Origin of the sequence: Hymenobacter translucens, from assembly GCF_020685205.1 — a bacterium.
Taxonomy (GTDB): domain Bacteria; phylum Bacteroidota; class Bacteroidia; order Cytophagales; family Hymenobacteraceae; genus Hymenobacter; species Hymenobacter translucens.
Genome location: NZ_JAJERB010000001.1, coordinates 114,980 through 344,108, shown reverse-complemented (window position 1 = coordinate 344,108; position 229,129 = coordinate 114,980). Strand labels below are relative to the sequence as shown.

Sequence of the window (229,129 nt, the reverse complement as noted above, 5' to 3'; positions counted from 1 at the left end):
GGGGCCCGGCTGTGCCAGACCATCGTGACGCTGCGGGAAGGCGGGCAGCTGGAAGGCCGGACAGAAGCTTCGCAGATCTTCTTCTACGTCGTCGAAGGCCAGGTGCAGGTTAGCGCCGGCGGGCAAGACCGGAGTCTGGCCAAGGGGCAGTTCGTGTACGTGCCGGTAGGGCAGGAGTACCGCTTCCAGAACCCAACCGAGAGCACCCAGCTGCTGACCTTCCATAAGGTATACGAACCCCTGGCGGGCCACCCCGCGCCCACCGTCGTGTTCGGGGAGAAAGATGACTCCAAGGCACCCATCTACATGAACGACGACGCGCTGCGCATCCAGGAACTGCTGCCCAACGAGCTGAGCTTCGACATGGCCGTGAACATCTTTACCTACGATATGGGCGGCCGCCTGCCGATGGTGGAAACCCACATCATGGAGCACGGCCTGCTGTACCTGCAGGGCGAGGCCATCTACATGCTCGACCAGCAGTGGTACCCGGTCAAGAAAGGCGACTCGATCTGGATGGCCCCCTACTGCCAGCAGTGGGCTACTACCATGGGCAAGGAGCCCTCGGTGTACATCTACTATAAGAACGTAAACCGCTTTCCAACTTCGGTGTAGCCTCGTTTCTATCAAAATGACTTTAACTGAACTCAACAACCTGTCCCGGCCCGAGCTGGAAGACGCCCTGCGCAAGTGCTGCGGGGCCGAAGCCTGGGTGCAGGGCGTGGCGGACGGGGCGCCATTTGCTTACGAGGAAACCCTCTACGAGCGGGCCCAGGCCATCTGGTACGGCCTCTCGGAGCCCGACTGGCGCGAGGCGTTCACGCACCACCCCAAGATCGGGCAGGACGTCGGCTCCCTGCGTGAGAAGTTTGCCAGCACGGCCCAGTGGGCCTCCGGCGAGCAGGGCGCGGTGCAGGCCGCCTCGGAAGCAACGCTGCAGGCCCTGGCCCGCGGCAACGAGGAGTACGAAGCCAAGTTCGGCTACATCTTTATCGTGTGCGCTACCGGCAAGACCGCCGACGAGATGCTGGCCCTGCTGCAGGAGCGCCTGCCCAACCCGCCCGAAGACGAGATTCACATTGCCACCATCGAGCAGGCCCGCATCACCCAGCTGCGCCTCGAAAAGCTGCTTTCCGCATGAGCCAGATTACCACGCATATTCTTGACACGACGCTCGGCAAGCCGGCCCAGGGCGTTACCATCGTGCTGTCGGCCCGGCGGGGGGAAGGCTGGCAGGAACTGGCCCGGGGCGTTACGAACCAGGACGGCCGTATTGCCAACCTGCTGCCTACCGACGAGCCCCTGCCGCTGGGCATCTACCAGATGCGGTTTGAAACCAAGGAGTACTTCGACCGGCTCGGTACCGCCGGCTTTTACCCGCTGGTGGAAATCGTGTTCGACGTAGCCACCACCGCCCATTACCACGTGCCCCTGCTGCTGAACCCCTTCGGCTACGCCACCTACCGCGGGTCGTGAAGTAATAGTTGTCAGTTGCTGGTTGTCCGTTGTCAGCTTGTGCTGATAAAGCGGATGGCCGCACCCTGACAATCATCTGCCTATTACTGATGTCAAGGCGTTCTGCCCTGCCGATAAAGTGCTGAACTGCACCCTGACAACGGACAACTAACAACGGACAACCAAATTCCCACATGAAACTCAGCATCCAAGACGCCGACAAAGCCCAGCTGCTCGACCAACTCGGCGAGGCCAACCGCCACTTCCAGCAGGTGTACCCCGGCGACAAGCCCGACCGCCAGCCGGTGCACACCGTGTACGGGGGCGCCAACCTGTTCAAGGCCGACACCTGCGTGCGCATGGGCGACATTGCCCTGAACAACCTGAAAACCTACGCCCCCAACTTTGCCGAGCTGGCCCGGGTGCTGAAGCTGCACGGCTACGAGCACCTGCCCACGCTTGAAAAAGAAGTGGCCGACCTCACTGCCCGCCTCGATGCCATGAGCCCCGAGGAGCGCAAGCAGGAGCACGCCTGGCTGGCCTATTCGGTGTACAACAAGATGGTGCAGAAGCTGCAGACCGAGCCGGTCGAAGACTTCCGCGTGGACTTCGAGGACGGGTTCGGCAACCGTCCCGACGCCGAGGAAGACGAAACCGCCGTGCGCGCCGCCAAAGAGGTAGCCAAAGGCATGGAGCAGGGCACCCTGTCGCCCTTTATCGGCATCCGCATCAAGCCCTTCACCGAGGACCTCAAGGCCCGGGGCGTCCGCACCCTCGACATCTTCCTGACCACGCTGCTGGCCGAAACCGGCGGTAAGCTGCCCGACAACTTCGTGGTGATGCTGCCCAAGGTGACCATCCCGGAGCAGATGACCACCATGGTGCGGTTTTTCGAGCTGCTGGAGAAGGCCAACAACCTCGCTCCCGGCACGCTGAAGATGGAGACGATGGTGGAAGCCACCCAGATCATCATGGACGAGGAAGGCCGCAACCCGCTGATGCGCATCATCCGGGCCAGTGAGGGCCGCTGCGTAGCCGCCCACTTCGGCACCTACGACTACACCGCCTCCGCGGGCATCACGGCCAAGTACCAGACCATGGCGCACCCCGTGTGCGACTTTGCCCACCACATGACCAAAGTGGCTCTGGGCGGCACCGGCATCTTTTTGTCGGACGGCGCTACCAACGTGATGCCCATCGGGCCGCACCGGGGCGAGAGCCTGAGCTTCGAGCAGCTGCGCGAAAACCGGGAGTCGGTGCACAACGCCTGGCGCCAGGGCTTCCACCACACCACGCACTCGCTCATCAACGGCCTCTACCAGGGCTGGGACCTCAACCCGGCCCAGCTGCCGATGCGCTACGCGGCCACCTACAGCTTCTTCCTGAGCTCCTACGACGATGCCCTGAACCGGCTGCGGACGTTTGTGGAGCGGGCCGCCATTTCCACCCTCACCGGCGACATTTTCGACGATGCTGCCACCGGCCAGGGGCTGCTCAACTTCTTCCTGAAAGCCATGAACTGCGGTGCCATCACCGAAGAGGAAGTGCTGGCTACCGGCCTGACGAAAGACGAAATCCACAGCCGCTCGTTTTTCCGCATTCTCGAAGGCCGCCGCAAGCAAAAGGCGTAGACCTGCCGGGTTTTTTTATGCAACACCCCGCTGCCCGTTTTCAGACGGTCGGCGGGGTGTTTTTTGTTGGCCCGGCGCGAACAGAGCCGGGTTCGTGGGAAGAGAAGAAAGATTCCGCATTAAGGACCGGTTAAGGGCATTAAGGCGCTTTAAGTATAAAATTAAAGCCTTTTCGAGCTGCCAGCCAGGGGTAGGCCGCAGGATGGTAGCAGGCAAAACAGGCCACTGGGCAATGGTTGAGCCCCCAAGCGGGAAGGCATAAGCCCATGACTATCAGGGTTTCATTTCCTGCCTTCCCGGTCATCTGTCCGGTGGGTTCATGTTGCGGAATTATGTTGCCGGGGCAGCCGACAAGTGCTTGATTGTCTTCTGGTTCTCTAATATTTTTTTAATGGAAATCTAATAGCCTTCTAATTCCTCTTTAATTCTACGGTTGAGTTGGGCCTCTACCTTTGTCGTAGAAAAACCAGCCGACTGTTCCCCCGGTGGCTGCGTGTTCCGCCGAACCGGTTTCTTCAACTGTTTCGGACCAGCCCACAACCGGTTCCCCCGCCGGCTCCGCGACCCGCCCGCTTTCTGTCCTTGTCTTTTTCGCTGCTTTCAAGCAGTGCCGGAACCCTCATGCCTATTTCTTAGCCAATGAAAAGTGTTGCATCAACCTATAAACCCTGGGATTTCAGCTATTTCAGGAGTGATTTTCAGGGCGGCCTGGTGTCGTTTCTGGTGGCCGTACCGCTGTGCCTGGGCATTGCGCTGGCCTCGGGAGCCCCGCTTTTCTCGGGCATCATTGCCGGTATCGTAGGTGGGCTGGTCGTAGGGGCGCTGAGCCGCTCAGCCGTAAGCATCTCCGGGCCCGAGGCCGGGCTGATTCTGGTGGTGGTGAGCGGCCTGGAGGCGCTGGGCTCTTTCCGAACCCTGCAGGTCGCCATCTGCGTGGCCGGCCTGCTGCAGGTCGTTATGGGCATTGCCAAAGCCGGCATGATTAGCAACTTCTTCCCTTCTTCGGTGATTAAGGGGATGCTGGCCGCCATCGGCCTTATTCTGATCCTTAAGCAGCTGCCTCACGTGCTGGGCTACGATGCCGATGCGGTCGAGTCCCTGGCTTTGTTTTCCTGGAACGGGGGCAATCTTAAAGATCTGCTCGGGCATGCCATCCGGGAGTTCATCCCGACCGCCCTGGCTATTGCCGTGCTGAGTCTGGGCGTGCTGCTGGCCTGGGAGCAGCCTTTCTTTAAGCGCCACGCGGTGCTTTCGGCAGTTCCGGCTGCCCTGGTCGTGATTGTGCTCGGAGTCGGGCTCAATGCCCTGGCGGGGCTGCTGGACCCTGCCTACGGCTTGGCCGGCTCTCACCTCGTGCAGCTGCCGGTGCCGAAAAGCGCCTCGGATTTCATGGACCTGTTCACCCTGCCCGACTTCTCGCAGCTCGCCAACCCCCAGGTGTACCCGGTGGCGCTTTCCATTGCCCTGGTGGCCAGCCTGGAGGCGTTGCTGGCCGTGGAAGCCACCGACGAGCTGGACCCGCTCAAGCGTAAAACGCCTACGAACCACGAGCTGAAGGCCCAGGGTGCCGGCAACGTCATCAGCGGCCTGCTCGGCGGCCTGCCCCTGACTTCGGTGATTGTGCGCAGCTCGGTGAGCATCAACGCCGGTGGGCGCACCAAGCTGGCGGCCCTTGTACATGGCAGTCTGCTGCTGCTGAGCGTGGTGCTGTTTCCGCGCCTGCTCAACCTGGTGCCCTGGGCTGCCCTAGCCGCCATCCTGCTCGTCACCGGCTATAAGCTGGCCCGGGTAAGCATCTTCCGGCAGCACTTCGCTGCCGGGCTATCCGAATTTCTGCCTTTCATGGTGACCATCGTCGCCATCCTGCTGACCGACCTGCTCATCGGCATTGGTATCGGGGCGGCGGTGGGACTGTTCTTTATCCTGCGCGAAACCTACCGCAACGCCCATTTCTTCCAGCGCTACTCCGTCGGCGGGCAGGAGCACCTGCGCATCAGCCTGGGGGAGCATGTGTCGTTTCTGAACAAGGCCAGCATTATGACGGTGCTCAAGGACATTCCGGCGGATACGACGGTGGAAATCGACGGCACCAACTCCGCCTTTATCGACCGCGACGTGCTCAGCGCCATCGAGAACTTCCGCGAAACGGCCCGGCAGCGCAATATTCAGCTGGTGTTCCTGCGCAAAGGCGACGACTACGCTCAAAACCTGGCGAGCCAGCCCCACGTGAGCAGCAAGGAAGCCGACTTTGAAGCCTATTACAAGCTCTTCGACAACAACCGCAACTGGGTGGCCGAGAAGCTGCGCCGCAACCCGCGGTTTTTCGAGCTGGCCGCCCAGCAAACCCCGAAGTTTCTGTTTATTGGCTGCTCCGACAATCACGTGGCAGTCAGTGAGATGACCGGTACGGCCCCCGGTACCGTGTTCGTGCACCGCAACGTGGCCAACCTGGTGGTCAGCACCGACCTGAATCTGGCGTCCGTGCTGCAGTACGCCGTCGACGTGCTGCACATCCAGCACATTATCGTGTGCGGGCACTACGGCTGCCGGGGCGTGAAAGCGGCCATGCAAAGCGAGGATGCGGGGGTGGTGAGCGGCTGGCTTAGCTCGGTACGGGAGGTGATGCACAAGCACGACCACGAACTCGGCGCGCTTGAAACCGAGGATGAGCGGTACCGCCGCCTCGTGGAGTTGAACGTGGTTGAGCAGGTGTACCACCTGCACCAGAATGCAGCCGTGCAGCAGGCCTATCAGCGCGGTGCGGCCCTGCACCTGCACGGCTGGGTCTACGACATCCACGGTGGCATGGTCCGCGACCTGGAAGTGGACGTGCGCCGCGACTTTGCCGAGTACGACACCATTTTCCGCTACCAAGTAGCTCCCGAAGGCCTTCGCCGGCTGTCCGGCACCCTTTACCAGGCCCCTTCCATCTTCTCGGTCAGCACTGGCAAGGGCGCCATCATTGCCATTCCGCCCTTCGACGGCGACGCGGCCCTGGGAGTACCGTAGTTCCCGTCCGGCTTACCATCCCAAGCTGAGTATCATCCCACCCGACGTGTCTGCTTATTACCTGCCGCCATTCCGGCGCGTTCCCACCGTTCCGGTGCGGCGGCATCATTACCCTACGCGAGGATGAAGTTATTACTTGTAGAAGACGACCTGATGGCCGCGGCCGTGCTGAAAAGCGGGCTGGAAACCCACGGCCTGGAAGTGGGCGTGGCCCTGAATGAAACCTCGGCCCGGCAGATGCTGGCGGTTGCCGGCTATACGGCCGTGCTGCTGAAAGCTGATCTGCCCACGGGCGGCGGCTTTGCGTTGTGCCGGTTTATCCGGCAGCGCCACGACAAGCTGGCGGTGCTCATGTTCACCTCTTCCGGCTCCACGGAGGATAAGCTGCGCGGGTTCGATGCCGGAGCTGACGACTATCTGGTCACGCCATTTGCGCTGGGCGAGCTGCTGGCCCGCCTGCGGGCCCTGCACCGGCGCTGGCCCCAGGCTGCCCAGGAAAACGTGCTGAAAGTGGCCGACCTTGAGCTGTACGGCAAAAGCAAAATCGTGAAGCGCGGTGCCAGGCGCATCGACCTCACCGGCCGGGAGCTGGCGCTGCTGGAGTATTTCATGCACAACCAGGGCCGCGCCCTCACCCGCCACGAAATCGTGCACAAGGTCTGGGCGCTGTCGTTCGATACCCGCACCAATCTGGTGGACGTGTACGTGAACTACCTGCGCAAAAAGATTGACCGGGAGTTTACCCCCAAGCTGATTCACACGCTCAACGGCGTGGGCTACATCCTGGAGGAACGAGCCAGCTAAACCAACCCGACGGAGCCGGTCGCCGGTTTTTACTTCGGCCCGGGAAATCGGCGCCGCCTTAACCTGATCGGGAAGGAGCTGCTTATCCGCGGTTGTTGTCGTTGGCGAGCATGCTCAGGTAGCTGTCGTAGCGGGGCAGGGCAATGCGGCCCTTGTCCACGGCTTCGCGCACGGCGCAGCCCGGCTCCTGCACGTGCCGGCAGTTGTGGTAGCGGCACTGGTTGAGCATGGCCCGCATCTCGGGGAAAAAGTGCGCCAGCTGAGCCGGCGGAATGTCGACCAGCCCCAGCTCCTTGATGCCCGGCGAGTCGATCAGGTAAGTGCCGGGGCGCACTTCCAGCATCTCGGCGAAGGTGGTCGTATGCACGCCCTTATCCGAGAACTCACTGATTTCGGCCGTCTTCAGATCCAGGTCCGGCACCAGGGCGTTGATAAGCGTGCTTTTGCCCACGCCCGAATGTCCCGACAGCAGCGTTACCCGCCCGTCCAGCAGGGCATCAACTTCCGCCACGCCCTCGCCCGTCGCGGCCGAGCAGCGCAGACTGTCGTAGCCGGTGCGCTTATACATTTTCTGAATCTGATTCTGGTAGTCGTTCAGGTCCTCATCGTACAGGTCGACTTTGTTGAAGATCAGCTGCACGGGAATCCCGTAGGCCTCCGCCGTCACCAGAAACCGGTCGATAAAGCCAAACGACGTCGCCGGTGACACCAGCGTTACGACCAGCAAAGCCAGGTCCAGGTTGGCGGCCACGATGTGGGCGTGCTCGGTTTTGTGCACCGACCGGCGGATGATGTAGTTGCGGCGGGGCTCGATGTGGTGAATCACGCCCGCGCCCTCGGTCTGCTCCTCCACCGTAAAGTCTACCTGGTCACCCACAGCCAGGGGGTTGCTCACTTTCAGGTCGTGGTTTTTGAACTTGCCCCGCAGGCGGCAGCGGTGCAGCTTGCCCGTGCTGGTTTCGCGCACCAGATACCAGGAGCCGGTAGATTTAACAACGGTACCGGTCATGTGGTAGAGGGGGATAAGATGGGTGGAGCGGTTTTGCCCGGAAACTTCAGGAGCCTACAGACGGGCGTTTTCGCCTGCAAGGTACGGCTGGGACTGCGGATGATGCGAATCCGGCTGGTGCCCATACCGTTCGAACGGGCGGAAAGCTAGCTTTTCATCATCTCTTTCTCCAGCCAGCGCATGATGGTGGCAGTAGCCCCGGCTTTCTGCTGAATGTACGTCAGGCTGGTTTCGCGAATGACGGCGCGGGTGCCGGCGTCAAGCCAGAGCGGCTCGAAAGCAGCCTGCAGCTCAGCAGTAGAAGTTATTGGGAAGGCGCAGCCCAGGCGTACCAGGTCCTGGGCTTCCTGAAACTTGGCGTAAACCGGTCCGAAGAACAGCGGGAGCCCAAAGGCCGCGGCCTCCAGGGTATTGTGCAGGCCCTTGCCGAAGGCCCCGCCGATGTAGGCGTAGGAGCCGAACCGGTAAAGCTGGCTGAGCAGGCCCACGTTGTCCATCAGCAGCACCCGGGCCGGGGCTGCGTTGCTCACAGTAGCCGCTGAGTAGCGCAGAACCTGCCCGGGTAAGGCTGTTTCCACCAGGCTGAGGTTTTCGACGGTTACCTCGTGGGGCGCCACGATAAAGCGCATCTGCTGCTGGTAGCGCTGCATCAGCGGAATCAGGGCGGGCAAATCTTCGGGCCAGCTGCTGCCAATGACGAAAACCGGCGCCTGGTCGGCCGTGAAGGCCGAAACGATGGGCAGGTCCCGGGGCGGGGCTGCGGCGGTGCGCAGCACCGTGTCGAACCGGGTGTCGCCGGCTACGCTTACCTGCCCGATACCGGCCGTGTGCAGCAGCGCAGCAGAAGCTTCGTTCTGCGTGAAGATGTGCGCGAATCCACCCAGGATACGCCGGAAAAGGCTGCCCCAGGGCTTAAAGAAGGCTTGCTCGGGCCGGAAGATGGCCGACACGGAAATGGCTGGTATGCCGCGCTGCTGCAACTGGGTGAGGAAGTGGTACCAGAACTCGTACTTGACAAACACGGCCAGCCGGGGCTGCACCAGCTCCAGAAACTGCCGGGCATTGGCGGCGGTGTCGAGTGGGAGGTAGAAGACGTAAGCTGCGCCCGGCCAGTTTTTGCGGATTTCGTAGCCGGAGGGCGAGAAAAACGTCAGCACAATCTGGTAGTCGGGGTACCGGGCGGCAAAGGCTTCCAGCAACGGCCGGCCCTGCTCAAACTCACCGAGCGAGGCGCAGTGAAACCACACCCGCGGCGCGGCCTGTCCCGCCAACTCCTGCCGGATGTGGGTTAGCAGGTTCCGCCGCCCATCAGCCCACTGCCGGGCTTTGGGCACGAACGGGGCTACAAGCTGCAGCAGCAGGGCGTAGAGCCGCACGCCAATGTTGTAGAGAAAAAGCAAGTTTCGAAGCTTGGGTATCGGGTAATTGAATAGCCGGCAAAAATACGCGTTTGAAGGCGGGGAAAACGAAAAAAGCCCCAACCAACTGGTCGGGGCTTTTCACGCGTCGTCTTTCTAAGACCTAATTAGTGAGCCGCCTGCTTGCCGAGGTAGCTGGCAACGCCCTCGCGGGTGGCCTGCATGCCTTCTTTGCCTTCTTCCCAGTTGGCGGGGCACACCTCGCCTTTAACTTCGAAGAACTGCAGGGCATCCACCATGCGCAGGGCCTCGTCGATGCTGCGGCCCAGCGGACCGTCATTCACAAGCTGGTGGCGCACGATGCCGTCCTTATCGATGAGGAACAGGCCGCGGTACGCTACGGGCGAGCCTACGAAGGTCATTTCGCCCTGCTCGTTGTAGTCGTAGTGGCCGCCCAGCACGTCGTAGTTGGCCGCAATGGTCTTGGTTGCGTCGGCTACCAGCGGGTAGGTTACGCCCTCGATGCCGCCATTGTCGCGCGGGGTCTGCAGCCAGGCAAAGTGCGAGAAGTGCGAATCGGTGGAGCAGCCGACAATAGCAACGCCTTTGGCCTCAAACTCGGCGAGGCGGTCCTGAAACGCAATGATTTCGGTGGGGCAAACAAACGTGAAGTCAGCGGGATAGAAGTAGAAAATGACGTGCTTCTTGCCCAGGTAGCGTTCGAGCGAGAAGTCCTCCTCAAATTCGCCATCGATTACGGCCGTAGCCTTGAAAGAAGGAGCACGTTTGCCAACGAGAACTGCCATGGTAGGTGGTAAAAGGTAAGGGTAAGTGAAAAATGGAAAGTTGCGGGGGTAGAAACCTTGAAATGCGGATTCCGAAAAATCAGTCTACGCTCTAGTGGGGCTCAGACGCTTTGCGGCCGGTAATGTGCAGGGAAAAGGAGTGGGGCTGGAAGCCTTTCAGCTGCCGGGCCGCGAAGAACTCGGCTATCAGCGCATCCAGTTGCGGGTCGCAAAAGTCCAGAATCTCCTGGGTGTCGGTGCAGTACAGGTGATGGTGGGCCGAGCAGTCCGCGTCATAGCGGCGGTTGCCCTCAGCAGCCGGCACGCGCCGGGTCAGGCCGGCTTCCACAAAGGTGTCCAGGGCCTTGTACACGGTGCCCAGCGACAGGGTAGGGTTGGCCGGCCGCAGATGGCGGTGCACCTGTTCGGCCGTGGGGTGCCCGGGCAGCGTCAGCAGGGATTCCAGAATCACAATCCGCTGCTGCGTGGCACGCAGGCCGGCCCGGCTCAGCCGGTCGTGCAGGGCGTCGCGGTCGGGGGCCGGCAGGTGCGCAGAAGGCAAGGAAGTGTCCATAGATAAGAATGATTCTCCGCAAAGGTACCGCAATAAGCCCGTTTCGGCCAAAAAGGTTTGCCCGGACAGAACGTAAAAACAACTGCCGGACCGGTAGTTTCCTGGTTTAGCGGCTTTTACAACTGGCCGGCGGCGAGCTGCAAACGGCGGGAGCGTGGTACCGGAGCACGGATCAAGAGCAGACCCGGCAGCCGGGACGGAGGCTGGCCCCAGCATTTGAATTGGGGTCTACGCGCTCAAGGCCGCCTACAGCAGCGCGTCCTGGCCAGCCGGCAGCGTCTGCGACACAAACTGAAAGGTTTGCCGGGTACGCTGCTCCAGCAGCAGCCGGCGTCCCCGGGTAAGCCGCGCGATGCTGGTCGCATCGTAGTTCTTGATGGTATACAGCTCCAGGTCCGTGTTGTAGTGAATCGTGAACTGGCTGCGCAGCTGGTCGAGCAGCTTTTCCAGGCGGTAGGCCGAAAAGTCGGTGCACACCGAAAAGGAAATGGCCGAGTTCTGCATCAGGTTAATCTTCAGCCGCACCTGGGCCAGCACGCCGAAAATCACCTCCAGGTTTTCCTCGGAAATAAACGTCAGATCCTTTGACTCGAACGAAATCAGACACTGGTTGTCTTTGCGGATAAACGCCGGGGCCAGGGGCTCGTGCCGCCCGTCGCCGATGCGCGTTCCCTCGGCCGCCGGGTCCACAAACGACTTTACCAGCAGCGGGATATGGCGCACGGCCAGCGGCTTGATGGTCTTGGGGTGAATGACGGAAGCGCCGTAGTAGGCCATTTCAATCGTTTCCTGGTAGGAAATCCGCGGGTAGCGCACTGGGTCGGCAAACACCTTGGGGTCGGCGTTGAGCAGGCCGGCCACGTCCTTCCAGATCGTCACCGATTCGGCCTGCAGGCAGTAGGCAAAGATGGCGGCGGTGTAGTCGGAGCCTTCCCGGCCCAGCGTGGTCGTCTGCCCGCTGGCCGTGCCGCCCACGAAGCCCTGCGTGACGATGGGCCCTTGGGAGAAAAGGGGCAGCACTTCGGCGCGCACGTTGCGCTCGGTCGTGGGCCAGTCGAGCCGGCCTTCCCGCCAGGTGTGGTCGGTGCGCAGCAGGGGCCGGCAGTCCAGCCACTGCGCCGCCAGGGCCCGGGCCACAATCACCGTGGCAAGCAGCTCCCCAAAGCTCACCACCTGGTCGTACTGCCGGTCAAACTCCCCGGGGACAAGCGTGGCCAGCCGGTCGCCAAGCTGCTCAAACAGCCGGGCCAGCGAAACGTCGCCAAAGGTCACGTGCGGAACGGCTTCCGGGGGTGCATCGGCATCGAGGTTTAGCTCCCGGGCCATGTCGCAGTGAAACTTCTTCAGGGCCGCCAGGGCGGTGGAGTAGTCCTGCCCGGCGTGAGCCAGCTGAAACAGCTCCTCCAGGGCGTTGGTCGTTTTGCCCATGGCCGAAACCACAATCAGGAGCTGGCTTTCCTGCGCGTGCTCGCGTACAATTCGACCCAGGTTGCGAACCGAACCGGCATCTTTTACGGAGGCGCCCCCGAACTTATAAACCTTCAGAACCGGCGTGTGCTGCATGGGCCAAAAGTAGGCAGGCCGCCGCAGATGTGGCGAAAAAGCTTAATTTTGTAGACCCACCGCACACTTCTTCTCACTCTATGGATCACAACAAACTGGCGCTGCCCGTTGGAACTACTCTCGACCGGTTTATCATGCGCAAGCAGGAGGACTTCCCTTACGCTACCGGGGAACTGTCCCAGCTGCTGCGCGATATTGCCCTTGCTGCTAAAATTGTAAACCGCGAAATCAACCGCTCCGGCCTGATCGACATTGCCGGCGCTTACGGCAACCGCAACGTGCAGGGCGAAGAGCAGCAGAAGCTCGACGTCATTGCCAACATCCGCTTTATCCGGGCCCTGCGCAACGGGGGCGAGGTATGCACCATCATCTCCGAAGAAGACGAGGAGATGATCCAGACCGGCAACTGCCAGGGCAAGTACGTAGTAGCCATCGATCCGCTCGACGGCTCGAGTAACATCGATGTCAACGTCAGCATCGGCACCATCTTCAGCATCTACCGCCGCATTTCCGCTACCGGCTGCGAAGGCACGCTCGAGGATTGTCTGCAGACGGGCACGCACCAGGTCGCAGCCGGCTACGTAATTTATGGCTCGAGCACCATGCTGGTGTATACGACCGGCAACGGCGTAAACGGCTTCACCTACGAGCCTTCCCTGGGGGAGTTCTTTTTGTCGCACCCTCAGATTACCACGCCCAAATCGGGCGCTATCTACTCGGTAAATGAAGGCAGCTCCGAGCACTTCTCCGAAGGCATGACGGCTTACATTGCCTACTGCAAGCAGAACAACTACTCGGCCCGCTACATCGGCTCCCTTGTCGCTGACTTTCACCGCAACCTGCTCAAGGGCGGCATTTATATCTACCCGGCCACGAAAAAGGCACCCCAGGGTAAGCTGCGCCTGATGTACGAGTGCAACGCCCTGGCCTTTATTGTAGAGCAGGCCGGTGGCAAGTCCAGCAATGGCCGCACCCGCACTATGGAGCAGGAGCCGGTAGGCCTGCACGACCGCAGCCCGTTGTTTATCGGTTCCACCGAGCTGGTCAACAAAGCCGAGGAGTTTATGGCCAAGGAGCATGCCCCGGAGGCTACCACCGCCTAGTTCGTCTCAAGTCAGGCAAAAGAAAAGCGCCGCTCCAACTGGGGCGGCGCTTTTCTTTTGCCTGAATGAAATCCAGCAGGGGCTTACTCAGCCTTTTTGCGCGTTTTTTTCGGCTTGTCCTCCGAAGCGGCCTCTGGGTTGGCCGGCTCGTCGTTTTCGATGGACGCCGGAATTACGCCCGCTGTGCTCATCGCCTCGTCGCCCATCGGCTCCTGGTCGTTGGTGTCGTCGCCACCTTCTTCCGTGGTGCCTTCCTGGTACTCCAGGCGGCTGCTCACCGCGCGGTACCAGGTCACGAGCTTTTTGATGTCGGAAAGGTACACGCGCTGCCGGTCGTAGTCCGGAATGATTTCTTCCATGAACGCCACCAGGTCGCGGTCATCCGATTTGCTGGTCACGGTCAGATCCGTGCCATATTTCTGATGAATCCGGTCGAATACTTCCGTCAGGGGCACCGTAGTGTCGTAGTCGGCGGTATAGATGGAAATCTCCTGCAGCAGGGAAACCTTGTTGCGGGCTGAGGCTACCGAGCGGGTGCCCCGCTCATCCAGCGATTCGATAATGACGCCGGCGCGGGTGGGGCGCATCAGGCGGTACAGGCCTGGCATACCGCTGATGGCAGCGATTTCCTTCAGGTCGTAGGGCATAGAAAAAAGGGTTGGTAGAAAGTTCGGGTTACTGGGGGGAGGCTGCCGCCGCCGGTGCGGCACCGGGCAGCTTGAATACGATAGGCAGGGAAGTCAGGACAGGATACGGGGGCTTCTTGAATTTAAGCAGCCGTACGACCCGCTCAGCTTCGGCGTCGCAGCCCCCACCAATTCCTTTGACCAGCTTGATTCCGGACATGGTGCCATCCATATTGAGCGTAAAGCTCAGGATTGTAGTACCCCGTACCCGGCGACGCAGGGCCTCCACGGGGTATTTCAGCTCTTTCTCAATGAAGGCGTACATGGCTTCCTGCCCGCCCTCGTAGTACTCAGCCACAGCTACCGGAGCTTTCATGCCTGCCGGGGTCACGGAGGCTCCCGGAGCGCTCTGCGCCAGGGTCGGGGCAGTAGCGGCAAGCAGGCATACGCCTACCAGAAGAAATATTTTTTTCATGGAAACTGAAGAAAAAAAGAAGAAGTAGAAGGTTGACGTTGAGTTTGCCGCATTAGGCAAATCCAGGGCCAATCTACGCATTATCTGTTTTTTGCCCTATCTGCTGATTCACCTCCTGAATAAAGGCCAGCACCTCGTCCCGGCCGGTCTGGTCGGTGGCTGAAGTCACGAAGGTGCGGGGCAGTTCATCCCAGGTTTCAGCCAGCTTCAGCCGGTAGCTGTTCACGTTCTGCTGGGTGCGGGAGCCCGACTGCTTGTCAGCCTTTGTAAAGATGATGACAAAGGGAATTCCATCCTTGCCCAGCGTTTCCAGAAACTCCAGATCCACTGCCAACGGGGCGTGGCGGGAGTCGATCAGCACGAACAGGCAGGTCAGGTTTTCGCGGTTGTGCAGGTAGAAATTAATCATCCGGCCCCACTGAACGCGGGAATCCTTGCTCACTTTCGCGTAGCCGTAGCCGGGCAAGTCCACCAGATACCACTGCCCGTTGATCAGGAAATGATTGATGAGCTGCGTTTTTCCCGGCAGTGAGGAGGTCTTGGCCAGCCCCTTGTGCCCGGTCAGCATATTGATGAGGGAGGACTTGCCCACGTTGGAGCGCCCGATAAAGGCGTACTCGGGCAGCGTTGCGGGTGGGCACTGGTCAACGCGCGAATTACTGGCCAGAAATTTCGCTTCGCGGATAATCATACACGGTACCAAATGGAAAGCTCAAGCAAAGGTAGCCGAAAGAAAGTGCAGCGTAGGGGGTAAAATTTTAGTTGATTTCCTTGTAATTTATAAAGCCCACCTATATTTGCGCGGTTTGCATCGCATCACCTGAATTCTTCGATCTTTCGAAAAACCGTATTTCCAGCAACTGCGTAGAGGTTTTAGATCAGCTGTATTAGAAGCCGGTCATATAATAAAAATTCTACCTTTGCCCACGTAATGGTCATTTGGCTTAAACTAGATTCCGGCCTTTTTACGGCAGGGAGCTAATTTCTGCTTTCGCTTTAAAAAATTAAGGCCCTCTCCTTAACCCTGACGCAGGTTTTAAGTATAAGAGGCAACCTTAAAAAAACACTCTGCAGAAGCTCGGGCTGGAAAACGCCATCTTTTGTGTTGAACAAACCTTCCCGCAACTCCTTTATTTCCAAAACCCCTCCTACAATGGACAACTTAGTCAGAAGGTTATTGAAAGCCTCTTGCACCTTCGCCCTTGCCGCCGCCGTGGCCCAGCCTGCGCTGGCACAGAGCACCCGCAAGGACTTGAAGACTGCAAATAAGTTCTTCGAACAAGAGAACTACCGGGCCTCCATTCCTTACTACGAGCAAGTGCTGGCCAAGGAGCCGAACAACGCCTTGGCGCTGTTCCGGGCAGGTATTTCGTATATGTCGTTCGACAAGGAAAAAGCCAGCGACTATATCTACAAGGCTCAGCGGCTCAAACCCAAAGTGTCGAAAGACGTCGAATACTGGCTTGGTCGCGTTGACCACCTGAACTACAACTTCGACGAGGCCATTGCGCACTACCAGGCGTACAACGTCACGCTGAAGAAGAATGACACCCGCAAGACCGCTCTTGCTCAGCTGATTCAGCAGAGCAAGAACGCCAAGGTGCAGTTCAACAGCCCCAAGGATATCTTCGTGAAAAACCTGGGCCCCACCATTAACACCCAGTGGTCGGAGCACAGCCCGGTTATCTCCACCGACGATAAGATCCTGCTCTTCACTTCCCGTTCCGACAACATGAGCAATGTGCCGGTTGCGGAAGACATGAAGGGTAAGCAGAAAGGCAAAGGCGGCATCGCCTACGACGGCCAGTACTACGAGAACATCTACGAAACCAAGCGCCTCGGGGCGGATGAGTGGGAAAAGCCCCGCTCCCTGAGCGAAGCGCTGAACGGTAAAGGTCACGACGCATCGATTCAGGTGTTCGACAACGACCAGAAGATGCTGCTGTACCGCAACGACGAAAACGGCGACATCTTCTACTCCGAGAAGACTGGCGGGGACTGGGCTGCCCCGAAAAAACTGAACAACAACATCAATTCAGCTGCCTTTGAATCAGATGCCTACATTGCGCCGGACGGCCTGACCATTTACTTCTCCACGGGTAAGTACTCCGAGGACGGCACCCTGGACCTGTACTACGCTACCCGCCAGGCGGGTGGTGACTGGGGCGAGCCCAAGACCCTGGGCAACACCATTAACACCAAGTACGACGACGATAGCCCGTACCTGAGCCGGGATGGCAAAACGCTCTACTTCGCCTCGCGTGGTCATAACACGATGGGCGGCTACGACATCTTCAAGTCGGAGTGGGACGAAATCGGCCGTAAGTGGGGCCAGGTGGAGAACATGGGTTACCCCGTGAACACGCCGGACGATGATACCTACTACCGTCTGAGCCCGGATGGGAGCTACGCCTACCTGTCGAGCTACCGCATCGGCGGCTACGGCGAGAAGGACATCTACACCATCAACTACATCAAAAACACCATCATCCGGGGCAAAGTGTTCTCGGCCCGCGACAGCACCACGGTTATCCCCGGGGTTGAGCTGGTGTTCAGCGGCGCCCAGGCCGACAAAACGGCACTAAGCTTCCGGGATGTTACCAAGCCCACGGGCGACTACTCGGTAACGGTTCTCTCGGGCCGTCCCTACCAAGTATCGGTTTCGAAAGATGGTAAGAACATTACCACGGAAGAGTTCCAGGTGCCGGTGTCGACCAACGACACGACCAGCATCGTGAAGAACTTCTACGTGCCGTATGTGGACACCCTGACCAGCGGCATGACGGCGTTCAAGAACATCTACTTCGATACCGACAAGTACACCCTGCGGCCGGAGTCGATTACCGAGCTGAACAAAATCTCGGGCATCCTGAAGCAGAACCCGGGCCTGACGCTTTCGCTGGAAGGTCACTGCGACTCGCGCAACACCGACGAGTACAACATGGTACTGGGCCAGAACCGCGCCCAGGCTGCTTACAACTACCTGAAGAAGTCGGGTGTTGCCGGCACCCGCATGGTAACGGTTAGCTACGGCGAGCGTCGTCCGGCTGCCCCGAACGATTCGCCCGAGAACATGCAGCTTAACCGCCGCACCGAGTTCCGTCCGGTTCTGAAGGAAGGTCAGACCCTGCAGGACGTGATGAGCGCCCCGGGCGCTGGCGCCAGCGGCACGGGCTCTGGCTCGGGTGCTACCGGCACGGGGACTGGTAGCACGACTACCGGTGCAACCGGTACCGGCACGAGCAGCTCGGTAGCTCCTTTGCAGCCTGGCAAAAGCAAGGTCAAGATGACCGACGGCACCAAGGTGAAAACCAAGGTAGACGAGGACAGCGACAAAGTGAAGGTAAAAACCAAAGGCCCTGCTGGTGAGAAGACCAAAGACGTAAGCAAAGAAGGCGAGCTGAAGTCGAAAGCTTCGGATGGCACCGGCGAGAAAACCAAGGTGAAAGTCGGCAACGAATAAGCCTTTCCGCACGCTTCTGAAAAAGGCCGGGCACACTGCCCGGCCTTTTTTTTCAACTTTATGCCCGGTTGGGCGTTAAGTTTGGGCAATTCGGCCCAACGACTTGCGTTATTTGCTTCTGAATATGTCCGTTGTTCCCTACAAAGATGATGCTGCCGGCAAAAAGTCACAGGTAGCCCAGATGTTTAACAGCATTGCTGGTAAATATGACTTTCTAAATCACTTTTTAAGTGCGGGCACCGATATCTACTGGCGGCGGCAAGCCGTAAATCAGCTGAAAGAAATGCGCCCGGCCCGGATTCTGGATATTGCTACCGGCACGGGCGATTTCGCCATTGAAAGTCTGCGGCTGGCCCCCGAAACCAAGGTGACGGGCGTAGACATCTCGGAAGGGATGCTGGAGGTAGGACGGCGCAAGCTTACTGCCAAAGGCCTGAATGACCGCATCACCTTGGAGCTGGGCGACTCCGAGAACCTGCCTTTTCCCGACAACCACTTCGACGCCGTGACGGCCTCGTTTGGCGTACGCAACTTTGAAAACCTGACCAAGGGTCTGGCTGAGATGCAGCGCGTTTTGCGCCCCGGGGGCAAAGTGGTGATTCTGGAATTTTCCAAGCCCACGGCGTTTCCAATGAAACAGGCGTATAATTTCTATTTCCGGCGTATTCTGCCGGTATTCGGTAAACTCATTTCCAAAGACCGCGCGGCGTACACGTACCTGCCCGAATCGGTGCAGGCTTTCCCGGATGGCCCCCATTTCCTGGCTATTCTTTCGCAAGTCGGTTTCAAAAATCCTGCATGGCAACCCCTCACTTTTGGCATAAGCTCCATTTACACCGCTCACAAATAGGGGCGCTGGCCGTACTGACCGTGCTTCTCGGCCTGCAGCCCCTGAGCACCCAGGCGCAGAAAAAGGACCGGGCCAGCCGGGGCAACAAAGGGCAGGTCAAGTCGATTACGGTAAACAACCTGACCGGCTACGACGACAAGTGGTTTCACCCCGGCTTCTACATTGCTCCCAACTTTTCCCGGTATAAGATTGAGCAGTCGAAGTCGTACACCAACAACATCGGCACCAACCGGGGAGTAGCCGCCAACTCCATCATCAGCCCAGGCCTGTCAGTAGGGTTTGTGGCCGACGTACGCCTGGCCGACTACTTCAACCTGCGCTTTGCTCCCGGCGTGAGCTTCATTACCCGGCAGGTAGAGTTTTTGCCGGCCGGCTACTCTCCCGCCGATTCCATTAAAACGCAGGAGGTAGGCTCGACGCAGATTGACTTCCCGCTGCTGCTGAAGTATAAGTCGGAGCGGCGACGCAACACCCGGGTGTACCTGGTGGGCGGCGTAAAGCCCAGCGTAAACGTAGGTAACCGCCGCCGGGACCCCGAGCGAAACCAGCTCCGGGCCGCCGACAGCGACATTGCCATTGAATATGGCGTCGGACTCGACCTGTTTTACCCGCTGTTCAAGTTTGCGCCCGAGCTGCGCTTTTCCCACGGCATGAAGAATCTGCTTATTCCCAACCGGGACATCTACAGCAGCAGTCTGCAAAGCATGAAAAGCAACACGGTGACGCTCTACTTCACCTTCGAGTAGAGCCCGGCCCTTTTCCGCCCTTTTACCCTTGCGCTTTCCGGTTGGAAAGCTCCTGTTCTTATGACGCGTACTGCACTTATCACCGGGGCTTCTTCCGGAATCGGGCGGGCTACAGCGGTGGCGCTGGCCCAGGCTGGCTTTCAGTTGGTAATAACCGGGCGCCGGCTCGAGCGGCTCGATGCGCTGGCCCGGGAGCTCGTTTCCACCCCGGTGCACCTGTTGACCTTCGACGTGCGCGACCGGGCGGCTACCGAAGCAGCAATTGGCAGCCTGCCCACGGCGTTTCAACAGATTGACGTGCTGATCAACAGCGCCGGCGGGGCTCACGGCTTAGGCCCGGTGCAGGACGGAGACCCGGCCGACTGGGACTTTATGCTCGACAGCAACGTGAAGGGGCTGCTGAACGTGTCACGGGCCATTATGCCGGGCATGATTGCGCGGCAGCAGGGACACATTGTGAATATCGGCTCCCTGGCCGGGCACGAGACGTATGCCAACGGTAACGTGTACTGTGCCTCTAAAGCGGCCGTGGCGGCCCTTACCAAAGGAATGCGGATGGATCTGCTGCCCCATGGCATCCGGGTGGCCGAGGTAAACCCGGGGGCGGTGGAAACCGAGTTTTCCCAGGTTCGCTTTAAAGGTGACGTGCAGCGGGCGTCCGCTGTCTACCAGGGCTACCAGCCTTTGTCGGCGCAGGATGTGGCGGAGGTAATCCAGTTTATGGTGACGCGCCCGCCCCACGTCAACATTGCCGAGGTACTGCTGCTGCCCCGGGCGCAGGCTTCTGCCTACCAGTTCAAACGCGACTAAAGCGCGCCGGGACTTGCATCCTGGCGCAGCTGCTGCAGCAGGGCGGCATTAAGCTCGTGCTTGCCCGCGAAACATCGTACTTCGGGCTCCACTCCCAAGCCCCGCAGGAAGGCTACCTGACGGTTCAGCGCCTCAGCGGAGATATACTCATCCTGGTCGCCGCATACAAGAGATATCGGCAGGGCGTGCAGCAGGTGCGTGGCCACGGTAAAGTCGATGTCTTCGGGAAAGGCCCCGGCCCACAGGATAAGCCGGGAAGGCCGGAACGGGGCCCGGGCCAGCCAGCGGCTCACGGTGGCCGCCCCCTGGGAAAACCCCAGCACCGTGACGCTGGGCGGAGTGGGGCAGGAGCTGAGCACGGCGCTGCTCAGCTGATTGAGGTAAGCTACGTAATCGTCTATTTCCGAAAGCCGGTCTTCTCGGGTCATCCAGGAAGCGCCTACGCGTCCGCCGTTCCCCTGCAGGTAGAAGCGCGACAATCCTTCCGGCGCAATAACCACCAGGGTAGGATCAGCCGCGGTAAGCCCCGCAAAGTGGCGAACAAAATAAGCGGCGAGCTGCCCGTAGCCGTGGCACACAAACCACACCTGCCGCGTAGCCGCCGTCAGCTCCCCAAGCTGGTAGTACCGGGCCGTGCGCGCAACCGTGAGCTGTCGTTCCAGAGCCATGAAGGGTGTGGTAAGCAAGCGGTACGAGGCTGAGCAACGAGTGAAATTCTGCCGCAGATACGACGTCAACTTACCCGCCCGCTTACTGTTTTACCGGGCCGGCAGATCGTCGGCGGAAAACTGGAAGGGCAGCAGGTCGCCCAGGCTGCGAAAACGGTAGATGGTGGCGTTCGGACCCGGAAGCAGCAAAGGAATGGGCTGGCCCTGGCGGTTTTCGTACTCCGTCATCACCTGCCGGCAGGCGCCGCAGGGCATAGCCGGCCCGAAGTCGCCACGCGCGGGACGGGCTGCTACGGCCATACCGACAATCCGGCTCTGGGGCTTGCTGGCCGCCAGCCCGAACAGCGCGGTCCGCTCGGCACAGAGGCCGGAGGGGTAAGCGGCATTTTCCTGGTTGGTGCCCTGAAAGACGGAGCCATCCTCCAGCAGCAGCGCGGCCCCCACGTGAAAGTGGGAATAGGGGGCGTAAGCATGGTCGGTGGCGGCGCGGGCCTGCTGCCAGACCAGTGCCTCGGCGGAAGTCAGTTCGGTTTCGGAAGCCAGGACGTCGACCGTGATGGTCAGGTGGAGGGGGTGGGCCATTCGCAGGAAAATAGGCGCGAGCCGGCACCAGAAGCCGCCCCGGCTGAGTAAGGGGCGGTGAAATTAGACAATTTGGGGTTAAGAATACTCAATAAGATTTTTTAGCTGCGTGTCGTACCGCTGCCGGCTGTATCCGCCTGGGCAGGCCCGGTTCTTTTTTGCAGTTTTGCCCTGCTATCGGCCCGGGCCCCAATCAGCCGAGCAGCATTACCGGGGCATCACCTCATTCTGCTTGCTATGGCGCGCATTCTACTGCTGGGGGCTGGCCGCTCGGCTTCTTCCCTGATTCAATACCTGCTTCGCTACGCGCCTGTCGAGAACTGGCAGCTGACCGTGGGCGACGTAAACCCGGCTCATCTGGCCCCGGTGCTGGCCGCCCACAGCGAATTTGCCCGGGCCGTGCCGTTCAGCATCGAGGAAGAGGACCGACTGGAAGAGCTGGTTGCCGCTGCGGACGTCGTAATTTCGATGCTGCCGGCCCTGCTTCACCTGACCGTGGCCCATGCCTGTCTTCGCCACCGCCGCCACCTGGCCACGGCCAGCTACGTGTCAGACGACATTCGGGCGCTGGGGCCGGAAGCCGAAGCCGCGGGCATCACCCTGCTGATGGAGTGCGGACTCGATCCGGGACTAGACCACATGTCGGCCATGGCGGTGCTGCGCCACATCCGGGCCCGGGGCGGGCAGCTGACTTCGTTTAAATCCTACTGCGGGGGGCTGATGGCGCCGGACTCGGAAGGCAATAACCCGTGGCGCTACAAGTTCACCTGGAACCCGCGCAACGTGGTGCTCGCCGGGCAGGGAACCGCCAAGTACCTGGAGCACGGGCATCCGCGCTACATTCCCTACCAGCAGCTGTTCCGCCGGACGGAGCTGCTCGACGTACCCGGCTTCGGACAGTTTGAAGGCTACGCCAACCGGGACTCGCTGAGCTACCGCGCGCCCTACGGCCTCGACGCCATTCCCACCATCCTGCGCGGCACCCTACGCCGCCCGGGCTACTGCGCTGCCTGGGCCGCCCTGGTACACCTCGGCCTGACCGACGACTCAGGCCGCCTGGGAAACCCGGCGACGATGACCTGGGCCGAACTGCTCGAATCCTACCTGCCCGTGCTTCGGCCCGGCCTGCAGCTACCCTTGTCTACACGGCTGGCCCAGTACCTGAACCTGGCCCCCGAAAGCGAGGAAATCAGTCGCCTGCAGTGGCTGGGACTGTGGTCTGATGAGGTGGTAGGGCTGGCTGATGCCACGCCGGCGCAACTCCTGGAGCGGCTGCTTACCCGCAAATGGCAGCTGCAGGAAGGCGACCACGACATGATCGTGATGCAGCACCTGTTCGAGTTCGAGCTGAACGGCAAAACCCACCGGAGCACGTCGTCGCTCGTAGTGCTGGGGGATGATGCCACGCATACCGCCATGGCCAAAACGGTCGGCCTACCGCTGGGAATGGCGGTGCGCCGCCTGCTGCGTGGGGAGCTAACCCAGCGGGGAGTGGTGATTCCAACAAGCCCCGACCTGTACGAGCCGATCCTGGCGGAGCTGCGGGCCGACTACGGCATTGATTTCGTAGAACAGGAAACGACACGATAGCGCCAGCACCATCGTTGAGGAATGCGTGGTTTCCTCGTATGTAAACGGGCTGCGGGCCCGGCATGCGGGGCTGGTTAGTGACACCGGGCTGCGCCGCTGCTGGGCCGCGGGGGGTGGGCCAATGGCTCAGAATCTGCTCACCACCGAATACCAGGATAAGCTCAATCAGCTGGAGCAGCTACGGCGGCTGGAGCCGGTAGTTAAAAGGCCAGGTAAAAGTCCTGTAGCAGTTTCCGGAATGCCGGGGAGTAGACCGGTGCTCCGGCTTCATAGACAGGCAGCGTTGTTTGCTGACAGGGGTGCTGCTGTCGGCCAAAAGCGGTAATATGACGCAGCGGTTTTGTCGTCGGGCTGTGCTGCAGCACGAGGCGGGTAAGCGGGTACAGGCCCGTAGCCGCGGCGTCTTGTTCGAAGTGTGCCATTTCCGGCGGGGGCAGCAGCACGGTTAGCCTGCCCGCCGGGAGCAGAAACGCTTGGGCAAAACCGGCCAGCTCGGCAAACGAAAGCGTATCCGGGGCGGTATGGCGGGCCGTGGTGCGGGCAGCGTCAGGAGAGCGGAGGGAGTTGCGGAAAAAGGGAGGGTTACAGAGAATATGGTCGAAGGGTGGGGGAAAGGTGGCGGCAAACTCCTGCAGACTCTGCGCATGGACCCGGATTCGGTTACCCCAGGGGGAGGCTCCCACATTATCGGCGGCCTGACCGGCGGCTTTCACGTCCAGTTCCACGGCCTCAATAGTTGCTCCGGCGGTGCGCTGGGCCGCCATTAAGGCCAGCAGGCCGGTGCCGGTACCAACGTCCAGGATGCGCGTAGCCCCGGTCAGGTCGGCCGCCGCGCCCAGCACGCAGGCATCGGTGCAGACCTTCATGGCGCAGCCGTCCTGCCGCACCAGGAACTGCTTAAATTGAAAATAGGGGTTGGGCACGGTTCCAAGTCAGGATTTGGGCGGGGTGCCGCCCCGCTGCCAGAGTACCAGCAGGCGGTTCAGCTCGGCGTATTCCGCCGCGTTGGCGCTGCCGCCGGCAAAGCTGCTTTTCAGCTGCCGGAACGAGCTGGCCGATGTGTCATCCCCGCCCAGGGAGGCCACGAACAGGCGGTTGGCCAGCTCCAGCTTTTCGGCGTCGGTAAGCTCGGGGAGGCGGGCGTAGTCCTTGCTAATACGCCGCAGGTCGGCGGCGGCATAGGGGCGGATGCCACGGTTGAAGTTGGAAATGTAGCGGACGCCGTTGCGCAGCGGATAAAACTGGTCGATGATGAAGGGAACCAGGGTGTAGCGGAAGTTAGGGCCCGCCGGCAGGTTCAGCAACGACTCTACCGTGAGCGTATCGGCTCCGAAGGCCAGCTGGCAGCGCTGCCGGGCATCCCAGTACTTGAGCACCTGATTGGTCTGGCAGCCCGAAACGGCAAACTCCGAGTAGTAGCTCAGGTTCCGGACCTGCTCCCGCAGCCCGCACACCGAAATGGCCTGCCCGTTGGAAAACTGAAACGTGGTATCGGGCCGCGTGTCCGACACGGGCAGCTCACTGGGGCAGCGGCACGGCACCGTGACCGGCTCGCTCTGCGGACCCCGGGAGGAAGTGGTTTCGGTTTGCTGCTGACAAGCGCCCAGAGCGAGGAGCAGCAAGGCAAAGGCGGGAAAGTTCTTCATAGGGCTGCTAGTCTACGGTAAGCCGGGCTAAGATGGCTTAAATGGCAGTTGATGGATAATTCGTTCGGGGCGCGCAGCACCGGCTCAGCGTGTCGTGCGCGCCGTTACCACGAGGTCACGCAACGATACGCGGGGCCGGCTGCTATTACCGGCCCACGGCGGCTTCGTAGCCGGCGTCTATCAATAAGGGGCCGTTCTCAGCACTATAGACTGCCAGCCGGTCGCACCGCTCGTTTTCGGGGTGGCCGTTGTGGCCGCGCACCCACTGAAAGCGCACGGTGCGCTGCTGGTAGATTTTCAGAAACCGCCGCCACAGGTCCTCGTTGGCTTTTTTGCCAAAGTCCGGCTTGTTGACCCAGCCAAACACCCAGCGCTTTTCTACCGCGTCGACCACATACTTCGAGTCCGTCACGACGGTGATGGGCAGCTCCGGGCGGGTTACAGCCTCGAGCCCCACAATCACGGCCAGCAGCTCCATGCGGTTGTTAGTGGTCAGGCGGAAGCCCTGGGTTATTTCCTTTTCGTGCCGTCCGTAGCGCAGAATGGTGCCGTAGCCCCCAGGCCCCGGGTTGCCCCGCGAAGAGCCGTCGGTGTAGAGGTGAATCATAAGGAGGTCTTAGGTCTTAGGGGCTTAGGGCTTAGGTTTTAGAAGTGGTTCTCCAACTACTGGACCCTAAGCCCTAAGGCCCTAAGACCTGTCAAAAATTGGCTTTAAACAGCTTGATGGCAATGGCCAGCAGAATCACGCCGAAAACGCGGCGCAGAATGTCTTCTCCGGCCTTGCCCAGCTTGTGCTCGATCCAGACGCTGCTTTTCAGCACGATGTACACGAACACCAGGTTTAGGCCGATGCCTACCAGCACGTTGGGCAGGGAGTAAGCGGCCCGGAGCGAAAGCAGGGTCGTCATGGTGCCGGCCCCCACAATCAGCGGAAAGGCCAGGGGCACAATAGAGCCCGACGAAGCCAGCGGGTCGGACCGAAACAGCTGAATACCCAGAATCATTTCCAGCCCGATCAGGAAGATGACAATAGCCCCGGCCAGGGCAAACGACTGGAAGTCAACCCCGATCAGGGACAGGATGCTCTGGCCCACGAACAGAAAAGCCACCATCAGCACCCCCGCTACGATGGTCGCCTTTTCCGAGTGGATCTTGCCCTCGCGCTGCCGGATCTGAATGATGATCGGGATGGACCCCAGAATATCAATGATGGCAAACAGGGTGAGCGTGACCGACAGAATTTCCTTTAAACTGAACATAGGCGAATTTGGAGGGCAATGAGCCAGCAAGAGTCCGCTGAAAAGCAGTTATACCCGCTCACGACGTCACCCATACGCTTTTAGGCAAAGTCCCGGGCGATGAACTGAACCAGCTGCTCGTAGGCGGCGTCGGGAATGGCGGGAAAGTTGGCGATGCGCAGGGTGTTGGCTTTCAGGTTGCCGTAGCCGCTGCCGAGCTGCAGGCCCTGCTGCAGGGCCCGACGCTTGACGTCCTCGATGACGGCTGGCGCGGCCTGCAGGGCCACCACGGTTGTCGAGCGGGTTTCAGGATTCTGAATCAGGGGCTTGAGCTGGGTGGCGCCGTCGAAGAAGTCGTAGAGCTTGGTGGCCCGCTCCTGCAGCTGCTGGTGAATAAACTTGATAGGCGCCCGGTCCTGCAGGGTGCGGTGCAGCAGGTACAAGCCCAGCACGTTGGGCGTGTGGGTGGTCTGGTAGTTCAGGATCTTCTCGTACTGGGCCGTGAGGCTGTTGTAGTGGCTCCGCTCGTTGATCTGCCGCATCCGGGCTACTGCCCGGGGCGAAAGCACCATCACCGAGAGGCCCGCCGGCAGCCCAAAGCACTTCTGCACCGAGCCGTACCACACGTCGGCCTTGATATACTTAAGCTGAATGCCGCCCAGCGACGACGTAGCATCCACGGCGAGCAGGGCCCGGCCCAGCTTGTTGAACAGATTCAGAATGAAGCCGTCGCGCAGCTGGGTGGCGGTAGACGTTTCGTTTTGGGTGATGCAGACCAGGTCGGTGTCGTCGCCCAGGGGCAGGTCGGTGATGTCGGGCAGCTCGTCGAGGCCGAAGCTGTGGCCGGTGCTGGCCGGGCGCTGGGCCCGGGCGTACTCAAACCATTTTTCGCCGAAGGCCCCGTTGTAGAGGTGATGGCTGCGGGTCGGCGTCAGGCTCTGGGTCAGCACTTCCCAGCACTCCGTAGCCGAGCCCATGAACAGCACGGTGTAGTCCTGGGGAATGTTGAGCTTGGCTTTCAGGTCGAGGATGGTCTGCCGCATCATGCCGGTAAACTTCTCCCCGCGGTGGGGAGCCGACAGCCAGCCTTCATCGTAAGCCGCGGTAAGGTAGTCGCGCACCTCCGGGTAAACCTGGGAGGGGCCGGGATTGAACGTATACATAAGGAAAGGAAGTCAGAGGAGAAGCCGCAAAGGTAAAGACAGGGAGGTGGCGCGAAGGTGGGGAAGTGAGTTTTTGTTCGGTTTGCGCACCTTCGCGCCGGCAGAACGTCAACTCCCGGGAGTTGCGTCTGCTGCCTACCGCTTAAAGCCCACCCGCTTCGGACGCTGGCCCTCGAAGTAGTGCAGGGCCAGGCGGTAGCTGTCGAGCTTGAAACCGCTGATGGCTCCCACGCAGTTGCGGCCGATCAGACTTTTCTGGCGGAACTCCTCCCGGGCGTGCAGGTTCGACAGGTGCACCTCGACCACCGGCGTGCCGATGGCGGCCACGGCGTCGGCCAGGGCCACGCTGGTATGGGTGTAGCCCCCGGCGTTGAGCACGATGCCCTGGTAGGTAAAGCCTACTTCGTGCAGCTTGTCGATCAACTCGCCTTCGTGGTTGGATTGGAAATACTCGAGCGTAAAGTCTGGAAAGGCTTCGCGCAGCTCGGGCAGGTAGTCTTCGAAGGAGCGGGTGCCATAGATGCCCGGCTCGCGGCGGCCGAGCAGGTTGAGGTTGGGGCCGTTGATAATCAGGATTTGCATGGGGAACGACTGAGGTAGGAGGTTGGGCGCCCGGGGCGAAGAACAGGCGAAAGGTAACAGGCGGGCCCGCTACTTTGCTGCAGCCGGCCGTTGCCCGCCCCGCGGCTGGTGCGGCCTTCGATTTTGCCGGCGGTGCTGAGCCCGGTAGGCAGAAGAACAGTATATTGCGGCACTATGATAAAGCGAGCAGGAGCCGGCCACCGGCTATTCGGAATGTTTTGCGCCGTGGCGCTCCTGGCCGGCAGCGGCTGCTGCAAGGTGGATGATCTGGTGAAGCTGCCCGACGAAACCCAGGAGGGCAAGCAAACCTTTGGCTGCCTGCTCGACGACAAAATCTGGATTCCCTACACCGACCACACGGTGGATGATAAGATGGAAGCCAGTTACAGTCCCAATGCCGGCGGGGGCACCACCTTCACGGTATCGGCCGAGCAGTACGACGACAACACCGACCACACCGAGTTCACGCTGGGTTTAACCCGGCCCGTCATTCAACCCGGCACCTACCAGCTGAGCGAGGGCTTCAACGCCCGGTTTGAGCGGATCAAGCGCGGTGGGGGTATCGATACCTACACCACGACGGGCGCCTCGACGGGCAGCATCACCATCACCAAGGTGGAAGCCGGCTCCAGCACGTCCACCATCGGCAACGTCACGGTGCGCTACACCATCGTATCGGGCACCTTCCGGTTTACGGCCGTTTCGGCCGGGGGCCAGGTTATTACGGTAAAAGACGGGCGCTTCGACGCCAAGGCCTATTGATTGTTGGTTGATTGTTGATGGTTGTCGAAGATTTCAATCACAAGCCTATCGACCAACAACAATCACCAACAGACAACCAACAAGCACCTTATGGCCAACTGGTCCGTCAGCATCAAGCAGTTCGAGGGCTACCTCCGGCTGGAGAAGTCCCTGTCGGGGCATTCCATCGAGGCCTACGTGCGCGACGCGGGCAAGCTGCGGCAGTACCTGGAAATCAATCGGCTCACTATTCCGCCCGAGCAGGTCACCAGCACCATCATTCAGGGGTTTCTGGCCTGGCTCGGGGAGCTGGGCATGTCGGCCACGTCCCAGTCGCGGACTCTTTCGGGCGTCAAGGCCTTCTTTGACTTCCTGATCATGGAAGACCTGATTTCGGTGGACCCGACCGATACCGTGGCTTCTCCGAAAGTAGGGCGCAAGCTGCCCGATACGCTGGCCTACGAAGAAATCGTGCTCCTGCTTGACGCAGTGGACATGAGTACCGACGAGGGCACCCGCAACCGGGCCATGCTGGAAGTGCTGTACTCCTCGGGCCTGCGCGTTTCGGAGCTCACGGACCTGCGCCTGTCCAACGTCTATGCCGACCAGGGCTTTGTGCGGGTGAAGGGCAAGGGCAACAAAGAGCGGCTCGTGCCCATCGGGCGCGACGCGCTCAAGCACCTGAGCTTTTACCTGAGCGGGGTCCGCTGCCACCTCGACATCAAGCCCGGCCACGAAGACATCGTGTTTTTGAACCGGCGCGGGGCCGGGCTTTCCCGGGTGATGATCTTTACCATCATCAAGGGCCTGGCCGCCAAAGCCGGCATCCAGAAGACCATCAGCCCCCACACGTTCCGCCATTCGTTTGCCACCCACCTCATCGAGGGCGGGGCCGACCTGCGGGCGGTACAGGAGATGCTGGGCCACGAAAGCATCACCACCACCGAAATCTATACCCACCTCGACCGCGACTACCTGCGGCAGGTCATCACCGACTTTCACCCCCGCAGCTAGCGGGGCGGGACCATGGCCGGCTGGTAGTGCGTAGCTTTGTCGGGCATTTGCTCTGCATCCGTGGCCTTATTCCTTTCTTCTTCGCCCGACCCTGGCTGGTTTTTGCGGCACCGGGCCCTGCTACTGGCGGTTACCGGGCTGCTGCTATTCCTGTTGCCCTTCGTGCTGCTCGGGGAGCAGAGCTACGTCACCATCGACGATAACCTCGACGTTGAGCTGACCATTCCCGTTCTGCTGGCCCGCCACCACGTGGTGCTCGACTACGCCACGACCACGGTGGTAGAGCCTATTATGAACGGGCTGCCGCGCAATGCCCTGCGGTCGGGGCTGAACGGTACGGTCTGGTTTTTCGCCTGGCTGCCCCCGCTGGCCGCCTATTTCGCGCAGCAGGCGGTAGTGCGGGTGCTGGGCCTGCTGGGAATGTACCTGCTGCTGCGCCGTCACCTGCTGCCAAAGCCGACGGATAAGGGCATGGCCGCCTCACTCGCGCTGGCCTGGGCTGTGCTGCCGGTGTATGCCATGTACGGCCTGACCGTATTGGGTCAGCCCTGGGTGCTGCTGGCCCTGCTGAACCTGCGCCGGGGCCCGGGCCGCTGGACCGACTGGGCGCTGCTGGCCGTTTTTCCGCTGTGGTCGATGTTCGTCTTCGTCGGGCCTTTCGTGGTGGCGGCCGTGGGCTTGTGGGTACTGTATGACGGGTGGCAGGGGCAGGTTACCCGGGGCGGGGCGGGGCGGATGCTCGGCGGCGTAACCCTGCTGATGGCGGTATTCCTGGTCGTGGAGTTCCCGCTTTTCTATTCCCTGCTGGTTGCCCGGCAGTTTGAGCCCCACCGCGTCGAGTTCAACCTAAGCCGGCTCAGCAAGCCCGGGGTGGGAGCGGGGCTGCGCAGCGCCGGGCAGTACCTGCTGATGGGGCACTACCACGCCAGCCGTTTTTTCCGGGGCGCGGCGCTGCTGGCCGTGGGGCTGGCGCTGTGGCAGGCCCCGGTAGGCAGGCGCAGGGTAGTTCGGGCGCTGCTGCCCCTGCTGCTGTTTCTGGGGCTGGTTGCGCTGGGCTGCGGCTTTTACCCGCAGCTGGTAGGTCTGGTCGAAGATAAGCTCCCGCTGCTGCGGACCTTCAATCTGACCCGGTTCCACTTCCTGGCCCCGCTGCTCTGGTTTGTGGTGCTGGCGGTATGTCTGGGCTGGCTGACCTCACCCCGTCGGCGCGCATTAGTAGTTACCTTGCAGTTGGTTACGGCTTTGATGATGAACCCGGAGTGGCAGGCTAACCTGCGGCATCTCGCGGGCCGGCCCCGGGCCGATGAACCCTCGTACCTAGCGTACGTGGCCCCCGGCCTGTTCCGGCAGGTGGAGCAGAATATCCGCCGGCAAACCGGCTTGGCTCCGGCGCAGTACCGGATGGCCTGCCTCGGATTTCCGCCCGCCGTGGCTCAGCTCAACGGCTTCTACACCCTGGATTCCTACCAGAACAATTACCCGCTCCCTTATAAGCACCGGTTCCGACCCCTGATTGCCGGGGAGCTGGCCAAAAGCCCGGAGCTGCGCACCTACTTTGACGCCTGGGGTAACCGCTGCTACCTGTTTTCGGCCGAGCTGGGCAAAAACTTCCGGGTTGGGAAGCTGCCCGGTAAGGTGAAGCAGCCCGGGAAAGTGGTGCAGGACTGGGCTTTCAACGCCCCGGCGTTCCAGTCCCTGGGCGGACGGTTTGTGCTTTCTGCGGCCCGCCTGGCTACCCCGGCCCGGAGCGGGCTGCAGCTGCGCGGTGAGTTTACCGGGCCTGGATCATATTGGCATATCTATCTTTACGAGGTAGCAGAATCCGGTTCTGAAAACCAGGATGGTGACAAGGGGATTAGCCAAAAAACCGCTGAAATTCTCTAGATTTGACCTTTGGCGCGTGAGAATGGCTAACAATACCTACAAGCAGAATACTGAACCGGCCGGCCGCCGCAACGAGCCGCGTCCTGCCCGGAACCAACCCCGCCCGGCAACTCCCGAGCCGGTCCGGGAACCCGTCCGCGAAACCCGGCGGCCGTCCGAGGGCAAAGCCGCTCCCAAAGCTCCCAAGGCTCCCCGCCCGCCCCGCAAGCCCTTGCCGCTGCCTTCGCTGAGCAAGGTGTTCGGGTTTCTGCGGGACCGGCGCTTTCAGCTGTTCCTGGGCTTCTTTTTCCTGATTTCCTCGCTGTACCTGACCATTGCCTTTGTTTCGTTTCTGCTCACCGGGGCAGCCGACCAAAGCGTGGTAGAGGCAGTAGGAACGACGTCCGTTAAGGAAGCAGGCCGGGAAACCGGCAACTGGCTTGGGCTGATTGGAGCAATGGTGGCTCAGGCTCTGATTTACAAAGGATTCGGGGTAGCTGCGTTTGCACTCATCCCCATTGTGTTTTTCCTGGGCTATAAAATTGTGTTCCGCCGCGCCGAGGTGTCGCTGAGCTACGTGCTGGCTTTGTGCCTGTTCAGCATGGGCTGGCTGAGTCTGCTGTTCGGCTATCTGGTGCTGACGCTGCAGGATCCGGTGGCCGGGGCCCCGACAAGCCACGGCCTCGATTTTCTGAGCGGAGGCATTGGCTACGAAGCCGCTACCTGGCTCGACAGCCTTATTGGCTGGGGCACGGTGCTGCTGCTGGCCTTTCTGCTGATTTCCTTCGTGGTGTTCTTCTTCAACGTAACGAGCATCAACCTGCGCCGGGCGGATGCCGATGAGGTGGATGAGGCGGCTCCGTTGGCCGCTGACTATGGCCGCACGGGCCTTGGTGTAAACCACGCGGCTAATCCGGGTGCCGCTCTTGCCGCTGAAGAAGAGGAAGAGCCCATCGAAGCCCGTGGCATGACGCTGCGGCGCGTGGAGCCCGCCGCTCCGCTTGCCGCCGCTAGGGTGGAAGAGCAGGACGAGGAGGAAGAAGAAAACGACGAGCCGCCTTTTATCACGAGCGGTCCGGTGGCAGCTCCGGCCCCCGTCACTGCCTCGATAGTACCCGCCGGCGCGGCCCTTGCTGCCGCCACGGGTGCGGTGGCCATGAGCGTAGCGCCTGCCGCCACTACCGCTGCGGCCAGCGCGGCTTTGAAAATGGGGGGCGCCTTGGCTTCGGCCGGTCCTTCGTTTACCGTTGAGGCCCCGGCTCCGGAGGCCGTGTCCACCCGCGTGCCCACGCCGCTGTCCCTGGATGATCTGGCCGATGACAATACCCCGCTGCCGGCTCCGGCGCCCAAGGGACCGTCGTTTGAGGTGGAAATTGCGGCTCCTTCGCCCGAGCTGCAGATTGACCGGGAAACCGGAGAACTCGACCCGGCCGCGGGTGCCGACATGGCCGCCATTGCCGACGAGGACGAAGACGGGGAGGGGATGCCCACCGTCAACTATGATCCTACGCTTGACCTTTCCCGCTACCAGTACCCCACGCTGGAGCTGCTCAACGACTACGGCGTCGCCAAGGCCCAGGTCAGCAAGGAAGAGCTGGAAGCCAATAAGGACCGGATTGTGGAGACGCTGGGCCACTACGGCATCAACATCGCCTCCATCAAGGCTACCATCGGGCCTACGGTTACGCTCTATGAAATCGTGCCTGACGCCGGGGTGCGCATTTCCAAGATCAAGAGCCTGGAAGACGATATTGCCCTGAGCCTGGCCGCCCTGGGCATCCGCATCATTGCGCCCATCCCGGGCAAAGGCACCATCGGTATTGAAGTGCCGAACACGAAAAAAGAGATGGTAAGCATCCGCTCGGTATTCAGCACCGAGAAGTTTGCCAACACCGAGATGGACCTGCCCATTGCCTTTGGCCGGACCATCACCAACGAGGTATTTGTGGCCGACCTGGCCAAGATGCCTCACCTGCTCATGGCCGGTGCCACGGGCCAGGGTAAGTCAGTTGGTCTGAACGTTATTCTGGCCTCCCTGCTGTACAAGCGCCATCCTTCCCAGCTTAAGTTTGTGCTCGTCGACCCAAAAAAGGTGGAGTTGAGCATCTTCAACAAGATCGAGCGCCACTTCCTAGCCACGCTGCCCGGCACCGAGGAGCCCATCATCACCGATACCAAGAAGGTGGTAAACACGCTCAACTCCCTGTGCATGGAGATGGACCGGCGCTACGACCTGCTCAAGGACGCCGGCTGCCGCAACCTGAAGGAGTACAACGGCAAGTTTGTGGCCCGCCGCCTCAACCCCAAGAAGGGCCACCGCTACATGCCCTTCATCGTGCTGGTCATCGACGAGCTGGCCGACCTGATGATGACGGCGGGCAAAGAGGTGGAGACGCCCATTGCCCGCCTCGCCCAGCTCGCCCGTGCCATCGGCATTCACCTGATTGTGGCCACCCAGCGCCCGTCCGTGAACGTGATTACCGGTATCATCAAAGCCAACTTTCCCTGTCGCATCTCGTTCAAGGTGACCAGTAAAATTGACTCCCGTACCATTCTGGATACCGGTGGGGCCGATCAGCTGGTGGGGCAGGGCGACATGCTCTTCTCGGCCGGTTCCGACCTTATTCGGGTACAGTGCGCCTTTATCGATACCCCGGAGGTGGACCGCCTGTGCGACTTCATCGGCGAGCAGCAGGGCTACCCGGAAGCCTACCAGCTGCCGGAAGTGGCCGGGGAATCGGGTGGGGGCAACGGTGACGCCGAAGACATGGACCCGGCCCAGCGCGACAGTATGTTCGAGGAAGCCGCCCGCGTTATCGTCACGCACCAGCAGGGCAGCACCTCCCTGCTGCAGCGCCGCCTGAAGCTGGGCTACAACCGCGCCGGCCGCCTGATCGACCAACTCGAGCACGCCGGTATTGTAGGTCCCTTTGAGGGCAGCAAAGCCCGGGAGGTATTAATTCCGGATGAGTACAGTTTGGAGCAATTATTGAATACCCTGCCGAAAGCTTAAAGAACCGACGAGCACAGCTTGTCGTAGGCTTTTCAGCCAGACCCTTTCCGGCTGGTATCTCCTCAGCAATGCTCCCTTTATCTTTTCAAATGAAAAAATTACTCGCCCTGCTCCTGTGTACGTTCACCCTGAGCTACTCCGCTTCGGCGCAGCAGGATCCCAAGGCCGCCAAGGTGCTGGACCAAATGAGTGCGCGTTACCAGGCGATGAAAGCCTTTAAGGCGACGTTCACCCAGACCCTGGAGAACGACGCCAATAAGGTGAAGGAAAACCTCACCGGCGACATCACCGTCAGTGGCCAGAAGTTCCGGCTGAAAATGAGTGGCCAGGAAGTCATCAACAACGGCACCACCATGTGGACATACATGAAGGCCGAAAATGAAGTCAACATCTCCGACTACGACCCCGATGAGCAGGAGATTTCACCTTCCCAGATCTACACGCTCTATAAGAAGGGCTACAAGTACGCCTACATTCAGGAGGAAAAGGTGGGCGGTGAAGCCTGCGACGTTATCGAGCTCACGCCCGAAGACCGCAACAATCCCGTGTTCAAGGTTCGGCTGACGGTCAGCAAAAAAGACCGCTCGGTGAAAAGCTGGAAGATGTTCAAGAAGGGCGGCAACCGCTATACCTTCACCATCAAGAAATTTCAGCCCAACCCCCCCGTCGACGCTACCACATTTACCTTCGACAAAAACAAGTACAAGGGCGTAAAGGTCATTGACCTGCGCTAACCCTGCTTGATCGGCCTGTCCGACCGGCCCGCTTCGCAAGAGGCGGGCCGGTCTGCGTTACACAGGTTTGGTTTTTTTTAATCTGGTATGTTGAATATCAGATTTTGAATGCCTAGCTTAACCCTGCCTGCTGACTAAGTGATCAGGTTATGGCAGCTGCTACCGTGCTTAATACGACCGTGTCTATGTATTTCTTAACTCCATTATTATCATGCAGGAAGACTTTATTCATTACCTCTGGCAGCAGCAGTATTTCGACAAGACGAACCTGACTACCACTGATGGGGAGCCCATTGTGGTGCTGCGCCCCGGCTACCGCAATGCCGATGCCGGACCCGACTTTCTCCAGGCCCGGGTCCGGATCGGGGAGGTAGAGTGGAACGGGGCCGTTGAAATTCACCTTCGCGCCTCCGACTGGCACCGTCACGACCACCAGCACGACCCCCGATACGACCAGGTCGTGCTGCACGTCGTACACCGGGCCGATCAACCCGTGCAGCGGACCAATGGTACTACTATTCCAACCCTGGACGTGGGCAACCGGGTGTTTGCAGAAACCCTGGATTCCTACGCAGTCCTGCTGAACGCTCCCCCGCTCGGTTTGCCCTGCGCCCCGCTGCTAACCCAGGTGCCGGGCCTGACGCAAACCACGATGGTAACCCGGGCGCTGATGGAGCGGCTGGAGCAGAAGGCGGCGGTACTATCGGCCCTGCACCGGAGTCTGGAGGGCGACTGGGAAGCCACCACGTTTCATGCCTTGGCGGCCGGGTTCGGATTCAAGAAAAACGGCGAGGCCATGACCCGGCTGGCCAAGGCCCTGCCACTGCCGCTCCTGCGCCGCCACCGCCACAATACCCTGCAAACCGAGGCGTTGGTATTCGGACAGGCCGGCTTGCTGGAAGCTACCCCGGAGGAGGACGAGTACCTGGGGAAGCTGCGCCGCGAATACGAGTTTCTCTGCCATAAGTACTACGAGTACGACCTGGGCTTCGCGCAGCTTTCAGCCCACGACTGGAATTTTCTGCGCCTGCGCCCAGCTAATTTCCCGACGGTCCGGCTGGCTCAGCTGGCCGCGTTGCTGAGTGCCCGGCCGGCCTGGTTTGAGGCCCTGCTCACCGCGGCGGATGTGCCGGCCCTGCAGCAGTTTTTTCGGGCCCCGGTTTCCGGCTACTGGAAATGCCACTACATGCCCATGCGGCCGGGCAAAGTAGGCGAGCTTGGAAAAAGCAGCCTGAATCTGCTGATTATAAACGTGGTGGTGCCGCTGCGGCTGGCATATGCGGCGCATAGTGGCCGGCCTGATGACGTAGAAGCCATAGTAGGACTGCTCGAAAGCCTGCCTGCCGAGCACAACCAATTCACGGATGCGTATCGGGAAGCCGGCTTTGCTAACCGGTCGGCGGCGGACTCCCAGGGGCTGGTGGCTCTGCAGCGCGGCTACTGCCAGCCGAGGCGCTGCCTGCAGTGTGCCATCGGGAGCCGTATCTTGCGCCAAAACAAGCTTTCGGCCCGGTGAAGATAGTTCTGGCGCTTGCCCTCAATGCCGCCTTTCTGTACGGCCTGTACCGCTGGCTCCGGCGGGAGCGGCAGGTGCCGGAACTGGGACGCTACCTGCTGCCCACCCTGGCGCTGCGCATTCTGGCCGGATGGCTGAATGCGGCCATGGTGCTGCTGAAAAACGAAGGCGACGCTCTGCAGTTCGAGCGGTGGGCCCGGCTGCTCACCGCGCAGTTTTGGGCCGAGCCCCGGGGGTGGCTGCACACCCTCTGGGGCGACTCCTTTCAGTTCGAAAGCTACTCCCTGGTTTATCACGGCCACTCAAACACCTTCTTTATCATGAAGGTGCTTTCGGTCCTGAACCTGGCTTCGCTGGGCAACACGTGGCTGAACAGCCTGTACCTGTCGGTGCTGGGCTTTGGGGGGTGCTGGCTGCTGGTGCGGTGCGTGACGCAGTACTTCCCAGAAGCCCGGGTGGGAGCAATTCTGGCGTTTCTGCTGTGGCCCTCGGTGCTTTACTGGGCCAGCGGCATCACCAAGGAAAGTCTGCTTTTGGGTAGCGCGGCCGGCCTAGTAGCGGTGGTGGTGCGCTGGCTGTACGGGCCCACGGGAAAGTCGGGCTGGCTGGCCCTGGGGGCGCTGGTGCTGGCCACGCTGGTATTTAAGATGCGCTTCTTTTTCGCGGCATTTCTGTTTGTAAGCCTGGCCGGGCTGGCGCTGGTGCGCTTTTTTCAGCTCCTGGGTACCGCCAAGCAGCGCTGGCTGCAGGTCCTGATCTTCCTGCTGGTCCCCTTGCTGGGCGGCTGGCTGGCGGGGGAGGTGAGCCCGGTGTTCCGGTTTAATAAGTTCAGCAACCAGCTGATTCACAACTATACCGAGCTGCTGGCAGATTCCCGGGACCGGCCCCACATCGAGTTTAAGGATCTGGCTCCAACGGCGGAGAGCATGGCTGTTAACGCTCCAGAGGCTTTTTTCAGCGCCCTGTTCCGGCCGTTTCCGGGCGAAAGCGCCAGCCCCCTGTTTGTGGTGGCAGCCGTGGAGAACGTAGTATTGCTGCTGCTGCTGGCCCTCACGCTGGCAAGTGTGCTGGGCGGCAAAACGGGGCCGCTGCCCTTTGCGGTGGTCGTTGCCCTGCTGTTTTACTGCGTGGTGGTACTTACCCTCATTGGCCTTTCCACGCCCAACCTGGGTACGCTCAACCGCTACCGGGCCGGGGTGCTGCCGTTTCTGGTGCTGGTGCAGAATGCGTACGTGACCCGGTGGCTGCGGCGCTGGCCTTTTTAAGCCCGGCCATCCTGGTGATTACGGAAAGCTTGGCCTCGGCCGGGCCGCGCCGTATCTTTGCATTTTAGAACCGCGCGGTCCTGACCGCGCTTACCCTGCGTATGGAAAATCCCGTTATCATCCTCGGTGCTCAGAGCATTGGAACTACCGCCCTCGACGCCTTTCTCAGCAACGATGTAGTCGTGTACTGCCTGCTCGACGATGATGCCAAGCTCCAGCAAACCGAGCTGAACAACATTCCCGTAATGGGCAACACCGACGACAAGGAGCTGCTCAAGCTGCTGGGCAAGAAGTGCGAGGTGTTCGTGGCTACCGAAGACACCGCCAGCCGCCGCAGCCTGACCAACATGCTGCGCGACGAGTACGAGGCCGTGCCGGTGAATGCCATTCACGCCCGGGCCAGCGTATCGGAGCACGCCTGGCTCGGCCACGGCAACCTCATCGGCGCCGGCGCGGTGGTATCAACCAACAGCAAGATGGGCAACGGCTGCCTGATTGGGCCCAATGCCGTGGTGGACGTGCGCGCGGAGCTCAGCGACTACGTGCAGGTGGGCGCCGGCGCCATCGTCAACGCCGAGGTAAAAGTAGCGGATCAGGCCTTTATCGGTCCGGGCGCCATCATCGTAGCCGGCGTTTCTATCGGGGCCAAAGCCCGTATCGGGGCCGGCTCCGTGGTCGTGGCCGATGTGCCGGCCGGCCAGACCGTGTTCGGCAACCCCGCTTCCAAAGTTTAATTAGTAATTAGTAATTGAGAATTAGTAATTGTTTCAGTGGCCCTACCAGCTGCGAAAGCATCAATTCTTAATTACTAATTCTTAATTACTAATTGAAAAAAGAATGGATTACCGCGTTCTGCTTTACTACTGCTACACGCCCCTGGCTGACCCCGATGCGTTTCGCGAAGAGCATCACCGGCTGTGTTTGCGGCTGAACCTGCTGGGCCGCATCATCGTGGCGGCCGAAGGGCTGAACGGCACCGTATCGGGCCGCACGGCCGACTGCGAGGAGTACATGCGTGCAGTCAAGGCCGACCCGCGCTTTGCGGCGCTGGAATTCAAGGTGGAGCCGGTGGCCGCGCACACGTTTCAAAAGCTGCACGTGCGCGTGAAGCCCGAAATCGTGCACAGCAGCCTGCACCACGTCCGGCCCCACGAGAAAACCGGGCAGCACCTCTCGCCCCAGGAGTTCAAGGCCCTCAAGGACCGCGACGACGTGGTGGTGGTGGATGTGCGCTCCGACTACGAGTACAACGTGGGCCGCTTTAAGAACGCCGTGACGCTCGACATCGAGAACTTCCGGGACTTTCCGGACCGCGTCAAGCGCCTGGAAGAGTTCAAGGACAAGAAGATCCTGACGTACTGCACCGGGGGCGTGAAGTGCGAAAAGGCCAGCGCGTTTCTGCTCGAGCAGGGCTTCGAGAACGTGTACCAGCTCCACGGCGGCATCATCAAGTACGGCCTGGAAGAAGGCGGCGAAGATTTCGACGGCAAGTGCTACGTGTTCGATAGTCGCGTGGCCGTGGACGTGAACCGCGTGAACCCGACCGTTATTTCGCAGTGCTACAGCTGCGGCACGCCTTCCGACCGACTCATCAACTGCGCCAATCCGCACTGCAACGCCCACGTGGCGTTGTGCGAAGCCTGCGGCGAGACGCTGGCCGGGGCCTGCTCCACCACCTGCCAGGAGCATCCCGATAAGCGCCCCTACGACGGTACGGGCCTGTATCCAAAGCAAAGCAACCACTACAACCCCGAGCAGGCCCTGCTCTCGTATAAGGCCCCAGCCCGGCCGCAGTAGCCGTAAAAATCAAAACGTCTGTCATCCTTGATCTAGCGTCCGGCGTAAGCCGAAGGACCTTAGCACTGGGGAACGAGTCGTTGTTACGATTATCGTTCAACCCTGATAAGGTCCTTCGGCTGCCGCCGGACGCTAGATCAAGGATGACAACGTTTTCCAGACTCTGCATTCAGCACCTTTCCACTCTCACAATCAAAACCCTAACTCATGCCTATTCCCGAATCGGAGCTGATTTTAAACCGCGACGGTAGCATTTACCACCTGAACCTGCTGCCCGACCACATTTCCGACACCATCATCACCGTCGGCGACCCGGAGCGCGTGCCGCTCATCAGTCAGCACTTCGACTCGGTTGAGACCAAGATTCACAAGCGCGAGTTCGTGACCCATGTGGGCTATTACCAGGGCAAGCGCCTGACGGTGATTTCCACGGGAATGGGTACCGACAACATCGACATTCTGCTCAACGAGCTGGATGCGCTGGTGAACATCGACTTTGTAACCCGGGAGCCCCGGCCCCTGGAGGAGCGCATCACGCTGCGCATCGTGCGCGTAGGCACCAGCGGCTCGTTGCAGGCTGACATCCCCCTGGGCTCTCACCTGGTAACCGAGCACGCCGTGGGCCTGGACTCGCTGATGCAGTTCTACCCGCTGGTGGAAACCGGGCTGGAGGTGGAAGTAACCACCGGCATCCAGCAGGCCCTGCAGCTGCCCTACCGCCCGTACTGCGTGCGCGGCTCCGACCTGCTGCGCGAGCAGCTGGGCGTCGGCATGATTGGTGGCAATACGCTCACCTGCCCCGGCTTCTACGGCCCTCAGGGCCGGGTGCTTCGCCTTGATCTGCGTTTGCCCGACCTGATCAGCCAGTACCAGCAGTTTCGCTACGAAAGCGCCGAAGGCACGTTCCGCCTCACCAACTTCGAGATGGAAACGGCCGGCTACTACGCCCTGGGCCGGATGCTGGGCCACGAGGTAGTGTCGCTCAATGCCATTGTCGCCAACCGGGCCACCGGCGAGTTTGCGCCCAATGCCGAAGCCGTGGTCAACGACCTGATCCAGAAAACCCTGGACCGGATTTAGGAATTTAGAGCTCGAATCTGCGAACTCAGAACTTAGTTCGCGAGAAAAACAGCAGGTACGCCGAACTGATTTGGCGCTGAGCCTTTCTAAAGCATAAAGCCCCGCTACCTGATTCCGGTAGCGGGGCTTTATGCATTGGGTAAGAAGACGACAGAACAAAGTCGAAGCTCTCAACTCTGAGTTCCAAAGTTAAAACTCAAACCGCAGCACGGCCCGTAGCGGAATCAGGGCACCGGACTTGAGGGTGATGTGCTCCGCGTCGGCTGCCCAGATGGTGGTGTTCACGCGCTTGGTGGCGCCGTCGGCGGTGCGGAAGTAGATGCCCAGTTTGTTGTGATAGGCATTGCCGAGCGTGGTAGCCCGCTCGGCATCATGGCGGCGCCGGGCTCTGTCCTCGGCAGTGGTCAGCACTTCGTCGTGGGCAAACGTGAGCGTCGGAATACTTTCCTTTTCCACGGTTTCAACGGTTTCGATGGTTTGCAGGTCAGACAGCATAAGGGCAGGGAGCTTGGGGTTAAAGCGTGAAAACCAACTGACTACCCGAATATAAGGATTCTGCCCTTAGGTTCCAGTCGTAAATAAACCCCGCAAGTTATTTTTCGTCGGCCCGCTCCCGCCGCTTAGGCAAACTGCCCCAGAAAGGCCATGGTATCCACGCCATCGGCATAGTCGCTGACCGTAGGATACTGAGCCTGCCCGAAGGCAAAGCTGCCCGGGAACAGTGCCCCGGCCGATACGATGCACTGGGTCTGGGCGGCCACGTTGGTAAGCTGATCGGCCAGGTCGACCTCATGCTGGTAGGAGCCGTAGTGCAGCACCGAAATTGCCGAGACCAGCGCCTTGCCTTCCGTGATGAGCAGAAAGCCGGAGTCGAAGTGCGGCACCCGGTTCACCAGCAGGATGCTCTTGTTGTAGTCGTAGTTGTTCTGGTAGCGGTTGTGCTGCAGCACCCAGTTCCAGGGCTCCAGCGCGTCAAGCAGAGGAGTAAAGCTGTAGCCCTCGGGCACGTAGAGCTTGCTGACGTTGCGGCAGCCCAGGCCGTAGTACTGAAAAATGTCGGTGCCCAGCGCGGCCAGCTCTTCGGCGGTTTCGCCCCCGTTCAGCACGGCCAGGCTGGTGCGGTTGCGCCGGATCAGGTGGGGGCGCTTGCCGAAGTAGTACTCGAAGTAGCGGGCCGTGTTGTCGGAGCCGGTGGCAATAAAGGCGTCGGCGTCGTTGAGGCGGTCGGCAAACTGAATGCGGTCGGCAAAGCGCGGCTCCAGCCGGATCAGCTCCTGGGTTATCCAACTGATGAGCACCTTATCTTCGGAGCTGGGCTTGGCGAGCAGAATGTGGCCGCTGAGCAGCACGCAAAGCAGGTCGTGGAAGCCCACCAGCGGGATGTTGCCGGCCATGACGACGCCGATGCGTCGGGGTTGTGAAGGCTCGGCCGGGTAGCGGTGGGCCCACGCGTGCAGGGTGTCTTCTTCGAGCAGGCGGGCTACGCCCCGGATGGCGGCCGTCACGTTGGGCAGGTCAAACCAGGTATTGGCGTTGCGGGCGCGGTCGGTAAGGGAGGCCAGCTCGTCGGGAGTAAGCTGGCGCAGGTGGTTGCCCAGGGCCACGAAGGCAGCCAGGCGGTCGGAATGGTTCATAGAAGGAGGGAAGGAAGCGGCAATCAGCAAAAAACTCGCAACAGTAGCGGTTAGTTTCTACTTTTGCTCCTTAAGTAAGACGACTACCGGCGGTTTTTTTCGTAGGTAGCAGCAAGTCAATCTGTATTACCCTTAACTGAGAGGAACGGCACTATGGCCATCATGATAACCGACGAGTGCATCAACTGTGGTGCCTGCGAACCGGAATGCCCCAATAACGCCATCTACGAAGGTGGCGCGCAGTGGCGCTGGGCCGACGGCACCACGCTGAAGCAGGTAGAAGTCGACGGCGGCTCGGTGGTTTCCGGCACGGCGCCCCAGACGCCAGTGTCCGACGAGTACTACTACATCGTATCCGACAAGTGCACCGAGTGCGTGGGCTTCCACGAAGAGCCCCAGTGCGCCGCCGTCTGCCCCGTCGACTGCTGCGTCGACGACCCAGACTACCGCGAAACCCAGGAAAAGCTCCTGGCCAAGAAAGACTGGCTGCACGCCCCGGCGTAACTCCCGGCTACCGACCTGGTTTCCAGCAAAAAGCCCCGATGCACCTAGCACCGGGGCTTTTTCGTTGTTTGTTGTCAGCTGTCAGCTGTCAGAACGACCTGACAACGGACAACCAACAACTCACAACCAAAAACTCACGTCCCGCAGTTGAAATACTTGTCGTAGGCCGACTCAGGAATCAGGTTGAGCTGGCTGAGTACCTTGATAGGCCAGCGCAGCTGCCGGATCAGGGTGTAGTTGTTGGGGTAGTCGCGGAAGGTTTTGGGCGGGGTCGCAACAATCTGGTCAAACTCTTCGCGCGTGAGTCCCAGGCGCTTGATGCACAGGTCGATTACCCGCGGGTCTTCGATGGAGTTGATCTTGCTGGTCCGGTCCAGGGCCACTTCCCGCGACATCTGCCCCGAGCGGACCAGGGCAGAGTAGTTGAACAGGCGCCGGTCGATGTTGAACTTGGTGCGGTTCAGGTAGTAGATGACGCTCTGGTAGAGGTCGTCGAAGTAGTGGGCGCCGGGGTTCTGCCACTCCAGCTCCCGCTCCAGCAGATGGTCCACTTCGGAGCGCACGTAGTCGACGTGGTAGAGCAGCGTTACGGTCTTGATGCGGCGCACGAAGGCATAGTAGAACATTTCCTTGAGGCCCAGATTAAAGCCCGGGTCGCCGGGCTTCCAGGGCCGCAGGGGCACCGAGCCGTACTGCTGGTGCACGGCCTTCAGGTACTTGCCGTCGAGGTAGTTCCACGACAGCGGGGCAATGCCCTCGGTGCGGAACGACTGGCCGATAACGATGCGCTGAATACCTTCCTTGGCCGCCACTCCGTAGAGGGCCGTGGCAATGCCCAGGTCGGTGCCTTCCTCCATGTCGGGGGTCGAGGCTTTCAGGAACGCAATCTTCAGGTCCTTGGACTCGCGCCAGTCGGAGGTGATGGTGCGCATCTCCACGCCGAGCTTGCGGCAGGCCTTCACCATATTTTCGCCGGCCACGGGGTTGCCGAAGCCGTCGTTGAAGTGCACGGCCAGCGGGCGGAGCTTGAGCTGCGTGACGCAGTACCACAGCGTAAACGAGCTGTCGCGCCCCCCGCTCACGCCCAGCACGCAGTCGTACTTGCGGCCTTTGCCGGTGCGGCGGATGTCCTCGGCCAGCTCCTGCACCTTGCGGCGGCCGGCTTCGCCGAGCGGAAATGCCCGGTCCAGCTTGTCGTGCAGGCTGCAGAAGTTGCATTCTCCGCGGGTATCAAACCGGATACCGGGCACGGTGGAATCCATAATACAGCGCGAGCAGCGTTGGTAGCTGTGCGACATGGCGGAAGTAAATGGGTGAGGAGAAGGCGGGGTGGAAAGGAGGGGGGTAGACTGTTGCATCAGGCAGGAAGTTCGTCGAAGCGGTAGCCTTTGCGGCGCAGCATGTCGCCAATGGCGGTGCCTTGCTCAGGCCGAACCGGACGAGGTAGGTCGGCTACCACGAGGTCGCCGGCAAATTCATTAAAGGTGCCCCGGGCCCGGATGCCGGTGGCATCTACCGCCAGGGAGCAGCCGACGCTTTTCTTGCCCTCGTAGGGTCCGCCCACGATGTAGCCCACCGAGGTGGTGCCCACTACCACCACGTTGTAGAGCTGGGCCAGAATTGAGTAGGGCTTGATCCACTTTTCACGGTAGGGGTCGTGCTCTTCGGTGATGGAGTAGTCCACAGTCCACGACGAGGGCGACAAGATCAGCTCGGCGCCCATGCGGGCCAGGGTGTGGCCGATGGGTAAGCCTTCCAGGAAGTTGTCGGCGCAGATGTTGACCCCGATTTTACCCAGGGGCGTGTCCACCACGTTCAGCGTTTGTCCTACCGCGTAGTAGGGCTGCTCCACGGTGAGCAGGTGGATCTTGTGGTATTTGCAGATGATTTCGCCCTGGGGGTTGATCAGCACGGCAGCGTTGAAGTTGCGGCCGGCCAGACGCTCGGTCAGGCCGGCGCACACGTAGATATTATGCCGCACGGCCTCCGCGCAGAGCCGGTCGCTGTAGATGCCGGGAATCGGCTGGGCCTCGGTGAGTGCGCTGGGGTGGGTCCAGGCAAAGTCCAGCGTTTCGGGCAGCAGAATCACGTCGCAGCGCTGGGCGGCCGCCTCGGCAATCATCTGGGCGGCGCGGTCGAGGTTGCGGTCAGGCTCCCCACCCTCAACCAGCAGCTGGCCCATACCAATGCGGATGGTCGCGGTGGAAAGTGGCGGGGGAGTGACAGAAACGGGCGCCGGCTCAGCAGCCGGCTTGCCAGCTTTCAGGAAAGAAAAAAGCGCAGCCATACGTGGAAAAAGACAAAAAAGTGGGTTGGGGTGGGGCGGAAGACGATGAAGTTATCAAAATCTGGTTAAACCTTCCCCCAGAATTTTTGCCGTCTTCAAAGGTAAGCTGATTCCGTCAGCCTTACATTAAATATCATTAATCCGACCTCCGGTCTAACTGCTGATGCTTTCGGTGCCAAATTTCCCCCCCCGGCCCGAAATGCCTACTTTTGCCGCTATCGACAACCGCCTTTTCCCTTGACGATGTCTATCGCCAAAACCTATACTCCCGCCGACGTTGAAGCCAAATGGTACCAGCGGTGGCAGGAGCAGGGCTTCTTCAAAGCCAAACCCAACCCCCGCAAGCCCGCCTACTCGGTCGTAATTCCGCCGCCGAACGTGACGGGCGTGCTGCACATGGGCCACATGCTCAACAATACCATCCAGGACGTGCTGGTGCGCCGGGCCCGGATGCAGGGTAAGGAAGCCTGCTGGGTGCCCGGCACCGACCACGCCTCCATTGCCACCGAAGCCAAGGTAGTGGCGCTGCTCAAGGAGCAGGGCATCGAGAAAAGCTCCCTGACTCGGGAGGAGTTCCTGACCCACGCGTGGAGCTGGAAGGAAAAGTACGGCGGCATCATCCTCGAGCAGCTCAAGAAGCTGGGCGCCTCCTGCGACTGGGACCGGACCCGCTTCACGATGGAGCCCGAGCTGACCGAGGCCGTGCTGCGCGTGTTCGTGGACCTGTACCGCAAGGGCCAGATCTACCGGGGCGTGCGCATGGTCAACTGGGACCCCCAGGGCCGCACTGCCATCAGCGACGAGGAAGTTATTGCCAAGGACACGATGGCCAAGATGTACTACCTCCGGTATGAAGTTGTCGGTTCTCCGTTGTCCGTTGTCAGCAAACAGAACGATACGGACAACGAACAACTACAAACTACCAACTACATCACCATTGCCACGTCCCGGCCCGAGACCATCATGGCCGACGTAGCCGTGGCTGTGAACCCCAACGACGAGCGGTACAAGCACCTGCACGACGCCAAAGTGCGCATTCCGCTGCTGGGCCGCGAGATTCCCATCATCACGGATGAGTACGTGACCATGGACTTCGGCACCGGCGGCCTCAAGGTAACTCCCGCCCACGACCTGAACGACTACGAGCTGGGCATCAAGCACAACCTGCCCGTTATCGACATCCTCAACGACGACGGCACGCTGAATGAAAAGGCGCAGCTGTACGTGGGCCAGGACCGGTTTGCCGTGCGCCGGCAGATTGCTAAGGACCTGGAGCAGGCCGGGCTGCTCGACAAGATCGAGGAGTACGCCAGCGTGCTGCAGACCTCGGAGCGTACCGGCGCCGTCATCGAGCCCAAGCTGAGTCTGCAGTGGTTTTGCAAGATGGACCAGATGGCCGTCAAGGCGCTGGAAGTAGTGGAAAACGACGAAATCCGCCTGCACCCGCCCAAGTTCAAGAACATGTACCGGGTGTGGATGGAGAACGTGCGCGACTGGTGCATCTCCCGGCAGCTGTGGTGGGGGCAGCGCATCCCGGCCTACTACCTGCCCGACGGCTCCTTCGTGGTGGCCCTCAACGAGGAAGAAGCCCTGCGCCAGGCCCGGGAGCAGAGCGGCAACGCCGACCTGCAACTGACGGATCTGCGCCAGGACGAGGACGTGCTGGATACCTGGTTTTCGTCGTGGCTGTGGCCGATTTCAGTGTTCGACGGCTTTAAGGACCCCGACAACGCGGACGTCAACTACTTCTACCCGACCGACGACCTCGTGACGGCTCCTGAAATCCTGTTTTTCTGGGTGGCCCGCATGATTATGGCCGGCCTGGAGTACCGCAAGCAGGTGCCGTTCAGGAACGTGTACCTGACGGGTATCGTACGCGACGACCAGGGCCGCAAGATGAGCAAGCAGCTCGGCAACTCGCCCGACCCGCTCGACCTGATTGCCCAGTACGGCGCCGACGGCGTGCGGACCGGCATGCTGTTCTCGTCGCCGGCCGGCAACGACCTGCTGTTTGACATCAAGCTCGTGGAGCAGGGCCGCAACTTTACCAACAAGCTCTGGAATGCCTTCCGTCTGGTAAAAGGCTGGGAAGTGGATGCCTCCCTGCCCTTTGCCGGCGCGAAGGCCGTAGAGTGGTTCGGGGCTAAGCTCCAGGCCAGCATTGCCGAGCTCGACGACCACTTCGACAAGTTCCGGATGTCGGATGCGCTGATGACCGTGTACAAGCTGGTGTGGGACGACTTCTGCTCGGTGTACCTGGAGATGGTAAAGCCCGCCTACCAGGCTCCCATCGACCCGGAAACGCTGAAGCATACCACGGCTTTCCTGGAAACGCTGCTCAAGCTGCTGCACCCATTTATGCCCTTCATCACCGAAGAGCTCTGGCACGAGCTGGCCGAGCGCAAGGCCAAAGAGTACGTGTGCGTGGCGTCCTGGCCGAAAGCCCAGGCGGCGGCCGGCTCGGCCGAGGTGCTGACCCGCATGGAAAAGGCCCTCGACATCGTGGCCGGGGTGCGCACCATCCGCAACCAGAAGGGCCTGGGCCCCAATAAGCCCCTGACGCTGGCCGCCAAGACCGACGACACGGCCCTGCTTACCGACTACGATGCCATCCTGCGCAAGCTGGCCGCCCTGAGCGACATCAGCGTAGTGGACGCGGCCCCGGCGGCTTCGGTAGGCTTTGTATCGGGCGGTGCCGAGTTCTTCGTGCCCCTGGAAGGTCAGATTGACCTGGGCGCCGAAAAAGCCCGGCTGGAAAAAGAGCTGGAGTACGCCCAGGGCTTCCGTGACTCAGTCCTGAAAAAGCTGGCCAACGAGAAGTTTGTGCAGAACGCCAAGGCCGACGTGCTGGAGCGGGAGCGGCAGAAGCTGGCCGATGCCGAAGGCAAGATTACCGCCCTCGAGCAAAGCCTGAAAGGTTTGTAGGATTTGCTCCAGGCTACAAGCTTCAAGCGGCGCCAACCGTAGCCCAGGCTACGGTTGGCGCCGCTTGCTGTTTATAGTAGCGCAGGCGGTTACGTGGAGCCAGCCGACATGATGGCTCTGCGTATTGCTTTACCTTCGGGCGGCCTGCTTACCGGCCCCGTATTGCGTTTAAACTTCCTGCGCCAACCAGCGCATTTCCATTTACCTCCATGCTACAGCTTCCCGTTGCGGGCATCAAGCCCAAACTTCTGACGTCGCCCCACGGCACGCGAACCGATAACTACTACTGGCTGAACGAGCGGGAGAACCCGGAGGTCATCAGCTACCTGAACGCCGAGAATGAGTACTTCCACCAGCAGATGGCCCCGGTAAAGGCACTGGAGCAAAAGCTGTTTGAGGAAATCAAGGGCCGGATTCTGGAGCAGGATGAGTCGGTGCCGTACCGCGACAACGGTTACTTCTACTACGTCCGCTACGAAACCGGCGGGGAGTACCCCATCTACTGCCGCAAGCGGGGCAGCCTGGAGGCTGCCGAGGAAGTATTGCTAAACGCCAACGAGCTGGCTGAGGGCCTGCCGTACTTTGAAATCGGCGACTTTGAAGTCAGCGACGACAACCAGGTGCTGGCGTTTGGCGTGGATACGGTGAGCCGGCGGCTGTATACGCTGCGCTTCAAGAACCTTCTTACGGGGGAGCTGTACCCCGAGGAGATTTCCAACACCAGCGGCAACGCCGTGTGGGCTACCGACAACCGCACGGTGTTCTACACCAAAAAGGACGTCGACACCCTCCTCGACTTCCAGCTGTACCGCCACACGCTGGGCACCGACCCGGCCCAGGACGTGCTGGTGTACGAGGAGCCGGACAACACCTTTTACACGGGGGTGGGTCGCTCGAAGTCGGGCCGGTTCATCTTCCTGCAGATGAGCAGCACGATGTCGTCGGAAACCCGGTTTCTCGAAGCCAGCCAGCCAATGGGCGAGTTTACCGTGCTGCTGACCCGGGAAGAAGACCACCTCTACGACGTGGAGCACTTCGGGGAGGAGTTTTACATCCGCTCCAACGACGGCGCCCCCAACTTCCGCCTGCTGAAAACGCCCGTCACCAATACTGCCCAGGCTGCCTGGCAGGAGGTGATTCCGCACCGGCCGGATGTGTTTCTGGAAAACGTGGAGCTGTTCCGCGACTTTCTGGTCCTGGCCGAGCGGCAGGAAGGCCTCCTCAACCTGCGGGTTCTACGCTGGGATGGCCAGCAGGAGCACTACCTTAACTTCGGTGAGCCGACCTACACGGCCTACGTGAGCGTCAACCGGGAGTTCGACACCTCCGTGCTGCGCTACGGCTACTCCTCGCTCACCACGCCCGCCTCTACCTTCGACTACGACATGACTACCCGGGTTAAAACCCTGCTTAAGGAGCAGCCGGTGCTGGGCGGTTTTCGCAAGGAAGACTACGTGACCGAGCGGCTGTACGCCCCGGCGCAGGATGGCACCCGAATTCCGGTGTCGGTGGTTTACCGGAAAGGGTTCGAGCGCAATGGGCAGGCGCCTTTGCTGCAGTATGCCTACGGCTCCTACGGCATTTCTATGGACCCATTCTTCAGCTCGGCCCGCCTGAGTCTGCTCGACCGGGGCTTTGCCTATGCCATCTGCCACATCCGGGGCGGACAGGAGCTGGGCCGGCAGTGGTACGAGGACGGCAAGAAGCTGAAAAAGAAAAACACGTTCACCGACTTTATCGACTGCTCCACCTTCCTGATCCGGGAGGGCTACACGTCGGCCGAGAAGCTGTTTGCCATGGGCGGCTCGGCGGGCGGTCTGCTGATGGGCGCCCTCGTGAATCTGCGGCCTGAGCTGTATCGGGGCATCATTGCCGCGGTGCCCTTCGTGGACGTAGTGACCACCATGCTCGATGAAAGCATTCCGCTCACCACCGGCGAGTACGACGAGTGGGGAAACCCCAACGAGCAGACTTACTACGACTACATGCTGTCGTACTCGCCCTACGACAACGTGACGGCTCAGGCGTACCCCAACATGCTCGTCACCACCGGCCTGCACGACTCCCAGGTGCAGTACTTCGAGCCGGCCAAGTGGGTAGCCAAACTGCGCGCCCTCAAAACCGACCAGAACCTGCTGCTCCTGCACACCGACATGGAAGCCGGGCACGGCGGCGCCTCCGGCCGCTTCAAGTCCCTGCACGACATCGCCCGGCAGTACGCGTTCCTGTTCCTGCTGCTGGGCATCCGTGAATAGGGGAGACTAAATCAAAACTAAAAAGCAGCGGCCCACCGGAGCCGCTGCTTTTTTGCTGGTGCTGGAGTAGGCTAGTCGGCGTTGGCGCGGCGGCCGGCCTCGAGGTTCAGTTGGTTCTGCAGCTGAAAAGTGACCTGCTCACAGTCGTGGAAGCGCTGCTCCGAGGCTTTCAGCGCCGCCTCCAGCTGGGTAATCCGGTAGTAGAGAAAACCGATCAGGCCCAGGGCCACAACGAAGGTCAGGAGATAAAGAGAGTTTTTCATAAGCGTATGAATTTCAAAAAGAAAAGCCCGTCGACTTGACGGGCTTGTTCTGGTAAAAGCCGGAGCTGGACCCTGACGTAAAACGGCCGTCTTCTAGCGGTCAGGAACGTAAGCCAACAGCCATCAGCTGCTTGCTCCCAATTAAAAACTAAATAGCCGTGTTGGGGTCGAACTGCTCGAGGTAGTCGGCCACCCGGCGCACGAACATGCCGCCCAGCGAGCCGTCCACTACGCGGTGGTCGTAGGAGTGCGACAGGAACATGAAGTGGCGGATGCCGATCAGGTCGCCCTGGGGCGTTTCGATGACGGCCGGCTTCTTTTTGATGGCGCCCACGGCCATGATGGCCACCTGGGGCTGCATGATGATGGGCGTCCCCATCACGTTGCCAAACGAGCCCACGTTGCTGAGCGTGTAGGTGCCGCCTTCCAGATCCTCGGGCTTGAGCTTGTTGGCCCGGGCCCGGTTGGCCAGATCGTTTACTTTCTTGCTGAGCCCATTCAGGTTTAGCTGGTCGGCGTTGTGGATTACCGGCACAATCAGGTTGCCCGAGGGCAAGGCCACGGCCACGCCGATGTTGATGTCGCGCTTCTTGATGATGTAGTCCCCATCAATGGAAACGTTGATCATCGGGAAGTCCTGGATGGCGCGGGCCACGGCGTGGATGAAGATGGGCGTGAAGGTGAGATTTTCGCCCTCGCGCTTCTTGTAGGCGTCCTTGTGCTTGTTGCGCCAGTTCACGATTTCGGTCACGTCGGCTTCCACGAAGGAGGTAACGTGGGGCGAGATGCGCTTCGAGTCGACCATACGCTGGGCAATCATCTTGCGCATCCGGTCCATCTCAATCAGCTCCTGACCGCCGCTGACGGAAGGAGCCGGCTTGCTGGCCGTTGGCTGCGACGCCGCTGGCTGAGCGGCCGGGGCCGAGGCAGTCTGGGGTGCGGGAGCAGCAGGCGCGGGGTTTGCTGCTGGCTGCTGGCTTGCCGCTGGCGCAGGCTGGGCGCTTGCCGCGGCTGCCGAAGGCTTGCCACCGGCCACATAGGCCATGATGTCCTGCTTGGTAACGCGGCCTTCCTTGCCCGTGCCGGGCAGACACTCCAGGTCCGCCATTGAAATGCCTTCCTGACGGGCAATGCTCAGCACCAGGGGCGAATAGAAGCGGCCGGGCTGGGCCACACCCAGGCGGGCATTGGCCTGCGGGTCGTGGGGTTCGGGCAGGTACGGTACCTCGGGGGCCGAAGCGGCGGCGCTGTCGGCAGCCTGTGGAGCGGCCGGGGCCGGGGCGGATGCGCCAGCAGCAGCGGCGTTTGTCTCGATGACGGCAATCGGAGCGCCGACGGCTACTACCTGGCCTTCCTGGACCAGGATTTCCTGCAGTACACCAGCGTGGAGGGCGGGTACTTCCGTATCTACCTTGTCGGTAGCTACTTCCAGTACCGACTCATCCTGCTCAATGGCGTCGCCGACCTGCTTGAGCCATTTGAGGACGGTTCCTTCCATAATGCTTTCGCCCATTTTGGGCATCATCATTTCCACTCGTGCCATGCGTTGCGGGATTGTTTGAAGTTGTTGGGTGGGGGTTTGGTGGCTCAAAGGTAACAGAAAGCGCCAAGCGCCATGCCCACCGGGCGGCTACATCAGCTGCTGTTGTGATGACCGCACCACTGACAAGCTCTCTTCGGGCTACTCCAGGGCGGGCAGGCTCTGCCGCAGCAGGTGCAGAACGGCCGCGGCAGTATACTCGATGTTGAGCTGCCGGCCCCGGTCGAAGGAAAGCTGGCGGGCCACGGTTTGGTAGGCATCGGCGTAAGCAATCCAGATGGTACCAACCGGCTTTTCGGGCGTGCCTCCACCCGGGCCGGCAATGCCGCTGGCGGCTACGGCCACGTCGGCGCCCAGGCGTTGGCGGGCTCCCTCGGCCATTTGCCGCACGGTGGCTTCACTAACCGCGCCATCGGAAGCCAGGGTTTCGGTGCGCACACCCAGTTCGCTGACCTTTATATCGTTATGATAGGCAACGATGCTACCCCGAAAGTAGGCGGAGCTGCCGGCGACGCTGGTAATCCTGCTGGCAACCAAGCCGCCCGTACAGCTTTCCGCGGTGCCCAGCGTGAGGCCCCGCTCGAGCAGCAGCTGCCCGATGGCGGCCTCCAGCGTCACCTCTCCCTCAGCGAAAATATGACTGCCCAGCAGTTCCCGAAGCCGGGGCATCAGGGCCTCCATCCGGCCGCGCAGGTTGGGCTGCCCGTCGTCGGTGCCGGTGAGGCGCAGCCGCACGCTGCCCAGGGAAGGCAGGTAGGCAAGCTTCATATTGGCGGGCAGGGCATCTTCCCAGTCGGCAATCCTCTCGGCCAGGAACGACTCGCCCACGCCACTGGTCTGGATGACGATGTGCTCGATGGGCGGCGTGTGAAAATGCTCCTGCAGCCGGGGCAGCACGGTGTCGGTCATCATGCGCTTCATCTCGAACGGCACGCCCGGCATGGAAACGAACACGGTGCCCCGGTCCTCGAACCACATGCCCGGGGCCGTGCCCACCGCGTTGCGTACCGGCGTGCAGTTGGCGGGCAAGAAGGCCTGCTGCCGGTTTACTTCCAGCATGGGCCGGTTGTAGCGGGCAAAGATGGCTTCTACGTCGCGCAGGGAAGGCTCGTGCAAGACCAGCCCGGTGCCAAAGTAGCCGGCCAGCACGTGTTTGGTGAGGTCGTCCTTGGTGGGGCCGAGGCCCCCTGTCATCAGCACTACCTGGGCCCGCTGCCGGGCAGAATCCAGGGCCTCGATAATTTCCCCGGCCTGGTCCGACACACTTGTAATCTGTCGGACCCGGATGCCCAGCTTACCCAGCTCCTGGCCCATAAAGGCAGAATTGGTGTCGACAACCTGGCCGTAAAGCAGCTCGTCGCCGATGGTGATGATTTCTGCGTTGGGGACTTGCGGCATGGGGAGCTGGTTAGGAAGGAGAAATTTATTGGTGCAATTTGTGCGCTTCCTCCCATAAGACCGCCACGAAGGCCGTCTGGTTTTCTGCTTTTTTACTTCTATGCTTCATTTCCGGATCCTCATAGCCGCCCTCGCCCTGGGCCTGACCGGCTCCCACGCAACTCTGGCTCAGACCAAAGCGAAGACCACGACCACAACGAAAAAGAAGACGACCACCAAGGCCAAGGCGCCGGTTAAGAAGGCTCCCGTAAAGCCCGCAGCCAAGCCTGTTCCCGCCAAACCCACGGCCAAGCCCACCGCGGCCGTGCCCGCCGCCCCGGTGCTGCCCCCGCTTACGGCGGAAGATGCCAACAGTGCCCTGCACGAGGCTCTGAACCTGAGCGTGACCCGCGCCATTGCCGAAGCCTCCGCTGCCAATGGCTTTAATGGCAATGCCGACATTCGCATTGCGTTCCCACCCGAAGCCGAACTGGTTTCCACCACCCTGCGCAGTATGCGCCTCGGTACGCTGGTCGACAACTTCGAGGTAGCCCTGAACCGGGCCGCCGAAGCCGCGGCAGGTCAGGCCAAACCCATCTTCGCCTCGGCCGTGCAGAACCTGAGCTTCTCCGACGCAATGGGCATGTTGACTTCCCGGGAGCCTGATGCGGCTACTACCTTCCTGCACACTGCCACCGCGAGCCAGCTGGAATCGGCCATGCAGCCCATTGTGCAGCAGTCACTGGAACAGACCGGGGCGACCCGACTTTACGCCGAGATGGTGGCCAAGTACAACAAGATTCCCATGGTAACGCCCCTGAACCCGACTCTGACGCCCTACGCGACCAAGGAAACGGTAAATGGCATTTTCGCCCTGATTGCCGCTGAGGAAGGCCGTATCCGGATGAATTCGGCTGCCCGTACCTCCGAGCTGCTGCAGCGCACCTTCGGTCGTCGATAAACGGTCCGGGGCTAGCTGCCTCACCAAATCCCCACCTGCGCGTACGTCCGGGTGGGGATTTTCGTTTATCCGCCGGCTGAGCCGTTTTGCGCTGCTGCAACCTGGCTTCAACGCAGGGAGTTTAAAACTGGTCTGGTTTCTGCCTTTCTCCTTACAGCGGCCGGAATGGCCGGTCCTGACTGTCGATTTATCATGAAAAAGTTCGTTCTCCTCGCATTGCTGGCCGCTACCCTGGGGGCGCCCGCCGCTTCGGCCCAGACGTTTAAGATTCCCAGACTCGGTACCATTACCCTGCCTTCGTCCACGTCGAAGCCCAAAGCCGGCTCCACCGGCAGCATCACCCAGGACGAAGCCGCCCGGGGCCTGAAGGAGGCCCTCACCCAGGGTATTTCGAAGGGAGCGGACCAAGCCTCGAAGACCGACGGTTTTTACCTGAACCGGCTGATCCGGATTCCTTTCCCGCCCGACGCCCAGAAGGTCGCCACCACGCTGCGCCGGATCGGACTGGGTGCGCAGGTCGATAAATTCGAGCTGTCGTTGAACCGGGGAGCCGAGGATGCCGCCAAAATGGCCAAGCCCATCTTTCTGGCCGCCATTCGCAGCCTGACCTTCCGCGACGTCTGGGGCATTCTGACCGGAGAGAAAGATGCTGCGACCAATTACCTCAAGCGCACGACCACCGAGCAGCTGACCACCGCCTTCAAGCCCATCATTCAGCAGTCCCTGGAAAAGGTCAACGCCACCCGCTACTACTCTGACCTGGTAACGCGCTACAACCAGCTTCCGCTGGTTACTCCCGTGCAGTCTGATTTAAGCCAGTACGCAACTGACAAAGCCATTAGCGGCCTGTTTACCCTGATTGCCCAGGAGGAAGCCAACATCCGCGAAAACCCCGTGGCCCGCACGACGGAGCTGCTGCGAAAGGTATTCGGCGGAAAGTAGCTGTACCAGGCTGCTAGCTACTAGCCGATGGTTGTTAGCTTATATAACAACAAAAAGGCCCCGCCGGTACCGGCGGGGCCTTTTTGGCTTAGGAAGTGTTACTGACTGGCAAGTCGGAAAGTCAACCGGCAAGAAACTGACCGCTAACAGCTGACAGCCATCAGCCAATCTAGTAGTCGCTGTCGTCTTCAAAGGAGCTGCGGCGGCCGGGGCGACTGCTGAAGCTGTCGTCCTCGTCGTCATCGGCGAAGTCGTCATCGTCGTCGAGGCTGGCGAAGCCTCCGCTGTCCGGGTCTTCGGCGGCTTCGGCGGCCGTATATTCTTCCTCCGTCATATTGGCCAGGTCAAGGGCCTCGTCGTGGGAAGAGCCGGTATCCCGCCACATCAGGTAGTCGGCGTATTTAGCGCCCAGCTGGTCTTCCGGGTTGGGGCTGTTCTTTAAGCCTCCGCTTTTAGCGAAGCTGTCCAGCTCGTCGTCATCGTCGAGGAAATCACCGTCGAGGTCGTCGTATTGTCTCATGGCCGGGCAAGGGCGGAAAGGTGGATAATTGCTTTTGAACTAAGGATGCGTTGCAGGGCGAAGATACGGGGGCACCCGCATCCGCGTTTGGTAAAATTCTGAATTTTTCCTGAATCACCGGTCAAGCTCAAGCGCAGGAAGCGGCCCTGAATAACTCAAAAAGGCCTAAAACAGCGGTTTGCAATTTGTGGGTTGCCGGGCTATACCTCGCTTAGCGCGCCGCAAACCGGCTGACCTCCAGGTGTTCCGTACAGAAGTCGTATTCCTCGGCTACGTTTGAGCTGACCAGGGTCAGGCGGCCGGTGGCGGTGGCCTCCACGTGCTCGCGGTACCAGTCGATGCCGGTGCGGTCGAGGTTGGTGGTGGGCTCGTCGAGCAGCAGGAGCGGAGCGTCGGCGTACAGGGCCAGCCCCAGCTTGAGGCGCTGCTTCATACCCGACGAAAAGTCGCGCACCAGCTTGTGCCTGGACTTTTCCAGGTACATGAGCTCGATCAGGCGGGCCGATGTGGTGCCGGGGCGCAGGGGCTTGAAGCGCGTATGAAAGTGCAGCAGCTCGGTCAGGGTGAGCTCTTCAATCAGCTCCAGGTACGGGGCGCAGTACGCCAGGAGCTGGGGCAGGTCTTCGACGGGCACCGGCCGGCCCTGATAGGAATAGGCCAGGGTGCCGTGCGTGGGCAGCAGCTGCCCCGACAGCGTGTTGAGCAGGGTGCTTTTACCTGAGCCGTTGGGACCCAGAATAGCCGTGGCCGAGCCAGGCCGGAAGGTGTGGGTCAGCTCGCGGAAAATCCATTCCCGGACAAAGCGTTTGCCCAGGTCCCGGGCTTCAATCTGCACTGTTGCTGTTGCGGGAATAGCCTTTGATAACGCCCCGGCCGGAGTTGCGCACAAAGTTGACCACCTCGTCGCGCTCGGGGCTTGAGGGCAGCTCCAGCTCGATTTTGTCCAGCGCGTCGCTGTTGTTGAGGCCGCTGAGGAAAAGCAGGCGGTAGCACTGCTGAATCTGCAGAATGGCCGCGTCGGTGTAGCCGCGGCGGCGCAAACCCACGGAGTTTACGCCGGCGTAGGTGAGGGGCTCCCGGGCGGTTTTCACGAAGGGAGGCACGTCTTTGCGAACCAGGGACCCACCGCCGATAAACGCGTGCTGGCCGATGCGGGCAAACTGGTGCACGGCCGACATGCCGCCGAGAATTGCCCAGTCGCCGATTTCGACGTGACCGGCCAGCTGGGTGGCGTTGGACAGGATGCAGTAGTCACCCACGATGCAGTCGTGCGCCACGTGCACGTACGCCTGCAGCAGGCAGTTCTTGCCCACGATGGTGCGCATCCGGTCTACGGTGCCGCGGTTCACCGTCACGCATTCCCGGATTATGGTGTTGTCGCCGATGTGGGCGGTGGTTTTCTCGCCGGCAAACTTCAGATCCTGGGGGATGGCCGCAATCACGGCGCCGGGGAAGATCTTACAGTTTTTGCCAATCCGGGCCCCGGCCATGATGGTCACGTTGGAGCCAATCCAGGTGCCTTCGCCGATTTCAACATCCATATCAATGGTGGTGAAGGGCTCGACCACCACGTTCTGGGCAATCTTGGCTTGGGGGTGAATATAGGCGAGGGGTTGGTTCATGCTTTGATTAATTAGTAATTAAGAATTAATAATTAAGAATTGTTGCTTGGGCCGCTGTAGGGTCAGGTAAGCAATTATTCATTCTTAATTACTAATTACTAATTGGATGCCTTAGGCATCTTTGCGGACGATGGCAGCACTCATTTCGGCTTCCATCACCACTTTGCCATTTACAAAGGCCTGGCCTTTCATCTTGGCGATGCCCCGCTTGATGGGGGCCAGCAGCTGGCACTTGAAAATGACGGTGTCGCCGGGAATAACCTTTTTCCGGAACCGGCAGTTTTCGATTCCCAGAAAAAGGGTCAGGTAGTTTTCCGGGTCCGGAACCGTGTTCAGCACCAGAATGCCGCCGGTCTGGGCCATAGCTTCGATCTGCAGCACGCCCGGCATGATGGGGTTGCCGGGAAAGTGGCCGTTGAAAAACTCCTCGTTCATCGTCACATTCTTCACGCCCGTCACCGTGGTGCTGTCGAGGTGAATAATCTTGTCAATGAGCAGAAACGGGTAGCGGTGGGGCAGAATCTGCGCAATCTGGTTGATGTCCATCACCGACGGGCGGGTGGAATCGTACTGGGGCACCGGGGAGGTGTCCACTTCCAGCATCTTCTTCTTGATCTTTTTGGCAAAGGCAATGTTGGCCGCGTGTCCGGGGCGGGCTGCCAGAATCTGGCCTTTCAGCGGGCGGCCCACCAGGGCCAGGTCGCCGACCACGTCGAGCAGCTTGTGGCGGGCGGGCTCGTTTTTGTGGCGCAGGTCCACGTTGTTAAGGATGCCTTCCTTTTTCACCATCACCTTGGGCTTGCCCAGCATAGTGGCCAGCTCGGTCAGCTCGTCCTCGCTCACCACGCGGTCCACCACCACGATGGCGTTGCTCAGGTCCCCGCCCTTGATGAGGTTGGACTTGTAGAGCGCCTCCAGCTCGTGCAGAAAGCAAAAGGTGCGCGAGGCGGCAATATCGTCGGCAAACTGGGTGATGTTGGTCAGCGAAGCGTGCTGGGAGCCCAGCACCGGGGAGTTGTAGTCCACCATTACCGTCACACGGTAGTCGTTCAGCGGCAGGGCGGCAATCTCCACCCCGCGGGCGTGGTCGACAAAGCGAATCTCCTCGGGAATCTCGAAGTAGTTGCGCAAGGCGTTCTGCTCTTCAAACCCGGCCCGCTGCAGGGCCTCCACAAAGGGCAGGGACGAGCCGTCCATGATGGGGGGCTCGGGGCCGTTGAGCTGGATCAGGACGTTGTCGATCTGCAGGCCGACCAGGGCCGCCAGGGTGTGCTCGACGGTGTTGACACGGGCGCCGTTCTGCTCGATGGTCGTGCCCCGGGAAAGGTCCACCACGTAGTCCACGTCCGCATCCACGGTGGGCTGGCCGGCCAGGTCCATGCGCTGAAACTTGTAGCCGTGGTTTACCGGGGCCGGGCAAAAGGTCATGGTGGCCTGAACGCCGGTATGAAGGCCAATGCCACTCACGGTGACGGGGGCCTGAATGGTGTGTTGCTTGTCGTTCATTAGAAAGCTGTACGCTAAGCCGTCAGCTGCATGCTTTTTCAGGTGAAATCAGCGGTGCGCTCAACTCAGCGCCGACAAAGGTAAGGCAAAGTCGACAAGGAAGAACAGTAGACCCAGGCCGGGTCGGGCAAACCGCCCCAACCGGTTACTCTTTCTCCGGGCCTTTCGCGCCCTTCTCAAGGGCATCCAGCCGACGTTCCAGCTCGGGGAGGTGACGGAAAATAGCGTTGGCCCGCAGACTGTCGCGCAGATTGAACGCCGGGGAGCCCTGCAGCAGAATGCCTTCCGTTTTGATGGACTTGCCCACGCCCGACTGCGCCGTGACCGTGGTGCGGTTGGCCAGGCTGAGGTGGCCGGCAATGCCGGTTTGCCCGGCCAGGACGCAGAAGTCGCCGATTTTGGTGGAGCCGGAAATGCCGGTCTGCGCAGCTACTACCGTGTGGCGCCCGATTTCCACGTTGTGGGCCACCTGCACCAGGTTGTCAATCTTGGCGCCTTCCCGGATGATGGTAGAGCCCATCGTGGCGCAGTCGATGGTAGCGTTGGCCCCGATGCTGACATTGTCTTCGAGCACCACGTTGCCGATCTGGGGAATGGGGCGGTAGGAGCCGTCGGGCTGGGGAGCGAAGCCGAAGCCGTCGGAGCCCAGCACGGCGCCGGCGTGGATCACGCAGCGGGCGCCCACTACCGTTTCGGCGTAAAGCTTGGCGCCGGAATAAAGAATGGTACCATTACCGATGCGGCACCGGTCGCCGATGTAGACGTGAGGGAAGATAACCACGTCGTCGCCAATCTCGCAGCCCTCGCCGATGTAGGAAAAAGCCCCGCGGTAGTGGTTGTCGCCAATCCGGGAGTTAGCGCCCATAAAGCAGGGCTCCTCCACGCCGCGCCGGCCGGTGCGGGTGGCTTGCTGGTAGAATTCCAGCAGCATCGTAAAGCTCAGGTAGGGGTCGTCGACCCGGATCAGGACCGCGCCGACGGGCTGACGCAGCGCCTGGCTGTGGCTTACAATGACGGCTGAGGCCCGGGTGGAGTAAAGGTGGGGCTCGTACTTCTGGTTCGACAAAAAAGCCAGGGCGCCGGGCTGGGCTTCCTCGATTTTTGCCAACCGGTCGATGCGCAGGGAGGCGTCGCCTTCAACTGTGCCTTTGAGTACTTCCGCAATTTGGCCGACGGTGAATTCCATCCGGCAAAAGTATAGGTTTTCTGGGGTCTTGGATTATTGGGCTCCTGGGCTCCTGGTTTTGCGAATTGACTTGTCGAGCACCTGTCAGTTCCCCGCTATTCCAGTTGTGTTGCTTTCTGCGACAGCAGAGGCAGGTCCTTGACTACGTCGACCTCCGGTTCGCTTTGCTTCGCGCTGCGGACGCCAGATAGAGGATGACAGTGGACTGCACAACTTCACTTGGTCACCGTATCACTTACTGCGCTATTTCCTTGGGGTAGCAGATGTAGTGCTTTTCTACCCGCTGGCTCAGGGCGCGGATGTTGGGCAGATCAGAGGCTTCGGCGGCATCCACCACCCGGCCGCTCTTGGTCAGGACGTCGATGGTTTCGCCGCCGGCATCGTAGGCATTGTTGCTGATGCGGCCGTTGAGCATGAGCAGGCTGGCCTGCTCGGGCGGCAAACTGAAATGCTCGGCAATCAGCTCGACCACGCCCAGCTGAAACTCTTCGTCAAACGGCTCACTTCGCAGCTGAATCTTGAGCAGGCGGCGGTCCAGGATGCTGCGCGACAAGTAGCTGAGCACCCGGTCGGGGTGGCTGGCCCAAAGCTTGACGGCACCCCAGATGTCGAAATCGTCGAGTTGCACGAAGCGCTGCAGGATGGTTTCGTCGCCCTCGAAGTCGAGCAGGCTTACTTCCCGGGCCAGAAAGTAGTGCAGGTCGGGGGAGGCCGGTACATCCTGCCCGGCGCGGGCCAGGTCCCGGGCCCGCTGCACGATGCGGATTATCATCTGCTCGGCGCTGGTCACGGTTTTGTGCAGGTACACCTGCCAGTACATCAGCCGCCGGCTCACCAGAAAGTTCTCGACCGAGTAGATGGCTTTTTCCTCCAGCGCCAGCCGCTCGTTCACCACCGTGAGCATCTTGATCAGACGGTCGGCGCCGGGGCGGCCTTCCTGTACGCCCGTATAGAAGGAGTCCCGGTTCAGGTAGTCGAGGCGGTCCATGTCGAGCTGGGAGCTAACCAGCTGGTGAAAAAACGGCCGCTCGTACGAGCCCTGGAAGATGGCAATGGCCAGATCCAGCGCGCCTTGGTGCTCGGTGTTCAGGCGCTGCATCAGAAACAGAGAAAGCTGCTCGTGGGGCACCTCGTGGAAGATGGCCGTTTCAAGGGCGTGGGAGAGGGGGCCGTGGCCGATGTCGTGGAGCAGGATGGCAATCAGGGCCGCCTCGCCCTCAGCGGCGGAAATCTTCACACCCTTGTCCTTGAGCGTGCGCAGGGCCATGCTCATCAGGTGCATGGCGCCCATGGCGTGGTGAAAGCGCGTGTGCAGGGCCCCGGGATATACAAAGGCGGTGAGGCCCAGCTGCTGAATCCGGCGCAGGCGCTGGAAATAAGGGTGTTCAATCAGGTCAAACAACCGCTCGGTCGGCACCGTGACAAAGCCATACACCGGGTCGTTGAAGATTTTCTTTTTGTTCATTGGGGGCTCGGGTGGTAGGGGTCTTAGGGTCTTGGACTTTTGGGGTCTTGGATTTTTTGTTCTTGTGCCTTTGGTTCCTGGATATAAGATGTCAGAACGACATCCAAGACCCTAAGACCCTAACCACCCAAGCCCCCTATTGACTGGCTTTTACTTTTTGGTAGTACACGGTCATCATCTTGCGCAGGCGGACTACATCGGATAATAACTGTTCAGCGGCGGACGTTGGCAGGTACTCCAGTGCCTGGGCGAGCAGAAGCTGGGATTCCAGCTCACTGGCCGAGCCCATGGCGAAGGTCAAAAACCGCAGAAAGTCGGGTGCTGACTGGCGGCCGCAGCCTTCGGCAATGTTGTGAGGTGCCGAAGCAGCCGACCGTCGAAGCTGGCTGGTCAGACCAAACAGTTCTTCTGGCGGGAAGCTTCGCGTCAGTCGGTAAACCGACAACGTGAGTTCCTGGCCTTCCTGCCAGATACGCAGCTTCCGAAAGTCGAACATTACGCCCGTAAAAAAGGTATTTGAACTATCCTTGCTGCTATGCGCGTCCTTAAAGCTTGAATCTTATTCTTGCTCTTTTCGGTAAAGCTAGTTGCTTTGCCGCATCTGCACAGGACGGCAGGCTTCTTATCTGGCTAGCTAAGAAGTGTCAGCCGCTTTAAACGACCCGGACCTGTATTGCTAAGCAGGGTAAGGCAACACACAGGCTCCCAGGACCCTAACACCCACCACGGTCTGGGTAAAAATCCAAGACCCAAAGATCCTAAGACCCCAAGTCTCTCTATGCAACGCTACTCCATCCTTTGGGCCGACGATGAAATCGACCTGCTGAAACCCCACATTCTCTTCCTCAAGGAAAAAGGCTACGACGTAACGGGCGTGAACTCCGGCGCCGACGCCATTGAGATGGTGCAGGAGCAGAACTTCGACATCGTGTTTCTCGACGAGAACATGCCCGGCCTCACCGGCCTGGAAACCCTGACCGAAATTAAGTCAGCCAAGCCCACGCTGCCGGTGATTATGATTACCAAGAGCGAGGAAGAGCACATCATGGAGGACGCCATCGGCTCCCGCATTGCCGACTACCTCATCAAGCCCGTCAACCCCAACCAGATTCTGCTCAGTGTAAAGCGGGTGCTCGACAACAAGCGCCTCGTGAGCGAGAAAACCAACAGCTCCTACCAGCGCGACTTCCGGCAGCTGGGCATGCAGCTCGGCGACCGGCTCAGCCCCCAGGAGTGGGCCGACGTCTACAAGAAGCTTGTGTACTGGGAGCTGGAAATCGACGAAACCGAGGGCAAGAGCATGGCCGAGGTGTTCAACATGCAGAAGGACGAGGCCAACACCTACTTCGGCAAGTTCATCATGGACAACTACGAAGGCTGGGTCAACAACGAGGACAAGGACGCCCCGCTCATGTCCCACCAGCTGTTCAAGGAGCGGGTGTTCCCGCTGCTCAAGGAAACCGGCGACACGCCCGTGTACTTCGTACTCATCGACAACCTGCGCTACGACCAGTGGAAGATCCTGGAGCCCACCATTGCCGAGCTGTTCACGGTGGACACCGAGGAAATGTACTACTCCATCCTGCCCACTACCACGGCCTACGCCCGCAACGCCATCTTCTCGGGCATGATGCCGGGTGACATCCAGAAAAAGTACCCCAACCTGTGGGTGAACGACGACGACGACGAGGGTAAAAACCTCAACGAGGCCGAGTTCATGGAAATAAACCTGCAGCGGGCCAACCAGAAGTATAAGTACAGCTACAACAAGGTGACCAACCTGCAGGCCGGCAAGGACCTGGCGGGCAAAATCTCGAACCTGCACAACAACTACAAGCTGAACGTCATCGTCTACAACTTCGTGGACATGCTCAGCCACGCCCGCACCGACATGGCGATGATCCGGGAGCTGGCGTCGGATGAGTCGGCGTACCGCAGCATCACCCGCTCGTGGTTTCTGCACTCCCCGCTGTATGAGATGCTGCAGACCATTGCCGAGAAGAAGGGCAAGCTCATCATCACCACCGACCACGGCACTATCCGGGTGCGCCGTCCCTTCAAAATCGTGGGCGACCGGAACACCAACACCAACCTGCGCTACAAGCACGGCAAGAACCTGGGCTTCACCGAGAAGGACGTGTACGTGGTGCGCAAGCCGGAGCGCATCTTCCTGCCCCGCGAAAACGTGAGCACCGCCTACGTGTTCACCTTGGGCGACTATTTCTTCGCCTACCCCAACAACTACAACTACTACGTGAACTACTACAAGGACACGTTCCAGCACGGCGGCATCTCCCTGGAGGAGGTTATCATTCCCTACATCACGCTCAGCGCGAAAGGAGCGTAGCAATAACGTAGGCCAGAAAAAAGCCGTGACTCCACATTGGAGTCACGGCTTTTTTCTGTTCTTAACGCGCCTCCATCGGGCGCTCGGGGTAGGGCTTGGCGCGCTTCGGTTTAGCTTTCGTGGTTATCAGAATGACGCCATACTCGGCCCGGCTGCCATAGATAACGGCGGCGGCCGGGGCTTTGATGACCTCTACCTTCTCAATACTGTCCGGACTCACGTCGGATAGGTTGGCGGATGGGTCCAACGGCTTGCCATCAATAATGAATAAAGGCTGCCTATGTTGAGTTAGGGATGGTGAGCAGCGGATGCGGATAGTTTTGGTTGGGTCATGAGGTTGAGACGATGCCGGTTGAATCATCACCCCGGGAACGGTCTGCGCCTGGGCCGAAAAGCCCGTAGTAAGCAGCAGGGCGGTTGTAGCAAGGAGGGGTAGTGGAAGTTTCATGCGGTAGCGGTTAAGTTCATGGTAGTCTAGCATCGGTAAGCTACGAAGACGATGCCGCCCGGAACCGAATGGCACACGCTACCTAAGATTTTATTTTTTTCAGCCGCAAGAATCAGGCTCTCCTCTCCACCGGAAAGGAGCCGGGGGTGAGGGGCTATGAGCCCCCGGCCCGGCGCTTCTCATCCTCGGCGCCGCTTTGCCGCCGGCGCGTAGGAGCCACTTTCTCGTTGCCGAACCGGTAGCTGAAGGCGAGGGTGGCCACCCGGAAGTCGCCGCGCTGGTAGAACCGCTCCACGTAGTTGCTGTAGGTGGACGTGGCCCGCACGGCGCCGGTGTAAAACACGTCCGTCACGTTCAGCTTCAGGTTGCCTTTCCGGTTCCAGAGGCTTTTCTGCACGCCCAAGGCCAGCTGGCCCAGGGGCTTGGTGTCGAAAAAGGCGTAGAGCTCCCGCGACTGGTACCGGGCATTCAGATCGGCACTCCAGCCCTTGCCGAAGCTGTAGGTGCCGTTGGTGCTGAGCGTAAAGGCGGGACGGCCGGCGTTGAGCGAGGTGCCCACCAGGTTGCCCACGAAGCGGCTATAGTAAAACACCGCGTTGTTGTAGATCTGCAGGCCCTTGACCGGTTCCAATGGAGCCGTCAGCGTGAGGGCGTAGTAGTGCTGCACGTCCAGGTTCTGGCTCGTGGAAACCACCGTGCGGCTGTTGACCGAGTCGGGCTGGACCGTGCCGGTGATGGGGTTGTCGGTGCGACTGTAGGCTAGGCCCACGCTGTACTTCTGCCGGAAGGTGTGCGTAAGCTCCACGTTGTAGCTGGTCTGGGGGCGCAGCTCGGGGTTGCCCGCGCCGTAAGTGGTGGCGTCGATGTAGGAGCGGAAGGGGTTGAGCTGCCCGTAGGAGGGGCGGTCGATGCGCCGGCTCAGGCTTGCCGAGGTTTCATTTTTATCAGAGAACGAGTACTTGGCCGCCGCGCTGGGAAACAGCTGGTAATAGTTGCGGGTGAATTCCTGGTTATCGACCCCGGCCTGCTTCACGTCCTGCTTGCCCACGGCGTTGGTCTGCTCCCCGCGCAAGCCCGCCTGCAAAGTCCACTTGGGCGTGGTCTGGTTGAAGTTGACGTACAACGCGTTAATGTTCTCGTCGTAGCGGAACCGGTTCGAGCGGCGCGGGTCCCGCACCAGCCCCACGCCATCCGGCCCCGGCACCCGGAACACCACGTCGTTGTCCGACGACACCAGGCTCACTTTGCCGCCCGCTTCCAGCCGCAGCTGCTTAGTCAGCGGCTGCGCGTAGTCCACCTTCACCGACTGGATGCTGAGCTTGCCGTTCTGGTCGCCCTCGAGCACGTCGAGCAGATCGTTCGGGGAGCGAAAGTAAATGGTGTTCAGGGCCTGCAGACGGCGGGTATCGTAGCGGGCATAGTCGGCGTCGGCGGTTAGCTCCCGGTTGCCGAGCGAGTCCTGGAAAGTATGCTTGAAGTTGAGGTTGCCGGCGTAGTTGGGCGAGGTAATGTCGCGGGTGTTGCTGGAGCGGTAGCGCAGCTGCGGGGTTCCGGTCGGGCCGTACAGCACGGAGTTATTGGTGCCGTCCTGATCCAGCCCGAAGCGCAGCCCGTTCAGGGCCACACCCAACGTGGTGCGCTCAGTCAGGGTGTAGTCAAGGCCGGCTTTCCAGCTGTGCGACTGGCTGTGCATGATGCTGTAGTTATCCTGGTCGGAGCTGCCGTCGAAGCGCTTTCCCTGGTCGGTGGTTTCAAAAAAGTCGCGATGGATGGTCAGGGCCCCGTAGTTTTTGCGGTTGCCGTAGTTGTAGGAGCCGTACAGGTTGGTTTTGCGCTGCCGGTTGTTCAGCGTCAGGCCCGAGTTAAACTTGCCGAACCGGCCCTGCCCGTAGCTGGCATTCACGCTGCCGTTGGTGCCCAGGCGCTGGTCTTTCCGCAGGTTGATGGCAATGATGCCCGCGCTGCCCTGGGCCTCGTACTTGGCCGGCGGGTTCGTTATCAGCTCGATGCTCTTCAGCTGCTCGGCCGGTAGGGCCCGCAGGTAGTCGGCCAGCTCGGTGCCGGTCATGGGCTGGCGCTTGCCGTCGATGAGCACCAGCACGCCCTGCCGGCCCCGCAGCCCGATGTTGTCATTGCCGTCCACCGTTACGCCGGGCGAGCGGCTGAGCACGTCCAGGGACGTATTGCCCGCCGCCAGCGTCGAGCCTTCCACGTTTACGACGGTACGGTCTGCCAGCCGCTCAAACAATGGTTTCTGGCCCACCACCGTCACTTCCTTGAGTTGAGTGGCCCCGCTTTTCTGTAAGACAATCGGGGTCAGGGTTACCGCTTCAGTGCCTGCCTCAAACGCCCGCACCCAGCTACGCACAAAGCCAACCTGGGAGGCCGAAAGAATATAGCGGCCGGCCTTCACGGTCTCGAACTTAAACGCCCCCTGCGCATCGCTGAACTCGGTTCTGACAACCACGGAATCGGCCGCGCGGTGCAGCGTGACGGTGGCAAACTCTACCGGCCCGCCCCCGGCCGTGCGCAGGGAGCCCGTTACGGTGCCGGTCTGGGCGTAGCCGCCCGAGCTCAGCAGCAAAGCCAGCAGGAGGAAGAAGGTAGAAAGACTTTTCATGGAAGCTGAAGGAAAAGTGGCAGAAGGAATGGTGGTACGAATAATTTCGTAGTAAACATACGAATGATTTCGTATTATGGTATACGCTGCGCTGGCATGTGCCTGTGGGCTATTCTGGTGCCTGCGGGGGAGAGGTGCAGTTGGTGTAGATGCGTTCCAGCAGGACGCGCAGCGTGGTCAGGTCGGCATCCGACAGGCCGCGCAGGGCCGTTTCGCGGTTGCTGAGCACGATGGGCTGCACCGCGTCGAGCACGCGCTGACCTTCCGCCGTTACCCGCATCTGGGTGCGGCGCCCGTCATGGGGCAGGGGCACGGCCGCCAGCAGGTCACGGCCGGTGAGCAGAGCAATGATGCGGGCCACCGAGGCCTGGTCCTTGAACACCCGCTCCCCGATTTCAGCCTGGGTCAGGTCGTCGTTTTCCAGAATCACGTGCAGCACCAGCCACTGGTCGATGGTAATGGCAATGCCGGCCCGGTCGATGTTGGCCTGGGCAAAGCGGCGGTAGCGCTTTATCGCTTTTTCAAGCGAATAGAAAAGGATATTATTGAGCATGCCAGCGGAGAGAAGGAAAGCTGATAAAAGGATGTATGATATATCATGGAAGTTGCTTCCGGGAGTAAAATAAATTTCAGAACGGGGATTGAGCAGGTTTTCAGGGAGAAATTCAAGCCGCAGCACTGGCTCGTTTGCTGGCTACCTGGCGCGGAAGGAAGTACTCGAGTAAGCCGAAGCCCCGGCTTCTCACTCCGTCTTCCTAAGCTGGCAACCGTGCAGATTTGCCGGTCCGGTGCCACCTTGCAGTCGAAACCGGCTTACTGTACCCTATGACCTTCCCGCAGACCATTCCCATTCCTTCCCTGTACCATCTGGCTACGGCAGCTCAGCAGCTGCAAGCAGCTATTCAGGCATCGGGACAAACGCTGATTTTGTTTGAAGGCGAGATGGGGGCTGGCAAAACCACCACTATCCGGGCCCTGTGCCAGGCGATGGGCGTCGCCGACGACGTAAGCAGCCCCACCTTCGCCCTCGTCAACGAGTACCGCGACGCCCGCGACCAGCCCATCTACCACTTCGATTTCTACCGCATCGATACCGTGGAGGAGGCTGTCAACATTGGCGCGCAGGAGTACTTCGATTCTGGCTATCTTTGCCTGATAGAATGGCCAAGCCGGGTGGAGGCGCTTTTGCCTCCGGATCGGCTGCTCGTCACGCTTACCGTTATTGGACCCACGGAGAGAGAATTAAGAATTAGTAATGAGTAGTTAATAATGGAGAATCCATTTACAGCCGACCTCGTCGGCCTTTCTGGACTCCTTGTCAATTCTCAATTACTAATTCTTAATTACTAATTAAAAACAGAATGCCTGAAGCCGTACCCCCGGGATTTGAGTCGCTGGCCACGAGCCGCGCCTACTTTACGCAGGAGTCCATGCTGGCCGTGGAAACCAAGCGCCGCAAGCTGTTTATTGGCCTGCCCCGCGAAACGTCGCTTCAGGAAAACCGCATCTGCCTGACGCCGGAAGCCGTGAAGCACCTCGTGCAGGAAGGCCACGAGGTAGTGATGGAAAGCGGGGCCGGGGAGCCCAGCAAGTACTCCGACCACGAGTTCTCCGAAGCCGGTGCCACCATTGCCTACTCGCTCAAGGAAGTTTACGAGGCCGACATCGTGCTGAAGGTGGCCCCGCCGACGCCGGAGGAAATCGAGTACATGCGGTCCAACCAGACCCTGATTTCGGCTTTGCAGTTCGGCTCCCTCACCGCCGACTACATCACCGCCCTCACCCGCAAGAAAATCAACGCCATCAGCTTCGAGCTGATCAAGGACCCCTCCGGCGCCCGGCCGGTGGTGCGGGCCATGAGCGAAATTGCCGGCTCCACCGTGATGCTGATTGCGGCCGAATACCTGGCCCGCTCCAACGAGGGCAAGGGCATTATCCTGGGCGGTATCACCGGTGTGCCCCCGTCCCAGGTCGTGATTCTGGGCGCCGGCACCGTGGCCGAGTATGCCGCCCGTGCCGCCACCGGCCTGGGCGCCGAGGTGAAGGTGTTCGACAACCACCTTTACAAGTTGCGCCGCCTCAAGCACAACCTGGGCACCCAGCTCTACACCAGCACGCTCGACACCTTTGCCCTCACCCAGCAGCTGCGCCGGGCCGACGTCGTGATTGGTGCCCTCAATGCCGAGGACGGCCGGATTCCGTTTATGGTATCGGAAAGCGTGGTGGCCCAGATGTCGCCGGGCTCGGTGATTATCGACGTGAGCATCGACCAGGGCGGCTGTTTCGAGACGTCGGAGATGACCAGCCACAGCAAGCCGGTATTCCGCAAGTACGACGTGGTGCACTACTGCGTGCCCAACATTGCCTCCAGGGTGCCGCGCACAGCCACCAACGCGCTGAGCAACATCTTCACGCCCATCCTGCAGGAAATCAGCCAGCACGGGGGCATCAACGAGGTGCTGTTCACCAACGAGCATTTCCGCTCGGGCGTGTACGTCTACAAAGGCTCGCTTACCAATTCCGCCATTGCCAAGAAGTTCAACATGCGCTACAAGGAACTGGGACTAATGATTGCGGTGCGGAACTAACAAGTTAACGGGCTGACGCACACCTTTCACCATCCCGGCCTGCCGTCCGGCGCCGGGCCAAACCTATCCGCATGGACGCTCCAGCATTAACCGTCCCACTGGCAGAGGACTGGTACTTTGATCAGCAGAAGGTCCTCCCAACGGGTAAGTTTATTCTGATCTGTGTTATCACCTGCGGGTTCTACTGCATCTGGTGGCAATACAAAGCCTGGCGCTTTATCCGGCAGCGGCAGCAGCTGCCCATCAGGCCCGCCTTTCGGGCCTTGTTCAGCGTCTTCACCATCTACAGCCTGCTGAAAGAAATCCATCGACTGGCCTCCGGTCCTTCCGGGGCCGTGCCGTTCAGCCCGGCCGTTTTGGCAGCGGGCTTTATTCTTACCTGTCTGGTCAGTATCATTCCCGGTACGCTGGGACTGATTGGGATGCTGGGCCCCGTATGGCTGATACCTGCTCACCGGGCGTTCAACCAGGTTCTTCGCACCACGAACGATGTGCCCGTTGTCTGGCAAAGCACCTTTAGCGGCCAGCAGTGGCTGTTGCTGGTTCCGTTTGGGTTTCTGTGGTTGTTGATTCTGCTGGGAGTATTGGTGATGGGAGTAAGCTAACCGACTGCTTTCGGGCTTGGCACAAAAGCCTGCCTACGCCGCTGGGGCCAATCCCTGCCTTTTTTTGTAAAGACCTACTGTTCACTGAATGTCAAGTTCCGCAGTTCTCACGTCCCGCCCCGTCCTCGACTTCACCTCGGTCCAGGTAACGGAGGCCATGAACCGCTCCTTTGAGGAATACTTCGTGCCGCTGGTGTTCACGCCAGCCACGTTTGAGCGGCGGTTTCGCGGGGAGCACCTCGATGCCGAAGCCAGCCGGCTCTGGTTTCAGGGCGAGGAGCTGGTAGGCCTGGTGCTGATTGCCCGCCGGGGCTGGACAAGCCGGGTCGCCGCCATGGGCCTCGTAATCGAAGCCCGGGGGCAGCGGCTCGGCCAACAGATGCTGCAGGCCGCCCTCGACGAAGCCACCACCCGCGGCGACCATTCAATGCTGCTGGAAGTATTTATTCCGAACGAGCGGGCCCGGCGGCTCTACGAGCGGCTCGGCTTTCGTAACACCCGGGAGCTGTTCACCTTTCGGCGCCTGCCCGCAGCGGTAGAAACGGAAACGCCGCTGCGAGAAGTTGACCCGCTGGCCGTCGCCCGGCTGGTGGCCGCGTACGGCGAGGCTGCTATTCCCTGGATGTTCGCGCCCGAGTCGCTGATGGCGGTTTCGGCGCCGGCCCGGGCCTTTACGCTCGACGACAAAGCCTACGTGATGCTACGCCCCGAAGCCGAGCGGACCCTGGTCCAGACCGTGCTGGTGCGGCCGGAATACCGGCGGCAGGGGTGGGGTCGGCAGCTGCTGCAAGCCGTGGAAGCCGCTTACCCCGGTCCGGCCCTGATCATGCCGATGATAACCCGGGGAGTGGGCTACGATTTTCTGCAGGCCACCGGCTGGGAGCCGCTGGAGCTGGCTTTGTACGAAATGGTCTGCGAGCTGAAGTAGCCAGCTTCGCGTTTCGTCGCGGATGTCCGCACCGTCACAATGACATCGTTCAACGACACGCGAAGCAGGTGCTTCGCTACAGTATTACCGACCGTCTGCCAGCAGCAGAGTTTTCCAGGCTTCCAGCAGCTTGCTTTCCTCGAGCCATTGCTTGCCCAGCAGCGTCAGCTGCCGGCGCTGCTCGGTGGCATCGTCGCGGTACTTGTTGAGGGTGTACGCCACCAGCGGCTCGTTCCGGAAGGCCTCGACGGACTCGGCGTCGGGCAGGGCGGAGGCTTCGATATTGCCCAGGCGCCCCAGGTTGTTGCCAGTCAGCACGTCGGAATGGCGAATGTGCTCGGGCAGCTGGTCGATGCCGATGCCGATGTGGCGGTTGGGCTTCGGGACTTCAAACAAGCTGCTGCCCGAGGCCCGGCAGTACCAGTCGGCGCCGAGGCGGGCCACGGCGTCGAGCTTAAACGGGTCGATGCCGGTGCCGGTTGACGTCAGGATGTCTTCGCGGAAGTGAGCCAGCACCACCCGGCAGATCACCAGGTTGCCGGCGCCGTTGTTTTGCCCCAGCGGAATCACCTGCTCCACCACGCACTCAAACGCGGCCGGCGCCTCGGCCACGCGGGGCGGGCGCACCCGCTCGGAGGGAACTTCCGTCAGCCCCGCTTTTACAAACTCATTTACGCCCCGCTCATACTCGGTACTGGCCAGGGACATCTGCTCCACCAGGGCATAGTCGCAGATGTGAATCACCACCTCGGGCACTTCCCGCACGTTTTCCAGGGTGTGCTTCTGGGAGTTGTCGCGGACCCGGTTGGCCGGTGAGAAAATCAGAATCGGCGGGTTCGAGCCAAAGCAGTTGAAAAAGCTGTACGGGCTCAGGTTCACGCTGCCGTCGGCGCTGATGGTGCTGGCAAACGCCACCGGCCGCGGGGCCACGGCGCCTACCAGAAACGGGTGCAGCTCACTGGGCTTGATTTGGGAAGGGTCGACGGTGCGGAAGGTGGCGGGTGCGGACATGATACGGGCTAAGATTGGGCAGGCAGGCAAAAGTAGCCAGCTTCCGCGGTTGAACGACGTGCCAGGGTGGCCCGGCCGCCGCCGGGCGTGTACATTTAGGGCTCCGACTTCCGACAACCCGTTTTCATGCAGTCAAAACAACTAAGCAAGACCCTGAGCTACGTGCTGCGCCACCGGCCGGAGGAGCTCGGTCTCCAGCTCGACGCGCACGGCTGGGTTTCCGTGGCCGACCTGCTCCGCGCCCTGCAGGCCCGCGACGCCTCGGTAACCCGGGAGCAGCTGCTGGCGGTAGTGGCGACCAACGACAAGCAGCGCTTCGCCCTGTCCGACGATCAAACCCTGATCCGGGCCAGCCAGGGGCATTCCGTAGAAGTGGACCTTGCCCTGCCGGCCCGGACGCCCCCCGAGGTGCTCTACCACGGCACCGCTACCCGGTTTCTGAACTCCATCCGCAACACCGGCCTGCAAAGCGGCTCCCGCCAGCACGTTCACCTGTCGGCCGACGCGGACACGGCCCGCATGGTGGGTAGCCGGCACGGGCAGCCGGTGGTGCTGACGGTCCGGGCCGGCGACCTGCACCGGTCGGGCGCGGTCTTTTTCCAGTCGGCCAACGGGGTGTGGCTGACCGGCTCTGTACCACCGGCGTTTCTGCAGGAGCCCAGCTGATTAGCTGTGGCGCCCCACCTATACCAGCGGCTGGTGCCCGCACGTTTCCCGGACGCCGGAGCCCGGCTTCGGAAACCTGACTCATTCGTATGCTGATTCGTACGCTACTTGCCTTTGTGCTTGCCCTCCAAGCTGCCGCTCCACTACTGGCCCAGCCAGCGGGCCCGGCCGATACGCTGCGCCTGCGCCGCCACCTGCTGGCACTGACTTCCACGCCCGAGCCCCGCAACTACCGCCACCTGGCCAGCCTCAACCAGGCCGCCGACTACATCCGCAACGAGCTCCAGGCGGCCGGGGCCCGGCTGCAGGAGCAGCCTTACGAGGTGCAGGGCAAGACGTACCGCAACGTCATTGCTTCGTTCGGGCCGGAAGCAGGGGAGCGGCTGGTCGTCGGGGCGCACTACGACGTGTGCGGGGAGCAGCCCGGGGCCGACGACAACGGCACCGGCGTGGCGGCCCTGCTCGAGCTGGCCCGCCTGCTGGGCGGGCAAAAGTCGATTCCCTGCCGCATCGACCTGGTGGCCTACACGCTGGAGGAGCCGCCCTTCTTTCGCAGTAAGAGCATGGGCAGCTATGTGCACGCCAAGTCTTTGCATGACGCCGGCGTGAAAGTGAAGGGGATGGTGGCCCTCGAGATGCTGGGCTACTACGATGACCGCAAAGGCACCCAGGACTATCCGCTGGCCCCGCTCAAGCTGATTTACGGGGGGCGGGGCAACTACGTGACGGTGGCCCAGAAATTCGGGAACGGCCGGTTCGGGCGGCAGTTTGCGCGGCAGTACAAGGCGGCAGCCGGGCTGCCCGTCAAGCGGTTCAAGGCCCCCGCCTGGCTGCCCGGTATCGACTTCTCCGACCACCTCAACTACTGGCAGTTCGACTATTCCGCCGTGCTGCTCACCGACACCGCCTTCTACCGCAACAAGCACTACCACGAGCCCACCGATACGCTCGACCGCCTCGACATGCGCCGCCTGGGTTTGAGCGTGGATGCCCTGCTGGCCGTGGTGCTGGCGCGATAAGCCACAGTAAAATCAGACTATCTGTTTATGGGTTGAATAAGCGTTGGTAGTAGAATTATTTCAAGAGGGCAGCCGGCTGCATTAGGCCGGGTAGGTGGCGGGTAGATGGCTTCAAGGTCTAAGCTTCTTCGCAGGTAGCCGGAAGAAGGACAGCTGTAGGCTTTTTGCATTATTGCGAGCCGTTACCTGGACCGCCTTTCCGGGCGGCATAAGGTAGGGGACCCCATCAGCATCAGACGGCCGGCACAGGCAGACACCGGCGCCCAACTGCATACAACGCTGGCTGAAGGGCTGCTAAAGCATCTATAGAAATGCTAACTATCTATAGCTTTTCGGCCTAAGCTGCCGTATAAGGGCACATGACCCAGCCAGCCTGCCCTAAGTGCGAATCCAAGGAAGCCACCAAAAGCGGGGTCGTGGCCGGGCGACAGCGGTTTAAGTGCAGAAACTGCGGCTACCACTTCACCGTGGCCAAGGTAGGCAGGGAAGTCAATACCTTCTATGTGGTCAAGGCTTTGCAGCTGTATCTGGAAGGACTCAGCTACCGGGAGATTGAGCGGCTGCTGGGCGTGAGCCACGTGAGCGTGATGAACTGGGTTAAGAAATATGCCCTGCAGGTGCCGCGCCAGCCCCAGGTAAGCCCCACTGCCCGGCTGCTAAGCCAGCCTGAGCTCCAGGTCTACCTGCTCGACCCGACTCACCTGGCGGGGGCCGGCGTGGTGATTACGGCGGTGGCGGACAAGTTTCTGGTGCTGCGCTGGGAGCTGCTGCAGGAGCCGCCGCTGCTGAAGCGCCGCGCGGGGTCGGCCGGGACGGAGTTGTAGCCGTGGATTTTTTGCGCGTGATTGTAGCCGGAAAGGTTTCCGGACGGCCAGTGGCCCCGGTCTTTCCAACGGACCTTTCTTCCTGCGCTACTCCCGTCTTCATGAGCCAAACCCCGACCCTCGCGCCCGAGGATGCCCCCGTCGCCCACGACAACAACGCCGTTGAAACCAGCAAGATCTGGCAGGTGATAACCGCCTCCTCGGTGGGTACCGTCATCGAGTGGTATGACTTCTACATCTTCGGCTCCCTGGCCGCCATCATCGGGCCGGTGCTGTTCGGCTCGGCGGGCAAGCCCGAGGAAACGTTGCTGGGCATGCTGGCCGTGTTTGGGGCGGGCTTTGTCGTCCGGCCGTTCGGGGCGCTGTTCTTCGGCCGGGTCGGCGACATGATCGGGCGCAAGTACACCTTTCTGCTCACGCTGCTCATCATGGGCGGCTCCACGGTCATCACCGGCCTGATTCCAAGCTACGACACCATTGGGCTGGCCGCCCCGCTGATTGTGCTGGTCTTGCGCCTGCTGCAGGGGCTGGCGCTGGGCGGGGAGTACGGCGGGGCTGCCACCTACGTGGCCGAGCATGCCCCCGACAAGCGCCGGGGCTACTTCACCAGCTTTATCCAGATTACCGCCACCGGCGGCCTGATCCTGAGCATCCTCGTCATCGTGGTCACCCGCAAGCTCACCGGGGAGGCGGCCTTCCGGGAGTGGGGCTGGCGGGTGCCGTTTCTGCTCTCATCCCTGCTCGTGGTGGCGTCCTACTACATCCGGCTGAAGCTGCACGAGTCCCCGCTGTTTGCCAAGGCCAAGGCCGAAGGCAAGACCAGTACCAGCCCACTGCGCGACTCGTTCGTGAACCCCGTCAACCGCCGGCTCGTGCTGATTGCGCTGTTCGGCGTCACGATGGGGCAGGGCGTGATTTTCTACACCAGCCAGTTTCAGGCCTACTCCTTTATGCAGAACACCCTGAAGATGGACCTCGTCGACGCCAGCATCGTGCTGGTGGTGGCCATGCTGCTGGCTACTCCGCTGTTCGTGTACTTCGGCGCCCTGTCGGACCGCATCGGGCGCAAGCGCATCATCATGACCGGGATGCTCTGCGGGGCGCTGTTCACGGTACCGCTGTTCCACGGCATTAAAGCCTTTGCCGGGCCCGTCAGCCAGGTGTCGCCCGCCACGGTAGATGCCGCCGGTCAGGCCGTGCCCGCCGTGCTGAAGGCCCTGAATCCCAACCTGCTCGCCATTACCCTGCTTACCTTTATCCTGGTGCTGTTCGTGACGATGGTGTACGGGCCCATTGCCGCCTACCTCGTGGAGCTGTTTCCGACCAAGGTGCGCTACACCTCCCTGTCGGTGCCCTACCACATCGGCAACGGCGTGTTCGGCGGCTTCGTGCCGCTGGTAGCCACCTGGATTTCGGTGTGGGCCGCCACCCAGCCCGCGGGCAGCTTCTGGCAGGAGCACAGCAGCCTGGCCGGCTTGATTTACCCCGTCGCCATTGCGTTGATCTGCTTTGTCATCGGCATGCTCTACATGAAGGACGTGCGCAACGTGCGCATCATGGACTAGGCCCCGCCACCGGTCTCCGTCTGCAAAACAGCCCTAAAAGCCTGTCTGAGCGACGTGGCTTTTTCGTAAACTTCCGCTCCACCCTCCATTCACCGACCCATGCCGCTTCAGCACCCCCGCATTCATACGTTCGACGACTACCAGGACGCCTGGCGCCGCAGCGCCGAAAACCCCGAGCAGTTCTGGGCCGGAGTAGCCGAGCCTTTCACCTGGCGGCGGAAGTGGACTTCCGTGCTCAAAGCCGATCTGGTAGGCGGCCACAACGAGTGGTTTAGCGGGGCCAAGCTTAACATCACCGAAAACTGCCTGGACCGCCACCTCACCACCCGCGGCAACAAGCTGGCGTTGATCTGGGAGCCTAACGACCCCAAGACCCGGCAGATCCGCTACACCTATCGGGAGCTGCACCAGCAGGTATGCATGTTTGCCAACGTGCTGCTCAACAATGGCGTCGAGAAAGGCGACCGGGTGTGCCTCTACATGCCCATGATTCCGCAGCTGGCCATTGCCGTGCTGGCCTGCGCCCGCATCGGGGCGGTGCACTCGGTGGTGTTTGCCGGCTTTTCGGCCACTGCCATTGCCGACCGGGTCAACGACGCCCAGGCGTCGGTGGTGCTGACCTCCGATGGCCTCAACCGGGGCCCCAAGCAGATTCCGGTAAAGCGGGTAGTGGACGAGGCCCTGGAAAGCTGCCCCTCGGTGCGCCGCGTGATTGTGGTCGAGCATCTGGGCTGGCCGGTGCAGATGCTGGAAGGCCGGGACGTGTGGTACCACGACGAAGCCAGGGACGTCAGCAAAACCTGCCCCGCCGAGGAGATGGACGCGGAAGATATGCTCTTTATCCTCTACACCTCTGGCAGCACCGGCAAGCCCAAGGGCGTGGTGCACACCACCGCCGGCTACATGGTGTGGGCCGACTACACCTTCCGCAACGTGTTTCAGGTCCGGGAAAACGACATCTACTGGTGCACGGCCGATGTGGGCTGGGTGACGGGTCACACCTATCTGCTGTACGGCCCGCTACTGAGCGGGGCCTCCACGCTTATGTTCGAGGGCATCCCGACCTACCCGGATGCGGGCCGCTTCTGGGAGGTCATCGACAAGCACGGCGTGAACGTGTTCTACACCGCGCCCACCGCCATCCGAAGCCTGATGACTACCCCGCTCGACAACGTGCTCAGCTACTCGCTCGACTCGCTGCGGATTCTGGGCTCGGTGGGGGAGCCCATCAACGAGGAAGCCTGGCACTGGTACCACACCCACGTCGGCAAAGGCCGCTGCCCGGTTATCGATACGTGGTGGCAAACTGAAACCGGGGGTATTATGATTTCGGCCCTGGCGGGCGTTTCGCCCATCAAGCCTGCCCACGCCGGGCAGCCCCTGCCGGGCGTGCAGCCCGTGCTGCTTGACCAGGAGGGCCGGGAGCTGGAAGGCAACGACGTGGAAGGCTACCTCGCCATCAAGGCGCCCTGGCCCGGCATGATCCGCACCACCTACGGCGACCATGAGCGGGCCCGGCAAACCTACTTTGGCGTGTATCCCGGCTACTACTTCACCGGTGACGGGGCCCGGCGCGACCACGACGGCCTGTACCGCATCATCGGCCGGGTCGACGACGTCATTAATGTGAGCGGGCACCGGTTCGGGACGGCCGAAATCGAAAACGCCCTCAACGAAAACGACTACGTGGTGGAAAGCGCCGTGGTAGGGTACCCGCACGACGTGAAGGGCCAGGGCATCTATGCCTTTGTGATCTGCAACAAGCCGGTGGCGGAGGGCGAGAAGGCCCGCGTCGAGGCCAGCATCATCGAAACCATCGTCGCCCAGATCGGCAAGATTGCCAAGCCCGACAAGATTCAGATTGTCTCGGGCCTGCCCAAAACCCGCTCGGGCAAGATCATGCGCCGCATTCTGCGCAAGGTAGCCGAAGGCGAAACCTCTAACCTCGGCGACACCACGACCCTGCTCGACCCGGGCGTGGTGGACGAGATTATCCGCGGGCGGAAGTAGAAACGCATAGGTGCTTCTCGTCGTCCGCGCCGCCTGCCAGGTTTTCGTTTGCTCCGCAGTGCCCGGCCGATTTTGTTGAACGACAAGACGTAAGTATGCGTCGCTGCAGGTAATCCATGCCACGAAAAAAAGCCCGTCTGGTAATACCAGACGGGCTTTTGACATTTACACACGGCCCTTCCTAGAATCCCCGGGAGTCGTAGTCGGCGTCCGAGTCCGGGTCTACGCCATAGCCGCGGCTCGCGCCGTAGCCTTCCCGGTCGGCGGTAGAGCCTGACCCGTAGCCGTAACCCTGGTTTCCGCTGTAGCCCTTCTCGGCGCTGTAGTTATGGTCTGCCCCGTAGTTGTAGTCCGATCCGTGGCCGGCACTATGGCGGGACTCGGGGTTGCGGACGTAGCGACGCTTTTTGCCTTTGCCCTTGTCTTTGCCGCCCGAGCTGAGCAGCACCACGGCCCCGGCGGCAACGGCCGTCACGGCCGCCAGCTTCAGGATCAGGCTGGTGCGGTTGTGCTTCCACTCCACGGGGTAGCCCTTCTCGGCGTAGATGTTGGGCACCTTGCCGTGCACGAGGTCGTCGAGGATACCTTCCACCACGTTTACGCGGTCGGCCAGCACCAGGGGCAGCCAGTGGCGGTAGCGGTTTTCGCTGTAATGAAAGGCCGCCCGGCGAATCATGCCGCTGAGCCCGCTGGGCGGTACGGTGGTGCCGTACACGGCCGACACGTTGGGCCGCTCAATCGAGCGCAGCTTCTCGGTATCGTCGTGCTGCAGCGTAGGGCGGTGCTTGTAGTCGGGGTCCTGGGTGATATTCATCCGCTCCCGCATCGGGTAAGTCGGGTCGTTTTTCGGGTCGGCATCCACTCCCCAGCCCGGGATCTGCTTGGGGTCGATGGGCGTATTTATCACGTTGTTTTCCATGGTCGTTCGGCGTTTCGGGTTAGGGAATCATCACCGGCTTGATGCAGTTGTCGAGCTTGGCCGAGAACATGCGGTAGCCGTCGGCCACTTCGGCCAGCGGGATGCGGTGCGTAATGAGCCCTTTGGGGTTGAGCGTACCGTTCTGCACGTGCTGGATCAGGCGGGGCAGCAGGCGCTTTACTGACGCCTGGTTGGCCCGGATGGTAAGGCCCTTGTTCAGCACGTTGCCGATCGGGATGAGGTTGTCGGTCGGACCGTACACGCCCACAATCGACACCACGCCGCCTTTCTTCACCGAGTTGATGGCCCAGTGCACCGCCGTGGCCGAGCCGGCCTGCAGCAGCAGCTTGCGGCCCGTGATGGTCTGCATAGCGTTGCCAGCCGCTTCGGCGCCCACGGCGTCAATCACGCAGTCGGCCCCGATCCAGTCGGTAATCTTTTTGATGAAGACCACCGGGTCGCCGATTTCCTCGAAGTTGTAAGCCTCGCAGTAGGAGTAGTTGCGGGCAAAGTCCAGGCGGTATTCCTCTTTGTCGATGATGATGACGCGGCCGGCGCCGAAAAGCCAGGCGCAGCGGGCGGCCATGATGCCGACCGGACCGGCACCAAACACCACTACGGTATCATTTTGCTGGATACCGGCCATTTCGGCGGCCTGGTAGCCGGTGGGTACTACGTCGGTGAGCAGCACGGCATCATCGAGGTCCATGCCCTCGGGAATGATGGTGGGGCCCACGTTGGAATACGGCACCCGGGCGTACTCGGCCTGACCGCCGTCGTAGCCGCCGGCCGTGTGGGAGTAGCCATAGATGGCGCCCACGGCAGTGGCTTCGGTGTTGGACTCGTGGCAGTTGCCGAACATGCCCTGCCGGCAGAAGTGGCACTCGCCGCAGGAAATGTTGAAGGGCACCAGCACCCGGTCGCCCACCTTGATCTTGGTTACTTCCGAGCCAACTTCCACCACTTCACCCACGAACTCATGGCCAAAGGTGGTGCCCACCCGGGTGTCGGGCACGTTGCCGTTGTAGAGGTGCAGGTCGGAGCCGCAGATGCAGGTACGCAGCACCTTGACGATGGAGTCCTGGGGATGCTTGATTTCCGGCATTGGTTTCTGCACGGCACGGACCCGCTTCGGGCCCCGGTAATCCATTGCTAGCATAGGAATCTTGGTTTTTGGTTGGACAGGTGCCCTAACCCGATACCAGGCACCTGCATCAGAAAGCTCAGCGGATCGGAATCAAGTCTTACTGACCCCTATTCCGAAGGTTGCCGACTGGCTGTTTATCCCAAGGTAAATAAGTGTTTATTCGGATTTGAACTAAGTATTTATGCGGATACGGCTCCGTCCCGGCCCTGCCGGCTGTCAGCGGAGCAGGCAGCCGAACTTTTTGCTCCGAGCTGCCCTAAATCGTGGGTTTCACTGGCGGCAGGCCAGCGCCGGCGCCTAGGTTCCGGCGGGTCAGGTGCCCCTGGGTCGGAATACGCAGTTGGCCAGTTTTACAAACGGCCGCTCCACGAGCCGGTAAAACAGATAAGCCACTCCCAGGGCGCTGCCCAGGCAGATAGCCAGCAGCACGAGCGGGTGGCCCAGGGGCGTACCGCCGAGCAGGCGCACAAGTACCACTTCCAGCGTGGTGCCGACTAGGATGTGGGTCAGGTAGAGGGAGTAGGAGATGCGCCCGAGCCACAGCGCCGCCGGGTGGCGAATGGTCAGCAACAGCAAAGCCAGGGCCGTGCCCAGCCCGAACACGACAGTCTGCCCGTCGTGCTGCACGTAATTGAGGCCGGTAAGCACGACCAAGGCCAGCGCCAGCTCCCGGGAGCCAAGTTTTTCTTCGTAGTACATGAACACGGCCAGCCCGAGCAGAAACACCGAGCTTTCGCGGAAGAAGCCCACTGGCTGCAGCCAGGGCAGGTAGTAGCCCAGGTTGAGCAGCACCCCGCCCACCAGGAACGTGTACTTATTGCGCGTCAGCGGCCGGAACAGCAGTCCGATCAGCAGGTAAAACTGAAACTCCACGGCCAGGGTCCAATAGATGTTGTTCAGCCACTTGTAACCGGTGAAGGGAATGGTGTAGGTGAAGTTGTGCAGCACCCGGGCCCAGCTCAGCGTGGCCGTGTAGTGGTTGGGAGAGTGCAGCCACCGGTCGGCCGCGTAAAGCTGCCCCAGCGTAAAAAGCAGAATCACGTACGACGGCGGAGCCAGGCGTAGCAGGCGCTTTCCGAAAAACGAGCCAAACGAGCGGGCCGAGTAGCTGCGCCGGGCCAGGGAATAGGGAATGATAAAGCCCGACAGCACGAAGAATACCATCACCCCATAGTAGCCCCACACAAAGGTGTCGAGCAGGCCCGGAAACTGAATCCGGGGCAGCGTGCCGTTGGTGTAGTGAAACACGCACACACTCAGCGCCGCAAATCCCCGCAGCGCGTCGACAGTCGGTAAATGTGATTTAGCTGATAGCTGCTGGCTATTAGCTGTTGGCGGCGGTTGGCCTTCTTTGATCATTGTCATCCTAATCGGCGCGAAGCAAAGCGAAGGGCCAGCTTCTGATCTAGCAGCAAGCCTTTTTTATCGTCATCCTGAGTAGAGTGAAGGACCTTATCACGGTAGCACGAGTCGTTGTTACGAGTATCGTTCAGCCGCTTGCATTCCTCGGTGCTAGGGTCCTTTGGCTTCGCCTCAGGACGACGACCTATCTAGTTGCGCGAAATGGAAGACAGAACGACAAAAAAGCCAACAGTCAACCGCCACCAGCCATTAGCTATTCAACGCCGGGAACACGGTGCCGCGCACCTCGCCGAAGCCGATGCGGACGCCGTTGCGCTCGGCGTGGCCGCGCATTGTCACGGTGTCGCCGTCCTGGATGAACTTACGCTCCGAGCCGTCGGAGAGGGGCAGGGGGCGGGTGCCGCGCCAGGCCAGCTCCAGCATCGAGCCCAGGGAGTCGGGGGTGCTGCCGCTGATGGTACCGGAAGCATACACGTCGCCGACCTGCAGGTTGCAGCCGTTGCTGGTCTGGTGGGTTAGCTGCTGGGCCATGCTCCAGTACATGAACTTGAAGTTGGAGTGGCTCACGATGGTTTCGGGGCCACCGGCGGGCTGGATGCCTACTTCCAGGCTGATGTCGAAGTTGTGCTGGTCGAGCTGGCGCAGGTAGAGCAGCGGCTCGGGCTCCTGCGCCGGCCCGGCTACCCGGAACGGCTCCAGCGCGTCGAGCGTGACAACCCAGGGTGAGATGCTGCTGCCGAAGCTCTTGCCCAGGAAGGGCCCCAGCGGCACGTACTCCCAGCTTTGGATGTCGCGGGCGCTCCAGTCATTGAACAAGACCAGCCCGAAGATGTGGTCCTCGGCCTGCTGAATCGGCACGGGGTGGCCCAACTCGGTGCTGCGCCCGCCGATAAAGGCCACTTCCAGCTCGAAGTCCAGCTGCTGGCTCGGGCCAAAGGTCGGCGCCGCGGCGTCGGGGGCCTTGCGCTGCCCGTTGGGCCGGCGGATGTCGGTGCCCGATACCACGATGGAGCTGGCCCGGCCGTGGTAGCCGATGGGAATGTGGCGCCAGTTAGGCAGTAGGGCATTGGCCGGGTCGCGGAACATGATGCCCACGTTGGTGGCGTGCTCGATGCTGGAGTAGAAGTCGGTGTAGTTGCCTGGCTTCACGGGCCGCAGCATCGTCACCTCCGACTGCCGCAGCAGGCAGGCGTGCATGGCTTCCTCATGGTCGCGCAGGGCGGGGTTGTCGTGGCGCAGCAGTTCCGATACACGCTGGCGCACGGCCCGCCACGTGGGGCGGCCCAGGGCAATAAAGCCATTGAGGCTGCGCCGGCGGAACACCTTGGGCTGGGTCGGAATGTCGAGGTCCTCGAAAAAGCCGTGCTGGCTGACCGCGTACAAATCGAGCACGTACTCGCCGATGGCCACGCCCAGGCGGGCGCCCCGCTCCGGCGTCTCGAACACGCCAAAGGGCAGGTTCTGAATCGGAAAGTCGCTGGTGGGAGCAATGTCAATCCAGGAGTGCAGGGCGGGGTTGTTGGCGGCGAGCATAGGGAAAGAAGTAGGGGAGTGGTGGCGGGCAAAGGTAACGTCGCCGGCCAAATGGTGGGCATTGCGGCAGTTAGAGCCAACTCGGTCGGGACAGGCTTCCTAAACCGCTATCTTGTCCGGGTACGCCAGCTAATGCGGCTGGTGGGAGAGGAGCAGCAATTCAGAGGTAGGCATCATAAATCCATGCTCAGAGAACAGATTAAGCGGAAGTTCGACCAAGTTAATGCTGCAATAGAGAAGCTGGAGAAGGAACAGGAGCAGGTTTCAAAAGCCCGGCGGGCGTATTACCTGGCTGAAGTCAACCGAAACGCCTTTTTCCTAACCAGGTGGATTTTGAAGCTGAAAGCTCCGAAAGTGGTAAAGCCATGGTGGCAGCACTACTGGCCGAAAACCGAGCTGCTGGCGCTTCTGGAAGTAGAAAATGCTACTGTAGCTGACTTAGCCGCTCATTTCAATGTGTATGCGCTTAACGCGGCCATCCGAGTCACCCAACTTCAGGGAAATGAAGAACTGGTTAGGCAAGTCAATGAAATGGCGGTGCTTTGTAAGCAGTTAAATGCTAGCCGGCCCGAACTCGGTTAGAGTATTCTTATTACAGTCGTTACCAGTCCTGATACAAAGAAACTTATGTGCAAACTCACTCTTTTTGCTATTTTATTCATGCTCAGCTTGTCCCATGCTTGGGGGCAAAGTGTGAAGCAACGGGTCAGGCTTCAGAGCTGCCAGAAAGAGTGGCAATACAAGGCATTGGGCAGGCCATTTAAAGGCACCATTATGTTTTCGGAGCCGGCTGAATTCTTATGCGGCCTGCTTCCCGCTTATTCAGTTGCACTAATTAAATCTGTTAATGGCGACACAATACGCGTGCTGGCGTTATGTGATTTTGCAGTTTACCGGAAAGGAACGATAGTCACCATCATTCCGCAGGAAGTTCCTGCGGATGGAATTAATAGCCCGGTGCCAATCGACTGGCTGAGCTGCAGGTTAAAAGCTACTTACTTCGGGAGCATTCAAAAGATTAAGTAAGCTGCCTCTCTCGCCCGGTCCGCCCGGTTTGAAGATCACTATTCCGGAAACCCCCGTTTCTGAGAGCCTGGGTTCCTGCCCTTTCAGCCAGAATTGCTCTGACGGCAACAGGTCGGACCGGGCGGACGCTCACGCACAAAAAAAAGCCAGCCCTGGTTGGGAGCTGGCTTCAGTAAGTTCAGGTCAGTTATTCCGCCGGCGTCCGGACCGGGGTAGGAGGCTGGGGGTGGCCGGGCTGACCGGCGGGCTGCAGCTCCATTGACGTGCCGTTGGTGGCTTCCACACCCCGGATTTCCGGCACGGCCTTGCGCACCGACTCTTCCACGCCGGCTTTCAGCGTCATCGGCGACATCGGGCAGGTGCCGCAGGCGCCCATCAGCTCGAGCTGCAGTACCATGTCGTCGGTGATGCCCAGCACGCGCACGTTGCCGCCGTCGGCAATCAGGTAGGGCCGGATAGTGTCCAGCGCCTGCTCGATGCGCGGAAACAACGGATGCTCTTCGATAGCGGCAACAGGTATCATAGTCGGGTTAACAGGCAATGGTCTGGCGAAGTTCGGGAATAGTTGTCAGTTGTTAGTTGTCCGTTGTCCGTTGTCAGTTGTTAGTATCGTTCTGACAACTGACAACCGACAACTAACAACTAAAAATCAGCCTACCGCTTCATTTCCACCACCTGAGTGCGGGGGGCGACGGCGTTGCGGATGGAAATCTGGCGGGCCAGCTCCTCGCCCAGCTGCTCGAACAGGGCTGCGGCGGCGGTGCCTTCCTGCAGGATGGCGGGCGTGCCCTCGTCGCCGTTTTCGCGGATGCTCTGCACCAGCGGAATCTGGCCCAGCAGCGGCACCTGGTGCTTGTCGGCCAGCAGCTGGCCCCCGCCCTGGCCGAAGATAAAGTACTTGTTGTCGGGCAGCTCGGCGGGCGTAAACCAGGCCATGTTCTCCACGATGCCCAGCACCGGCACGTTGATCTGGGGCTGGCGGAACATCTGCAAACCCTTCTGCGCGTCGGCCAGCGCCACTTTCTGGGGCGTGGTCACGATGAGGGCGCCCGTTACGGGCACCGTCTGCACCAGGGTGAGGTGAATGTCGGAGGTGCCGGGCGGCAAATCGAGCAGCAGGTAGTCCAGCTCGCCCCAGTCCACCTCGGTGATAAACTGCTTCAGGGCCGACGAGGCCATCGGGCCCCGCCACACAATAGCATTTTCGCCGGGGGCCAGGAAGCCGATGCTCATCAGCTTGATGCCGTACTTCTCGACCGGCTGAATCAGGTTGCGGCCGTCGGTGTGCTGGAACACGTGGGGGCGGGCATCCTCCACGCCAAACATCGTCGGCATCGACGGGCCGGAGATGTCGGCATCCACCAAGCCTACTTTTGCGCCGCTGCGGGCCAGGGCCAGCGCCAGGTTGGCCGACACGGTGCTTTTGCCCACGCCGCCCTTGCCCGAGGCAATGGCAATGATGTTCTTGACTCCGTTGAGCACGGCCGAGTTGGCAGCCCGGGCCGTGGTCACCCGCGAGGTCATCACGATTACCACCTTGGCGTCGGCATCCACCATCGTGTGAATGGCCCGCTCGCAGGCATCGTGAATCATCTGCTTGAGCGGGCAGGCGGGCGTGGTCAGCACCACGGTGAAGGAGATGGTCTGGCCCTCAATTACTACGTCCTCAATCATGTTGAGCGTGACGAGGTCCTTACCCAGGTCGGGCTCCTGCACGTAGCTCAGGGCCTTGAGGACGTCTTCTTTGGTTATCGTTGCCATATCAGCAGGTCGGGGAAGTTCAGATTTGGGCTGCAAAGATAACCCGGAAACCGGCGGAAAGTACCGGTACGCTGCAACCCTTCGCGTCCTTCGCCTACCGGTATTGGCTACCTAAAAGAGAGAGTTCACGAAACGCATCCCGGACTAGGTTAATTGAACTTTGATTTCGTGAACCAGTTTTTTGAACTCAGACTGGACAGTAGAAGGCTTTACACAATTCTGTAAAAGCCTTTGGGCATCAGTTCAATTAAACGAGGTAGTGAAGTTGCCCGACGCGTCGAAGCAGGTTATTCGGTCTGGCAACTGGCTAGCAGGCCGATGTACTCGCCAGTAGGTGCAGGCAAAGCATTCACGGCAAATTGGATTTGGAGGGATTGGGTTGAGCAGTCCGGGACTTCCGCTGGTCGCGGTATACGACGTAAGTGATAAGTAAAAGCGAGACGTAAGGCAGCGCGAACCCAATGCCAAACCAGCGCCAAAAGGAGCGTCCGTTTCCGTGAGCCATATAGCCCGTAATCATGGGCATGAACAGTATCGGGGTCAGCAGGACTATGACAAATTCCATAGGTTGAAGAGTGATTATTGCACCCCTGCTGGGGTGGCTTGGGTCAAGAAACAATCGAATTTGGCCTGCAGCACGCAGTACAGCTGCTCGTTGAGCCTAGCCAGCGTCTGGGGAAGCGCGGCGGGCTGCCCCAGCGTAGCATGCCCACCTATCCAAAGCAGGAAGGCAGCCCATTTTCTTTTCTTATCCATGCGATTTAACTACCTGGTTAATAGACGAGCAAAAAAATATCAGGCCCGAATGGCCCGGATGACAAATTCGGCCACTTCGGTTCGCCGGTGTTCCATCTCACGTTTGAAGTCCTCGTCGCTTAGCCCCAACCCTACCTGAATAATAGGCTTGCCCAGGAAAGGAAAGATAACCAGTGACATGACGTTCATGAACAGTTGCGCGGGGTTGATGGGGTGAATACGACCCTGCGCCACGGCTTCTTCCACCTGCCGGCGAAACTTGTCGAGGTGGGTGCGCTCCTTCTCCACCACGGTCCGGAAGAAAAACTGCGGGTTGCGGTTCACTTCGTTTATGATGAATAGTGGCAGGAAGCTGTTGCGGCTTACGAAGGTGAGGTAGGTGTCTACCACGAGCCGGATTTTGTCAAACAACTCCATGTCGGTGTCCAGCACAGCCATCACGCGCGGCAGTATCACACCGATGGCCCGCTCAATAATTAGCGCCGAGAGCTTCTCCTTGCTGCGGAAGTAATAGTGCAGCAGGGCTTTGTTGATGCCGGCGCGATCGGCAATTTCCTGCATGCGCGCCCCGGCCAGGCCCTTTTCCAGAAACACTGCTTGCGCCGCTTCCAAAATCAGTTCTTCAGTAGAGCGTTTCTGCAGGTTCATTCTATAGAAAGTTTAACTACTTGGTTAAATTTAGGCAAAGGTGCAGTAAAGTTTACTACGACCAGCTATTACGCCAAAGTTTCCTAACACCCACACAAGGATTTAGGGCAATGTGAACTTGAAGTAAGTGCCAGGAGAGCAGTGCTGGAGTATACTCCGTGCCACGTCGACGGGGTTACCGGCAAAGGAGGCAGATGATACATCCAGCCTGTGCCGCATCAAGAGCTGAATCATCTTGAAGCCTAACCGATACGCTTTCGAGGGAGGTAATCCCCGCGGCTTACCCGGCCTCGCCGGACCTGGAAACGGTGGGCTCCGGGGCTTTGCGGGACCGGGCTGAAGCCAGCAGCCGGCAGGCGTCGCGGTGCAACGCCGTGGCCGCGCGGGTCACCAGCTCGTTCAGTTCCACGCCTGGCAGGGCCCCACCCAGCGCCACGATGCCCGCGAGGCAGACCAGGGCGAGCCCCGCCGTGAGCAGCGCGGCCGCCCGGAACAACAGATGGGCGTAGAACTGGAGCAGGGGCATATGGCGGGGCGGCAAAAGCAGAAAGGGGAGTCCTTCCGGCGGGCTAAGATAGGGAAGAAAAATAGGCCAGCACCCGGGCCCGGGTGGCCGTGTCCACCTGGTTAGTCAGCCGCGCAGAACCTGCGTTCACGAAAACGGTCCGAACAGCAAAACGAGGGTTTCCATTGTACCTGGGCAACACGTGAATGATGAAGTACTCGAGGCTGCCCACCGTTCAGCAAAACCCACAATGATACAGAGCGTGCCTAGGGGGCGCTGGTCGGGCAGGCGCAGCAGGGACCCGGCGTAGAAGCGCAGTTCGTTGCCTTCGGCGGCGGACAGGGCCTCCGAGCGGCATCGCCCTGCCTGGCCTGCAAAGAGAGCTGCTATGACAAGCAGATGATACTTTGGGAGCCGGGGAAGATGCGCATAGGGTAAAACGCCGAGGCAGCGTGGCACGTTATACCACGAAACTCCCGTATAACTCCTTCCCATGCCTGCCCTCCTTGGCACCCTGCGCACTGGCACCAGCGGCATCGTAGTGCCCGGCCCTAAGGCCACCTTTCCGGAGGCCTACCAGGCCACGAGCCGCCTCACCTACTATGCCACCCTGTTTAACTCGGTTGAGATTAACAGCACCTTTTACCGCATACCCCAGCCCAAAACGTTTGCTGCCTGGGCCGCTGAAACCGGCCCTGCGTTTGACTTTACCATCAAGCTTTGGCGCGATATTACGCACACCAACGCTCTTGCCGAAGACCTCTCCGGCATTGTCCGCTTTCTAGATGCAGCACGTGAGTTGGGCCCCAAAAAGGCATGCCTGCTCATTCAGTTCCCGCCCAGCAACACCATTCGTCAGCTAAACGCGGTCAGTGCCTTATTGAATGCGCTTGCCGCTGCAGACCCCGCCCACGAGTGGCGCAAAGCGGTTGAGTTTCGCCACGCAAGCTGGTATGCAGATGATACGTTTGACATGCTTGACCACCACGGCGCCAGCCTCGTGCTGCACGACAAGGGTCCCGCCCGAAACGCCCAGCTCAACGAGGGGGCAGACTTCGTTTATATGCGCTTCCACGGCCCGAAGGGAAACTACCGGGAGTCCTACGAGCGCGACTTTCTGCACGACCAGGCCGAGCAGATACACGACTACCTCCAGGATGGAAAAGACGTGTATGCCTACTTCAACAATACTATGGGCGCCGCTTTTGAAAATGCCCAGGACCTGTACCGGCTGGTAGCTGAGCGGGCATGAGCCGTACTACTCGCGTCCGGGGGCAGGGTGGCGCTGGTTTCCAGGGCCCGGCCGTGGTAGACTACAGCGCGGGCTTTCTCAATGGCCGTGGCGCAGAGGGCCTCCACGCGGGACTGCCGGTCGTGGCCGGGCATGCCGTGGTTGACGGGGTAAAGCACCTTTTCCTCTTCGACCACGCTGATGAGGGAGATGAGCAGGCTGAAAACTTGGGCCGTGAAGGCCACGAACTCGTCAACCACGGGCTCGACCAGGGTGGGCAGCACGTCATGGGTGCGCAGGCTGCGCAACCGCACGGCCTCGTCGTCGGGCAGCGGAGAAGCAGGAGTAACGTGTTTTGATTGGTTTCACGCAAACGCTTGTTTAAGTGACCAGCGTCACTGCCTTATTGCAGCCGTGACCTCATGCAACCCAAACCCGACAAGCAGCAGCGCCCTAAGCCGGCCAAGCCTAAACACTAGCGGTTTCGCTGTCGCCGGGGTCAGCAGATGGCTTCGCGTGTTGTTTGCACCGCCGCGGTGAGGTCGTACCACGGCACCAAGCTGCCTACGGCGTTCCGGTTTCGTTCCGCGAAAAGTCGATTAGCGGCACGGCAGTTCGTTGTACCTTCGTAGGCCTGACCCTGTCCTGCTTACCACCTATTGCCGCTGTACTCCCTTGGCCCGTATTCCCAAAGAAACCATTGACCAGATCCTGCACCTGACCGACATCGTGGAAGTGGTGGGCGACTTCGTGAGTTTGAAGCGCAAGGGCCAGAATTTGTGGGCCTGCTGCCCGTTTCATCACGAAAAGTCACCCTCGTTTTCGGTGGCGCCGGCCAAGGGGCTCTACAAGTGCTTTGGCTGCGGCAAGGCCGGTGGGGTGATTCAGTTCGTGATGGACATCGAGGGCACCAGCTACGTGGAGGCCCTGAAGTACCTGGCTAAAAAGTACGGCGTCGAGATTCAGGAAGAGGAACGCACGCCCGAGCAGCAGCTCGTCCAGAACGACAAGGACTCCCAGTACATCGTCTCGGACTGGGCCAAAATCCACTACCACAACCGGCTGCTCAACACCGACGAGGGCCAGAGCATCGGGCTGAGCTACCTGCGCCAGCGGGGGCTAAGCGAGCAAACCATCCGCACCTTCGAGCTCGGCTACTCGCTCGACCAGTGGGAGGACCTGCTCAAGGCAGCCGAAAAGGCCGGCTACGAGCGGAAGTTTCTGGAAAAAACCGGCCTCATCATCAAAAAGGAAGACGAGCAGGGCGTCGACACCGGCCGGCGCTACGACCGGTTCCGGGGGCGGGTGATGTTCCCGATTCACAACGTGTCGGGCCGCGTCATCGGCTTCGGGGCCCGCACGCTCAAGGCCAACGACAAAACCGCCAAGTACCTCAACTCGCCCGAGTCCGACATCTACCACAAGTCGGACGTACTCTACGGCATGTACCAGGCCCGGCAGGCCATCCGCAACGAGGAGCTGTGCTACCTCGTCGAAGGCTACCTCGACGTGCTCAGCCTGCACCAGGGCGGCATCCGCAACGTGGTGGCCTCATCGGGTACCTCGCTCACCGAAAGCCAGATCCGCCTGATCGGGCGCTACACCGACAACGTAACAGTGCTCTATGACGGCGACGCGGCCGGCATCCGGGCTTCTTTGCGCGGCATCGACCTGATCCTGGAAGGCGGCCTGAACGTGCGCGTCGTGAACTTCCCCGACGGTGACGACCCCGACTCGTACATCCGTAAGGTTGGGGACCAGCGCTTCAAGCAGTACCTGGAAAGCCACAGCCAGGACTTTATTTCCTTTAAGACCGACCTGGTAGCCCGGGACGCCGCCCACGACCCGGTAAAAAAGGCCGAGGCCATCCGCGACGTGCTGCAAAGCATTGCCAAGGTGCCCGACCCGATCAAGCGCCAAGTGTTTCTGCAGCAGACCAGCGCCACCTTCGGCATCGACGAGCAGGTGCTCATCACCGAGTACAACAAGCTGGTTAAGAACGCCGGGGCGAAAATTGCCCTGCCCGGGACCAGCTCCAGTGGTAACTCAGGCAGCTCCGGCCAAAGCTCCGGCGGACAGCGCCCCGCCGCCGGCGCGGCGCGCCCGCTTACAGACGAAGAAATGGCCGAGGCTGCCATGTACGGCGCCACGCCCGAAGACCTGGCCGGCGGCTACAGCAGCTCCGGCAGCTCCGCTGGTGCCACCGCGCCCGGCCATATGGGCGACGACATGGAGCCCATCGGCGACGTGCTGCAAACCTGCGAGCGGGAAATCATCCGCCTGCTGGTGTTGTACGCGCCCCAGCCCCTGGCGCCCGACCTGAGCGTGGCCCACTACCTGTTTGCCCAGCTCGACGACACGCCCCTGCAGACCCCGCTGTTTGCCGACGTGATGAGCCTATGCCGGCAGGAGTTGGAGGAAGGCCGGTGGCCCGAGGTGCGCACCCTGATTCAGCACGGCCGGGCCGACGTGCGCAGCATCGTGAGCGACCTGGCCACCGACAAGTACGAGCTGAGCCCCAACTGGAGCACTCACCAGATCTACGTACCCCGGGAGCTGGACCAGCTGCAGCAGGCCTGCGACAACGCTATTCTGCGGCTGAAGAAAGAGCTGGTGCAGCGGGAACTCAACAAGCTCCGCGACGCCCTGCGTCAGGCCCAGGACTCGGCCGCCGTCGACAAGGTTCTCGAAGCCCTGATGCTCTACAAGCGCCTCGACAACGAGCTGGCCAGCCACCTCGGCACGGTAATTCCGCGGAATCTGGCGTAAGGGAAGAGGTTGTGAAATTGCGAAGAAGTCAAGTCATTGTCATTCTGAGCAGAGCAAAGGACCTTAGCACCGCGGAACGACTTGCAGTTGAGCGATACTCGTTGCAACGACTCGCTCAACCCTGATAAGGTTCTTCGCAGGCTCAGGATGACAATGACTTGACTACCTCATACCTTCACCACGTTACCACATGTCCCTTCTGCAGCACTACACCCACTTCTGGAAGAAGGCGAACCTGAACCGGTTCGTGGGGGCGCTGGTGCTGTCGTTTGTGAGCCTTGGCGTGGGGGTGGGGGGCTTTATGTGGTTTGAAGGCTACAGCCCGGGCGAGGCGCTGTACATGACCATGATTACGGTGTCGACGGTGGGGTTCGGGGAGCTGCACCCGTTCTCAGCGGCAGGGCGGCTGTTCGTTTCGGTTTATATTTTCTTTAACCTCGTGTTCATTGCCTACCTCGTGTCGGTACTGACCACCTACTTATTTGACGGGGAGCTGCGCTCCATTTTCAAGATGTTCAGAACCGATCAGGCCATCCGGGGCTTCTCCGACCACGTGATTGTCTGCGGCTTTGGCCGCAACGGCAGCAAGGCCTACCACGAGCTGCACGCTGGTGGGGCCGTGGTGGTCGTCATCGAGCAGGACGAGGCCCTGCTGCGGGCTTTCGCCGAGAATGAGCGTCACACCATCACCTCCGTATTCGGGGACGCCACCGCCGACGAAACCCTGCTGGCCGCCGGCGTACAGCGCGCCCGGGCCCTGATTACGGCCCTGCCCAAAGACGCCGACAACGTGTTCGTGGCCCTTACGGCCCGGGAGCTGAACCCGAACCTGAAAATCATTGCCCGCGCCAGCCTCAAGACCAGTGAGAGCAAGCTGCTGCGTGCCGGCGCCGACTCCGTGGTGATGCCCGATGAAATTGGGGGCTCCCACATGGCCAACCTAGTGATGCGGCCCGAGGTAATCCGCTTTCTGGAAATGATTGGCGGCCTGGGGCCCAACAAGCTGCGGCTCGAGGAAATCAGCTACCGGCAGCTGCGCAAGGAGTGGCAGGGGCGCAGCATCCGGGAGCTCGACATCCGCTCCCGCACCGGCGCCACCATCATCGGCCTGCGCCACCACGCCGGTAGCCTGAGCGTGAGCCCCAGCGCTGATATCCGTCCCGAGCCCGGCGACGTGCTGCTGGTGCTCGGCACCGACGCTCAGATTATAGCCCTGGAAGAGCAGTTTCAGGTGTAGTTAGGATTCTGACAGAAGCCATGAGAACCTGGCGGGAGCTTTCGATACTTACGGCCCGCGTCTGGGCAGCTATTGCCCGGGGTGCCGCTGTAGCAGCTACGTTCCTCTTGCCTTCAGCAGGCAGCGAAGCGAGATCAGGCGGGGGTTGCCCTGTAGAACCTGATGTGCTGGCTTAGCAGTAAACCTCCGAGCGTATGAAAACTTTGCTACTCGTTGGCTTGGCGCTGGCTGCGCAGCTGGTGCTGCCGGCCCACAGCCCGCGCTTCAACGACAACTTCGTGATCAGGACCCGCTCGCTAAGCGGCCGGCACGAAGTGCTTTCGATTCCGCAGTTCTGCACCAACCGGACCCGGGGCTGCGTCCGGGTGGCCGAAACCGGGACGGGCAAAGTGCTGTACTCGTTTGACGTAAACCGCCTGACGGGCACCGTCTATGTAGCGACGGCCGACCCCACCACTCTGATCAGGATTGGAACCGGCATCGGGGGAAGTCCAGCGGTAAAGATCCCGGAAACAACCGATGCGCCGGACGTATACCTGCAGATCTACCGCGCCGGGGTGCTCGCCGACAGTGTGCGGATTCCCGCCGTTACCCCGGTGGCAGCCAACGAGGAATTTTACTTTACCGGCCGCCGCCTGGACCGCTCCAGGCTCCTGCACCACAAGCCCGATACGCTGGCCATCGTCACCCACCGGGGGCTGGCCCTGCTGGCCTGCCACGGCGGCAGGGTTACCGTATCCCTCGCGCCGGGCTACGAGCGGCTCCGCACGTTCCGGCTGATGAACGTGAATGCGCGGCAGGTGTGCTTCCCGTACCCGCAGCCCGCTACCTGCGCCGACGTACCGCCGCTGCCGGAAGCCCCGGATGGCAGCTCCCACAAGGGGAAACACCGCTAGGCAGACCCGCCGGAGCGGGCTGGCTTAGCGGGAGCAGCGCTGAGAGTTAACCGCTCGGTTTCCATTCCTGTTCAGCGCCGCCGGCTGCCGGCAGAACAGCAAACTCGCCCTTTCACTACCTCCCCGCCCCAGGTTCTTCGTAGCTTTGCCCCCCGGTGGGCTGCCTTTCCGGCCCGCCGCCCCGTTGCTTTGCACATTCTTCAGGTTTGTCCGCGCGTTCCGTATCCGCCCCACGATGGCGGGGCTATTGCCATGTACGACGTGGCCGCCGGCCTGGCCCGGGCCGGGCACCTGGTTACGGTGCTGGCCCTCAACACGCCCAAGCACCGCCAGCCCGCCACCGCCCTCGACCACCTGGGCCGGAACGTGCGCCTGGTCACGGTGGACGTTAACACGGATTTGTCGCCGGTTAAAGCACTGAAGAACCTGCTGCTGAGTCGCCGGCCCTACAACGTGGAGCGGTTTATCAGTGAGCCGGTCGGGGAGAGGCTGCTGGAGATTCTGCGCACCGGCACGGTCGACATCGTACAGCTCGAAGGCACCTTCGTGGCCTGGTACGCCGAGCAGCTGGGCCTCCAAAAAAGCGCCGGCTTACAAGTGCCGCCCCTGGTTTTGCGCGCTCACAACGTGGAGTACACCATCTGGCAGATGCTGGCCGCCCGGGCCGGCAATCCGCTCAAGCGCGTATATCTGCGCAACATGGCCGCCCGCCTCGAGCAGTTTGAGCGGCGCTACCTGCCGCAGTTCGACGCCGTGGCCGCTATTACCGAGGACGACGCCGTTCGGCTGCGCGCCCTGGGCTGCCCCGAGCCGGTGGTGTTCGTGCCCGCCGGGGTGGAGCTGACGCGGTTTTCGGTGGACCCGTCGATAAAATCCAAGCCCCGCACGCTGCTCGTGATTGGCTCCCTGAACTGGCTGCCCAACCTGGAGGCCCTGGAATGGTTGCTGCGCGAAATCTGGCCCACGGTACACGCCGAGATGCCCGACGTGGAGCTGCATGTGGCCGGCAGCGGCACGCCCGAGGAACTGCTCCGGCCCCGCACCGACAACGTATTCGTGCACGGCTTCGTGGACTCGGCCGCGGCGTTTATGCAGCAGTATGAGCTGATGCTGGTGCCTTTATTGAGCGGGGGCGGGATGCGCATCAAGATTATTGAGGGCATGGCCCTGGGCAAAGCCATTCTGAGTACGCCCATCGGGGCCGAGGGCATTGCCGTGCGCGACGGCCACGATATGCTTTTGCGCACCACTGCCGCCGAATGGCTTGATGCCCTGCGGGCCTGGTACCGGGGCGCAGTGCCAGTGGCGACGATAGGGGCGGAGGCCGCCCGCACGGCCGCCGGCCTCTACGACAACCGCCGCGTCGTAGAGCGGTTTGAAAGTCTGTACCAGGTCCTGCTCGACCAGCGGAAACCTGAAAACCCCACCATATGAGGCTGCTGGTACTGCTTTCCCGCTTTCCCTACCCGCTCGACAAGGGCGACAAGCTGCGTGCGTTTCACCAGCTGCGCCACCTGTCCCGGCAGCATGAGGTTTGCCTGTTTGCCCTAACGGATGAGGACGTGTCGGCCGGCGCGTATGCCGCCGTGCAGCCCCTGTGCCGGGGTGGCCTGCACGTGCACCGCCTGCGCCGCCCCGCCATTGCCCGCAACATGGTCCGGGCCCTGGCCACCGGCCTGCCTTTGCAAGTGGGCTACTTCCACGATGCCGCCGCCCAGCGCCGCTTCGATACGGTGTGTCAGGAGTTTCAACCCGAGCACATCTACTGCCAGCTGATCCGAATGGCGGAGTACCTGCGGGCCGTCAAGCAGCCGGCCATGACGCTCGACTACATGGACGTGTTTTCGAAAGGCATGGCCCGCCGGGCCGGAAATGCCCCGGGCTGGCAGCGCCCCGTCCTCAGCCTCGAAGCCCGCCGCTTGCGCGCCTACGAGGCCGGGGTGTTTGGCTGGTTCCGGGCCCATACCATCATCTCCGATCAGGACCGGCAGCTCATCGATCATCCCCGCCGCGACGAAATCCAGGTAGTACTCAACGGCATCGACACCGACTATTTCCGGCCGTTAAACCAGGCCAAGGAGTACGAGGTGCTGTTCTGCGGCAACATGAGCTACCACCCGAACGTGGACGCCGCCGTGTTTCTGGCCGAGGAAATTATGCCCCTGGTCCGGCAGCAGCACCCGCGGGCCCGTTTGCTGATTGCCGGCACCACGCCCGCGCCCCGGGTGCAGCAGCTGGCCTCCGAGTCGGTGGTTGTCAGCGGCTGGCTCGACGATATTCGCACCGCCTACGCCTCGGCCCGGGTGTTTGTGGCGCCGATGCGCCTGGGCACCGGCCTGCAGAACAAGCTGCTCGAGGCCATGGCTATGCGCCTGCCCTCCGTAACGACGTCCCTGGCTAACAACGCCCTGCGCGGCCGCCCGGACACCGACCTGCTGGTCGCGGAAACCGCCGCGGCCCTGGCCGGGCAGATCAGCCACCTGCTTGCCGAAACCGACTTCGCCGCTGCTCTGGCCGCCCGGGGGCAGGAGTTCGTGCGCCACAACTTCGACTGGGAAGCCTCCACCCATCGGCTGGAGGGGCTGTTTGGTGATCCGGCATAAACAGCGCTTCAGTAATTCAGGTGGGGCGCGGAGCAGAGGCTTCGTGCTGCTTTGCCGCCGGCAAGCGCCGCTTCCGCCCACATTCCCCGGCGGGCCCGTAACTTCGCCCCGCCCTTCAGGGTTGTACCCGATACGGCAGCACCAACGCTGCTCCCCACCATGCTTGATTCCATTGAAGACGCAATTGCCGATATCCGCGCCGGCAAAGTTGTGATTGTCGTTGACGACGAAGACCGCGAAAACGAAGGCGACTTTATCTGCGCCGCCCGCAGCGCCACTCCCGAGATTATCAATTTTATGGCCACCCACGGCCGCGGCCTGGTCTGTGCGCCCATCACCGAGGCCCGCTGCGAAGAGCTGGGGCTGGAGCTGATGGTGGGCCGCAACACGGCCCTGCACGCCACGCCCTTTACCGTGTCGGTGGACCTGCTCATCAACGGCGTAACCACGGGCATCTCGGCCTCCGACCGTTCCAAAACCATCCAGGCGCTGATTGACCCGGCCACCAAGCCCGAGGACCTGGGCAAGCCCGGCCATATCTTTCCGCTGAAGGCCCGCAAGGAAGGCGTGCTGCGCCGCGCTGGGCACACCGAGGCGGCCGTAGACCTGGCCCGCCTGGCCGGCTTCGAGCCCGCCGGCGTGCTGGTCGAGATTCTGAAGGACGACGGGGAAATGGCCCGCCTGCCCGACCTGGAGGAAGTAGCTAGGAAATGGGACCTGAAGCTGATTTCGGTGCAGGACCTGATCAAATACCGCCTGCAGAAGGAAAGCCTGATCGAGCGCGAAATCTCGGTGCAGATGCCCACCGAATACGGCGACTTTGAGTTGGTGGCCTTCACCCAGCGCAGCAACGACGTGCAGCACCTGGCGCTGGTAAAAGGCGACATCTCCGGCGACGAGCCGGTGCTGGTGCGGGTACACTCCTCCTGCGTGACCGGCGACATCTTCGGCTCCTGCCGCTGCGACTGCGGCCCCCAGCTGCACCGTGCCATGGAGCACGTGGAAAAGGAAGGCCGGGGCGTGATTGTGTACATGAACCAGGAAGGCCGGGGCATCGGGCTGCTCAACAAGCTGCGGGCCTATAAGCTGCAGGAGCAGGGCCGCGACACCGTGGAAGCCAACCTCGAGCTCGGCTTCCAGATGGATGAGCGTGACTACGGCGTGGGCGCCCAGATTCTGCGGGAGCTCGGAATCAGCAAGATGCGCCTGCTCACCAACAACCCCCGCAAGCGCACCGGCCTGATTGGCTACGGGCTGGAGATTGTGGAAACCGTGGCCATTGAAATTGCTCCCAACAAGCACAACCAGCGCTACCTGACCACCAAGCGCGACAAGCTCGGCCACACCATCCTGAGCAAGCTCCGACCCGTTGCCCCAGCCGACGCCGGCGCGGCCAGCTAGCTGCTCCTGAACGTATTTCGTTTTACCGTGAAAGCCCCGGCCCATCTGGTCGGGGCTTTTCAGTGGCTCCGGTGGCTTGGTTCGGTGGGCCGGCAGGCCAACCCGGGAATGCCCTGTGGCCGGAAACCTCAAGGGTTTCATTGGGGTTATCAGCGTACGACCCCCAACCGGATCCGCAACGCGTTACTTATGAAGAGTGGTGTTTCTGCTATGAAAAAAAGCTTGCTGGCCCTGGCCGGGGCGTTTCTGGGCCTGTGTCCGGGGGGCGTACGGGCCCAGCAGCCCGGCATCATTCGCCGGTTTGAGAGTAGTACCGTGCTGCTGGCTTCCGGCGACACCCTGCACGGCCCCCTGGATTTCTACCTGGCCCAGGATATCGTGCGGATCGTATTGCCCGATCAGACGATGAGCACGCTGTCGGCGGTGGCGGTGCAAAGCTTTGCCGTGCAGGGCGAGCAGGAACCCACCATTGGCTCGTTCCGGGCCTTAGTGCGGGCCGAGCCCGTCAACCCGGCGCGGGTGCGGGTGTTTCGCACCTACCTCTGGAACCACGACAACGACTACAGTGACTTCCGGTCCCCGGCCTTTTTCGAGCAGCTGAGCAGTGGCCCCCGGGTACTGCTGCGCCGGGAAGTGCTGGTTACCCGAAGTTCTCCCTACGGCTACGGGCCCTACGGTATGAACGGCGGCATGTCCAGCACGTATTCCGACATTCAGGACAAGTTTTATCTGGCCACGCCCACCGGCGCGGTGCTGCCCCTGCGCAATCCGAAGAAAGACCTGCCCGCTGCCTTTGGCTCCCTGGGCCGGCAGATCGAGCAGTATGCCCGGGAGCGGAAGCTCAGCTACACCGATGCCGGGGAGCTGGCGCTGCTGGTAAACTATGCCAACTCCCTCAGCACGCCCAAATAAACGGTCTTAGCGGCTTGACTATCAGCTACAAAAAGCCTACGTTTAAGTATGCCGGCCATTAACTGCCGGTGACAATAAAAAATGGCCCTGATTACGCGGGAGTGGATGAAAGTCGGACTGACGGGCCTTTGCCTGCTGGGCCGGCCCCTTGTCGCCCCGGCCCAGAACCCCGAGCTGGGCAAAGAGCTGTTCAAGTTTGGCGCGGTGCTGCTGGCTTCCGGCGACACGGTCCGGGGCCCGCTTACCTACTATCCCCAGCAGGACGTGGTGTGCGTGGTGCAGGCCAACAAGCAGGTTGTGGCGCTTTCCGCCGCCCAGGTGCGCATTTTCGCCGGTTTGCAGGTGCAGATGCCCGTGGTGTACGGCGCCTCGGACCACTACCTGACCGGCGTCGATAACCGGTTTCGGCCGCCTACGTCGATTGGGCGCGGCCGGAGCGGGCAGTTTCATCAGTACGACCCCACCCACGGCATGCCCGACTGGCGCCGGGCCCAGGTGCTGCCCATCCAGAAAATCCGGACGTACCGCACCCTGCTCTGGAGCGGTGGAGCCGGGAGCCCGCAGGCGCCCTGCTTTTTCGAGCAGCTCACCAATGGGCCGGTGCTTTTGCTGCGTCGTCTGCGGCCGGGGCTGCTGGGGTACGAGATGTACTTCCTGGCCCGTCCCAATGGGGAAGTGATGCGCCTGCGCCCGCGCAAAAAAGACGTGCTGTCGTATTTCAGCGCCCAGGCCGGGCCGATTCAGGAGTTTGTCAAGCACCGCCGGCTTCGCTACTCCGACCCCCGGGCCCTGGTGCTCATCGTGACGTTTGCCAATCTGCACGCCGCGCAGCCGGCTAAGTAGCTGCCGCCCGCTACAGGTCCCGGTTGCGGAGCAGCAGGTAGCTCAGCAGCCAGAACAGGGCCGCGTAGGCGAGGGCAAAGGGTACGGCCTCGCCCGGCAGCAGGGCACCGGTGGAGCCGGTCATAGTGGCCATAACTTCCTCGTTGGGCAGGGGCGTAAGGCTGCTTAAAACTTTGGTTGGGAAGTACCGGTCGATGTCGTCGGGCGTGGGATAGCGCAGGACGGGCTCCACCATCCAGGCGTACAGCAGAAATACCAGGATGGCCGGGCCGCTTTTCCGAATCAGAAAGCCCAGCAGGGCGGCTAATGCAAAATACCCCTGGGTCTGTACGGCGTAAAGCAGCACCGCCTGCAGGCCGGTTGTGGCCTGGCCGGCGGTTTCGGGGGCTTTGGTCAGGCCGAAGAACAGGCCGGTGGCCAGCACCGCCAGCACGGCAAATAAGCTCAGCAGCACTGCCACCAGCAGCTTGCCCTGAACCAGCTCGGCCGCCGATGAGCCGTTGATGACCTGCTGGCGAAAGGTGCGGAACTGGTATTCGTCGGTAATCAGGATGATCAGCAGGATACCCGGCAGCAGGTTGAAGTAACTGGCGACGTAGGACAGGTTTTTCCAGAGCCCCGGGAAGGCGTACAGCGACGAGCCTATCTTCTGCCCGTTGATGACCACGCCCCCGCCCACCGACACAAACAAAACCAGCAAAGCCGCGTGCAGCAGCAGAATCACCCACACGGTGCGGTAGGGCAGGAGTTTGCGAAGTTCGAGCTGAAGCATGAAGGGTGAATGGTTGATTGTTAGATGTTGATTGCTAATTGTTATTGGTTGTTTGTGACGCGGAAAATTCTAAGTCCTGTCGGAGGGAAAGACTTCAGAGCATAGTAAGCAAGGGTTGGCCTGACTTTCTTATTTAACATCAATCAACACTCACTTCGTCAGTTCCAGGAACTGGGCTTCGAGGCTGCGGTGGCGCACTTCGAGGCTGGCCAGCACGAGGCCCTGGTCGAACAGGGCGCGGTTGAGGTCGGCAGGACCAAAGTCCGCGGCCAGCTGCATACTCACCGCGCCGTTCGTTTCGGGCTTCACGTCGTGTACCGCCGGCAGGGCGCTCAGGGCCTGCTGAAGCTTGGCGGCGGGCACTCCCGCTGCCAACCGCACCACGACGCGGTCGGCCGCGTTGAGAATTGAGTTGACGGGGCCGGCCGTGCGCAGCTGGCCCTTTTGCAAAACCGCCACGTGGGTGCAGACCTTTTCGATTTCGTCGAGCAGGTGGCTGGCCAGGATGATGGTGCGCCCTTCCCCGGCCAGGCGCTGCACCAGGTCCCGCACTTCGGCAATGCCCTGGGGGTCGAGGCCGTTGGTGGGCTCGTCGAGCACCAGCACCTCGGGCTGACCCAGCAGGGCCGCGCCAATGGCCAGGCGCTGCTTCATGCCGAGGGAAAACCCTTTGATGGGCTCGTGCTGCCGGGTGCCCAGGCCCACGGTGTCGAGCACCGCCGCCACGCTGCCGGTGCCGATGCGCTTGGTTTCGGCCGTGAGCACCAGGTTCTGGCGCGCCGTCAGGTAGGGAAAGAAGTTGGGCGTTTCCAGCAATGCCCCGATGCGGCGCCGGGTAGCAGCCGTGGGCTCAGATCCGAACCACTTCACGGTGCCGCCACTGGCCCGCAGTACGCCCAGCGCCAGTCCCAGCGTAGTGGTCTTGCCACTGCCGTTGGGGCCCAGCAGTCCGTACACGCTGCCCGCCTCCACCGCCAGGCTTAGGTTCTGCAGCGCCTGGTTGCGCCCGTACGACTTGGAAAGCTGGTTGAGTTCGAGGACCATTTTTTAATGTGGTGATGGGCTGAATGTGAGAAACGGGCTGATGAGCAGCGGTGAAGATGGAATAAAGGTTTGATGAGCTTTACAAGTGCCTTAATAGCTGGCAAAGCTGCTGCAAGGGAGGGAGTGACTGTCCTGCTGTTCATCAGCCTGTCAACACCTTAACCGCCTCCGCAGCGTTACAGCCTCTCCGCCGGGAGTGGGCCGCCTTGCCAGCGGGCAACGGGGTAGCGGAGGTGAGACTTTTCGTAGTGGGGCGACTGGCGGTACATGAAGTCGAGCTGGGCGGCCCCGCTCTGGGCAAAGGCCGGGTTGGCTGCTTTCAGCCGTTCCAGTCGGATGCGCAGCTGCGGGTCGCGGCGAAGCAGCTCGGCGGCAATATCCTCGAATACATAATCGGAGAAGTACTCTTTCTGCTGCAGGATGCTGTCGAAGAAGCCCCAGGCGAAAAACGAGTCGGTGCCCTGGGGCTCCAGCACTTCCACCAGGTAGCGCGCGGCTTCGTTGGTCAGGTACGCCACGTAGTCGCCGCGGCGGAAGGGCAGGGGCTGGGTGACTGACCGCAGTTCCACGCCACTGTGCACGTAGTGGCCCTCGTAGGGGCGCTGGCCGGTTTTGTAGTCCTGGATGTAGTAGGTGTCGGCCGTCAGCGTCGTGTCGCGGGTAAGGCGGCTGAGCGGGACGCCGGCATTTTGCAGGCGCTCCACCACCTCCGCCCAGGCCTGGGGAATCAGGTACGCTCCGGGGCGGGTAGCTTCGGCCACCGGCCGGAACGTGTTGTAATAGTTGATCTGCCGCACGTAGGGCGCCGCGCGGTCGTAGTACAGCCGGGGCTGACCACTCACTTCGCTGGGCTTCATCTTTCCCTCGTAGCCCCGGAACGGAATCTTGCTGACCACCGTGGTATCGAGCTTCCAGGCCAGCGGAAACGAAGTCTGGTCTTTCAGCTTCTGCTCGGCCAGCGCCCGGGCCTGGGCCAGCGCCTCCCCGTCGGTGTGCACGAAGCGCAGCAGCACGTCCAGGAAGTCGTAGGTGGCCTTCACCCGTGGGGTGTAGGCCTTGAGCATGTGGGTTTCCGTGATAAAGCTCAGCGTGTTGAACAGCGCCGCGTAGCCGCTGGAGTAGCGCGGCGTTTCCAGAAAGCCGGTCAGACCCCGGGCGTCGGGCGTGCGGCCCTCAAAGTCGACGTAAGGCGTGATGAACTGCTTGCGCTTTTCCAGGCCCTGGTGCAGGGCCGGCAGGAAACGTTTGCTCAGGTACTGGCTCAAAGCCGGGTTCAGCTTGTCGGGCTGGGTGGCAATCAGGGTGAGCGTGTACTGGTAGTCGGCGCCGTCGGAGGTGTGGGTGTCGACGAACACGTCGGGGCGCCAGCTCCGAAACAGCCGGGCAAACGAGCGGGCGTTGCGGGAATCCTGCTTGACGTAGTCGCGGTTCAGGTCGAGGTTACGGGCGTTGCCCCGGAAGCCGTACTCGGCCGGGCCATTCTGGTTGGCGCGCGTCGTGGCGTTGCGGTTCAGCGCCCCGCCCACGTTGTAGATCGGGATAATGACGAGCGTGACGTCTTCCAGCTGCCGGCGCAGCTCTTTTTTCTGCACGTAGTCGCGGGCCAGCATCATGCTCGCGTCGATGCCCTCGGGTTCGCCGGGGTGAATCCCATTCTGGATTAGCACCACCCGCCGGTTTTTCTGCCGCACCGACGCGGGCTCGGCGTCGCCGTCGAGGGAGATGATGACTTCGTGCAGGGGCTGGCCGATGTCGGTGGTGCCGGCCTCCCGCATGGTTATTTCGGGGTAGGCCGCGTCGAGCCGCTGGTAGTAGGCGATGCACTCGGCGTAGGTAGCCGTGGTGTTGCCGTCGCCTTTTTCAAAAGGAGTGCGCCAGTCGTCGCGGGCCGCAAAAGGGGGAAGCGCCGCCAATGCCGCGGCCAGCCAGAAGGAAAGCATAGGCAAAGGTGGCAGGAATATCGGGATTAGGCCTTGGTCGTTCGTTGTCCGTTCTTAGTTGTTCGTTGTCAGTTGTTCGGAAATGGATAATGAGCTGTAGCCGGTACCATGAAGCACCTGCTTCTTCTAAGGCTACTCTCATCTGTCGTCGTATCCTTTTGTCAACTAACTGACAACGAACAACGGACAACTAACAACTAACAACGAACCCTCAGAACAACCTCCTCCGCGTGGGAAAGAGGGCCTGGTCGAGGGCGTAGCGGCCGGGGCCAATGAAGAGCAGGCTTAGAAACAGAATAGCCGATTCCAGGGAGTGGGAGTAGGAGGTAAAGTCGTCGCCCTGCACGACGTGCGAGGCCAGCGCGACCAGCATCGTAATCAGCAGCAGGGCACAGGCCACGCGGAACAGCATGCCCAGGGCCAGCAGCTGCCCGCCCACGGCCTCGGCAAAGGCGGCCAGAAACCCCCAGACGGTAGGGGCGAAGTCGAGCCCGAACTGCTTCATCACGCTTCCAACCTGCTCCCAGACCTCAACGCCGCCCATCAGCTTGGGGTAGCCGTGCAGGGTAAACATAATGCCGATGCCAATGCGCAGGATCAGCAGACCAGCGTCGGTGGTGCGGTAGTGGTTTTCAAACAGAGCCATCTGCGCAGGAGGTGCGGAACGGGTAGGAGAAATAAAAAGCAACTCGACGTTGCCAAAGTACAGTAAATAGCGCGAAACGCAACGAGTCGGCCGGGTCAGCTACCGGAAAAGTAATACGCTGTCCTGCTCCCCGGCGGAGCCCGTGCCGTGCGTACCTTTGCCCGGCCTTGTCTTACCCTAACCCCGCAGCTGTGACCGCCAAAACCCGCAAACCGCTTATCCTGATTTCCAACGACGACGGCATCACGGCCCCCGGCATTGCTACGCTGGTGCGCGTGATGCGCCGCATCGGCGAAGTGGTAGTGGTAGCGCCCAACTCGCCCCAGTCGGGCATGGGCCACGCCATCACCATTGGCTCTTCCCTGCGCCTCGACCCCAGCACCGCCTTCCCCGGCCTCGAAGCCTACGAGTGCAGCGGTACCCCCGCCGACTGCGTGAAGCTGGCCAAGCACCACGTGCTCAAGGACCGCCACCCTGACCTGGTGGTGTCGGGCATCAACCACGGCTCCAACGCTTCCGTGAACGTGCTGTACTCCGGCACCATGTCGGCCGCTATTGAAGCAGCCATTGAAGGACTGCCGGCTATCGGCTTCTCGCTCTGCGAGTACGGCCACGATGCCGACTTCTCCCACGTCGAGGAGTGGATCGAGCACATTGTGCGTCAGGCCCTGGAAAACGGTATCCCGGCGGGTACGGCCCTGAACGTGAACATTCCCAAAAAGTCGGCCCATGAAATAAAGGGCGTGCGGCTCTGCCGGCAGGCCCGGGCCAAGTGGGAAGAGAAATTCGACCTCCGCTACGACCCCTACAAGCGGCCCTACTACTGGCTGATCGGCTCTTTCGTGAACCTGGACCAGGGCGAGGACACCGACGAGTGGGCGCTGGCCCACAACTACATTTCCATCGTGCCCTGCCAGTTCGACCTGACGGCCCAGCACGGGCTTTCGGAAATGAACGAAAACTGGACCCTGAGCCTGAAACCCGAAAAAGCAGGTAAAGCCAAAAAATCCTGAGTGCGAAGTTTCGGCCGGGCCGGGACTTTTTACCGGCGCTATCTTCCGCTCATCTTTCCCGTAGTGCGTTCTGCTATGCCTGCTTTTCGATTTCTGTTGCTGTTGCTGCCGGCTCTGGTGTTTGGCTTCCGGGCCCCGGCTCAGGTATATGCTGCCAAAGAGCCGCTGGCCCACACCTTTTCCATCGTGGCCCGCGACCCGAAAACCGGCGAAATGGCGGTGGCCGTGCAAAGCCACTGGTTTTCGGTGGGCACCGCGGTTTCCTGGGGCGAGGCCGGCGTGGGCGTCATTGCCACCCAGAGCTTCGTGAACAAGTCGTTCGGGCCCCGGGGCCTGGCATTGCTGAAGAGCGGCAAAACCGCCCAGCAGACCCTCGACGAGCTGCTGGCTTCCGACGAGGGCCGGGAGGTGCGGCAGGTGGGTATCGTGGACGCGAAAGGCAACGTGGCCGCCCACACCGGGCAGAAGTGCATCGAGTACGCCGGCCACATCACCGGCCAGGAATTCTCGGTGCAGACCAACATGATGCTCAGCCCCGCCGTGGGGCCCGCCATGGCCAAAGCCTTTGAGCACAGCGCCGGGCAGCCCCTGGCCGAGCGGGTGCTGGCGGCCCTCAACGCCGCCCAGCAGGCCGGGGGCGACATCCGCGGCCGGCAGTCGGCGGCTCTGCTGGTGGTAGCCGCGAAAAGCAGTGCCGCCCCCTGGGACGACCGGCTGATTGACCTGCGGGTAGACGACGATGCCGAGCCCCTGGTGGAGCTGGTTCGGCTGCTGCGCCTGCACCGCGCCTACGACCATATGAATGCCGGTGACCTGGCCGTCGAGAAAAGCGACATGCCCCGGGCCGTGCAGGAATACCAGGCCGCCGAGCGCCTTTTTCCCGACAACCTGGAGATGCGCTACTGGCACGCCATCACCCTGGCCAACAACCGGCAGGTGCCCGCCGCACTCGCGCTGCTGCGGCCCATCTTTCGTAAGAACCCGAACTGGCGCACCCTCACTGCCCGGCTGCCGAAAGCTGGTCTGCTCACCGTGAGCGAAGCCGAGCTCAAGCAGATCCTTAGTTTAAAATAAGCAACCACTACCGATGAGAAAGCCCGCCCGCCCGCTTCTGATTCTGCTGCCTTTGCTGGCCCTGCTGCTGTTTGGCAACTGCCGCCTGCTTTTCAGCGGGTTGTATGGTCCACCCTCGGCCATCGTGTACCTGGTACGGCACGCGGAAAAAGACCTCACGCCCGGCCTGGCCGACCCGCTGCTCACGCCGGCCGGCGAGCAGCGGGCCCTGGCCCTGCGCGACACCCTGCGCCGCGCCGCCGTGCATGCCATCCTCACCACCGACACGCGTCGTACCAAGGCAACCGTGACGCCGCTGGCCGAGGCCCGCAAGCTTACTCCCGAGATTTACGACCCCAAGCGGGCCGAGGACGTGGCCAAGCTGATCCGGCAGCGGTTCCAGAACAAGACGGTGGTTATCGTCGGGCATTCCAATACCATCCTGCCCCTGATTGAGGCTTTTGGCGCCGGAAAGCCGGTACCGGAAATCAGGGATAATGAATATGACTACCTGTTTCGGGTAATGGTGCCCGAAAGCGGACCGGCCAAAGTGCTGTCAGTGAGTCGGTACGGGGCGTCGTCGGCGGTACCGGCGGGAAAGTAAGCAGCCCTGGGGGCCATTCCTGTTACCTTAGCCCGCCGGCTTTAGCCGGGTACTGCCGCCCCGACGGGTGTTTTCTGTTTTTCTCTCCGAATTTCGCTCCTTATGCGCTCCATCCTTTGCCGCAGTCTGCTGCTTGCCGGGCTTGGCTTCTTCACTTTCTCGGCCCAGGCCCAGACCACGGCCAAAACGGACTCAATCAACATCCGCAAAATCTACGACGAGGCCCTGCTGCGGGGGCAGAGCTACGAGAATCTGCGCCAGCTTACCGGCCAGATCGGGGCCCGGCTCAGCGGCTCGCCCCAGGCTGAGCAGGCCGTGCAGTGGGGCAAGGTCACGATGGAAAAGCTGGGTCTGGACCGGGTGTACCTGCAGGAGGTAATGGTGCCCCACTGGGTGCGCGGGCCCAAGGAGAAAGGCCAGATCCGCTCCACCAAGGGCAAGGGCGTCGACGTGGCCCTGTGCGCGCTGGGAGGCTCGGTAGGTACCGGCGGCAAGATGCGGGCCCAGGTAGTGGAAGTGAAAAGCTGGGCCGAGCTGGCCGCTCTGCCTGCGGAAAAGGTGAAAGGCAAGTTCGTGTTCTACAACCGGGCGTTCGAAGACCAGCTGATCGAGCCCGGTCAGGCCTATGGCAAAGCCGTGGACCAGCGGGGACGGGGCGCCATTGAAGCCGCCAAGCGCGGGGCCGTCGGGGCCCTGGTGCGCAGCATGACCAGCGCCAAGGACAACTTCCCCCACACCGGCGCCATGCGCTACGACGAAAAAGTGACCAAGGTACCCGGCGCGGCCCTCAGTACCCTGGCCGCCGACCAGCTCAGCGCCCTGCTCAAAGCCGATCCTACGCTCACCTTTGAGCTGGAAATGGCCTGCGAAACGTTGCCCGAGGTCAAGTCCTACAACGTGGTGGGCGAAATCAAAGGCACCAAGTACCCCGACGAAATCATCACCGTGGGCGGCCACCTCGACTCCTGGGACCTAGGCCAGGGTGCCCACGACGACGGCACCGGCTGCGTGCAGAGCATGGAGGTTTTACGTTTGCTAAAGGCCACCGGTCTGCGCCCCGAGCGCACGGTCCGGGCCGTGCTGTTTATGAACGAGGAGAACGGCGTCCGCGGGGGCAATAAGTACGCCGAGCTGGCCAAAGCCGCGGCTGAAAAGCACCTGGCGGCCATTGAGTCGGACGGGGGCGGGTTCACGCCCCGGGGCTTCAACGTGGAAGCTCCCGCCGCTACCGTGGCCCGGGTCCGGGAGTGGAGCCCTTTGCTCGCGCCGTATCATGTGGATGAAATAAACGCGGGCCATGCCGGCACCGACATTGAGCCGTTGAAAGACCAGGCCAAGGCCCTGATTGGCTTTGACGGCGACTCCCAGCGCTACTTCGACCTCCACCACACCGCGGCCGATACCTTCGACAAGGTTCACCGCCGGGAGCTGGAGCTGGGTGGGGCCGGTATGGCTGCCCTGGTGTATCTGCTCAGCAAATACGGTTTGTAATATGAATCCACCCGGCACCGCCCTCTACCTGCTGGCGCTGCTGCCGCCCGAGCCGGTTTTCACGGCAGTCTGGACCTATAAGCAGGAAGTAGCCCAGCTTACCGGTAGCCGCAACGCCGTGCGCCTGCCCCCGCACATCACCCTGATTCCGCCCTGCCACCTGCCCGTGGCGGGCGAGGCAGAGGTGGTAGGTGCTCTGGCGGAGTTTGCCGCCGGGCAGGCAGCCTTCCCGGTGGGGCTGCGCGACTTTGGCTGGTTTGGAACCCGTACGCTGTTTGTAAAAGTGGTCGATACTGAGCCGGTAAAGGGATTTCACGCGGCCCTCAGTAGCTGGTGCGCGGCGCGTGTGCCCGCCATCCCCCGCGAAAAACGACCCTTTACGCCCCATATGACCCTGGCCACCCGCGACCTGCCCGCCGACCAGGTTCCGGCCCTGCGCCAGCTGTTTGCCGGGCGGCGCTACGCGGCAGATTTTCCGGTGGTGAGCTTCCGCCTGTACCGGCACGACGGACGGAAGTGGCAGCCGGCGGCTGATTTTCCATTGCTTACCCACTAGAAAAGCCGGGAGCACCGAGCACCGGCTTTGACCAGACAGTTCAGCCAGACGAGGGATGTTAGCACGTCCGGATGCCGGTAATTTTCGTTTGTCGGGTGTCGCTGCCACTACGGATGGAGCGTTGCGCTATACGGGTTTCAGGCTTCTTTTGCATTGAACCTTGCGTGGCTTTACTACCTTACACCCCCTTTTGAACTGCCCGCCCTTGTTCCGTTTGCTTTCTCTTTTCCGGTTCTGCCCCCTGGTTCTGGTTTGCCTCGTTGCCGGAGCGGCTCCGCTACCCGCCCCGGCGGCTACGGCCAGCGTACCGACCGCCCGCTATTGGGTGTATCTGCGCGATAAGGCCGGCATGCACTTCGAGCCGGCCCAGTACTTTAGTGCCCCGGCCCGGGCCCGGCGCCTCCGCCAGCACCTGCCCGCCGCCGACAGCACCGACTTTCCCGTCCGGCCCGACTATGTACGCGGGGTTGAGCAGGCGTCCGACTCGGTGCTGTTCGTGAGCCGCTGGTTTAACGCGGTATGCTGCCGCGCTACGCCGGCCCAGGTGCGGGCTTTACGCGGCCTGCCCGGCGTGATGCGGGTTGAAGCGCAGACTCCCCTGGTGCTGCTGCCGACCGCCAAGTACCCGGCGGTGCGGATGAGCAGCCCGGAGCCGCTGACGGCCGCTGAGCGGTATCTGGCCCGGCAGCAAACGGCCAGCCTGGGTGGGCAGGCCTTTCAAAAGGCCCGGCTTGACGGCCACGGCCTGCGCATCGCCATCTTCGATGTGGGCTTTAACGGCACCGATAAGCACCCTGCCTTTCAGCACCTTTTCCGCGACAAGCGTGTGGTGGCCACCCATGACTTCGTGCGGAACCGCGAATCAGTCTATGGGGGAGGTTCGCATGGCACGGAGGTGCTGTCCTGCATTGCCGGCCGCCTGCCCGACGGAACGCCACTGGGTCTGGCGCCGCAGGCGGAGTTTTTGCTGGCCCGCACCGAGCGGATGCTACGCGAGGTGTATGTGGAGGAGCAGGACTGGCTGGCGGCCGCCGAATGGGCTGACCGCAACGGCGCCGACATTATCAACTCTTCCCTGGGCTACACCAACCGCCGGTATTTCCCCGAGCAGATGAACGGCCGCTCCAGCCTGGTGGCCCGCGCGGCCGGCATGGCCGTGCGCAAGGGTATTCTAGTCGTGAATGCCGCTGGCAACGACGGGGACGACGCCGAGTGGCGGACCATCGGAACCCCCGCCGATGGCGACTCGGTGCTGGCCGTCGGGGGCATCGACCCGGATACCTACCTGCACATCGAGTTCAGCTCTTATGGCCCTACCGCCGACCGGCGCCTCAAGCCCAACGTAGTGGCGTTTGGCACCGTGCTGGCGGCCACGCCCCGGGGCTACGAGCAGGTGCAGGGAACGTCGTTTGCCAGTCCGCTGATGGCCGGGTTTGCCGCCTGCGCTTGGCAGCAGAACCGGCAGCTGACGGTCCGGCAGCTGTTTGAGCAGCTGCAGCAGGCCGGCGGACTTTACCCGTACTTCGACTACGCCCATGGGTACGGGCTGCCCCGGGCGTCGGTGTTTATGAGCCCCCATCAGGCTAAAATCCCTCCGCAGGTGGACTTCAGTAAAAAGGATAGTCTGTTGTCGGTTATCATCCGCCCTGAAGCCGCCTTTCTGCCCGGCTTTCCACTGCCAATGTTCACCGACTCCGTAGCGGCCCTGACGCCCGGCGAGGCACTGAAGGCCCCCAAGCTGGGCCGCGAGGCCATTGTGGGCCCGGCACCCGTCGAAGCCGCTGCCGCGCCGCTGCCCCGCCCGACTGACTACCTGTACTGGCACGTGGCCAGCGCCGAAGGAGTGCTGCGCCGCTACGAGGTAAGGGAAGTGCGCCAGCGGGTGGTCGTGCAGATTCCCCTTCGCACCCTGCAGTCCGGCGACCTGGTGCGGGTGTGGTTTCGGGGCTCCATGCTTAGCTACCTCGTGCCATGAGGATGCTGCTCCTCACAGTCCTGGTGCTGGCGGGCCTTCCGGTTTCCACGGCGTTGGCTCAACGGGTGCTGCTGCAAAGCGAAGTGGCCTCCGATACGCTCTACTCGGGCTTTGGGCCCAACCGCGGCTACTATAACCACCTGTACCTGGGCTATGCCCCCGTGATCGGGGAGGCCAGTGCCCCGGGCGCCGCGTTGCGCTACGGCGCTTCGGGTGATTTTTTTGTTGGAATCCGCAACAAAGTCCGCCTCCATCAGGCCCTGGCGGTAGGCATCGACCTACGCCTCGACTGGCTGACCTATTCCCTGGTACAGAACGCGGCCAAGACGGTTCCCAACGCGCAGCAGCACAGCACCGAGAACCTAAGTCTGCAGCAGCTGCAGACGGAAGTATTTACCCGCTTTAACGTGGGTCGCCGGGGTAACGCCATTGGCCGCTACCTGGACCTCAGCGGCTGGGGCGGCTACGTTATCGGCTCGTCCCATTCCTACACCGACCGGCCCGGCACCAACGGTACGCGCAAAACAGTTGTGACCGAGCGGGGCCTTTCGTATGTGACGCGCTGGCCCTACGGAGTGGGTGCCCGGGTCGGGTCGGGGCGCTATGCGCTGCTGCTGCGCTACCGCCTTTCCGACAGCTACCGGGGCGCTGAAAAAGAACTATATCCGGAAATGCCCCGCTGGCTGGTGGGCCTGGAACTGGGCTGGCTCTGATAGCCGCCTCGGGAAAGTGCATTTTGCACAACCCTGGGCCGTTTTTTGCGGTACACAGGACCATTAATGTGCCTGAGTAGCAAGTTGGGCGTATTCCTTTCCTTCCGCCTTTCCCACTGCAGGCATTTGTACTTTGCCGTTTCGCATCCCAAGATGAAGATGGTCGCCCCCTCTACCATGAAAAAACTCGTTCTTCCCGTCGCTTTTGTAGCTCTCCTGATGCAAGCCTCTTCCTGCGCCACCACCGAGCGGGAAGTCGGTACCTCCCAGAACGCCGAGCGGGTGTACACGCCCACGCCCGAAGCCCAGCGTAGCCGGCTCACCAGCCGGAGCGTGCTGAACGCGGTGCGCACCACGCACAGCTTCTCGGACCCCAAAACCAAAGACAACTTCGTACTGCTGCTCCAGGGTGCGAAGATTATCAACGGTCAGGCCCGCTTTCTGATTATCAGCAGCACCGGCGACACGCTCCGCAACGAAGTGATGCCGGCCACTGCTTTACTGGACGAGCGGGAGCTGGAAGACCCCCAGGCCGCTACCGTGCGGGACAAGGAAATTGCCATTCTGAAGGGAATGAACAACTTCTTCCGTCCCGACCGGTTTGTCCAGCCCGCCATTCCCAAGTCCGCGGTGCAGCCCACTGAGGCGGATGCCGAAGCCTGGGCCGCCGTACGCGAAGACAACAAAGCCGTTGGCTTCGACTACACCGCCAACGGAGGCCGTGAACGGCGCATTGCCTATGCCAGAAAGCTCCGCAAAGCCGTGGTTATTGCCGAATAACGCCAGGTCTAACCGGTAAAAAAGCCCGCCCCGGAATAACCGGAGCGGGCTTTTTTGTGGTGCTTGTGGTCGGTTCATGCCTTTGGCAGCTTGGCCATCCAGCCCACCCGGCCTGTTGCGCTGCGCACCAGCTGGTAGCGCCCGTATTCTCCCAGCACCGCAACGCGGCTTTGCGCGGGCAGAGTGTCGACGGCCGCAGCGCCGGCCTGCGGGCCCAGATACAGGTCGGTGGCGGCGGCTACCAGCTCCCGGCGCAGAATATCGGTCGTCGGAGCAACTGCTTTGGCTTCGACATACCCCAGCCGCCCATTCGGATCTTCGACCCGAAACCACCTGCCCTGGCTGCCCACCACCAGAAGCGGGGTGTTCCGGCTGATGCCCGCTACCAGTTGCCCGCTGGCAACCGGGCTACGCCGCAGGTCGGCGCGCCTGCTTTGTACGCGCACCCACTGCCCCAGCCGAGCCGGACTGGTACGGGGTGCTTCCGGGGCCAGGCCGGCTTTGCGGATAAACGGGAACGGGTCGATGGCGCCCTGCCCGCTACGATAAATGCCAAAGTGAAGGTGGGGTGAGGTCGTACGGGCGTTGCCGGTATTGCCGACGAGCCCGAGCGTATCGCCCACCCGCACCTGCTGCCCGGCCCAGACCAGCTGCCGGTCGAGGTGGGCGTAGTAGAGGTGCTGTCCGTGCTTTGTGTCGGCCAGCCACACCACCTTACCGCCCAACGGCGTTTCGCCGGTGCGGGTAATAAACCCCGAGACGGCGGCAATGGCCGGCGTACCGCGCTTGGCAAAGATATCGACTCCCTCGTGCCGGCGGGCGCCCCGGTCGCGGTCGGCACCCCAGAAGCTGCCCACCGCCGCGTCCGACTTGCCCAACACCGGGAAGCCCAGAGAGGGACCCCGCTCGATCCGCAGGGTGAAGCGGCCGGTGCGCAGCAGCTCGGGCTGCACCCGCAGCAGATGCTGCCGGTTGTCCTGGGCCACGTAGCTAAAGGCCAGCGCCGCGGTGTCGGCCGAGGTGAGGGCGTGGGGACCGGGCGTCAGCTCAAAGGCATCAAGAAACACGCGGGCCTGGGTGGCTTTGTCGAGGGTGAGGCGGACGCGCACGGTTTCGCCGGCCCGCACGGCATAGCGGTAAGAAGCGGCCATGGCCCGGTCGGCCCGGAAAAAGCCGGTTTCCTGGAAGGGGAGGGTTACCACCAGGGAATCGCGCAGGGCCCGGTCGGCAGCGGCCAGCCAGTCGCGGCCCAGGGCCGTGTCATTGAGGCCGGCCTGGCGGAGACTGCGGGCGTAGGCTTCGTGGGGAGTGGATTTCTGAAAAACGGCGCGGAGCGTTTGCTCTTTGCCGCAGGCCGTGACCAAAAGCAGCAAAAGCAGCAAGCGAAATGACAGGTGGATAGCAGACATCGAATGAATCAGATACAGCTACGCAAACCCGTTTCAGGGGCCGGTAGTTCGATTAACTTGGCAAGTCAGCCTAGCCCGGAAGGAAGCTGTCCGGGCGGCAGTAGCAGGCAACATAGGACCGGGGGCGGCTCAGAAACCGGTATTATTGGCCCACTATTCCTTTATCCGACCCGATATTCATGTTTTCTGCCGAGCGTATTCAGGCACTCCGAAAAAGTAAGGGCTTGTCGCAGGAGCTCCTGGCCGAGCAGTCGGGCATCAGCCTGCGCACGATTCAGCGGGTCGAGCAGGGCGACACCGTACCCCGGGGCCACACCGTGCAGGCGCTGGCCTCGGCTCTGGGCGTCACCCTGGCCGACCTGCGGCTGACGCCCGAGGTAGCCCAGACCACTACCTCCGCGCCGACCCTGGAAGTGTTGCCCGCGCCCCCGGCGCTACGCGACGACCCGGCGTTTCTGCAGCTGCTCAACCTGAGTGCGCTGAGCTTTCTGCTGCTGCCGTTCCTGAACCTCGTGGTGCCGCTGCTGCTGTGGCGGGCCCGGCGGCGCGCCACTGCCCACGTCGCCGAAGTAGGGCGGCGGGTGCTGGGGTTCCAGGTGCTCTGGCAGGTGAGCTGCTTTTTCGGGTACCTGCTGGTAGCCGGGGCGCAGATGCTGGCCGCCCGCTACCTGCACCGGGTGCTGACCGGGGCCTATATCGGGGTGCTGGTGCTTTCGTACGCGGCGAATGTGCTGACGGTGGTGTACTATGCCCGGCAGCTGCGGCGGGGGAATCTGAATATTTACCGTTTTTGGCTGTGAAATAGGTTGCTGGTGGTGAGTTTGTTACATTAAGTGGCGGCCGAATGGCGGCAAAATGGCGCAGGGGCGGAAGGCAGGGCAGGCTAGGTTTGACTCCTTATCCAACCCCAACCTCCATCACCGTGAAACTGCTGTTGAGAATTTTGCTTGCCCTGGTCGTCCTGCTCGTCGTTAGCGGAATCGGGGGCTATTTCTACTTCCGGAATAAGTTTGAGCCTCCGGTTAATCAGCTGGTCGTAAGCCGGCTTCCGGCCACGCTGCCTTTCGTCTGGGCCGGCGACACGACGGTTCCTCACCAGGCTACCCTGGTGCCGGTACGCCTTCCCGGCTGCCCCCGCACCTGCTATCTGCAGTTCGATACCGGCACGCCCTTCACGCTGCTTTATGCGAAGTCGCTGACGGCGCTACGGAGTCGCTACCCCGCCACCCAGGCCCACCTGGCGGCCCCGGCGGACACGGTCAAGAACCTGACCCTGCAGCTGGGCTCGGCGCAGGTGCTGGCCCGACGCCTGCCGGTGTTTCCCCACGGCGGAGCCGCCGAAGTGCCTGCCGACACAGCAACGGCCTTTATCATCGGCACCCTCGGCACCGACATTATGGAGGGCCGCGTACTCGTTATCGACTACCCCAACCAGCGTCTTACCTTGGCTCAGAGCCTGCCCGACAGCCTCGGCCATGGGGCGGCGTTTGCGCCCCTGGAGTTTAAGGGCCGCCGGGTGCTGGTAACCTCCGAGCTGCAGGGCAAACCGGTGCAGATGCTGTTCGACTCCGGCACCAGCGCGTATTCCCTGGTTACCAGCCAGAGCGAGTGGGACAGGCTGGCCCGTCCGGCCGCCCCGGTGCAGAAGCTGAACGTCAACTCCTGGGGCAAGACCCTGACCTCATACACCGCAGCGACGGCAGCCAGCCTGAAGATGGGAGGCGCAGTGGTGCCACTGGGAACCGTTACGCACATCGAGGGCATGAGCCTGCCGCAACGACTGTTGACGCAGTTCTCGGGTATGGGCGGCCTGCTGGGTAACGAGCCGTTTGCTGGTCGTACCATCATTCTGGACGTGGCCGGAAGCCGCTTCGGCGTGCGGTAGGGAATAGGGGCACACTGGGAAGTTCAGCCCGACCACCTACTTTTGCCGCCCACCCTTGTTCGTAGCCCATGAAGCTGATTGAATGCCCCCGCGACGCCATGCAGGGCCTGACGGAGTTTATCCCGACGGCCACCAAGACGGCTTACCTGAACACCCTGCTCGGCGTGGGCTTTGATACGCTCGACTTCGGCTCCTTCGTGTCGCCCAAAGCCATTCCGCAGCTGCGCGACACGGCCGAGGTGCTGGCCGGGCTGGACCTGAGCAAGACGAAAACCAAGCTGCTGGCCATCGTGGCCAACCTGCGCGGGGCCGAAACGGCCGCCGGCTACCCGGAGATTCAGTACATCGGCTTTCCGCTGTCGGTATCCGAGACGTTTCAGCAGCGCAATACCAACAAGAGCATTGCCGAAGCCCTGACCGAGCTGGCTCAGATGCAGGCCTTGTGCGAAATGTCCGGCAAGACGCTGGTGACGTACCTGTCGATGGGCTTTGGCAACCCCTACGGGGACCCGTGGAGCCCGGAGGTAATCGGCGACTTCACCCAGCGCCTCGACCAGATGGGCGTGCGCATCGTGGCCTTGTCGGATACCATCGGCGCTTCGTCCCCGGCAACCATCGCGCCCCTGTTCAGCCAGCTGATTCCGGCGTTTCCCCACATCGAGTTTGGCGCCCACCTGCACACCACCCCCGACTCCTGGCGGGAAAAGGTAGCCGCCGCCTACGAGGCCGGCTGCCGCCGCTTCGACGGTGCTATCGGGGGCATCGGCGGCTGCCCGATGGCCGCCGACGTGCTCACCGGCAACATGGCGACCGAGAACTTGGTGGCGTATCTGGACGAGCAGGGCGAGCAGCTCGGCCTCAGTGCCGAAGCTTTCCTAACCGCCCGCCACCAGGCCGGCAGCGTCTTTGCCAGCCATTAGATCCAGCGCCTGGTGCCGGTAATTCGTGGTCGGTGTTCGGATGCTGGCGCTTCTGCCAACCGCTCCCGCCCGTCCCCATTGCCCGTACGCCTGTCAGCCCTTTCTCCACGTTTCTTCCATTTGCCTGCATGATCCCTGTTGATATTTTCATTCCCTGCTTTGTGGACCAGCTGTTTCCCGAAACGGCCATGAACATGGTGAAGGTGCTGGAGGCCGTGGGCTGTGAGGTGCGCTACAACGGCAATCAGACCTGCTGCGGGCAGCCGGGATTCAATGCCGGGTTCAAAGACGAGGCGTGTCAGGTGGCGCAGAAGTTTCTCCGGGATTTTCCCAATGAGGGGCAGCGCTACATCGTGAGCCCGTCGGCGTCCTGCGTGGGCATGGTGCGCAATTCCTACCCCGCCCTGTTGGGCAACACGCCCGACGAGGCCCGGTACCAGGCGTTGCAGCCCCGCGTCTTTGAAATGACCGAATTTCTGGTGGATGTGCTGGGCATCACCGAAATCCGCGGGGCCCGCCTCGACGGGCGCTACACCTACCACGACTCCTGCTCGGCCCTGCGCGAGTGCGGCATCCGGGAGGCGCCCCGCCGCCTGCTCGACGGTGTCCGGGGCCTGGAACGCATTGAAATGGCCGAGACTACCACCTGCTGTGGCTTCGGCGGCACCTTTGCCGTCAAGTTCGAGGCTATATCCGTGGCCATGGCCGAGCAGAAGGTGGAGCACGCCCTGGCGACCGGCGCCGACTACCTCGTCAGCACCGACACCAGCTGCCTGATGCACCTGGACGCCTACATCCGCCGCGAAAACAAGCCTATCCAAACCCTGCACATTGCCGACGTGTTGGCCAGCGGCTGGTAGGGCTGAGGCCGGGGTATCGTCATTAGCAGCGGCTGGTAAACAAAGGCAGTCATGCTGAGCATGTGGCGCATCAAGCCAGGGACGAAGCATCTCTTCCGCTTCGTTGAATTCCTACTCCAGCATCAGCACGCGAGATGCTTCGGCTTGTGCCTCTGCATGACTGCCTTGTTACATTTTGATTCGCATCATTTCTTCCCAGCTTGCAAAGTGAAAAAGCCCTGACGCGCTTGCATCAGGGCTTTTTTATGCTGAATCAGAAGCAGCTAGTACTTGTTCAGCGCCGCCACGATGTCGCGGAGCAGCTCCTGCTGATTGACCATAAAGCCGGTGCAGTCCCCGATGCCAAAGACGTTGAACAATATCCGCTCATCCAGGGACGGGAGCAAAGACAGGGTAAAGTCGGCCAGCGGAATGTTGCAGACCTGGTAGCCGGGCCACTGCTGCTCGCCGGTAGTTTGGGCAAATTCCGGGTGGGGCCAGATCGACAGAAACGGCTGGTTGTCGAGCTCCGCTACGGCCAGGCCACCGTCAGCGCGCTGCAGGGAGTAAACCACTTCCGAATCGGCGAACTGGCTGATGGAGTAGGCGTAGCGGGAATAAGGCTCCAGGCCCAGAACCGACGTTTTTTCCGTTGGGGTGAGGTTCGACATCTGGCTACAGTAGCTTTTGAATACGCTCCTTGAGGCCGCCGGTAGCCTCCAGCAACGGCAGGCGGGCCGCGGCCGAGCACAATCCCAGGGCTTCGAGGGCAGCTTTTACGCCTACCGGGTTGCTTTCCTCATACATCAGCGGGTTCAGGGGCAGCAGCTCAAACAGCAGCTTGGTGGCCTCGGCGTAGTTGCCGGCCAGGGCGTGGCGCGTCATGTCGCTCATCCGGCGCGGGAAGGCGTTGGCCAGCACCGAAATCACGCCCTCCGCGCCAAACGAAATCATCGGAGTGGTGAGCATGTCGTCGCCGCTGATGAGCATGAAGCCCCTGGGCTTGCGGGCCGCAATGACCATGCACTGCTCCAGGTTGCCGCTGGCTTCCTTGATACCGACGATGTTGGCGTGGTGGGCCAGGCGCAGGGTTGTTTCCGCCGTCAGGTTGGAGCTGGTGCGGCCTGGCACGTTGTAGAGGATGATGGGCAGCGGGCTGGCGTCGGCCAGGCGCAGGTAGTGCTGAATGATGCCGGCCTGGCTTGGCTTGTTGTACGCCGGGCTGGCCGACAGGATGGCCGTAACGCCGCCCAGGTCGGTGGTGCGCAGCAGGTTTTCAACCCCGGCCGTATCGTTGCCGCCGATGCCGTACACCAGCGGTACGCGGCCGGCTATGTGCTCTTTGACGACGCGCAGAATCTCGGCCCGCTCGTCGGCCGTGACCGTCGGCGACTCGGCGGTGGTGCCGTTGATGACCAGGTATTCGGCTCCGCCTTCGATGGTGAAGTCGAGCAGGCGGCGCAGGGCCGGGTAGTCGACGGCGTGGTCCGGAGTGGGCGTGAAGGGCGTAATGAGGGCTACACCGGTGCCCCGAACCGAAGGAAGGCGGGAATCAAGTTTGTCCATGCGGGGAATAAGCTGTTGTTTTGTGCTTTGGATGGTCAGGCGAAGGTACAAACCGACGTGTTGCGGGCCGTTATCCGGTATCTTTTCTTTCTCCCGACGTTGCCGGCCCCGGGCCGGTGTGCAGTACCCACTTATGCGTATTACCCGTTTCCCGCTCGTAGCAGCGGTTTCCTTAGCCGCTTCCGCGGTCTTCTCTTCCTGCGAAACCAAGCCCGCCACGGCCTCCGAGGCCGCCGTCAACGCCACCACCGAAGCCCGCGCCGACTCGACCGCGACGCCCGCGGCCACCCAGTCGGCCGAAGCTGCTGCCACGGCGGCACCCGACCCGAGCAGCATCCCGGCCGGCAGCATTGCCGACGCGGCCACCATCACGGCCCGGCCCCAGGTGCCGATTCTCTGCTACCACCAGATCCGCGACTGGCGGGCCAAGGACTCGAAAGGCGCCAAAGACTACATCGTGCCGGTGGCCCGGTTCCGCGAGCAGATCAAGATGCTGGCCGACAGCGGCTACCATACCATCCTGCCCGACCAGCTCTATGCCTACCTGACCACCGGGGCCAAGCTGCCGAGCAAGCCCATCATGCTCACCTTCGACGACACCGACCTCGACCAGTACACCGTGGCCGCGCCCGAGCTGAAAAAGTACGGCTACAAGGCCGTGTACTTCGTGATGACCGTGAGCCTGGGCCGCCCCAACTACATGAGCAAGGCGCAGGTAAAGGAGCTGTCGGATGCCGGCAACGTTATCGGCTCCCACACCTGGGACCACCACAACGTGAAGAAGTACCAGGGCCAGGACTGGGTAACGCAGATTGAAAAGCCCACCAAGACGCTCGAGGAAATCACCGGCAAGGAAATCAAGTACTTCGCCTACCCCTTCGGCCTGTGGAACCAGCAGGCTATTCCGGAGCTGAAAAAGCGCGGCATGGTGGCCGCCTTCGTGCTGGCCGAGAAGCGGGACCCCATCGACCCGCTGTTCACTATCCGCCGCATCATTGCCAGCGGCTACTGGAGCGCCCGCACCCTGCACAACAGCATTGTGCAGAGCTTCTAGCCCTGTCTCAACAACAAAAAAGCCCCGGCGCACGCCGGGGCTTTTTTGTTGCTTTATAAGCAGCCCTTATTCCGTTTTCAGTCCCGCGTCCTTCAGCGTTTTGAAGCCGCCGGCGTTGCGCACGTCGCGGAAGCCCTTGTCCAGCATAAGCGTCGCGGCCTGGTTGCTGCGGTTGCCGGAGGCGCAGTACAGCACGTACGTGCGCTTAGGATCGAGGCGGGCTACCTGCTGGGCAAAGTCGGGGGCGCGGAAGTTCAGGTTCTTAGCCCCGGCGAGGTGGCCGGTAGCAAACTCTTCCGGCGTGCGCACGTCGAGCACCGTAACGTTGGCCTGCTTCTGCAGTCTGGCTACCGCGGCGGCATCAACGACCAGCGGCTTGTGGGCCAGCAGCGTCACATCAACTTTATCCTGCACCGGGCCAGCCGGACTGACCGGGGCCGTCTGGGCAGTGGCAGCAAAGCAGACGAGCAGCAGGGCAGGAGCGAGCAGCAGCGTTTTCATGACCAGGAAAAAGTAAGAGGAGATTCGAAACGAAAGGCCGCGGCAACTGGTGGCGGCGGAAGCATTATACTTTCAACCGTGAGCCGGGGTGGGGATTGCCCGAACCCGTAAAAAGGCCCGGTCCGGCTCACGATTGAAAGCACAGAGCGCGTGGTGGGACGCGTTTCGGAGCGCTAAAATAAGGAACCTTGGCGACCTAAATCGTTTGCGGAACTTTTAGGGGCCGGGAAAGTCTCCAAATTCTTCGATTCCACGCTGGAATCAGAGTTTTTGAGAGCTAAAATTTCTTCCTCCGGTTGAGCTTCGTCTTCACCGGGCAGCATGGCCAGCAAATCGGCCTCGCCGATGATGGGCACCTTGAGCGTAGTGGCCTTTTCCCGCTTGGCTGGGCCCATTTTGTCGCCGGCAACCAGGTAGCTGAGCTTCTTGCTGATCGAGCCCGTTACCTTCCCGCCGTGGCTGACAATCAGCGCTTCGAGCTCGTCGCGGCTGTGGTCCTCGAACACCCCCGACAGCACAAAGGTGAGGCCCGCGAGCCGGTCGGAATGGGCCTGGGGAGCCTCGCCGGTGAGCACCAGCTGCACGCCGGCCGAGCGCAGGCGCTCGATCAGCTCCCGGTTGCCGGCGTCCTGCAGCCAGAAGGCCAGCGACTCGGCAATTACGCCGCCTACTTCGGGCGTCGCGGCCAGCTCCTCGGCCGAAGCCGCCATCATCGCGTCGATGCTGCGGTAGTGAAGGGCCAGCTTTTCGGCCACCGTTTCCCCCACATAGCGGATGCCCAGGCCAAACAGCACCCGGTCGAAAGGCACCTGCTTGCTGCCCTCAATGCCGGCCAGCAGGTTGGTAATCGACTTTTCGCCCAGTCGCTCCAGCTTTACCAGCTCGTCGCGGCGCTGGGGCAGGTCGTAGATGTCGGCCGGGGTTTGCAGCAGGCCCAGGTCAAAGAAACGGCCCACGGTTTCGGCGCCCAGCCCTTCAATGTTCAGCGCCTTGCGCGAGACGTAGTGCTCGAGCCGGGCCTTGAGCTGGGGCGGGCAGCCCCGCTCGTTGGGGCAGCGGTAGTGGGCCTCACCCTCGGGCCGGACCAGGGGCGTATTGCAGGCCGGGCATTCGGTGGGATAGCGGATGGGCTCGGCCCCGGCAGGCCGGGCGCCCAGGTCCACACCCGTAATCTTGGGAATGATTTCCCCGCCTTTCTCCACGAATACCAGGTCGCCCAGGCGCAGGTCGAGGGCGGCAATCTGGTTGGCATTGTGGACCGAAGCGCGCTTCACCACGGTGCCGGCCAGGGGCACAGGGTCGAGCATGGCCACCGGCGTCACGGCCCCGGTGCGGCCCACCTGGTACTGAATGGTGTTCAGGCGGGTGCGGGCTTTTTCGGCGGGGTACTTATAGGCAATGGCCCAGCGGGGGCTTTTCGCCGTGAAGCCCAGGATTTCCTGCTGGCGGAAGTCGTCCACCTTAATCACAATGCCGTCGGTGGCCACGGGCAGCTCAAACCGCTTCTTCTCCCACGCGTGAATGAAGTCCAGCACCTCGGTAATCGTGTTGCAGCAGCGCCAGGTGTCGGATACGGGCAGGCCCCAGTCTTTCAGGGCCCGAAGCGACGCGCTGTGCGAGCTGAAGACCCGGCCGGGGCTCAGGAAGCTGTAAGCGAAGAAGCGCAGGCGCCGCGCCGCCACCAAGGCCGAATCCTGGAGCTTGAGCGTGCCGCTGGCCGCGTTGCGTGGGTTCGCCAGCAGGGCCTCGCCGTTCTGCTCCCGCTCGGCATTCAGATCGTTGAAGACCGGGTTAGGCATAAAGATTTCGCCCCGCACCTCAAATTCCCGGGGCTGGCCGGGCGCCGGGCGCAGGTGCAGGGGGAGGTTCTTGATGGTGCGCACATTGGGCGTCACCACGTCGCCGCGGGTACCGTCGCCGCGGGTAACCCCCTGGGTCAGCTGCCCGTCCTCGTAGGTGAGGCTCATGGCTACGCCATCAAACTTCATTTCGCAGACGTAGGTGTAGTCGTCGGAGTCCAGCACCCGGCGCACCCGCTCGTCAAACTCCCGCAGGTCGGCCTCGGAGTAGGTGTTGCCCAGGCTGAGCATGGGGTAGCGGTGCAGGGCCGTCGGAAACTGCTTGGTGATGGTGCCGCCCACGCGCTGGGTGGGGGAGTTGGGCAGGGCCAGCTCCGGGTACTGCTGCTCCAGGGTTTGCAACTCGGCCAGCATCCGGTCGAATTCCTGGTCCGAGACGTCAGAAACGTCGTTCTGGTAGTATTGGTGATTGAGGTAGTGAAGCCGCTCGGTGAGCTGCTGAATCTGCTGCTGAATGGAGTTCTGGTCGGGCATAAGGCAAAAATAACCGGCGGGAAGTCAGGTACGCAGTGCAGTACGAAGTTTAGGGCCCCAGGTCGTTCTGCCCGTGCATCCGCCGGGCCGGCCCAGGGCTTTCACCACCAACGCGGTTCCGCGGCGGGTTGTCGCAAAAAGCAAAAGGCCGCCCGGGGGCAGCCTTTCGACAGGTATTCGATACGAAAGCACTAGTCCTGCACCAGCACGCCATCGGCCATAAAGGTGAGCTGCTCATCGGGCTTTGTGATGGCGGCAACTTCCTTGGCCGACTTGCCTGCATCCTTGGCGTAGTGCTGCAGGTCTTCGACCGGCACGATTTCCCGGTGGGCCCAGCCATCGATAACCACCGTCTTGCCGGTCAGGTCTTTCGGAACGAAGAAGGCATAGTCTTTAAACCGCACCCGCATTTCCTTGCCCTCCGTGGTTTTCATCGTCAGCCAGCAGCCCTTGGCCTGGCACACGCCGGTGGCCGTACCGACCAGCTTCACTTTGGCGGAGTCCTGGTTGCCCAGGGCTTTTGGCAGCTCGGCAAGAGGCAGGGCGCCGTCCGAGGTGGTCGCGGCGCCGTAGGTTTTGCCGGTCACGGCCACAGCAGGCGCAGCCGTGGTGGTCGCGGAAGTTGTGGCGGGAGTTGTGTTGGACTGACAGGCCGCCAGCGACAGGAGGGAGGCGGCCAGGGTGGCAGTGAAAAGCTTCATGGAAGGTGGGCTAACAGCTTGAGCGTGAGTAAGGGCCCAAAACTACATTTTTTCGCCCGCTATTCCTTGCTCCCCGTGCGCGAGGCCAGCACCCGGGTCTGTACGAGCTTGCCGTTCTTGCCGTAAATCTCGGTTTTCACCACTCCATGGCCGGGCGAGTAATAGTCTACCACCCGGTTGAGCGTGTGAAAAGCAACGTCGGCCCGCGCCGAGGTGCTGTTGTCGCGCTCCGACTCCACCTTGTAGCACGGAAACGTGCCGGCGGGCGTCGTGACCGCAGCCAGCCCGCTCACCACCCGCCGTTTGCGGAACATGGTGCTGACTTTGGCAATGGCAACCACCGATGAACTCACGTTCACCGTCACGCCCCCGTCCGGGAGCTTGCTGCCGGTGGTGGGCTGGTTGGGCCAGGCCAGGGCGGTGGGCACGTACTCAAACTTTCGGTCCCGAAACGACTTCAGCGCCTCGGGGTTGAAATCTGCCAGCCCATCGGAGAAGGTAGTGTCGCGGCGGCAGCTGAACGTCAGGTCCTGCTGGCGCTGCAGACGGTTTTTCTGGTCGTACACTCCGCTCTTGACGAGCACGTTGGTGGTCGTAACGGTTTTCTTTTTGTTGGTTTCAAAGCTGAGCCGCACAACGCGGGTGCGGATGATGCCGCTGGGCTTACCCTTCTCATCCAGCAGCTGGTAAACCAGCTCGTGGTTGTCGGCCAGGCCGAAGGGGTGGTCACAGCCGGTCGGGGGCGCGGTTTTGATCGTATCGGTGGTCTGGGCGGCAGCGGACTGCAGTAGCACCAGCAGCAGGAACAGAGGAAGGCGAATGCGCATTGAATGGAGATGAATAGTAGAAGCTACCCCGACAACATACGCAGCCTCTGTTATTTGGATGATACCGGTTGAGCTTTGGGGCACCCACCACGTTGCGTTTGCCGTAGAGGGGTGGTATGTTTGACCATTCACCCCGGTGCCGGTAGCTGCCGGCACCGGGGCCGGTCCCGCTCTACAAAACCTTTGCCAGCCCCGGGCTGGTTTACCTTCTTCCGCTGCCCCTATGGCTTCCTCTTCCCAACAACCTGCTTCCAACTGGGCCGACATGGCCGCTTCCCTGCTCAACAAGCTTTCCGGCGGCGTAGAGCTGGCCCTTACGTTTGACCAGATGGAGCTGCAGGTTCCCACCGACCAGAACGCGTCTTCTACCTGGCGGCTGAACGGCTCCCTGCGCATCAAAACCAAAGGCGAAAGCGCGGGCACTGTCCTGCCACCCGCCCAGCCCAACGCCGGCAACGTTGGCTAGTGCCCTGGAAATCGAGGCCCGGCTGGTCATATCCCACGATGGGGATGATATTCAGGTGGCCGCGGCCGGCACGTACCTGATTGTCAACTTTCCCAGCCAGCGGGTACTCGACAAGCTCACCAGCGGGCCCAAGAAGGAACCCGGGCCCCGGCGCGAAAAAGAGAAGTCCGGCGGGGGACTCGATGCCTTGCAGCAGCTCCATGACCTGGCCCAGCGCCTGGGCCTCGTACTTGACCTGCGCGTGGGCGGCAAAACCTACGTGACCTTTGGAATCGGCCGCTCGCCCAAGATTACCATGAGCGCGGTACTAGGGAAAATCGGGTCTTTTTTCAGCGGGTCCTAGGCGGCCGGAACCACCTGTCCGGCCCCGGGCTTTTTACGTATCTTGGTTAGAGGCCAACAGCACCGCCACGTGGAAAATGGAGCGGAACTAAAGGCCGTTAGATTGGTTGTTCCAGCGGGCCGCTACTCCCTTTTTCATGAACTCCGACAAAGAACACAAAGACAAGGTAGGCGCCGGGCATCCGGCTTCCGCCTTCACGCGCATTGAGCGGGTACCGCCCCTGATGATGCTGCTTTACCTGAGTATGGTCGGCATCACGGTGCTGTTCGTTATTCTGGTGGCTGCCTATGCCCAGACGCGCTACTACAGCTCCCTGCCGAGCGGTCTGCACCCGTTTCCGCGGTATTTCTCCCTGAGCACCATCGTGCTGCTGGTAAGTAGCTACACCCTGAGTCAGGCGCCCCGACTATACAAAGAGGACGATGTATCGGGCCTGGTCCGCTGCCTGGGAGCCACGCTGCTGCTGGGCATCACCTTTATCGGGCTGCAGCTGCTGGGCTGGCGGGAGCTGGTGCAGCAGGGCATATTCTTTTCCGGCGAAGCGAGCGGCACGTACGTCTACATTATCTCGGCGTTGCACGTGACCCACCTGCTGGGCGGCATCGTGTTCCTGACTTTGCTGCTGATGCACTCCCTCCACGCCTCGCGCGACGCGGTTCGTACCCTAGTCTTTATTCGCAACCCCTTCCGGATGCGTCAGCTGCGCATGCTGGGACTGTACTGGCATTACATCGACGGCCTCTGGATTGCGCTGTTTGCCGTTTTCCTTTTTCTCTACTAGCTGAATTTAGCAGCTGGAATTGCTCATTAAGAAAAACTCCCTGGCCAGTGCGGTCGGGGAGTTTTTTTTCCGGAAGGAGCAGCGCGTTACGGCGACAAGGTGATGGTCCCCTTAAAGCGTTTCTTGTCGGTGTATTCGATAAGGTAATAGTAAACCCCGGCGGGCAGGCGGCCCCCATCCCAGCGGAACACGCGGTCGGTGGTGCGGTACACCTCGTTGCCCCACCGGCTGAAGATCTTGACGGTGGCAAACCGGGATTCGCAGAAATCCGGAGGCAGATCGGGGAGGGCAAAGACATCATTGAGGCCGTCCCCGTTTGGCGTGATAATGTTGGGCGGCAGAAACGGCAGGGAGTCGGGGCTGATAACTTCGAAGCGCACCGTGCGCGACTGCGAAACCGGCCGGCAGGTCGACTCCAGCAGCAGGAAGGTTACTTCCAGCCCGGTTTGCTGCACGGCTGAGCAGCTGGCATCCCAGCGGAAAGTCGCTGTAGCCCGGCCGGGGCCGTTGCGGGGCGTAAAGGTCATGCCCACGGCCGGCAGGTCAAACCCGTTGCCCAGGGCTGTGAGCGTAAGCTGGTCGTTGTCGGTATCCAGGCCTTCGAACGTTGCCTCAAACACGCCCCCTAGGGGGCGGCGGATCAGGATGGGTGGCGCCGTCGGACTGCCTTCCGCGGGCAGGCTGGTCGTGAGCGTGGGGGCAGTGTTCTGGTAGTCTATCTGAACCGGGATGACAAGGGTACTGGCCTGCCGGTCGCCACACGGCGAGGCCACGGCTGCAAACTCAAACTGGTAAGCAGGCTGGTCAATGGCCCGGCAGTCGACGCGCCAGGTAAACCGGCCCCGGGTCTGGTTTCCACTCACCGACTGCGTCAGCTGGGCCCCCAGCACCGACGGAGCAAACCCCCGGCCGGTCATTTCCAGAGTAATCGGGTCGTTGTCGGCATCCGTTGCCGTAAGGTCGAAGGTTATCAGGTTCCCGGGCTTGGCGCGCAGGGGCAGCACGGCATTGCTGGTCAGGGCCGGGGTGCTGTTCGGGTCGGGTACGGCCGTAAATGCCAGGCGCACGGTGTCGCGCTTGGGCAGGCTGCACCCGTCATCGCCCACAATCACGTCGAGCAGGTATACGCGCCCCCGCGTGTTGAAGCAGGCCGGAAAGCAAAGCTGGGAAACCAGGGTATCGGGGGCTCCGGGCGTCCGCACCGTACCCTGCGAAACGGTAAACGTGGGCAGGGCAGCCGTCGAAAAGTTAACCGGGCTCAACGACAACGACAGGCGGGAAGTGGGGTCGGGGTCGGTGAAGCGCAGCGTAAAGCAGCGGTTGGCACCCGGGCGCACCCGCAGCGTATCCAGTCCTTCGCGGTAGGGCCGGCCGGCTCCGGTGGTTTGTACGGTCATGCTCGGAGGCGTATTGCGGGGGCAGCTGAGCACCTTGAGCTGAAAGTCGCGGCGCACTTCCCCGATCTTTTCACCCCGGCGGTATTCCGAGCACTTGATGCCAAAGACATAAAGTCCCAGCTGGCTGGGCTGTACCGTAAGCCGGCCCGAGGTGCGCCCAATGCTTAGCGTTGGAGTGCCGGGAATCTGGCTGAGCGTGCTGCGGCCCGGCAGCCAGGTGATTTCCCGGTAGGGCGCCGAGGTGGCAACCGCCGGCTTGGGTTGGGCCGGGGTGCCGCCGTCGAGGGGCGTTACCAGTTCGTAAACCAGCGAATCCTTGTCAGCGTCCTGGCCGGCGAAGTCGTAGTAGAACAGCTCCCCGCGGCAGGCGTAGTCGCTCAGGGGAGGGAAGATGCGCGGTGTGGAGTTGAAGAAGTCCTGCCCCCCGCGCGTGACGGCCGGAAACTCCAGGTAAAAGGTCTGGCCGGTGTCGCCGGGCGCCTGGATGTTGCTGATGCCATTGTTGCGGCAGCAGCGCTGCACGGCGGCGTAGTAGCCCGCGGGGCTGTTGTACTGGCTGGCGGGCAGGTCGATAACGCGGGTGTAGACCAGGCGCTTGGTGCTGAGCGAGGGAGACGTGCAGGCAGGATTCGTATAGGGCACGAACGTGTCGCTGGTCAGGGGCAGTACCACGTCCTGCTTTCGGATATTGTTGCCCTTGTCGAAGATGCTGACCGTAAGGTCGCTGTCGAGCGCGCCGCTGCTGCCGTTCAGGGCGTCGAAGTACAGGTTCAGCGTCAGCCGGTAGCTGCTGCCGGACAGGTGCTGCAGGTCCATTTCCCCGCCTACGATGTGCGTGGCAGTGGCCACCCGGGCGCCCAGCACGAGCAGGAGCAGAAAACCCAGGCGGCAGAAAAAGGGTGCGTAGTAGAAGTGAGGCATCGGTAGAAGGTCAGCGGCTAAAGAACGCTCGTCAAATATACGAAGCCCGGGGGCCTGGATGGGAACTGATCCGCAAGACTTTATGTGGCTGACTACGTACCTTCGTGCGCGGCCCCACGGGGCCATCTAGCTGTTTCTGTTTTCCTTACTCCTATCTATGCGCTCCTTTCTTTACTCGCTTGCGGCCGCTTTGCTCCTGACGGGGCCGGCTTGGGCCCAGAGCCCTGCTTCCCGCCTGCTGCCCGCCGACCTCGACGGCAGCGCCGCGCTGGCCTGTGCCAAGGGTCGGATTTCCGGCGCCCTGCTCCAGCCTGCCACGACCGTCCGGCACCGGCAGAAAATGGACCGCTACGACGTAAAGTATTACAAGCTGGACATTGCCCTCGAGAATAACTCCCGCAACGTGGGCGGCTCGGTGCGGATACAGGCCCGGGCCGGGGCCCAGGCGCTCGATTCCCTGGCTTTTGAGTTGTTTTCAACGTTCACCATCGACTCGGTAGTGGTAAACGGCCGCCGGGCTCAGGGCCTGCGCCGCGTGGGGGGTGACGTTACCGCCGGGCTCGGAGCCAGCGTGCCGGCCAACTCGCTGTTCAACGCCTTGATCTACTACCGTGGCACGGCGCCCAATGGGGGTTCAGCCGCCATCGGCAATGCCCTCGATTCCCGTCCCGACCCTACCTACAACGTGCCCGTGACGTGGAGCCTGAGCGAGCCTTTTCACGCCTACGAGTGGTGGCCCTGCAAGCAGGTACTCACCGACAAAGCCGATTCGTCGGATGTCTGGGTTACCACTGCTGCCATCAACAAGGTGGGCTCCAACGGGGTGCTGCAGCGTGTTACGCCCCTGCCGGGAAACAAGAGCCGCTACGAGTGGAAGTCGCGGTACCCGATTGCGTACTACCTGATTTCCGTAGCGGTGGCCCCCTACATCGAGTATGTGAATTTCGCCAACCCGGCGGGTGGCCCCCAGATTCCGATTGTCAACTACGTGTACAACAACGCGGCGCTGAACAACTTCCGCGCGGAGATGGACCGGACGCCGGGGTTCATCGAGAACTTCTCTAACCTGGTCACGCCCTATCCCTTCGCCCGGGAGAAGTACGGGCACAGCATGGCGCCCATCGGCGGGGGCATGGAACACCAGACGATGACCACCCAGGACGGTTTCACCTTCACGCTGACCGCGCACGAGCTGTTTCACCAGTGGTTTGGCAACAACGTGACCTGTGCCTCCTGGGAGGATATCTGGCTGAACGAAAGCTTTGCCTCCTACGGAGAGTACCTCTCGCTTCACGCCCTGGCGTCGCCGGCTAACGCCCGCAGCTGGATGGACCAGGCCCACGCCACCGCTATGTCCCAGGCTGGCGGCAGCGTCCGCGTGCCCGACACCACGAACGTGGGCCGCATCTTCAGCGGACGGCTCAGCTACAAGAAAGGCGCCGCCGTCGTGCACATGCTGCGCTACCTGCTCAACGACGACACCAAGTTCTTCCGGGCCCTGCGCACCTACCAGAACACCTACGCGGGCGGCACGGCCCGCACCCGCGACCTGCAGCGCATCTTTGAAGCGGAAGCCGGCCGCTCCCTGACGTACTTTTTTCAGCAGTGGTACGCGGGCCAGGGGCACCCGACCTTCTCGACGCGCTGGAACCAGGTGGGCAACAGCCTGCACCTGCAAACCAACGAAACCGTTTCCTTTCCCTCCGCAACGCCCTTTTTCGATACCGAGCTCGACTACCGCATTACCTTCAGCTCCGGCCCGGCCCGCATCGTGCGGCTACGCCAGAGCCAGACAGTTTCGTCGTTCAGCGTTCCGGTTACCGGTACCGTCACCGGCATTCAGCTTGACCCCGACCAGTGGATCCTGAACGGCGCCGGCACCGTGGTCCAGGACAACACCCTCATTCTGGCCAACCGGGCCCCGATTCAGGCGGCGCGCCTGAATGTATACCCCAACCCCTGCCGCGACGTGCTGGTGCTGGCGGAGGCACCCGCCCGCGGCGCCGAAGCGGAAGTCACTGACGTAACTGGACGCATTGTGCTGCGGCAGACCGTTGGAGCCGGTCAGAATCAGCTTTCCACCCAGGCCCTGGCCCCGGGCCTCTACCACCTGCGCCTCATGGCTGCTGACGGGGCCGTTTCCCTGGCCCGCTTCGTACGGGAGTAACCCTGCTCTTTCGTGAAAAAAGGTCCTGCTAAGCGTTAGCAGGACCTTTTTTGTTTGGGCTCCCGCAGCGCCGGTCAGGCGTTTTTCTGCAGCACCACTTCCATCAGCTCATCAAAGGAGTGCGGCGGAGTAAAAATGGCGTCCTGGTAAGGGTTATGAAAAAAGCGAATAAAGCCCGGGTTGCCGTTCATCAGAATCAGGTCGAGCGTGATGGTGCCGAAGCGCTGGTTGCAGTTGCCGGATTTCGGGCAGTCCTGGGGCTTGGGCTTGAGAAAGTGCTTGTAAACCGTTTCGGTGCAGTGCTCATTTTTGCGCGTGCGCCAGTCGGAAGCGGCCAGGTTATAGCCCTGGGCCAAGACCTGGTCGCGCAGAAAGTCAAAGAAAAAGCGAAAGTTCCGGGGGCCGATGCTGGGGTCGTAAAAAAACACGGCTCCCTGCCGGCCGCAGTCGTGGAGTAGCTGCACGCGCAGGCCCTCAGGAGCGCTGATGCCGGCTTTGCCGTAGTGGTAGGCTTTGAAATAAGGCCCCGTCCAGTTGCGGTAGGTGCCGGCGGCTACCCACTGCGCGAGAGCCCGCTGCTCGGCCGCCGAGGGCTGAGTAGGGTGCCACGACCCCTGGGCGGCAGGGCGCAGGCTTTGGAGGAAGCGTTTAAAGAATTCAGACAAAGGATAAAATATCTTGCTTTCAGGGAAAACACCAGCCCGCTGAAATAGTTTTTATAGCCGGTTGCAGCTTCCAACGTGGCCGGGTCGTCTTTTTAGCTTACGATTCTACTTGATTTCTATGGTTGCCAAATCTTCTTCCGCCAAACACCGCGTTGCACTGAAACAAGAACTGCTGGCCGAGTGCCGCCGCCTGCAACAGCAGAAAGTTGACACCGCCCGGCAGGCCATGCTCGACGTGCAGGAAAGCGCCAATGAAAGTCAGGGAGCCATCGAAGACAAGTTTGAGTCGTTCCGCGAAGCCTGCCAGATCCAGCGCGACCTGTACGCCCGTCAGCTGGACGAAGCCCTGAGCGGCCTGCAGGTGCTTCAGCGTCTGCCCGATGCGCACACGCCCCGCAACCAGCCCGGTCTGGGCTCCGTGGTCGTTACTGATTCGCAGACGTACTATATTTCTCTGAGCCTGGGCGAGGTAAAGGTCGGCGGGCAGACCTACTGCGCCATCTCGGCTTTTTCCCCGCTGTACCTGGCCATGGCCAAAACGCAGGTCGGCGAAACGTTCTCGTTCCGGGGCAAAACCCACCGCATCCAGGAAATCCTGTAGCCGGCCTACTTTACCCGCGACCAGTAGTGCGAGCGGCCGATGATGGAGAAGCCGATGTAGCCCTTCACTTCCATCCGGTCCTTGTTGGCCATGCTCAGGTAGCAGGAATAGGTACGCCCATTGTGCGGGTCATAGATCTGCCCGTCTTCCCAGCGGCCGGAACCGGCACTGTAAGTCAGCCCCTGTAGCACGACCAGGTTCTGTAGGGGCTGGTTGCGCTTGTGCGGCTCGGGGTTGCGGGCGTCCAGCTTGGGGTGGCCGGTGCGGGCATCGTTTGGTTCGCGCAGCCAGACCAGCCGGCCGCAGAGCTTCTCGCCACAGTGGTAAACTTCAATGTGCGCATCCCCTGAGTCATCTACCCACACCCCCAGGGGCGAGACTGTTTGCAAGGGCGAACCCAGCCAACCAGTCGACCATAGCAGCAACGTTAGAATCAGCGTTTTAACCACTTTGATTTGCCTTTAGGCCTGTCCTTGGGAGGGTGAAATAAATATCAGGACGGGCAAGGTACCAAAAAAACAGCGACACCCCGGAAAGAGTGTCGCTGCAGTACGCAAATGCCAAAATCCTATTTCACCCGCGTCCAGGTCTGGGACTTGCCGATCAGGGAAATACCAATGTAGCCTTTAACTTCCATCGTATTGGCGTTGATCATTTTCAGGTAGCAGGAGTAGGTTTTGCCGTCTTCCGGGTTGTAGATGGTGCCGTCATCCCACTTGTTGCTTCCGTCGTACTTAAAGTCCTTCAGGAAGACTAAACCCAGGCGGGGGCGGGACCGAAGCTTGGGGTCCGGGTTCTGCGAATCGGTTTTGGGCTTGCCGTTCGCATCGTTCGGCGCGGTAAGGGACACGATCTTGCCATAGAGCTTATTGCCGTTCTGATAGATTTCGAACGTGGCCTTTTTCTCGGCATTTGTCCAGATGCCCAGGGGAGTCAGCTTCTGGGCCGAAGCCATACCCGTGATGCCCAGGAGCAGGAGCAGGCAGACAAAGAGTGTTTTCTTCATGATGGAATGGTAAGGAATACGATTTCTGGAAAAAGATAAGACAATCTTCGGCGCTACCGCCGGCTTTTCGTGGCGGTGCCCGGGGGCTCAGTTGGCAAGTTTAGGGCCAGATCTGCCTTTGTCCAGACACCCTGCTGCTGAAAAGCGGAAAAGGAAAAATTAAAGCGACTGATCTTCAGGTCGCTGGCCCGGAAATGCTTCAGGAGCCCGGAAAAAAGGCGTTTTTGTTTTGAACCATCCCACCGTATTTTAACTTTACCAACCAGTAGCGAGTGCTACGACCCCGTTCGGGGCGCCCTAAGGTGCTGGGTCGAACGCTCGGGGGTATGTGGAACGTAAAGAAAGGAGGTACAAAATGTCTAGTAGTCCCAACCAAATCCTGCCAAGCCTGTCGAATGTAGTCTGCTTCACCGCCGGACGCGCTTAACAACAGCTTTCGCGCGGAAAACGGCCCTATTTGGCTTTTTCCCGCATTCTGGCAAGGTCTTTCTTGAACGATGATGGGGCTGTACCCCAGACTCATCGCTTGGTAAGATTTGAAGGATTAGATACCCGGTTTGCCGGCCGCCTTTTCGAAGGTTGTGCCCTGGCAGCCGGGTATCGTTTTTTCAGGGCATTCCAAACGTGACGCTACAGCACCCGGCGTACAGCCATAAACCGTCGCTCGTAGTCGGTGCCTTCCACCTTGCTGATCTTTACCCCGGACTCTTTCCGGGCCGAGGAAGAGTGAATAAAGCGAATTGGCTCACCCGGATCGGTAATTACGATGCCGGCGTGCCCGGGCGTGGTAGACGTAGTGGACGTACCCGTAAATACCACAATGTCACCTTTGCGGGCGTGCTCACGGGGTACCGGCCGGCCGGTGTTGATCAGCAGGGCGGTGGAGTGGGGCACGCTGACCCCGAAGCGGTTGTAGACATACATCAGAAAGCCCGAGCAGTCGAAGCCGCCCTCGGGCGTTGTGCCGGCGTAGGTGTACCCGGCGCCAATCTGGCCAATGGCAAACGTAATGAGACTGTCGGCGCGGGGTACCGGGCGGCTCGGCGCCCAGACCGCAACTTTCGGGCGCCTCTTGGCTGGTGGGGAAACGGGCGTCTGGGTTTGCGCTGCCGGAGCCATCGACACCGGGCTGACCGGCGAGCTTTCAACTACCCCGGCAGCTGGCTCGGCCGCCGGGCGCAGACGCTGCCAGCCCAGTAAACCGAGCAGCAGCGTAGCTAGTCCCAGAAAAGCAATCCATACGTAGCGCATACCGGGAGCCGACCGCTGTAATGAAACGGTCTGCTTTTCATAACGGGCAAGCTGGGCAGCAGGTTCCGGCCTATGCTGCGGAGCGGACGGACGCTTGGCTTTTGCACCGTATTTTGCAACCTCCCGGGCATTCCTGCGTCCGGGTAAGTGCTTTCCTTTTTTGTCAACTCATTTCTCTTCATGCCCTCCTCCCGATTTCGCCTAGCCCTGGCCGCCGCGCTGGTCCTGGTGCTCAGCCAGTTTACTTCGGCTAAGGCTGCCAGCAGCCTGCGCTACACCTTATCAATGCCCGCTCCTCAGACGCACTACTTTGAAGTGGAAATGGCCCTGAGCGGCTTCAGCAAGCAGTACACCGACCTGAAGATGCCCGTGTGGGCGCCCGGTTCGTACCTGGTGCGGGAGTTTGCCAAAAACGTCGAAAGCGTAGCGGCCTCCGCGGGCGGCCAGAAGCTGCGGGCCGATAAGATTGACAAGAACACCTGGCGGGTGTACCATCCCAAAGCCAAGGACTTTACGTTCCGCTACCGCGTGTACGCCTTCGAGCTAAGCGTGCGCACCAGCTTTATCGATGCCTCCCACGGTTACCTGAACGGCACCAGCGTGTTTATGTACCCGGCCGAGGGCAAGGCCCTGCCCAGCACCCTGGTGGTGCAGCCGGCCCCGGGCTGGAGCCAGGTGTCCACCAGCCTGCGCCCTGCCGGCGGCACGTTCACCTACCAGAGCAGCAGCTACGACGAGCTGGCAGATTCGCCTATCGAAATCGGAAACCAGAAGGTGCTGAGCTTCGAGGCCAACGGTACGCCCCACACGGTAGCCATGTTCGGCAATGCCCAGTACGACGAGGCCAAGCTGTTGGGCGACATGAAAAAAGTGTGCGAGGAAGCGCACCGGGTGGTAGGCCAGAACCCGCTGGACCGCTACCTGTTCATCGTCCATAACATTGAGCGGGGCACCGGGGGCCTCGAGCACCTGTTCTCTACCACGCTGTCCGTTTCGCGCAATGCGTACAGCACCGAAACGGGCTACGTGAACTTCCTGGGCCTGGTGGCCCACGAGTACTTCCACCTCTGGAATGTGAAGCGCATCCGGCCCATTGCCCTCGGGCCGTTCAACTACGACCAGGAAAACTACACCCACATGCTCTGGCTGAGCGAGGGGGGCACCAGCTACTTCGGCGACGCCATTGTGCAGCGCGCCGGCTTCGTATCGCCGGAGCAGTACCTCGCCAACATGGCCGCCGACATTACCCTTGTCGAGAATACCCCCGGCACCAAGCTGCAGTCAGCCGCCGAGTCGAGCTTTGATGCGTGGATCAAGGGCTACCGGCCCAACGAAAACTCCCCGAACACCGGCATCAGCTACTACAGCATCGGTCAGCTGATTTCGGGCATGCTGGATCTGATGATCATCCATGAAACCAAGGGCGAAAAAAGCCTCGACGACGTGATGCGCTACCTCTACGCGCAGTACTACCAGAAACTCAAGCGCGGCTTCACCGACGAGGAGTTTCAGGACGCGGTAGCCAAAGTGGCGGGCCGCCGCTACGACGACTTCTTCCGCACCCGGGTGTACGGCACCGAAACGCTGGACTACAACACCACGCTGGGCTACGCCGGGCTGCGGCTGGTCAGTGCCCCGACCACGACCGACGCTGTGCTGGGTGCCACTGTGAGCATGACGAGTGGTAAGCCCGTCGTGACGGGCGTGGTGCGCAACGGGAGCGCCTGGCAGGGTGGGCTGAGCGTGAACGACGAAATCCTGGCGGTAAACGGCATCCGCGTCACCGACGACCCCAACAAGTTGCTGACTGGCCGGGCACCGGGCACCTCGGTCCGGCTGCTGGTAAACCGTGACGCGCAGATCCAGGAGCTCTCGTTTCCGCTGCTGGCCGGCACCACCCAGCGCTACCGCATCGAGCAGCTGCCCAGCCCGACTGCCGAACAGCAAAAGGCGCTCAGCAAATGGGTGCGGATGCGCTAGCCACCAGTTCTTTAAAACAAAAAGCCCCTGCCGACCGGCAGGGGCTTTTTGTTGGGCCGTAGCCAGTCTTTTTAACGCTACAGGGGGGCAGGCAGCGCGGCAGCCACGTTTACCCGGCCCCAGCCAAAGGAGGAGCTGCGGGCGTAGCGGTTGCTGCTGACGGCCACGAGGCGGCTTAAAATCTGGGCGCGGGTTTCACTCGGGTAGCGCGACCAAACGAGGGCCGTCATCCCGGCCATGCTCGCGGTGGCAACCGAAGAACCGCCCACCGTGGCCGGGGCGTCGCCGCTCATGGCCAGCGTAAGCGGCCGGCGGTCAACGGCGGTGCGCTGCATCACAACCGTAAACTCGACGTCGGAGCCTACGTGGCACTCGTCGCAGCGGGTCGTTAAGTTGTCCATCATGCCGGTTACGGCAACCGCCTCGGGCAGGGAAGCCGGATAGATAACCCCGGCCCAGCCGGCGGTCCAGTCAAAGGAGGTGCCGGCCGCGCAGTAAATCAGCTTGCCCCGGCCGTAGGCGTAGCGGATGGCGTCGGTTATCTGGGACGAGCTGGTGAGGCGGCCCATGCTCATGCTGATGATGCGCACGTCGGCGCGGTTACCGGCCAGGATATAGGCATCGGCGACGCCCTTCACTTCCCGGCTGCCGTCGATGAATACATCTTCGGCGGCGCGTACGGTTATCAGATTCGCGTTGTAGGCAATACCCACCGAAGCTCCGTCGGTGCCGCGGGGAGCCGCGCAGGCACCGGCCATGCTGGTGCCGTGCCCGCAGCCGTCGTTTGGCGTTTCGACCGGCCCGGTGGGAATGCCCAGAAACGTGGAGCGGGGCAGCGTTACGAGTCGCTCAATGGTCCGGCCTGAGCTCAAACCCTGGTTAAACGCTGAGCCCAGGTTTTCCTGCGCATCGGAGCTGCCCGTGTCGATTATAAGGATTTTCACGCCTTGCCCCGTACTCCGGCTCCAGGCCGTGCGCACGCCGTGGTAGGCGTCGGCCTGGTTCCACGACGACTTGCTGCCGTTGCTCAGCACCGTATAGTCAGCTCCCGCCACGAGGCCGCCGGTGGCAACGTTGCTGCCGCAACCACTGCTGCTGAGCACCGACATGCCTTTGCTGGCCGTGGCGAAGTGAGGCTCGTAGCCCATGGGCTCGGCGTAGCGCACCAGACCCGAGCGGCGCAGGGCCCGAACCGTGCTCAGCTCCCGAACGCGCACATCCAGTACCGGCAGCACGTTTTCCTCATACACGACCAGATCAGCCGCAGTCAGCTCCGGGTGAGCCTTTCTTTCCTCGGCCAGAATCAGGTCCAGCACCTGCTGCCGGGCCTGCTGCCAGGCCGGGTCTTCAGCCGCGTTATCTGGTAGATTCTGACTTTTGGGCCGGCCCAGCCCCACGGGCTGGTAGCCTACCGACAGCACGTAGTCGGAGCGGGTGAGGGCGCTCCACACAACGTGAGCGGAGGCATCATTCCAGTTGAACTGCCCGTCCCGGTGCAGGCCGTTGAGGATCTGCTCGTCAAGTTGGCTGGTGCTGAGCGCCTCGCCGGTTGCTTCCGCGGGGCGGGCGGGAGCCAGCAGGTCGGCCTGCTCCTGGCAGGCGGTTAAGGCCAGGACGGCAAGTGCCGCCCCGAGAGTAGAAATACGCATACACTGTGGGTTTTGGTGGTAGAAGATTGGTTGGCCTAAGGTGGGTATTTAAAACATGATATATAGTACATGATTATGGCTACATGCCTACTATTTTGCTTTGGTCACCGCGTGATTTTCAGGAATTTGGACCAGGATAAGAAACATAAAAGCCCCGGCAGAAAGGCCGGGGCTTCAAATACAGCGGGGAAGGCAGCTACGCCGGAACAAAGGCTACATAACCCGCTTCAGGGCCACATCCCGGACGGGCGTGATGACCAGCGGCACCTTCTCCACCTTCACCGAGCTGGTGTCGAGGCCAAAGTATTTGTCTTCCGAAGCAATAAACTGCTTGATGTAGAAATACGCCTGCATTACCAGCTTTTCCATCACCGGGAAGTCATTTTCCACTGACAGGAATTTCTCCAGCACCACAAAGCGGAAATCGCCCGTAACGTGCTGCTTGCTCAGCGACTCATAGCGGGAGGTGATGTCCACCTCGCGGTTGCGAACCAGGTCTTCGACCACCTTGCGGAAGTAGAGGTTGATGCGCTGCTCTACCCGGAAGCCCAGGCGGAACGTAATCCGGAAAGCATCGTCCGGGGCCAGCTCCACTACTTTGTACTCCATGGTGTAGGGCTCGTCGGTGGTATCGACGTGCACAAACCAGTAGATGTCGGCCCGCTTGGGGCGCTTCTGAAAGATGGAGTAGATGATTTTGGACTCGATTTCGCTGCTGCGCTCGGCCGAGGTCATGAACACCAGGTGCGTGGAGTACTTCGGCACCGACTCGTCGTTGCTAAGCTCCTTGAGGGCATCCATGTAGGGGTCAATCTTGACGAACTCCGTCAGGCGGCGCTTGATGTAGAAGGCCCGCAGCCAGGTGTACATCACCCCGATCAGAATGCCGCCGATCAGTAGGGAAACCCAGCCCCCGTGCGGAAACTTGATCAGGTTGGCAACCAGGAAAGAACCCTCGATCAGACCGTAGAGCAGCGCAAACCCAATGACGACCGGCATGGCGACCCGCTTCGAGCGTAGCCACATCGTAAGCAGCAGCGTGGTCATGAGCATGGTCAGGGTGATGGCCAGCCCGTAGGCGGCTTCCATGTTCGACGACTCCCGGAAGTAGAGCACGACGCCGATGCAGCCCAGCAGCAGCAGGCGGTTCATGCTGGGCACGTACAGCTGACCCTTTACGTCGGTGGGGTAGTTCAGCTTTACCTTGGGCCACATATTCAGGCGGATGGCTTCCGCAACCAGCGTAAAAGAGCCCGTAATCAGGGCCTGGGAGGCAATGATGGCGGCAATGGTCGCAATGCCGATGCCGATGAGCAGAAACCAGGAAGGCATCAGCTCATAGAACGGGTTGCGGCCGTTAAGCTGCTCTCCCTGGTGGGCCAGCAGCCAGGCACCCTGACCAAAGTAGTTGAGCACCAGACACGCCTTGACGAAGATCCAGCTGATGCGGATATTCCCCTTGCCGCAGTGGCCCAGGTCGGAGTACAGGGCTTCGGCCCCGGTGGTGCACAAAAAAACCGCCCCCAGCAGCCAGAAGCCGCCCGGGTATTCCACCAGCAGCTGGTAGGCATAGTAGGGGTTCACCGCCTTCAGGATGGCCGGGTTCTGAATAATCCAGTTGGTGCCCAGTACGCCCAGCATGCTGAACCACAGCAACATGATGGGGCCGAAAGCCTTGCCTACAATCTGGGTGCCGAAGCTCTGCAGAAAGAACAGCGCCGCAATGATGGCAATGACGATGTAGACAATGGTGTCCTGACTCAGGTGGGGGTAGACCTGCTTCAGCCCTTCAATTGCGGAGGAAACGGAAATGGGTGGGGTGATAACCCCGTCGGCCAGCAGGGCCGCGCCACCAATAATGGCCGGGATGGTCAGCCAGGTGGCCCGGCGGCGCACCAGGGCAAACAGGGAAAAAATGCCGCCCTCGCCGTTGTTGTCGGCATTCAGGGTAAGCAGCACGTACTTGATGGTGGTCTGCAGCGTCAGGGTCCAGAGCACGCAGGAAATGCCGCCGTACACGAGCAGGGGCTTTATTTCCTCCGGAACAATGGCTTTCATCACGTACAGGGGAGACGTACCGATGTCGCCGTAGATGATGCCGAGGGCGATGAGCAGGCCGGCAGTCGAAATGGCGGTGTGCCGATGTTTGGCGTCCATAAAAGGAAGAGAAGGCAGCCTTACCGGAACAGGTAAAGCCCGGCAAATGTAAGGCCTGGGCTGAACAGTACGGACGCGGAATGCTTATTCGGGCAGGGTGGTCGGGGGTTCCGGGGGCGGGAGCAGAGCGGCGGCAGCCTGGGCGGCGGCTTCGTCGTGGCAGAGGCGGATGCGGCGGTTGACTTCGGCGGCCAGGTGCTGCCAGGGCGCGGCTTCGCCGGGCAGGGCCACGTGGGCGGCTTCGCGGCCCAGCAGGTGCAGGCGCAGGCGGTTAGTGCCCCGCTGCCCGTAGGCCAGCAGCAGAGCGGCGGCAGCAAACCCCAGCATGGCCGGAATCGTGCGCAGCCAGTTTTGCAGAAAGGCCAGGGCAAACCCGGCCAGCGTAACGCCACCGAGCAGAAACCACAGCAGCCACCGCACCGGCGTCAGCTCCACGCTTTCCAGCTCCAGCAGGGCGTAGGTGCGCCCGTTCACCGTGAGGCTGCGGTCCGTGAGCACAAGGCGGCCATCCTCGCTGCGGAGCGTGGGCAGCGGGGCCCGAACCGGCTCGGGAGCCGGGGGCACAGGGAACTCAGTGTTCATGGAGGCAGCCGGAGCAGCCGGGGCCGCACCCGCCGACGAGGTGCGCACCCACTGGGGAGCGGCAACCCGGACGGCGGGTGGGGCAGGCATTCAGTTGTTTACTTTCAGCAGCTCTACGTCGAAGATGAGGGCTGAGTCGGGACCGATGTCGCGGCCCGCGCCTCGCTTGCCGTAGGCCAGCTCCGAGGGAATGTACAGGCGCCACTTCGAGCCTTCGGGCATCAGCTGCAGGGCCTCCGTCCAGCCGGCAATAACGCCGTTGACGGGAAACGTAGCCGGCTGGCCGCGCTGGTAGGAGGAGTCGAACACCGTCCCGTTGGTAAGCGTGCCGTGGTAGTGGGTGGTTACCGAGCTGGTCAGCTTGGGCTTGGGGCCGGTGCCTTCGCTCAGCACTTCGTACTGCAGGCCGCTGGGCAGGGTAGTCACGCCGGCCTTGTTCTTGTTTTCGGCCAGGAAGTCTTCCCCGGCCTGCTTGTTGTTGCTCATATCGTCTGCGTTTTGGGTTTCGTCATCCTGGTCACCCATCTGGGCCTGCAGCTGCTCCATGGCGCTGCGCATCTGGTCCTGGGTAAGCCGGCTGGGCTGGCCGGCCAGGGCTTCCTTCAGGCTTTCGGCCAGCACGTCAATGTCGAGGCTGAGGCCCTGCTGGGCAAAGTTGCGGGCCAGGTCGCGGCCAATGATGTAGCTGATCTGCTCTTTAAGGCTTTCCAGGTTCATGGTGGTAAGGGGTTGGTGGAACAGCAAAGCAGCCCGGCGAGCTGCTTCCCGGCTCAAGTACCGAAAACCGCCCCGAATGGATGTTGTTTTTTTCGACCGCGCCCCCTAACGCTTTGATTTTGACGCCTGATTCTTTCGGGAGCGGCCACGAAAAAGCCCTGCCGGCTGGCAGGGCTTTCGGTCAAACCCAGGTTCCGGGTCAGGTTAGCAGTAGTAGCAGCTTTCTTCGTCGCGTAGGTCGAAGCGCAGATCGAGGTCGGCAAGCTGGGCGGTCAGGTAGCCCAACGAGCCCAGGCCACCCAGGAACAGGAGGGACGAGAAGGCAGTGGTCTTTTTCATGGCAATCTATGTATGTGCTGGTAGGTCAGGTTCTTGCGTGCAAAGATAATACGATAAACGTTAAAAATTGTTATGCAAGCATCATTTATTTTGTCACGAAACCGACTTTGAGCGGCATGGCTGGCCGTAGGCGGATCGGCCCAACAAGAGCCTAATCAGGCAGCTCAAGCCTTTAGAAAATCCGCCGCTCGGCAGCGGTGCGCTACTTTGGCGGGAATATCCGGCTTAGAAAATTCAGGGTGTACTGCAGGGTCGGCTCAAACCAGGGGTTGAACAGCACGAAGGGGTGCGGCGCCTCCGGGAACCGCTGCACCTCGCTGTAAATACCCAGGGCCGTGAGCTGTCGGATCATATCGTCGCGGCCGGCGTGCATCCGGTCCACTCCGCTGTTGATGAACAGGATGGGCGGGGTCTGGGCCGACACGCGGTTGAGGGCGCCGGCCTGGTGCCAGAGCTCGGGCTTTTCGGTTTTAGAGGCTCCCAGCCAGTAGGTGGCTGCCGAAGGGCCTTTGCGGTCATCGCCCTCGCCCGATTCAGGGTGGATAAAGGCCAGGGTGCCGTCGGCGTCGATAATGGCCTGTACACTGCTGGAGCGGGTGGGGTAGCAGCCCCCGGCGTCGAAGAGCTGGTCCCCGTTCGTGGTGCCAATCAGGGAAGCCAGCTGCCCGCCCGCCGAAAAGCCCCACACCGCTACCCGGGTCGTGTCGATGGGGTACTTGCGGGAGCTGGCGCGCAGCCAGCGGATGGCGGTTTTCAGGTCCTGAACCGCGGCCGGGTACTTGGCTTCGGTGGAAAGGCGGTACTCGGCGGTAACGGCCACGTAGCCTTTGGCGGCCAGCTGCTGGGCCAGGGGTACGTGCTGGCTTCGGTCGCCGGACCGCCAGCCCCCGCCGTGAATCACCAGCACCGCCGGAAACCGCTGTTTGCGCCTGGCTTTCGGATAGAACACGTCGAGCTTCAGCTCCCGCCCGCCGGGCAGGGTGCAGTAGGTCACGTTCATCCGGGGGCGGACGTTGGCCGGCACCGCAGGCCGGGCAATGGTAATGGCCGGGAACTGCTTTTTAGCCTTTACATAGGCGCTGTGCACGGTGAAGGACGTGTCGCGCGGGGCGGGCAGCTGCTGAGCCAGGGCCGGGCCGGCCAGGAGCAGCAGCAAACCACAAAGCAGGCGGGCGCCGGCAAAACCGGCAAACGAGAAGAGGCTGTTCACAGTGGATTGGGTTTTCCGGGCTCAGGGCCGTCGACAAGTTGGCAAAGTTTCCTGGGAGTACGGCATCAGCACTGGTTCATGCCACGGCCCACGGCCTGCCGCTCCGGGTCGGGAAGGTCAGGGCCCGGCCAGGGCTGTTGGCTGGCTGGACAGAGAGGCGAGTAGAGGATGTGCGTAGTTGAGAAAAGTAGGCTGGTCCGGAAAGTACTTTTACCGGGTCCGGAAAGCCTCGCTGAATCAAAGCGGCCGGGCTACTGAACTTCCGACACCTCCACCCGGCGGTTGCGGGCATCGGGTGAGGGATAGAGCGGGCGGGTGTCGCCGTAGCCGATGGTGCTGATGCGCTCCGCCGCAATACCGGCCTTGACAAGGTAGGCCTTTACCGCCCCGGCCCGCTGCTCCGATAAGGCCAGGTTTTTCTGCGGTTCCCCGATGCGGTCGGTGTGCCCGGCCACGCGTAACCTTAGCGAGGGGCGGGCCCTGAGTTCGGCTGCCAGCTGGTCGAGAGCCGGGTAGGCTTCGGGCAGCAGCTCCGCCGTGCTCACCTTAAAGAGCACCGTCGGCAGTACCACCGGCTTGGCGCTGAGGGCCGGGGCCGGCGCCGGGCGGACAGGAGTCTGCGGGGCGGGCCGGGTCGGAGCTGGTACGGGTACCGGCCGGGCTGCCATGACCGGGGCGCCAACCTGAATGGTGATGGGCACCACGGCGCTTTCGCGGGTGGGGTAGAAGTTCTGGACGAGGTAGAAAGTGGTGGCTTTGCTTAGCCTGGTCCGAAACTCGTTGCCGCTCGCCACGGGGTTCTTCAGCTCCGGATCCGAATACCAGCGCACGCTCCGACCCGAGACGCGGATGGTGGTTTCCGCTCCCGCCGGCACGCGGGCCGCCGACTTCAGCTTGATGCGGAACAGGGTGAAGTTGCCGTAGTCGCAGTTGTCGACCGGGTCGTAGATGGCGCGGCCGGTAAGCATTTCCTCACTGGCATTGTAGGTAAACTGAATGGCGCCGTCGCACCAGTAGGAGCCGGGCGTAGCCCCGGTTTCGGCAAGCTTGCGCACATGCTCCAGGCGGAAGCCCCCGGGGGTGGCGGCGCCCCGCACCTGAAACGTAACCGTGACGCCCGGCCGGCCGGTAGCTTCCTGGTACAGCACCCCGAACAGGCTTTCGCCTTTGCCGTTCTGTACCCGCAGCAGCGCCGGCCAGGTGATGCCCGGTTCATTGGGGTCGGTTTCCACGCCCTGCCATACTCCGGCCAGGGACTGCGTCTGGGCCTGCACCGGTTCCGCCAGCAGCAGATAAACCAGGCCCAGCCATAGCATGCGTTTCATGTCGCGTTGTAAGCTTGAGGTGATAAAGCAGCGGAAGTTCAGCAGTCTGCCGCAGTCAGCCAAACGCGGGCTGCAGGGCGCTTATTTCAGGTTGGGTATGCAAAAGGCTCAGTCATCCTGCCGGGCCCGGTTTTGAATGCGCTTTTCCCACCGCTTGCGCTTGGGAGCAATATAGCCGCGCAGGTACTTCTCCATCACCATTACGGCGCAGGGCGCGGCGGCGGTGGCCCCAAACCCCGCATTCTCGATGTATACCGCCACTGCTATCCGGGGCTTGTCGGCCGGGGCAAAGCCTACAAAGGCCGCGTGGTCGTCGCCCTCGTCGTTTTCCACCGTGCCGGTTTTGCCGGCTACCGTAATGCCCACGTCGGCCAGGCTGGAGGCGTCGGCGGTGCCGCCCCGCTGCAGCACGGCCACCATGCCGGGCACCAGGGCGGCGAAGTGGACGCTGTCGATAAGAGTACGGTGCTTTTTGGTGAAGCGGGGCAGCGGGCCGTTTTCCCCGACGCCGCGCACCAGGTGGGGCACGTAGTACCAGCCGCGGTTGGCAATGATGGCGGCCATGTTGGCCATCTGCAGGCCGGTAAGGTTGATTTCGCCCTGGCCGATGCTGAGCGAGTAGATAGACCGGTACGTCCAGCCCCGGGTGCGGCGGGCCTTGTCGTAATAGGCCGGGGTAGGCAGAAAGCCGGGGGCTTCGCGCGGCATATCGGCGCCCAGCACCGAGTCCAGCCCAAACGAGCGGGCGTAGCGCCGCCACTGGGCCAGATTGGCGTGGCGGGCGGCTACGGTATCCTGCGCCAGGGAGTCCGGCACGCAGTCGATCAGGCTTTGCATCACCTGGTAGAAGTAGGGGTTGCAGCTGTACTTCAGGCCCACCGTCAGGCTCAGGGGCCGGGGGTGATGGTGCACGCAGCTGACCAGCGACTGGTCGCAGCGGAAAGAAGTACCGGGCGTAATGGCCCGCATCTGCAGGGCAATGGCGGCATTCACCAGCTTAAACACCGAGCCCGGCGGGTTGGCCAGAGTGGCGGGCCGGTTGATCAGGGGCATGTCTTCGTGCTCTAGCAGCTCGGCGCGGACTCCGGCCTGGTCGGGGGCGGTAATGGCCGCGGCCTTGTACACGGGCGCCGACACGAAGGCCAGGATTTCGCCGGTGCGCGGGTCCAGGGCCACGAGGTAGCCCTTGCGCCCGCCCAGCAGCTTTTCGGCGTAGGCCTGAAGCTTCACGTCGATGGTCAGGTGCAGGTCCTGGCCCTGCTGGAAGGCGGTGTCCTTTGCCCAGCTGCCGTGCTGCTTGCCCTGCGCGTCGACGAGGGGGTGCAGGTAGCCCCGGTGCCCGTTGAGCAGGCCGTTGTAGTAGGTTTCGACCCCGCCGTTGCGCAGGCGGTAGAAGCGGCCCCGCCGGTAGCGCCGGGCCTGGCGCAGGAAGGGCTGGGCCTCGGCGGCTACGTAGCCCAGCACCGGAGCGCCCGCGCCGGAAGTGTACACGCGACGCTGCCGCTCGGTGAGCGTCAGCAGGGGCCAGGCGGCGCTGTCTTTCCGCACCCGCCGCACTTCGGCCGCCGTGAGGAGCAGCTGAACCGGGTAGCCGGGTCGGGCGTCGGGATAGGGCAGGGCGTCGGCAATGCGCTTACGAACTGTGGTGGAGTCCCAGCCCAGCAGCAAGCCGAGGGCCAGCGTATCAAGCGGGGGGCGGCGCGGCAGCCCGAGCAGGAACTGCGGGCGGGTAGCGACCAGCACCGAGTCGTTGCGGTCGAGAATGCGGCCCCGGTACAGGGTGTCGGCTACCACGACGCGGCGGGCGGAGTAGCGCACGCGCACATCCTGGTCCGCAGCAGGTCCGCCGCCCGGCTGATCCGGTGACGAGCAGGCGGCCAGTGCTGCCAGCAGAACCAGCAGACCATTTTTCCACCTGTTGAAAGCCGTGCGCATGAAGTAAAGCTAGGCATTTGCCGGTCGGCGGACTGAAGCAGCCCACTGAGCCGGGCTTATTGCCCGGGCACCCGCCCAGACTTTACGAAATGCCGGGCCTCCGCGGATTCTGCCAGGTCACCGATAGACAGCTTCTCACGCTGGGCTTGCCAGTCGATCAGCTTGCGCAACGGTCCGTTGGCTAAACCTGGGTTGGGTCGATCAGGCGGCGGTGGTAGTTGATCTGCCCCAGGTGATAGGCCAGGTGGCAGGCGAGGTGAACCAGCATGTACTCGGTAGAGGTCTTGTGCTCGAATACTAGCAAAGGATACTCTCCGGCCAGCACGTCGGGGCGAAGCGCGCGCAGGGCCTCATCCACGATGTCGCGGGTTTCGGCCAGCTTTGCCAGCAGCTCCTGCCGGTCAACATTCTTCTGCGAGAACTCCAGCTCCCGGTGCCGGGTGTAGGCCACGCCGCCCAGCTCGGCCCCGATATAGGTTTTCAGGTTTCCGATCAGGTGAAGTATCAGATTGCCGGCGGAGTTGGCAATATCCTTTTCAACCTGCCAGATGGCGGTTTCATTGCGGTAAAGCAGCAGCTCATTGGCGACACGGTCCAGGTCGCGGCGGAAAAGCAGGCGTAGAGTTTCGGTGAGCATAGCAGCGGGTACGAGTAGCTTGATAGGCAATGCAAACGTAGCGCTTAGCTTATATACCCCGGTTGTACCTGGTGATTTCCCGCAGTGGCGCTGCATTTCGGCATCGAGCTGCTCGTTGGCCGGCCCGCTATAGCGCAGCCAGTGTGGCGGCTTCGAATTCATATGCCTGGGCCTGTGCCTCCAGCAAGTGCCAGCGCGTCACCTCTTCCCCGGTAAGGGGGCGGGCCCGTCGGTGCAGCCAGCCAGTAAGCCAGGCCGCGCGCTCGACCTCGTCGGGGTCGGCCGTACCCGGGGAAATGGCGTGGGCAGCCAGCAGGGTTGGCAATGCCTGCTGCCAGCGCCGGGCGTGGTGAGCCCGGCGGGCCAGGGGAGCGACCTGGGCACGTAGCCTGGCGGCCCGCTGCAGGCACACGCGACGGCGGAAGTCGAGCGCGCTGGCGTCGGGGGCGGGGCAGCCCGGCGGCAGGGTAGTGGGTAGGGGCTCGTCGAGCAGGGTGATGGGCTCGGGCAGCTGCCGGGCCAGGGGCAGCATAGCTTCGCCGACCGGGAGCGTAAGGCTGCGCCGGCGGGTTTCAATGCTGCGAACCAGGGCCGGGCTTACATCCAGATAAAGGGCCAGCTGCTCCTGGCGCAGGCCAAACCAGCTTCGGATACGGGCCAGGATGTTTTGCTCACTAACAAGGGAACGGGTCATAGAGGATAAGCATAGTGTACAACAAGATTGAAAATATAGAAAACAGTGGTACAAGCCTCGTTTAAAATTTGTACAACCCTTTTCCATCTTTTATTAATCGTTGTACATAAGGCGCTGATGAGAGTAGGTTGATTTGCAAGGTGCTCTCCGCCGGCGGCAACGGCAGGAGCGCAGGTCATTTGCTGCCAGCTTACTTTGCGGAAGTCAGCGGGTGGGTAGCGCACGTTTGATTTCAGGCGCTGAAACTGCTGCGTAGCTTTACAAGCGTGGAAAAGAACCTAGTGCCTGGCTTAAGCACGTCCGCAATAACCCGCTTCCCGGAAGTAGTCCGGCACTATCTGGACGACCTGGTGCGGGCCAGTCAGACGGGTAGGTTCCCACTGGTAAGCCTCGTAGTGTTCGGCAGCGCGGTCAGGGGAGGCTTCGCGGCCGGGTCCGACGTGGACCTGCTGCTGGTGCTGGCCGACGGCAGCCCGCGGGCGGTAGGGGCCGGGCTTCAGGAACTGGTCCAACAGCTGGAAATCACCCATGGCTTTCGACCTCCGGCCGACGCTGGGACCGGGCCGCTGGATAAATTCCTGCACCAGGCCGGGGGCAATGGCCTTTCCTGCTTTGTGTGTACCCGCAGCGACCTGCTGTCCGGCGACGTGACGCGGATCCTGGGCCTGCGCGGGCCCGCCGCCGTGCTCGTTGACCGAATCGTGCTGCCCAGCATCCTAGCGCCGGCCGTCACCGCCTGGGGCGAAGAGCTGCTCGACCAGGTACAGTTGCCGCCCATCCGCCGGGTAGACGTGCTGAAAGCCTGCTTCAACTTTGCCAGCCTGCTGCTGCTCACGGCGGCTGCATATCCCCTTATAAACCAGTCCACTAAACATGCCATGGGCGCCCTGAAGCGGGCGGTGCACAGCTGCTATTTCTGCTACCAGGGCAAAGGAACAGCGCTGGACGAGGAGGTTGCTTTTTTCCTGGACCGTCTGGGCAACCAGCGTACCCTCACGGAACTGGTGGATTTGCGCAGCAGCTACCGGGAATCGTTCGGGTTTGTGCTGTGCAGCCTGCCTACGCTTCTGCAGTTGCACTGGCGAACGGCTTGGGATAATGATTTTCCGCGCAAGGTCATGTGAAGCTAAGCAGGTTCTGGCTGGCGCGAGTTTAGGAGGCCAATGGAGATTATAGATTACGGAGCGCTTGTTCGATAAATGCTTTAGGGTTCATTAGAAAGCGCACGGCACTGGACTTTTCCAAAGAAGGCATGACATCAGCAGGGCTTGGTTTCATTAGCTTGCCCTGGTTGTCCATCACCAGCATTTCTTCCGCGCTACATATCCGCAGCATCGCTGATAAGAATGTCCCGGCTTTCTCTGCGTTTCGTAAATCGGTTCGAAATTGAAATTCCTTTATGCTGTAATTTTTTGAATGGGTGTGAATAGAGCAATCATTATCTTCTTTATCGTCCTCATCACCTTTCCAGCTGAAATTGTGTTCACTCCCCCAATCAGCTCGAGGAAGTAGCTGATCTATTTTATCCACAACAGGTGCGGCGGGTATATTTAATTCCTGCCACCACTTGACGGTATACGCGTCCCTGGAATCCACTGCGGCTTTGTCGTATTCTTCCCAATACCTTTTCCACCCATCATGATCAATGAAGAGCTGTTGGGGAACTTTATTAAACATTCTCAGTATACCCGCTGTGGGTATTACGGTTAATGTGTATTGCCAAACAGCCATAAGTAGGAAAATGAGGTGCATCTATTCAACTCTATAACCAGCTAATCTCGAGTCGAGACAGTCGAAACTATAGAATGGCTTCCCATTATGGACAGCTGGTACATGTGAGTTTTCGGTAGTGTCAATTGCACGCTCAGTCCATACACCAAATATTTTATCGGGAATGATGTGAGGCTCACAATTATAGATAAACAAAACTCCACTACGATTATTGTCTTCTATCTCTGCCCAGCAATACTGTTCAAATCCTTCCTCAGAGAAACTGCCAGTGGTTTTTACCGTGGCATGAATTGCTGAGTCATATAGTATATATTTACTATCAAAAACGATCGAACACTTTTTTATTCTAAAAAACTCTCTAGCAAACTGACTTGCAAGAAAAAAATCCCCTTTCTCAATGATAATATTCTCTTTGTGGCGTTCAGATGCTGCAATAGACCAATTAAAAGATCCTGTAATCGTTGTGTTTAAGTCAATTACACAAAATTTATTATGCATTATAGACTGGTTGTTGTTTTCATAAAGGAATAATTTGCCGCCATGGGATAGAAATTGGTTGAATTTTGATTTTACCTTTGAAAACTGGTTGTCGCCATTTACAATTAGCTCAACTTGAACCCCAGATTTTAGTCGTTCAATCAGAGTGGATATAAGATCATAGTCAGTTATCCATGCAACTGCTGCATAAATAATAAACTCTGAGTTTTTAATTTCTTGAATAAGAACTTCTTTAATTCCGTCAAAGTAAGTTTTCATCTCAGGATTTTGGCCAAAAGGGAACGGGTGCCACCTCAACAAGATAGCACCCGTTTCAGATTAAAATCAGCAGGTAGGTTACATATTCCGCCGGTACTGCCCGCCGACCTCAAACAGCGCGTTCGTAATCTGACCGAGTGAGCAGTACTTCACGGTTTCCATTAGCTCCTCGAACAGGTTGCCGTTCTGCACGGCTACTTCCTGGAGGCGCTTCAGGCGCTGCTCGGTGTTGCCCTCGTTGCGGGCGTGGAGCAGGTTGAGCATCGTAATCTGGTACTGCTTTTCGTCCTCAGTGGCCCGGATAACCTCGGCGGGCTGCACCGTGGGCGAGCCTTTCGAGGACAGGAAGGTGTTTACGCCGATGATGGGCAGCTCCCCGGTGTGCTTCTGCATCTCGTAGTGCATGCTTTCCTCCTGGATCTTGCCGCGCTGGTACATGGTTTCCATGGCGCCCAGTACGCCGCCCCGCTCGGTGATGCGGTCAAACTCCAGCAGCACGGCTTCTTCCACCAGGTCGGTCAGCTCCTCGATGATAAACGAGCCCTGCAGCGGGTTCTCGTTCTTCGCCAAACCCAGCTCCCGGTTGATGATGAGCTGGATGGCCATGGCCCGGCGCACCGATTCCTCCGTGGGCGTCGTGATGGCCTCGTCGTAGGCGTTGGTGTGCAGGGAGTTGCAGTTGTCGTAGATAGCGTAGAGGGCCTGCAGGGTGGTGCGGATATCGTTGAAGTCGATTTCCTGGGCGTGCAGACTCCGGCCGCTGGTCTGGATGTGGTACTTCAACATCTGCGACCGGGCATTGGCGCCGTACTTCAGCTTCATGGCCTTGGCCCAGATCCGACGAGCCACGCGGCCAATGACGGCATACTCGGGGTCGGTGCCATTCGAGAAGAAGAACGACAGGTTGGGCGCAAACTCGTTCACGTCCATACCCCGGCTCACGTAGTACTCCACGAAGGTGAAGCCGTTGGAGAGCGTCAGGGCCAGCTGGGTGATGGGGTTGGCACCAGCCTCGGCAATGTGGTAGCCGGAAATCGACACCGAGTAGAAGTTGCGGACCTTCTCCTTGATAAAGTATTCCTGCACGTCGCCCATCAGGCGCAGCGCAAACTCGGTGGAGAAGATGCAGGTGTTTTGAGCTTGGTCTTCCTTGAGGATGTCGGCCTGCACGGTGCCGCGCACCTGGCTGAGCGTGCGGGCCTTAATGGTGGCGTACACGTCGGCGGGCAGTACCTGGTCACCGGTCGCGCCGAGCAGCAGCAACCCCAGGCCGTCGTTGCCCTCGGGCAGCTCGCCCTGGTAGCGGGGGCGGGGCTGACCCAGCTCCCGGTAGATAGTGTCAATCTTCTCGTTTACCTCGGCTTCCAGCCCGTTTTCGCTGATGTACAGCTCGCACTGCTGGTCGATGGCGGCGTTCATGAAGAAGGCAGCCAGCTGGGCGGCCGGGCCGTTGATGGTCATCGACACCGAGGTGGTGGGGTTGGCCAGGTTGAAGCCCGAGTACAGCTTCTTGGCGTCGTCGAGGCAGGCGATGCTCACGCCGGCGTTGCCGATCTTGCCGTAAATGTCGGGCCGGTGGTCGGGGTCCTCGCCGTAGAGCGTTACCGAGTCGAAGGCCGTGCTCAGGCGCTTCGCGGGCAGTCCGGCCGACACGTAGTGGAAGCGGCGGTTGGTGCGCTCGGGGCCGCCTTCGCCGGCAAACATACGGGTGGGGTCTTCGCCCTCGCGCTTGAAGGGAAATACGCCGGCGGTGTAGGGAAACTCACCGGGCACGTTTTCCTGCAGCATCCACTTCAGCAGGTCGCCCCAGGCCGAGTAGCGCGGGGTCGACACCTTCGGAATCTGGAGGCGGGACAGGCTCTCGGTATGTGTTTTCAGGCGCAGCTCTTTGTCGCGCACCTTAAATACAAACTCAGGGGCTTTGTAGGCGGCTACCTTTTGCGGCCAGGTCTCCAGGAGCTTCCAGTTCTGACCGTCGAGGCGGAGTTTGATTTCCTGGAATGTGCTCTCCAGGCCGGCCACGAGTGCTCCTGCTCCGGGTCCGTTTTCGCTGCTCCCGCTACCGGGGTTATTTCCTCCGGCGCCGAGGCTACGAACGGCGACAAGACTTTGCTGGAGTCCGAAGAGCTGCTGAGCCACTTCGGCCTGTTTTTCCACCCACTGATCATACTGACGAATTGTTTCGGTGATTTCGGAAAGATACCGCGTGCGGTGCGGGGGAATGATGTACACTTTTTCGCTCGCCTCGGCCGAGGTTTCGAGGTGAGACACGAGCGTGACGCCGGTTTTGGCTTCTACGGTGCGCAGCACGGCCCGGTACAGGCGGTTCATGCCCGGGTCGTTGAACTGGGAGGCGATAGTGCCGAACACGGGCATCTCGTCGAGCTGGGTATCCCAGAGCTGGTGGTTGCGCTGGTACTGCTTGCGCACGTCGCGCAGCGCGTCGAGGGCGCCGCGCTTGTCGAACTTGTTCAGGGCAATGACGTCGGCGAAGTCGAGCATGTCGATCTTCTCCAGCTGGGTGGCCGCCCCGTACTCGGGCGTCATCACGTACAGGCTGGCGTCGGAGTGCTCGATGATTTCGGTGTCGGACTGCCCGATGCCGGAAGTTTCGAGGATGATCAGGTCGAAGTCGGCGGCCCGCACCACGTCCACGGCGTCCTGCACGTACTTGCTCAGGGCGAGGTTGCTCTGGCGGGTGGCGAGGCTGCGCATGTACACGCGCGGGTTGTTGATGGCATTCATCCGGATCCGGTCGCCCAGCAAGGCGCCGCCCGTCTTCCGCTTGCTCGGGTCGACGGAGATGATGGCAATGGTCTTGTCGGGGAAGTCCAGCAGGAAGCGCCGCACCAGCTCATCTACCAGGCTCGACTTGCCCGCCCCGCCGGTGCCGGTGATGCCGAGGATGGGGGCTTTCTTAGTTGTCAGTTGTTGGTTGTCAGTTGTCAGGTCGTTCTGATTGCCTTTTGTACCGGCAACTGACAACTGATAACTGTCAACCAATAACTGCCTTACCCGCTCAAACTCTTCGGGGAAGTTTTCGGCGGCGGAAATCAGGCGGCCCAGGGAGCGGGCGTCCTTTTCCTTGACGTGGCTGGCCTCGCCATTGAGGTTCTGGCCGGTGGGAAAGTCGGCCTGCTGGAGCAGGTCGTTGATCATGCCCTGCAGGCCCATGGCGCGGCCGTCGTCGGGCGAGTAGATGCGGGTAATGCCGTAGGCCTGCAGCTCCGCAATTTCGGAGGGCAGAATCACGCCGCCCCCGCCGCCGAACAGCTTGATGTGGCCCGCGCCCCGCTCGTGGAGCAGGTCGTGCATGTACTTGAAGAACTCGTTGTGCCCGCCCTGGTAGGAGGTAATGGCAATGGCCTGGGCGTCTTCCTGAATGGCGCAGTCCACGATTTCCTGAACCGAGCGGTTGTGGCCCAGGTGAATTACTTCGGCGCCGCTGGCCTGGATGATGCGGCGCATGATGTTGATGGCCGCGTCGTGGCCGTCGAACAGAGCGGCGGCCGTCACGATACGAACGTGGTTGGTCGGTTTGTAGGGAGCTACGGGAGCTGGGTGCATGGCAGCGAAGAGCAGGTGGGAAATGGGAAGGCGAAGGTAAGCAAAAAGCCCCGGCAGGGGAGGCGCGGGGCTTTTGAGGGAATCTACAGCCCGAGTTGGTCAGGGGTACATGGATACAATACGACGTGTGATTTCATCCCGCACTTGCTGATTGATTTCCTTCAGTGGGTATTTCCTCAGCGCCACGTTCAGGGAGTCAAGGGTTTGTTCTTTGCTGAACGCGAAAGGAACTACCGCGGCCGTGTGCTTGCCATTAATAACCAGAATTGGCCCCCGGTGCGAATAGTTGTCGAAGTGCCACAGCCCATGATACTGGTGGTCGACAGCTATTGGCCAGTAGTCGTAATGCTTAAGCAGACCCGGGTTGCCCCGGTATTCAACGGGAAGCCCGGCATTCACGGCCCTCCGCAGGACGGCAAGTTTAGCCGCATTAGGGTGAAAGCGCCGCATGCGTTGCTCATCAGTCAATACTGTTATGCCGACCGGTTTTATAGCCTTACAACTGAACAGAAAAAATACAAACACCAGAGTGGCGAGGAAGGGCTTCACACAGCAGAGTTGGTTACCGCAGCTCCCGCAGCTCCAGCCGGAACCCGGGTAGCACGTCCTCACCCGACAGGGCGATGTCGAACCCATGCACAACTTCCGGCTCGGACTGACCGGGACGGTAGATATAGGCGGTTTCGGTTTCGGGTACCAGCAGCCAGGCCAGCTGGGCGCCATTGCGGAGCCAGTCGAGCATTTTAGCTTGCAAAGTCTTGGGCGAGTCCGAAGAGGACTTAAGCTCCACCACAAACTCCGGGCACACCGGGGCAAACTTATCCTGCTGTTCTGGGGTCAGGGCATTCCACTTGGCGGCCGAAACCCAGGATGCATCCGGGGAAAGCACCGCGCCGTCGGGCAGAGTGAAGCCGCTGTTAGAGTCGAATATCTCACCTAAGTCCTGGTGCTGAGTCCACCAGATATAGAGCTGCCCGTTGAGGCGGGCGTTGCGTTTGCCGGAGCGGCTGCCGGTAGGTGACATAATCAGGATTTCATGCTGGGCGCTGCGTTCAATGCGTAATTCCGGGTGCTGCTGGCAGAACTCGAAAAACTGGTCGTCCGACATGCCTGCCAGGACCGGGCCGCGGAGTGTGATAATGTCTTCGGTGAGGATGGGGCGCATAAAGACCGGGTAAGAATAGCTTCAAGATACGCAAAAACGAAACAGCCGGGCCGCCCGAAAGCAGCCCGGCTGGAAACGCGAAGTCGGGACAGATTACTTAGCAGCCTTCTTCTCTAAAGCGTGCAGCAGCTCGTCGGCGGCCTTCTCGATGTCGCCGTAGCCCTGCTGGGCGGCCCGCTCCTTGGCGGCAATGAGTCCGTCGCGGTGCACGGTCTTGAAGTCGCCGTACGGAAACCGGTAGCGGCCCTTCGTATCCTCGCCCTTGCCGGGGTCTTCACCAAGGTGCCACCGGGCGTACTCGGCCATGTCGTGCTTGTCGAGGTAGTTGTTTTCCTCGGCTGAATCAGGGTTATGCTCGCCCCAGTGGCCCTCGTCGTTTTTAATCTTGCCGTCCCGGATCAGCTCTTTGGCAAAGGTGACGGCGGCGGAATTCAGCTTGATGCTCATAGCAGGTGCAGGTTAGGTTGGAACCCGGGCGAACCCCCGATTCGCCCTGCTGCAGCGTACGGCCAGGCGGCTGCTTGGTTTGAGCCCGGGCCTCCTCCGAGCTCAGCTAAAGGAGATGCCGTGCCCCAGCACGATTCGCCAGCCGATAAGCGCGGCAGCGGTGAGCAGCGCCAGGCCCAGGGCCAGCTGCGTCTTTTTGGGCTGCTCTATGATTGGCTCCATCAGCTCGTTGGCACAGCCCAGCGCCATCGGGCCCAGCAGCAGCAGCAGGGTCACGAACGTCAGGCGCTCGTTGATGGTCAGGTCGGGCCACTTAAGCAGGGCCAGTACCGCGCTGCCCGCCAGCCAGGGCACAAAGATGTTCCACCAGATCAGCTTGCCCCGGTTCTCGAAGCGCATCAGGGTGATAGAGTCATGGCTTTGCAGGAAGGCAATGGCCGCAAAATAGCCCATCACAATCTCGAGCACCCCCGCCAGGATGGCCAGCACGACACTGGGGAGGTGGCCCATCCGGAACAGGTAGCTGGGCACAAACCAAAAGCCGGACTGGGTGAGCGTGCCGGCCATTACATTGCCCAGCAGCTGGTTGCAGGCGTGTAAGGCCACCCAGAGCACAAACAGCTTAAACAAGCCGCGCTGCAGCCGGGCCCATTTCCAGAAGGCCACCGTTGCCGCCAGCATCAGGCCCAGGCAGGCCAGCGGACCGGCCCCGTACACGGATAGCACGGCCTCGTACCACCACTGCTTGTTGGCGATAAGAAACTCGATCCGGCTCAGGTGCCACACGCCGGGAATGTGCAGCTGGTCGGCCACGACTACCGTTGCGAGCTGGTACGCACCGTTAGCCACCAGATAAGCCAGCACAAACAGAATTGTGCTGTTCAGGGCCGTAATCCGGATTTTGGCCGCTTCCGGGCGGGCGTCGGGGGAAGAATCCTGTTGCAAGAAGACGGAGATAGGAGGATGGCACCATGGGTAAGCCCGTTGGCGGAGCCCGCGCTTAGCGAAACGCCACCCCGGGGCTGAGCACGAGGCGCCAGGCGATGAGGACCACCACCGCCACCACGGCCACGCCCAGGGCCAGCTGCGTTTTCTGGGGCTGAACGACGGTCGTGCTGAATATCTCCGTGGTGGAGGCAATAGCCATCGGGCCCAGCAGCAGGCTGAGGGTGGCATACGTCAGCAGTTCGTGCATCGTGATATCAGGCCATTTGAGCAGGGTCAGCACAGCGCTGCTGACCAGCCAGGGCACCACGATGTTGAAGACAATAAGCTTGCTCCGGTTGTCGAAGCGCATGAGCGTCTTGGAGTCGTGGCATTGCAGAAAGCCGATGGCAGCGAAATAGCCCAGGGCAATGGCCAGTATGCCGCTCAGCAGGGAGAGCAGCACGCTCGGTGTATTGCCCAGCAGCAGGATATACGTGGGAATGTAGTAGAAGCCCGACTGCGTGAGCGTTCCGGCAATGGTACCGCCCAGCACGAGGTTGCAGGCGTGCACCGACACCCAGAACAGAAACAGCTTAAAGAGGCCCCGCTGCTGCCGCTGCCGCTTCCAGAACCAGAGCGCGGCCGCAATGGAGACGACCGTGCAGGCCAGCGGACCGGCTCCGAAAACGGCCAGCACGGCTTCGCGCCACCATTGCTGATCGGTAATCAAAAACTCCACCCGGCTCAGGTGCAGGACGCCGGGAATATCCAGGTCAGCCGCTGTGTAGACCGTGGCAAGCTGAAACACGCCGTGTACCAGCAGATAGGCCAGCAGAAAGAGCAAGGTGCTGTTGACGGCCGTGATGACGGTTTTTTCGGATGTTGACTTGGTAGCGGAGGACAGGTTCAGTTCCACAAATTGAATTAAAGAGGGGAAAACGGGTGCTAAAGCTAGGTATTCCCCGAACTACTTCCTAAAACCGGAGCCGGAAGCGTGAAGCGGGCTGGATAGCTTTTGCGGGCCCTTTTGCCTACCTTCGCCTTTGCAAAATACCTCCCGAGTGAAGAACATCCGCAATTTCTGCATCATTGCCCACATCGACCACGGCAAGAGTACCCTCGCCGACCGGCTGTTGGAGTTTACCAGCACCGTGGCCAAGCGCGACATGCAGGCCCAGCTGCTCGACAACATGGACCTGGAGCGCGAGCGGGGCATTACCATCAAGAGCCACGCCATTCAGATGCAGTACCCCTACAAAGGGGAAATCTACACGCTGAACCTCATTGACACGCCCGGCCACGTCGACTTCAGCTACGAAGTAAGCCGCTCCATTGCCGCCTGCGAAGGAGCCTTGCTCATCGTGGATGCCTCCCAGGGCATCGAGGCCCAGACCATCAGCAACCTGTACCTGGCCATTGGCGCCGACCTGGAAATCATTCCGGTCCTGAATAAGATCGACCTGCCCCACGCCATGCCCGAGGAGGTATCCGACGAAATCGTGGACCTGATCGGCTGCGACGTAGAGGACATTATCCACGCCTCGGGCAAGGCCGGCATCGGCATCGAGAACATTCTGAACGCCATCTGTGAGCGGATTCCGGCCCCGAAAGGCGACCCCGAGGCCCCGCTGCAGGCCCTGATCTTCGACTCGGTGTTTAATTCCTACCGCGGCATCGAGGTCTTGTTCCGCATCAAGAACGGCACCATGCGCAAGGGCGACAAGCTCCGCTTCATGGCTACCGGCAAGGAGTACGGCGCCGACGAAATCGGTATCCTGGGCCTCAACCAGGAGCCCCGCCCCGAAATGAGTGCCGGCAACGTCGGCTACCTGATTTCCGGCATCAAGGAAGCCCGGGAAGTAAAGGTGGGCGACACCATCACCCATGTGGCCCGGCCCACGGCCGAGGCCATTGTCGGCTTCGAGGATGTGAAGCCGATGGTATTTGCCGGTATCTACCCGGTGGATACCACCGAGTACGAGGAGTTGCGCTCCTCCATGGAAAAGCTGCAGCTCAACGACGCTTCCCTGGTATGGGAGCCCGAGACGTCGGCGGCCCTGGGCTTCGGCTTCCGCTGCGGCTTTCTGGGCATGCTCCACATGGAAATCGTGCAGGAGCGCCTCGAGCGGGAGTTCAACATGACGGTAATCACCACCGTGCCCTCGGTGCAGTTCCACGCCATCGGCTCCAAGGACCAGCTGCTGATCGTAAACGCGCCCTCGGAGATGCCCGAGCCCAACCTGATGAAGCACATCGAGGAGCCCTTCATCAAGGCCCAGATCATCACCGCGTCCGACTATGTGGGGGCCATCATCACCCTGTGCATGGAAAAGCGCGGCATCATCAAGGGCCAGTCCTACCTGACGAGCGAGCGGGTGGAGATGAACTTTGAGCTGCCCCTGTCCGAGATTGTGTTTGACTTCTTCGACAAGCTCAAGACCATCAGCCGGGGCTACGCCTCGCTCGACTACGAGCTGATCGGCTTCCGGGAGTCGGACATGGTGAAGCTCGACATTATGCTCAACGGCGAGAAGGTCGACGCGCTGTCGGCCATCGTGCACCGCTCCAAAAGCTACGAGTGGGGCAAGCGCATCTGCGAAAAGCTGCGCGAGCTGCTGCCCCGTCAGATGTTCGACATTGCCATTCAGGCCAGCATCGGGCAAAAGATTATTGCCCGCGAAACCGTGAAGGCCCTGCGCAAAAACGTAATTGCCAAGTGCTACGGCGGCGACATCTCCCGTAAGCGCAAGCTGCTCGAAAAGCAAAAGGAGGGCAAAAAACGAATGCGCTCCGTCGGCTCCGTCGAAATTCCCCAGGAAGCCTTCCTGGCCGTTCTCAAAATCGATTAACTCTAAACGCGCCTCCAACCGGGGCGCGTTTTTTCTGATATCCGTACACTTCTGTTTCGCTCGTATGAATAAAGCTTCCGCTCCTGCCGTTCCCGGCGCTTCCGTCACTGACGGTCCCCTCATCATCGATGGCAAGGCCACGGCCGAGGAAATCAAGGTGGAAATTGCCGCTGAGGTCGACCAGCGCCGGGCGGCGGGTCTGAAAGTGCCCCACCTGGCCGCTATTCTGGTTGGCCACGACGGCGGCTCCGAAACCTACGTGCGCAACAAGGTGCTGGCCTGCGAGCGGGTGGGGTTCGGCTCCACGCTGCTGCGCTACGAAGACGACATCACCGAAGCCGAGCTCTTGGCCAAGGTGGCCGAGCTGAACGAGGACCCGGAAGTCGACGGCTTTATCGTCCAGCTCCCGCTGCCGCGCCATATCAGCTCCGACAAGGTTATTCAGGCCATCCGACCCGAGAAGGACGTCGACGGCTTCCATCCAATGAACATGGGGCGGATGGTAGCCGGGTTGCCCGCCCTGCTGCCCGCCACGCCCTCCGGCATCGTGGAGTTGCTGGCCCGCTACCGCATCGAAACCGACGGCCGGCACTGCGTGGTCATCGGGCGCTCCAACATCGTGGGGACCCCGGTCAGCATCCTGCTGGCCAAAAACCTGGAGCACGGCAACTGCACCGTCACCCTCTGCCATTCCCGCACGCGCAACCTGGCTGACATCGTCCGGACCGCCGACATCGTGGTGGCGGCGCTGGGCCGGCCCGAGTTCGTGACGGCCGACATGGTGCGCCCCGGCGCCATCGTCATCGACGTGGGTACCACCCGCGTAGCTGATGCGTCGAAGAAAAGCGGCTACACGCTCAAGGGCGACGTTTGCTTTGCCGAAGTGGCTCCGAAGTGCGCGGCCATCACGCCCGTACCGGGCGGCGTAGGGCCCATGACCATCGCGATGCTGCTGCAGAATACCCTGCGGGCGGCCAAGGGAGACGTGTACCCGCGCTAGCCCGGTTATTCAGCCCGGGAACTTTCAAAAATGCGGACGTTGTACTACTTTTAATGTCCGGCCGTTAGCCGGCTGCGTAGGCTTTACCCTTTCGCACCTGATTTTTCGGCGGGTTTACCTGTATTATCTCGTTTTGCTCTACACACTTCCCTTAGCCGATAATCCGGCAGTCCTATCACCTGTGCCGGTAGCCACGCTGCCGGTAATGGAACAGTTCTACACCATTCAGGGAGAGGGCTACAACACGGGCCGCGCGGCGTATTTCGTGCGCCTGGGCGGCTGCGACGTCGGCTGCCACTGGTGCGACGTGAAAGAGTCCTGGGATGCCAGCGTGCATCCCCAGCTAGCTCTGTCCGACGTGGTAGCCGCGGCGACGGCCCACCCGGGACGCAACGTGGTCGTAACCGGCGGGGAGCCGCTCATGCACAACCTGACGGGGCTGACGGCGGCGCTGCACGAGGCCGGGTGCGCTACCTGGCTGGAAACATCCGGCGCTTATCCGCTCAGCGGGAAGTGGGACTGGATCTGCGTATCCCCCAAGAAATTCAAGGCGCCCCTGCCCGAAGTGCTGCTTGAAGCTCATGAGCTTAAAGTGGTAGTATTCAACAAGACCGACTTTCAGTGGGCCGAGCAGCATGCCGCCTTGGTGGGGGAGCATACCCGCCTGTACCTGCAGCCCGAGTGGAGCCGAAACGCCGCCATGATGCCGCTGATTGTGGAGTATGTAAAGCAAAACCCGCGCTGGCAGGTTTCCCTGCAGACCCACAAGTATCTTGATATCCCCTAGATTCTGCTTATGCTTCGTTTGCTATGGGTTCTGGTTGTGCTGGGTGGGTTGAGCAATGGGTTTGCACTCCCGGAAGCAGCGGCTCAGGGCCGTTCGCCCCTGTCGAATACCAAGGCCCGCCACCTCTACGAGAAAGCCCAGGAACAGGCCCGCAACCGGGATTTTGTCAAGGCAATTGAAACCCTGACGGTCCTGAACGAGAAATTTCCTTCCATGGGCGAGCCGTACCTGATGAAAGGCTCCCTGCTCAAGACCATGGGCGAAAACCGCCGCGCCTACGAGGCTTATAAGGAAGGCCTCAGCAAGATTCCCTACGACGCTACCCGAACCCTGGACTACTACCTGCTGGCCGAGCTGTCCATTACCCTGGGCGACTACCAGACGGCGGCCATGGGCTACCAGAACTACCTGAAAGCCGCGCCCAAAGGGCAGCGCAACACCATCCGGGCCCAGCGCCAGCTGATCAACTGCGAGTTTGCCGTGAAAGCCATGACCAAGCCCGTCAGCGTGGTGCCCGAGCGCCTGGGCAGTCCGCTCAATACGTTTCGCTACCAGTACTTCCCGGCTCTGACGGCCGACAGCCGGTTTCTGCTGTTTACGGCCCGGCCGAATGTGCAGAGCGACGAGGATCTGTTTCTGAGCCAGCTGAACAAGGATGGCTCAATGGGCGCCCCGGTTCCGATTTCCAACGCCATCAACACACCCTACAACGAGGGCGCCGGTACCATTTCCGGTGACGGCAAGACCCTGGTGTTTGCGTCCTGTGACCGGCCCAACGCCGTGGGAAACTGCGACCTGTACATTTCCCGTCGCACCGGGAACGCGTGGAGCAAGCCCCAGAACCTGGGCTACAGCGTGAACTCCCCGGAATGGGACTCCCAGCCCACACTCTCGGCCGATGGCCGGACGCTGTACTTTACCTCTACCCGTCGCGGCGGCAAGGGGCAGGAAGATCTGTACGTTACGACCATGCAGCCCAACGGCATCTGGACGGCGGCCCGCAACCTGGGCGAGCCCGTGAATACGCCCGGCAAGGACATGGCCCCCTTTATCCACGCCAGCGGCACGACGTTGTACTACGTGACGGACGGACTGCCCGGCATGGGGGGCCTGGATGTTTACCGCTGCGAGCTGAACACCGGTAAGTGGGCGGCCCCGGTAAACATGGGCTATCCGTTCAACACCTTCGAGAATGAGGCCTCCGTGTTTATTACCTCCGACAACCGCCGCGGCTTCTGTTCCCGCTCCCGGGCCGAAAAGGCCGGCGTAGCGCCGGAGCGCGACCGGCCGGTGGAATTGTTCGGCTTCGAGGTGGCGCCCGAGATGCGGGCCCGCGAATCCAGTACGTTCACCCAGGGCCGGGTATTCGACGCCGTCACGAAAAAGCCGATTCAGGCCGATGTGCAGCTCTATGACCTGCAGACCGACGAGCTGGTGCAGTATGTGACCAGTGACCCGGTAAACGGGGATTACACCGTAGTGCTGAACGAAGGCCGGCAGTACGCCATGTACGCCGCCGCCGATAAGTACCTGATGAAGAGCTTAAGCTTTGACTACTCCGACAAGCGCCGCTTTAACCCGCTCACGCTGGACCTCTACCTTTCACCGGTGAAGACGGGCAACAATATTGTGCTCAATAACCTGTTCTTCGACACCAAGGAGTATGAGCTCAAGCGCAACTCCCGCACCGAGCTCAACCGGCTGGTGCAGTTTATGCAGCAGTACAAGGCCATCAAAGTGGAGATATCGGGGCATACCGATGATGTAGGGGCCGATGCGGACAACATGACCCTGTCGCAGAACCGGGCCCGTTCCGTGTACGACTATCTGGTGCAGAAGGGCATTGCAGCCTCCCGGCTCCACTTCAAGGGCTATGGCGAAACCCGCCCGCTGGCACCCAACGACTCCGAAGACGCCCGCCAGCAGAACCGCCGGATCGAGATTAAGATACTCTAGACACTTGTTTCTGGTAAAATTCAATGAAAGACCTGCCCTGTTGGCAGGTTTTTTCTTTTTAGTGATACTTTCCCTAATAGCTTGAAAGATTAGATAATCAGGCTTTTACGCAAATTGGGTTAAATGCTTAAGTTAGAATAGTTATACGATTTATTTGTTTTGTTTAAATTTTATGGTATATTTGAATCGAACATCGGATGGCACTTTTAACAGATATGACGCTTCCTGCCCTTTGCCCTTGCCTGCCAGTCGATGTTAGGTAGCATCATATCCTTCTTTTCTCCCAAACCCATCATTTACATGAAAAAAGCCCTTCTTATCTCCTGCATAGTCGTTGGCTTGCAGGGGGCTACATTGTTGAATGCGGCGGCACAAAGCGAGCTGTCGGTCGGCAATGAGATTTCCAGCAACACCCGCAACCGGGCCGCCAACCTGACCCGGGCCATTGCCGGGCGGGTGCACCTGGACGAAGGACAGTATGTGCGGTTGAAGGACCTGAATACCCGGTTTATTGCTGAAATGGACGATCTGCAGATTCGCTTTGCTGCCGATCCTGCCATTCTCGATGAGCAGCTTCTCAACGCCCAGCACCTCTACGACAAGGAGCTGGCCATGCTGCTCCGGCCGAAACAGCTGCTGGCCTATCAGCAGATGCGCTCGGGAATGACGGCCTACAGCGACATGCCCCGGTAGTCAGATGTGCTCAGGCAACAAAAAAGCCCGCTGCAGAGCGGGCTTTTTTGTTGGGGTACGGTGTGGGCTTACTTGCGCTGGTCGATGCTGACGTAGTCACGCTCCAGCTCGCCGGTGTAGATCTGACGCGGACGGCCGATCGGCTCCTTGTTCTCGCGCATCTCTTTCCACTGGGCAATCCAGCCGGGCAGGCGGCCCAGGGCAAACATTACCGTGAACATCTCCGTGGGAATGCCAATGGCGCGGTAGATGATGCCGGAGTAGAAGTCAACATTGGGATACAGCTTGCGCTCCACGAAATACGGATCGGTGAGGGCAGCCTGCTCCAGCTCCTGCGCGATTTTCAGCAGCGGATCCTCAATGCCCAGGGCCGTCAGCACCTCGTCGGCAGCCTTCTTGATGATCTTGGCGCGCGGGTCGAAGTTCTTGTACACGCGGTGGCCAAAGCCCATCAGGCGGAAGGAGTCGTTCTTATCCTTGGCCTTGGCGATGAACTTGCTCGTGTCGCCGCCATCCTTCTGAATCTCCTGCAGCATCTCCAGCACTTCCTGGTTGGCGCCGCCGTGCAGCGGACCCCACAGGGCGTTGATACCGGCCGAAACCGAGCCGTAGAGCGAAGCATTGGCCGAGCCCACCAGGCGCACCGTGGAGGTCGAGCAGTTCTGCTCGTGGTCGGCGTGCAGGATCAGCAGCTTGTTGAGGGCACTCACCACTACCGGGTTCAGCTCGTACTTCTCCGTGGGGAAGCTGAACATCATGTACAGGAAGTTGGAGGCGTAGTCGAGGTCGTTGCGCGGATAGTTCAGCGGGTGACCCATCTGGTTTTTGTACGTCCAGGCGGCGATGGTCGGCAGCTTGGCCATCAGGCGAATGACGTTGAGGTCGATTTCCTCCTTGCTCAGGTCCGGCGACACGCTTTCGGGGTAGAAGGCGGTCAGCGAGCAGATCAGGCTGCTCAGGATGGCCATGGGGTGAGCGGCCGAGGGGAAGCCGTCGAAAATCTTGCGGACATCCTCGTGCACCAGGGTGTGCTTGGTGATCTGGTTGCTGAAGTCGGTCAGCTGGTCCTGGGTGGGCAGGGCGCCGTAGATCAGCAGGTACGCTACTTCCAGAAAGGTTGACTTCTCCGCCAGCTGCTCGATGGGGTAGCCGCGGTAGCGTAGAATGCCTTCTTCGCCGTCGAGAAAGGTGATGGCGCTCTTGGTGGCGCCGGTGTTCTTGTAGCCCGAATCAAGCGTGACGTAACCGGTCTGGTCGCGCAGCTTGCCGATGTCGAATGCCTTTTCGTGTTCCGTGCCTTCGATGACGGGCAAGGTGTATGATTTCCCGTCGAGGATAATCTCAGCAGACTCTGCCATAAGCGTTAGTTGGAGTGGGTTGCGGGGGCGAAACTAATGAAATGCCGGCAGGGCGGAAAGCGCCTTGCCGGCGCGCAAGCTAGCCACCAAACCGCGAAAAACAGCCGGTACAGCCAGAAATTTCCCCACGCCGGGGGTGGCCAAAGCGAAAAAGGACAGCTGACTGCCTATTTACCAATGCAGAACTGGGTGAAGATGCTCGTGAGCAGGTCGTCGGAGGAAATCTCCCCGGTGATTTCACCCAGCGAAGCCAGCGCTTGGCGAAGGTCGGCGGCCAGCAGCTCGGTGCCCGTGCCGGTGCCTAGGCCAAGCAGCACCTCGCCCAGCGCCGCCTGGGTGGTTTCGAGGCTGCGGGCATGGCGCAGGTTGGTAACGATGGTGGAAGCGCCGGTGCGGTCCAGGCCCTGCCCGCGAACCTGGCCGAGCAGGGCTTCGCGCAGCTCATCGAGCCCGTCGCCCCGGGCCGCCGCTACCAGCACCGTGCCCGGCTGGGCGGCAAAGGCGTCAATCTCGGCATCCGACGCCACGTCACGCTTGTTGCCGACGGCCAGCACCGGAATGGCACCATCCGGGTTTAATGCCTCAATTTCCGCTGTAACCTGGTCGGCGGAAGTGGTCGTGAGGTCAAACAGATAAATCAGCAGTGCCGCCTGCCGCACCCGCTGCCGGGTGCGCTCCACACCCATGGCCTCTACCACGTCTTCAGTGTCACGCAGGCCGGCCGTATCTACGAACCGGAAGCGGATCCCGTCCAGGCTGACTTCGTCTTCAATCAGGTCGCGGGTGGTGCCGGGAATAGCCGAAACCAGGGCGCGCTCCTCGTTGAGCAGGGCGTTGAGCAGCGTCGACTTGCCCGCGTTGGGCTTGCCGGCAATGACGGTGGTAACGCCGTTCTTGATGACGTTGCCCAGTTCAAAGGAGCGCAGCAGGCGTTTTACGACCACTTGAATCTCCTGTAACAGCGCTGTCAGACCGGTGCGGTCGGCGAACTCGACGTCTTCCTCCCCAAAATCCAGCTCCAGCTCCAGCAGGGCGGCAAACTTCACCAGCTGGGCGCGCAGGTCGCGCAGCTCCTGGCTGAAGCCCCCGCGCATCTGCTGCAAGGCCACCTGGTGCGACAAGGCCGAGTCGGCGGCAATCAGGTCGGCCACGGCCTCGGCCTGGGCCAGGTCGAAGGCCCCGTGCAGGAAGGCCCGCTTGGTGAACTCCCCGGCTTCGGCCAGCCGGGCCCCGCGGCGGATAAACAACGTCAAAAGCTGCTGCACGATGTAGTCGGAGCCGTGGCAGCTGATTTCAACGACGTCTTCGCGGGTGTAGGAATTCGGCCCCCGAAAAAGCGACACGACGACTTCGTCGAGAATGCGGCCTTCGTCGCGGATAGTACCGTAGTGTAGCGTATGGGAAGCCTGCTCGCGCAGGGGTTTACCGGCAAACACGGCATCGGTCAGGGCAATGGCCTCGGGGCCCGAAAGACGGACCAGGGCAATAGCCCCCGCACCGGGGGGCGTGGACAACGCCACAATAGTATCGGCCAGGGCCGGGGGCAGGGAAACAGACACAGGCAGGGCAAAAAGCTGGAGCGACAAAGTTACGGCCGCTTCGGCAGGGAACCGGTTCCGGCCAGAACCGGGCGCTAGGAACGGCTCGGCGTGAGCTGTCCGGCCACGAACAGGTTGCGGCTTACTTCAGCGGAAATCAGTGTTTTGTTTTTCTTGTTTACTCTAATTTCCAAAGAGTTGTCGAAAGGAACTTTGTCCAATACTTCAATGCGCGCGCCCAGGCTGAGGCCCATCTTGTCGAGGTATTGCAGGAACGCCGCGCTGGTATTTTTTACGGCCATCAACAGGGCCTGCTCTCCGGCTTCGAGCTCGGCCATGAGCCGGTAGGTGGGCCGTATGATGGCGCCATCCTCGGTGGGAATAGGGTCGCCGTGGGGGTCGAGCTGGGGGAAGTTCAAAAACGCGTCGAGGCGGCGCATCAGCAGCGGGGACTGCAGGTGCTCCATTTCCTCGGCCACCTCGTGCACTTCGTCCCAGCTGAACCCGAGCTTCTCCACCAGAAATACCTCCCAGAGCCGGTGCCGCCGGATGGTGCTCAGCGCCAGACGCCGCCCTTCGGTGGTAAGCGACACGCCCCGGTAGCGCTGGTAGTGCAACAGACCCTTTTCGCCCAGGCGCCGCAGCATGTCCGTCACCGAAGCGGCCCGGGTCTGCAGCACCTCGGCAATGCGGTTGGTGCTCACGTCGCTGCCCGGCTCCGCTTCCGACAGCTTGTAAATAGCCTTCAGGTAATTTTCCTCGGTGTAGCTGGGCATTCTTTTTTAATTAGTAATTAAGAATTAGTAATCAAGAATTGACTTCGCCTTAGCCACCACGGGATGGGTAGCAGAGACAATTACTAATTCTTAATTACTAATTATTAATTCAAAGAGCTACCAACGGATCAGGGCGGAGGCCCAGGTGAAGCCGCTGCCGAAGGCAGCCAGGCAAACCAGGTCGCCGCGCTTGATCCGGCCTTCACCCACGGCTTCGCTCAGGGCAATGGGGACGGAGGCCGCCGTGGTATTGCCATAGCGCTGAATGTTGCTGTACACCTTCTCGTCGGGCAGCTGCATCTTCTGCTGCACAAACTGGGTGATGCGCAGGTTGGCCTGGTGAGGAATCAGCATGTCGATATCCGAGGGCTGGTAGCCATTTTGCTCCAGGGCTTCCTTGATAACTTGGGGAAAGCGGACCACCGCGTGCTTGAACACGTTCTGCCCGTTCATGTAGGGGTAGAGCTCCAGCTCGTTGTCCAGGATGTACTGCACGCGCCCGTCCCGGTTGGAGCCGGGCTCGCGCACAATCAGCTCCTCGGCAAATTCGCCCTGGGCGTGCAGGTGCGTGCTCAGGATACCGGCGCCTTCGCGGTTCGTGGGCCGCAGCACCACGGCTCCGGCTCCGTCGCCGAAGATAACCGAGACACCCCGGCCGCGGGTGCTTTTGTCGAGGCCCGAGGAGTGAATCTCGGAGCCAACCACCAGCACGGTGTCGTACATGCCGGTCTTCACAAACTGGTCGGCCATGCTCAGACCGTACACGAAGCCCGAGCACTGGTTGCGCACGTCGAACGCCGGCACGTTGTCCTTGATGCCCAGCTCCCGCTGCAGCAGTACGCCGGAACCGGGAAAGAAGTAGTCGGGCGAGAGCGTGGCAAAGACAATCATCTGCACGTCGTCGGGCGTGAGCCCGGCCATTTCCAACGCTTTGCGGGCCGCGTTGGCGCCCATGTTGGCCGTCGTGTCCTTGCCTTCCTCAAACCAGCGCCGCTCTTTAATGCCGGTACGCTCCTGGATCCACTCGTCGGTGGTTTCCATCAATTCGGTGATATCAGCGTTGGTAACCACGCGGCTCGGCACGTAATGGCCGACGCCAGCAATTTCAGAATGGCGGAGTGTGCTCATGTTATAGGTTTTGGGCGGGAAGGGCGCACAAGGTAAGAAAAGCTGCGCCTCATTTGCTAAACGGAACCGGAAGCCCGGGGGTTAGCGCAGCTGATCGAACACGGCCGACAGCCGCCGGCCTTCCGTCGACCACAGCGCGTCGGCCGGGATGCCACGGGGGTAAAAGCGCCGACCGGCCAGGCGCTTAATGATCGGTTCGACTACCAGCTCTTCCCCAAAAGCTACCGGGAAGCCCGCTTCGTTGCGGTCGGTAATTTCCTGCCACAGCGGATTTTCCGGAATCAGCACGGGCAAGCCGCTGGCCAGGTACTCGTAAAGCTTGGTCGGAATGCAGCGCCAGGAGCTGGGGTGAGGCCGGTAAGGCAGCAGGCCCGCGTGGCTGCGCCCGATTTCCCGGATAATCTCGTCGTGAGGCACCAGCACTTCGCCGCCTACTATCCGCAGCCAGGAGGCGTGCCGGGCTCCGGCTTCCCGCAGGTAGGCAAGCGTGGCGGATTGCTGGCAGAAACCGATAATGGTGAGTTCCAGGCCGGGCCAGCCGGTTCGGAGCGCGAGGGCAAAATCTACGGCCTCGCGGATGCCGGTCAGCTCGGAGATGGTACCGGAAAACAATAGCCGCAGCGGCTCCCCCGGGCCCGGCAGGGGCGGGCGGCTACTTACCAGCGTCGGGTTGCCCGGGGGCGGCTGGTACTTGTTTTCGAGAATTACGGTACGGCCCGCCGTGGCGAAAGGCAACTCGTCGGCATAGCTTTGTTCGGCCAGCAGCACCTGGCTGGCCCGTTTCGCCGCAAACGTCTCCAGCCCGCGCACGAACCGGGCCAGCAGCCCACGCACCCAGGCTGGGTACACCTGCTGGGTTTGAATATTGAGCGCGTAGTTTTCGCGTACGTCGTAGAGAAAGCGGCGCTGCCGGCCGAGTTTTTGCCAGAGCAGCGTGAGGGGCAGCAGCTCAGGAGCATGTACCACGACGACATCGGGCTGCACCCGGCTCAGCACCTGCCAGTAGCCGAGCTGGGCTCTCAGGCGGGCCAGGCTCAGGCGGGAGCCGCGAAACAGCACATGCTGCCCAATGCCGGCAAGTCCGGCCCGGGGGGGAGAGCCGGCGGCCCGGCCCGCTACGTGCACCTCAAGCCCGGGCTCCGCAGCCAGGGTTCGGGCAAACTTCTCGTACATGCGCGTGTCGTCGACCGGCTTCAGCACGGAAGCCAGCAGCACCACAAGGCGCCGGGGCGCGGCAGGAAAGAGAGGAGCAGCCAAGCAGTTGGGAAAGCCGGGGCGAAACCGGGCGTTGCGGCCAAAGATGATACTTTTGCGCCAGAACATCTTTTTCAACTCCGCACCATGACTGACCTGCAAACCACGATAGAAGCCGCCTGGGCCGACCGCAGCCTGCTTCAGCAGCCGGCTACTACCGCCGCCATCAACACCGTAATTGAGGAGCTCGACAAAGGCCGGCTGCGCGTGGCCCAGCCCGGTGCCGACGGTCAGTGGCAGGTAAACGACTGGGTGAAAAAAGCCGTCATCCTGTATTTCCCCATCCGGCAGATGGAAACCGTTGAAGTCGGCCCCTTCGAGTTTCGGGACAAGATGCAGCTCAAAACCGGCTACGAAACCCAGGGCGTGCGCGTGGTACCCCCGGCCGTAGCCCGTTACGGCGCCTATCTGGCTCCGGGCGTGATTATGATGCCCAGCTACGTGAACATCGGTGCCTGGGTGGGCGAAGGCACCATGGTGGATACCTGGGCCACGGTGGGCTCCTGTGCCCAAGTGGGCGCCGGCGTGCACCTAAGCGGAGGGGTGGGCCTGGGCGGCGTACTGGAGCCGGTACAGGCGGCTCCGGTTATCATTGAGGACGGCGCCTTTATCGGCTCCCGCTGCATCCTGGTCGAAGGCTGCCACATCGGCAAGGAAGCTGTTATCGGGGCCGGCGTTACCATCACCGGCAGCACCAAGATTATCGACGTTACCGGACCCGAGCCCCGGGAGTACCGGGGCTTCGTGCCGGCCCGCTCGGTTGTCATTCCCGGCTCTATTCCCAAGCAGTTCCCGGCCGGGGAGTACCAGGTGCCCTGCGCCCTGATTATTGGCCAGCGCAAGCCCAGCACCGACCTGAAAACGTCGTTGAACGACGCCCTGCGCGACTTTGGCGTATCGGTGTAGCGCCGGCTTGCAACCTTTCGGCCGCCACCCGCCTCTTATCCTCGTGCAGTTGAACAAACAGCTGAAAAAAAGCCGTTGCCGAATTTAAAATGAAGAACCTTTATTTGATGTTGCTTGCCTGCGTAGGCCTCACTTCCTGCAGCGCCGACTTTGATGTAGAGCCGGGTTCCCTGGTGGCCGATATTGGAGCTGAATTCCCCCTGTACTACCGGCAGATGGCCGTGCTGCAGGTTCCTACGGCCACCTCGACGCTGCCAAACCAATTGCGCATCACGGCCGTGGACCTGCGCGACTACCGCTGCCCCGACAATGCCAAGTGCCTGACGTACGTGCCCAGCGAAGCCACGCTGCGGGTGGAAGTGTCGCCGTCGTACGACCAGTTTCTGAACGTCAAGATTGACCCGGCCGACTCCCTGGTGGTGAATACCGGCGGCACCAGCCGCTTGGTTATCTACGCCAAGGAGTTGCGGCCCGGCACCGGGCCCGTCAGCTCCCGTACCCCGGTCAGGAATCTTTCGGTGGTGCTGCGGGTGCTCCACCGGCTGTAGCCTTGGGCTGCTGACTACTTAAAAAAGGCTCATCCAAGCGGATGAGCCTTTTGCTTTTAACGCGGCAAGCTGCTTAGGCCGTTTGCTTGAGCTTATGACCAAACACAGCCTTCACCTTGTCGACCTTGCTTTTTACCACGAACTGGCAATAGGGCTGGCTGCCGTTCAGGTTGTAGTAGTTCTGGTGATAGTCTTCGGCTGGATAAAATGTCGTCAGGGGCACGATTTCAGTGGTAATGGGCTGGTCGAAGGCGCCGGTCTCGGTCAGCTTCTGCTTGTAGTGCTCGGCCAAACGCTGCTGCTCTTCGGTATGGGTGTAGATGCCCGAGCGGTACTGGGTGCCGGTATCGTTGCCCTGCCGGTTGAGGGTCGTGGGGTCGTGGGTTTTCCAGAAAACCTCCAGCAGCTCTTCGTAGCTGACAACGGCCGGATCGAAAGTAACCTGGATAACTTCGTTGTGGCCGGTCAGGCCGCTGCAGACTTCTTTATAGGTGGGGTTGGCAATCCGTCCGCCGGTGTAGCCTGATACAACTTTCTCAACGCCTTTCAGATTCTGAAATACGGCTTCGGTGCACCAGAAGCAGCCGCCGCCAAATGTGGCTTGTTCCATAGGGAGGTAATAAGGTCAGGTCCAAAAACAGTTTCTCTATAAGCGGATTGCCCGGGGTAAGGTTTCAAAAGCGCAGCCGTAGCCGCGGCACCGCCCCTCATTCGCCGGGAAGCCTGCCGGGGCTGCCGCAGCACACGCAGGCTTCATGATTATGCCGGAGGCAGGAGCTTTGCCTCGGCAAGGGCGGGCCGACAAGCAGCAGTACCTTTCTTAGTTGCAAAAGTGCTGCCTTGGCGCCAAAAGCCCGGCGCGGATGGGAGCGGGGCAGCTTCGGCTCACCTAAGAGGCCCAGTCGGAGCTCAACCTGTAATACGAAACTGCCTTCCCGTTTTCACGGGAAGGCAGTTGTTTTGAAGTCGGAAAGCAAGATCCTGATTTACTTGCGGAACCGCTCGGCCAGCACCAGCTCCTTGGTGCCGTGGCCCCAGGTGTAAAATCCTTCGCCTGACTTCACGCCGAGGCGACCAGCCATGACCATGTTTACCAGCAGGGGGCAGGGAGCGTATTTCGGATTGCCCAGTCCCTCGTGCAAGACCCGCATAATGGCCAGGCAGACGTCCAGGCCAATAAAGTCGGCCAGCTGAAGCGGACCCATGGGATGGGCCATGCCCAGCTTCATGACCGTGTCAATTTCAGCTACCCCGGCTACGCCCTCGAACAGGGTGTAGATGGCCTCGTTGATCATAGGCATCAGGATGCGGTTAGCCACGAAGCCCGGGTAGTCGTTGACTTCCACCGGGGTTTTCTCAAGCTGCCGCGAGAGGTCCATCACCTGCTCCGTAACGGCATCCGACGTGGCGTAGCCGCGGATTACCTCTACCAGCTTCATTACCGGCACCGGATTCATGAAGTGCATCCCAATAACCTGGGCCGGGCGCTTGGTGGCGGCGGCAATGCGCGTAATGGAGATGGAAGAGGTGTTGGAGGCCAGTATCGCCCCGGCCGGCGCGTGCTGGTCCAGGTCGCGGAAGATCTGCAGCTTCAGCTCCACGTTCTCGGTGGCAGCCTCTACCACCAGCTGCACATCGCGCACACCTTCGGCCAGGGTGGTGTGGGTGGTGATGCGGCCCAGGGTGGCCGCTTTATCCGCCTCGCTGAGGCTGCCTTTGGCCACCTGCCGGTCGAGGTTTTTACCGATGGTGCCCACGGCCTTGTCGAGGGCCGGCTGGCTGATATCAATCAGGGCCACGGGAAAGCCATGCTGGGCAAACACGTGGGCAATACCGTTGCCCATCGTACCCGAGCCAATTACGGCGACGTTAATCATAAGCGGAAAGCAAAACAGGGTGGGAAAACAAGGCCCTTACCGCGCGCCAAGGGCCCGGGCGGGGTTCGGCAAAGCTAAGTCGAAATTAAACACCACTCTTCGTCGGCTAGCGTTTGGCAAGCCTGGCTTCGAGAAAAAGTAAATAATATTTGCTTCGGCTAAAAAGCGGCATTTCAGAGGTTTCAGCCCACTTTAGGAGCCGGCCGACTTTTAAATGCCATAATTTTTTTTTTAGAATATATCCTTTTCATAGAGGGCGCGTACAAATCCGCAAATCACCCTCCCAGCATACTCCAACCGGGGTACAGCTGCTGAACAGGTGGTTTGTTCTCTCCCTTCCAACAAACCAAACACCTTCCAACCATGGGAAATCTGCTGTATCTCATCGCTGTCATTCTGGTCATCATCTGGGCAATTAGCTACTTCGGTGGCTTCTATAGCGGCGGCATTATTCACGTGCTGCTGGTAATTGCAATTATCGTGATTCTGCTCCGCGTAATTCGCGGAGGCACGGTATAGCCCCGCTGACCTTTTCGGCCTGATCCGAAAAAATAAAAGTCAAAAAGCAAAAAAGAAGCTACTCCTCACGGGGTAGCTTCTTTTTTTGCTCTATCTAAACTCTATTTAATTTAAAAATCGAGTTCTTCAAAAACGGACGAAAAAAGACCGGTTTTTTGCTGGTCAGCGCTATTTCAGATTGAAAAGAAAGCAGAAACGAATAACCGGCTGACCGTAGATATCGTTGATGCCGTCGTTGAAATTATAAAGCAGCACGATATCGGCGGCGGCCCGCTGGCTGAACTGCTGGCGGTAGCCCAGACCGGCCAGGGGCGTGTTGACCTGCAGCGTCTTTTTGGTGATGGCCCCGGTGATCTGGTCCTGGTAGAGTACCTGCGCGTACGTCGTTTCGTATTCGGCGTGCACGAACAACTCGTCCAGAATCACAAACTGACTAAACACCTTTACGCCGTAGCTGCTGGTGCTGTAGCTCTCCGTACGGTTGTTGCCGGGGAAAGAGAGGTGATTATACGCGTAGGTGATTCCGGGCCCGACGGCGAGTCGCTCGGTGAGGCGGTAGCCCAGAGCCGGAGAAATGTTGGCGCTGAACTGACTGCCGGCATTGCCAAACCCACTAAAGCCCAATCCAAAGTTTGAGTAGAGAAACAGCTTCTGCAGCAGCTCCGGCTGGCCCGTACCCCGGCCGGCAGTAGGAAACCCGTCGTCCAGCGTGCCGCCGTTGACCGAGGGGTTGGTGGGCGCCGGAGTGGTCGGCCGCCGCGGCGCATCGGCCGGCGGCCCAGTGTTCAGCTGGGGTTTTACGGTAGACGTGCTGTCGGGCACGGTCTGGGCCCGGGCCGCAGGGGCAAGCGCCAGGGCCGAGCCACCAAGCAGCAGGGCAAGCAGGGTACGTTTCATACGCAGGATAACGAGGAAGAGGTCGGTACTAGGATACCAGCTGATACATCCGCTTCCGCAGCGCCTTGATGGTCTCGTCGGCCAGGTACTCCTCGTAGCTCATGCGCCGGTCAATGATGCCGTCGGGCGTAAGCTCGATGATGCGGTTGGCAATGGTTTCGACGAACTGCAGGTCGTGGGAAGTAAAGATCAGGGTGCCCGGGTACTCGCGCAGACTGTTGTTTAAAGCAGTGATGCTTTCCAGGTCCAAATGGTTGGTAGGGTCGTCCATCACCAGTACGTTGCCGCTTTCCATCATCATCTTGGACAGCATGCAGCGTACTTTCTCGCCCCCGCTCAGCACGTTGGACTTTTTCTGCGACTCCTCGCCCGAGAACAGCATCCGGCCCAGGAACCCGCGAATAAACGACTCGTCCTTTTCCACGCTGTACTGCCGCAGCCAGTCAACCAGGTTCAGGTCGGTGTCGAAGAACTCGGCATTTTCCTTGGGGAAGTAGCTGGGCGTAATGGTGGTGCCCCACTTAAAGGAACCGGCGTCGGGCTGGGTTTCCTCGAACAGGATATCGAACAGGAGGGAAGCGGCCCGGTCGTCGCGGCTGATGATGGCCACCTTGTCTTTCTTGTCGAGTGCGAAGCTCACGTTGCGGAACACCGGCTGCCCGTCTACCGACTTGCTCAGGTTTTCGACCGTGAGCAGCTGGTTGCCGGCCTCGCGCTCGGGCTTGAAGGCAATGTAGGGGTATTTGCGCGACGACGGCTTAATTTCGTCCAGGGTCAGCTTCTGCAGCAGCTTCTGGCGCGAAGTGGCCTGCTTGCTCTTGGAGGCGTTGGCCGAGAAGCGGCGCACGAACTCCTCCAGCTCCTTGCGCTTGTCCTCGGTCTTCTTGTTGATGTCCTGGCGCTGACGCAAAGCCAGCTGGGAGCTTTCGTACCAGAACGAGTAGTTGCCCGGGTACATGGTGATCTTCGAGAAGTCCAGGTCGGCCATGTAGTTACACACCGCGTCGAGGAAGTGACGGTCGTGGCTGACCACGATTACCGTGTTCTGAAACGAGTCGAGGAAGTTTTCGAGCCAGAGCACGGTTTCGGCGTCAAGGCCGTTGGTGGGCTCGTCGAGCAGCAGCACGTCGGGGTTGCCGAACAGGGCCTGGGCCAGCAGCACCCGCACCTTGTCGGAGCCGCCCAGGTCGCCCATGAGCGTGTAGTGCTTGTCTTCGCCTATGCCCAGGCCGGAGAGCAGCTCAGCTGCTTCGTACTCGGCATTCCAGCCTTCGAGGTCGGCAAACTCGCCTTCGAGCTGGGCGGCCCGCTCGCCGTCGGCGTCGGAGAAATCGGCCTTGGCGTAGAGGGCGTCTTTCTCCGCCATCACCTTCCAGAGGCGGGTGTGGCCCATAATGACGGTCTGGAGCACCTGGTTCTGATCGTAGGCAAACTGGTCCTGACGCAGTACCGACAGGCGGGCCCCGGCGGGCATGTCCACCGAACCGGTGTTGGGCTCAATCTCGCCGGAAAGGATTTTCAGGAATGTCGACTTACCAGCCCCATTGGCCCCGATCAGGCCATAAACGTTGCCGGGCATGAACTTAATGGTAACGTCTTCGAACAACACGCGCTTGCCGTAGCGCAGGCTTACGTTGGAGGTACTAATCATAATGGGGAAAAGGCAGGGGAAGGAAAGACGGCCCGGTGGCCGGCCCGATTACAAAACAAGCCCACAAAAGTACGCAAAATGCCTTGCGCCCGGGTCGGAAAAACGAAAATAGCCGGCTCTGGTCGTCTTGACACACCGGGTAAGGGCCGCTCATTTTCAGCGGGTTGATTTTCAAAAAGCTGCGCTCAGACCGTGGAAATCAAAAAAAACGGCCAGCTGGACAACATCCGCCAACGGAAAAGAGTATAGTAAAACCATGTTGTACTGGTCGGCTTCCTAACACGCCGGGCGTGAGGGGCAGTTCCGCCAGACGACGCTGACCTATCGACTTAACTTTTCCCTCCTCCCATGAGTGACACGCGCATAACCCCCGAGAAAAACGGGATTCGCTACGGCCTGCTGACGGCAATTGGTATGGTGGTCTACTTTATCGTAGCCTCGCTGATTGGTTTGACCGACCGGATTGAGTACAGCTTCCTGAACGCCATTATCCTTGCCATCGGCGTGTGCATGGCCATTGCCCGCTTTAAGCGCTACAAGGAAGACCGGATGCCCTACCTGCAGGGCTTCGGCACGGGCATCATCACCGCCATGGTCGCCTCGGTTATTTTCGCCCTTTTCTTCATCGTGTACACCCTCATTAAGCCTGACATCATGAGCAACATCCGGGCCCGGGACCTGTTCGGATTCGACTTGTCGGTTACCATTGCCTTCCTGGCCATCATCCTGCAAGGCGCCATGTCGGGCGTTATTATTTCCCTGGTTGCGATGCAGTACTTCAAAAGCCCTGACCACAAGCCAATGCAGGGTCTCGAATAAGTTTAGCGACCAGCGTAACCTTAAGCCCACTTTACTAGTAAAGTGGGCTTTTTTGTGTGCCTGTAGCACTGACTTATTCGTGTAGGCACTGATAAACATCGATTTACCGGAACCTTGTAGCTGGTGCGCTTTGTTGAAATATGCCGACCAGATAGGAAAAAACATTGCTGCACCGCTTCGCAATCCTCTGATCGGGCAATCACCTTTACTAGCCTGCTGACCGTAGCAAGTCGGCCCATCGTATATGAAAACTTTCTTCTTTGTTTTTGCTTTCCTGGCATTTCTTTCTGGCTCCGCTTCCGCCCAGCAAACCGAGCGACGCGTCGAAAACCCCGGCCAGGGCGAACCGACCATTAGCCGCGTGGATGATGTAACCCGGCAGATGGCCGACAAGCTGCACCTGAATGAGGCCCAGTATATCCGGCTGCGCAACATCAATAAAATCAAGCTGGCCCAGCTCGACCAGATCATGTGGGATTATCGCGACGATAATGAGGCGCGCCGTTCCAAGCTGGCCGAGCTCGAAATGTACTACCAGCAGGAGTGCAGCCGCGTGCTTTCACCTTCCCAGCTGAGCATGTACCGCGAGGGCCAACCCCAGGCTCCGGTGCAGCATGCTTCGAATGAGGATACGGTTGGCTAAGCCTGGCTTCCCGAATTACGAAAAAGGCGTCCCGCAACCGGGGCGCCTTTTTTCGTGAAACTACCGGATCGGCTTTTCAAAGCCCACTTCCGTGACAGTACTCAGCGGGCTGAACCGCACCGTAAACTTGTTAACGGCGGAGCGGGGGTGGCCGGGGCCGCACTGCGGGCCGGGCTCCACGTAGTACGAGTACACCCGTTCGTTCTGCTCACTCAGCTCGTCTTCGTCGGGGTGGCCGAGCAGGGTGTTGATGTCCCGGTTGCGGGCCCCGTAGAGCAGTTCCCGGTTTTCGCGCAGGGCAGACAACTGGGCCGCCCGTTGGTTACGGCAGGCAAACGGGTCCTGTCGCCACGCCTTGGCATCGAAGCCGGGTACCTCGGTCAGGGCGTGGCCACAGGCGCTGAGCAGAATGGAACCCAGGATACTGACGGTGAGGCGACGAACGAACATGTGTAATTTTGGGGGAACTGTCGGGGAACCCCGGCCGTTGAAGGGGCCGGAAGAAGGGCACGAAAGTAACCATAATTCATGCCCAGGGTTTCCCTGCATCCGGTTGTTCTTCACCTGACCTACTCTATGACGCACCTTTCTGCTTTTCTGCTGAGCATTGCCCTGCTGTTGGCTCCGGTCGTTTCAAGTCAGGCTGCTCCTTCGGCCGCAACCAGCCTACGGGCCGGTACGCTGGATGGCCCCAAGCGTACAGCGGCCATGGCTGCCTTCGAGCAGCACGTGCTTAAAACCTACGCCGCCTGCGGCCTGACGCCCACGGGCCTGCCTGTGCTGGTATTTCGCGAGGCTCTGATTGGCTATTACGCTATGCAGGAGCGGGGCCTGGTTGGCGCGCAGAAGCAAACCATTACCATCATTGACTTCAACCGGCCCAGCACCAAAAAGCGTCTTTGGGTGGTGGATCTGGCTCAGCAAAAGCTGCTGTTCAACACTTTGGTAGCTCACGGGAAAGGCACGGGCGAGGACTATGCCACGGCTTTTTCCAACGTTTCGGGCTCCGAGCAGAGCAGCATCGGTTTTTACCTGACCGGAGCTACCTACATGGGCAAGCACGGCCTCTCGCTGAAGTTGCACGGCAAGGACCCCAAGTACAATTCTAACGCGGCCAGCCGCGCAGTAGTCATCCATGGCGCGGAGTATGTATGCCAGGAGTTTATCAATAAGCATGGCCGGCTCGGACGCAGCCAGGGCTGCCCGGCTTTGCCCCCTGACCAGACCAGTGCCATTGTAAAAACCATCAAAGGCGGCACGGTTGTCTATGCCCACGCTCCCCGGGGCGTGGCGTATGCCTCGGCGTGGCTGCAGCTGGACCTTGCCCTGGCCGCTTTTGCCCGCACGACCGGCATTGTGATGGGCTAAGCTGCCCCGATTTTTACCTGTTCTGTTTTCTGTTGTTCATAAAAAGAAAAACCCGGCCGCCTGGCCGGGTTTTTCTTTTTTCAGGCAACGCTGCCTGGATGCTGACAAGTACAAGCGGGCACGGGTCAGGCCCGGTCGCCGGTGGTGCGGATCAGGTTGATGCCGGCAAAGAAGAAGATCAGACCCAGCACGAAAGGAACCCAGGCGTTGAACTTGGTAATACCCAGGTTTGCAACCTGAAGATAGACGAGGGCCGCGCAGATGATGCCGATAATGCCAAGGACGGTGAGCAAGCCACCGAAAGTGCGTTTCTGATTCATAGCAGGAAAGATGAAAGAAATGGAAAGAGGCGAAGCCGGGCTCTGCCTTCAGGCTGATACGACAATGAGCGGATTTTGGCTGATTCGGGCCGGGGCAACCCTCCGGGGGTTGTCGCGTTACAACCCTCAGACGGCAAATGCCGCCCCTAAACCGCCTTCCCATACCTATAATCCCTTGTCATGAGAGGTAGCCTTCGATTTATAGTGGCTTTGGCAATAGCCGCTTTTTCATTCCTGACCTACTGGTGTAAGCAATCCAAAAACGAGGTTACCGGCGAAATCCAGCATGTGGATATGACCGCTGAGCAGGAAATTGCGCTGGGCCTGCAGGCCGCTCCTCAGATGGCCCAGCAGTACGGTGGCCTCCATCCCGATCAACAGGCCCGCGCGGCCGTGGAGCGCATCGGGCAGCAGATTGTGCGCAGCACCAAAGCCGGGCAGACGCCTTACAAGTTTGCGTTTCACCTGCTGGCCGATGAGAATACCATCAATGCCTTCGCCCTGCCGGGTGGCCAGATTTTCATCACCGCGGGCCTGCTGAAGAATATGAAGACCGAGGGCCAGGTGGCCGGGGTGCTGGCGCATGAAATTGGTCACGTAGTGGGCCGGCACTCCGCCGAGCAGGTAGCCAAGTCCAAGCTAACCCAGGGTTTGACCGGCGCCGCAGCCATTGGCATCTACGACCCGGACCGTCCGAGCACCATGGCCGGCGCCGCCGGTGCTGCCATGGTGGGCAAGCTGCTCACGTTGCGCTTTGGCCGGGAAGACGAGCTGGAAGCCGACCGGCTGGCGGTGGATTTTGTGCCGGCCGCCGGCTACGACCCCCGGAGCATGCTGCAGGTGATGCAGGTGCTGCATTCCAAGAATGAAGGGGGCGGACCCCCCGAGTTTATGAGTACCCACCCCAATCCCGGTAACCGCATCGGCGAGATTCAGCGGGAAATCGACGCCAAATACCCGGGCGGCGTACCCAGCGGGCTCAAGCAATAAGCAGCCTAACGGGCACAACCTGAGCAAGGAAGAGAGTGGACGGAGCGGTGGCTTCGGCCACTCTCTTTTTTTATGCGTTACTAATTCTGCTTACCCTACTACGCCCACTTAAATTATGTCCGCCGCGCCCGCCCTTGCCCTGAAAAAGCTGCTTTTTGTGCTCAACCCGATTTCGGGCGACATCAGCAAAGAGGGAATTGAAGATACCATCAGCGCCTATTGTCGCAACCGGGGCCGGGAGGCAGCTTTTTTTCACACCACGGGGGATAATGACCTGCTTCAGCTCCGCCGTCACCTAAGCCGGTCCCCGTATGATGCCGTGTTTGCGGCAGGCGGCGACGGCACCGTGCGTCTGGTCAGTGAGGCGCTGGAGGGTAGTGAGACCCCCCTGGGGATTCTGCCGCTGGGCTCCGGCAACGGCCTTTCCAAAGACCTTGGTATTCCGCAGGACCTCACCGAGGCGCTAGCGCTGACCTGGGAACACGACGTGCGGGCCATTGATACGCTGCGCGTAGGAGGTCATTTTTCAGCTCACCTGGCCGATCTGGGATTTAATGCTTTGGTGGTAAAAGAATTCTGTGAGGGCGATACCCGCGGGCCCGGGGCCTACATCCGCATTGCCATGCAGGAGTATCTCGGCTACGAGGAGGCCACCTACCACATCCAGACCGATCAGGAAACGTGGGAGGGCCCGGCTTTCATGGTCACCATTGCCAATGGCAATACGTTCGGCAGCAACGTGGTCATCAATCCCGAGGGCTGCCTGGACGATGGCCAATTCGAAATCTGCCTGATTGAGCCCTTTCCCGGCACGGCCGCGCTGGGTATTATGTACAGCCTCTATACCGAGGATATTGACTCGTCGCTTTACACCCGCCGCCTGGTCTGCCGGCACGCCACCATCGGAGTTATGGGCCAGCGCCAGGTGCTGGTGCAGGTCGACGGAGAGCCACTTGAGCTGCCCGGCCCGGTTGAGGTGAGCATCAGTCCACGGAGCCTGCGCGTGCTGACGCCGCGGCCACCCCGTCCTGAGCCCGACTAGCCGACCGGGCCGATGTGAGGCGCCAGCGAAAAGCTTCGCGGGGCGGCTGGCTGAGGTCCGTTCCGGGCTCCAGAGCCCGCAGCCATACCTCCCCGTTTTCGTAGTAGTCGAGGCTGAAAAAGCCTTTGTGCTCGTGCACGAACGTAGCCCGGCCCCCGGCCTGTACAAACGACGTTTTGCTGCCTGCTCCGCTGACCAGGTAGTGCCCTCCGCGACGCTGGAAATACTGCAGGTTATGGTCGTGGCCGGCGGCGTAGATAATGCCGGGAAACTGCCGGAGCACCCGCAGCAGGCAGCGGCGCATCTGGCGGTAGGGCGGGTGGGCCATGTCCTCCGCGGCACCGAGCAGCATCCGGTAAACCGGAAACAGGGACCCCAGCAGGGGCAGGGGCACGTACGCTTTTTTATGCACCGCCGTAAGCGGAAAGACGTGCTGCTTGGCCGTGAACTTGCCTCCGTGCACGGCATTGGAATACAGGGGGTGGTGGCCGGCAATCAGAATCTGCTGGTGGGAATTAGCGGCCAGCAGCGTGTGCAGCTCCCGAAACGGGGTTTTGGCGTCAGCCGGGGTGCCATCGGCCGCCTGTCCGTAAGGGCGGGGGCCGTTCTGCACCCACCACTGCGTGTTGAGCACCACCAGCAGCAAGCCCTCGGCCAGCTGCACGGATACCGGGCCGGGGTAGCCGCCGGGCGGCAGGTAGTGCGCGGTGGGCAGCTGCTCCCGGACGTAGGCCTCCTGGCGGAGCAGAAACTCGTATCCATTGCGGCGGCCTTTGTTCCAGTCGTGGTTGCCGCTGAGAAAAATAGCCCGGGCCGGGTAGGCGCGCAGCAGGTCGAGCTGGGCCTGCAGGCGCCGCTCGGCGGTGGCCCGGCCCGGGGACTGTTCGGCCGGCAGCCCTACCGGATATACGTTGTCGCCCAGCACAACCACCGTGGCTTCAGCGCCCGACTCCTGCAGCCAGTTTTTCAACAGGCCCAGCACCGGGTCGCGTCCGTCGGTGCTGACGGCGCCCAGGTCGCCCACCATCGCCACCCGGTGTTTCAGCAGGGTCGACGGGTCGGGCTGCTCATTGGCCCAGTGCCGCACCCCGGGAGCTACGTAGGCCAGGCGCCGGAACCGCCGCTCCTTTAGAAACTGTAGCACCAGCCAGATCACCAGCGCCAGCCCAAAGATGCCGAGGGCGTACAGGAAAAGCGTAGAGGCAGTAACCGAAGAAAGCAAGGGATAGGGAATAGTCCGGCCGGATATGAACAGCCGGTTGGGGCGGCACAGCCCGATAGTGTACGCATTGCCGGGGCGCCGGGCGAGAGGTCAGGCTAGAAATTTGGTGGAGTCAGGTTCTTGAAGTGGCCGTTGAGCTTGGAGCGCTCCTTGAGCCGCTCGGTTTCCAGCACCACGGGCAGCACCTGATCGAGGTGCTCCGACACGATTTCCTGGCGCTCCTGTTCACTGGTAGCTTCCAGCAGCTGGTATTCCTGCTCGGGCGTGAAGCCCAGGTGGTGCCCAATGTCAAAAATGCGGAAGTTGGCCGGCAGATCAAGGTAGAGCTTGCGCAAGCCCAGTATCTCATAGAATTGCTGAATCTGATCGGTGATGCGCTGGCGAAGCATCAGGTCCTGCTCGGTGTCGTCCGTGATGTCGTCGACCTGACCGGCGGCGTAAAGCTTGCCGGGCACCTGGCGGATAAACTGCCGGATACGGAACACGCCCAGGGCTTTGGTGCGGATGTCCATCTCGCCGGTTTCGTAGGTTCGCTCCACCGCTACCACCTGCACCTCGGTTCCCAGCTCACTGACGCCATTGTTGATAAAGGGGGGGATGCCGAAGGTGGTGCCGGCGGCCAGGCAGTCGTGCACCAGCTCCCGGTAGCGGGGCTCGAAGATGTGCAGGTTGAGCTTTTCGCCGGGAAAAACGACGAGGTTGAGCGGAAACAGCGGAAGCAGACGCGGCATACGGGACAAAAAGAGTACAACAGCTGAAAAAGGGCAATGTCGGCTGGAGCGTGGGCGTAACGCGGTTAATCAGCTACTTTTGCCCGGCAGGCTCCCGGGCCTGCTGGGTTTTAAGATACAAATTGGTGGCAGATTACCGACAATATGGACGCCGGGCGTGGCGGTTGCTGCTGCAGGTGGTGGCAGCGCTGTTTTTAACATCCGTGGGCTGGGTAGTGGCGTACCGCTGGCTCCCGCCCCCGGCTACCTGGCTGATGCTGGAGCGGCGGGCTCATCCGCCCATCGGCAAGGGCTACTACGGCATTGTGGAAGACCGTCGTATCAACTACCGGTTCCTGACGCTGGACGAGGTTTCGCCCCACGTGCCCCTGGCCCTGATTGCCGCCGAGGACCAACGTTTCCTGTTCCACCACGGCTTCGACTACGCCGCCCTCAAGCAGGCCGTGCAGCGCAACATGAAAAGCAAAACCAAGCTGGTGGGGGGAAGCACCATCAGCCAGCAGGTGGCCAAAAACGTGTTTCTGTGGCAGGGCCGAAGCTACGTGCGCAAGGCGGCCGAGGCTTACTTTACCGTGCTCATCGAGCTGCTCTGGAACAAGCGCCGCATCATGGAGATGTACCTGAGCGTAGCCGAAATGGGCGACTGCACCTTTGGCGTGGAAGCCGCCTCCCAGCGTTACTTTCACAAGTCGGCCCGGGACGTTACCCCGGCCCAGGCGGCGCTGCTGGCCGGGGTGCTGCCCAACCCCCTGCGGTTTCGGGCCAGCAAGCCGGGACCGGCAGCCCAGGCCAAGCAGCGCCGGGTGCTGCGCAACATGCGCCGGTTAGGCGGTACTGCCTACGTTAGAGAACTTCTGCAATGAGTATGAAAAGCAAGCTTAGCCCATTGACGTGGAGCCGCCGTGGCCTCCTGGCTGCCCTCCTGAGTCTGGGGCTTCTCAGCGCCTGCACCGGCAACGAGCCCCCGACGACGCTCCGCACCGGCGTTGCCCGGGTGCTGGCTACGCAGACCGCCGCCTGGAACCGCGGCGACGCAGCGGGCTTTATGGCCGGCTATTGGAAGTCCGACTCCCTGGTCTTTATCGGAAAAAACGGCCTTACCTACGGCTGGCAGCGCACCCTCGACAACTACCGCCGCAGCTACCCCGATGCTGCGGCTATGGGCCAGCTTACGTTTACGAGCCTGCGCATCACCCCGATTGGTTCGGATGCCGCCCACGTGGTTGGAAAATGGCACCTGGCCCGCCCCGCCGCCGGCAACCTGCAGGGGCATTTCCTGCTGGTATTCCGCCGTATTGAAGGCCGCTGGGTGATTGTGGCCGATCATTCAAGTTAGCAGAAGACGAGTGTCAGCAGACGGATCAAGGCCGTGATGCCGGGCATACTTCCGGCAGCTAGCTTACAACCCCGGTTTCCCGGGCAGCGCCTTCCGCCTCTTCCGGGTTTTCCGGGGCGGTTTCATCTTTGTGCTTTTCCTCTTCAATGGCCGTAATGGCCTCGGTGAAGATCAGCCCGTTACGGGCCGCATGCTCGGCGGCCTGCACCGTGTCCTGCACCAGCAGCATATCTACTTTGTCGCCGCGCAGCTCCTCCGACACCTTTTCGACCAGGGCGGCCCGCTCGGGGCGCAGCACGTCGCGGATGTAGATGGACAGGATGCGGCCGGGGAAGCGCCGCACTATTTCGCGGTAGATGTTGGCGTCTTCCTGCCCACTGTCGCCAATCAGCACAAAGGGCAGGCGGGGATACGTCAGCAGCAGGTTCTCGATTTCGGTAAGCTTATGGGCGTGGTGCTCGGAGGCGTCCTTGGCCTGCTTGCGCTTAAGCGCCATGTCGCGCAGCAGGATCGGGCCGGGCGGAATGTGGTTAAGCTCCAGAAAGTCCTCCAGCAGGTCGTAAAGGTTCCAGGGGCTGCTGCTCACGTAGAAGAAAGGATTGTTGCGCTTGCCGTTGCGACCCAGCTGCAGGGCCCGGTAAAACTCGGCCACCCCTTTGAAGGGAAGACGGGAGTGGGCATTGCGCAGCAGCACGGTGCGGGCCATGCGCACAATATGGGTTGCCGAAGTCTCAATCACCGTGTCGTCCAGGTCGCTGATGATGCCGTACTCGGCATCGGCGGGAGGAATCATGACCAGGGACTGAACCTGCAGGTTGGGCGGGGTCGGAAAGGGCGAGGGGGCCTGCACGAGCGTCACCGGCACGGGGTACCACATGAAGTTGATCGGTGCCGGCAGACTCTTGGGCTCCAGGTTCAGCGAATAATATCCTTCCTCATCCGTGATGGTAGGATGCTCCGTGCCATCGGCGGGGGATACAAGCAGCTGCGCCCCGGCTATCTCATTGCTTTCGAACCGGCGGTACATGTTCACGAGGTTCTGCCAGCGGGAGTCGCCTTCGCTGGGCTCGCCAATGCCTTTATCGGTAAGCAGGCGACCCTTGACGTAGAGGCGCTCCGGGGTGCCGTAGCTGCGATAGGGCACCAGCTGCAGGGGCTGGAGCAACCCCAGGCGGGAGCGGGTGCGGGTAACCAGATCATCGGCCTGTTCGGCCCAGTTATTCAGCTTATCGAGTAAGGAAGACATGCACGCTGGTTTAGAAAGGCCCGCAAGAAAGTCAGCGGGGGAGTTCAGACAAAAAAAGGATGACGGCCGTAGCAATCATCCTTTTTGTACTGACAATGTCGATTTGGGTTGTCTGGCCCGGCCAGACTAGAGCAGACGCTTCAGCTCGTCGAAGTTGGCGTTGCTGACCGTGCGGTTGGCGCAGCCCAGCTCCTGGGCTTTGGTCTGGATGGCCTGGATGCGGTTGTCGGGGTTGGGGTGGGTGCTCAAAAATTCGGGCGGGTTGGCCTGACCCTGCTGCTGGGCCTTGATAAAGAAACCGGCCGTGCCGTCGCAGGCGTAGTAGCCGGTGCCGTTCAGGTACATCACGGAATACTGGTCGGCCTCGGCCTCAGCGGTGCGGCTGAACTGTAGGCCACGCAGGCCAGCGGCAATCTGCGCCAGCTGACCCGGGTTCTCGCCCAACACCAAACTCAGCAGAACCGAAATGCCGTACTGCTCCTGTAGCTGCTTGGAGGTGTGCCGGCGGTCGGCGTGGGCAATTTCGTGACCCAGCACCCCGGCCAACTGGCTTTCGTTGTCGAGGAATTTGATGAGGCCGGTGAAAACGTAGATGTGGCCGCCGGGCGAGGCAAAGGCGTTCTGGACGTTGTCGTCCTTGATAATCTTCACATCCCAGGGAAACTCGTTGCGGTAGGTAACCTGACCGGAGTTGAGCACCCGGTTCACCACGCCGTCAAGCAGCTGGTAGGCGCGCTGGTTGCTGGCGCTGTTGCGCTCCAGCAGCTGGCCCTTGGCACGGTAGGTGGAGTCGGTCTGGGCGGCTACTTTGTCGCCGAGAGCTTTATCGTCTTCGATGGAAAACAGCACTACGCCGTCCCCATCGGACGAGCAGGCGGAAGTGGCGCCCAGAGAAGCAGCCAGGGAAAGGAAGAGCAGGGGTTTCAGAAAGGAGCGGCGCATATGCAGATAGGTGGAAAGTCAGAGGAAAGAATGAACAGCTGGTGCGGCCTAAGAAAAAACGGTGCCAGAAGTGTGCCCGAAAATACGCGGCGGCCCAGGCTCTTGTTGTTAAAATCCTTGTTTAAACGCCGTGCAGGCACTGTATAGTCTGCTTCAGACTTGCTATTTAGGTGCTTAGCAAGGTTCCGGGCTTTCCTGCTGACCGGTCTGTTTCTGCACGTGTGCAAACCGGCTTTGCTGTCGGCGGGCGACAATAAACCTGCAGTACGAGCTGGAATCCCCTCTTTACCTGACGCTCGATTCCTCATTTACCGCTGCCCGACGGCTGGCCTGGACCCGCCACGGCCGGCGCTGCTACTTTCGGCGCTTAACTGCGTAGATGAGGTTCCGCGCTATTCCCGGCCGGTCAACCCGTTTCTGCTTTATGGCAACATCCCCGGCTGCACCCCGCCCCAAAACCCGCAAAAAACACCTCGTTCCCCAGGAAGAAGCCCACGTTCTGTACAAGGACCCCGCCCGGCAGGCCGAGCTGGCCGGCCTGCGCTACCTGCCCGATACCAAGCCCGGCCTGACCCGGCAGCCTGGCCCCGACGGCACGTTCACGTACCATAACGCCAAGGGTGAAGTGGTTGCTGATGCACGTACGCTGGAGCGGATCAGCGGCTTTGTGATTCCGCCGGCCTGGACCGACGTCTGGATTTCGCCTTCGCCCAACTCCCACCTGCAGGTGACGGGCCGCGACGCAAAAGGCCGCAAGCAGTACATCTACCACCCGGCCTGGGACCAGGCCCGCAGCCTCACCAAGTTCAGCCGCCTGCGCGCGTTTGGCGAGCAGCTGGCGGCATTGCGGGCGCAGATTGCCCAGGATCTGAAGCGGCCCCAGCTGGATAAGTCGAAAGTGGTAGCACTGGTGCTCACGCTCATGGATCAGTCATTTATTCGGGTCGGCAACAAGGAGTACGCCAAGAAAAACAAGAGCTACGGCCTCACAACCCTGCGCGACCGGCACGTACAGATTCAGGGCGACGAGGTCCGCTTTGCCTTCGTCGGCAAGAAGGGTGTGTCCCACGACGTGACCCTGCACGACCGGAAGCTGGCCCGGCTGGTGCGCAAGTGCAAGGAGATTCCGGGGCAGCACCTGTTTCAGTACTATGATGCTGACGGGCACCGGCAGGAGCTGGAATCCGGCGACGTGAATGCCTACCTGCAGGCGGTGACGGGAATGAGTCTTTCCGCCAAGGATTTCCGGACCTGGGGCGGCACCGTGAAGATGGTGGAGTGCCTCGAGCAGGTGTTGCACGAGGAGCCGGACCTGCCCAAGGAGAAAGTTCTGAAGCGCGCTGTGAAGGAAGTGGCCACCGGCCTCGGCAATACGCCCGTGGTGTGCAGCAAATACTACATCCATCCTCAGGTAGTGGAGCTGTTTCAATCCGATAAGCTCATCGATTACCTCCGCCACCACGACGCCGACCCCGATGAGAAAGACCTGCTTACGCCCACCGAGCACATGGTACTGGAAATGCTGGCGGAAGTGAAAAGTTGATGAGCCGATGAGTGGTCCTGGTGGGACTGCTACGCCATCTGGCCTGAATCACGAGGCCGGTCGGCTATTCGTAGAAATCCCCGGCATATGCATATGCCGGGGATTTTCATTTGGGGTTAGTTACTGCACTTCGCGCACCACGCGGAGTTAGTAGCAGATCAGTTCAGTCCAAAAACCTACCGTCCGGAGCCGTCCCGGTCAAAGGCGTGGGAGAGGACGCCGTGGGTGGTTTTGTCGCTGGTTTCCGGGCCGGGAAGGATGCTGTTATTGCGGCGCGTGTCGTAGAAGCGCGTCTTACGGCTCAGCCCGGCGACCCGGGAGATGTCCTGCACCGTGTCCTCACCGGGGCCGCCGTAAATGTCAATCCTGGGGGAGCGGCGCACGGTGCCCCGCACTTCGAATAAGTCCTTGCCGTCGAGGCCGTGGAGAATGATACGGCTGGTTTCGGAGGGGTGAAAAACCCGGCGGTAGTGCAGGTCCTTGGCCTGGGGTGGTTGTTTTTCGTCGGTCAGCGCGTAGATGGAAACCACCGTCGTCGTATCCGTGAGGCGCTCCACTACAAACCGCTCAGCCTCGTCGGTGCCCGTAACCAGGGCGTGCCGGGCGTAAAGCCGATAGAACTCGTCGGCGGCCCGGGGCAGCAGCTCGCGCCGGGACCGGAGCGCGGCCGTCAGCCGGGGGCCTTCGAGGGCGTACACTTCCCGGGGCAGCCGCCGCACGGCGCGGGCAATAACCGAGTCGGTGAGCTGCCCCTGCAGGCGGCGGGCTTCGCGCTGCACGTCCCGGCGGGACAGCTCGCTCAGGGCCCGCTCGTCGAGGAAATGCGTGTTGCGGGTGTAGCCGGCAATGCTTTCAAACCGGGGCTTGAACGTGCGCAGCTTGGCTACGGCCCAGGGCCGGCTCGCAACCCAGGTCAGCAGCCCGTCGCCGAAGCGGTAAAACACCTGGTCGCGGTCCTTGGGCACCGCTATAAACCGCACCTGACTGCCGGCGCGCTGCTTTTCCCAGGTCCACTGCCCCTCGTGCCGGTCCCAGTCGCCCAGCCACAGATCCAGCAGGCGGGCCCGCACAAAGGTCCGCTGGTCAATCCGGGAAGTGGGCTGGGCAAAGATGTCGGCCAGCATGTCTTCGGTTTCGACCAGCTCTACCGTCTTGCCACCCGGCTCGGGCAGCGCTTCACCTTCCAGCTTTTCCTCGAGCATCACCACCCGCCCGCGGAAATCGGCTGATTCTGCTCCGAGGCCAGTTTCATCGGCCCGCACGTAAAACAGCCGGGGGTTGGACTGGCGCAGACCGGCGGCCAGGGCAAGAGGCGGCACGACAAATGCGCCGTAGGGCATTCCCGCCGAGGTGGCATCGCGCACCAGATTCAGCAGAAACGTGTGGCGCAGCGCTTTGGGCAGGGTCTTGTACGGGTCTTTGTCGAGAGAGCGAAGTGCATATTCGCGCCCGTCGGGTCCCAGGACGGTCATGCTGATGCTTTGAAACCCACCTCCGCGCTTGCCGGCCCTCAGGCCGCCGGGCACCGCCGTGCGCAGATCCAGCACCGGGGCCGAAATCGGCTGGGCCCACACCTTGCGGTAGTGAGCGCCGAGCAGCAGCCGGTGGATGGGGCCCCGCTGGTAGTGGCGCCCCGCCGTAACCCGTACGCTGTCGGCCCCACCCGGTGTGGGAGTGGTGCTGATGCGGGCATCCGGTTGGAAGTACTTCTGCCGGGCGCAGCCGGCAACCGCCAGTCCGAAAAGCAGCAGGAAATAGAGACGTAACGTCATCGACAAATTTGAAAGCACATCTGCATCAACGGAAACCGGGCTGAAAAGGAATACTCCTTCTGCACAACTGTTGCCGTTCAGTTTGCGCTATACGGGGGGCAGCCCGCCCGGGCTGTCTCTCTCTGCTTCGTTTTCTGATTTCTCGTGCAGCTAATCAACCAGGTCCAACCGCGGACTGCTTCCTCCCTTCGGCGTTTCCTTTCCTCGGTAGGTGCCATCCTGGTGGGAGTTACCCTGTGCGACTGTTCCGCCCCGACGCCCTCGGCTGCCAGTCCGCCTCCGGTTATCGGACCCGATTCAACCGTGCGGGTAGCCGCCGGGCCGCAGTACCTGCGTAGCGGGCTTTTTCAGTTTTTCTGGGGCAAACATTACCGCAAGGTCTGGGCCGAGCCGGTTTCCGTACCTGTATTCAATCTGCGCACCGCCGTGCCCGGCGGGCTTACGCCCCAGCGGGAAGGAGGGAGCTTCCAGACCCGCAACCTGCGTCTGCTCGACCGCAACGGCGTGCAGTACGTGCTGCGTTCCGTGGATAAGGACGCCACCAAGGCGCTGCCGGTCCGGTTTCAGAAGGGCCCGATCGGCCGGCTGATGAAGGACCAAACCAGCGTGATTCATCCGTATGGGGCCTACATCGTGCCGCCCCTGGCCACGGCTGCGGGCGTGTACCACACCAATCCCCGCCTGATTTATCTGCCCGACGACCCGGCACTCGGTGAGTTTCGCAAGGGCTTCGCCAATGCCCTGTACCTGCTGGAAGAGCGGCCCGAGGGTGACCAGCGCACGGTAACCAGCTTTGGTAACTCGGCCCGGGTGGAGAGCTCCCGGCGGGTGTTTACCAACCTGCTGTTTAATCCGGCTTACCGCGTCGACGCGCGCCAGTACCTGCGGTCCCGCCTGTTTGATATGTGGCTCGGCGACTGGAGCCGGCGCGAAGACCAGTGGCGCTGGGCCAGCTTTCCGGGGCAGGGGGGCGCCACCGTGTACCGGGCGATTCCGCGCGACCGGGACCACGCCTTTTTCAAGTTCGACGACGGCGTGCTGACCCGCGTCGTAAGCTGGTTTAAGTCAAACTACCAGAGCTTTCACGGCGAAATCCGACTCAAGGACGTCGAAGGCCTCAACCGGGCCGCCCGGCCCCTGGACAAGTCGCTGCTGGTGTATTTGACGGCCGAGGACTTCCGGCAGGTCGCTGACTCGCTGCAGCAGCGCCTTTCCGACGAAGTGATTCACCAGGCCCTGTCGGTGTGGCCCCCCGAAGTGTATGCCCTCTCGGGCCAGGAGTTTGAGCAGAAGCTGCGCCAGCGCCGCAGTCAGCTGCCCGCCGTGGCCGCCCGCTTTTATGAGCTGCTGGCCCAGCAGGTCGAAATTCCGGGCACCGAGCAGGCCGAGCGGTTTGTGCTCGAGCCGACCGGGGAGAAGCTGCGCATCAGCGTGTATGCCCTGCGCCCCACCCGGCCCGACAGCCTGCTGGGGCAGCGTACCTTCGTGGCGGGCAGCACGGAATCCATCCGGCTGTTTGGCCTGGGCGGCAACGACGTGTTTGAAATCCGCAGTCTGCCCAGCCCGCGCTTCACCGTGGGTATCTACGACGGTTCCGGGCAGGATATCATTCGGGAGGCGCTCAGCACCAACTCCGAGCAATCGACGGCCCTGACGGTGTTTGACAGTGGGGACGGCAATGTGCTCAACGTGAGTAAAGCCACCAGGGTGCAGTCCTACGTACCCGCAGCCAATGAGTTCGATGCGGCCGGCTGGCTGCTCCGGCACCGGCTGTTCTAACCGGCGCGTGGCTGGCCAATGCATGGCTCAAGTGAGTAGAAGCCGCCCGGCAGGCCCGGGCAGCTGCTATTTAAACAGCTTGACTTTGTCTTTGTGCTTGGTGCGCAGGTACTGGCGGATAATCTGCTGCACGTCCTTGTTGTCGTTGTAGCGCGTGATGGCGTCAACGAAGTCGGACAGGCGGCGGGCCGAGAAAACGCCGTCTACGTAGCCAAACCCAAGGTAGCGTCCGTTCTCGACCACCACAATCGACTTCTCGTCCTCGCGCCGGCCCTGGCCAATGATGACGAAGGTGCCGTGCTCGAAGGTAAAGCTTTCAATAGCCTCCTCCACGCGCTTGTTGTACGCTTCCGGGGGCTCCAGGCCCAGGCAGGCGCCCTGACAGCGGTGCACCTGGTAGTCGAAGCATGCCCCTTGGGTTTTGTACAGGTCGCAGAGCTTCTGGCAGAGATTGTACTTGGCGACCTTGTGGAACAGAAAGCCCTTGGCCTTGAACTGGTTGCCGAGTGCAATCAACGGGTGGGACTGGGCGTGGTCGTCGGCCTTGCCGTAGTAGAGGCGCTTGTAGCCCTGCTCGTCGGTGCGCAGGAAGATGCCCGCCGGAAACACCGAGCGGCGCTGCTGTCGGTTATACAGGGGCTTGAGCCGCTTAATCTCGTGCGATTCAAACAGCAGGGCCACCAACTCGGAGCCGGTCAGCTCCCAGGTGATGTCGGAGATGCTGTTTTTAAAGTCCAGGCTCTTGCGCGACTTGTAGTCGACGGCGAAGTGCTGCTGAATCCGCTTGTAAATGTTGATGCTCTTGCCGACATAGATAACCTCGCCGTGCTCGTTGTGGAAGTAGTAGACGCCCGCCTCCTGCGGCAGGGCCGCCACCTGCTGGGGCGTGATGTTGGGCGGGAGCAGGGCGGTTTTGATGGCTTCGGCCACGGCCGCCACGCGCTTCGGGCTGGGCTGCTTGGCGGGCTTGCGGCCGGCCGGCGCCAGGGCATCCACGGCGGCCAGGGTGTCGGCGGCCGAAGCTGTGGGGTTTTTCAGGGCCTCGTCCTGCTGGCTGATCTTGAGCAGGCGGTCGAATAAAATAGTGGTAGCGGCAGCGTCGCCAGCGGCGCGGTGGCGGCCTTCCAGCGGAATGCCGATGTTCTGGCAGAGCTTGCCCAGGCTGTAGCTGGGCTGGCCCGGAATCAGAGAGCGGCTCAGACGCACCGTGCATAGGGTTTTGCGCGAGTAGTTGTAGCCCAGGTCGGCAAACTCCTTTTTCAGAAACGAGTAGTCGAACCGCACATTGTGGGCCACGAACACGCAGCCTTCGGTCATCTCCACAATCTTGCGGGCCACCTCGTGGAACTTGGGCGCGTCGCGCACCATGTCGTCGGTGATGCCGGTAAGCTGGGAGATAAAGAAGGGGATGGGCCGGCCCGGGTTTAGCAGCGTATCGAACTGATCCACCACTTTTTCCCCATCGTGAATAAAGACGGCCACTTCCGTGATGCGGTCCTGGGTGGGCTGCCCGCCCGTGGTTTCAAGGTCAATGATGGCGTACAAATGCGGAGCTGGTTCGGACGGAGGATAAAGAGCTAACAAAGTTAGCCCCCTGGAAGGTTGCAGCCTAGACTTGACCAGCCTGCAAACGGCGGGCGAAGTCGCTGCCCCGGCCGGGTTTACACGAGTTGCCGGCTGATTGCCGGGAATGGTGAAAAAACAAAAAGGCGCCCCGTTGCGAAACGGAGCGCCTTTTGAAAAGCTCGAAAAGGTAACCGAGCCTAGCGGCTCACGTTCCCTTTCAGGGCCGTAATACGGTTCTTGGCGGCCAGAATTTCGCTGTGCTGCTTCTGCACGATGGTCTTAGCTTCGGCGGGCAGGTCGGCGCTCAGAGCCGTCTCGTACGACTTCAGGGCGACGGCGTCGCCGTTTTCGCACTCACCGAGAATGGCATTGTCGTCTTGGCCCGTAATGGCCGACTTGATGTTGATCCAGCCGCGGTGTACGGCGGCAGCGGCGTCCATTGCCACGCTTTCGATGGTGTTGTCAGTAGCGGGTGAAAGGCCAATCTGACGGCCGCACTGCTCCAGCTCGGAGGCAAACTGGGCGCGCTGCTGGCTGAGCTGGCTCAGCTCGGCTTTGATCTGGGGGTTCGATACGCCCTCGGCGGCTTCCTGGTAGCCTTTCATGCCGGTTTTAGCAACTTCAAGCAGGTCGGTGAAGGCGCGGGAGGTGTTTTCAGTAGCCATGGTGGTAGAGGTTAGGTTGTGGTTGTGACGGGTTGAAAAAACGAACCTGGCCGCGGGTAAGCGCCCAGGTTCGCCTTCTTATACTGCCTGCCTTACGGTTGGGTTATAGTTTTTACCAGCATGCCGGAATTCCGTTTGCTGGATTACCCGACGGTAATCCGGCGTTCCGGAAAAAAACGAACAGCCATCCGCTAAACGGTAACTGCCCAAAAAATCACCGCGTCACGCGGTGCCAGATCTTACCCCAGAAGCTGGGCTCCCCGTTTTTGCCTTCCACCTTATCATCGCCCTCGGCGACGTCGCCCAGCAGGAATCCGAACGGCTCCAGGGGCTTATAGGCGTCGAAGACGACTTTGAGAATGGCTACCAGCGGGATGCTCAGAATCATGCCCGGCGTACCCCACAGCTCCCCGCCCAGAATCAGCGCAATGATGGCCGCCATCGGGTTGATGCTGACCTTGGAGCCGGTAATCATGGGCGTGATGAAGTTACCTTCCAGGAATTGCACGATCAGAAAAACCAGCACCACCAGCGCCGCCTTCACCGGGTCGCCGGTTTCGACCAAGGTAATGATGGCCGGCAGGGTGGCCCCGATAATGATGCCGATGTAGGGAATGATGGCCAGCACCGAGGCGAAGACGGCAAAGAAGATGGCGTACTTCACGCCCAGCAGCAGCAAGCCGATGGCATTGAGCACCGCCACAATAGCAATGACGGTGAGCAGACCGGTGATGTAGGCCTGCACCACGGTCTGGATGTTGTCGACGGTGTGTAGCACCGTGGTGCGCTTGTCGGGGCTCACAAAGCGGAACATAAACTGCCGCATATGGTCACGGTAGAGCAGAAAGCAAAAGATGTAGATGGGAATCAGCGTTGCCACGCTCAGAATGCCGGTGGTGGTGGAAATTGTCGTGCCCAGGTAGCCGCCGGCCCCTTTCTTCATCGACTTCAGGGACTCGTCAATCAGCTCATCCTTGCTGGTGGGTTCGATGCCGAAGCGGGAACTCATAAACTGCTGCACCTGGTCGAAATACTGCGACATCTTTTCCTGGAGTATCGGCAGCTCCTTTTTAAACCCCATGATCTGCGCCCCGAAAACCCAGACCAGGCCGGTGAGCAGCGCCACCATCAGCAGCAGGCACACAACAATGGCCAGCACCCGGGGCAGGCCCCAGCGCTCAAACCGCCGACACAGCGGCAGCAGCAGCAGGGACAGCAGACCGGCAAAGGCCAGCGGCAGCAGGATATCGTCCAGCTCGTGCAGGGTGTACACCAGCAGCACCATTCCCAGCAGGAGCAGGCTGTAGTGCACCACCGGCGACAGCTTTACCGCGGGCGGGGTAATGGGGTGCTGGGGCATGTGCTGGTTTTGGCGAGGGGGGAGCATTGGCTAAAGAAATTAGGAAGCGAAGAGGCGGGAACGGAGACCGTAAAGCCGTATATTTGGCTAACGGCAGTGAACTAAGGGCATTTTGGCCTGGTTGTGCTAATAAGATTCGCCAAGCATTGGCGCGCTGCCGCCAGCGGCAACGGTCCGGATTCGGCCTTACGGTCGAGGCCGGGAAATAGCCGATTTTCTGCGTTATTTTACATCAAATTTGATTTCTGCTTTCCATGGCTGACGAACAACTACCCACGCCTCCCCAGCATGCTTACACCGAGGACAGCATCCGCTCCCTCGACTGGCGGGAGCATATCCGCCTGCGCCCGGGCATGTACATCGGCAAGCTCGGCGACGGCTCCGCCTACGACGACGGCATCTACGTGCTGGTCAAGGAGGTTATCGACAACTCCATTGATGAGCACGTGATGGGCCACGGGCGCACGATCGAAATCAAGATTTCCGACCAGCGCGTGCAGGTGCGCGACTATGGCCGCGGCATTCCGCTGGGCAAGGTCGTGGACGTGGTCAGCAAGATCAACACCGGCGGCAAGTACGACTCCAAGGTGTTCCAGAAGTCGGTGGGCTTGAACGGCGTCGGTACCAAGGCCGTGAACGCGCTGAGCAACTACTTTCTGGTGCAGAGCGTGCGCGACGGGCTGATGAAGTCGGCCGAGTTTGAGCGCGGTGAGCTTAAGCAGGACCCCAAGCCCGTCAAGACTAGCCAGCGCAACGGCACGCTGATGGTGTTTCAGCCCGACGACACGATCTTCAAGAACTACCGCTTTATCCCGGAGTACCTCGAAAATCAGATCTGGAACTACGTTTACCTGAACGCGGGCCTGACCATCAACTTCAACGGGCAGAAGTACTACTCTGAAAATGGCCTGCTCGACCTGCTCGCCCGCAAGGCCGACCCCGAAAGCCAGCGGTACCCCATCATCCACCTCAAGGCCCCGGATATCGAGCTGGCCTTAACCCACGGCAACGACTACGGCGAGGAGTACTACTCGTTCGTCAACGGGCAGTACACCACCCAGGGCGGCACGCACCTGGCTGCCTTCCGCGAGGCCGTGGTGAAAACCGTGCGCGAATTCTATAAGAAGGAGTACGACGCCACCGACGTGCGCGCCTCCATCGTGGCCGCTATTTCGGTGCGCGTGCAGGAGCCCGTGTTTGAAAGCCAAACCAAAACCAAGCTCGGCTCCATCAACATGGGCGAGGACGGGCCTACGGTACGGGGCTTTATCCTGGACTTCGTTAAGGAGCACCTCGACAACTACCTGCACAAAAACCCGGCGGTGGCTGAGGCGCTCAAGAAGCGCATCGAGCAGAGCGAGCGGGAGCGGAAAGACATGGCCGGCGTGAAAAAGCTGGCCAACCAGCGCGCCAAGAAAGCCAACCTGCACAACCGCAAGCTGCGCGACTGCCGCTTCCACCTGGGTGAGGGAAAACAGGAAGCTGAAGCCCTGACCACGCTGTTCATCACCGAGGGCGACTCGGCTTCGGGTTCCATCACCAAAAGCCGCAACGTGGAGACGGAAGCCGTGTTTAGCTTGCGCGGCAAGCCCCTGAACTGCTTCGGGCTGAAGAAGAAGGTGGTGTACGAAAACGAGGAGCTGAACCTGCTCCAGCACGCGCTCAACATCGAGGAAGGCATCGAGAACCTGCGCTACAACCGCGTCGTCATTGCCACCGACGCCGACGTGGACGGCATGCACATCCGCCTGCTGCTGCTCACCTTCTTCCTGCAGTTCTTCCCTGACCTGGTCCGCAACGGCCACGTCTACATCCTGGAGACGCCGCTGTTCCGGGTGCGCAACAAGAAGACGACCATCTACTGCTACAACGAGCAGGAAAAGCAGAACGCCATGCGCCAGCTGGGCCGCAACCCCGAGGTGACCCGCTTCAAGGGACTGGGTGAAATCAGCCCCGACGAGTTCGGCAAGTTTATCGGCGACAACATCAAGCTGGAGCCCGTGATTCTGCAGTCGGACCGCTCGATCCAGCAGGTGCTGACGTACTACATGGGCAAGAACACGCCCGCCCGCCAGGAATTCATCATCGACAACCTGCGCCTGGAGAAAGACCTGGTGACCTCCGACGTGCTGCCGGTGAGCGAGGTAGCCGAGGAAGATATGGCCTTCGCGTAGCCTTCACCCGCGTAATAAACCAAACCGCCCCCGTGCCTTCCGGCGCGGGGGCGGTTGCTTTTACTGACCGGGTGTTTGGCCGCTCCCGCCGCCAAGCGCCTGGGGTGGAGCCAATACAAACCTCGGGCGGAAGGACCTGTCAGGTAGCCGCATTAACACGCTACTAAGATAAATTGTGTATTTAAGTGTACTTTGCTGATTCTGAGTACAGTTAAGTTTTAGCGTGAATATCTGTCAGCCTATGGCGCTCACCGCCCCGCAATTCGCTTGGCCATCGTCGTGCCAGGCTGCGGCTCTACCCGCGCGGCGGCTGTGTGCGCTGCTGATGCTGCTTCTGCTGCCTCTGGTCGGGTGGGCACAGGCCCCCACGCTCAGCGGCTTCTCGCCGGCCAGTGGGGTAGTAGGCTCTACGCTCACCCTGACCGGCAGTAACCTGACCGGCACCCGGAGCGTGCGGTTCGGTGAGGTGCCCGCCCGGTTCACCGTCGTGTCAGGCACTCAGGTCACGGTAACAGTACCGACGCTGGCTTCCACCAGCAAGCTACGTGTGACCACGGCCGGCGGAACGGTGCTCAGCTCCACGGCCTTTCACGTGACCCGGACAACGGCAACTTACCAGTACGTACTGGCCAGCACCAGCTTCAGCGGCATTGGTGCCGGCACGAAGTCGGCCCCGGCCTTCGCGGACCTGGACGCGGACGGCCGCCTCGATCTGCTGGTGGGCAATGCCGACGGTAGGCTCTACCACTACGAGCAGAGCGCAGTCAGCTCGCTCACGTTCGCCCTGGTCAGCAACAACTTCGCCGGCATCGACGTGGGAAACAACGCAGTGCCGGCCTTTACTGATCTGGATGGAGACGGACGACTCGACCTAATCATCGGGGAAAGTGGGGGCAACCTCCGCTACTACGAGCAGAATAGCGTGAACTCAACCGGCTTCACCAACATCATCTTCTCTCCGTTCGGTGGCGTAGGACCCGGCGCAGCGCCCACCATGACCGACCTGAACGGGAACGGGCTGATCGACGTCGTAACCGGCACCAGCGCCGGCAGCCTCTATCACTACGAGCAGAGCCAGGCCAACACCACGACCACCTTCACCAACTATATCCAGGAGTTCAACATGTTCAGCGCTATCAACGCCGGGCTTTCGACCGCCCCGGTGTTCGTGGACCTGGACGGTGACCAGAAGCTCGATCTGCTGATCGGGGAAAGCGGCGGGGCGGTGCGGCACTATGAGCAGACGACTGCTAACGGGTCCTCGTGGGCGCTGGTCAGCAATAGCCTACTCAGCTCGGCCATTGCCGCCGGCTTCGCCAAGCCGGCCGTGACGGACCTGGATGGGGACGGGCTGCTCGACCTGCTCGTGGGAAACGGCGACGGCACACTTTACCACTACGAGCAGTATGCCGGACCTTCCGCCCTGGCGCTGAGCAGCAACACTCTTCAGGAGAACGTGCCGGCCAACTCCATCGTGGGCACATTCACCACCACCGACCCTTCCGTTGGGGACTCGTTCACGTACTCGCTGGTGGCGGGCGCCGGCAGCACGGACAACACTGCCTTCACTATCCTCACCAACCGCCTGCGCATCACGGCCTCACCCGACCATGAAGCCAAATCCAGCTACAGCGTGCGGGTGCGGACCACCGACGCGGCCGGCAACTTCTTTGAGGACGACTTTACCATCACCATCACCGACGTCGTCGAAGCTCCCGCTATCACGGGCTTCTCGCCGGCCAGCGGAGAGGTGGGCTCCACGCTCACACTCACGGGCACCGATCTGACCAGCGTCCACAGCGTGCGGTTCGGGGAGGTGCCGGCCCGGTTCACCGTGGTGTCGGGCTCCGAGCTGACCGTGACGGTGCCGCGGCTGGCATCCTCCCAGCGGGTGCGGGTGAACAACTCAGTCAGCACCGCGCTGAGTCCGGCCGTGTTCAGCGTGACGCGCTATAGCAACAGTACGCTTTGCAACGCGGTCAGCAGCAGCCTGAGCGGCCTCGACGCGGGCCTCTACTCGGCCCCGACGGTGACGGACCTCGACGCGGACGGGCTGCTCGACGTGCTGGTGGGCAACTACGCCGGCAACGTGCTCCGCTACGAGCAGACCGCCGTCAATTCCCTGACCTTTACCGCCGCCAATACCCTCACGGCCAACAACAGCGTCTCCAACCCGGGCATTTTCGTGGCCATCGATGTGGGCGACTACGCGGCGCCGGGCATCACCGACCTGGATGGGGATGGGCGTCTTGATCTGCTGGTAGGAGGGACGGGCGCTTCGCTGTACCACTACGAGCAAACCAGCGTGGGCGCGGCTACCTTCACCCGGGTTACGACCACTTTTCTTACGCTCGCCGTCGGTACAACCCGCCTGGTGCCCACCTTCACCGACCTCGATCAGGACGGCCTGCTCGACCTGCTGGTGGGTATTTCCAGCACGATTACCGCCAACAGCGGCCGGATTCAGCACTACGAGCAGAACGCGGCCAACGGTACCGCCTTTACCCTACGCACCACCAGCACCGGCTTCAACAACATCAGCGTAAGCTCGAACGCGGCGCCGGTGTTTGCGGACCTTGACGGCAACGGTCGGCTCGACCTGCTCGTGGGCCGCTCGTCCGGCGTGCTCGACCACTACCAGCAGAACGCCGCCGGCTCCCTGTCCTTTACCCTCGTCGGGGCCGGGTTCAACGGTATCGACGCCGGAAGCTACTCTAATCCGGCCCTGACCGACCTCGATGGCGACGGGCTGTTCGACCTGGCCGTTGGCAACAGCGGCGGCACGCTCGCTCACCACGAGCAGGACGACCCCCGGCCCAGCGTCACCTCCTTCTCGCCATCCTCCGGTCCGGCGGGCAGCTTTATCACTATCACGGGCACTCATCTGACGGGCGCCACCGCCATTACTTTTGCCGGTACGACCGACCACACCGTCACGAGCGGCTTCACCGTGGCCAGCGCCACCAGCATCACCGGCATTGAGGTGCCCGGCGGGGCCCAGACCGGCGCGCTCACCGTAACCACGCCCATTGGCACGACCGTGGCCAGCAGCCAGGCGTTCACCGTTACGGCTCCCCCTATGCCCACCATCACCGGCTTCGGGACGGGCAGTGGGGCAGTGGGCTCGAGTGTCGTCATCACCGGCACCTCCCTGTACTCCACCTCGTCCGTGCGCCTGGGCGAGCTGCTGGCGCCGGTGACGGCCCGCACCAATACTACCCTTACCGTGACCGTGCCGCGCCTGGCCAGCACCCACAACGCCGCCGTCACGACCAGCGTCGGGCAGGCTCTGAGCCCCGGCGCCTTCGGCGTCCCGCGGGCCAGCTCAAACTTTGCTTACCAGTCGGTCAACGGCAACTTTAACGGCATCGACGTGGGGGAGCTGTCGGCTCCCGCCTTCACTAACCTGGACGGAGACGGACTGCTGGACCTGGTCATCGGCAATTACGACGGCACGTTGCACTACTATGAGCAGTCTGCCCTGAACGCCACCAGCTTCGCCCTGGTTGCCGCCACCTTCAACGGCATCGACGTGGGTGGCCATGCCTCCCCGACGTTCACCGACCTGAATGGGGACGGCCTGCTCGACCTGCTTATCGGCGCTTCCAACCGGCGGATCCACCACTATCGCCAGAGCGCGGTGAACTCAACGGCCTTCGTACTGGTCACCACCTTTTTCAACGACTTGTCGCCGGGCGGATACTGCCAGCCCACGTTTACGGACCTGGACGGGGACGGGCTGCTGGATCTGATTGTGGGAATCATCAACAGCCGGATGGTTCACTACGAGCAGAGCGCCCCCAACTCGACCACGTTCGCGCTGGTGTCCACGACTTTTAATGGCTTCGTGGGGCCTGGTAATTTTGAATTAGCCCCCACCTTCGCCGACCTGAACGGGGACGGGCTGCTGGACCTGCTGATCGGAATGTACGATGGCACGGTGCGCCACTTCCGTCAGGATGCGGTTAATGCTACCACCTTCACCCTGGTCACGAACAGCTTCGGGGGAGTCAGCCTGGGCACCCAGTACATGACCCCAACCGTGACCGACCTCGACGGGGATGGGCTGCTCGACCTGCTGGTAGGTGGCTACAACGGTACGCTGGCCCACTACAAGCAGCTGCCCGCCGCCCCATTGCCGGTGGAGCTGGTCGGCTTTTCGGCCAGCCGGGTGGGGGAGACTGCGGTGCGCCTGGGCTGGGCCACGGCTACGGAGCAGAACTCGGCCTATTTCGAGGTGGAGCGCAGTCTCGATGGCGTGGCCTTCGTCGCTATCGGAAAGGTGGAGGCGGCCGGTATGAGCAGTACCCGCCGCGGCTATGGCCACCTTGATGCGCAGTTGCCAGGCTCCGCATCATTGCTCTACTACCGGCTACGGCAAATGGACCAGGACGGCACGTTTAGCTACTCGCCCGTGCGGGTAGTGGCACTCCATGGTGTTTCGGCTGCGCTGGTGCTCTATCCAAACCCCACGGCCGGCGCCACGATGCTCACCGGGGCCGAGCCCGGCGCCGGGGCGCAGGTACTTGACGTGCTGGGCCGCCCCGTGCTGACGGCCACGGCCGACGCGGCGGGCTCGGTGCGGCTGCCAGCGGGCCTGACCCCGGGCGTGTACCTCGTGCGCAGCGGCACGCGGGTTAGCCGTCTTGTGGTCGAGTAAGCCCGCGCACTCCCGGGCAGCTCTGACGGTAGTGCGAAGCCCCATCCGTACCGCAGGCAACCTGCTGCGGATCAACTCCAAAGCCGGCCGGCCGGGCCGCAACCGGGGCCGGTACGGCCGGCCGGCAGGTCCCTGAAGGTGAAAGAGGTAACCTAAGCCGGCAGCAGGGTGTATCTTGGGGACCCCAACGCTGTTGCCATGCCCGATTCGCCGGACGTTTATTCACCGGATCCCGTTGCTCCCGACGCTCTGCTTCAGACTCTGCTGGACGTTTCCCTGTGCGGGGTGATTCTGTTTCGGCCCCTGTATTCCGGATCGGACCTGACAGACCTGGCCTACGAGCAGCTTAACCCGGCTGCCCAGCGGATGCTGGGGCTACCTGCTCAGCCGGGCCAGACCTTTCTCACGCTCTACCCGAATGCCCTGGCTACCGGTATCTTCGCCTTCTACCGGGACACGTTTTTGTCCGGCGAAGCCCGGCGGCACGACGTGAACTACCAGTATGACGGGCTGGATAACTTCTTTCAGCTCTCGGCCCGCCGATGCGGCCCCTGGCTGGTTGTCAGCTTTAACGATACTGCGGAGCAGGACCGCTCGGCAGTGGAACTGGCGCTGCGCGAAAGTCAGGCACGGGAGCAGACCGCCCGTCGGGAGGCGGAGGTACAGCGCCGGGAGCTGCATTCCGTGCTGATGCAGGCCCCGGCCTGCATTGCCACGATGGAAGGCCCTGAGCTCACCTTCACGCTGGTGAACCCGATGTACCAGCAGCTGGCCGGAGAGCGGCAGCTCGTGGGCAAGCCCCTGCGCCAGGCCTGGCCCGAGCTGGAAGGGCAGCCTTTCTTCGGCCTGCTGGAACGGGTGTACCGCACCGGGCAAACCTACTACGGCAAGGAGCAGGTCGCGTACCTCGACCGCACCAATACCGGGCGCCTCGAGTCCGTCTACTTCGACTTTATCTACCAGGCCCTGCACGCGGGCGACGAAATTATCGGCGTCATCATTTTTGCCTACGACGTCACGGACCAGGTACTGAACCGCCAGCAGGTGCAGGTGCTGAACGAGGAGCTGGCCGCCGCGAACGAGGAGCTGCAGGCCGCCAATGAGGAAATCCGGGCCAACAACGACGAGCTGATGCAAACCGAGCAGCAGCTGCGGCAGCTCAACCACCACCTCGAAACCCGGGTCATCGAGCGCACCCGCATGGCCAAGGATGCACAGGGTGAAGCCGAGCGGCAGCGGGCCACGCTCGAGCGGCTGTTTATGCAGGCTCCCGCCGCCATCTGCGTTCTGGCTGGCCCGGAGCTGGTTTATGAGCTGGTGAACCCCCAGTACCAGCAGCTTTTTCCGGGCCGGAAACTGCTCGGGCTGCCCTTGCTGGCCGCCCTGCCCGAAATTGCCGGGCATGAGGTGGCCGGTACCTTCCGCCAGGTTTTCGAAACCGGCGTCACCCACGAGGAGCGGGGCATGCTGATTCCGATTGCCCGCCCCGGCGACGGGGTGCTGGAAGACCGATACTTCAACTACATCCAGCAGGCCCGCTTTGACGAGCAGGGCCGCATCGACGGCATCCTCGTGTTTGCCTTCGAAGTAACTGAGCAGGTGCAGGCGCGCAAGGCCAGCGAAGCCAGCGCCCAGCACCTGCGTTTGCTGACGGACTCCCTGCCCGTGCTCATCGGCTACCTCGACCGCGAGCAGCGGTACCGCTTCGCCAACCTGGCCTATAAAGCCTGGTTTAACCAAGAGCCCGAGCAGCTGCTGGGCCGGTACGTGCGCGACGTAGTGGGGGAGAGGGCGTACGCCGGCGTGGTGCAGTACATCGAGCGGGCCCTCGGCGGCGAGCAGCTCACGTTCGATGCCCGCATGCCGTACCGGGAAAACTTTACCCGCTACATCCGCACCAGCTACGTGCCAGACTGGCAGCAGGGCGAAGTAGTGGGCTTCTACACCCTCGTTACCGACGTGACGGAGCAGGTGGAGGCCCGGCAGGAAGTGGAGCGGCAGCAGCAGGTGCTGCACACCTTGTTCATGGAAGCCCCGGCCCCGATCATCATTCTGGACGGGTCCGAGCTGGTGTATCAGCTGGTAAACCCGGCCTATCAGAATATCTTCCCGGACCGCGAGCTGCTGGGCAAGCCCCTGCTAAGCGCCATGCCCGAACTGGCGGAATCGGAGCTGCCAGCCATGATCCGGCGGGTGTATCAGACCGGTGAAACCACGGTGATGCGGGAGATGCCGCTGTGGCAGTCCCGACACGAGGGCGCCGAGCGCGAAGAGATTTACTGGACCTTTACCCTGCAGGTGCGACGAAATGGGCAGGGCGCCGTGGACGGCGTCATGGTGTTCGCCTACGAAGTAACCGAGCTGGTCAAGGCCCGGCAGGTGGTGGAGCAGAGCGAGCTGTACTTCCGGCAGATGGCCGACAACGTGCCCGTGATGCTCTGGGTTACGGACCCGGCCGGCAACTGCACCTACCTCAACCAGCAGTGGTACAACTTTACCGGGATGCAGGAAGCCGATTCCCTGGGCACCGGCTGGGTAAACTCCCTGCACGCCGAAGAGGCCGAGCTGGCCCGGCAGGCATTTCTGGAAGCCAATGCCCTTCGGAAGCCGTTTCATCTGCCCTGCCGGGTTCGGCGCTTCGACGGGGCCTACCGCTGGGCCATCGACACCGGCGTGCCCCGCTTTAACGCGGCGGGCGAGTACATGGGCATGGTGGGGACGGTGGTGGACGTACACGAGCAGAAGCTGGCCGAGCATGGCCTGCAGCGCCTGACGGAAAAGCTCGGCCGGGCGCGCGATAAGGCCGAGGCCCTGAACGCGGAGCTGCTACACACCAACGAGCAGCTGGTGCGCACCAACGTCGACCTCGACAACTTTATCTATACCGCTTCCCACGACCTGAAGGCCCCAATCACCAACATTGAAGGGCTGCTGCTGGTGCTGCAGGAACAGCTGGCCGGCGTGCCGAACGAAATGGTAGGGACCGTGCTGGGCATGATGCACGAATCCGTAGTGCGCTTTACGCGCACCCTCGACCACCTGAGCGACGTGACCAAGCTGCAGAAAGAGCACGCCCAGGCGGTAACCGAGGTGGCGCTGGCGGCCGTGGTCGACGATGTATGCCTCGACCTGCAGCCCCTGATCGGGCAGACCGGAGCCCGGCTGGAGGTGGCCGTGGACGAGTGCGGAACGATTTCCTTTTCCGCCAAAAACCTGCGCAGCGTCGTGTACAATCTGCTGAGCAATGCCCTCAAGTACCGGCATCCCGACCGCCCCCCGGTGGTGCGCATCCACTGCAACCTGCAGGATGAGTACCTGGTGCTGACGGTTCAAGACAACGGCCTGGGGCTGGAGCTCGATCAGCTGACCGAGCTGTTCACGATGTTCCGCCGCCTGCATACCCACGTCGAAGGCAGCGGTATCGGGCTTTACATGGTCAAGCGCATCGTCGAAAATGCCGGCGGCCGGGTAGAAGTGAAAAGCCAGCTGGGCGAGGGCACAACGTTTCAGGTGTTTTTCCGGCGCTGAACGGTAGTATCTAAAGCTGCCCGCCGGTAACTATGCCCCGGCAGGGGTAGCTGCCTGCGCTTAGCGCGCAGGCAGCGTTCTACGACAGCGGCTCTGGTGCGGCAGAAGCGGCGGGACGCGACTTGTCCTGAGGCAGGGGCACGAACTCAGCATTGTCGTTGGGAGGCAGCAAAATCCGGCCCGCCTGCCAGTCGGCCTTGGCTTGCTCAATCCGCTCCCGCCGCGACGACACGAAGTTCCACCAGATAAAGCGCGGGCCCAGCTGCTCGCCGCCCAGCAGCATCAGCGTGGTGGCTTCGCGGGCCACGATGACCGGGTCCTGGCCCGGGGTAAAGACCAGCAGCTGCCCGGCGGAGTAGAAGCGGCCAGCGACTTCCACCGAGCCTTTGGCTACGTAGGCGCCGCGCTCCTGGTGCCCCTGCGGCAGCCCGAACCGGGTGCCGGACTCTAGCACCACGTGCAGGTAAAACAGCGGGGAATGCGTCTTCACCGCGTTGCGCAGACCGTAGGCCTCGCCCGCAATCAGGCGCATCCACACGCCCGGCTCGGTAAAAATGGGCAGCTGCTCGGGCTGGTAGTTGTCGAAGGCCGGGGCGGTTTCCTCGTCGGCCTCGGGCAGGGCTACCCAGGTCTGAATCATTTCCAGCTGCCCGCCGGCCAGGGTGGCCGGGTCCTCGAACCGCTCGGAGTGGGCAATGCCGCTGCCAGCCGTCATCCAGTTTACTTCCCCCGGCCGGATAATCTGTTCCACGCCCAGGCTGTCGCGGTGCGTGACCTGCCCGCCGAACAGGTAGCTCACCGTGCTCAGGCCGATGTGGGGGTGGGGCAGCACGTCGAGGTTGGGCAGCTGCGCGGCCGGCACGCCCACCGGTCCGGCGTGGTCCATGAAGATAAACGGCCCCACCATGCGCCGCTCCCGGAATGGCAGGATGCGCTTTACGTCGAAGCCCGGACTGAGGGCGGCGGGGCGGGCACTGATAACGAGGTCAAGCATGGCAGAAAACGTTGGGTGAAGCCGCGGGTAAGGTAAGCAGGGGCGACGCGTTCGGCCAAGTTTACCTACATCCGTGGGCCTGAGAAGGCGGTAGAAATGCCGAATCATACCGGCTGGTTAGGAAGTGTTGCCCTCCGATGTCAGCACCCGGGATTCCTGGGCTGCGCTCAGTATGAGTTTTTAAATCCATCTGTCTGGCAGCTCCATTTTGTATTCCTGAAACCCTGGTTGCGCTCCTATATAGTATGCGTACTAAGATCCTGTAGGCATCTGAGCCGGGGAATATTGCTAACTGAATTAGGAATACAAAGCCAGTCCCTGCGATGTAGAAGGAAATTAGGTTGGCATTTCCACCAAGACGGCAGTGAGGTTAGCTTGCGAATGGCTAATAAAATTAGGAACTTTATGCCTCAGCTCCGCATTAGAAATATTGCGTTCTGCGCGGCTAGCGGTACTTTTGGTAATCCCGGGGTTCCGGCTTTGCCGCCCCGGGCGCTTCGGGGAATTCTTTGTAGCTTTTCCCAGGCTCGTGTAGCCAGCCCTATTATTTTGACCGGTGCCTTTCGGGGCCCGGTGGTTTGATGAAGAAGCCTTCCGGTTCCGGCCGGGAGAGAGGTACAAGAACATTAACCGTGGCAGAGGCCACACCCCATCGTGTCAGAAGAGAACAACCCCCAGGACCCGACCCAGAACCCCGACGAGCAGCCCAACCTGTTCGGCGCCGGCGACTCCTTTGAGTTTGGGTCCGAGCCGGCCGCGGCCGGTGATGCTGATGCCCAGGAAGGCGACGACGCGCCGGAGTTCGTGGTGAGCGAAACCGGCGAGCTGCTGCTGGCTGAGTCGTCCGCCGACGTGCAGGCCATTACGGAGTCGGTGCCCGTCACGGACGAAGCCGAGGAGGAGCCCAAGTTTGCCCCCGGCGAAACCATTCATGACGTGGCCACCGTGGCCGGCATGTACCAGAACTGGTTTCTGGACTACGCCTCCTACGTGATTCTGGAGCGCGCCGTGCCCGCCATTGAGGACGGACTCAAGCCCGTGCAGCGCCGCATCCTGCACGCCATGAAGGAAATGGACGACGGCCGCTTCAACAAGGTGGCCAACGTCATCGGCCAGACCATGCAGTACCACCCCCACGGCGACGCTTCCATCGGCGACGCGATGGTGAACCTGGGGCAGAAGGATCTGCTCATTGAAACCCAGGGCAACTGGGGCGACATCCGCACCGGCGACGGCGCCGCTGCCCCGCGCTACATCGAAGCCCGCCTGAGCAAGTTCGCCCTCGACGTGGTCTTCAACCCCGACATCACCGAGTGGCAGATGAGCTACGACGGCCGCAAGCGCGAGCCGGTAAACCTGCCGGTGAAGTTTCCGCTGCTGCTGGCCCAGGGCGTGGAAGGCATTGCCGTGGGGTTGAGCACGAAGATCATGCCCCACAACTTCCGCGAACTGTGCAAGGCCAGCATCGACGTGCTCCGGGGCCGCGACATTCAGCTGTTCCCGGACTTCCCGACCGGCGGCCTCTGCGACGTGAGCAACTACAACGGCGGCCTGCGCGGCTCCAAGATTCGCCTGCGCGCCACCATTGAGAAGGCCGACAAGACCATGCTCATCATTCGCGATATTCCCTACGGCACCACCACTACGGCGCTGATGGAGAGCATCGTGAAGGCCTCGGAAGCAAACAAGATCAAGATCCGCAAGGTGGTCGACAACACGGCCGCCGACGTGGAAATCCAGGTGCATCTGCCCGCCGGCGTCAGCCCCGACCTGACGATGGACGCGCTGTACGCCTTCACCGACTGCGAGGTCTCGATTTCGCCCAACACCTGCGTTATCATCGAGGACAAGCCGCGGTTTGTGGGCGTGGAGGACATGCTGCGCCTGAGCACCCAGAAAACCGTGCGCCTGTTGGAGCGGGAGCTGGAAATCCGCCAGGACGAGCTGCACGAGAAGTGGCATTCGGCCTCACTGGAGAAGATCTTCATCGAAAACCGTATCTACCGCAAGATCGAGGAGTGCGAAACCTGGGCCGACATTCTCGAAACCATCGAGAAGGGCCTGAGCAAGTTCGTGCGCGTCGAGGGTCAGAAAGTTAAAGCCGACGACCAGCGCATCGTGCTGCGCCGCCCGATTACCGAGGACGACCTGACCCGCCTGACCGAAATCCGCATCAAGCGCATTTCTAAGTTCGACTCCTTTAAGGCCGACGAGTACATTCAGCGCCTGGAAGCTGAGCTGGCCGAAGTAGCCGACCACCTGGCCCACCTCACCCGCTACGCCATTCACTACTTCGAGGGCCTGCTCAAGAAGTATGGCGCCAGCCGGGAGCGCAAAACCCAGCTCCGCACCTTCGACGTGGTAACGGCCCAGAAAGTGGCTGTGGCCAACCAGAAGCTCTACGTCAACTACACCGACGGCTTCGTGGGCTACGGCCTGAAAAAAGACGAAAGCGCCGTCACGGTCTGCGACTGTTCCGACCTCGACGACATCATCGCCATCCGCCGCGACGGCACGTTCACGGTGTTCAAGATTGCCGAGAAGACCTTCGTGGGCAAGGACATCCTGCATGTGGGCGTCTACAACAAGAACGACGACCGGCTGGTGTACAACATGGTGTACCAGGACGGCCCCTCGGGCATTGCCTACGCCAAGCGCTTCCTCGTCACGGGCATCACCCGCGACAAGGTGTACGACCTGACCAAGGGCGGCAAAAACTCCAAGGTGCTGTACCTGACGGCCAACCCCAACTCGGAGTCGGAAATCGTGAGCGTGCAGCTGTCTGACAAGGCCCCGGCCCGCGTCAAGCAGTTCGACTTCGACTTTGCCGAGCTGGCCATTAAGGGCAAGGGCTCGATGGGCAACATCGTGACCAAGCAGCCGATCAAGAAAATCACCCAGAAAAGCCTCGGCGACTCCACGCTCGGCGGCCGGGAGGTGTTCTTCGACTCGGTGGTGGGCCGCCTCAACACGGCCGGCCACGGCCGCTACCTCGGTACCTTCGATACCGACAACACGGTGCTGGTGGTGTACAAGGACGGCTCCTACGAGCTTACGCCCCCGGATCCGGCCATTCACTTCGACGTGCCCAACATCGTGCTGCTGCGCAAGAGCGACCCCGACGCTGTTATCTCGACGGTGTACGTGGAAGGCGAAACCAAGCTGCACTACATCAAGCGGTTCCGCATCGAGACGAGCACCATCAGCAAGCGGTTTACCTTTATTGCCGAAACCAAGGGCTCAAAGCTGCTCTGCGCCACCTGCCACCCCGAACCCCAGGTGGAAGTGAAGCTGCAGCGCGACAAGAAAGCCGACAAGGAAACCGAGAAGCTCCACCTGCACGAGTTCATCGACGTGAAAGGCTGGAAGGCCATGGGCAACAAGCTCAACCACTTCCGGATTCACGCCGTGACTTTGCTGACCGACGAAGGCCCCGAGCCTCAGCGCCGGGAAGTGGCCCGCAAGAAAGGCCCCGCCACGATTCCTCGTCCGACCCCGGCCGCCGTCGCTGAAGCTGGACCGCTGCCCGAGCTGGCTGGTGATGTGGACGTGACGGATGAGGATGTGGAGCGGGCCCAGGCGGTGCTGCGCCGGCCCAAATCCCAGCTCAAGCTGTTTTAAGTGAAAAGCCCCGGCAACTCTGCCGGGGCTTTTTCGGCTTTAGCATCCCCGGTTCGGCCTGTTTCAGGTAAGCAAGAAAAGGCGGAGCTTTGGGGCCGTGTTTACCCTGGGTTTGATGCCGCTGCGCCTTCTTCATCTGGTTTACCTGTTTTTGTTGCTGCTCGGCCTGGGCAGCACGACGGCCCTTGCGCAGCGACCCCGCCCGAAAGCCCAGCCGGCGGCCAAAGCCAAGCCCCGCAAGGCCCCGGTACCGGCTCCCGGCGCTCAGCCGAACCCGGAAGTAGTGCGCCTGCTGGCCGAAGCCCACAGCGCCCAGAAGCGCTACCGCGACTCGGAAGCCCTGGCGCTGTTTGAGCAGGTGCTGGGCAAGGAGGAAAACTACGAAGCCCTCTGGCAGGCTGCCGTGCTCAGCGTCCGCATCGGCAGCCGCTACACCGACGAGACGCGCAAAGGCACCTACTTTGCCTCAGCCCGCTCGTACGCCGACCGCGCCCTGGGTTTGCACCCCTACGGGGGCGAAAGCAACTACGCTACCGCCCTGGCCATTATCAGCGAAGCGCCGTTGCTCACGGCCCGGGGCCGGCTGCTGGCTTACAAGGAAATGAAGCCCTACATCAGCCTGGCCGTGGAGCGCTGCCCCACGTGGGCCGATGCCTGGCAGCTGCTCGGCCGCTGGCACTTCCGCGTCGACCACTACAATGTATTTGAGAAGGTGTTCAGCCACTTCTTCCTGCATGGTCGCCCGGGCGGGGCCAGCACCGAAAAGGCCGTGGAAGCGCTGCTCATGGCGCAGGAGCTCGAACCCACCCGCATTGGCTTCTGCTACGACCTGGCCCGGGTCTACCAGGCCCAGCACGAGCTCGACAAAGCCATTGCCGTGCTGCTCAAGGCCAGTACCCTGATGCCCGCTACCACGGAGGAAATGGAAGTCAGCCGCCGCTGCCACAAGCTGCTGGAGGTGTTGTCCCGCAAGCACAGTCGGCTCAACTAACGCGCGGGGAGCGGGGCGGGCCCTGATTACCCCGTATCTTTGAGAGCTTACCTTTTCCCAAACTCCTGCCCGTGCGTCTGCCTGCTCTCCTGCTCTCCTCTGCGCTGCTTTTCCCCGGACTGGCTGGCTGCGGTGGCAGCACCCCCGAACAGCCCGATGTGATGGTAAACCTGACCACGGTTAAAAGCGGGCCCCAGGTGCAGGCTGATGAGCTCGATGGGGCCATTACCCGCCAGCCCGGCAACGGCGCCCTCTACGCCCGCCGGGCTGCTTTCCGGCTGGCGGCCGACCAGGTAAACGAAGCCCTCCAGGATATCGACAAGGCCATCAGCCTCGATGACACCGAAGGCGAGTTCTACTTCACCAAGGCCCGGGCCCTGCGCGCCCAGAACCGCCTGCAGTCCACGCTGAAAGCGGCGGCGGAGGCGGCCCGCCGTGGTTATTCCTCGCCGGACCTGACTCTGCTGCTGGGCGAAACCCACCTGGCTGCCCGCCATTACCAGACGGCCCTCGACTACCTTGACCGGACTCTGCAGCAGGACCCCAACCACACGGCAGCGCTGTTTTACAAGGGAATAGCCTACAGCTCGCTCCAGGACACGGTGCAGGCGCTTGATTACCTGCGGGCCAGCCTGGCCCGGGACCCGCACCAGCCGGAAGTTCTGCACCAGCTCGCGTTTCTGTCAAATGCCTACCGTCTGCCCGCCGACGCTGCCCAGTATGCTGCCCGGGGCCTGAAGCTGGCGCCCCGCAGCGGGGCGCTTTGGTACGACTATGGCCGCCAGTTCGAGCTCCAGGGCCAGCCCGACAGCGCCTTTCGCAGCTACGTACGGGCTGCCGCCCTCGATTCCACCCTGTACCGGGCCGACTACCGCATCGGGCTCTGGTACTTTCAGCAGCGCCGGTACGCGGCGGCCATTTCGCCACTGCGCCGGGCCGTGCGCCGGGCGCCACGCCTGCCCCAGGCCCGCGAAATGCTCGCCGAGAGCTACGAAAGCCAGGGGCAGCTGCCCGCAGCCCTGGCGCAGTACCGCCAGCTGGTCGTCGAAAATCCGGGAAACCGCCGCTACACCTTCAAGGTCTGGAAGGTAGGGGAGCGGGTGCGCCTGCTTCAGCCCGACACCACCCGGGCCCGGCTGCCGCGCTTTGCTCCGGCCGCTCCCATTCAGCCCTCAGCCTCAGCGCAGCCGGCCCCTACCGTGAGGTAGCCCGCCGATGGGAGCGATGTGAAAAGGGGAAATGCGGCCCCATGCTGCCCGTTCCGGGCTAAGCTGCTAACTTGCAGGCTCACGCTGTTTGTATAGCTACTTTTCCCTTACCACATGATTGACATCACGCTTCCCGACGGCTCCGTGCGCCAGTTTGTAGATGGCGCTACGGGCTACGACGTCGCCGCCAGTATCAGTGAAGGCCTCGCCCGCAACGCCCTCGGCGTCCGCGTCAACGGTGAGGTCCGCGACCTGCACCGGCCCATCGACCAGAGTGCCAGCCTCGAAATCCTGACCTGGAACGACGAGGCCGGCAAAGCCACCTTCTGGCACTCCTCGGCCCACCTGATGGCCGAAGCCCTCGAAGCCCTGTACCCCGGCGTGAAGCTGGGCATCGGTCCCAGCATCGAAAACGGCTTCTACTACGACATCGACCTGGGCGAGGGCCGCACCATCTCCACCGAGAATTTTCCCGACATCGAGAAGAAGATGCTGGAGCTGGCCCGGAAGAAAAGCGAGTTTGTGCGGAAAGACGTGTCGAAGGCGGATGCCATTGCCTACTTCACCGAGAAAAACGACCCCTACAAGCTTGACCTGCTGGAGCGACTGGAGGACGGTTCCATCACGTTCTACACCCAAGGCGACTTCACCGACCTCTGCCGCGGGCCCCACATTCCCGACACCAGCACGATTAAAGCCGTGAAGCTGATGAACGTGGCCGGCGCCTACTGGCGCGGCGACGAGAAGAACAAGCAGCTCACGCGCATCTACGGCATCACCTTCCCCAAAGCCAAGGAGCTGACCGAGTACCTCGAGAAGCTGGAGGAAGCCAAGCGCCGGGACCACCGCAAGCTGGGCAAGGAACTGGAGCTGTTTGCTTTTTCCGAGAAGGTAGGAGCGGGGCTCCCCCTGTGGCTGCCCAAGGGTACGGCCCTGCGCGAGCGACTCGAGCAGTTCATGCGCAAGGCGCAGGTGAAAGCCGGCTACCTGCCCGTTGTGACGCCCCACATCGGCTCCAAGGAGCTGTACGTAACCTCGGGCCACTACGAGAAGTACGGCGCCGACTCGTTTCAGCCAATCAAGACGCCTAACCCCGGCGAGGAGTTCTTCCTCAAGCCGATGAACTGCCCCCACCACTGCGAGATCTACAAGACCAAGCCCCGCTCGTACCGCGACCTGCCCCTGCGGCTAGCCGAGTTCGGCACGGTATACCGCTACGAGCAGAGTGGGGAGCTCCACGGCCTGACCCGGGTGCGCGGCTTTACGCAGGACGACGCCCACATCTTCTGCCGGCCTGATCAAGTAAAGGGTGAGTTCATCAAGGTTATTGATCTGGTTCTCTACGTGTTCAGTTCGCTCGGGTTTGAGGACTACACGGCCCAGATTTCCCTGCGTGACCCGGAGAACAAAGCCAAGTACATCGGCTCTGATGAAAACTGGCACCTGGCCGAAACCGCCATTCAGGAAGCCGCCGCCGAGCGGGGCCTGCGCACGGTAACCGAGTTGGGCGAGGCCGCCTTCTACGGTCCCAAGCTCGACTTCATGGTCCGCGATGCGCTGGGCCGCAAGTGGCAGCTCGGCACCATTCAGGTCGACTACAACCTGCCCGAGCGGTTCGAGCTGGAGTACGTAGCCCCCGACAACTCCCGGCAGCGGCCGGTGATGCTGCACCGCGCCCCCTTCGGCTCGCTGGAGCGCTTCGTGGCCGTGCTGATCGAGCACTGCGCCGGTAACTTCCCGCTGTGGCTTTCGCCCGAGCAGTTTGCGGTGCTGCCCATCTCGGAGAAATACCAGGAGTATGCCCAGCAGGTATACGACCGCCTGATGCAGGCCGAGCTCCGCGGCAACCTGGACTCCCGCGACGAGAAAATCGGCCGCAAGATTCGGGATGCTGAAATCTCCAAGGTGCCTTACATGCTCATCGTGGGCGAAAAAGAGCAGGAGAATGGCATCGTGTCGGTGCGCAAGCACGGCGAGGGCGACCTGGGCTCGATGCCAATCGACGCCTTTATCCGCAACTTCCAGGAGCAGGTCAACGAGATAATGGCCGGCGTTTAACCAGCCGGCACCCGTCGTTTCAATCCGACTGGTAAGCAAAAGCCAGGCAGCAGCGCAACCGTGCTGCCGCCTGGCTTTTGGCTTTTCTGCCAGGCCACGGGACGGGTTGGAATTATTCGGCTGCTGGCCGTGTATTTGGGCTCCCCGGTAAGATTTTATATAGCCTCTTTTTTAGATGTCAGAAATTTGCCGGATATTCGCCCCCTGATAGCCGGTAGCCGCATCCTTGCAGTCGCCGACTACCCCGGAATAGTTACTTTTTGCTCACTTTAGGAGGAGGACCAACCCATAGCAACCCCGAATCGCCGCTACGTGCCCCGCCAGCAGGTGGAAGAGCCGTTTAAGATCAACCAGAAGATTACGGCCCGGGAGGTGCGCCTGGTCGGCGAAAACGTCGAGCAGGGTATCTACCCCGTTGAGCAGGCCCGCCGCATGGCGCAGGAGCAGAACCTCGACCTCGTGGAGATTTCCCCCACGGCGGTGCCCCCGGTCTGTCGCGTCATCGACTACTCGAAATTTAAGTACGAGCAGAAGAAGCGGACCCGCGAAATGAAAGCCAAGGCTACGAAGGTGGTGCTGAAGGAAATTCGTTTTGGTCCCAACACCGACGAGCACGACTTCGCCTTCAAGCTCAAGCACGCTCAGGAATTCCTGAAGGAAGGCGCCAAGATCAAGGCCTACGTGCACTTCGTGGGCCGCTCGATCGTCTTCAAGGAGCGGGGCGAGATTCTGCTGCTCAAGTTTGCCCAAGCCCTCGAGGATCTGGCCAAGGTAGAGCAGCTGCCCAAGCTTGAAGGCAAGCGCATGTTCCTGTACCTGGCTCCCAAGGTGGCGGCCGTAGCTTCGGCTAAGCCCAAACCTGCTCCGGCTGCTTCGGCGCCCGCCAAAGAGGCGGCTCCGGCAAGCAAGGACGCCCAGGAATAGCGCATCCCCATTGCATTTTCTTTTTTCTCAATTCATACCACAATGCCAAAAGTTAAGACGAAATCCGGTGCTAAGAAGCGGTTCACGCTCACCGGCTCGGGCAAGGTGAAGCGGAAGCACGCCTTCAAATCACACATCCTCACGAAGAAGACCACCAAGCAGAAGCGTAACCTGACGCACGCTACCCTGGTGAGCTCGGCGGACATGAACCGCGTGAAGGATATGCTGGGTATCTAATCGGATAACTGCTCAATCAAGCAACCCCGATTCCCAATTTTTCAACCCGGCGTCCGGTTTCGAAGACAACATGTCACCGGCCGCCAAAAACAAGTAGGTTATGCCAAGAAGTGTGAATAACGTGGCCTCGCGCCACCGTCGCAAAAAAGTAATGCGTTTGGCGAAAGGCTATTTCGGCCGTCGTAAAAACGTTTGGACCGTTGCCAAGAACGCCGTTGAGAAAGGTCTTCTCTACGCCTACCGCGACCGGAAAACCAAGAAGCGTGAGTTCCGCGCCCTGTGGATTCAGCGTATCAACGCCGGTGCCCGTGAGCACGGCCTGTCGTACTCCCAGCTGATGGGCGGCCTGAAGAAGGCTGGCATCGACCTGAACCGTAAAGTTCTGGCTGATCTGGCCCTGAACCACCCCGAAGCTTTCAAAGGCATCGTGGAGAAGGCAAAGTAGTCTTCCCGGCTCAACTAAAAAAGCGCTTGACCAGTCCGGTCAAGCGCTTTTTTAGTTTTGGGGAGTGAATAACTGCCGCTACCACAGTCGGGTATCGACCATGCCCGGTGGGAGGGGCGGCTGTTCGCCAAAGCCCAGTACGCACCAGCCCGGCTCCACGCCAAAGCTGCCGCCTGTCAGGATGTAGCTGATCCAGCGCACCACGGTGCGCCCGGTGTACTGTTCACTATCGGGCTCGTACTCGCGCAGCAGCAGCGCGTCGCCGCGTTGAAACCCGCGGTCGTCCTCGCGTACGTCGAAGGGCTTGATTCCGGTTTCGACGGCCGCAAAGCAGGCTGGCCAGGTCTTGAGCTCGTGCGTACGGCCGACAACTGCTTCGGTGGTTTGGGAGATGATAGGCTGGCTGTTCTGATTCATGACGAAGGTTGTTTTTGATACAGTGAGGTAAGTCAATATCGATTTTTCTTGCATAAATTATTCTGGATTGCCCTGGGCCGTTACGCAGGCATCCGCTGGAAAATCAGCCGGTTGCCAAGGAGGAAAGCTTTGGTGCCGGAAAGCGTATGAAGTGCAGCGTGCCAGAAAATATGGCCCTCGTTTTTAACTCGCATATTAGAAAAAAGACCGTTTTCAGTGGCTGCCACAAAAAACTGAAGTCCACAAAAAAAGCCGCCCCACCTGGAACGGCTTTTAGTGAAATCGGAACCCGGAGAAAATTCCCACCCAACTCCGGGCCGATTCTGAGCCCTTGGGCTCAGTCCTTGGCAGCTGCCCAACGGCGCTGCCTGCTAGTTTGCCAACCAACGCGGGGATGGTGGCCTTAGTATTTGCTGTCAGATGCAGACTTGTAAAATCAAAGCGGTCTGCTCACCGGCCTCTACGTTCAGGGCTGGTCATCGGCAACCCGGCGATGTACTACAAAGCTACCGGCTGCTACACGCTCAAACTACAAGTATATTTACTTTTTCTGGTGCTGTATTAACCAAACCCTTCTTTTCAAGGGTAATTCGGTAACAACCACGAATCAGCCGTATGAAACTTCAGTTCGAGCCCATTCAGCCCCTGGCCGGCAGCTCCTTTACCCTGTTGCACAGCACCGACGTGGAAAGCGTGCACATGCTCTGGCACTACCACCCCGAGTATGAGCTGGTGTACATCCCGGACGGAGGCGGGCGGCGCCACATCGGCCGGCACAATGCCCGCTACGAGGAAGGCGAGCTGGTTTTTATCGGCCCCAACCTGCCTCACCTGAGCTTTAGCTACGGGCGTCAGAACCCCTACGAGCAGATCGTGCTTCAGCTGCGCGCCGACTTTATGGGCGAGGCATTCTGGCAACTGCCGGAGCTGGCCGCCGTGCAGCAGCTGTTTGCCCGTTCCCACCAGGGCGTGTCGTTCGGGCCGCACACGCGGGCGGCGGTAGGAGCCACGCTCCGCGAAATGCTCACCCAACCCGCCTTTCCGCGTTTGCTTAGCCTGCTCTCGGTGCTACAGCAGCTGGCCCAGGCACCCGACGCCCAGTCGCTCCACGCCGGTGGAGCCGGCCTGGGCGTGCAGGGCCGGGAAAAGGACCGGCTCAATACGATCTACCAGTTTGTGCAGCGCAACTTCAGCCGGCCCATCGACATTGCCGAGCTGGCCGAGCTGGCGAACCTGTCGGTGCCCGCGTTCTGCCGCTACTTCAAGAAAATGTCGGGGCAGACGATGACCGAGTTTCTGCAGGAGTACCGGGTCAGCCAGGCCTGCCTGCTGCTGCTCGGGGACGCCTCCATCACCGACGTCAGCTTCGCCAGCGGGTTCAACAACCTGTCGCACTTCAACAAAACCTTTCGCAAGCTGATCGGGCAGAGCCCGTCAGAATACCGGCGGCAGAAAAGCAGTGAGCTGGTAGTCTAAAGCTTACTGGGGGAACTGTCTGACTTTAAACCAAAACGGCCTTCCTAGGATAGGAAGGCCGTTTCTGTGTAGCGGGGACGAGAGTTGAACTCGTGACCTCAGGGTTATGAATCCTGTGCTCTAACCAACTGAGCTACCCCGCCGGGTTTTTGGTGGCGCAAAGGTAGGTACAAGATTTGTCACCCCGCAAGGCTTACATGAAAAAAAAGCCATGTATCTTGGCTGCGTACCACTCATTGTTGAGGTACTGATGTTGGATTCTGTTTTACTCACCTATGCCGCTTTCACTTACCCGCGCCAAGCACCGTTTTACGGTCGAATACCCGGTTAACGCCTCGCCCAAGATTCTGTACCCGTATCTGGCCTCGGCTTCGGGCCTGAGTCAGTGGTTCTGCCAGGATGTACGCCTCGACGAAGACCACCGCTTCAACTTCATCTGGGACAACCAGAGCCACTTCGCTGAAGTCAGCTCCCACCGGACCAACCGCTCGGTGCGCTTCGTTTTCCTCGATGCCAACAAACGCTCGGTTTCCGACGCCAACTACCTCGACTTTACGATTGAAGAGTCCCAGCTCACCCAGGAGGTTTACCTGAAGGTGACCGACTACTCCGAAGAAACCGACGACATCGAGCTCCAGGAAATGTGGGACAGCCTGATTGTGCGCCTGCGCGAACTAATGGGCGCCTAAGCCAGTTTTTTGGTTCGGAAGAACCGGAGCGGAAGCTAAACGAGGACTACCTTCGTTTAGCTTTTGCTTTTTTTTGCGGGTTGGCTCCCGGCCACTCGTTTCTGTTGCGCTCATGAAAAAACTCGATAAGCTGATTCTAAAAGCCTTTGCCGGGCCGTTCTTCCTCACGTTTGCGGTGGTGGAGTTCATCCTGCTGATTCAGTCGATGATCAAGTACCTCGACGACCTCGTGGGCAAGGATCTGGGCTGGGAGGTCATCACCCAGCTGCTGTTTTACTTCAGCGTGCTGATCGTGCCGATTTCCCTGCCCCTGGCCGTGCTGCTGTCCACGCTGATGACCTACGGGCAGCTGGGCGAGCACCACGAGCTGACGGCCATCAAGACCTCCGGCGTTTCGCTGCTGCGCATTCTGAGCCCGGTGCTGCTGGTGTGCCTGGTTTTGGCCGGGGTGGCGTTCTGGTTCAACAACACCATCATGCCCAAGGCCAACCTCAAGGCCTACAGCCTGCTCTGGGACGTGCGCCAGCAAAAGCTGGCCCTCGACATTCGCGAGAACGTGTTCTACAACGGCATTCCCGGCTACACCATCAAGGTCAGCAAGAAGCTGGGCGAGAACGGGGACCGGCTCCGGGACGTGATGATCTACGACCATACCAACGGCCGGGGCAGCGCCACCGTGATTCTGGCCGACTCCGGCCGCATGTTTACCCGCTTCGGGGGGCAGTACCTGGGGCTGGAGCTGTTTCACGGTCAGAGCTACGTCGAGCAGCCCGACGCCCGCGACCGGGCCGGGGCCAGCTTTGTGCGCCAGGCCTTTGACCGCAACATGATTACGTTTTCCCTGGCCTCGTTCAGCCTCGACCGCACGCCCCAGGAGCTGTTCAAGGAAAACAAGATGATGCTGAACCTGCCACAGCTACACAACTTCACCGATTCCCTGCATAACAAGCTCAGCCTGGAGCGCAAGCAGTTTCTGACGCAGATCAACCCGTACTACACGTTTATGCGGTTTGATACCACGGGGCAGGCGGCCAATCGGCGCACGGCCGGCATTCAGGTACCGCCCCAGCTCCTGCCGGCCCTGACGCTGCAAATGGTGCAGCAGGCCACCAACCGGGCCCGTAACATCAAGTCCTACGCCACCACCACCGCTGATCGGCTCAACGGACTGGCCAAGGAAACCGGCAACTTCCGCATCGAGATATTCCGCAAGTACACCCAGTCCTTTGCCGTACTGCTCATGTTCCTGATCGGGGCCCCGCTGGGCGCTATTATCAAGAAAGGCGGCCTGGGCGTGCCGATTCTGGTGTCGATTCTGTTTTTCATCATTTACTACGTGGTGTCCATCATCGGCGAGAAGTACGGCCGCGAAGCGGTCATGCCGGTGGGCATTGGCATGTGGCTTTCCACGCTGGCGCTGCTGCCCTCAGGGCTGTTTTTCCTCAACCAGGCCCGCCGCGACTCCGGCCTGCTGGAAACCGACTTCTGGCACCGCCTGCCGGCCAAGATCCGCTGGCCGTTCCGCGGCTATCAGCGCACGGTGTAGGAGGGAGGCGCCCGGGTAGGGCAGGCATTTCTCGCATAAATCCCGGATCGGGCTATGCAACCGGAGCAAATAATTCTTACCTTTGCGCCCGGCTCGAAGTGCGGGCCGTTCACAAATTTCTTTTTTCACGCTTAATCAAAGACGGGGAAACCTATCTGCCGATGAAACTTACCACCGAAGCAAAGCAGGCTATTTTCGAGAAGAACAGCCTCGCCAAGACCGCAACCGACACCGGTTCGGCCGAATCGCAAATCGCGCTGTTCTCGCACCGCATCAATCACCTCACCGAGCACCTGAAAGTCAACAAAAAGGACTTCTCGACCCGCCTCGGCCTGCTCAAGCTGGTTGGTAAGCGTCGCCGCCTGCTCAACTACCTGCAGCACCGCGAAATCAACCGCTACCGCGCCATCATCAAGGAACTGGGCATTCGTAAGTAAGCACATTCCGCAAAGTAGGGAGCCCTCTGGCAGGGTTCCCTACTTTTTTTGTGTTGCCGGGTAGGCCTCTTTACCCGGCTTCGCTGTTTCTCAGAATACCAAGAGCAAACGCCACCGCAACGGGCGGCCCCGGCGTTTTTGGCTGCTCGGCCTGCTGCATGCTTTCCCAAGCAAACGACTCCAATGGCTAATTACAACGCTATTACCAAAAGTATTACCCTGCCCGACGGCCGGCAGATCACCCTGGAAACCGGTAAGCTCGCCAAGTTTGCCGACGGCGCCGTTGTCGTGCGCCTCGGCGACGCGATGCTGCTGGCTACCGTGGTGTCGCAGCCCAGCGCCCGCGGTGACGTCGACTTCCTGCCTTTGTCGGTGGACTACCAGGAGAAGTTCGGTGGCGCCGGCAACATTCCCGGCTCGTTCCAGCGCCGCGAAGGCCGCCTGTCGGACTACGAAATTCTGGTGTGCCGCATCGTGGACCGCATCCTGCGGCCGATGTTCCCCAAGGACTACCACTACGAAGTACAGGTTCTGATTACCCTGATTTCGGCCGATAAGACCGTGCAGCCCGATGCCCTGGCCGCCCTGGCCGCTTCGGCCGCCCTGTCGATCTCCGATATTCCCTTCGCCGGCCCGATCTCTGAGGTTCGCGTAGCCCGCATCGACGGCAAGCTGCAGATCAACCCCCTCACCGCCGACATTGCCCGTGCCGACATCGACCTGATCGTAGGTGCCACCGCTGACTCCATTGCCATGGTGGAAGGCGAGATGAACGAAGTAAGCGAAGAGGAAATGGTAGAAGCCATTGCCTTTGCGCACGAAGCCATCAAGGAGCAGGTGCGCGTGCAGCAGGAGCTGGCCGCCGCCGTGGAAAAGTCCCACGTAAAGCGCGAGTACCCCAAGTACGAGGAAAACGATGAGCTCAAGAAGCGCATCACCGAAGCCGTCTACCAGGGTGCCTACGACATCGCCAAGTCGGGCAACACCAGCAAGGCCGGCCGCAAGGAAGCGTTCGGTGGTATCAAGAAGCCCCTGCTGGCCCAGCTGCTCGAGGAGAATCCCGAGCTGGATCAGAAGATGTTCAGCCGCTACTACGCCTCGGCCGAGAAGAAAGGCATCCGCGACATGATGATCAAGGAGCGTACCCGCCTCGACGGTCGTCAGCTCACCGAAATCCGCCCCATCTGGAGCGAGGTGAACTACCTGCCCGGCGCCCACGGCTCGGCCTTGTTTACCCGCGGCGAAACCCAGTCGCTGACCACGGTAGCCCTCGGCACCAAGCTCGACGAGCAGATCATCGACACGGCCATGACGTCGGGCTACAGCAAGTTCATGCTGCACTACAACTTCCCGGCCTTCTCGACCGGTGAGGTGAAGCCCAACCGCGGTCCGGGCCGCCGGGAAATCGGCCACGGCAACCTGGCGCTGCGCTCGTTGAAGAAGGTAATGCCTTCGGACGATGAGAACCCCTACACCGTGCGTATCGTGTCGGACATCCTGGAGTCGAACGGCTCCTCGTCGATGGCCACCGTCTGCGCCGGCTCGATGGCCCTGATGGATGCCGGTATCCCGGTGCGCGCTGCCGTATCAGGCATCGCGATGGGTCTGGTGCAGGACAAGGAAACCGGTGAGTACGCCGTGCTGTCCGACATCCTGGGCGACGAGGACCACCTCGGCGACATGGACTTTAAAGTAACCGGCACCGAGAAGGGAATCGTGGCTTGCCAGATGGACATCAAAATCCAGGGGCTGAGCAGCGAGATCATGACGGCTGCGCTGCACCAGGCCCGCGAAGGCCGCCTCCACATCCTGCGCGAGATGGCCAAGACCATCAGCGAGCCGGCTGCCGAGCTGAAGCCCCACACGCCCCGCTCGCACAAGATGCTGATCGACAAAGAGTACATCGGCGCCGTAATCGGACCCGGTGGCAAAGTCATCCAGCAGATCCAGAAGGACACCAACGCCACGGTGATCATCGAGGAGAAGGACGAGAAAGGCCACGTGAGCATCTACGCCGCCAACCAGACCGACATGCAGGCTGCCATCGACCGGATCAAAGCCATTGCGGCCCAGCCGGAAGTAGGCGAAACCTACAAAGGCAAGGTGCGCAGCATCCAGCCCTACGGCGCCTTCGTGGAGATCATGCCCGGCAAGGATGGCCTGCTCCACATCTCGGAGGTCGGCCACGAGCGCCTCAACAGTCTCGAAGGCGTGCTGGAGGTAGGTCAGGAAATCGACGTGAAGCTGCTGGACATCGACAAGAAGACCGGCAAATACCGCCTCTCGCGCAAGGTGCTGCTGCCCAAGCCGCAGTCGGCGCCCGCCGAAAACGGCGAAGCCAAAGCGTAGTTGCGAACTTTCGCGGGTACCGGCACGTTGGAAACATTCGGTCGGTACCCGTAAAAGGCACTACCCAAATCATTTTTACAGAATTACAACTCTTTCGCGCCCGCAATGAGACAGCTTAAAATCAGCAAGCAGATCACCAACCGCGAAAGCCAGTCGCTGGATAAATACCTCCAGGAGATTGGCAAGGTCGACCTGCTCACTCCCGACGAGGAGGTAACGCTGGCGCAGCGCATCAAGGAAGGTGACCAGCAGGCACTGGAGAAACTGACGAAGGCCAACCTGCGCTTTGTGGTGTCGGTAGCCAAGCAGTACCAGAACCAGGGTCTCTCCCTCGGCGACCTGATCAACGAGGGCAACCTTGGCCTGATCAAAGCCGCCAAGCGCTTCGACGAAACCCGTGGCTTTAAATTCATTTCCTACGCCGTTTGGTGGATTCGCCAGTCCATCCTGCAGGCCCTGGCCGAGCAGTCGCGCATCGTGCGCCTGCCCCTGAACCGCGTAGGCTCGCTCAATAAAATCAGCAAGTCGTTTTCGGAGCTGGAGCAGAAGTTCGAGCGGGAGCCCTCGCCCGAAGAAATTGCCGAAGTGCTCGAGCTGACCACCTCGGAAGTAGTGGACACGCTCAAGATTTCGGGCCGTCACGTATCGGTGGATGCTCCCTTCGTGCAGGGTGAGGAAAACCGCCTGCTTGACGTACTGGAGAACGAGGACGAGGAAAGCCCCGATACGGGCCTGATGAACGACTCGCTCCGCAAGGAGGTGCAGCGCGCCCTGAGTACGCTCACCAAGCGCGAAGCCGATGTAATCACCCTTTACTTCGGCCTGAACGGGGAGCATTCCCTGACGCTGGAGGAAATCGGGGAGAAGTTCAACCTGACCCGGGAGCGGGTGCGCCAGATCAAGGAAAAGGCCATTCGCCGCCTGCGCCACACCTCGCGCTCCAAGGCCCTGAAGCCCTACCTCGGATAACGGCATTACTTATCCACTTTGAAAAACCCCAGCCCTGCCGTTGGGGTTTTTTGTTGCCGGCCGGCACCGACTGAGTCATTCCTTGGCGCATTGCCGGACCGTTTTCCAACCCTGCCGCCTAAAGATAGCCCTGGCAGCAGCCGGGTAATTATCTTTGCGGTTTACTTCTGTATTCTACTTGTCATGAGCACCACTCCTGAACACATAAAGTGCCTGATTATCGGGTCGGGTCCGGCTGGCTATACGGCGGCCATCTATGCGGCCCGGGCCAACATGCAGCCCGTCATGTACCAGGGCCTGCAGCCCGGCGGTCAGCTGACCATCACCAACGACGTGGAGAACTTTCCTGGTTACCCCGACGGCATCATGGGTCCGGAGATGATGGAAGACCTGAAAAAGCAGGCCGCCCGCTTTGGCACCGACATCCGCTACGGTTTGGCTACAGCAGTCGACTTCTCGGGCCACCCGCACCGCGTTACCATCGACGAAAGCACTGAGCTGACCGCCGACACCGTCATTATTGCCACGGGAGCGTCGGCCAAGTGGCTGGGGCTGGAGTCGGAAGCCCGGCTGAACGGCTCGGGCGTTTCGGCCTGCGCCGTATGCGACGGATTCTTTTACCGGGGCAAGGACGTCGCCATTGTGGGGGCCGGCGACACCGCGGCCGAGGAGGCTACTTACCTGGCCAATCTGTGCTCGAAGGTGTACATGCTGGTACGCAAGGGCGAGATGCGCGCTTCCAAGATCATGCAGAAGCGGGTTATCGACAACCCCAAGATCGAGGTGCTCTGGAATACGGCCACCGACGAAATCCTGGGGGAGCACGGCGTGGAAGGTGTGCGGGTGAAAAACCTGCTGACCCACGAAACCCGCGAAATTCCGATTGAGGGCTTTTTCGTGGCCATCGGGCACGAGCCCAACTCCAAGATCTTCCAGCCCTACCTGCACCACGACGAGCAGGGCTACCTGAAAACGATTCCCGGCACGGCCCGCACCAACGTCGACGGCGTGTTTGCCTGCGGCGACGTGCAGGACTACACCTACCGCCAGGCCGTGACAGCCGCCGGCTCCGGCTGCATGGCTGCCCTCGACGCGGAGCGCTACCTCGCCGCGCTGGGCCACTAGGTGAGCAAGCGAATGCGTGAATGAGGGATGTGCCGGCGGCCTTAACCTGGCCTGCTGGGACAATAAAAGCCCTCATTCGCTCATTTACTACGCATCATTCCTTCACTTCACCCCCTTCGCCTTTTGCTGAGTTTAATCAAATATGGGTGGCTGACCCTGGTTTTGCTGCTGTTGCTGCTGGCCTCGACGCCGGGGCTGGCGCAGCGGCGGAAGGCCCCCCAGCCCCGGGCCAAGGCCGGCTCGGCGGGTCGCAACAAGGATTTCTTCCGGGTGAAGTCGCCCACCATCCGCTATGTGCGGCCCGATACCACGGTGCTGATTGAAACCGAGGACCTGCCCGACGACGCGTCGGATGCGGCGAAATCCATCTTCTTCAACCCGGCCAAGAAGCTTTCCATCGTGAGCGAGGATACCGCCACGCTCGACGAGGGAGAGCCCCAGATTGTGGAGATGTCGGAAGAGGTACTCATTGATTCCTCCTGGGTGAAGGTGGCCGGCTATTACGCTATCTGGGACACCCATAACATCAACCCGTACCGGGTGGACGGGCGCCGCCTGCGCGACACGCTCAACGTGGCCCTGATTGAGCCGCAAAAGCAGCGCTTTGCCAAGATGCCCCTGAAAACCACACCCCTGACGTCGGACTTCGGCTTCCGCGGCTACCGCTGGCATTATGGCGTGGACCTGGACCTGAATACCGGCGACACGGTGCGGGCCGCGTTCGACGGCGTGGTGCGCATTGCCAAATACGACGGCAGCGGCTACGGCTACTACCTGCTGGTGCGCCACTACAACGGCCTGGAGACACTCTACGGGCACCTCAGCCGGCAATTGGTGGCGCCGGGTACGTTTGTGAAAGCCGGGCAGGTAATCGGCCTGGGCGGCAGCACCGGCCGCAGCACCGGCTCCCACCTGCACTACGAGGTGCGCTACGAGGGCAACCCCATCGACCCGGAGCGGGTGTACGACTTTCCCGACTACAAGCTGCGCCAAGACAACTTCCAGATTACCTCGGCTCTGTTTGCCTACTACAGCAAGGCCCTGGCCGCCAAAGCCCGGGCCAAACGGTCGGGTTCGGGCCCGTCGGCCGCCCGGCGGGTGGTCACGCACCGCATCCGCAACGGCGACACGCTTTCGGAAATAGCTGATAAGTACGGCGTGTCCCAGGCCCAGCTGCGGCGTCTGAACGGTAATTCCCGGGTGCTGCGCCCCGGCCGGACGCTACGGATTAAGTAGGGAGCTTGGATGGTGGGGTTCTGGGGTCTTAGATTTTTGAAAAGTCTATATCCAGTCGGTCATGTAGGTTCTATTTTCTTACTAGACCTCCCTGGCCCATCTACTTATCCAAGACCCAAAGCACCCAAGACCCCAAGACCCCGAACAATATGAAACTTGACATTCTGGTGCTGGCTTCGCACCCCGACGACGCCGAGCTTTGTTGCGGGGGTACCCTGGCTCTGGCCATTGCCCAGGGCAAAAAAGTAGGCGTGGTGGATCTGACCCGGGGCGAGCTGGGTACCCGCGGTACGCCCCAGACCCGGGCGGCGGAGGCCGCGGCAGCGGCGGAAATCCTGGGGCTGAGCGCGCGCGAAAACCTGGGTTTGCCCGACGGCTTTTTCCGCAACGACCGGGAGCATCAGCTGCCCGTCATTGCCGCCGTGCGCCGCTACCAGCCCGAGGTAGTGCTCTGTAACGCCATCTACGACCGGCACCCCGACCACGGCCGCGGCTCCCAGCTGGCCTCGGAGTCGTGCTTTCTGGCCGGGCTGAAGATGATTGAGACCGTAGGCGCCGACGGGCAGCCCCAGGCAGCGTGGCGGCCGAAGCAGGTGTACCATTTCATCCAGGACCGCTACATCAAGCCCGACTTCGTGGTGGACATCTCGGCCCACTGGGAAACCAAGCGCGCCTCAGTGGCTGCGTACGGCTCCCAGTTCAACGTGGCCGACGGGCAGCCCCACACCCATATTTCCTCGCCCGAGTTCTGGCACTTCGTGGAAGGACGGGCCCGGGAGTTCGGGCACGCCATCGGGGTGGAGTTCGGGGAAGGCTTTACCGTGGAGCGGCCGATTGGGGTTCTGGATCTTGCCGCGTTGAAGTAGCAACCATTGCCGGCTCCTGCTTATCTTGAGCGTCAGCCGACCAATAAACCAATTCTATTACTTCTTACTATTTCACCGATGGCACTTGCTGATTCCCACGACCCGGAATCCATGAACTCTACGCTGGAGCCTACGCTGGCTGAGACAGTGCATTTGGATGACAAGGTATCAAGGCGGCAGCGCCTGGGTGGGGCAGTCGTATCCAAGGCCGTGCAGATGCGGCCCCTGCTCAGGCTGCTCGACACGATCCAGCCCCACGTGGCCAGCGACTCGGTGTTTCATCTTCGCCGCCTGAAGATCCGGGCCCACTTCGACGAAGTGTATAAGGAAATCCGGGCCGAGCGGCCCAAGCGCCAGGCCCTCACGTTTGCGTTTCAGGCGCTATCAGAACTAGTGCAGGAAGAAGCCCGCGACATCAGCCGGGACGAGCTGCGGCAGGCGGCCAAGGAAGTGGTGCTGGCAACGCTGAAAAACGCGCCCGCGCTGATTAATGCCGCGCACCAGGCCCGGCTGCTGTCGTAAGAAGCAGCTCAGACCGGCCGCAATGGCGACAAAAAAGCCCGGCTCACGATGAGCCGGGCTTTTGCTTTTCGGAGTGGCCGCACTGCTAGCGAATGCCGGTCCGGTTGCGCTTCCAGTTGGAAACCGACGCAGCCGAATCAGCTGCGGTAGCCGGGGCGGGCTTCTTCTCAGTCAGCAGCATGGCGGTAAGCACGGCGGCCAGCTTTTCGGTGGTCGGGCCCTGGGGAGCGGCGTCGGCAATGGCCGTGGGCGAGAAATGGTCCCGGATAAAGTTCGTGTCGAAGTCGCCGCTGACAAAGGCCGGGTGCTGGAGCACGTAGCGCCCAAAGCCCAGGGTGGTCTGGATGCCGGTAATCTGGTACTCGTCGATGGCGCGCAGCATCCGCTCAATGGCCTCCTGCCGGTCTTTCCCAAAGGTGACGAGCTTGGCAATCATCGGGTCGTAGTAGATTGGAATGTCCATTCCCTGCTCGAAGCCGTCGTCGACGCGCACACCGGGGCCCTGGGGGCGCACGTAGGTCGTGAGCGTGCCGATGTCGGGAAGGAAGTTGTTCTGCGGGTCTTCGGCGTAGACGCGCAGCTCCAGGGCGTGGCCGGTGATGGTCAGGTCCTGCTGCGAAAAGGGCAGGGGCAGGCCCTGCGCCACCCGGATCTGCTCCTTTACCAGATCCAGGCCGGTAATCTGCTCCGTGACGGGATGCTCCACCTGCAGGCGGGTGTTCATCTCCAGGAAGTAGAAGTTGCGCTGCTCGTCGAGCAGAAACTCCACGGTGCCGGCCCCGGTGTAGTCGCAGGCCCGGGCCACGTCCACGGCGCACTGCCCCATCCGGGCGCGCAGCTCGGGCGTGAGTACGGACGAAGGCGCTTCCTCGATTACCTTCTGGTGGCGGCGCTGAATCGAGCATTCCCGCTCAAACAGGTGCACGATGTTGCCGTGCTCGTCGCCCAGCACCTGAATCTCGATGTGGCGCGGGCCGGTTACGAACTTCTCAATGAATACCGAGCCGTCGCCAAAGGCCGAGGTAGCCTCGTTGATGGCCAGCTGCATCTGCTCCTCAAACTCGGCGGCCGAGTTCACGATGCGCATGCCCTTGCCGCCCCCGCCGGCGGACGCTTTGATCAGGATCGGAAAACCAACTTCGGCGGCAATACGCTTGGCTTCCTCCACATCGGAAATCGCCTCGTCGGTGCCCGGCACCAAGGGAATGTTGTAGGCCTTCACGGCCTGCTTGGCCGAGAGCTTGTCGCCCATGATGTTCATGGCCTCGGGGGAGGGGCCGACGAAGATCAGGCCCGCTTCCGTGACCAATCGGGCGAATTCCGCGTTTTCCGACAGGAAGCCGTAGCCCGGGTGAATGGCGTCTACGCCCAGGCGGCGGCAGGCTTCCAGGATGGCGTCGCCGCGCAGGTAGCTTTCCGACGACTGGGGCCCGCCCACGCACACGGCCTCATCGGCATAGCGCACGTGCAGGGCGTTGCGGTCGGCGGTGCTGTAGATGGCTACGGTCTGAATGCCCATTTCCTTGGCCGAGCGCAGCACGCGCAGGGCAATTTCACCACGGTTGGCAACCAGGAGCTTCTTGATCTGTTTCATTAGTGATATGGGTGGGAAGTCGGG

At 61.3% G+C, this 229,129-nt stretch carries 204 protein-coding genes and 1 tRNA gene (1 of these 205 only partly in view); 105 read left to right on the top strand and 100 right to left on the bottom strand.

Annotation, left to right across the window (positions count from 1 at the left end; translation table 11 throughout):
• The 6 genes from allE to LJY25_RS01420 form a co-directional block, all read left to right on the top strand.
• Positions 1-615: the 3' portion of a (S)-ureidoglycine aminohydrolase gene (allE, locus tag LJY25_RS01445; protein WP_227606441.1), read on the top strand. Its footprint begins 132 nt before the window's first position; 615 of the gene's 747 nt are visible here — the last part of the coding sequence; the start codon falls outside the window, past its left edge; its stop codon occupies positions 613-615.
• Positions 616-631: 16 nt separating this feature from the next.
• Positions 632-1,141 carry a 2-oxo-4-hydroxy-4-carboxy-5-ureidoimidazoline decarboxylase gene (uraD, locus tag LJY25_RS01440; RefSeq protein ID WP_227606440.1) on the top strand — a complete coding sequence of 170 codons (510 nt, stop codon included), beginning with the start codon at positions 632-634 and terminating at the stop codon, positions 1,139-1,141.
• Positions 1,138-1,476: a hydroxyisourate hydrolase gene (uraH, locus tag LJY25_RS01435; protein ID WP_227606439.1), complete on the top strand. Its 339-nt coding sequence runs from the start codon at positions 1,138-1,140 to the stop codon at positions 1,474-1,476. The genes uraD and uraH overlap by 4 nt, the downstream gene beginning before the upstream one ends.
• Positions 1,477-1,649: 173 nt before the next feature.
• Positions 1,650-3,086: a DUF6986 family protein gene (locus LJY25_RS01430; RefSeq protein WP_227606438.1), complete on the top strand. Its 1,437-nt coding sequence runs from the start codon at positions 1,650-1,652 to the stop codon at positions 3,084-3,086.
• Between the two features lie 639 nt (positions 3,087-3,725).
• Positions 3,726-6,095: a SulP family inorganic anion transporter gene (locus LJY25_RS01425; protein WP_227606437.1), complete on the top strand. Its 2,370-nt coding sequence runs from the start codon at positions 3,726-3,728 to the stop codon at positions 6,093-6,095.
• A 123-nt stretch (positions 6,096-6,218) separates the two neighbouring features.
• A complete protein-coding gene (locus tag LJY25_RS01420) occupies positions 6,219-6,899 on the top strand; it encodes a response regulator transcription factor (RefSeq protein ID WP_227606436.1) in 681 nt (226 codons plus the stop codon).
• Between the two features lie 82 nt (positions 6,900-6,981).
• On the opposite strand, the gene rsgA is transcribed toward LJY25_RS01420, so the two are convergent.
• The 5 genes from rsgA to LJY25_RS01395 form a co-directional block, all read right to left on the bottom strand.
• Complete coding sequence (gene rsgA / locus LJY25_RS01415) at positions 6,982-7,908, bottom strand: ribosome small subunit-dependent GTPase A (RefSeq protein WP_227606435.1); 927 nt, start codon at positions 7,906-7,908, stop codon at positions 6,982-6,984.
• 146 nt (positions 7,909-8,054) lie between these two features.
• On the bottom strand, positions 8,055-9,308 hold the full coding sequence (locus LJY25_RS01410; protein WP_227606434.1) for a 3-deoxy-D-manno-octulosonic acid transferase: 1,254 nt from the start codon (positions 9,306-9,308) through the stop codon (positions 8,055-8,057).
• A gap of 125 nt (positions 9,309-9,433) precedes the next feature.
• Positions 9,434-10,072 (bottom strand): peroxiredoxin, encoded by a 639-nt coding sequence (locus tag LJY25_RS01405; RefSeq protein WP_227606433.1) that lies wholly within the window; start codon positions 10,070-10,072, stop codon positions 9,434-9,436.
• Between the two features lie 91 nt (positions 10,073-10,163).
• The gene (locus LJY25_RS01400; protein WP_227606432.1) at positions 10,164-10,625 is read right to left on the bottom strand and encodes a Fur family transcriptional regulator; all 462 of its coding nucleotides are present in this window, start codon (positions 10,623-10,625) and stop codon (positions 10,164-10,166) included.
• 246 nt (positions 10,626-10,871) lie between these two features.
• Positions 10,872-12,188, bottom strand: coding sequence for an aspartate kinase (locus tag LJY25_RS01395; protein WP_227606431.1), 1,317 nt, complete (start codon positions 12,186-12,188; stop codon positions 10,872-10,874).
• A gap of 80 nt (positions 12,189-12,268) precedes the next feature.
• Here LJY25_RS01395 and fbp point away from each other — a divergent pair, with 80 nt between their 5' ends.
• Positions 12,269-13,291: a class 1 fructose-bisphosphatase gene (gene fbp, locus LJY25_RS01390; RefSeq protein WP_227606430.1), complete on the top strand. Its 1,023-nt coding sequence runs from the start codon at positions 12,269-12,271 to the stop codon at positions 13,289-13,291.
• An 83-nt stretch (positions 13,292-13,374) separates the two neighbouring features.
• On the opposite strand, the gene LJY25_RS01385 is transcribed toward fbp, so the two are convergent.
• The 3 genes from LJY25_RS01385 to yihA all read right to left on the bottom strand — a co-directional run bounded on the left by LJY25_RS01385 (position 13,375) and on the right by yihA (position 15,083).
• Positions 13,375-13,938: a DUF5606 family protein gene (locus LJY25_RS01385; RefSeq protein ID WP_227606429.1), complete on the bottom strand. Its 564-nt coding sequence runs from the start codon at positions 13,936-13,938 to the stop codon at positions 13,375-13,377.
• Positions 13,939-13,966: 28 nt separating this feature from the next.
• Entirely contained in the window at positions 13,967-14,392 is a 426-nt protein-coding gene (locus LJY25_RS01380) for an energy transducer TonB (protein ID WP_227606428.1), read from the bottom strand.
• 73 nt (positions 14,393-14,465) lie between these two features.
• Complete coding sequence (yihA, locus tag LJY25_RS01375) at positions 14,466-15,083, bottom strand: ribosome biogenesis GTP-binding protein YihA/YsxC (protein WP_227606427.1); 618 nt, start codon at positions 15,081-15,083, stop codon at positions 14,466-14,468.
• A gap of 486 nt (positions 15,084-15,569) precedes the next feature.
• Here yihA and LJY25_RS01370 point away from each other — a divergent pair, with 486 nt between their 5' ends.
• From LJY25_RS01370 to LJY25_RS01355, 4 genes are all read left to right on the top strand, one after another.
• Complete coding sequence (locus tag LJY25_RS01370) at positions 15,570-17,855, top strand: OmpA family protein (protein WP_227606426.1); 2,286 nt, start codon at positions 15,570-15,572, stop codon at positions 17,853-17,855.
• A gap of 124 nt (positions 17,856-17,979) precedes the next feature.
• Positions 17,980-18,705: a bifunctional demethylmenaquinone methyltransferase/2-methoxy-6-polyprenyl-1,4-benzoquinol methylase UbiE gene (gene ubiE, locus LJY25_RS01365; RefSeq protein WP_227606425.1), complete on the top strand. Its 726-nt coding sequence runs from the start codon at positions 17,980-17,982 to the stop codon at positions 18,703-18,705.
• A 20-nt stretch (positions 18,706-18,725) separates the two neighbouring features.
• The gene (gene porT / locus LJY25_RS01360) at positions 18,726-19,451 is read left to right on the top strand and encodes a type IX secretion/gliding motility protein PorT/SprT (RefSeq protein ID WP_227606424.1); all 726 of its coding nucleotides are present in this window, start codon (positions 18,726-18,728) and stop codon (positions 19,449-19,451) included.
• Between the two features lie 60 nt (positions 19,452-19,511).
• Positions 19,512-20,261, top strand: coding sequence for an SDR family NAD(P)-dependent oxidoreductase (locus tag LJY25_RS01355; protein ID WP_227606423.1), 750 nt, complete (start codon positions 19,512-19,514; stop codon positions 20,259-20,261).
• Here LJY25_RS01355 and LJY25_RS01350 read toward each other — a convergent pair.
• Both LJY25_RS01350 and cdd read right to left on the bottom strand, forming a co-directional pair.
• Positions 20,258-20,929, bottom strand: coding sequence for an alpha/beta hydrolase (locus LJY25_RS01350; RefSeq protein WP_227606422.1), 672 nt, complete (start codon positions 20,927-20,929; stop codon positions 20,258-20,260). The two genes, LJY25_RS01355 and LJY25_RS01350, sit on opposite strands and share 4 nt — an antisense overlap.
• A gap of 90 nt (positions 20,930-21,019) precedes the next feature.
• Positions 21,020-21,511 (bottom strand): cytidine deaminase, encoded by a 492-nt coding sequence (gene cdd, locus LJY25_RS01345; protein ID WP_227606421.1) that lies wholly within the window; start codon positions 21,509-21,511, stop codon positions 21,020-21,022.
• A 237-nt stretch (positions 21,512-21,748) separates the two neighbouring features.
• On the opposite strand from cdd, the gene LJY25_RS01340 reads away from it, so the two are divergent.
• Entirely contained in the window at positions 21,749-23,101 is a 1,353-nt protein-coding gene (locus LJY25_RS01340) for a saccharopine dehydrogenase family protein (protein ID WP_227606420.1), read from the top strand.
• 200 nt (positions 23,102-23,301) lie between these two features.
• On the opposite strand, the gene LJY25_RS01335 is transcribed toward LJY25_RS01340, so the two are convergent.
• The 6 genes from LJY25_RS01335 to aroQ form a co-directional block, all read right to left on the bottom strand.
• The gene (locus LJY25_RS01335; protein WP_227606419.1) at positions 23,302-24,024 is read right to left on the bottom strand and encodes a tRNA1(Val) (adenine(37)-N6)-methyltransferase; all 723 of its coding nucleotides are present in this window, start codon (positions 24,022-24,024) and stop codon (positions 23,302-23,304) included.
• A gap of 9 nt (positions 24,025-24,033) precedes the next feature.
• Positions 24,034-24,747: a hypothetical protein gene (locus LJY25_RS01330; protein WP_227606418.1), complete on the bottom strand. Its 714-nt coding sequence runs from the start codon at positions 24,745-24,747 to the stop codon at positions 24,034-24,036.
• 145 nt (positions 24,748-24,892) lie between these two features.
• On the bottom strand, positions 24,893-25,354 hold the full coding sequence (gene rnhA, locus LJY25_RS01325; protein ID WP_227606417.1) for a ribonuclease HI: 462 nt from the start codon (positions 25,352-25,354) through the stop codon (positions 24,893-24,895).
• A gap of 91 nt (positions 25,355-25,445) precedes the next feature.
• Positions 25,446-26,006, bottom strand: coding sequence for a MarC family protein (locus LJY25_RS01320; protein WP_227606416.1), 561 nt, complete (start codon positions 26,004-26,006; stop codon positions 25,446-25,448).
• An 80-nt stretch (positions 26,007-26,086) separates the two neighbouring features.
• On the bottom strand, positions 26,087-27,148 hold the full coding sequence (locus LJY25_RS01315) for an aminotransferase class V-fold PLP-dependent enzyme (protein ID WP_227606415.1): 1,062 nt from the start codon (positions 27,146-27,148) through the stop codon (positions 26,087-26,089).
• Between the two features lie 135 nt (positions 27,149-27,283).
• Complete coding sequence (gene aroQ, locus LJY25_RS01310) at positions 27,284-27,730, bottom strand: type II 3-dehydroquinate dehydratase (protein WP_227606414.1); 447 nt, start codon at positions 27,728-27,730, stop codon at positions 27,284-27,286.
• 174 nt (positions 27,731-27,904) lie between these two features.
• Between aroQ and LJY25_RS01305 the strand changes: the two genes are divergently transcribed.
• The 10 genes from LJY25_RS01305 (at position 27,905) to LJY25_RS01260 (ending at position 40,753) form a co-directional block, all read left to right on the top strand.
• Entirely contained in the window at positions 27,905-28,492 is a 588-nt protein-coding gene (locus LJY25_RS01305) for a DUF6252 family protein (RefSeq protein ID WP_227606413.1), read from the top strand.
• A gap of 90 nt (positions 28,493-28,582) precedes the next feature.
• A complete protein-coding gene (gene xerD / locus LJY25_RS01300) occupies positions 28,583-29,485 on the top strand; it encodes a site-specific tyrosine recombinase XerD (protein WP_227606412.1) in 903 nt (300 codons plus the stop codon).
• Between the two features lie 60 nt (positions 29,486-29,545).
• Positions 29,546-31,369, top strand: coding sequence for a DUF6044 family protein (locus LJY25_RS01295; protein ID WP_227606411.1), 1,824 nt, complete (start codon positions 29,546-29,548; stop codon positions 31,367-31,369).
• Positions 31,370-31,391: 22 nt separating this feature from the next.
• Positions 31,392-34,361, top strand: coding sequence for an FtsK/SpoIIIE family DNA translocase (locus LJY25_RS01290; protein ID WP_227606410.1), 2,970 nt, complete (start codon positions 31,392-31,394; stop codon positions 34,359-34,361).
• Positions 34,362-34,450: 89 nt separating this feature from the next.
• A complete protein-coding gene (locus LJY25_RS01285; RefSeq protein WP_227606409.1) occupies positions 34,451-35,095 on the top strand; it encodes a LolA family protein in 645 nt (214 codons plus the stop codon).
• A 211-nt stretch (positions 35,096-35,306) separates the two neighbouring features.
• Positions 35,307-36,611: a DUF2851 family protein gene (locus LJY25_RS01280; protein ID WP_227606408.1), complete on the top strand. Its 1,305-nt coding sequence runs from the start codon at positions 35,307-35,309 to the stop codon at positions 36,609-36,611.
• On the top strand, positions 36,608-37,876 hold the full coding sequence (locus tag LJY25_RS01275) for a spermidine synthase family protein (protein WP_227606407.1): 1,269 nt from the start codon (positions 36,608-36,610) through the stop codon (positions 37,874-37,876). The genes LJY25_RS01280 and LJY25_RS01275 overlap by 4 nt, the downstream gene beginning before the upstream one ends.
• A gap of 101 nt (positions 37,877-37,977) precedes the next feature.
• On the top strand, positions 37,978-38,610 hold the full coding sequence (locus LJY25_RS01270; RefSeq protein WP_227606406.1) for a NeuD/PglB/VioB family sugar acetyltransferase: 633 nt from the start codon (positions 37,978-37,980) through the stop codon (positions 38,608-38,610).
• A 103-nt stretch (positions 38,611-38,713) separates the two neighbouring features.
• The gene (gene trhO / locus LJY25_RS01265) at positions 38,714-39,673 is read left to right on the top strand and encodes an oxygen-dependent tRNA uridine(34) hydroxylase TrhO (protein ID WP_227606405.1); all 960 of its coding nucleotides are present in this window, start codon (positions 38,714-38,716) and stop codon (positions 39,671-39,673) included.
• A gap of 207 nt (positions 39,674-39,880) precedes the next feature.
• A complete protein-coding gene (locus tag LJY25_RS01260; RefSeq protein WP_227606404.1) occupies positions 39,881-40,753 on the top strand; it encodes a nucleoside phosphorylase in 873 nt (290 codons plus the stop codon).
• Positions 40,754-40,942: 189 nt separating this feature from the next.
• On the opposite strand, the gene LJY25_RS01255 is transcribed toward LJY25_RS01260, so the two are convergent.
• The gene (locus tag LJY25_RS01255) at positions 40,943-41,248 is read right to left on the bottom strand and encodes a hypothetical protein (RefSeq protein ID WP_227606403.1); all 306 of its coding nucleotides are present in this window, start codon (positions 41,246-41,248) and stop codon (positions 40,943-40,945) included.
• A gap of 125 nt (positions 41,249-41,373) precedes the next feature.
• Complete coding sequence (locus tag LJY25_RS01250) at positions 41,374-42,387, bottom strand: acyl-CoA reductase (RefSeq protein ID WP_227606402.1); 1,014 nt, start codon at positions 42,385-42,387, stop codon at positions 41,374-41,376.
• Positions 42,388-42,540: 153 nt separating this feature from the next.
• Here LJY25_RS01250 and LJY25_RS01245 point away from each other — a divergent pair, with 153 nt between their 5' ends.
• Complete coding sequence (locus LJY25_RS01245) at positions 42,541-42,891, top strand: 4Fe-4S dicluster domain-containing protein (RefSeq protein WP_227606401.1); 351 nt, start codon at positions 42,541-42,543, stop codon at positions 42,889-42,891.
• A gap of 134 nt (positions 42,892-43,025) precedes the next feature.
• Here LJY25_RS01245 and LJY25_RS01240 read toward each other — a convergent pair whose 3' ends face one another.
• Both LJY25_RS01240 and LJY25_RS01235 read right to left on the bottom strand, forming a co-directional pair.
• Positions 43,026-44,189 carry an N-acetyl sugar amidotransferase gene (locus tag LJY25_RS01240; protein ID WP_227606400.1) on the bottom strand — a complete coding sequence of 388 codons (1,164 nt, stop codon included), beginning with the start codon at positions 44,187-44,189 and terminating at the stop codon, positions 43,026-43,028.
• A gap of 59 nt (positions 44,190-44,248) precedes the next feature.
• The gene (locus LJY25_RS01235; protein WP_227606399.1) at positions 44,249-45,178 is read right to left on the bottom strand and encodes a carbon-nitrogen hydrolase family protein; all 930 of its coding nucleotides are present in this window, start codon (positions 45,176-45,178) and stop codon (positions 44,249-44,251) included.
• Between the two features lie 243 nt (positions 45,179-45,421).
• Between LJY25_RS01235 and LJY25_RS01230 the strand changes: the two genes are divergently transcribed.
• Together LJY25_RS01230 and LJY25_RS01225 are read left to right on the top strand one after the other, a co-directional pair.
• A complete protein-coding gene (locus LJY25_RS01230) occupies positions 45,422-48,103 on the top strand; it encodes a valine--tRNA ligase (protein WP_227606398.1) in 2,682 nt (893 codons plus the stop codon).
• A gap of 209 nt (positions 48,104-48,312) precedes the next feature.
• The gene (locus tag LJY25_RS01225) at positions 48,313-50,358 is read left to right on the top strand and encodes a S9 family peptidase (RefSeq protein WP_227606397.1); all 2,046 of its coding nucleotides are present in this window, start codon (positions 48,313-48,315) and stop codon (positions 50,356-50,358) included.
• A gap of 71 nt (positions 50,359-50,429) precedes the next feature.
• Here the strand turns inward: LJY25_RS01225 and LJY25_RS01220 are convergent, their stop codons facing one another.
• The 3 genes from LJY25_RS01220 to LJY25_RS01210 form a co-directional block, all read right to left on the bottom strand.
• Positions 50,430-50,621 (bottom strand): hypothetical protein, encoded by a 192-nt coding sequence (locus LJY25_RS01220; RefSeq protein ID WP_227606396.1) that lies wholly within the window; start codon positions 50,619-50,621, stop codon positions 50,430-50,432.
• Between the two features lie 148 nt (positions 50,622-50,769).
• Positions 50,770-52,164, bottom strand: coding sequence for a dihydrolipoamide acetyltransferase family protein (locus tag LJY25_RS01215; RefSeq protein ID WP_227606395.1), 1,395 nt, complete (start codon positions 52,162-52,164; stop codon positions 50,770-50,772).
• A 138-nt stretch (positions 52,165-52,302) separates the two neighbouring features.
• Positions 52,303-53,559, bottom strand: a complete 1,257-nt coding sequence (locus tag LJY25_RS01210) for a competence/damage-inducible protein A (RefSeq protein ID WP_227606394.1) — start codon at positions 53,557-53,559, stop codon at positions 52,303-52,305.
• Between the two features lie 100 nt (positions 53,560-53,659).
• On the opposite strand from LJY25_RS01210, the gene LJY25_RS01205 reads away from it, so the two are divergent.
• A complete protein-coding gene (locus tag LJY25_RS01205; RefSeq protein ID WP_227606393.1) occupies positions 53,660-54,499 on the top strand; it encodes a DUF4197 domain-containing protein in 840 nt (279 codons plus the stop codon).
• Positions 54,500-54,691: 192 nt separating this feature from the next.
• Positions 54,692-55,441, top strand: a complete 750-nt coding sequence (locus LJY25_RS01200) for a DUF4197 domain-containing protein (protein ID WP_227606392.1) — start codon at positions 54,692-54,694, stop codon at positions 55,439-55,441.
• A gap of 169 nt (positions 55,442-55,610) precedes the next feature.
• Here the strand turns inward: LJY25_RS01200 and LJY25_RS01195 are convergent, their stop codons facing one another.
• The 7 genes from LJY25_RS01195 to LJY25_RS01165 all read right to left on the bottom strand — a co-directional run bounded on the left by LJY25_RS01195 (position 55,611) and on the right by LJY25_RS01165 (position 62,236).
• Positions 55,611-55,961, bottom strand: coding sequence for a hypothetical protein (locus LJY25_RS01195; protein ID WP_227606391.1), 351 nt, complete (start codon positions 55,959-55,961; stop codon positions 55,611-55,613).
• Positions 55,962-56,172: 211 nt separating this feature from the next.
• A complete protein-coding gene (locus LJY25_RS01190; protein ID WP_227606390.1) occupies positions 56,173-56,796 on the bottom strand; it encodes an ABC transporter ATP-binding protein in 624 nt (207 codons plus the stop codon).
• Positions 56,786-57,583 carry an acyl-ACP--UDP-N-acetylglucosamine O-acyltransferase gene (gene lpxA / locus LJY25_RS01185; RefSeq protein ID WP_227606389.1) on the bottom strand — a complete coding sequence of 266 codons (798 nt, stop codon included), beginning with the start codon at positions 57,581-57,583 and terminating at the stop codon, positions 56,786-56,788. The genes LJY25_RS01190 and lpxA overlap by 11 nt, the downstream gene beginning before the upstream one ends.
• Before the next feature lie 111 nt (positions 57,584-57,694).
• Positions 57,695-59,089: a bifunctional UDP-3-O-[3-hydroxymyristoyl] N-acetylglucosamine deacetylase/3-hydroxyacyl-ACP dehydratase gene (locus LJY25_RS01180; protein ID WP_227606388.1), complete on the bottom strand. Its 1,395-nt coding sequence runs from the start codon at positions 59,087-59,089 to the stop codon at positions 57,695-57,697.
• Between the two features lie 145 nt (positions 59,090-59,234).
• Positions 59,235-60,275 (bottom strand): UDP-3-O-(3-hydroxymyristoyl)glucosamine N-acyltransferase, encoded by a 1,041-nt coding sequence (gene lpxD, locus LJY25_RS01175; RefSeq protein ID WP_227606387.1) that lies wholly within the window; start codon positions 60,273-60,275, stop codon positions 59,235-59,237.
• A 235-nt stretch (positions 60,276-60,510) separates the two neighbouring features.
• Positions 60,511-61,740: an HD domain-containing protein gene (locus LJY25_RS01170; RefSeq protein WP_227606386.1), complete on the bottom strand. Its 1,230-nt coding sequence runs from the start codon at positions 61,738-61,740 to the stop codon at positions 60,511-60,513.
• 136 nt (positions 61,741-61,876) lie between these two features.
• The gene (locus LJY25_RS01165) at positions 61,877-62,236 is read right to left on the bottom strand and encodes a four helix bundle protein (protein ID WP_227606385.1); all 360 of its coding nucleotides are present in this window, start codon (positions 62,234-62,236) and stop codon (positions 61,877-61,879) included.
• 282 nt (positions 62,237-62,518) lie between these two features.
• Between LJY25_RS01165 and porX the strand changes: the two genes are divergently transcribed.
• Entirely contained in the window at positions 62,519-64,087 is a 1,569-nt protein-coding gene (gene porX, locus LJY25_RS01160) for a T9SS response regulator signal transducer PorX (RefSeq protein WP_227606384.1), read from the top strand.
• Between the two features lie 61 nt (positions 64,088-64,148).
• On the opposite strand, the gene LJY25_RS01155 is transcribed toward porX, so the two are convergent.
• The 3 genes from LJY25_RS01155 to LJY25_RS01145 all read right to left on the bottom strand — a co-directional run bounded on the left by LJY25_RS01155 (position 64,149) and on the right by LJY25_RS01145 (position 67,708).
• Entirely contained in the window at positions 64,149-64,535 is a 387-nt protein-coding gene (locus tag LJY25_RS01155; protein ID WP_227606383.1) for a TonB-dependent receptor plug domain-containing protein, read from the bottom strand.
• A gap of 154 nt (positions 64,536-64,689) precedes the next feature.
• Complete coding sequence (locus tag LJY25_RS01150; protein ID WP_227606382.1) at positions 64,690-67,155, bottom strand: TonB-dependent receptor; 2,466 nt, start codon at positions 67,153-67,155, stop codon at positions 64,690-64,692.
• Positions 67,156-67,264: 109 nt separating this feature from the next.
• Positions 67,265-67,708, bottom strand: a complete 444-nt coding sequence (locus tag LJY25_RS01145; RefSeq protein WP_227606381.1) for a MarR family winged helix-turn-helix transcriptional regulator — start codon at positions 67,706-67,708, stop codon at positions 67,265-67,267.
• Positions 67,709-67,980: 272 nt separating this feature from the next.
• Between LJY25_RS01145 and tsaE the strand changes: the two genes are divergently transcribed.
• From tsaE to LJY25_RS01125, 4 genes are all read left to right on the top strand, one after another.
• Positions 67,981-68,418 carry a tRNA (adenosine(37)-N6)-threonylcarbamoyltransferase complex ATPase subunit type 1 TsaE gene (gene tsaE, locus LJY25_RS01140; RefSeq protein ID WP_227606380.1) on the top strand — a complete coding sequence of 146 codons (438 nt, stop codon included), beginning with the start codon at positions 67,981-67,983 and terminating at the stop codon, positions 68,416-68,418.
• A gap of 98 nt (positions 68,419-68,516) precedes the next feature.
• The gene (locus tag LJY25_RS01135; RefSeq protein WP_227606379.1) at positions 68,517-69,743 is read left to right on the top strand and encodes an alanine dehydrogenase; all 1,227 of its coding nucleotides are present in this window, start codon (positions 68,517-68,519) and stop codon (positions 69,741-69,743) included.
• Between the two features lie 71 nt (positions 69,744-69,814).
• A complete protein-coding gene (locus tag LJY25_RS01130; RefSeq protein WP_227606378.1) occupies positions 69,815-70,348 on the top strand; it encodes a hypothetical protein in 534 nt (177 codons plus the stop codon).
• Positions 70,349-70,436: 88 nt separating this feature from the next.
• Positions 70,437-71,276 (top strand): GNAT family N-acetyltransferase, encoded by an 840-nt coding sequence (locus LJY25_RS01125; protein WP_227606377.1) that lies wholly within the window; start codon positions 70,437-70,439, stop codon positions 71,274-71,276.
• 84 nt (positions 71,277-71,360) lie between these two features.
• Here the strand turns inward: LJY25_RS01125 and LJY25_RS01120 are convergent, their stop codons facing one another.
• A complete protein-coding gene (locus LJY25_RS01120) occupies positions 71,361-72,287 on the bottom strand; it encodes a flavin reductase family protein (RefSeq protein ID WP_227606376.1) in 927 nt (308 codons plus the stop codon).
• Between the two features lie 126 nt (positions 72,288-72,413).
• Here LJY25_RS01120 and LJY25_RS01115 point away from each other — a divergent pair, with 126 nt between their 5' ends.
• The 5 genes from LJY25_RS01115 (at position 72,414) to acs (ending at position 78,371) form a co-directional block, all read left to right on the top strand.
• On the top strand, positions 72,414-72,953 hold the full coding sequence (locus LJY25_RS01115; RefSeq protein ID WP_227606375.1) for an RNA 2'-phosphotransferase: 540 nt from the start codon (positions 72,414-72,416) through the stop codon (positions 72,951-72,953).
• A 116-nt stretch (positions 72,954-73,069) separates the two neighbouring features.
• Positions 73,070-73,972 (top strand): M28 family peptidase, encoded by a 903-nt coding sequence (locus LJY25_RS01110; protein WP_227606374.1) that lies wholly within the window; start codon positions 73,070-73,072, stop codon positions 73,970-73,972.
• 359 nt (positions 73,973-74,331) lie between these two features.
• A complete protein-coding gene (locus LJY25_RS01105; RefSeq protein WP_227606373.1) occupies positions 74,332-74,796 on the top strand; it encodes an IS1/IS1595 family N-terminal zinc-binding domain-containing protein in 465 nt (154 codons plus the stop codon).
• A gap of 101 nt (positions 74,797-74,897) precedes the next feature.
• On the top strand, positions 74,898-76,361 hold the full coding sequence (locus tag LJY25_RS01100; protein ID WP_227606372.1) for an MFS transporter: 1,464 nt from the start codon (positions 74,898-74,900) through the stop codon (positions 76,359-76,361).
• 99 nt (positions 76,362-76,460) lie between these two features.
• Positions 76,461-78,371 (top strand): acetate--CoA ligase, encoded by a 1,911-nt coding sequence (gene acs, locus LJY25_RS01095; protein ID WP_227606371.1) that lies wholly within the window; start codon positions 76,461-76,463, stop codon positions 78,369-78,371.
• 181 nt (positions 78,372-78,552) lie between these two features.
• Here the strand turns inward: acs and LJY25_RS01090 are convergent, their stop codons facing one another.
• From LJY25_RS01090 to fahA, 4 genes are all read right to left on the bottom strand, one after another.
• A complete protein-coding gene (locus LJY25_RS01090) occupies positions 78,553-79,290 on the bottom strand; it encodes a hypothetical protein (protein ID WP_317206568.1) in 738 nt (245 codons plus the stop codon).
• Between the two features lie 19 nt (positions 79,291-79,309).
• Entirely contained in the window at positions 79,310-80,449 is a 1,140-nt protein-coding gene (locus LJY25_RS01085; protein ID WP_227606370.1) for a zinc-dependent alcohol dehydrogenase, read from the bottom strand.
• A 300-nt stretch (positions 80,450-80,749) separates the two neighbouring features.
• Positions 80,750-81,796, bottom strand: a complete 1,047-nt coding sequence (locus tag LJY25_RS01080; protein WP_227606889.1) for an acyltransferase family protein — start codon at positions 81,794-81,796, stop codon at positions 80,750-80,752.
• Between the two features lie 252 nt (positions 81,797-82,048).
• Positions 82,049-83,332, bottom strand: a complete 1,284-nt coding sequence (gene fahA / locus LJY25_RS01075; protein ID WP_227606369.1) for a fumarylacetoacetase — start codon at positions 83,330-83,332, stop codon at positions 82,049-82,051.
• Positions 83,333-83,515: 183 nt separating this feature from the next.
• Between fahA and LJY25_RS01070 the strand changes: the two genes are divergently transcribed.
• Positions 83,516-83,914 carry a hypothetical protein gene (locus LJY25_RS01070; RefSeq protein ID WP_227606368.1) on the top strand — a complete coding sequence of 133 codons (399 nt, stop codon included), beginning with the start codon at positions 83,516-83,518 and terminating at the stop codon, positions 83,912-83,914.
• 45 nt (positions 83,915-83,959) lie between these two features.
• On the top strand, positions 83,960-84,358 hold the full coding sequence (locus tag LJY25_RS01065; RefSeq protein WP_227606367.1) for a hypothetical protein: 399 nt from the start codon (positions 83,960-83,962) through the stop codon (positions 84,356-84,358).
• A 187-nt stretch (positions 84,359-84,545) separates the two neighbouring features.
• On the opposite strand, the gene LJY25_RS01060 is transcribed toward LJY25_RS01065, so the two are convergent.
• The 4 genes from LJY25_RS01060 to LJY25_RS01045 form a co-directional block, all read right to left on the bottom strand.
• Entirely contained in the window at positions 84,546-84,881 is a 336-nt protein-coding gene (locus LJY25_RS01060) for a NifU family protein (protein ID WP_227606366.1), read from the bottom strand.
• A gap of 131 nt (positions 84,882-85,012) precedes the next feature.
• Entirely contained in the window at positions 85,013-86,119 is a 1,107-nt protein-coding gene (locus LJY25_RS01055) for an Mrp/NBP35 family ATP-binding protein (protein WP_227606365.1), read from the bottom strand.
• Between the two features lie 795 nt (positions 86,120-86,914).
• A complete protein-coding gene (locus LJY25_RS01050) occupies positions 86,915-87,523 on the bottom strand; it encodes a TetR/AcrR family transcriptional regulator (RefSeq protein ID WP_227606364.1) in 609 nt (202 codons plus the stop codon).
• Between the two features lie 280 nt (positions 87,524-87,803).
• The gene (locus LJY25_RS01045) at positions 87,804-88,049 is read right to left on the bottom strand and encodes a hypothetical protein (protein ID WP_227606363.1); all 246 of its coding nucleotides are present in this window, start codon (positions 88,047-88,049) and stop codon (positions 87,804-87,806) included.
• A gap of 472 nt (positions 88,050-88,521) precedes the next feature.
• On the opposite strand from LJY25_RS01045, the gene LJY25_RS01040 reads away from it, so the two are divergent.
• Positions 88,522-89,280 (top strand): DUF72 domain-containing protein, encoded by a 759-nt coding sequence (locus LJY25_RS01040; RefSeq protein ID WP_227606362.1) that lies wholly within the window; start codon positions 88,522-88,524, stop codon positions 89,278-89,280.
• Here the strand turns inward: LJY25_RS01040 and LJY25_RS01035 are convergent.
• Positions 89,205-89,573 (bottom strand): hypothetical protein, encoded by a 369-nt coding sequence (locus LJY25_RS01035; RefSeq protein ID WP_227606361.1) that lies wholly within the window; start codon positions 89,571-89,573, stop codon positions 89,205-89,207. The two genes, LJY25_RS01040 and LJY25_RS01035, sit on opposite strands and share 76 nt — an antisense overlap.
• 361 nt (positions 89,574-89,934) lie before the next feature.
• Here LJY25_RS01035 and dnaG point away from each other — a divergent pair, with 361 nt between their 5' ends.
• The 8 genes from dnaG (at position 89,935) to LJY25_RS00995 (ending at position 99,920) form a co-directional block, all read left to right on the top strand.
• Positions 89,935-92,028, top strand: a complete 2,094-nt coding sequence (gene dnaG / locus LJY25_RS01030; protein WP_227606360.1) for a DNA primase — start codon at positions 89,935-89,937, stop codon at positions 92,026-92,028.
• A gap of 190 nt (positions 92,029-92,218) precedes the next feature.
• The gene (locus LJY25_RS01025; RefSeq protein WP_227606359.1) at positions 92,219-93,265 is read left to right on the top strand and encodes a potassium channel family protein; all 1,047 of its coding nucleotides are present in this window, start codon (positions 92,219-92,221) and stop codon (positions 93,263-93,265) included.
• A gap of 194 nt (positions 93,266-93,459) precedes the next feature.
• On the top strand, positions 93,460-94,161 hold the full coding sequence (locus LJY25_RS01020) for a hypothetical protein (RefSeq protein WP_227606358.1): 702 nt from the start codon (positions 93,460-93,462) through the stop codon (positions 94,159-94,161).
• 189 nt (positions 94,162-94,350) lie between these two features.
• Positions 94,351-95,595 carry a glycosyltransferase family 4 protein gene (locus LJY25_RS01015; protein WP_227606357.1) on the top strand — a complete coding sequence of 415 codons (1,245 nt, stop codon included), beginning with the start codon at positions 94,351-94,353 and terminating at the stop codon, positions 95,593-95,595.
• Complete coding sequence (locus LJY25_RS01010) at positions 95,592-96,764, top strand: glycosyltransferase (RefSeq protein ID WP_227606356.1); 1,173 nt, start codon at positions 95,592-95,594, stop codon at positions 96,762-96,764. The genes LJY25_RS01015 and LJY25_RS01010 overlap by 4 nt, the downstream gene beginning before the upstream one ends.
• Before the next feature lie 159 nt (positions 96,765-96,923).
• Entirely contained in the window at positions 96,924-98,165 is a 1,242-nt protein-coding gene (locus tag LJY25_RS01005; protein ID WP_227606355.1) for a bifunctional 3,4-dihydroxy-2-butanone-4-phosphate synthase/GTP cyclohydrolase II, read from the top strand.
• Between the two features lie 210 nt (positions 98,166-98,375).
• Complete coding sequence (locus LJY25_RS01000; protein ID WP_227606354.1) at positions 98,376-99,077, top strand: hypothetical protein; 702 nt, start codon at positions 98,376-98,378, stop codon at positions 99,075-99,077.
• An 81-nt stretch (positions 99,078-99,158) separates the two neighbouring features.
• Entirely contained in the window at positions 99,159-99,920 is a 762-nt protein-coding gene (locus LJY25_RS00995; RefSeq protein WP_227606353.1) for a hypothetical protein, read from the top strand.
• 10 nt (positions 99,921-99,930) lie between these two features.
• On the opposite strand, the gene LJY25_RS00990 is transcribed toward LJY25_RS00995, so the two are convergent.
• From LJY25_RS00990 to LJY25_RS00975, 4 genes are all read right to left on the bottom strand, one after another.
• Positions 99,931-100,692 (bottom strand): ABC transporter permease, encoded by a 762-nt coding sequence (locus LJY25_RS00990; protein WP_227606352.1) that lies wholly within the window; start codon positions 100,690-100,692, stop codon positions 99,931-99,933.
• A gap of 150 nt (positions 100,693-100,842) precedes the next feature.
• Complete coding sequence (locus LJY25_RS00985) at positions 100,843-101,736, bottom strand: ABC transporter ATP-binding protein (RefSeq protein ID WP_227606351.1); 894 nt, start codon at positions 101,734-101,736, stop codon at positions 100,843-100,845.
• Between the two features lie 176 nt (positions 101,737-101,912).
• Entirely contained in the window at positions 101,913-103,676 is a 1,764-nt protein-coding gene (locus LJY25_RS00980; protein ID WP_227606350.1) for a M14 family metallopeptidase, read from the bottom strand.
• Between the two features lie 211 nt (positions 103,677-103,887).
• Positions 103,888-104,322 (bottom strand): DoxX family protein, encoded by a 435-nt coding sequence (locus LJY25_RS00975; protein ID WP_227606349.1) that lies wholly within the window; start codon positions 104,320-104,322, stop codon positions 103,888-103,890.
• Positions 104,323-104,513: 191 nt separating this feature from the next.
• Between LJY25_RS00975 and surE the strand changes: the two genes are divergently transcribed.
• From surE to LJY25_RS00935, 8 genes are all read left to right on the top strand, one after another.
• On the top strand, positions 104,514-105,335 hold the full coding sequence (gene surE / locus LJY25_RS00970) for a 5'/3'-nucleotidase SurE (protein ID WP_227606348.1): 822 nt from the start codon (positions 104,514-104,516) through the stop codon (positions 105,333-105,335).
• Positions 105,336-105,410: 75 nt separating this feature from the next.
• On the top strand, positions 105,411-106,409 hold the full coding sequence (locus LJY25_RS00965) for a DUF1028 domain-containing protein (RefSeq protein WP_227606347.1): 999 nt from the start codon (positions 105,411-105,413) through the stop codon (positions 106,407-106,409).
• 13 nt (positions 106,410-106,422) lie between these two features.
• Positions 106,423-106,992: a SixA phosphatase family protein gene (locus tag LJY25_RS00960; RefSeq protein WP_227606346.1), complete on the top strand. Its 570-nt coding sequence runs from the start codon at positions 106,423-106,425 to the stop codon at positions 106,990-106,992.
• Positions 106,993-107,094: 102 nt separating this feature from the next.
• The gene (locus LJY25_RS00955; RefSeq protein ID WP_227606345.1) at positions 107,095-108,483 is read left to right on the top strand and encodes a M20/M25/M40 family metallo-hydrolase; all 1,389 of its coding nucleotides are present in this window, start codon (positions 107,095-107,097) and stop codon (positions 108,481-108,483) included.
• A gap of 1 nt (position 108,484) precedes the next feature.
• The gene (locus LJY25_RS00950; RefSeq protein ID WP_227606344.1) at positions 108,485-109,039 is read left to right on the top strand and encodes a 2'-5' RNA ligase family protein; all 555 of its coding nucleotides are present in this window, start codon (positions 108,485-108,487) and stop codon (positions 109,037-109,039) included.
• A 214-nt stretch (positions 109,040-109,253) separates the two neighbouring features.
• Positions 109,254-111,014 carry a S8 family serine peptidase gene (locus LJY25_RS00945; protein ID WP_227606343.1) on the top strand — a complete coding sequence of 587 codons (1,761 nt, stop codon included), beginning with the start codon at positions 109,254-109,256 and terminating at the stop codon, positions 111,012-111,014.
• Complete coding sequence (locus LJY25_RS00940) at positions 111,011-111,727, top strand: hypothetical protein (RefSeq protein WP_227606342.1); 717 nt, start codon at positions 111,011-111,013, stop codon at positions 111,725-111,727. The genes LJY25_RS00945 and LJY25_RS00940 overlap by 4 nt, the downstream gene beginning before the upstream one ends.
• Positions 111,728-111,904: 177 nt before the next feature.
• Entirely contained in the window at positions 111,905-112,507 is a 603-nt protein-coding gene (locus LJY25_RS00935; RefSeq protein WP_227606341.1) for a hypothetical protein, read from the top strand.
• A 74-nt stretch (positions 112,508-112,581) separates the two neighbouring features.
• Here LJY25_RS00935 and LJY25_RS00930 read toward each other — a convergent pair whose 3' ends face one another.
• A complete protein-coding gene (locus tag LJY25_RS00930) occupies positions 112,582-113,916 on the bottom strand; it encodes a M23 family metallopeptidase (RefSeq protein WP_227606340.1) in 1,335 nt (444 codons plus the stop codon).
• Positions 113,917-114,095: 179 nt separating this feature from the next.
• Between LJY25_RS00930 and LJY25_RS00925 the strand changes: the two genes are divergently transcribed.
• From LJY25_RS00925 to LJY25_RS00910, 4 genes are all read left to right on the top strand, one after another.
• Complete coding sequence (locus LJY25_RS00925) at positions 114,096-114,716, top strand: helix-turn-helix domain-containing protein (protein ID WP_227606339.1); 621 nt, start codon at positions 114,096-114,098, stop codon at positions 114,714-114,716.
• A gap of 122 nt (positions 114,717-114,838) precedes the next feature.
• Positions 114,839-115,801 (top strand): hypothetical protein, encoded by a 963-nt coding sequence (locus tag LJY25_RS00920; protein ID WP_227606338.1) that lies wholly within the window; start codon positions 114,839-114,841, stop codon positions 115,799-115,801.
• Between the two features lie 68 nt (positions 115,802-115,869).
• Entirely contained in the window at positions 115,870-116,721 is an 852-nt protein-coding gene (locus LJY25_RS00915) for a hydroxymethylglutaryl-CoA lyase (protein WP_227606337.1), read from the top strand.
• Positions 116,722-116,849: 128 nt separating this feature from the next.
• The gene (locus tag LJY25_RS00910; protein ID WP_227606336.1) at positions 116,850-117,581 is read left to right on the top strand and encodes a (Fe-S)-binding protein; all 732 of its coding nucleotides are present in this window, start codon (positions 116,850-116,852) and stop codon (positions 117,579-117,581) included.
• A gap of 263 nt (positions 117,582-117,844) precedes the next feature.
• Here the strand turns inward: LJY25_RS00910 and LJY25_RS00905 are convergent, their stop codons facing one another.
• Both LJY25_RS00905 and dapA read right to left on the bottom strand, forming a co-directional pair.
• Positions 117,845-118,231, bottom strand: coding sequence for a DUF2750 domain-containing protein (locus tag LJY25_RS00905; protein WP_227606335.1), 387 nt, complete (start codon positions 118,229-118,231; stop codon positions 117,845-117,847).
• Positions 118,232-118,235: 4 nt separating this feature from the next.
• Positions 118,236-119,126, bottom strand: a complete 891-nt coding sequence (gene dapA, locus LJY25_RS00900; protein WP_227606334.1) for a 4-hydroxy-tetrahydrodipicolinate synthase — start codon at positions 119,124-119,126, stop codon at positions 118,236-118,238.
• 133 nt (positions 119,127-119,259) lie between these two features.
• Between dapA and LJY25_RS00895 the strand changes: the two genes are divergently transcribed.
• Positions 119,260-120,180, top strand: a complete 921-nt coding sequence (locus tag LJY25_RS00895) for a polysaccharide deacetylase family protein (protein WP_227606333.1) — start codon at positions 119,260-119,262, stop codon at positions 120,178-120,180.
• 66 nt (positions 120,181-120,246) lie between these two features.
• On the opposite strand, the gene LJY25_RS00890 is transcribed toward LJY25_RS00895, so the two are convergent.
• The 4 genes from LJY25_RS00890 to LJY25_RS00875 form a co-directional block, all read right to left on the bottom strand.
• Positions 120,247-120,681: a rhodanese-like domain-containing protein gene (locus tag LJY25_RS00890; protein ID WP_227606332.1), complete on the bottom strand. Its 435-nt coding sequence runs from the start codon at positions 120,679-120,681 to the stop codon at positions 120,247-120,249.
• Positions 120,682-120,854: 173 nt separating this feature from the next.
• Positions 120,855-123,014, bottom strand: a complete 2,160-nt coding sequence (ligA, locus tag LJY25_RS00885) for an NAD-dependent DNA ligase LigA (protein WP_227606331.1) — start codon at positions 123,012-123,014, stop codon at positions 120,855-120,857.
• Positions 123,015-123,205: 191 nt separating this feature from the next.
• The gene (locus LJY25_RS00880) at positions 123,206-123,715 is read right to left on the bottom strand and encodes a DUF4920 domain-containing protein (protein WP_227606330.1); all 510 of its coding nucleotides are present in this window, start codon (positions 123,713-123,715) and stop codon (positions 123,206-123,208) included.
• A gap of 59 nt (positions 123,716-123,774) precedes the next feature.
• Positions 123,775-124,542 carry a TapB family protein gene (locus LJY25_RS00875; RefSeq protein ID WP_227606329.1) on the bottom strand — a complete coding sequence of 256 codons (768 nt, stop codon included), beginning with the start codon at positions 124,540-124,542 and terminating at the stop codon, positions 123,775-123,777.
• Positions 124,543-124,765: 223 nt separating this feature from the next.
• Here LJY25_RS00875 and LJY25_RS00870 point away from each other — a divergent pair, with 223 nt between their 5' ends.
• From LJY25_RS00870 to LJY25_RS00860, 3 genes are all read left to right on the top strand, one after another.
• Entirely contained in the window at positions 124,766-125,008 is a 243-nt protein-coding gene (locus tag LJY25_RS00870) for a hypothetical protein (RefSeq protein WP_227606328.1), read from the top strand.
• Entirely contained in the window at positions 125,001-125,351 is a 351-nt protein-coding gene (locus LJY25_RS00865; RefSeq protein ID WP_227606327.1) for a hypothetical protein, read from the top strand. The genes LJY25_RS00870 and LJY25_RS00865 overlap by 8 nt, the downstream gene beginning before the upstream one ends.
• Before the next feature lie 136 nt (positions 125,352-125,487).
• Entirely contained in the window at positions 125,488-126,132 is a 645-nt protein-coding gene (locus LJY25_RS00860) for a cytochrome c oxidase subunit 3 (RefSeq protein ID WP_227606326.1), read from the top strand.
• Positions 126,133-126,218: 86 nt separating this feature from the next.
• Here LJY25_RS00860 and LJY25_RS00855 read toward each other — a convergent pair whose 3' ends face one another.
• Positions 126,219-128,450 (bottom strand): gliding motility-associated C-terminal domain-containing protein, encoded by a 2,232-nt coding sequence (locus tag LJY25_RS00855; RefSeq protein ID WP_227606325.1) that lies wholly within the window; start codon positions 128,448-128,450, stop codon positions 126,219-126,221.
• A 157-nt stretch (positions 128,451-128,607) separates the two neighbouring features.
• Here LJY25_RS00855 and LJY25_RS00850 point away from each other — a divergent pair, with 157 nt between their 5' ends.
• Positions 128,608-130,617 (top strand): M1 family aminopeptidase, encoded by a 2,010-nt coding sequence (locus tag LJY25_RS00850; protein WP_227606324.1) that lies wholly within the window; start codon positions 128,608-128,610, stop codon positions 130,615-130,617.
• 74 nt (positions 130,618-130,691) lie between these two features.
• Here LJY25_RS00850 and LJY25_RS00845 read toward each other — a convergent pair whose 3' ends face one another.
• A complete protein-coding gene (locus LJY25_RS00845; RefSeq protein WP_227606323.1) occupies positions 130,692-131,282 on the bottom strand; it encodes a hypothetical protein in 591 nt (196 codons plus the stop codon).
• Between the two features lie 118 nt (positions 131,283-131,400).
• On the opposite strand from LJY25_RS00845, the gene LJY25_RS00840 reads away from it, so the two are divergent.
• A complete protein-coding gene (locus tag LJY25_RS00840) occupies positions 131,401-131,883 on the top strand; it encodes a hypothetical protein (RefSeq protein ID WP_227606322.1) in 483 nt (160 codons plus the stop codon).
• Between the two features lie 5 nt (positions 131,884-131,888).
• On the opposite strand, the gene LJY25_RS00835 is transcribed toward LJY25_RS00840, so the two are convergent.
• The 3 genes from LJY25_RS00835 to LJY25_RS00825 all read right to left on the bottom strand — a co-directional run bounded on the left by LJY25_RS00835 (position 131,889) and on the right by LJY25_RS00825 (position 134,140).
• Positions 131,889-132,272 (bottom strand): DUF2147 domain-containing protein, encoded by a 384-nt coding sequence (locus tag LJY25_RS00835; RefSeq protein ID WP_227606321.1) that lies wholly within the window; start codon positions 132,270-132,272, stop codon positions 131,889-131,891.
• Positions 132,273-132,451: 179 nt separating this feature from the next.
• On the bottom strand, positions 132,452-132,889 hold the full coding sequence (locus LJY25_RS00830) for a DUF2147 domain-containing protein (RefSeq protein ID WP_227606320.1): 438 nt from the start codon (positions 132,887-132,889) through the stop codon (positions 132,452-132,454).
• 630 nt (positions 132,890-133,519) lie between these two features.
• Positions 133,520-134,140 carry a C40 family peptidase gene (locus LJY25_RS00825; protein ID WP_227606319.1) on the bottom strand — a complete coding sequence of 207 codons (621 nt, stop codon included), beginning with the start codon at positions 134,138-134,140 and terminating at the stop codon, positions 133,520-133,522.
• Positions 134,141-134,320: 180 nt separating this feature from the next.
• Between LJY25_RS00825 and LJY25_RS00820 the strand changes: the two genes are divergently transcribed.
• Complete coding sequence (locus tag LJY25_RS00820) at positions 134,321-136,120, top strand: M61 family metallopeptidase (RefSeq protein ID WP_227606318.1); 1,800 nt, start codon at positions 134,321-134,323, stop codon at positions 136,118-136,120.
• Between the two features lie 77 nt (positions 136,121-136,197).
• Here LJY25_RS00820 and LJY25_RS00815 read toward each other — a convergent pair whose 3' ends face one another.
• The 10 genes from LJY25_RS00815 to LJY25_RS00775 all read right to left on the bottom strand — a co-directional run bounded on the left by LJY25_RS00815 (position 136,198) and on the right by LJY25_RS00775 (position 147,365).
• Positions 136,198-137,769 carry a S8 family peptidase gene (locus LJY25_RS00815; protein WP_227606317.1) on the bottom strand — a complete coding sequence of 524 codons (1,572 nt, stop codon included), beginning with the start codon at positions 137,767-137,769 and terminating at the stop codon, positions 136,198-136,200.
• A 213-nt stretch (positions 137,770-137,982) separates the two neighbouring features.
• Positions 137,983-139,926 (bottom strand): KUP/HAK/KT family potassium transporter, encoded by a 1,944-nt coding sequence (locus tag LJY25_RS00810; RefSeq protein ID WP_227606316.1) that lies wholly within the window; start codon positions 139,924-139,926, stop codon positions 137,983-137,985.
• Between the two features lie 84 nt (positions 139,927-140,010).
• A complete protein-coding gene (locus LJY25_RS00805; protein ID WP_227606315.1) occupies positions 140,011-140,598 on the bottom strand; it encodes a hypothetical protein in 588 nt (195 codons plus the stop codon).
• The gene (locus tag LJY25_RS00800) at positions 140,599-141,252 is read right to left on the bottom strand and encodes an FKBP-type peptidyl-prolyl cis-trans isomerase (RefSeq protein ID WP_227606314.1); all 654 of its coding nucleotides are present in this window, start codon (positions 141,250-141,252) and stop codon (positions 140,599-140,601) included. It abuts the gene before it with no gap.
• Between the two features lie 177 nt (positions 141,253-141,429).
• On the bottom strand, positions 141,430-141,564 hold the full coding sequence (locus LJY25_RS21180) for a hypothetical protein (RefSeq protein ID WP_262908590.1): 135 nt from the start codon (positions 141,562-141,564) through the stop codon (positions 141,430-141,432).
• Positions 141,565-141,766: 202 nt separating this feature from the next.
• Positions 141,767-142,774 (bottom strand): alpha/beta hydrolase fold domain-containing protein, encoded by a 1,008-nt coding sequence (locus tag LJY25_RS00795; protein WP_227606313.1) that lies wholly within the window; start codon positions 142,772-142,774, stop codon positions 141,767-141,769.
• Between the two features lie 251 nt (positions 142,775-143,025).
• Positions 143,026-144,099 carry an OmpA family protein gene (locus LJY25_RS00790; protein ID WP_227606312.1) on the bottom strand — a complete coding sequence of 358 codons (1,074 nt, stop codon included), beginning with the start codon at positions 144,097-144,099 and terminating at the stop codon, positions 143,026-143,028.
• 108 nt (positions 144,100-144,207) lie between these two features.
• A complete protein-coding gene (locus LJY25_RS00785; protein WP_227606311.1) occupies positions 144,208-146,034 on the bottom strand; it encodes a peptidoglycan D,D-transpeptidase FtsI family protein in 1,827 nt (608 codons plus the stop codon).
• 181 nt (positions 146,035-146,215) lie between these two features.
• Positions 146,216-146,671, bottom strand: coding sequence for a DUF1572 family protein (locus tag LJY25_RS00780; protein ID WP_227606310.1), 456 nt, complete (start codon positions 146,669-146,671; stop codon positions 146,216-146,218).
• 127 nt (positions 146,672-146,798) lie between these two features.
• On the bottom strand, positions 146,799-147,365 hold the full coding sequence (locus LJY25_RS00775; RefSeq protein ID WP_227606309.1) for a helix-turn-helix domain-containing protein: 567 nt from the start codon (positions 147,363-147,365) through the stop codon (positions 146,799-146,801).
• A 266-nt stretch (positions 147,366-147,631) separates the two neighbouring features.
• Between LJY25_RS00775 and LJY25_RS00770 the strand changes: the two genes are divergently transcribed.
• The gene (locus LJY25_RS00770; protein ID WP_227606308.1) at positions 147,632-148,489 is read left to right on the top strand and encodes a nucleotidyltransferase domain-containing protein; all 858 of its coding nucleotides are present in this window, start codon (positions 147,632-147,634) and stop codon (positions 148,487-148,489) included.
• Positions 148,490-148,535: 46 nt separating this feature from the next.
• Here LJY25_RS00770 and LJY25_RS00765 read toward each other — a convergent pair whose 3' ends face one another.
• The 8 genes from LJY25_RS00765 to LJY25_RS00730 form a co-directional block, all read right to left on the bottom strand.
• The gene (locus LJY25_RS00765) at positions 148,536-149,042 is read right to left on the bottom strand and encodes a hypothetical protein (RefSeq protein WP_227606307.1); all 507 of its coding nucleotides are present in this window, start codon (positions 149,040-149,042) and stop codon (positions 148,536-148,538) included.
• Positions 149,043-149,117: 75 nt separating this feature from the next.
• A complete protein-coding gene (locus LJY25_RS00760) occupies positions 149,118-149,852 on the bottom strand; it encodes a phospholipase D-like domain-containing protein (RefSeq protein WP_227606306.1) in 735 nt (244 codons plus the stop codon).
• Between the two features lie 78 nt (positions 149,853-149,930).
• Positions 149,931-153,419: a methylmalonyl-CoA mutase family protein gene (locus LJY25_RS00755; RefSeq protein WP_227606305.1), complete on the bottom strand. Its 3,489-nt coding sequence runs from the start codon at positions 153,417-153,419 to the stop codon at positions 149,931-149,933.
• Between the two features lie 99 nt (positions 153,420-153,518).
• Entirely contained in the window at positions 153,519-153,968 is a 450-nt protein-coding gene (locus LJY25_RS00750; protein ID WP_227606304.1) for a hypothetical protein, read from the bottom strand.
• A gap of 13 nt (positions 153,969-153,981) precedes the next feature.
• The gene (locus tag LJY25_RS00745; protein ID WP_227606303.1) at positions 153,982-154,584 is read right to left on the bottom strand and encodes a Uma2 family endonuclease; all 603 of its coding nucleotides are present in this window, start codon (positions 154,582-154,584) and stop codon (positions 153,982-153,984) included.
• Positions 154,585-154,677: 93 nt separating this feature from the next.
• A complete protein-coding gene (locus LJY25_RS00740; RefSeq protein ID WP_227606302.1) occupies positions 154,678-155,031 on the bottom strand; it encodes a hypothetical protein in 354 nt (117 codons plus the stop codon).
• 102 nt (positions 155,032-155,133) lie between these two features.
• Entirely contained in the window at positions 155,134-155,976 is an 843-nt protein-coding gene (locus LJY25_RS00735) for a hypothetical protein (protein ID WP_227606301.1), read from the bottom strand.
• A gap of 55 nt (positions 155,977-156,031) precedes the next feature.
• Positions 156,032-156,874: a hypothetical protein gene (locus LJY25_RS00730; RefSeq protein WP_227606300.1), complete on the bottom strand. Its 843-nt coding sequence runs from the start codon at positions 156,872-156,874 to the stop codon at positions 156,032-156,034.
• A 145-nt stretch (positions 156,875-157,019) separates the two neighbouring features.
• Between LJY25_RS00730 and lepA the strand changes: the two genes are divergently transcribed.
• The 5 genes from lepA (at position 157,020) to LJY25_RS00705 (ending at position 163,243) form a co-directional block, all read left to right on the top strand.
• Positions 157,020-158,807 carry a translation elongation factor 4 gene (gene lepA / locus LJY25_RS00725; RefSeq protein ID WP_227606888.1) on the top strand — a complete coding sequence of 596 codons (1,788 nt, stop codon included), beginning with the start codon at positions 157,020-157,022 and terminating at the stop codon, positions 158,805-158,807.
• A 64-nt stretch (positions 158,808-158,871) separates the two neighbouring features.
• Positions 158,872-159,807 (top strand): bifunctional 5,10-methylenetetrahydrofolate dehydrogenase/5,10-methenyltetrahydrofolate cyclohydrolase, encoded by a 936-nt coding sequence (locus LJY25_RS00720; RefSeq protein ID WP_227606299.1) that lies wholly within the window; start codon positions 158,872-158,874, stop codon positions 159,805-159,807.
• Positions 159,808-160,012: 205 nt separating this feature from the next.
• The gene (locus LJY25_RS00715; protein WP_227606298.1) at positions 160,013-160,594 is read left to right on the top strand and encodes a 7-carboxy-7-deazaguanine synthase QueE; all 582 of its coding nucleotides are present in this window, start codon (positions 160,013-160,015) and stop codon (positions 160,592-160,594) included.
• Between the two features lie 9 nt (positions 160,595-160,603).
• The gene (locus LJY25_RS00710) at positions 160,604-162,550 is read left to right on the top strand and encodes an OmpA family protein (protein ID WP_227606297.1); all 1,947 of its coding nucleotides are present in this window, start codon (positions 160,604-160,606) and stop codon (positions 162,548-162,550) included.
• A 300-nt stretch (positions 162,551-162,850) separates the two neighbouring features.
• On the top strand, positions 162,851-163,243 hold the full coding sequence (locus LJY25_RS00705) for a hypothetical protein (protein ID WP_227606296.1): 393 nt from the start codon (positions 162,851-162,853) through the stop codon (positions 163,241-163,243).
• Positions 163,244-163,311: 68 nt separating this feature from the next.
• Here the strand turns inward: LJY25_RS00705 and LJY25_RS00700 are convergent, their stop codons facing one another.
• The 5 genes from LJY25_RS00700 to LJY25_RS00680 all read right to left on the bottom strand — a co-directional run bounded on the left by LJY25_RS00700 (position 163,312) and on the right by LJY25_RS00680 (position 169,300).
• Positions 163,312-164,601: a citrate synthase gene (locus LJY25_RS00700; RefSeq protein ID WP_227606295.1), complete on the bottom strand. Its 1,290-nt coding sequence runs from the start codon at positions 164,599-164,601 to the stop codon at positions 163,312-163,314.
• Between the two features lie 167 nt (positions 164,602-164,768).
• Positions 164,769-166,160: a tRNA uridine-5-carboxymethylaminomethyl(34) synthesis GTPase MnmE gene (gene mnmE, locus LJY25_RS00695; RefSeq protein ID WP_227606294.1), complete on the bottom strand. Its 1,392-nt coding sequence runs from the start codon at positions 166,158-166,160 to the stop codon at positions 164,769-164,771.
• 74 nt (positions 166,161-166,234) lie between these two features.
• Positions 166,235-166,915, bottom strand: a complete 681-nt coding sequence (locus LJY25_RS00690; protein ID WP_227606293.1) for a metal-dependent transcriptional regulator — start codon at positions 166,913-166,915, stop codon at positions 166,235-166,237.
• A gap of 117 nt (positions 166,916-167,032) precedes the next feature.
• On the bottom strand, positions 167,033-168,043 hold the full coding sequence (locus tag LJY25_RS00685) for a 3-oxoacyl-ACP synthase III family protein (RefSeq protein ID WP_227606292.1): 1,011 nt from the start codon (positions 168,041-168,043) through the stop codon (positions 167,033-167,035).
• A gap of 81 nt (positions 168,044-168,124) precedes the next feature.
• Positions 168,125-169,300, bottom strand: coding sequence for a glycosyltransferase family protein (locus tag LJY25_RS00680; RefSeq protein WP_227606291.1), 1,176 nt, complete (start codon positions 169,298-169,300; stop codon positions 168,125-168,127).
• A gap of 84 nt (positions 169,301-169,384) precedes the next feature.
• On the opposite strand from LJY25_RS00680, the gene LJY25_RS00675 reads away from it, so the two are divergent.
• Together LJY25_RS00675 and LJY25_RS00670 are read left to right on the top strand one after the other, a co-directional pair.
• On the top strand, positions 169,385-170,203 hold the full coding sequence (locus LJY25_RS00675) for a 2,3,4,5-tetrahydropyridine-2,6-dicarboxylate N-succinyltransferase (RefSeq protein ID WP_227606290.1): 819 nt from the start codon (positions 169,385-169,387) through the stop codon (positions 170,201-170,203).
• A gap of 89 nt (positions 170,204-170,292) precedes the next feature.
• Positions 170,293-170,751, top strand: coding sequence for a hypothetical protein (locus LJY25_RS00670; protein ID WP_227606289.1), 459 nt, complete (start codon positions 170,293-170,295; stop codon positions 170,749-170,751).
• 73 nt (positions 170,752-170,824) lie between these two features.
• Here the strand turns inward: LJY25_RS00670 and msrA are convergent, their stop codons facing one another.
• Positions 170,825-171,361, bottom strand: a complete 537-nt coding sequence (gene msrA, locus LJY25_RS00665) for a peptide-methionine (S)-S-oxide reductase MsrA (RefSeq protein WP_227606288.1) — start codon at positions 171,359-171,361, stop codon at positions 170,825-170,827.
• Between the two features lie 376 nt (positions 171,362-171,737).
• Positions 171,738-172,628, bottom strand: coding sequence for a 3-hydroxyacyl-CoA dehydrogenase family protein (locus tag LJY25_RS00660; RefSeq protein ID WP_227606287.1), 891 nt, complete (start codon positions 172,626-172,628; stop codon positions 171,738-171,740).
• Positions 172,629-172,991: 363 nt separating this feature from the next.
• Between LJY25_RS00660 and LJY25_RS00655 the strand changes: the two genes are divergently transcribed.
• Entirely contained in the window at positions 172,992-173,147 is a 156-nt protein-coding gene (locus tag LJY25_RS00655; protein ID WP_227606286.1) for a lmo0937 family membrane protein, read from the top strand.
• A 168-nt stretch (positions 173,148-173,315) separates the two neighbouring features.
• On the opposite strand, the gene LJY25_RS00650 is transcribed toward LJY25_RS00655, so the two are convergent.
• On the bottom strand, positions 173,316-174,044 hold the full coding sequence (locus LJY25_RS00650) for a hypothetical protein (protein ID WP_227606285.1): 729 nt from the start codon (positions 174,042-174,044) through the stop codon (positions 173,316-173,318).
• A 28-nt stretch (positions 174,045-174,072) separates the two neighbouring features.
• The gene (locus LJY25_RS00645; protein WP_227606284.1) at positions 174,073-175,695 is read right to left on the bottom strand and encodes an ABC-F family ATP-binding cassette domain-containing protein; all 1,623 of its coding nucleotides are present in this window, start codon (positions 175,693-175,695) and stop codon (positions 174,073-174,075) included.
• A gap of 348 nt (positions 175,696-176,043) precedes the next feature.
• Between LJY25_RS00645 and LJY25_RS00640 the strand changes: the two genes are divergently transcribed.
• Positions 176,044-176,514 (top strand): DUF4199 domain-containing protein, encoded by a 471-nt coding sequence (locus tag LJY25_RS00640; RefSeq protein ID WP_227606283.1) that lies wholly within the window; start codon positions 176,044-176,046, stop codon positions 176,512-176,514.
• 244 nt (positions 176,515-176,758) lie between these two features.
• Positions 176,759-177,157: a hypothetical protein gene (locus LJY25_RS00635; RefSeq protein ID WP_227606282.1), complete on the top strand. Its 399-nt coding sequence runs from the start codon at positions 176,759-176,761 to the stop codon at positions 177,155-177,157.
• A gap of 60 nt (positions 177,158-177,217) precedes the next feature.
• Here the strand turns inward: LJY25_RS00635 and LJY25_RS00630 are convergent, their stop codons facing one another.
• Entirely contained in the window at positions 177,218-177,607 is a 390-nt protein-coding gene (locus tag LJY25_RS00630) for a hypothetical protein (protein ID WP_227606281.1), read from the bottom strand.
• A gap of 126 nt (positions 177,608-177,733) precedes the next feature.
• Here LJY25_RS00630 and LJY25_RS00625 point away from each other — a divergent pair, with 126 nt between their 5' ends.
• Positions 177,734-178,525, top strand: coding sequence for a murein L,D-transpeptidase catalytic domain family protein (locus LJY25_RS00625; protein ID WP_227606280.1), 792 nt, complete (start codon positions 177,734-177,736; stop codon positions 178,523-178,525).
• A 125-nt stretch (positions 178,526-178,650) separates the two neighbouring features.
• Here the strand turns inward: LJY25_RS00625 and LJY25_RS00620 are convergent, their stop codons facing one another.
• The gene (locus LJY25_RS00620) at positions 178,651-178,845 is read right to left on the bottom strand and encodes a hypothetical protein (protein WP_227606279.1); all 195 of its coding nucleotides are present in this window, start codon (positions 178,843-178,845) and stop codon (positions 178,651-178,653) included.
• 294 nt (positions 178,846-179,139) lie between these two features.
• Here LJY25_RS00620 and LJY25_RS00615 point away from each other — a divergent pair, with 294 nt between their 5' ends.
• The gene (locus LJY25_RS00615) at positions 179,140-179,835 is read left to right on the top strand and encodes a M48 family metallopeptidase (RefSeq protein WP_227606278.1); all 696 of its coding nucleotides are present in this window, start codon (positions 179,140-179,142) and stop codon (positions 179,833-179,835) included.
• A 115-nt stretch (positions 179,836-179,950) separates the two neighbouring features.
• Positions 179,951-180,877, top strand: a complete 927-nt coding sequence (locus LJY25_RS00610; RefSeq protein ID WP_227606277.1) for a diacylglycerol/lipid kinase family protein — start codon at positions 179,951-179,953, stop codon at positions 180,875-180,877.
• On the opposite strand, the gene LJY25_RS00605 is transcribed toward LJY25_RS00610, so the two are convergent.
• Both LJY25_RS00605 and LJY25_RS00600 read right to left on the bottom strand, forming a co-directional pair.
• Positions 180,819-182,099, bottom strand: a complete 1,281-nt coding sequence (locus LJY25_RS00605; RefSeq protein ID WP_227606276.1) for a metallophosphoesterase — start codon at positions 182,097-182,099, stop codon at positions 180,819-180,821. The two genes, LJY25_RS00610 and LJY25_RS00605, sit on opposite strands and share 59 nt — an antisense overlap.
• 95 nt (positions 182,100-182,194) lie before the next feature.
• Positions 182,195-182,830 (bottom strand): LON peptidase substrate-binding domain-containing protein, encoded by a 636-nt coding sequence (locus LJY25_RS00600; protein WP_227606275.1) that lies wholly within the window; start codon positions 182,828-182,830, stop codon positions 182,195-182,197.
• Positions 182,831-182,955: 125 nt separating this feature from the next.
• Here LJY25_RS00600 and mtgA point away from each other — a divergent pair, with 125 nt between their 5' ends.
• Positions 182,956-183,693 carry a monofunctional biosynthetic peptidoglycan transglycosylase gene (gene mtgA / locus LJY25_RS00595; RefSeq protein WP_227606274.1) on the top strand — a complete coding sequence of 246 codons (738 nt, stop codon included), beginning with the start codon at positions 182,956-182,958 and terminating at the stop codon, positions 183,691-183,693.
• A gap of 2 nt (positions 183,694-183,695) precedes the next feature.
• Positions 183,696-184,166, top strand: coding sequence for a YybH family protein (locus tag LJY25_RS00590; protein WP_227606273.1), 471 nt, complete (start codon positions 183,696-183,698; stop codon positions 184,164-184,166).
• Positions 184,167-184,224: 58 nt separating this feature from the next.
• Here the strand turns inward: LJY25_RS00590 and LJY25_RS00585 are convergent, their stop codons facing one another.
• The gene (locus LJY25_RS00585; protein ID WP_227606272.1) at positions 184,225-185,412 is read right to left on the bottom strand and encodes an App1 family protein; all 1,188 of its coding nucleotides are present in this window, start codon (positions 185,410-185,412) and stop codon (positions 184,225-184,227) included.
• Between the two features lie 126 nt (positions 185,413-185,538).
• Positions 185,539-186,354 (bottom strand): M48 family metalloprotease, encoded by an 816-nt coding sequence (locus tag LJY25_RS00580; protein WP_227606271.1) that lies wholly within the window; start codon positions 186,352-186,354, stop codon positions 185,539-185,541.
• Positions 186,355-186,778: 424 nt separating this feature from the next.
• On the opposite strand from LJY25_RS00580, the gene LJY25_RS00575 reads away from it, so the two are divergent.
• Complete coding sequence (locus LJY25_RS00575) at positions 186,779-187,897, top strand: DNA topoisomerase IB (RefSeq protein WP_227606270.1); 1,119 nt, start codon at positions 186,779-186,781, stop codon at positions 187,895-187,897.
• Between the two features lie 176 nt (positions 187,898-188,073).
• Here the strand turns inward: LJY25_RS00575 and LJY25_RS00570 are convergent, their stop codons facing one another.
• Positions 188,074-189,669 carry a hypothetical protein gene (locus tag LJY25_RS00570; protein ID WP_227606269.1) on the bottom strand — a complete coding sequence of 532 codons (1,596 nt, stop codon included), beginning with the start codon at positions 189,667-189,669 and terminating at the stop codon, positions 188,074-188,076.
• A gap of 144 nt (positions 189,670-189,813) precedes the next feature.
• Between LJY25_RS00570 and LJY25_RS00565 the strand changes: the two genes are divergently transcribed.
• Positions 189,814-191,448, top strand: coding sequence for a hypothetical protein (locus tag LJY25_RS00565; RefSeq protein ID WP_227606268.1), 1,635 nt, complete (start codon positions 189,814-189,816; stop codon positions 191,446-191,448).
• Positions 191,449-191,514: 66 nt separating this feature from the next.
• On the opposite strand, the gene LJY25_RS00560 is transcribed toward LJY25_RS00565, so the two are convergent.
• The 3 genes from LJY25_RS00560 to LJY25_RS00550 all read right to left on the bottom strand — a co-directional run bounded on the left by LJY25_RS00560 (position 191,515) and on the right by LJY25_RS00550 (position 195,066).
• Positions 191,515-192,993 carry an exonuclease domain-containing protein gene (locus tag LJY25_RS00560; RefSeq protein ID WP_227606267.1) on the bottom strand — a complete coding sequence of 493 codons (1,479 nt, stop codon included), beginning with the start codon at positions 192,991-192,993 and terminating at the stop codon, positions 191,515-191,517.
• Between the two features lie 218 nt (positions 192,994-193,211).
• The gene (locus LJY25_RS00555) at positions 193,212-193,679 is read right to left on the bottom strand and encodes a PA2169 family four-helix-bundle protein (RefSeq protein WP_227606266.1); all 468 of its coding nucleotides are present in this window, start codon (positions 193,677-193,679) and stop codon (positions 193,212-193,214) included.
• 214 nt (positions 193,680-193,893) lie between these two features.
• The gene (locus LJY25_RS00550; RefSeq protein WP_227606265.1) at positions 193,894-195,066 is read right to left on the bottom strand and encodes an AI-2E family transporter; all 1,173 of its coding nucleotides are present in this window, start codon (positions 195,064-195,066) and stop codon (positions 193,894-193,896) included.
• A gap of 227 nt (positions 195,067-195,293) precedes the next feature.
• Here LJY25_RS00550 and LJY25_RS00545 point away from each other — a divergent pair, with 227 nt between their 5' ends.
• The 3 genes from LJY25_RS00545 (at position 195,294) to LJY25_RS00535 (ending at position 205,401) form a co-directional block, all read left to right on the top strand.
• Positions 195,294-197,213 carry a DNA topoisomerase IV subunit B gene (locus LJY25_RS00545; RefSeq protein WP_227606264.1) on the top strand — a complete coding sequence of 640 codons (1,920 nt, stop codon included), beginning with the start codon at positions 195,294-195,296 and terminating at the stop codon, positions 197,211-197,213.
• A gap of 325 nt (positions 197,214-197,538) precedes the next feature.
• Positions 197,539-201,873 (top strand): FG-GAP-like repeat-containing protein, encoded by a 4,335-nt coding sequence (locus LJY25_RS00540; protein ID WP_227606263.1) that lies wholly within the window; start codon positions 197,539-197,541, stop codon positions 201,871-201,873.
• A gap of 198 nt (positions 201,874-202,071) precedes the next feature.
• The gene (locus LJY25_RS00535) at positions 202,072-205,401 is read left to right on the top strand and encodes a PAS domain-containing sensor histidine kinase (RefSeq protein WP_227606262.1); all 3,330 of its coding nucleotides are present in this window, start codon (positions 202,072-202,074) and stop codon (positions 205,399-205,401) included.
• A 79-nt stretch (positions 205,402-205,480) separates the two neighbouring features.
• Here the strand turns inward: LJY25_RS00535 and LJY25_RS00530 are convergent, their stop codons facing one another.
• Positions 205,481-206,395 (bottom strand): pirin family protein, encoded by a 915-nt coding sequence (locus tag LJY25_RS00530; protein ID WP_227606261.1) that lies wholly within the window; start codon positions 206,393-206,395, stop codon positions 205,481-205,483.
• Positions 206,396-207,268: 873 nt separating this feature from the next.
• On the opposite strand from LJY25_RS00530, the gene LJY25_RS00525 reads away from it, so the two are divergent.
• From LJY25_RS00525 to rplT, 7 genes are all read left to right on the top strand, one after another.
• Entirely contained in the window at positions 207,269-210,016 is a 2,748-nt protein-coding gene (locus LJY25_RS00525) for a DNA gyrase/topoisomerase IV subunit A (protein ID WP_394799945.1), read from the top strand.
• A 115-nt stretch (positions 210,017-210,131) separates the two neighbouring features.
• The gene (locus LJY25_RS00520) at positions 210,132-211,007 is read left to right on the top strand and encodes a tetratricopeptide repeat protein (RefSeq protein WP_227606260.1); all 876 of its coding nucleotides are present in this window, start codon (positions 210,132-210,134) and stop codon (positions 211,005-211,007) included.
• A 71-nt stretch (positions 211,008-211,078) separates the two neighbouring features.
• Positions 211,079-212,215, top strand: coding sequence for a tetratricopeptide repeat protein (locus LJY25_RS00515; protein WP_227606259.1), 1,137 nt, complete (start codon positions 211,079-211,081; stop codon positions 212,213-212,215).
• 114 nt (positions 212,216-212,329) lie between these two features.
• Complete coding sequence (gene thrS / locus LJY25_RS00510; protein WP_227606258.1) at positions 212,330-214,273, top strand: threonine--tRNA ligase; 1,944 nt, start codon at positions 212,330-212,332, stop codon at positions 214,271-214,273.
• 288 nt (positions 214,274-214,561) lie between these two features.
• A complete protein-coding gene (gene infC / locus LJY25_RS00505) occupies positions 214,562-215,197 on the top strand; it encodes a translation initiation factor IF-3 (protein WP_227606886.1) in 636 nt (211 codons plus the stop codon).
• Positions 215,198-215,239: 42 nt separating this feature from the next.
• Positions 215,240-215,434 (top strand): 50S ribosomal protein L35, encoded by a 195-nt coding sequence (gene rpmI / locus LJY25_RS00500; RefSeq protein WP_227606257.1) that lies wholly within the window; start codon positions 215,240-215,242, stop codon positions 215,432-215,434.
• 100 nt (positions 215,435-215,534) lie between these two features.
• Positions 215,535-215,879 (top strand): 50S ribosomal protein L20, encoded by a 345-nt coding sequence (gene rplT, locus LJY25_RS00495; RefSeq protein WP_227606256.1) that lies wholly within the window; start codon positions 215,535-215,537, stop codon positions 215,877-215,879.
• A gap of 78 nt (positions 215,880-215,957) precedes the next feature.
• Here rplT and LJY25_RS00490 read toward each other — a convergent pair whose 3' ends face one another.
• Positions 215,958-216,296: an ASCH/PUA domain-containing protein gene (locus LJY25_RS00490; protein ID WP_227606255.1), complete on the bottom strand. Its 339-nt coding sequence runs from the start codon at positions 216,294-216,296 to the stop codon at positions 215,958-215,960.
• A gap of 615 nt (positions 216,297-216,911) precedes the next feature.
• On the opposite strand from LJY25_RS00490, the gene LJY25_RS00485 reads away from it, so the two are divergent.
• Positions 216,912-217,772, top strand: a complete 861-nt coding sequence (locus LJY25_RS00485; protein WP_227606254.1) for a helix-turn-helix transcriptional regulator — start codon at positions 216,912-216,914, stop codon at positions 217,770-217,772.
• A gap of 69 nt (positions 217,773-217,841) precedes the next feature.
• On the opposite strand, the gene LJY25_RS00480 is transcribed toward LJY25_RS00485, so the two are convergent.
• Positions 217,842-217,915: transfer RNA gene (locus tag LJY25_RS00480), tRNA-Met, on the bottom strand.
• Between the two features lie 132 nt (positions 217,916-218,047).
• Between LJY25_RS00480 and LJY25_RS00475 the strand changes: the two genes are divergently transcribed.
• The 9 genes from LJY25_RS00475 to LJY25_RS00435 all read left to right on the top strand — a co-directional run bounded on the left by LJY25_RS00475 (position 218,048) and on the right by LJY25_RS00435 (position 227,511).
• Complete coding sequence (locus LJY25_RS00475; RefSeq protein ID WP_227606253.1) at positions 218,048-218,461, top strand: START-like domain-containing protein; 414 nt, start codon at positions 218,048-218,050, stop codon at positions 218,459-218,461.
• Positions 218,462-218,573: 112 nt separating this feature from the next.
• The gene (locus tag LJY25_RS00470) at positions 218,574-220,007 is read left to right on the top strand and encodes an LptF/LptG family permease (protein WP_227606252.1); all 1,434 of its coding nucleotides are present in this window, start codon (positions 218,574-218,576) and stop codon (positions 220,005-220,007) included.
• Between the two features lie 161 nt (positions 220,008-220,168).
• A complete protein-coding gene (rpsO, locus tag LJY25_RS00465) occupies positions 220,169-220,444 on the top strand; it encodes a 30S ribosomal protein S15 (RefSeq protein WP_227606251.1) in 276 nt (91 codons plus the stop codon).
• Positions 220,445-220,627: 183 nt separating this feature from the next.
• A complete protein-coding gene (gene pnp, locus LJY25_RS00460; protein WP_227606250.1) occupies positions 220,628-222,793 on the top strand; it encodes a polyribonucleotide nucleotidyltransferase in 2,166 nt (721 codons plus the stop codon).
• 105 nt (positions 222,794-222,898) lie between these two features.
• Complete coding sequence (locus LJY25_RS00455; RefSeq protein ID WP_022823752.1) at positions 222,899-223,762, top strand: sigma-70 family RNA polymerase sigma factor; 864 nt, start codon at positions 222,899-222,901, stop codon at positions 223,760-223,762.
• 183 nt (positions 223,763-223,945) lie between these two features.
• Positions 223,946-224,887: a thioredoxin-disulfide reductase gene (trxB, locus tag LJY25_RS00450; RefSeq protein WP_227606249.1), complete on the top strand. Its 942-nt coding sequence runs from the start codon at positions 223,946-223,948 to the stop codon at positions 224,885-224,887.
• Between the two features lie 123 nt (positions 224,888-225,010).
• Positions 225,011-226,123 carry a peptidoglycan DD-metalloendopeptidase family protein gene (locus LJY25_RS00445; RefSeq protein WP_227606248.1) on the top strand — a complete coding sequence of 371 codons (1,113 nt, stop codon included), beginning with the start codon at positions 225,011-225,013 and terminating at the stop codon, positions 226,121-226,123.
• 149 nt (positions 226,124-226,272) lie between these two features.
• Positions 226,273-226,989 carry a bacillithiol biosynthesis deacetylase BshB1 gene (bshB1, locus tag LJY25_RS00440; protein WP_227606247.1) on the top strand — a complete coding sequence of 239 codons (717 nt, stop codon included), beginning with the start codon at positions 226,273-226,275 and terminating at the stop codon, positions 226,987-226,989.
• Between the two features lie 78 nt (positions 226,990-227,067).
• Positions 227,068-227,511, top strand: coding sequence for a hypothetical protein (locus LJY25_RS00435; protein WP_227606246.1), 444 nt, complete (start codon positions 227,068-227,070; stop codon positions 227,509-227,511).
• Between the two features lie 85 nt (positions 227,512-227,596).
• Here the strand turns inward: LJY25_RS00435 and accC are convergent, their stop codons facing one another.
• Positions 227,597-229,105 carry an acetyl-CoA carboxylase biotin carboxylase subunit gene (gene accC / locus LJY25_RS00430; RefSeq protein ID WP_227606245.1) on the bottom strand — a complete coding sequence of 503 codons (1,509 nt, stop codon included), beginning with the start codon at positions 229,103-229,105 and terminating at the stop codon, positions 227,597-227,599.
• Positions 229,106-229,129 lie beyond the last annotated feature (24 nt).

Excerpts from the sequence above, each read along its gene's own strand:
- lpxA (WP_227606389.1), bottom strand. The coding sequence starts at position 57,583 with ATGAACCAACCCCTCGCCTATATTCACCCCCAAGCCAAGATTGCCCAG.
- LJY25_RS00640 (WP_227606283.1), top strand. The coding sequence starts at position 176,044 with ATGAGTGACACGCGCATAACCCCCGAGAAAAACGGGATTCGCTACGGC.
- LJY25_RS01045 (WP_227606363.1), bottom strand. The coding sequence starts at position 88,049 with ATGCCCCTGCTCCAGTTCTACGCCCATCTGTTGTTCCGGGCGGCCGCG.
- rplT (WP_227606256.1), top strand. The coding sequence starts at position 215,535 with ATGCCAAGAAGTGTGAATAACGTGGCCTCGCGCCACCGTCGCAAAAAA.
- LJY25_RS00615 (WP_227606278.1), top strand. The coding sequence starts at position 179,140 with ATGACCGCTGAGCAGGAAATTGCGCTGGGCCTGCAGGCCGCTCCTCAG.
- LJY25_RS00950 (WP_227606344.1), top strand. The coding sequence starts at position 108,485 with ATGAATCCACCCGGCACCGCCCTCTACCTGCTGGCGCTGCTGCCGCCC.
- uraD (WP_227606440.1), top strand. The coding sequence starts at position 632 with ATGACTTTAACTGAACTCAACAACCTGTCCCGGCCCGAGCTGGAAGAC.
- LJY25_RS00960 (WP_227606346.1), top strand. The coding sequence starts at position 106,423 with ATGAGAAAGCCCGCCCGCCCGCTTCTGATTCTGCTGCCTTTGCTGGCC.
- thrS (WP_227606258.1), top strand. The coding sequence starts at position 212,330 with ATGATTGACATCACGCTTCCCGACGGCTCCGTGCGCCAGTTTGTAGAT.
- LJY25_RS00985 (WP_227606351.1), bottom strand. The coding sequence starts at position 101,736 with ATGGTCCTCGAACTCAACCAGCTTTCCAAGTCGTACGGGCGCAACCAG.
- LJY25_RS01355 (WP_227606423.1), top strand. The coding sequence starts at position 19,512 with ATGACGCGTACTGCACTTATCACCGGGGCTTCTTCCGGAATCGGGCGG.
- LJY25_RS00670 (WP_227606289.1), top strand. The coding sequence starts at position 170,293 with ATGAAGAACCTTTATTTGATGTTGCTTGCCTGCGTAGGCCTCACTTCC.
- LJY25_RS00690 (WP_227606293.1), bottom strand. The coding sequence starts at position 166,915 with ATGCCCAGCTACACCGAGGAAAATTACCTGAAGGCTATTTACAAGCTG.
- LJY25_RS00810 (WP_227606316.1), bottom strand. The coding sequence starts at position 139,926 with ATGGACGCCAAACATCGGCACACCGCCATTTCGACTGCCGGCCTGCTC.
- aroQ (WP_227606414.1), bottom strand. The coding sequence starts at position 27,730 with ATGCAAATCCTGATTATCAACGGCCCCAACCTCAACCTGCTCGGCCGC.
- LJY25_RS00570 (WP_227606269.1), bottom strand. The coding sequence starts at position 189,669 with ATGACGTTACGTCTCTATTTCCTGCTGCTTTTCGGACTGGCGGTTGCC.
- LJY25_RS00905 (WP_227606335.1), bottom strand. The coding sequence starts at position 118,231 with ATGTCGAACCTCACCCCAACGGAAAAAACGTCGGTTCTGGGCCTGGAG.
- LJY25_RS01070 (WP_227606368.1), top strand. The coding sequence starts at position 83,516 with ATGCTCAGAGAACAGATTAAGCGGAAGTTCGACCAAGTTAATGCTGCA.
- LJY25_RS00780 (WP_227606310.1), bottom strand. The coding sequence starts at position 146,671 with ATGCTCACCGAAACTCTACGCCTGCTTTTCCGCCGCGACCTGGACCGT.
- LJY25_RS01210 (WP_227606394.1), bottom strand. The coding sequence starts at position 53,559 with ATGCCGCAAGTCCCCAACGCAGAAATCATCACCATCGGCGACGAGCTG.
- LJY25_RS01420 (WP_227606436.1), top strand. The coding sequence starts at position 6,219 with ATGAAGTTATTACTTGTAGAAGACGACCTGATGGCCGCGGCCGTGCTG.
- LJY25_RS00520 (WP_227606260.1), top strand. The coding sequence starts at position 210,132 with ATGCCGCTGCGCCTTCTTCATCTGGTTTACCTGTTTTTGTTGCTGCTC.
- LJY25_RS00635 (WP_227606282.1), top strand. The coding sequence starts at position 176,759 with ATGAAAACTTTCTTCTTTGTTTTTGCTTTCCTGGCATTTCTTTCTGGC.
- LJY25_RS01005 (WP_227606355.1), top strand. The coding sequence starts at position 96,924 with ATGCTTGATTCCATTGAAGACGCAATTGCCGATATCCGCGCCGGCAAA.
- LJY25_RS01040 (WP_227606362.1), top strand. The coding sequence starts at position 88,522 with ATGCCTGCCCTCCTTGGCACCCTGCGCACTGGCACCAGCGGCATCGTA.
- LJY25_RS00685 (WP_227606292.1), bottom strand. The coding sequence starts at position 168,043 with ATGAGCACACTCCGCCATTCTGAAATTGCTGGCGTCGGCCATTACGTG.
- LJY25_RS00940 (WP_227606342.1), top strand. The coding sequence starts at position 111,011 with ATGAGGATGCTGCTCCTCACAGTCCTGGTGCTGGCGGGCCTTCCGGTT.
- LJY25_RS01180 (WP_227606388.1), bottom strand. The coding sequence starts at position 59,089 with ATGAACGACAAGCAACACACCATTCAGGCCCCCGTCACCGTGAGTGGC.
- ubiE (WP_227606425.1), top strand. The coding sequence starts at position 17,980 with ATGTCCGTTGTTCCCTACAAAGATGATGCTGCCGGCAAAAAGTCACAG.
- LJY25_RS01165 (WP_227606385.1), bottom strand. The coding sequence starts at position 62,236 with ATGTTCGACTTTCGGAAGCTGCGTATCTGGCAGGAAGGCCAGGAACTC.
- fbp (WP_227606430.1), top strand. The coding sequence starts at position 12,269 with ATGGATCACAACAAACTGGCGCTGCCCGTTGGAACTACTCTCGACCGG.
- rpmI (WP_227606257.1), top strand. The coding sequence starts at position 215,240 with ATGCCAAAAGTTAAGACGAAATCCGGTGCTAAGAAGCGGTTCACGCTC.
- LJY25_RS01060 (WP_227606366.1), bottom strand. The coding sequence starts at position 84,881 with ATGATACCTGTTGCCGCTATCGAAGAGCATCCGTTGTTTCCGCGCATC.
- LJY25_RS01085 (WP_227606370.1), bottom strand. The coding sequence starts at position 80,449 with ATGCTAGCAATGGATTACCGGGGCCCGAAGCGGGTCCGTGCCGTGCAG.
- LJY25_RS00870 (WP_227606328.1), top strand. The coding sequence starts at position 124,766 with ATGGCTTCCTCTTCCCAACAACCTGCTTCCAACTGGGCCGACATGGCC.
- LJY25_RS00540 (WP_227606263.1), top strand. The coding sequence starts at position 197,539 with ATGCTGCTTCTGCTGCCTCTGGTCGGGTGGGCACAGGCCCCCACGCTC.
- LJY25_RS01130 (WP_227606378.1), top strand. The coding sequence starts at position 69,815 with ATGGACGCTCCAGCATTAACCGTCCCACTGGCAGAGGACTGGTACTTT.
- LJY25_RS01020 (WP_227606358.1), top strand. The coding sequence starts at position 93,460 with ATGAAAACTTTGCTACTCGTTGGCTTGGCGCTGGCTGCGCAGCTGGTG.
- LJY25_RS01380 (WP_227606428.1), bottom strand. The coding sequence starts at position 14,392 with ATGAAAAAAATATTTCTTCTGGTAGGCGTATGCCTGCTTGCCGCTACT.
- accC (WP_227606245.1), bottom strand. The coding sequence starts at position 229,105 with ATGAAACAGATCAAGAAGCTCCTGGTTGCCAACCGTGGTGAAATTGCC.
- LJY25_RS00535 (WP_227606262.1), top strand. The coding sequence starts at position 202,072 with ATGCCCGATTCGCCGGACGTTTATTCACCGGATCCCGTTGCTCCCGAC.
- LJY25_RS00755 (WP_227606305.1), bottom strand. The coding sequence starts at position 153,419 with ATGCACCCAGCTCCCGTAGCTCCCTACAAACCGACCAACCACGTTCGT.
- trhO (WP_227606405.1), top strand. The coding sequence starts at position 38,714 with ATGGATTACCGCGTTCTGCTTTACTACTGCTACACGCCCCTGGCTGAC.
- LJY25_RS01115 (WP_227606375.1), top strand. The coding sequence starts at position 72,414 with ATGCAGTCAAAACAACTAAGCAAGACCCTGAGCTACGTGCTGCGCCAC.
- LJY25_RS01010 (WP_227606356.1), top strand. The coding sequence starts at position 95,592 with ATGAGGCTGCTGGTACTGCTTTCCCGCTTTCCCTACCCGCTCGACAAG.
- LJY25_RS00700 (WP_227606295.1), bottom strand. The coding sequence starts at position 164,601 with ATGGCAGAGTCTGCTGAGATTATCCTCGACGGGAAATCATACACCTTG.
- cdd (WP_227606421.1), bottom strand. The coding sequence starts at position 21,511 with ATGGCCCACCCCCTCCACCTGACCATCACGGTCGACGTCCTGGCTTCC.
- LJY25_RS01230 (WP_227606398.1), top strand. The coding sequence starts at position 45,422 with ATGTCTATCGCCAAAACCTATACTCCCGCCGACGTTGAAGCCAAATGG.
- LJY25_RS00610 (WP_227606277.1), top strand. The coding sequence starts at position 179,951 with ATGTCCGCCGCGCCCGCCCTTGCCCTGAAAAAGCTGCTTTTTGTGCTC.
- LJY25_RS00760 (WP_227606306.1), bottom strand. The coding sequence starts at position 149,852 with ATGAAAACTTACTTTGACGGAATTAAAGAAGTTCTTATTCAAGAAATT.
- LJY25_RS00740 (WP_227606302.1), bottom strand. The coding sequence starts at position 155,031 with ATGAGCATCAAGCTGAATTCCGCCGCCGTCACCTTTGCCAAAGAGCTG.
- LJY25_RS00965 (WP_227606347.1), top strand. The coding sequence starts at position 105,411 with ATGCCTGCTTTTCGATTTCTGTTGCTGTTGCTGCCGGCTCTGGTGTTT.
- LJY25_RS01315 (WP_227606415.1), bottom strand. The coding sequence starts at position 27,148 with ATGTATACGTTCAATCCCGGCCCCTCCCAGGTTTACCCGGAGGTGCGC.
- LJY25_RS00630 (WP_227606281.1), bottom strand. The coding sequence starts at position 177,607 with ATGTTCGTTCGTCGCCTCACCGTCAGTATCCTGGGTTCCATTCTGCTC.
- trxB (WP_227606249.1), top strand. The coding sequence starts at position 223,946 with ATGAGCACCACTCCTGAACACATAAAGTGCCTGATTATCGGGTCGGGT.
- LJY25_RS01425 (WP_227606437.1), top strand. The coding sequence starts at position 3,726 with ATGAAAAGTGTTGCATCAACCTATAAACCCTGGGATTTCAGCTATTTC.
- LJY25_RS01330 (WP_227606418.1), bottom strand. The coding sequence starts at position 24,747 with ATGAAGAACTTTCCCGCCTTTGCCTTGCTGCTCCTCGCTCTGGGCGCT.
- LJY25_RS01220 (WP_227606396.1), bottom strand. The coding sequence starts at position 50,621 with ATGAAAAACTCTCTTTATCTCCTGACCTTCGTTGTGGCCCTGGGCCTG.
- ligA (WP_227606331.1), bottom strand. The coding sequence starts at position 123,014 with ATGCCCGACCAGAACTCCATTCAGCAGCAGATTCAGCAGCTCACCGAG.
- LJY25_RS00575 (WP_227606270.1), top strand. The coding sequence starts at position 186,779 with ATGGCAACATCCCCGGCTGCACCCCGCCCCAAAACCCGCAAAAAACAC.
- LJY25_RS00880 (WP_227606330.1), bottom strand. The coding sequence starts at position 123,715 with ATGAAGCTTTTCACTGCCACCCTGGCCGCCTCCCTCCTGTCGCTGGCG.
- LJY25_RS01280 (WP_227606408.1), top strand. The coding sequence starts at position 35,307 with ATGCAGGAAGACTTTATTCATTACCTCTGGCAGCAGCAGTATTTCGAC.
- LJY25_RS01430 (WP_227606438.1), top strand. The coding sequence starts at position 1,650 with ATGAAACTCAGCATCCAAGACGCCGACAAAGCCCAGCTGCTCGACCAA.
- bshB1 (WP_227606247.1), top strand. The coding sequence starts at position 226,273 with ATGAAACTTGACATTCTGGTGCTGGCTTCGCACCCCGACGACGCCGAG.
- LJY25_RS00990 (WP_227606352.1), bottom strand. The coding sequence starts at position 100,692 with ATGCTTCAGCTCGAACTTCGCAAACTCCTGCCCTACCGCACCGTGTGG.
- dapA (WP_227606334.1), bottom strand. The coding sequence starts at position 119,126 with ATGGACAAACTTGATTCCCGCCTTCCTTCGGTTCGGGGCACCGGTGTA.
- rsgA (WP_227606435.1), bottom strand. The coding sequence starts at position 7,908 with ATGACCGGTACCGTTGTTAAATCTACCGGCTCCTGGTATCTGGTGCGC.
- LJY25_RS00925 (WP_227606339.1), top strand. The coding sequence starts at position 114,096 with ATGTTTTCTGCCGAGCGTATTCAGGCACTCCGAAAAAGTAAGGGCTTG.
- LJY25_RS00825 (WP_227606319.1), bottom strand. The coding sequence starts at position 134,140 with ATGCGCTACGTATGGATTGCTTTTCTGGGACTAGCTACGCTGCTGCTC.
- LJY25_RS01340 (WP_227606420.1), top strand. The coding sequence starts at position 21,749 with ATGGCGCGCATTCTACTGCTGGGGGCTGGCCGCTCGGCTTCTTCCCTG.
- fahA (WP_227606369.1), bottom strand. The coding sequence starts at position 83,332 with ATGCTCGCCGCCAACAACCCCGCCCTGCACTCCTGGATTGACATTGCT.
- LJY25_RS21180 (WP_262908590.1), bottom strand. The coding sequence starts at position 141,564 with ATGAAAAAGACCACTGCCTTCTCGTCCCTCCTGTTCCTGGGTGGCCTG.
- LJY25_RS00720 (WP_227606299.1), top strand. The coding sequence starts at position 158,872 with ATGAATAAAGCTTCCGCTCCTGCCGTTCCCGGCGCTTCCGTCACTGAC.
- LJY25_RS00645 (WP_227606284.1), bottom strand. The coding sequence starts at position 175,695 with ATGATTAGTACCTCCAACGTAAGCCTGCGCTACGGCAAGCGCGTGTTG.
- pnp (WP_227606250.1), top strand. The coding sequence starts at position 220,628 with ATGGCTAATTACAACGCTATTACCAAAAGTATTACCCTGCCCGACGGC.
- LJY25_RS01170 (WP_227606386.1), bottom strand. The coding sequence starts at position 61,740 with ATGAACAAAAAGAAAATCTTCAACGACCCGGTGTATGGCTTTGTCACG.
- LJY25_RS01290 (WP_227606410.1), top strand. The coding sequence starts at position 31,392 with ATGGCTAACAATACCTACAAGCAGAATACTGAACCGGCCGGCCGCCGC.
- LJY25_RS00775 (WP_227606309.1), bottom strand. The coding sequence starts at position 147,365 with ATGACCCGTTCCCTTGTTAGTGAGCAAAACATCCTGGCCCGTATCCGA.
- LJY25_RS00875 (WP_227606329.1), bottom strand. The coding sequence starts at position 124,542 with ATGCGCATTCGCCTTCCTCTGTTCCTGCTGCTGGTGCTACTGCAGTCC.
- LJY25_RS00550 (WP_227606265.1), bottom strand. The coding sequence starts at position 195,066 with ATGCTCCCCCCTCGCCAAAACCAGCACATGCCCCAGCACCCCATTACC.
- LJY25_RS00475 (WP_227606253.1), top strand. The coding sequence starts at position 218,048 with ATGCCGCTTTCACTTACCCGCGCCAAGCACCGTTTTACGGTCGAATAC.
- LJY25_RS00585 (WP_227606272.1), bottom strand. The coding sequence starts at position 185,412 with ATGTCTTCCTTACTCGATAAGCTGAATAACTGGGCCGAACAGGCCGAT.
- LJY25_RS00470 (WP_227606252.1), top strand. The coding sequence starts at position 218,574 with ATGAAAAAACTCGATAAGCTGATTCTAAAAGCCTTTGCCGGGCCGTTC.
- LJY25_RS00955 (WP_227606345.1), top strand. The coding sequence starts at position 107,095 with ATGCGCTCCATCCTTTGCCGCAGTCTGCTGCTTGCCGGGCTTGGCTTC.
- LJY25_RS00890 (WP_227606332.1), bottom strand. The coding sequence starts at position 120,681 with ATGAAAACGCTGCTGCTCGCTCCTGCCCTGCTGCTCGTCTGCTTTGCT.
- msrA (WP_227606288.1), bottom strand. The coding sequence starts at position 171,361 with ATGGAACAAGCCACATTTGGCGGCGGCTGCTTCTGGTGCACCGAAGCC.
- LJY25_RS01235 (WP_227606399.1), bottom strand. The coding sequence starts at position 45,178 with ATGGCTGCGCTTTTTTCTTTCCTGAAAGCTGGCAAGCCGGCTGCTGAG.
- LJY25_RS01080 (WP_227606889.1), bottom strand. The coding sequence starts at position 81,796 with ATGATCAAAGAAGGCCAACCGCCGCCAACAGCTAATAGCCAGCAGCTA.
- LJY25_RS00910 (WP_227606336.1), top strand. The coding sequence starts at position 116,850 with ATGATCCCTGTTGATATTTTCATTCCCTGCTTTGTGGACCAGCTGTTT.
- LJY25_RS01395 (WP_227606431.1), bottom strand. The coding sequence starts at position 12,188 with ATGCAGCACACGCCGGTTCTGAAGGTTTATAAGTTCGGGGGCGCCTCC.
- LJY25_RS00580 (WP_227606271.1), bottom strand. The coding sequence starts at position 186,354 with ATGCGCCGCTCCTTTCTGAAACCCCTGCTCTTCCTTTCCCTGGCTGCT.
- LJY25_RS01400 (WP_227606432.1), bottom strand. The coding sequence starts at position 10,625 with ATGGACACTTCCTTGCCTTCTGCGCACCTGCCGGCCCCCGACCGCGAC.
- LJY25_RS01125 (WP_227606377.1), top strand. The coding sequence starts at position 70,437 with ATGTCAAGTTCCGCAGTTCTCACGTCCCGCCCCGTCCTCGACTTCACC.
- LJY25_RS00765 (WP_227606307.1), bottom strand. The coding sequence starts at position 149,042 with ATGTTTAATAAAGTTCCCCAACAGCTCTTCATTGATCATGATGGGTGG.
- LJY25_RS00545 (WP_227606264.1), top strand. The coding sequence starts at position 195,294 with ATGGCTGACGAACAACTACCCACGCCTCCCCAGCATGCTTACACCGAG.
- LJY25_RS01255 (WP_227606403.1), bottom strand. The coding sequence starts at position 41,248 with ATGCTGTCTGACCTGCAAACCATCGAAACCGTTGAAACCGTGGAAAAG.
- LJY25_RS00860 (WP_227606326.1), top strand. The coding sequence starts at position 125,488 with ATGAACTCCGACAAAGAACACAAAGACAAGGTAGGCGCCGGGCATCCG.
- LJY25_RS00840 (WP_227606322.1), top strand. The coding sequence starts at position 131,401 with ATGGTTGCCAAATCTTCTTCCGCCAAACACCGCGTTGCACTGAAACAA.
- rpsO (WP_227606251.1), top strand. The coding sequence starts at position 220,169 with ATGAAACTTACCACCGAAGCAAAGCAGGCTATTTTCGAGAAGAACAGC.
- LJY25_RS00935 (WP_227606341.1), top strand. The coding sequence starts at position 111,905 with ATGAAAAAACTCGTTCTTCCCGTCGCTTTTGTAGCTCTCCTGATGCAA.
- LJY25_RS00805 (WP_227606315.1), bottom strand. The coding sequence starts at position 140,598 with ATGCCTGCCCCACCCGCCGTCCGGGTTGCCGCTCCCCAGTGGGTGCGC.
- LJY25_RS01105 (WP_227606373.1), top strand. The coding sequence starts at position 74,332 with ATGACCCAGCCAGCCTGCCCTAAGTGCGAATCCAAGGAAGCCACCAAA.
- LJY25_RS01120 (WP_227606376.1), bottom strand. The coding sequence starts at position 72,287 with ATGTCCGCACCCGCCACCTTCCGCACCGTCGACCCTTCCCAAATCAAG.
- LJY25_RS01195 (WP_227606391.1), bottom strand. The coding sequence starts at position 55,961 with ATGAGACAATACGACGACCTCGACGGTGATTTCCTCGACGATGACGAC.
- LJY25_RS01225 (WP_227606397.1), top strand. The coding sequence starts at position 48,313 with ATGCTACAGCTTCCCGTTGCGGGCATCAAGCCCAAACTTCTGACGTCG.
- LJY25_RS01270 (WP_227606406.1), top strand. The coding sequence starts at position 37,978 with ATGGAAAATCCCGTTATCATCCTCGGTGCTCAGAGCATTGGAACTACC.
- LJY25_RS01250 (WP_227606402.1), bottom strand. The coding sequence starts at position 42,387 with ATGAACCATTCCGACCGCCTGGCTGCCTTCGTGGCCCTGGGCAACCAC.
- LJY25_RS00710 (WP_227606297.1), top strand. The coding sequence starts at position 160,604 with ATGCTTCGTTTGCTATGGGTTCTGGTTGTGCTGGGTGGGTTGAGCAAT.
- LJY25_RS01350 (WP_227606422.1), bottom strand. The coding sequence starts at position 20,929 with ATGGCTCTGGAACGACAGCTCACGGTTGCGCGCACGGCCCGGTACTAC.
- LJY25_RS00435 (WP_227606246.1), top strand. The coding sequence starts at position 227,068 with ATGGCACTTGCTGATTCCCACGACCCGGAATCCATGAACTCTACGCTG.
- LJY25_RS01055 (WP_227606365.1), bottom strand. The coding sequence starts at position 86,119 with ATGGCAACGATAACCAAAGAAGACGTCCTCAAGGCCCTGAGCTACGTG.
- LJY25_RS01215 (WP_227606395.1), bottom strand. The coding sequence starts at position 52,164 with ATGGCACGAGTGGAAATGATGATGCCCAAAATGGGCGAAAGCATTATG.
- rnhA (WP_227606417.1), bottom strand. The coding sequence starts at position 25,354 with ATGATTCACCTCTACACCGACGGCTCTTCGCGGGGCAACCCGGGGCCT.
- LJY25_RS01240 (WP_227606400.1), bottom strand. The coding sequence starts at position 44,189 with ATGTCGCACAGCTACCAACGCTGCTCGCGCTGTATTATGGATTCCACC.
- LJY25_RS00815 (WP_227606317.1), bottom strand. The coding sequence starts at position 137,769 with ATGCGTATTTCTACTCTCGGGGCGGCACTTGCCGTCCTGGCCTTAACC.
- LJY25_RS00830 (WP_227606320.1), bottom strand. The coding sequence starts at position 132,889 with ATGAAGAAAACACTCTTTGTCTGCCTGCTCCTGCTCCTGGGCATCACG.
- LJY25_RS00455 (WP_022823752.1), top strand. The coding sequence starts at position 222,899 with ATGAGACAGCTTAAAATCAGCAAGCAGATCACCAACCGCGAAAGCCAG.
- LJY25_RS00785 (WP_227606311.1), bottom strand. The coding sequence starts at position 146,034 with ATGCGCACGGCTTTCAACAGGTGGAAAAATGGTCTGCTGGTTCTGCTG.
- LJY25_RS00895 (WP_227606333.1), top strand. The coding sequence starts at position 119,260 with ATGCGTATTACCCGTTTCCCGCTCGTAGCAGCGGTTTCCTTAGCCGCT.
- uraH (WP_227606439.1), top strand. The coding sequence starts at position 1,138 with ATGAGCCAGATTACCACGCATATTCTTGACACGACGCTCGGCAAGCCG.
- LJY25_RS00490 (WP_227606255.1), bottom strand. The coding sequence starts at position 216,296 with ATGAATCAGAACAGCCAGCCTATCATCTCCCAAACCACCGAAGCAGTT.
- LJY25_RS01405 (WP_227606433.1), bottom strand. The coding sequence starts at position 10,072 with ATGGCAGTTCTCGTTGGCAAACGTGCTCCTTCTTTCAAGGCTACGGCC.
- LJY25_RS00995 (WP_227606353.1), top strand. The coding sequence starts at position 99,159 with ATGGCCCTGATTACGCGGGAGTGGATGAAAGTCGGACTGACGGGCCTT.
- acs (WP_227606371.1), top strand. The coding sequence starts at position 76,461 with ATGCCGCTTCAGCACCCCCGCATTCATACGTTCGACGACTACCAGGAC.
- LJY25_RS01285 (WP_227606409.1), top strand. The coding sequence starts at position 34,451 with ATGAAAAAATTACTCGCCCTGCTCCTGTGTACGTTCACCCTGAGCTAC.
- LJY25_RS01135 (WP_227606379.1), top strand. The coding sequence starts at position 68,517 with ATGCCTGAAGCCGTACCCCCGGGATTTGAGTCGCTGGCCACGAGCCGC.
- xerD (WP_227606412.1), top strand. The coding sequence starts at position 28,583 with ATGGCCAACTGGTCCGTCAGCATCAAGCAGTTCGAGGGCTACCTCCGG.
- LJY25_RS01245 (WP_227606401.1), top strand. The coding sequence starts at position 42,541 with ATGGCCATCATGATAACCGACGAGTGCATCAACTGTGGTGCCTGCGAA.
- LJY25_RS01150 (WP_227606382.1), bottom strand. The coding sequence starts at position 67,155 with ATGAAAAGTCTTTCTACCTTCTTCCTCCTGCTGGCTTTGCTGCTGAGC.
- LJY25_RS00915 (WP_227606337.1), top strand. The coding sequence starts at position 115,870 with ATGAAGCTGATTGAATGCCCCCGCGACGCCATGCAGGGCCTGACGGAG.
- LJY25_RS00745 (WP_227606303.1), bottom strand. The coding sequence starts at position 154,584 with ATGCGCCCCATCCTCACCGAAGACATTATCACACTCCGCGGCCCGGTC.
- LJY25_RS01025 (WP_227606359.1), top strand. The coding sequence starts at position 92,219 with ATGTCCCTTCTGCAGCACTACACCCACTTCTGGAAGAAGGCGAACCTG.
- LJY25_RS00620 (WP_227606279.1), bottom strand. The coding sequence starts at position 178,845 with ATGAATCAGAAACGCACTTTCGGTGGCTTGCTCACCGTCCTTGGCATT.
- LJY25_RS01065 (WP_227606367.1), top strand. The coding sequence starts at position 83,960 with ATGTGCAAACTCACTCTTTTTGCTATTTTATTCATGCTCAGCTTGTCC.
- LJY25_RS00675 (WP_227606290.1), top strand. The coding sequence starts at position 169,385 with ATGACTGACCTGCAAACCACGATAGAAGCCGCCTGGGCCGACCGCAGC.
- LJY25_RS00980 (WP_227606350.1), bottom strand. The coding sequence starts at position 103,676 with ATGCTTTCCTTCTGGCTGGCCGCGGCATTGGCGGCGCTTCCCCCTTTT.
- LJY25_RS01145 (WP_227606381.1), bottom strand. The coding sequence starts at position 67,708 with ATGCTCAATAATATCCTTTTCTATTCGCTTGAAAAAGCGATAAAGCGC.
- tsaE (WP_227606380.1), top strand. The coding sequence starts at position 67,981 with ATGACCTTCCCGCAGACCATTCCCATTCCTTCCCTGTACCATCTGGCT.
- LJY25_RS01320 (WP_227606416.1), bottom strand. The coding sequence starts at position 26,006 with ATGTTCAGTTTAAAGGAAATTCTGTCGGTCACGCTCACCCTGTTTGCC.
- LJY25_RS01155 (WP_227606383.1), bottom strand. The coding sequence starts at position 64,535 with ATGAAACTTCCACTACCCCTCCTTGCTACAACCGCCCTGCTGCTTACT.
- LJY25_RS00485 (WP_227606254.1), top strand. The coding sequence starts at position 216,912 with ATGAAACTTCAGTTCGAGCCCATTCAGCCCCTGGCCGGCAGCTCCTTT.
- LJY25_RS00975 (WP_227606349.1), bottom strand. The coding sequence starts at position 104,322 with ATGGCTCTGTTTGAAAACCACTACCGCACCACCGACGCTGGTCTGCTG.
- yihA (WP_227606427.1), bottom strand. The coding sequence starts at position 15,083 with ATGATTATCCGCGAAGCGAAATTTCTGGCCAGTAATTCGCGCGTTGAC.
- LJY25_RS01100 (WP_227606372.1), top strand. The coding sequence starts at position 74,898 with ATGAGCCAAACCCCGACCCTCGCGCCCGAGGATGCCCCCGTCGCCCAC.
- LJY25_RS00705 (WP_227606296.1), top strand. The coding sequence starts at position 162,851 with ATGAAAAAAGCCCTTCTTATCTCCTGCATAGTCGTTGGCTTGCAGGGG.
- porX (WP_227606384.1), top strand. The coding sequence starts at position 62,519 with ATGCAACGCTACTCCATCCTTTGGGCCGACGATGAAATCGACCTGCTG.
- LJY25_RS00600 (WP_227606275.1), bottom strand. The coding sequence starts at position 182,830 with ATGCCGCGTCTGCTTCCGCTGTTTCCGCTCAACCTCGTCGTTTTTCCC.
- LJY25_RS00590 (WP_227606273.1), top strand. The coding sequence starts at position 183,696 with ATGAAAAGCAAGCTTAGCCCATTGACGTGGAGCCGCCGTGGCCTCCTG.
- LJY25_RS00820 (WP_227606318.1), top strand. The coding sequence starts at position 134,321 with ATGCCCTCCTCCCGATTTCGCCTAGCCCTGGCCGCCGCGCTGGTCCTG.
- LJY25_RS00930 (WP_227606340.1), bottom strand. The coding sequence starts at position 113,916 with ATGTCTGCTATCCACCTGTCATTTCGCTTGCTGCTTTTGCTGCTTTTG.
- LJY25_RS01260 (WP_227606404.1), top strand. The coding sequence starts at position 39,881 with ATGCCTATTCCCGAATCGGAGCTGATTTTAAACCGCGACGGTAGCATT.
- LJY25_RS00850 (WP_227606324.1), top strand. The coding sequence starts at position 128,608 with ATGCGCTCCTTTCTTTACTCGCTTGCGGCCGCTTTGCTCCTGACGGGG.
- LJY25_RS00660 (WP_227606287.1), bottom strand. The coding sequence starts at position 172,628 with ATGATTAACGTCGCCGTAATTGGCTCGGGTACGATGGGCAACGGTATT.
- LJY25_RS01090 (WP_317206568.1), bottom strand. The coding sequence starts at position 79,290 with ATGGAAAACAACGTGATAAATACGCCCATCGACCCCAAGCAGATCCCG.
- LJY25_RS01205 (WP_227606393.1), top strand. The coding sequence starts at position 53,660 with ATGCTTCATTTCCGGATCCTCATAGCCGCCCTCGCCCTGGGCCTGACC.
- LJY25_RS00655 (WP_227606286.1), top strand. The coding sequence starts at position 172,992 with ATGGGAAATCTGCTGTATCTCATCGCTGTCATTCTGGTCATCATCTGG.
- LJY25_RS00715 (WP_227606298.1), top strand. The coding sequence starts at position 160,013 with ATGGAACAGTTCTACACCATTCAGGGAGAGGGCTACAACACGGGCCGC.
- LJY25_RS01385 (WP_227606429.1), bottom strand. The coding sequence starts at position 13,938 with ATGCCCTACGACCTGAAGGAAATCGCTGCCATCAGCGGTATGCCAGGC.
- LJY25_RS01050 (WP_227606364.1), bottom strand. The coding sequence starts at position 87,523 with ATGAACCTGCAGAAACGCTCTACTGAAGAACTGATTTTGGAAGCGGCG.
- LJY25_RS00650 (WP_227606285.1), bottom strand. The coding sequence starts at position 174,044 with ATGAAACGTACCCTGCTTGCCCTGCTGCTTGGTGGCTCGGCCCTGGCG.
- LJY25_RS00530 (WP_227606261.1), bottom strand. The coding sequence starts at position 206,395 with ATGCTTGACCTCGTTATCAGTGCCCGCCCCGCCGCCCTCAGTCCGGGC.
- LJY25_RS00855 (WP_227606325.1), bottom strand. The coding sequence starts at position 128,450 with ATGCCTCACTTCTACTACGCACCCTTTTTCTGCCGCCTGGGTTTTCTG.
- lpxD (WP_227606387.1), bottom strand. The coding sequence starts at position 60,275 with ATGGAATTCACCGTCGGCCAAATTGCGGAAGTACTCAAAGGCACAGTT.
- LJY25_RS00790 (WP_227606312.1), bottom strand. The coding sequence starts at position 144,099 with ATGAAACGCATGCTATGGCTGGGCCTGGTTTATCTGCTGCTGGCGGAA.
- LJY25_RS01200 (WP_227606392.1), top strand. The coding sequence starts at position 54,692 with ATGAAAAAGTTCGTTCTCCTCGCATTGCTGGCCGCTACCCTGGGGGCG.
- LJY25_RS00555 (WP_227606266.1), bottom strand. The coding sequence starts at position 193,679 with ATGGCTACTGAAAACACCTCCCGCGCCTTCACCGACCTGCTTGAAGTT.
- LJY25_RS00625 (WP_227606280.1), top strand. The coding sequence starts at position 177,734 with ATGACGCACCTTTCTGCTTTTCTGCTGAGCATTGCCCTGCTGTTGGCT.
- LJY25_RS01000 (WP_227606354.1), top strand. The coding sequence starts at position 98,376 with ATGAAAAAAAGCTTGCTGGCCCTGGCCGGGGCGTTTCTGGGCCTGTGT.
- LJY25_RS01305 (WP_227606413.1), top strand. The coding sequence starts at position 27,905 with ATGATAAAGCGAGCAGGAGCCGGCCACCGGCTATTCGGAATGTTTTGC.